Here is a 230,686-nt window from a genome sequence, read left to right as displayed (position 1 = left end):
CTTGTAGTGCTCGAGGTCATCGGCCTTGAGCGACAGGGTACGCTTTCCGGCCTGCAGCACCAGTGTCGCGCCTTCCGGCAGTACCGCGATATCGGTCACGTACTCCTCGCGGCTGGCCACTCGCTCCCCCGGAATCCCAATGATCTTGTTGCCCTTGCCTTTGCCCAGCTGCGGCAGGTCGCTGATCTTGAACACCAGCAAACGCCCTTCGGTGGTCACCGAAGCCAGCCAGTTCTGTTCCCGATCGCTCACCGGCCGAGGCAACAGCACCTTGGCGTTGTTCGGCAGGCTCAACAACGCCTTGCCGGCCTTGTTCTTGGCTTGCAGATCCTCGCCCTTGACCACGAAACCGTAACCCGCGTCGGACGCGATCACGTACAGCGCCTCGTCGTCCGGCAGCAGCACGCATTCGAAACTGGCGCCAGGCGGCGGTGTCAGGCGTCCGGTCAGCGGCTCACCCTGGCCACGGGCCGATGGCAGCGTATGTGCCGCCACCGAATAACTGCGCCCGGTGGAGTCGATAAACACCGCAAACTGATTGGAACGCCCGATGGCCGAGGTCTTGAAGCCGTCGCCGGCCTTGTAGGACAGCCCCGTGGCGTCGATATCATGCCCTTTGGCGCAGCGTACCCAACCTTTTTCCGACAGAACGATGGTGACCGGCTCGGTCGGCATCAGCTCGTTTTCCGACAAGGCCTTGGCCTCGGCGCGCTCGACGATCGGCGAACGACGGTCGTCGCCGTAGGTTTCAGCGTCCTGCAGCAATTCGGTACGCACCAGCTTCTTCAGCTTGGCTTCGCTGTTGAGCAGGGCTTGCAGCTTGGCCTGCTCCTTGAGCAGTTCGTCCTGCTCGGCGCGCAACTTCATCTCTTCCAGACGCGCCAACTGACGCAGGCGGGTATCGAGGATGTAGTCGGCCTGCACTTCGCTCAGGGCGAAACGCTCGATCAGCTTGGCCCGCGGCTGATCCTCGGTACGAATGATGTGGATCACTTCATCCAGGTTGAGGTAAGCGATCAGCAAGCCGTCCAACAGGTGCAGGCGGCGCTCGACCTTGTCCAGGCGGAACTGCAGGCGGCGGCGCACCGTCAGTACGCGGAACTCCAGCCACTCCACCAGCAGGGCGCGCAGGTTCTTCAGCTGCGGCTTGCCGTCCAGGCCGATGATGTTGACGTTGACCCGGTAGCTGGATTCCAGCTCGGTGGTGGCAAACAGGTGCTGCATCAACTCGTCGGGGTCGACCCGGTTGGAGCGCGGAATGATCACGATCCGGCACGGGTGCTCGTGGTCCGACTCGTCACGCAGGTCGGCGACCATGGGCAGCTTCTTGGCCTGCATCTGCGCGGCGATCTGTTCCAGCACCTTGGCGCCTGACACCTGGTGCGGCAGCGCGGTGACGATGATGTCGCCATCCTCGATGCGATAGACAGCACGCATGCGCACCGAACCGCGACCGGTTTCGTAGATTTTCAGCAGGTCCGCGCGCGGCGTGATGATTTCCGCTTCGGTCGGGTAGTCCGGGCCCTGAATGTGCTCGCAGAGCTGTTCGACCGTGGCCTTGGGCTCATCCAGCAAGCGCACGCAAGCCGTGGCGACTTCGCGCAGGTTGTGCGGCGGCACGTCAGTGGCCATGCCCACAGCGATACCGGTGGTGCCATTGAGCAGGATATTCGGCAAACGTGCCGGTAATACCAGGGGTTCCTGCAGGGTACCGTCGAAGTTCGGCCCCCAGTCCGCGGTGCCCTGGCCCAGCTCGCTGAGCAGGACTTCGGAGTAACGCGACAGGCGTGCCTCGGTGTAACGCATGGCGGCGAAGGACTTGGGATCGTCCGGCGCCCCCCAGTTACCCTGGCCGTCCACCAGCGTGTAGCGGTAGCTGAAAGGCTGCGCCATCAGCACCATGGCTTCGTAGCAGGCCGAGTCGCCGTGGGGGTGGAACTTACCCAGCACGTCACCGACCGTACGGGCGGACTTCTTGTGCTTGGAATCGGCATCCAGCCCCAGCTCACTCATGGCGTAGACGATACGCCGCTGTACCGGTTTCAGGCCGTCGCCGATATGCGGCAAAGCACGGTCCATGATCACGTACATGGAGTAGTTGAGGTAGGCATTTTCGGTGAAGTCAGCCAGCGATCGGCGTTCTACGCCATCCAGGCTGAGATCCAGGGAGTCGCTCATGCGGGCCTCATCAGTTCGTTGTCTGGCGCAGCAGCAAGGTGCCGCCGCGCTGGGTAAATTCAAGTTTTTTCAAAGCGCTCATGCCCAGCAACACCTGCTCGCCCCCCAGGCCCGGCGCGACCAGCGCACGGACATCCCGCAGGACGATCTCGCCCAGTTGCAGGCGGTCGAGGCGGGTTCGATAACCCTCGCTACGACCGTTGGCGGTACTCAGGGTCACCGGTGCGCCCTTTTCCAGGCCAAGACGCTCGGCCAGCCCGGACGGGATCGACACATCGGTCGCTCCGGTATCGAGCATGAAATTCACCGGCTGGCCGTTGATCTGGCCGCTGGCGACGAAATGCCCCTGGCCGTTGCCGACCAGTTTCACTTCGATGTAACCCTCATGTTGTTGCGAAGTGACGACAGCATTGGGGTTCTCCTGACGCTGTTCCCACTCGCCGAAAAACCGCGTCGCCAGGAACAGCCCGGCGCCCCAGGCCAGCACCAGCAGTACGCGCCCGGCACGTTTGCCCGGTGGCTGCTGGCTCACGACTTGGTACTCCAACCGCCCTCGGGCGCGGCGAAGCGCCAGATGATCGGGCGTTTTTCACCGTCGGCACGGGCACCGGTGTTGTTATCCACACCGATCCAGGCGCCATCGGCATCCACCACCAGCGCCTCGGTCAGGCCATAGGCCTGTGGATAACGCCGGTTTTCCTGCAACGCCTCGGCGGCAAACGACCAGCAACGCTCGACCTTGGCCGTCGACGCATCACGACGACAGACCTGAAACGCATTGCGCTCGAGGGTGAACAACTTGCCCTCGAACAGCGACAGGTCGGCGAAATCCCGGGACACCGCCTTGGCTTTCGGCATCTGCGGCGGCTGCATTTCCAGACCGGCCTCGCTGAGCAGCACGCAGCCGCCATCGCAATCCCAGACACTCTGCTGGCGCTTGATCAACAGCAGCCCGCGGCGCTCGCGCTCGGCGGCCAGCCAGATCCGGTCGCCGGCCGGGTTGACCGCCAGGCCTTCGAACAAGGCATTGAAGTGCAGCAACATACCGCTGGCCCGTGCCTCACGCACCATGATCGGCGAAATCTTCAGCCAGGTGGCCGAACCCGTCGGCGCCAGCTGCAACACCGCCGCATGGGACTCGCTGACCACATACTTGTTGCCGGCGCTGTCGCAGGTGATGCCCTCGAAATCCAGGTCGCCGCCGCGCACGAACGAAGCGACCCAGGTGCGTGAATTCAAGCCCCAGGGCAAACCGCTGTCCGGCACCGGCGGCACGTCGATGCGCACGGTCTCGGCCTGCCAGACGCGATCGCTGGTATCGAGCCGATAGATCTGGTCATCGTCGCGGTCGGAGACCGTCCACAGCTCCTTGCCGCACAACGCCAGCCCCGACAGGTTGCCGCCACGCATGCCGTCTACCGGATGCTCGGCCAGCAACCTCAACTCAGGCAAAGGACCGGCTATCGCCGAGCTTGCCAATAGCAGTAATGCCAGGGCAAAGCCTCTGCGCATCAGGCCAGAACCTCGGCCAGGTTGCCCTTGGACTCCAGCCAGCTCTTACGGTCGCCGGCGCGTTTCTTCGCCAGCAGCATGTCCATGATTTCCGAGGTCGCGGCGTAGTCGTCACCAAGGGTCAACTGCACCAGGCGCCGGGTGTTTGGGTCCATGGTGGTTTCGCGCAGTTGCGGCGGGTTCATTTCGCCCAGGCCCTTGAATCGGGTGACTTGCGGCTTGCCACGCTTCTTCTCGGCCACCAGGCGATCGAGGATGCCATCGCGCTCGGCTTCGTCGAGGGCGTAGTAGATTTCCTTGCCCAGGTCGATGCGGTACAGCGGCGGCATCGCCACGTAGACGTGACCGGCATCCACCAGCGGGCGGAAGTGCTGGACAAACAGCGCGCAGAGCAGCGTCGCGATGTGCAAGCCGTCGGAGTCGGCGTCGGCGAGGATGCAGATCTTGCCGTAGCGCAGCTGGCTCATGTCCTCGGCGCCCGGGTCGACCCCGATGGCCACGGCGATGTTGTGCACTTCCTGGCTGGCCAGGACTTCGCTGCCATCGACTTCCCAGGTGTTGAGGATCTTGCCGCGCAGCGGCAGGATCGCCTGGAACTCCTTGTCCCGCGCCTGCTTGGCCGAACCACCGGCGGAGTCACCTTCCACCAGGAACAGCTCGGATCGCATCGGGTCCTGGCCGGCGCAGTCCGCCAGCTTGCCAGGCAGCGCCGGGCCCTGGGTAATGCGCTTGCGCTCGACCTTCTTGCTGGCCTTGAGGCGACGGCCGGCGTTGCTGATGGCCAGCTCCGCCAGTTGCATGCCCAGCTCCGGATTGGCGTTGAGCCACAGGCTGAACGCATCCTTGACCACACCCGAAACGAAAGCGGCCGCCTCGCGAGACGACAGGCGCTCCTTGGTCTGGCCGGAGAACTGCGCATCCTGCATCTTCATCGACAGCACGAAGGCGATGCGTTCCCAGACATCTTCCGGCGCCAGCTTCAGGCCGCGCGGCAGCAGGTTGCGGAATTCGCAGAACTCGCGCATGGCGTCCAGCAGGCCCTGGCGCAAACCGTTGACGTGGGTACCGCCCTGGGCGGTCGGGATCAGGTTGACGTAGCTTTCCTGCACGCTGTCGCCGCCTTCGGGCAACCACAGCAGGGCCCAGTCCACCGCTTCCTTGTTACCCGACAGACTGCCGCAGAAAGGCTCGGTCGGCAGGCGTTCGAATTCGCTGACCGCATCCACCAGATAGGAGCGCAGGCCATCTTCGTAATGCCACTCGACCTTCTCGCCGGTGCCTTTGTCTTCGAAGCTGACCAGCAGCCCCGGGCACAATACGGCCTTGGCCTTGAGCACATGCTTGAGGCGGCTGACGGAGAATTTTGGCGAATCGAAGTATTTCGGATCCGGGGCGAAGTACACGCTGGTCCCGGTATTGCGCTTGCCGACGCTGCCGACCACTTCCAGCTCGGTGGCCTTGAAACCGTCGGCGAAAGTCATCTGGTACTCGTTGCCGTCACGCTTGACCCGCACCCGCACCTGGGTCGACAAGGCGTTGACCACGGAAATACCCACCCCGTGCAGACCGCCGGAGAACTGGTAGTTCTTGTTGGAAAACTTGCCGCCCGCATGGAGCTTGGTGAGGATCAGCTCGACGCCGGACACACCCTCTTCCGGGTGAATGTCCACCGGCATGCCGCGGCCGTCATCGGACACTTCCAGGGAATGGTCGGCATGCAGGATGACCTGGATCGACTTCGCGTGCCCCGCCAGGGCTTCGTCGACACTGTTGTCGATGACTTCCTGGGCGAGGTGGTTCGGCCGGGTGGTATCGGTGTACATGCCCGGGCGTTTGCGCACCGGGTCGAGGCCCGAGAGGACTTCGATGGCGTCTGCGTTATAAGAGCTAGCGCTGGGAGTGGCCATGGGGTCTCGTCGTTAGTCGTTCAATGAAATAGAAGCGAGGGTTCACAGCGAGGTGAAATCGATCGCCTGGTACTGATCCGGGCCGATGCCGGCAAAATTCAACAACGCCGGCAATTGTCCGGCAAAACCCTGGAAACTATGGTCGCCACCGGCCTGGATGCGCAAGGCACAGGCTCGGTAATACAACTGCGCGCTGCGATAGTCCAGCGTCTCGTCACCTGTCTGCAGCCAGACCTGGAACCGCTGCGGGTCCTGGGGCGCCGGCACTTCCAGCTCGGCCAGGGCCGTCACGTGGTCGTGGGTCAATTCCCAGGTTTCCCCGGTATAGAGGTTGGTCTGCGTGCCCGGAAAGCCGTCGAACATCCGGTGCGGACTGACCGCGGGGTTGATCAGCAGGGCTTTCAGGCCGTGGCGCTCGGCAAGGTGAGTCGCATAGTAGCCGCCGAGAGAGCTGCCGACCAGCAGCGGCCGTCCGAGTTCGGCAATCGCCTGCTCCAACTGGCCAATGGCCTCGCGCGGATGATGATGCAAGGCCGGCACGCGCAGTTGTTCAGCGCGGCCGATCGCCTCCATGACAGCGATCAGCTGGCTGGCTTTCCTCGACGCCGGTGCGCTGTTGAAGCCATGGATATACAGGATCGAACCGGACATGCGCACTCCCTTTGCATCGTGCAAAAAGGCGCAGTTTACAGGGTGTATCGCCGCTTGACTTGTGTTCAGGTGTATCCCTTTGTCCCGTCGTCGCAGACGGCGGCTCCGAGACGAAGTCAGTAGCCGTTGCTGCCGTAATCGACCTGGAAATCGAAGCCGGTGACTCGCTCGACACCGGTTTCCAGGCGTCCATCGGGCAACAGGCGCAGCCAGCGATAGCCCGGCGCGGTTTCGCCGACCTTGAAATCCTCGCTGCCCGGCTCGAACTGAATGCAGGTCGAGGGCGACGCCAGCAGGCGCAAAGGTCCCTGCTGGCGGTCGATTTCCTGATGCACATGGCCCCAGAGCACCGCGCGCGCCTGCGGAAAACGCTCCAGCACGGCGAATAGCGCATGCGGATTGCGCAGCCCGATGGGCTCCATCCAGGCGCAACCGATGGACACCGGATGATGATGCAGGCACACCAGGTGATGACGCTCGGGGGCTTCGCTCAAGGCGCTGGCGAGCAACTGCAACTGTTCGTCCTGCAGGTAACCCGGTACCGAACCCGGTACGGCCGAGTCGAGCAGGGTGATCCGCCAGTTGCCGATGTCCACCACCGGCGCCAGCAACGAACTCTGGGTCGCCGCCTGCGCCATGAGTCGCGGCTCGTCGTGGTTGCCGGGAATCCAGCGCGCCGGCGCCGGAATCTGCCGGGTCATGTCACGAAACAGCTGATAGGACTCCAGCGTACCGTCCTGGGACAGGTCGCCCGTGGCCAGCATCAGGTCGATCCGCGGTTGCTGCTCCAGCACCAGTTCGATCACCCGCTGCAGGCTGTCGCGGGTATTCATGCCCAGCAGCGTGCCGTCCGCTTCGGCGAACAGATGGCTGTCGGACAACTGCACCAGCAACACGGGATCGTCGGTGGTCAGAGTGGATACGCTCGGCAAGGCGGCCTCCCAGGGCGTGTCACGGGAAGTGAGGAATGGGGGCAATTATGCTGGGGGAAATTCAAAAGAGGAAACCGGCGAACCGGACGCAGTTCACATCTACCGCACGGCCTCGAACTCATGACCGCAAGCCAGGCAGTGGCTCAGCCATTCGCCGAGAAACACATTGAGCTGGGCCTTCTCGTCCGGCTGGTGCATGAAGGCGTTCGGATACGGATAGATGCCACGAAAGCGCCGGGCGTGCTCGGCGCTGATGACCTCGGCCATGCGCGCGTCGTGGTAGACCTGGACTTCCAGCTGTGGCACCGGCAGCCAGGGCAGGCTGTGCTCCTGGCGCACCTGCAGGGTGGTGGTGTAGGGACAGGCCAGCAATACCTCCAGCGCCAGCACACCGAGCATCTGGTCGCCCTGGGTCACCGCGATCCGGCGCGCCACCGGCTGGTTGCGCATGTCGGGCAACAGGCGCATCAGCCGGGCATAGTTCGCCTCGCAGGACGCTTGCAGCCCCACGAGATCGACCCGGTAGCGATCGCGCACTTTGTTTACGACCATAACCCCCTCACTTCAACGCGGTTCAAAGCCAGCCATTGCAAGGCAATAATGCTCGCCGCGTTGGAAATCCGCCCATCCCTTACCGCCTGCAGTGCGTCTTCGAAAGCCCAGACCGACACACGGATATCCTCCGCCTCTTCCACCAGCCCGTGCAGGCCACCGGCACCGCCGCTGTCGCAGCGCCCCAGGTACAGATGCACGAGTTCGGTACTGCCCCCCGGCGACGGGAAATACTGGGTCATCGGCCACAGTGCGGAGAATGTCAGTCCAGCTTCCTCCTGCGCCTCGCGGTGAGCAACTTCTTCCGGCTGCTCGTCCTTGTCGATCAGACCAGCGACCAGTTCGATCAACCAGGGGTTCACGGTTTTCCCCATGGCGCCGACGCGAAACTGCTCGATCAAGACCACTTCATCGCGTTGCGGATCGTACGGCAGGACGCAGACAGCATCATGACGCACAAAGATTTCACGACTGATCTCGCGCCCCATGCCACCGGCGAACAGCTCGTGGCGCAGGTGCACTCGGTCGAGCTGATAAAAACCCTGGAAGCATTTCTCGCGCCGAACGATATCGACAGTGGTCGGCGTGGTGTTGGCAAAGCCCGTCATAGCAATCCTCGTATCCTGCTGTCCGATCCGAGGCTCCCCCTCGACTTCGCGCCATCCTAACGCGCCGATGACCGATGATGCAGCCCCTTTGCCATCAGCGGGATAGACGGCAAGGGGGCAAACCTAATCTAATTGCCTCTATTGAGCTTAGTGGCGAACTGATTGCCCCGCAGGCAGTCGAAGCCGGTAACTTTTGCCTACCTCTGGTTTATCAAGGACGCACATGTCGCTTCTTAAAATCGCCTCCGTGGCTTGCCTGGCCCTGACCCTGGGCGCCTGCCAAAGCCTGTTCCAACCCAGCTATCAAAAGCCCCTGCAAAGCACCAGCGACAAGTCGGAACAGATCAAGCCCGGCTGCAGCAATCAGGATTGCCCGCTGGTGAACATCGACACCGTGCACTTCGCCGACGAGCCACAGCTGGATGCGCTGATTGAAAAGCGCCTGCTGCAGATGACCCGCACCACTGCGGACCAGGCCGTGCCAGCGACACTGAGCGCCTATCGGGAGAAGTTCCTGCGCGAGGCCGACAGCCGCAACAGCATGTACCTGCAAGCCAAGGTACGCGAACAGCATGACGGCCTGGTGATCATCGAACTGGCCAGCTACCTGGACACCGGCGGTGCCCACGGCACACCCGGCCGCGGCTTCATCAACTACTCGCGCGAGCTGCACAAGGAACTGAGCCTGCCCGACATGCTGCGCCCGGGCCAGGAAACCGCGTTCTGGAAAGCCGCCCAGGTGGCCCACAACAGCTGGCTGATCAGCACCAAGCTGGACCAGGAGCCAGAGTTCATCAAGAGCTGGCCGTTCCAGAAAACCCCGAACGTGGCGCTGACCTACGGCGGCGTGATCCTCAAGTACAACGTGTCGGTGATCGCGCCTTACGCGCTGGGCCACATCGAACTGAAGATCCCTTACAACCGCCTGGACGGCATTCTCAAGCCCGAGCTGTTTCCTGGCCGTAGCTGAAGGCCCGCCCCAGCAGCCCTTGCAGCAGCCCTGCCAGCACCAGTGACGGCAGGGTTGCGCCAACGTCCGGATAGAAGTTGGCCAGCAGGTGGTAGGTGCTGACCCCACCCAGCCAGGCCAGCAACGCTGGCCAGCGCAAGCCCTGCGACGACACCTGGGCACTGCGCTTGCGCAGGATGAAGTGATCCACCAGCACCACGCCGAACAGCGGCGCGAACACCGAGCCGATCAGCAGCAGGAAGTTCTGATACTGGGCCAATGGCGCCAGGCAGGCGATCAGGGTGCAGAGCACACCAATGGTCAACGCCAGGTGCTCGACCTTCAGGCGCAGCAGAATGCCGCTGGAGACCGCGGCCGAGTGAATATCGGCAAAGGCGTTCTCCGACTCGTCCAGCAGGATCAGCAACAGCGGAATCCCCAGGCCCGCGCCGGCCAGCGCCAGCAGCAGCGCATTGACTTCGCCACTCGGCGCAAAGGCCAGGGTGTAGGCCACGCCCAGGCTCATCAGCCACAGGTTGCCGATAAAGAACCCCAGCGCCGTACCGCCAAAGACATTGCGCGCACGCTTGCCGAACCTTGAGTAATCGGCGATCAGCGGCAGCCATGACAACGGCATGGCGATCGCGATATCGAAACCCACGCCGAGCGGCATGGAACCGTCGCCGGCCTGGGTCCAGAGCGCAGCCAGATCGGCCTTGGCGAACAGGTTCCAGGTCAGCCACAGGCAGGCCGCCAGCAACAGCCAGATACCCCATTTGCGCAGGATCTTGCGCACGAAAGTCAACGGCCCGCTGACCGCGAGCAAGGTCGCCAGCGCGCCGAAAAACAGAGTCCAGAGCAAAGGGCTGGCCAGCAGGCTGCCTTCGCTGAGCGCACGAGTACCCAACAGGCTGGCGGCATCGCGCATGACAATGATCTCGAACGAGCCCCAGCCCACCAGTTGCAACAGGTTGAGCAACGCCGGCAGGCTCGCGCCGCGGGTACCGAGGCTGAGCTTGAGCGCCGCCATGGACGACAGGCCGGTATCGCTGCCGATCACCCCGACCGCCGCGAGCAGCAAGACGCCGACCGCCGTACCGAGGAAGATCGCCAGCAAGGCACCGGACAGGCCCAGGCCAGGCGCCAGCAGCGCGCCGGTCTGCAACACCATCAGGCCGATGCCGAGGGAAAACCACAGGGAAAACAGATCGCGCGCGCCGAATACACGCCGCTCGGCAGGGACCGCGAGATCGGGAGAGTAAGTGCTGCTGGATGTATTCAAGGGTGCATCTCGAAGGAACAGGGTTGGGAAACTATCCACAGCCTGTAGGAGCAAGGCTTGCCCGCGATAGCGTCGTGTCAGTCACAACGCAATCGCGGGCAAGTCGGATCGCCGCCCGCTCGCTCCTACGGGTGATGAGTGATCGCTTCCGGCGAAGCGATCACCAACGCAGGATCAAACCTTCTTGTACAACTGGCTGCCTTCCTGCTTGAAGCGCTCGGCCTGCTCCGCCAGGCCCTTGGCGACTTCCACGTCCACCGCCTCGATGCGCTGGTTGGCCGCGTACTCGCGGACCTCCTGGGTGATTTTCATCGAGCAGAACTTCGGCCCGCACATGGAGCAGAAGTGCGCGACCTTGGCCGAATCCTTGGGCAGGGTTTCGTCGTGGTAGGCGCGTGCGGTGTCCGGGTCGAGGCCGAGGTTGAACTGGTCTTCCCAGCGGAACTCGAAGCGCGCCTTGGACAGCGCGTTGTCACGGATCTGCGCGCCCGGGTGCCCCTTGGCAAGGTCGGCGGCATGGGCGGCAATCTTGTAGGTGATGATCCCGGTCTTCACGTCATCCTTGTTCGGCAGGCCCAGGTGCTCCTTCGGCGTCACGTAGCAGAGCATGGCGCAGCCGAACCAGCCGATCATCGCCGCACCGATACCGGAGGTGATGTGGTCGTAGCCCGGAGCGATGTCGGTGGTCAGCGGACCGAGGGTGTAGAACGGCGCCTCGTCGCAGCATTCCAGTTGCTTGTCCATGTTCTCCTTGATCAGCTGCATCGGCACGTGGCCCGGACCCTCGATCATGCACTGCACGTCATGCTTCCAGGCGATCTTGGTCAGCTCGCCGAGGGTTTCCAGCTCGCCGAACTGCGCTTCGTCGTTGGCGTCGGCGATCGAACCCGGACGCAGGCCGTCGCCCAGCGAGAAGCTGACGTCGTAGGCCTTCATGATTTCGCAGATTTCGTCGAAGTGGGTGTAGAGGAAGTTTTCCTTGTGATGCGCCAGGCACCACTTGGCCATGATCGAACCGCCGCGGGAGACGATGCCGGTCACACGCTTGGCGGTCAGCGGCACATAACGCAGCAGCACGCCGGCGTGGATGGTGAAGTAGTCGACGCCCTGCTCCGCCTGCTCGATCAGGGTGTCGCGGAACAGCTCCCAGGTCAGGTCTTCGGCCACGCCGTTGACCTTCTCCAGCGCCTGGTAGATCGGCACGGTACCGATCGGCACCGGCGAGTTGCGGATGATCCACTCGCGGGTTTCGTGGATGTGCTTGCCGGTGGACAGGTCCATGACGGTGTCCGAACCCCAGCGGATGCCCCAGGTCAGCTTCGCCACTTCTTCTTCGATGGACGAACCCAGGGCGCTGTTGCCGATGTTGCCGTTGATCTTCACCAGGAAGTTGCGGCCGATGATCATCGGTTCCAGTTCGACGTGGTTGATGTTGGCCGGAATGATCGCGCGACCGCGGGCGATTTCCTCACGGACGAACTCAGGGGTGATTTCTTTCGGGATGCTGGCGCCGAAGCTGTGGCCGGCGTGCTGCTGGTCGAGCAGACCCGCGGCGCGGGCCTCTTGCAGCTTCATGTTTTCGCGGATGGCGACGTATTCCATCTCGGCGGTGATGATGCCCTTGCGCGCGTAGTGCATCTGGCTGACGTTGGCCCCGGCCTTGGCCCGGCGCGGGTTGTTGACGTGGGCGAAACGCAGCTTGGTCAGCTCGGGGTCGGCGAGGCGCTGCTGGCCGAAGTTGGAGCTCAGGCCAGGCAGGCGCTCGGTGTCGCCACGGTCGTCGATCCAGGCCGAGCGCACATCGCCCAGGCCTTTGCGCACGTCGATCACCACGTTGGGGTCGGTGTACGGGCCGGAGGTGTCATAGACGGTGACCGGCGCGTTGATCTCGCCGCCGAAGTCGGTGGGGGTCACGTCGAGGCTGATTTCGCGCATCGGCACGCGGATGTCCGGGCGCGAACCCTGGACATAGATTTTTTGCGAGCGGGTAAAGGGCTGAACCGACTGCTCATCGACCTTGGCCGATTCGCTAAGGTGGGTAGCGTTTTTTAATTTTGTCGTCATCACAGGCTCTCCAGACAGCATCCAGGCAGTGGATTTTTGTCGGAGCGAACCTGTAACGAACGGACGCAGCCATAGCTGGAGCCAGGGGCGAAAACCAGCTGGTGCAGTGCTTGGTGCTCGAGGGGTGTTCGATTGTCGAACAACATCCCGGACGAAGCACAAGAGGACTCGCCGGGTGACGAGAAATCTTGTTCCCTACGCAGGCGCTAACCTGATCAGGTTCAACGGGATCCGGATTATCCGATCTCAGCCTCATAGCAAGGCACCCCGACAAGAACTCGGCCAGTCTAGACAAAGCCGGCACAGAACGCCAACCCCATGGCAAACAGCGGGATGAATGGCGTAAATGCAGGATTGTTGCCCTTCGCAGGCGCATCTACACTCGCTGGGTTGCGTCGAACCTTGACGCTGCACAGGCCGAGACTTAGCCTTGGCGCCAGAATTATCCTCGTAATATCAACTCTAGGGATCGCCGAATGCTGCGCAAACTCTCACTGGCCATCGCCGTGTCTTGTGCGTCCAATGGAATGGCCTGGGCAGCAGAAGCGCCCTTGACCACTAAAACCGACCTGGTCAGCGTCTACCAGGAAGCCGTGGACAACAACGCCGACCTCGCCGCCGCCCGCGCCGATTACGACGCACGCAAGGAAGTGGTGCCACAGGCTCGCGCCGGTTTGCTGCCCAACCTCTCGGCCGGTGCCGACCTGAACAACACCCGGACCAAGTTCGACGAACCGTCGATGACCGCCACCCGCAGCGGTACCGTGTACCAGGCGACCCTGGCCCAGCCGATTTTCCGCGCCGACCGCTGGTTCCAGCTGCAAGCGGCCAAGGACGTCAACGAGCAAGCCGCGCTGGAGCTCTCGGCCACCGAACAGAACCTGATCCTGCAAAGCGCCGAGAGTTATTTCTCGGTGCTGCGCGCCCAGGACAACCTGGCCTCGACCAAGGCCGAGGAAGCCGCCTTCAAGCGCCAGCTCGACCAGTCCAACGAACGCTTCGACGTCGGCCTGTCGGACAAGACCGACGTCCTGCAATCCCAGGCCAGCTACGACACCGCGCGGGCCAACCGGATCCTCGCCCAGCGCCAGGTGGATGACGCGTTCGAAGCCCTGATCACCCTGACCAACCGCCAATACAACTCGATCCAGGGCATCGTTCACAGCCTGCCGGTGCTGGCGCCGACTCCGAATGACGCCAAGGCCTGGGTCGATACCGCGGCCAAGCAGAACCTCAACCTGCTGGCCAGCAACTACGCGGTCAGCGCCGCCGAGGAAACCCTCAAGCAGCGCAAGGCCGGCCACGCCCCGACCCTCGACGCGGTGGCGCAATACAAGAAAGGCGACAACGACGCCCTCGGCTTCAGCAACCCGGCCCCACTGGGCCAGCGTTACGGCAGTGACGTGGAACAACGCAGCATCGGCCTGCAACTGAACATTCCGATCTACAGCGGCGGCCTGACCAGCTCCCAGGTCCGCGAGTCCTACTCACGCCTGAGCCAGAGCGAACAACGCCGTGAGGCCCTGCGCCGCCAGGTGGTGGAAAACACCCGCAACCTGCACCGCGCGGTGAACACCGATGTCGAGCAGGTCCAGGCCCGGCGCCAGTCGATCATCTCCAACCAGAGCGCGGTGGAAGCCACGGAAATCGGTTATCAGGTCGGCACGCGCAATATCGTCGACGTGCTCGATGCCCAGCGCCAGCTGTACACCTCGGTGCGCAACTACAACAACAGCCGCTACGACTATATCCTCGACAACCTGCGCCTCAAGCAGGCCGCTGGCACCCTCAACCCGGGCGACCTGCAGGACCTGTCGCGCTACCTGAAAGCCGACTACAACCCGGACCGCGACTTCCTGCCGCCGGACCTGGCCAAAGCGGCGGCGGAACAGCTCAAGGCCCGGCCGAGCCAGTAATTTGTAGCCGCTGCCGCAGGCTGCGATCGACCGGAACGGTCGTAAAAAAGGCCACCGCCATTCAACTGAATCGCGGTGGCCTTTTTGCCTGCCCTTCGGACAGGATCGCAGCCTGCGGCAGCGGCTACAGCAAACGGCCCAACCCGTCGAGCAGGCGCTGCAGGGCGCCCTGATTGCTGCGCATCACCCGCAGTCCGGCATCGGCCATCTTCTGCGCATCCCGGGGCAACTCGAACAGGCGCTGCACCGCCACTGCCAGGCCATGGGCATCGTCCACTTCCTGCAGGGCGCCCGCCTCGCGCAGCAGCGTCGCGATCTCCAGGAAGTTGAACAGGTGCGGCCCGCTCAGCACCGGCTTGGCCAGGGCCGCCGGCTCCAGCAGGTTGTGGCCGCCATTGGGCACCAGGCTGCCGCCGACAAAGGCGCTGTCCGCCAGGGCATAGAGAAACAGCAACTCGCCCATGGTGTCGCCCAGCAGTACCGAGGTGCTGGCGCTGACCGGTTCGGCGCTGGAGCGGCGAATGGTCGCGAAGCCCTGCTGCCGGCACAGCTCGAACACCGCATTGAACCGCTCCGGATGACGCGGCACCAGAATCAGCAAGGCATCCGGATGGCTGGCCAGCAGTTGGCGATGGGCATCCAGCACCACGGCGTCTTCGCCTTCATGGGTACTGGCGGCGATCCACACCGGGCGTTCGCCGGCCTGCCATTGCTGGCGCAACTCGCTGGCGCGCACCAGCAGTTGCGGGTCGATGCTCAGGTCGAACTTGATCGAGCCCGTCACCTCGACCGTTTCCGGCCGCGCCCCCAGTTGGCGAAAACGCTCGGCCTCGGCTTCGGTCTGTACCGCGAGCAGGCTCATTTGCGCGAGCATCGGCGCAGTCAGTTTGTTGAATCGGCCGTAGCCCTTGGCCGAACGCTCCGACAACCGCCCGTTGGCCAGCGCCACGGGAATGCCACGCTTGGCGCATTGGTGAATGTGATTGGGCCACAGCTCGGTTTCCATGATCACCGCCAGCTTCGGCCGGACCCGATCGAGGAAACGCGCGGCGGCGCAAGGCAGGTCGTAAGGCAGGTAGCAGTGCTGGATGCGCGGTTCGTTGGCGAACAGCGCCTGGATGCGTTCCGAGCCGGTGGGGGTCATGCAGGTGACCGTGATCGGCAGCTGTGGATAACGCGCCAGCAAGGCACGGATCATCGGCGCCGCGGCGATGCTTTCGCCCACCGACACCGCGTGCACCCAGATGCCGCCCGGCTGCATCGCCGGCAGCCCCCAGGAAAAACGTTCGCCAAGCCGCCTGGCATAGGCCGGCGCCTTGCGCGCCCGCAGCCACAGACGAATCGCCACCAATGGCAGCCCCAGGTAAAACAGCGCGGTGTAGAGAGTTCTATTCATGGCGGCGGAGTTTATCGGCTTTTTCAGCCAATCGCCCGCAAGTGCACGGCAAAACGCTCCGCCAGCCAATGCGCCGCCGGCCCCAGGGGTTCATCGCGGCGCCAGACCAGTTCCACCACCAGCGCCGGCGGGGTCCACTCGCTGGCCAACTCGACCATCTGGTTCTGATAGGCCGGGTACTGCACCACATGCCGTGGCAACCAGGCCCAGCCCAGGCCGCGCATCAGCAGCTCGGCCATCGCGTAGAAACTGTCGGCGCGCCAGACTTGCGGGCTGAGCTGCTCGCCACTGGGGTCGGTGCTCAACTGCGGGGAAATCAGCAACTGTCGATGACGCGCCAGTTGCTGACGATCCACCTGTTTCTCGCCGGCCAGCGGATGCCCGACCGCACAGACCGTGACCATCTCGACGCTACCCAGGGCCCGCCGTTCGAGGGCCTCGGACATCTGTTCATGGTGAAACAGCAAACCGAGGTCGGCCCGACGTTCCAGCAGCTTGCGCGCCACGTCACCCTGGGCGCTGCTGGCCAGCTGGACCTCAAGGCTGGGGAAGCGCTCGGACAACGCCTCAAGACTATCGAGCACCGGCTGGAAAGGCATCGCCTCGTCCAGGGCCAGCCGCAAGCGCGCCTCCTCACCCCGCATCAATGCCAGCGCCCGCCCATTCAAGCGCTCGCACTGGCGCAGCACTTCCCGCGCCTCCGCGAGCAAGGCACGGCCTGCCTCGGTGAGTTTGGGCTGGCGACCGCTGCTGCGCTCGAACAAGAGCACGCCGAGATCGGCCTCGAGCAGCGCAATCGCGCTGCTGACCGCCGATTGCGCCTTGTGCTGGTCACGGGCCACCGCGGAAAACGAACGTTGCTCGGCGACGCTGACGAACAGCCGCATCTGCTCCAGATTCCATTGCACATTCATGGATCAACCCATCTTCAAAATAGATAGGTAATGACTTTACCCCATCTGCGCAATCTCTAGAATGCCGACCTCATCAAGCAAGCCCAAACACGAGGACTCTCCCATGAACGCTTACACCTACCTGGCCATCGCCATTTGCGCCGAAGTGATCGCCACCGTTTCGATGAAAGCGGTCAAAGGCCTGAGCACTCCACTGCCGCTGCTGCTGATCATCGTCGGTTACGGCGTGGCCTTCTGGATGCTGACCCTGGTGGTGCGCACCGTGCCGGTGGGCGTGGCTTACGCGGTCTGGGCCGGCATGGGCATTGTCATGGTCAGCGTGGCCGCGCTGTTTCTCTACGGGCAGAAGCTGGATATCCCGGCGATGCTCGGCATGGCCCTGATCGTCCTGGGCGTGGTGGTGATCCAGCTGTTTTCGAAGACCGCCGGGCACTGACCCACAGATCGACCGCCACGGATGTAAAAAAGGCCACTGCGCTTCAACTGAAACGCAGTGGCCTTTTTGCAGGGCTCGCGGCCATGGCCACAGTCTGCGGCGGCTGCAGCAAGCCTTGATCGGCGACAAGCCTGCGCGGCTCGAGCCTGTATACTGCGCCCCTAGTCTTGAACACTGAGGTCGCTGCATGCCATCCGTTATTTCCACCGACGTGCTGATTGTCGGCGCCGGAGTCGCCGGCCTCTGGCTGAACGCCCGCCTGCGTCGCCAGGGCTTTTCCACTGTGCTGGTGGAGAGCGCCAGCCTCGGCGGCGGACAAAGCGTCAAGTCTCAGGGAATCATTCACGGCGGCGCCAAATATGCGCTGCACGGCGCCCTGACCGGCGCCTCGGAAGCCATCGCCGACATGCCGCGCCGCTGGCGCGAGGCCCTGGCCGGCAACGGCGAGCTGGACCTGTCCGGCGTGCGCCTGCTGTCCGAGGCCCATTATCTGTGGTCCCCCGGCACCCTGGCCGGCAACCTCACCAGCTTTTTCGCCAGCAAGGCGGTGCGCGGCCGCGTCGATCAGGTCAAGGGCGACCAGTTGCCGCCGGCCCTGCAGGACCGTCGCTTCAAGGGCAAGGTCTATCGCCTGGCCGAGTTGGTGGTGGACGTGCCGAGCCTGATCGGGCGCCTGGCCGAACTGGGCGGCGATAGCCTGCTGGCCGGGCAGAAGATCGAGCCCGTGCTGGAAAACGGGCAATTGCTGGGCCTGCGGGTCGACGAGCGGGAAATCCGCGCGCAACGCATCGTGCTCAGTGCCGGGGCCGGCAATGCCGACCTGCTGGGCAGCCTCGGCCTGAGCCAGCCCGCCATGCAACGCCGGCCGTTGCACATGGTGATCGTCAAGGGCCCAAGCCTGAAACCACTGTACGCCCACTGCCTGGGCGGCGGGCCGAAGCCGCGCATCACGGTGACCACCCACCCGGCGGCCGACGGCCAATGGGTCTGGTACTTGGGCGGCGATATCGCCGAAGCCGAGGGCGTGGCGCGCGAGCCGGCGGCACAGATTGCCGCCGCCCAGAAAGAACTCGGTAACCTGTTGCCATGGGTCGACCTCAGCCAGGCGCAATGGGCCACCCTGAGGGTGGACCGGGCCGAGCCCGCGCAATCGGGCCTGACTCGCCCGGACAACGCCTTCCTCGCCGAACAGGGCCGTCTGCTGGTCGGCTGGCCGACCAAGCTGGCCCTGGCCCCGGACTTCGCCGACCGGGTGTTCGCCGCCCTCGAGCACGACGGTATCAAGCCAGGCCCCGCGGCCCCGTTGCCGGAACTGCCGAAACCCACCATCGCGCAACCGGCCTGGGAGCAACTGCTGCCATGAGCCAAGCGAGCCTGCACGACCTGCATCGCCCCCTCGGCAACACCGGGCTGCTGGTGTCCCCCCTGGGCCTGGGCACCGTGAAACTCGGGCGCGACCAAGGGGTGAAATACCCCAATGGCTTCCAGATTCCGGATGACACCGATGCCCGCATGCTGCTCAAGCTGACCCGCGACCTGGGCATCAACCTGATCGACACCGCGCCGGCCTATGGCCGCAGCGAGGAGCGCCTGGGCCCGCTGCTACGCGGGCAACGCCAGGACTGGGTGATTGTCAGCAAGGTCGGCGAAGAGTTCGAAAACGGCCTGTCGCGCCACGACTTCAGCGCCGCGCATACCCGCCTGTCGGTGGAGCGCAGCCTGCGGCGCCTGGAAACCGACTTCATCGACCTGGTGCTGGTGCATTCCGACGGCAATGATCTGCACATCCTCGAGCAGTGCGAGGTGTACCAGACGCTGGCCGAGCTCAAGCAGGAAGGCAAGATCCGTGGCTTCGGCTTCTCCGGGAAAACCGTGGAAGGGGGCCTCAAGGCCCTGGAACAAGGCGACTGCGCCATGGTCACCTACAATCTGAACGAACAGAACGAGAGGGCCGTCATCGATTACGCCGCGGCCCACGGCAAGGGCATTCTGGTGAAAAAAGCCCTGGCCAGCGGCCATGTGTGCCTGAGCCCGGGCGTCGACCCGGTTCGCGCCAGCTTCGAACTGCTGTTCGATCAACCGGGCGTCGCCAGTGCTATTGTCGGGACCATCAATCCGCTGCACCTGGCCCATAATGTCGCCACTGTCGCGCAGGTGTTGCGCAAAAACTGATGCCGCCCACGCGGCCGACCCCGACGCAAGAAGGAGCCGACATGCCGCGTACGCTCATAAGAAAGAACCCCAGCAACTTCAAGACCCTGCCGCTGTTCGTCGAAGCGACGCCCGAAGGCCTCAGCTACCAGAGCGTCGGCATGCCACTGAACTTTGCGCAGACCCTGCAGCGGCGGCGCCCGGTCACGGTGGCCGACGCCGAACGCTTCGCCCTGGAACTGGCCAACCTCGGCGTCTCGGTTCGCCTGACCCTGCATTGGCAGAACCGCGACTATTGGGTGCTGGTCCGCCAGCGCCGGCAGGACCGCGGCGATGTAGTGCTCAAGCTGATTTCCGGCTACGTCCCGGCCCATGAACTGAACCTGCCGCTGCATACCGCCATCCAGGAAATCGCCGAGGAATGCCTGCTGGAAACCCCGGAAGGCTGGCTCGGCGGGCGCTTCAACGACACCTGGCTGCCGGCGCCCTACTCGGCGGCCCTGCACTATCGCGAAGCCCTGCCCTTTCGCCTGACACCGCTGTCGGGCGCGGCACGCCCGGTGCGCTGCGCCAACCTGCAGCTGCTGGAACGGCCGCGAGCTTATGTGCACCTGCCCACCGCGTCGCTGCAACTGATTTATGACCTGCGCCTGGACGTGCCGAAAGAAGCCAAGTCCCTGAGCCTGTTCCATGTCGACGAACGCCTGGAAGGCGATCAACTGGTGGCGCGCCTGGATCGCAAGCGCCCGGACCTGTACCTGATGCCACTCAAGGATGGGCAGCCGTGCGCCGAACTCTATACGTTGAAGAAAGATCAGTTGCACCCGGCGAGTACCCGCGGCCTGTACCTGGCCGAAAGCTTCGCCCAGCAGCAGGGCTGGCTGGTGCGTGACGAGCGGATTCGCTGGAAGGACTGGCTGAAGCAGCAGGGATTGAGCGCGCCGGAGAAGGATTCCAAGCTCCAGCGTCTGACCGGCAAGGCGCGGCAGATATTGCGCAAGATCGTCCCGGCCAAGACCAGCCGGCAACGTTGATTGCCAACCCGCCGGCTCCAGCTTTCGCAGTAGTCGGCGGGTTGGTAGCAAGCCTTATTCGGTCTTGCGGATCTTTTCGACTATGGCTGTGGTGGAACTGTTCTCCACCAGCCCCAGCACCTTCACCGTGCCGCCATAAGCCTTGACGATATCGGCGCCGACCACCTGGTCGACCGAGTAATCCCCGCCTTTGACCAGCACGTCCGGCTTGACCTGGGCCAGCAGGTTCTCCGGCGTCCCCTCAGGGAAGCTGATAACCCAGTCCACCGCGCCCAGACCGGCCAGTACCGCCATGCGCCGGTCGACGCTGTTGATCGGACGGCCAGGGCCTTTCAGGCGGCTGACCGAGGCATCGTCGTTGATCGCCACGATCAGGCGATCGCCTTGGGCCCGCGCCTGCTCGAGGTAGGTCACATGGCCGGCGTGGAGGATGTCGAAGCAGCCGTTGGTGAAGACGATCTTTTCTTTGTGCGCACGCGCATCGTCGATCGCCAGCAGCAGTTGGTCGAGGCTCAGCACACCGCGCTCGGAACCTTCTTCACGCTGGATCGCGCGACGCAGCTCCGGCGCACTGATGGCCGCGGTACCCAGCTTGCCGACCACGATGCCGGCGGCCAGGTTGGCCAGGGCCACCGCGTGCGGCAGCTCTTCGCCCGCCGCGATCGCCGCCGCCAGGGTGGAAATCACCGTATCGCCAGCACCGGTGACATCAAACACTTCACGGGCCCGGGCCGGCAAATGCAGCGCCGGGTGATCGGGACGCAGCAAGGTCATGCCGTGCTCACCACGGGTCACCAGCAAGGCGCCCAGCTCCAGGTCGTGCATCAGCTTCGCGCCTTTGCTGACCAGATCGTGCTCGTCGACGCAACCGCCGACTATGGTCTCGAACTCGCTGAGGTTCGGGGTGATCAGGCTGGCGCCGCGGTAAATCGAAAAGTCCTTGCCTTTCGGGTCCGCCAGCACCGGGATGCCACGGGCTCGCGCGGCCTGGATCAGTGCCTGATGGTTCTTCAGGGCACCCTTGCCGTAGTCGGACAACACCAGCACCTTGATGCCGTCCAGCAACTGGGCGACTTCAGCACCCAATGCCAGGGCATCGGTGGCGAAAGGTTCTTCGAAATCGATACGCAGCAGTTGCTGGTGACGGCTCATGACCCGCAGCTTGACGATGGTCGGCTGATGGGCAATGCGTTGGAACAAGGCGCGTACGCCCGCCCCTTCAAGACTGTTGGAGAGACTCTCGGCAGCCTCGTCGTCGCCGGTAACGCCGACCAGCGAGGCCGGTGCGCCGAGTGCGGCAATGTTCAAGGCAACGTTCGCGGCACCGCCCGGGCGGTCCTCGATTTGCTCGACCTTGACCACAGGTACCGGCGCCTCAGGGGAAATCCGTGAGGTACCACCATGCCAGTAACGGTCGAGCATGACATCGCCGACCACCAAGACAGGGGCTTGATCGAATCGCGGCATGGACAACTTCATGGAGCAACCCACATACAAAATGAACAGGGGCGCGATATTAACACAGGGTGAACGCTGCCTAGTTCTACCGCTGCACGAGTATTCGCGATCGCCGCAAACTGTTCATTTATTGAGCAAAAGCGCCATGAGCCGGTCTGTCGCGCAAGCCAGCCCGACCGTTTCGGTATCGATCTCGCTGTCGGGATAAAGCGGCGCTTCGTAGGGGCTGTCGAGCCCGGTGAAGTTCTGGATACGCCCTTCGCTCGCTGCCTGATACAGGCCTTTGGGGTCGCGTTGGGCACAGACAGCAAAGGATGTACTCACGTACACCTCGAGAAATTCGTCCGCCGCGAACAAGGCCCGGGCTGCGGCGCGCTCCGCACGAAACGGTGAAATCGCCGAAACGATCACGATCAACCCCGCCTCCACCATCAACTTTGCCACCTCGGCCAGGCGCCGGATGTTTTCCTTGCGCGCCTCGGCGCCCATGCCCAGGTCGCGACACAGGCCGCTGCGCACGTTGTCGCCATCTAGGACGAAGGTATGCAGGCCCTGCCCGTTCAGACGCAATTCCAGCAGATTGGCCAGGGTCGATTTGCCGGCGCCGGACAAACCGGTCAGCCAGATACAACACGGACGCTGCCGCTTGAGCGCCGCCCGCTCGGCAGCGGTCAGGGACAGGCTACAGGGGCGGATGTCCGGTCGCGGGCAATGCGGCGACAAGGGCTCATTCATAGCCGAGCATCTCGTAGTCGCGCTGGTACGCCCGACGCACCAGCCGCCGGGTGCGTACCGAGCAGAAGCCCCGGGCAGGCGCCTGGTGCCGCTGCCGCGATTCGTTGAGGTGCGGCAGGGACCTGCTCACACCCAGATGCTCGCTGAGCAACTGATAGTCCCGCTGCAGGTGCTCCTGATAGCCGATGAAGTCCATGTTCAGGCGCCCCATGGAATCCACCAGGAAGTCGGTCTGCGGGGCGAAGTGCAGTTGCTTGTGGATATTTTCCGGATGCAGCCAGCGGCCGACAAAATCGTCGAAATCGCGATAGTGGCTGACCAACCGCTGGGCGGCCTGGTCGCGGCGGCTGAGTTCGTTGCCACGCAGGAAGGCATAGGCCGAATAGGCCCGCTCCAGGGGATCGCGGACCACGGCGAACTTGAAACTGCTGGCGAACTGCTGAGGAAACTGTTGCTCGTACCAGTACAGAGGCAGGTGGCCCGGCGTCCAACCGTCGAACAATGCCGAACACAGACTACTCCCGGCGCACTTGGGCACATGAATGAACACACAACCGTGCTGACGGAACGGCGCCGGAAAACGGACGTTGGCGGACATGGCCTTGTTCACCACCTGCCGGTCCACCACAGACAGGCGCCCAAGCAAGAACGCCCGTTGCGACTTGGGCAATAACTTCCACAGATAACGTTGCAGCATTCCAGTACCCGCGCGACGGGGTTGGCCCCCTCGATTCAGCCGACGATTGAGGCTGGAACCATAACAAGCGCGAGACGCGGAATTATTTAGGCTTGGTCAAGACTGTAAGGGGCGGGATACAAAGACCGACCGGCGCATTGCGCGCCGGGGTCGTTCCTGGATGGGCAGTGCCCAGCCTGGCGTTGGCTCAGGCAATGCCTTCGGACGCGGGCTCGTCCAGGCCCATGGCATGCAGGCGCGAGTAATAGCCGTTCTGCGCCAGCAGATCGACATGGGTGCCGCGCTCGACGATCCGCCCCTGGTCCATGACCAGAATCAGGTCGGCCTTCTCGATGGTCGACAGGCGGTGTGCGATCACCAGGGTGGTGCGCCCCTTCATCACCTTGTCCAGGGCCGCCTGGATATGCCGTTCGGACTCGGTATCCAGGGCCGAGGTGGCTTCGTCGAGAATCAGCAATGGCGCATTCTTCAACAGGGCCCGGGCAATCGCCAGGCGCTGGCGCTGGCCGCCGGAGAGCAGCACGCCGTTCTCGCCGACCTGGGTGTCCAGGCCTTCGGGCAACTGCGAAATGAAGTCCATGGCATAGGCATCCGCCGCCGCCTTCTCGATATCTTCCCGCGGCGCCCCGGCCAGGTCGCCATAAGCAATGTTGGCGGCCACGCTGTCGTTGAACAGGGTCACATGCTGGGTCACCTGGGCCACGTGCCGGCGCAGGTTGCGCAGGCGGTAATCCTCGATCTCCACGTCATCGAGGAGAATCTGCCCCGTTTCGTGGTGATAGAAGCGCGGAATCAGGCTGGCCAGGGTCGACTTGCCGCTGCCGGAACGGCCGACCAGCGCGATCATCTGTCCGGGAGCCGCGGAGAAACTGATGTCCTTCAGCACTTCCCGGTCGGTGCCCGGATAGGTAAAGCTCAGGTTGCGCACATCCAGCCGACCCGCGATGCGCTCGCGCTCGACCTGGCCCAGGTCGACTTCAGGCTCGACGTCCAGTTGCTCGAAGATGCTTTCCGCGCCCGCCACGCCTTTCTGGATGGTCGAACTGACTTCCGAGAGCTGGCGAATCGGCTTGGGCAGCAGGCCCGCCGCGGTGATGTAGGCCACCAGGTCGCCCGCGGTGGCATCGCCACGCAGGAACAGCACCAGGAACATCAGCACCGCCATGGCGGAGTAGATCACCAACTGCAGCATCGGCGTGTAGACCGCACCGGTCTTGGTCATGCGCAGCTGTTTGTCGGTGTTGCTCTGGCTGGCGTCGACGAAACGCTGCTGCTCGTAGCGTTCGCCACCGAAGCTGCGAACCACGCGATAGCCTTGAATGGTCTCAGAGGCCACGTGGGTCACATCGCCCATCGCCACCTGGATCTTCTTGCTCTGCTTGCGGAATTTCTTGCTGGTGCTGCCAACCATGACTGCAATCAACGGCAGGATCGCCAGCATCACCAGGGTCAGCTTCCAGTTCATCCACAACAGGTAGACGAACAGGAATACCACTGTCAGGCCTTCGCGAATCACCACCTTGATGGCGTCGGTGGCGGCACCGGTGACCATGGTGACGTTGAAGGTGATGCGGGAAATCAGATGCCCGGAGTTGTGGGTATCGAAATAGCGATTCGGCAGGACCAACAGCTTGTTGAACAGCTCGACCCGCAGGTCGTGCACCAGCCCCAGGGAAACCTTCGCCAGATAGTAGTTGCCGAGGAAGGAGCCAAGCCCCTGCCACGCCGCGATCAGGATGATCAGCAGCGGCACCGCCATCAATAGCTGCAAGTCGCGCAGATAGGGAACGTTGGGGAAGAGCACCGCTTCGGGATTGCTCAAGCCGTCGACGAAATATTTGAGAATGCCCGCCAGCATCGGCTGGGTGGATGCAAATATCACGAAGCCCACGATACTCAGCAGGAAAATGCCTATGTAGGGTTTTACATACCCCAACAGCCGGAAATAGATTTTCAGGCTGGAATCCTGTTCCGCTTTGAGCGGTGTATCACTCATCGTCGAGCTCACTGTTTAGGAGGAACGCGGGATTTTATCACAGCCTGTGTGACCGCCCCGTGCCCAGACCAAAACAGTGGCCAGGCCGATCGGCAGCCAGCTGATGAACCATTCGGCGCGAGGGGTTCCGGTCAGGCTGGCGGCATCGAACTGCATGGCCAGGAAAGAGAACAGCCAGATTCCGATGACGCCCCGGCCATAAAGCGTTTCACGGGCGCGCCAGGCTTCGCGCAGGGCGGCAAACCAGGCCACGACCCAGAGCAGCAGCCCGGGGATACCCAATTCGATGGCAATGTGGCTGAACAGGTTGTGGGCGTGATCGAAGGCCTGCCCTTCGGCATGCACGCTATAGCTTGATCCCAGGCCGAGGCCTGTCCAGGGGTGTTCGGCGATCATCTGCAGGCTGGCCATCAGGATCTGCGGGCGAAAGGAAACACCACGCGCCAGGACCAAAGGCTCGAGAAACCAGAACGCCGACATTGCCAACAGCAATGCCGCCGCCGCGAAAATTCGGCTGAGTCGGTCACGGCACCAGATCGGCATCGCCAGCACGGTCAGGAACAAGGCCAGGGCAGCACCGCGGCTCTGGCAGAGCACGACAAACCCACCAAGCAGCGCCAAAGCCACCAGCCACACTACTTGAAGGCCGCGAGTACGTGGCACCCAGTGCAGCAGCCAGATGGCGGCCAGGCCGATGACATAACCACCCAGAATCGGATGGGCCAGCTCACCCAATCCCACAAGGCGTGCCCACCAGACATTTCCGTTGACCCAGTAGAACTGGATGATGGCCATCAGCGCCGTCACCGCCAGCCCCAGCCCGCCCCACTGCATGACGCGGATCACCCGCTCAGTCCGGGCATTGGCGAAAACCGGGAAGAACAGCAGGAATACTGCGATATACAGCAGGCGCTTGGCCTCGCGCGACGGATCCGCCGCCTGCGTCCATAGCAGGCTGACCAGCCCCCATATCGCCAACCCCAGCAACGCCAGGCCAAGCCAGCGCTGGGCATGCCACCATTCGACCAGGCGTTGGCGCGCGGGCCAGGCCAGAATCATCGCCGGCAACCACAAAAAGACCACCAGCCCCTGTTGGTAGAGCTTGTTGGTGGGCGCCAGTGCGATGGCCAGCAAAAACCATAGCAACCCGATTGTCATCCATACTTGCGCCCAGCGTGTGGCCTGCATCTATACGCTCCTAAATGATTCACCTGCCAACCCGGCATGGTTAAAACAACAACTTTTCGGCATCATTGCCCGCCACTGTGCCCGCCACTTCGACAAGGCTTCCTACGATGCAATGCTCCCGGCTTCCCCAAGCCACTTTGAATCAGATGATTGAAGGCGCCAGAATTCTGGAGGCCGACAGTTACGGCCCGAAAGTCTACCTGTTGCAGGATGGGAATATTCTGAAACTGTTCCGGCGCAAACGTCTTTTTTCATCCGCCCTGTTTCGGCCTTATTCGAAGCGCTTCATCGACAACGCCGCACGCCTGGAACAACTCGGCGTTCCCACGCTGCAGGTTCTGGACTTCTACCGCCTGGAACAACCCGGCATGACCGCGGTGCTCTACCGACCGCTGCCAGGCGAAACCCTGCGCCAGGTCGCCAGCAAGGAAGGTTTTGATTGGCAACAGACCTTGCCGGCATTGGTTGAACTGATTCGTAGCCTGCACAGCTCGGGGATTTATTTTCGCTCGCTGCACCTGGGTAACATCGTCATCACCCCGGATAACCGCTTCGGCCTGATCGATGTGGCCGACATGCGCTTTTTCCGCGGGCCATTACCGCGCCATCTGGTCAAGCGCAACCTGCAACACTTCGCCCGTTATATTGCTCGGGAGAAGCTGAACGGGAGCTTTCCGATACAAGCGTTGGAGCAGGCCCTACTCTCGGCATGACAGCAGGGTGGTAGCGGCCCGGCTGAAACGCTGCCAGGCCAGGTCGGGGGCCAGAGCAGCGTACTGATCCGCCGCGATGCTCTGGGTGGGCAGGTCGAGAGCCTGAAGAATCGCCTCCTGCCAGGCGTCGATGTCATTCACCGGCGCATAACGCCCGGTTTCAGCCAACTGCTCACGGAACACTGGCAAATCGCTGGTCAACACCGGTACACCAGACATCACGGCCTCCTGCAGGATCAGCCCCAGGCCCTCGTCCAGCGACGGGATGGCCACCCAGTCGAATGCCTTGTAAAGCATTGCCGCATGCTTCAGATGTCCAGGCATCGAAACCCTGTCCTGCAGGCCCAGCCGGTCGATGCGGGCCTCGAGCGCCGTGCGATTCGAGCCCTCGCCGATAATCACCAGACGCATTTCCGGCCGGCTCGCCAGGGCCTTGGCGAAGGCCTCCAGCAGACAAGCAAAACCCTTATCGTCCACCAGACGCCCGACCGCGCCGAATACCGGAGCATCGCCCGCGGGCAGGCCGAGGGTTGCCCGGGCTTCGGCACGCGACAGCAGCCTTGTGTTGAACGCCTGAGGATCGAACGCACTGCGCAAGGCTGTCACCGGCATCTGCAAATCGTACTCGAGGGATGACGCCAGGGTCTGCGAAACAGCCGCAAGAGTCAGTTGCGAGGCGGGGAACTGCCGGAACAACCGTTGATCCTTGCGATGCAAGCGCGTGGAGCCGTGGATCACCACCACCGCACGCATGTGCGGCAATGACTTGAGGACCGGCAACAAGATACGCGCCACCCCCAGGCCATCGAGCAACAACACCTGGGCATCGCTTTCGCGCAACGCCTTGCGAAAACTGGCCCGCAGCCAGGGTTTGAGCAAGCGCCAGAAATGCTTGCCCTTCAGGCGCGCCGACGACAGGTTCCACTCCCGGCACTCCCCCACTTCAGCAACGCATCCGATGGACGAGCCTTGCAGCAGCCAGGTCTTGACCACAGTGCCTGGCTCGGCCTGAGAGAGGATCTGCTGGTGAACCTTGTGAACGGAGGCAAACGCACTGCCGCCTGCCCACATGACGTTGAGAATGCTCATTGGGCACATAGCCCTTTCGCGGTATTCGGGAAAGTGAAACCGGTAGAACTAATGGATAAACCAGCCAATACCGACTCCAGCCAACAGGACTAAAACAAGCTTGATTTGCTCGCGACGACTGCGCCGAGCCTTACGCTGCCGCTCGGCGGCAGTCTCCACATGCAGACCGAAGCCTGTATGCAATACCGCATCGCCTTCCAGGCTGACAGCCGTCAGATTCAGCTCAGCATAGCGCTTGGACAGCGCTTTCTCGCCGCCGTGCCCGGCGAAAGGCGCGCACAGTCGATACTCTGCCATCCGGCGCAAGCCCGGGTTCAGGGAGAAGCTCTGCCACTCGGGTTTGTCGGAGATCAGCGGATAACAAGGCACACCACCGATCAACTCGCGGGCGCCCAAGTGAATGTAGGGACTATGGACTCGCAGGTCGTGGGCATAACTGCGCAACCAGACCTGCAGGATGTCCGGGCGCTGCTCGAGAATCGCTTTCGAATCCTCGACAAAACCCGGGCGGTAGAACTCCCAATCGTCCTCGCAATGGAAGATATAGGGGGTCTTGACCTGCCCGTAGGCCAGGTCGATCGACGCCAACTGCCCGAGCTTCGGCCGGTTGACGAAGAAGGTACAGTGATCTTTCCAATGGGCGGGCACCGCCGTGCGCACCCGCTCGTCGCCAGCATCTTCGGTGATGAAGACTTCGCGGATCGGCGCACTGTTGAAGCGGTCGAAACTCTCCAGCGTGAGCTTGAGCAGGTCCAGACGACCACAACTGGTGACCACCAACGTGATCTCACTCTCTTGACTAAACTGCACTTGATTCTCACCTACGACAAAGTGCGATCACTATTAAGGGCTCAGCGATCGCTGTCAAACACCCAGTTTCGAGCGTACGCGCTCGATAAGGCTCAAGGGTGCACGAGGCCGCAATGCGGGCTGGAGTTCCTCGACGATACGCTGACCGATACGGGCGAAGCTGAACCGAGAGACCGCCAGATCGCGGCCGTTTCGCGCGATGCTCTGCGCCAGGGCCGGATCGGCGCGCAACATGGCGAGTTTTTCCTGCAATTGCGGGATGTTCTGATAAAAGACCACGTTGTGCAGGTCCTGCAGACCCAGCGCGCGGTTTTCCGCCTCACCCTGGTCGAATGCCAGCAACACACAGCCACAGGCCATGGCCTCGAAGTTCTTGATCATGTATTCGCCCATGCCGACGTCGGCACTGACGAAAAAGCGGATGCGGTTGAGCGTGTCGCAATACTCTTCGCCCGACTTGGTCCGCGTCACCACCAGGGGTTCGACCTGGCCGAGTTCGTCGAGCAACGCCTTGCGCCCGCTGTAGGCCACGCTGTTGGTACTGCCGACGAATGCCAGCTCGATGTCCCGCTCGCGGCCCTGATCCTGCAGCAGGGTCTGGTCGTAGCCCTTGGGCACGAATACCGCGTCGAAACCTTCCTGGCGCAGGCGCTCGCTGACCATGAACCCCGAGCTGATCACCCGTGCCCATGGCAGGCGGCGGTAGTGCGCGCTGAACTTGCCGGTGTACTTGCAGGGGATGTAGTTCTGGTAGGCGTCGTGCTCGAGGATCACCAGGTTGGGAATGCTGCGGATGAAACTCGCCTGGCGGATTTCCTGCTTGAAACGCAGGAAGAACACGATGCGGTCGTAGCGCGATACATCCACCTCACGGCGGAAATAGCCACGCAGGTTGCGCTGCTCATCGCTGCTCAACCACCGCAGGTCGCATTCGCAATGGGCGGCAACGCCTTCGTACAGACGGTCCAGAATGGCCCGCTGTTCTTTCTGCACCAGAAATAGAACCTTCATCATCTTCCTTGCAGCCGTGAGCAACCGGACAAAAGAGCGAAACTACCCTGGCCGACAGGCAAAAGGGTGTCATGCAATATCAATTTACAAACGCCAGAACAGCTCATGCCGGCGTACCGCCTTGCGGAAAAACTCGTTCTCGCCATAAGGCGACGCGGCGCGGCCGGCCAACACACGCTGCAGGACCCGGCGCAGGCGGCGCTTGAACGGCGCCCGTGGCTGCAGGTCATGCATCATGCCCAGCGCCATTGCCTTGTCGCGTTGCTGCTCGACCGACAGCGGCAAGCAGCAGGGCCTGAGCTCCTGGGTCGGGTCGAACACTGGCGGCAGGGCAATGCCCGCCCCCGAATCGCCCATCGGCCAACGGTCGTTGTCATGCAAGTGATTGGCGTAACCGAGCAAGGTGGTCGGCTGCCACTCCAGCCCCTGCAACGCTTCCAATACCGCCTGCTGGGCGCAGATGTGGTCCGGGTGCGGGTCGAGTGTCGGATGCGGCAGCACGATCACCTCGGGGCGAGCCTTGAGCAACAGCGCCCGCAGGTCGGCCAAGAGGTTGTTCCAGGTCGGTGCGCCATCGGCATCCGCCGGCAGCGGGAACGGATTGAACTGGCGGAACAGGCGGATATCCGACAGCTCGGCCTCGCGGGACGCCACAGGGCGGTTCGGCGCCGCCTGCATGGCCGGCAGTTGCAGGCAGAAATACCCCAGCTGCACACAACGCGCCTCGGCAACCCCGGCCCAACGCGGCACCGCGATGCTGTCCCAGGCCCGCAGCCGGCCCTTGATCCGCGCCGCATCGGCACCGTTCATGCCCATCTGCCGGTAATGCTCGGCCTCGATCTCGCCAGCGGTCAGCGTAACGATCCAGGTTTCGTCAGCCTGGCTGTAGAGGCCGAAGGCGGCCAATTCGGCATCGTCGGCATGGGGGGCGATGACCATCACCCGCTGCTGGCGATAGTCCGGCTCGCGGAACACCGACAACAGCGGCTCGCCCTGCACCCGGCAGAAACGCCCGCGCAGTTGCAGCTCACCGCTGGCCAAGGGCCGTGCCAGTCCACTGAGATTGAGATAACGCAAGCCGTTCACGCCACGCTCGAACGTCTGCCGATCCTGCCCCGCCAGGGAGATGCAAGGGTCGAAAAAGCGCCCCAGCCAGGTGCTGCTGACCTTTACCGCAAGGATCAGGGTTTCATCCCCCGCCAGGTCGATCGCCTGGTCCAGCACCAGGCGCTGCTTGTCCAGGTGGACCTTGGGCTGCTCGGTGCCGAACGGGAAGCTGTACCGATAATCGTCCCGGGGCGAATAAAACAGGTGGTCGGCGAACCAGGCCTCATGGGCCACCCAGGCCAGCACCGCGAGCAGCAGCGGCAGCCACCAGGCCACCAGCACACCGACGGCCACCAGCACCAGCAGGCCGATCAGCAGAGCGAGGCGCTTCTGCCGGCGATGGCGCTTGAGCAGCTGTTGCTTGCGACTCGGTGGCTGATTCATACCGTGAACACCGAAACGGGGTTGCACCAGCGATCCTTGTACTCACGATCGGCGCGACCGAAGGAGAAACGCAGCGGCTTGTCGATGGCCCGCGCCTGTTCCCAGGCACTTTGCGTATTGAGGAAACTCAACACGCTGCCAGGGCTGAACTCGCGGGTTTCAGGATCGACGCCACCGTTGATGTATTCGACGCTGATCCACTCCGGCGCTTCGACCCGATACACCAGTTGAATGGCGATCGGCGCATCGTTGAGGAAAATCACCGAACCGATCAGCAGCTCGCGCAGCAACTCGATGACTTCGGCCATGCGCTCGGCACCGGTGGCCGGGAACCCCCAGCGCCGCTGGAACAAATCGCAATAGATGGCCGCAAGCTCCTGGCTGGAGAACTCGCTGACCGAACGCACCACACCGCCCGCCTCTTCCAGCAGGCGCAATTCGCGACGCTGGTTGTAGCGAAACTTCTTCGACAGTTCTTCAGGGGTGCGGGCCATGGCCAGTTGTTCGGCCTGGAGCTTGAGGGTGCTGAAGCGGCCCTGGTTCAAGGCCGACAGGTAACGGCCACGATGGCGCAGCGGAGCCTGGGTGTCAGGCGCGGCCGGCAGGATCAGCTCGGCGTTGCCCAGGTCGAACAGGCCTTTCTTGCCACGACGCTTGAGCACGTCCTTGGACAGCGCCAGGTCGCGCCCCCAGGTCGGGATCGCCGCCCGCAGTTCGCCGGCTTGTTCCCAGGCCAGGTAGCGAACCGGGATGCCCGCCAGGTTCGCCAGGCGCTCCACCACCAAAGGATGGGTGGCGACGCTGCCGCCAAAACGCTGCCAGGCAGCGGCATAAGTCGAGGCGTCGACGACCGACCAGCCACGCTCGCGCCAGCCTTGGAATCGATTGAGCATCAGGGCCTCGCGGTCAGATCGGTAACTTGCGGCAGACGCCAGAAGGCGTCGCGAACGGCACGGTCGGAGAATCGCTCGCGCAGGCGCTCGAACATCAGCTCGGCGCACAGCAGGCGCTGGTTCTCGTCCATCCCGGCCAGGTGTTGCAGGCCCTGGGCCATATGCTCGGCATCGCCCAAAGGGAACAGGATACCGACGCCTTCGACCACTTCCTTGGCCCCGCCACAGGCCGTCGCCAGCAGAGGCACGCCAGCGGCCATGGCCTCCAGCAACACCATGCCGAATGGCTCGTGGTCGGAGCTCAGGGCGAAGGCATCGAAAGCGCGGAAGAAACGCCGGGCTTCTGTGACCTGGCCGAGAAACAGCACGCGATCGGCGATGCCCAGCTCGCGGGAAAGATCCTTGAGGTTCTGCTCCAGGCGCCCGCTGCCGAGAATCGCCAGCTGGCTTTCCCGAGGCAGCCCCGGCAATGCCGCGGCGAACCCGCGCAGCAGGGTGGCCTGATCCTTGTCCGGGTGCAGGCGCCCGACATTGCCGACGATCCAGGCGGAAGACGACAGCCCCAGCTCCCGACGCGCTTCGGCCTTGGGTAACTGGGTCGCCTGCAAGGCTTCGACGTCGATCCGGTTGTACAGCGTCTGGATCCGCGCCGCCGGCCATTGCGGCAGGCAACCGCGCATGTCGTCGCGCACCGCGTCGGACACGCCGAGCAGGCTTAGGCGCTTGCGGAACAGGTTGGCAAACAGACGGCGACTGCCGCGCTGGTAATCGCCAAACGCGTGATGCACGCCGATCACCGGCAACGCGGTACCCAGTAATGCGATGTAGATCGGCTTGAAGCGGTGGGCGATGCAGAAGCTGAAGTTGCGCGACGCGGCGATCTTGCGCAGGTCGCGTATCGCCCCCAGCTTCAGGCCACGAATGGCCTTGGAGCTGTATTCCATGAACAACACTTCATCGGAGGCGCAGGCCGCGGCCACCTCGCTATCGGCAACCCCGGTCAGAAAGACCGTGGTGACCCGATAACCGGTGCCCGCGAACAGGCTGGCATACTGCCGTGCGCAGTCCAGGAACGGCCCGTCATAGCCGTGGCAGAACTGCAGCACATGGCGTTCAGCCGAGCGTGTCATAAGCGTTTGCGCCTTCTTTGACCACCAGGATGTCTTCCATGATCAGGTACTGCAGATCGGAACCGAAGAACATGTTCAGGGCGTCAGTCGGCGAGCAGATCATCGGCTCGCCACGGCGGTTGAGCGAGGTGTTCAGCGACACGCCGTTGCCGGTCAGGACTTCCAGGGCCTTCATCATGTCGTAGTAGCGCGGGTTGTATTCGCGCTTGAGCACTTGGGCCCGGGAAGTGCCGTCTTCGTGGACCACTTCCGGCACTCGGGTCTTCCACTCTTCAGCCACTTCAAAGGTGAAGGTCATGAACGGCGCCGGGTGATCGATCTTGATCATCTGTGGCGCAACGGTATCGAGCATCGACGGGCAGAAAGGCCTCCAGCGCTCGCGGAACTTGATCTGATGGTTGATGCGGTCGGCCACGCCTTCCACGCTTGGGCAACCGATGATCGAACGACCACCCAGGGCACGCGGACCGAACTCCATGCGGCCCTGGAACCAGGCCACCGGGTTGCCATCGACCATGATTTTGGCGATCTGCTCCGGCATGTTGTCGAGCTTGCGCCAGGTCGGCTTGTTCTCGTGACGGGCGCACGCTGCGATCACATCTTCGTTGCTGTACGACGGGCCGAGGTAGACGTGTTCCATCTTCTCGACCGGCACGCCACGGGCATGGGACACATAGGCCGCGGCACCGACCGCGGTACCGGCATCGCCGGACGCCGGTTGCACGAACAGTTCCTTGATGTCGTCGCGGGCGATGATCTTCTGGTTCAGCTTGACGTTCAGCGCACAGCCGCCGGCGAAGGCCAGCTTGCCGGTTTCCTTGAGGATGTCGCCCAGGTAGTGATCGATCATCTGCAGCGCCAGCTTCTCGAACAGCGCCTGCATGCTGGCCGCGTAGTGGATGTACGGCTCGTCGGCGATGTCGCCTTCGCGCTTCGGACCCAGCCACTCGATCAGCTTCGGCGAGAAGTAGAAACCCTTGCCCTTCTCTTTATAGCGGCGCAGGCCGATGACGTTGGCGTAATCGGTGTTGATCACCAGTTCGCCGTTTTCAAAGCTGGCCAGGCGGGAGAAGTCATACTTGCTGGCATCGCCGTACGGCGCCATGCCCATGACCTTGAACTCGCCGTCGAGCATCTCGAAGCCGAGGAACTCGGTGATCGCGCCATATAGGCCGCCCAGGGAGTCCGGGTCGTAGAACTCCTTGATCTTGTGGATCTTGCCGTTTTCGCCGTAGCCGAAGAAAGTCGTGGCGTACTCGCCCTTGCCGTCGATCCCGAGGATCGCGGTTTTCTCCTTGAAGCCGGAGCAGTGGTAGGCGCTGGAAGCGTGGGCCAGGTGGTGCTCGACCGGTTCGATCTTGATCTTCTTCGGATCGAAGCCCAGTTGCTCGAGGCACCAGACGATCTTGTTGCGATAGCGCTTGTAGCGACGGTTGCCCATCAGGATCGCGTCGAGGGCGCGGTCCGGGGCGTACCAGTAACGCTTGGCGTAGTGCCAGCGGGCCTTGCCGAACAGGCTGATCGGCGCGAACGGAATCGCCACCACGTCAACGTCGGAAGGCTTGATGCCGGCCTGTTCCAGACAGAACTTCGCCGATTCGTAGGGCATGCGGTTCTTTGCATGTTTATCGCGTACGAAGCGCTCTTCTTCGGCAGCCGCCACCAGCTTGCCGTCGATGTACAGCGCTGCGGAAGGATCATGGCTAAGGGCGCCGGACAGGCCAAGAATCGTCAATGCCACAGGGGTCTAGCCTCTTAAGTCTGCATGCAGGCGACGTGCGCCTGGAATTAATGTGCTCCCCGCCTGGGGCGAGAAACAGCTAAAGGGCGGGATTATAGCGTAAACCTGCCGCGGGATGATCCCTGGTGCTGAATCCCGCTTCTGAGGGATCTGTAGCCGCTGCCGCAGGCTGCGATAAGGCCCGAAGGGCCTTCCTGCGATCTCAAGAGCACGACCGCTGCGCGCTCGATCGCAGCCTGCGGCAGCGGCTACAAACGTCAGCCGGCGGTTTTAGGCAGGCGCTGGTCGATGACCTGATACAGCGCGCTGCCTTGCGGCCAATTACGCATGAAACGCGCGCGGTCGCGGGCGTAGGCCGGGGCGAAGCTGCTAAGGCTGTGGTGCTGGCACATGGCGTCCAGGTCGATCAGCGCCCAGCGATCCTCTTGCCAGAACAGGTTGTGCCCCTTGAAGTCGCCATGGCTGATGCGCTCGCGGATCAACTCGGCAAACAGCCGGTCCAGCGCCTGCAACTCCGCCTCCGGAGCCGCGCCACTGTCGATATAGGGCGCGAAGCGCTCGATGATGTCCGGCCCGGCCAGGTATTCGGTCACCAGGTAGGCCCGGCTGCGCAGCCAGAGGAAACGCTTCTCCAGCAAGGCCAGAGGCTTGGGCGTGGCGATGCCGAGGAATGCCAGTCGATTGCCTTCCTGCCACGAATGCCAGGCCCGGCTGGGGCGCCAGAAGCGCTTGAGCCAATGGGCAAAACCCTTGATGTTGTAGCGCTTGACCACCAGGGTGCGGCCCGCCACTTCGACCCGGCCGACGCTGGCGGCGCCACCGGTCTTGTACAGGTGCCCCCGGTCGAGCAGCGCGTCGGCCTGTTCCAGCACCGGCAACATCGCCGCTTCTTCCTCGCGCCGAATCGCCCGCAAGGCGAAAGGTCCACGCTGCACGCTGAACAGGGTGCACTCGCGACCGACCTTGTCGAGAAAATCCTTCAAGCGCCAGCTGCGCACCTTGTCCACCTGCTTCTGCAAGGCTTCCAGCGGCAAGGCATGCTCGGCATTGTTCAACAGGTAATGCACCAGCAGCTCTTCGGTGAAGGGCTCCAGGCTCTTGGGTAGCTGAGCGAAAAATACTCCGAGGTTCTCCAGGACCTTCTGCCGGGACAGCGGTTTGCCCGCCTGCTCCACACAGATCCCGGCGCCGTCGATCAGGTACAGCTTGCCCTGATGGCGCAGCAGGTTGTCCAGATGCAGGTCCTCCTGCCACAGGCCCTTGCTGTGCAATTCGGCGATGGCGGCCAGGGCCTCGGCGAGTACCGCCTGCTGCTCATCGGCCAACGCTGGCAACGATTCCACCTGTTTCCAGCCATCGCCCAGGCTCTCGGAACCTTCCAGGAACTCGAACAGCAACCAGCCGCCCTCGCCTTCCTTCAGGCCGTCAGCCAGCAGCAACGGCGTGGTCATGCCTTGCTCTTCAAGCAAGCGCACACCCTGCAGTTCGCGCTGGAAATGCCGCGCCGCCTTGGCGCCCACCAGCAACTTGGCCAGTACCGGACGCCCGCGCCATACACCGGCGCCGACATATCGCTGCCCTGGCAGCACCCGCAGCAGGCGGAGCAACTGCAGCGTCGCAGGTCCGGCAGCGTCGGCCAGCTCCAGGCTCAACGGCAGGCTTGGCGCACGGCCGGCCTGCTTGAGTTCGGACAGGCGCATCAACGAGTCTCCTTATGGCTGCGGCGTGCACTCAGGCGGTTCAGCCAGGCATCGACCAGCGAGCTGTCCTGCGACTGATCCAGATAGGTCGCGAGCAACGCACGCACATCGCCCTCACCCCAGACCGGGGCGCGACGCAACAGCGGCTCCAGATCCTTGACCCGATCACGCTGGCCGAATAACAGCGGACGAGTCTTTTCCAGGTCGATCAATTGCGCCTGGTAACCGTCGCCGGTGGCCCGCAGAAAAATATGCTTGGGATAAAAACAGCCGTGCACCTGGCGCACCGCGTGCAGCTGGCGCGCCAGCAGGCCGCAGGCCCGCAGGATCGCCGCGTGCTGGTCCGGACTGAGCTGCGCCCACTGTTGCAGCAGCGAGTCCAGGTCGTTCCAGCCATCCAGCGCCCGGGTCAGCAGGATCGCCCGGGTTTCGCCTGCCACCTTGCGCTCGCCAAAGAAGGCCGCCTGCAAAGCCGGAATGCCCAGCTGCTGGTAGCGGCTGATATTGCGAAACTCGCGGGCGAAGCTCGGCTCGCCGAACGGCCGGTGCAGGGTCCGCGTCAGGTAATTGCTCTGGCGCTTGAGGTAGTAGCCGTGGCCTTCCAGGTCGAGGCGATACACGCTGCTCCAGCCCCCACCATCGGTATTGGGCTCGTCCACCGCCTCAAGCTGCTTGGCCCATAACGCGTCGAAGCTGTCGAGGCCGTGGCGCTCCAGCAACGCACGGTCCTGAGCCGCCAGGAAATCGGTCATTCGCGTCCCTCGAAAAATCTCAGCACGTGCCGGATACGGCACTTGTCCGCGGCATTCAGCCGGGTGCGCTGGCGGTACTGCAAATAGAAGCGCAGGCGCTGGGTGGCGGACAAATGATACTTGGCCACCTTGTCCAGGCACGCCAGGTCCTTGGTGATCCGGTACTTGAGCCAGAAACCGCGCCAGAAATCGCCATTGGGGCAATCGATCAGGTACAGCCGGGCATCGTCGTCGATCAGCAGGTTGCGCCACTTCAGGTCGTTATGGGTAAAACGGTGCTCATGCATGATCCGCGTGTAGCACGCCAGCTGCTGGCTGACCCGGTCCACCCAGGCCCGATCGGCCAGCAGCGGATCGTTGCGCTCGGCCAGGACCGACAGGTCTTCGGTGCGTGGCAGCTCGCGGGTGATCATCGCCCCACGATCGTAGGCCAGGCCACGGCGTTCCAGGCCCCAGGCCACCACCTCCGCCGTGGGAATGCCCCACTTGGCGAAACGCTTGAGGTTCTGCCACTCGGACTTGACCCGCGGCTTGCCCAGATAGCGCCGCAGGTTCTTGCCGGCGCCGGTGTAGCGCTTGACGTAATAGTTGATGCCGTTGCGTTCGACACGGATGACCTCCGACAACGGGTCGCGGGTCAGGTGTTCGCCCTTGAGGGCAAAGACCGCATCCAGACTGCCGAAGTCCTGCGCCAGCTCCCGATATCCAGGTTCAAGGTTCCAACCCGCCATCAGAGCGCATCTCCGTACCGCTGCTTGCGTGCGTACAGCTTGTTGGCCTTGCCCTCCAGCCAGCCCAGCAGCGCCGCCTCGTCGCTCAGGATCTGCCGCAACGGCTGCTGGAAATAGCCCTTGAGGAAGCGCAGCTTGTCGCGCCGGGTCAGGCCGATGTCCAGGGCCGAGAAATACAGCGCCGCCAGGTCCTTGTCGCGCCAGCGCCGGGTGATCGCCGGGCGGGTCTGGGCGCGGTGCAGGTCGATCACCGAGAGCTTGAAGTCATCGGGCGTTACCGGCTTGTCGGTGTGCAGCAGGAAATGGCAGATGTAGCAATCGCGATGGTTGACCCCGGCGCGGTGCATCATGCCGGTCATGCGCGCCACTTCGGCGATCAGCGCGCGCTTGAGCCTGGGCTGCGGCGGCTGCTTGACCCAGTCGATGCTGAAGTCTTCGAGGCTGATGGTCGGTGCCAGCTCCTCGGTCACGATGAACGAATGCTGGTTGGCCGGGTTGCTGCCGCGCTCGCCATAGGCCACGGCGGTCATGGTCGGCACACCGGCTTCCTGCAAGCGTTGGATGGCCTGCCATTCCTGGCCCGCACCGAGCACCGGCAGCTTGGCGGTGAGCAGGTTCTTGAAGATCTCGCCCCAACCGATACCGCGGTGAATCTTTACGAAGAACCCTTCGCCGGCCACCTCGGTACGCAAGGTACGGCGGGCTTCGAGTTCACGGTAGACCTGGCCGTCCAGACGCTCGACTTCGGCGAACGCATCGCGTCCGGCCCAAAGGGTCTTGAACGGTTCGGCAAGAATCAACTTCATCAGTGTTGCTCCGCCAGAATCACATCCGCAGCGTGCTGCGGCATGCTATAGAGATCGGCCGTCTCGGCGAACGCCAGGCCGTTACGGCTCCAGGTCGCGCGTGCAGCGTCGTCGGTCAACATGGTGTTCAGGTATTGATTGAGCTGTCCCTGCTCCAATGGCTCATCCAGCACCAGGCCGCTGTCGGCCTCGGCGATGTAGTGGGCATAACCGCAGACCGCGCTGACCAGCACCGGCAAACCAGCCACCAGCGCTTCCAGCAACACAGTGCCGGTGTTTTCGTTGTACGCCGGATGGATCAACAGGTCGGCGCCCAACAGGAAACGCGGGATATCACTGCGCCCCTTGAGGAACTGCACATGCTCGCCCAGGCCCAATGCGGCGCTCTGTAATTGGAATACTTTGGGGTCGTCCTGGCCAATTACAAATAGCCGGGTGCGCTTCTTCAGTTCCGGAGGCAAGGCGGCCACGGCCTTGAGACTGCGATCCACGCCCTTGGTCTTGAACCCGGAACCGATCTGCACCAGCAGCAAGTCATCGTCTTTCAGGGCGAACTCGCGACGGAATTCGGCGCGGATCTCGGCCGCGTTGGCCGCGTTGGCCGGCGCGCGACGGTCCTGGGCGATACCGGGCGGCAGCAAGTGGAAACGCTCCACCGGGGTGTCGTAATGCTTGATGAACAGCGGCTGCTGGACCTCGGAAATCATCAGCACTTCGGTCTTCGCGTCCCGGGCGAACACCGCCCGCTCGTATTCGGCGAAGTGCCGGTAGCGGCCCCAACGGCGGTACAGCGAATGGCGCAGGTTCTGCGCCTTGTCTTCGAAGCAGCCGTCGGCGGCGTAGTACACGTCCAGCCCGGGCATCTTGTTGAAGCCGATCAGGCGGTCCACCGGGCGCTTGGCCAGGTCGGCCTCCATCCAGGCACTGAGTTTCTCGTTACGCCGATGGTTGAAGAACGCCTTGACCGGCGCCACCAGCACCTCGAAGCCCGGCGGCACATCGCCTTCCCAGATCAGCGTATAGACGCGGATCTGGTGCCCGCGCTTCTGGCACTCCAGGGCGATGCGCATGAAGTCCCGTTGCAGGCCGCCGAACGGGAAGTATTTATAAAGGACAAAAGCCAATTGCATCAGCGCAGCTCCTCAGCCAGTAACAACCTGCTCAGCCGGCTGGCGACACGCTCAGGATTCAGACGCGTGAAGCACAACGGCCACTCGCGTTTCAGGTCGAACCGCCGCTGATCTTCAGCCGTCGGTTGATAGGTGCATTTTTTCTGCAGGCACGGCGCACAAGGGAAGTCGCTGGCCAGGTGGATCTGCGCCTTGCCATAGGCACCGGTCAGGCCCGGGTTGGTCGGGCCGAACAGGGAAATGGTCGGCACATCCAGCGCCGCGGCGAGATGGCCAAGCCCGGTGTCCACCGCGACGCAGGCCTGGGCTTGCGCCAGCACCCTGGCGACACCCGCCAGGTTCAGCTTCGGTAGCACCGTGGCGTTGCCCAGGCCCTTGGCAATACGCTCGGCCCGGGCCTTTTCCACCGGGTTGCCCCACGGCAGCTTGACCTCGACGCCCAGCTGGCCCATGCGTTCGGCCAGCTCGCGCCAGTAGGCTTCCGGCCAGTGCTTGGTGTCCCAAGTGGTGCCGTGCAGGAACACCACGAACGGCTTGGGCCGCGGCAGTTCCACCAGCTTCTCGACGTTCAGGCCGTAATCGCCCAGGCCCTGGGGCAAGTCATAACCCAGGGCCACGGCGAACAACTGGCGCACACGCTCCACGGCATGCTGGCCACGGGCGACAGCCAGGCGCCGCGAGTAGAAACGCGCCGCCAGGGGCTCGCGTGCCGACTGTTTGTCCAGGCCGGCCACCGGCGCCTTGACGTAGCGCGTCAACCAGGCGCTTTTCAGCAAGCCCTGGGCGTCGATCACCAGATCGTACCGGGTGGCACGCACGCTCTGCTTGAAGCGCCGCCACTCGCCACTCTTGATGGTTTGCCAGATGTTTTTGCGCCAGCGGCGAATCGCCACCGGGATCACTTTGTCCACAGCCGGGTGCCAGGTCGGGATTTCCGCGAAACCCTCTTCCACCACCCAGTCGAACTTGATCCCGGGGATCGCCCGCGCCGCATCGGTCAGCGCCGGCAGCGCATGGATCACGTCACCCAGGGAGGAGGTCTTGATCAACAGTACCCGCACTTACCGAACCTCGACCGCGGTGCCCTGCAACCGCTGCAAGGCCTGGTCCACCGAGTCGGGCAGTAGCTGGCGCAGGCAGTTGTAATGGCCAAAGCGGCAGGTGCGATCGAAACACGGGCTGCACTCGATGCCCAGGCGCACGACTTCGACCTGATCGGCCAGCGGCGGGGTGAAACCCGGCGACGTCGAGCCGTACACCGCCACCAGCGGGCGATTCAGCGCCGCCGCCACGTGCATCAGCCCGGAGTCGTTGGACACCACGGAATCGGCGCAAGACAGCAGGTCGATGGCCTCGGCCAGGGAGGTACCGCCGCAGAGGTTGACCGACTCTTCGCGCAGCCCCGGAATCAGCCGGGCGCGAATGTCTTCACCGACCACATGATCGTTCTTCGAACCGAACAGCCAGACCTGCCAGCCCTCGCGGATCTTCAGCTCGGCGACCTTGGCGTAATGCTCGGACGGCCAGCGCTTGGCCTCGCCGAACTCGGCTCCCGGACACAGCGCCAGCACCGGGCGGTCCAGGGTCAGGCCGAACTTGGCCAGCGCCGCTTCGCGGCTGGCCGGATCGATCTGCAAGTCGGGACGTGGATACGGCTTGGGCAGCTCGGCGCCCGGCTCGTAAGCCAGCGCCATGAAGCGCTCGATCATCAGCGGATAACGTTCTTTGTCCAGCGTGCGCACGTCGTTGAGCAGGCCGTAGCGGAACTCGCCACGCCAGCCGGTACGCTGCGCGATGCCGGCAAAGAACGGCACCAGCGCCGACTTCAACGAGTTGGGCAGCAGGATGGCCTGGTCGTACTGGCCGGCCAGGGATTTGCCGATGCGCCGGCGGGTCGCCAGTTCCAGCACGCCGTGGCCGAGCGGGAAGCTCAAGGCCCGCCGCACTTGCGGCATGCGCTCCAGGATCGGCCGGCTCCACTCGGGGGCCAGCACGTCGATCTCGCATTGAGGATGGCGTTGTTTCAGGCACTGGAAGAGTGTCTGCGCCATCACCATGTCACCGACCCAACTGGGCCCAACGATCAGAATATTCATGTGGTTTCCAAAAACGAACCGGGGAGGCTTACGCCTCCCCGCCTCGAGAATCCAGCCCTGCGGCATTCACCGCCAGCTCATTGTGGACGAGCCGCAACAGGGCTCGCCGGATACATTTGTGGCAACGCAGCGCACGCTGCCTAGCTTAGCCCCAGCTCACGCCAAATCCGCAATACCTCCCGTCGCTCGCTGGCGAACTGGTCGCCGGCGATGACCCCGGCCTCGTTCTGCAAGGCCTGGCGGTGAGCCGCGGAACGGTAGGCCTTATAGACCTCGCGCAGCAGACTGGCATCGGTCGCGGGCATCAGCCCGGCTTCCTCAAGTCCTTCCAGAATGCGGATATTGTCGGTGTAACGCAGCAATGACGGGTGCTCTTGCGACCACGCCAGGGCCGCGTATTGCACCATAAATTCGATGTCGACGATACCTCCGGCGTCCTGCTTGAGGTCGAACGGCGCCGTGGCCTCGAAGGCATTTGCCGCGGTTCCGGCGGCCGTCGCCTTGGTCCCCAGGTTGTCGCGCATCTTGGCCCGCATCTCGCTGACCTCCTGCTGCAACTTGGGCAGGTCACGGGCACGGCCCAGCACCGCAGCCCGCACTTTCTCGAAGGCCTGGCCGACATCCTGGCTCCCCACCAGTACCCGGGCGCGCACCAGCGCCTGATGCTCCCAGGTCCAGGCTTCGTTCTCCTGATAACGGGCAAAAGCCCCCAGCGAACTCACCAGCAAGCCCGACGCCCCGGACGGCCGCAAACGCATATCCACTTCATACAACTGGCCGGAGTTGGTCTGGGTCGTCAGCAGGTGAATGATCCGCTGGCCCAGCCGGGTGAAGAACTGCGCGCCGTCGATCGGTTTCGGGCCATCGGTTTCCGCCTGCGGATCGCCGTCATGGATGAACACCAGGTCCAGGTCGGAACCATGCCCGAGTTCCAGGCCGCCGACTTTCCCATAACCGACAATAATGAAGCCGGGATCGCACAAGGTGCCATCGGTGCGCTGCGGAGCGCCATATTTGGCCACGGTCTGGCGCCAGGCCAGGGCCAGTACCTGCTCGAGGATCGCCTCGGCCAGCCAGGTCAGGTAATCGCTGACTTTCATCAACGGCAGGCTGCCAGCGATTTCCGAGGCCGCGACCCGCAGGCGGTGGGCCAATTTGAAGTGACGCAGCGCCTCCATCTGCTGTTCCAGATCGTCCTCGGGGATGCGCGTCAGACGCTCGCGCAGCTCGGCGGCCAGCTCCGGCGCCAAGGGCGGCTTGAACAGACGGCCTTCGTTAAGCAACTCATCGAGCAGCAGCGGGAAGCGGGTGATCTGCTCGGCGATCCAGGGGCTGGCGGCACACAGGGTCAGCAGGCGACGCAAGGCCCCGGGATTCTCGGTCAGCAATACCAGATAGGCGGAGCGCCGTGCCACCGCCTCGACCAGCGGCAACACGCGCTCCAGCACCAGGTCCGGATCGGCGTGCTCCACCGCCTGGGCCAAAAGGCGCGGAATAAAGGCATCGAGACGCTCGCGTCCCAAGCGCTGCATGGCCCGCAATTGCGGGCTGCCACGCAGGCCGGCCAGCGCCCTGAGCGCCTTGGGCGCATCATGGAAACCGCCTTCCTGCAACTGTCGGCAGGCGGCTTCTTCGTCCTGGACTTCCTCCCACAGCGGCAGCCATTCCCCACCGACCACCACTTCGCACTCGCGGCCTTCGTCTTCATCCGGGTCGGCGATCACCTGGCGGAAGTGCCACTCCACTCGCCCCCGCCAGTACATCAGGCGTTCATGGAACGCCGCCCAGTCGGCAAACCCCAGCATGAAGGCAATGCGCGCCTGGTCCCGTGGATTATCCGGCAACATCTGCGTCTGCCGGTCGGCGATCGCCTGGATCGCATGCTCGGTGTAGCGCAGGAATTCGTAACCTTCACGCAGCTCGGCGATCACCGCGGGCGGCAGGTAACCCTGCCCTTCCAGGGTAGTCAGCACCTTTAATAGAGGACGCTGCTGCAGGCTCAGGTCGCGCCCGCCGTGGATCAGCTGGAACGCCTGGGCGATGAACTCGACTTCACGAATCCCGCCGGAACCCAGCTTGATATTGTCGGCCATGCCCTTGCGCCGCACTTCCTGCTGGATCAGCTGTTTCATGGTGCGCAGCGCTTCGATCGCCGAGAAATCCAGGTAACGCCGGTAGACGAAAGGCCGCAGCATGTCGAGCAACTGCGCGCCGGCGACCTGGTCGCCCGCCACCACCCGCGCCTTGATCATCGCGTAGCGTTCCCAGTCGCGGCCTTGATCCTGGTAGTACTGCTCCAGCGCATTGAAGCTCAGCACCAGGGCGCCCGCCGAACCGTAGGGTCGCAGGCGCATGTCGACGCGGAACACGAAGCCATCGACGGTCATCGGGTCCAGCGCCTTGATCAGGCGCTGCCCCAGGCGGATGAAAAACTCCTGGTTATCCAGCGCACGCTTCACACCTACGGTTTCCCCGCCTTCGGGGTAGGCGAAAATCAAGTCGATGTCGGATGACAGGTTCAGCTCGACGGCACCCAGCTTGCCCATGCCAAGGATGACCATCTGCTGCGGCTCGCCACTGCGCCGGCCAGTGGGAACACCGAACTGCTCGCAGTGGCGCTGGTACAACCATTGATAGGCCTGGTCGATGCAGGCGTCGGCCATGTCCGACAGATCGCGGCAGGTCTGCAGCAGATCCGCCTGGCGCGTCAGGTCGCGCCAGATGATCCGCACCTGATGGCGATTGCGCTGGCGCCGCAGCACCCGCCCCAACTCGTCTTCACTGGTGGCCTGCTGCGCCGCCGCGGCGATCTGCGCGCACAGCTCGCCCGGGCCGAAGCCGCGGTCGAGTTCACCGCCGCGCACCAGTTCCAGCAACATCAAAGGGTCACGAAGGCTCTGTTCAATGAAAAAGTCGCTGGCGGCGCTCACCCGGGCGAACTCGGCCCAGCGCTCGGAGGTCCAGGCGGCGAGCCCGTGATCGTCGTCCAGGGTCGCCACGGCGCTACGGAACGACTGCTCCGCACGGCTGACAAAAGGCAGGAGAATCGCTGGGAGTTCGGCAAGCGCGGGCAGGCTCATGGGCTATCCTTGATCGGCGTAGAAAGGGACGGTCGGGGCAAATTCTGCAGGCGCGGCCCTTGAAGGACTGTCGAACAAAAGTTAGAAATAGCTGAATTTTTTATTATTTTGGCAGCCGGCATCAAATTCTTACCCATTGGTGTTGGAAATCGACCAACAGTAACGATTATTCTCACAACGCAGCAGGAGGCCACAAGCCAATCTTCTGTAGTTTTACTACTCGTCTATACATCCGAAAGGCTGAAATGGCCGACGATTTGTAGTAAAACTACACGCCGCCGTATCAACCTCCGGCAATCCAAGAATTTTATCGTCTGCCCACAAGGCCAGTCGCAAACTCAGGCAACCGATTCTGGAAGCCTTTCCGCCCTGGAGCAAGCCATGCAAGACCTCGATCCCGTCGAAACCCAGGAATGGCTGGACGCCCTGGAATCGGTTCTCGACAAAGAAGGCGAAGACCGTGCTCACTACCTGATGACCCGTATGGGCGAACTCGCGACCCGCAGCGGTTCGCAACTGCCCTACGCCATCACCACGCCGTACCGCAACACGATTCCCGTCACCCACGAAGCACGCATGCCTGGCGACCTGTTCATGGAACGCCGCATTCGCTCGCTGGTACGTTGGAACGCGTTGGCCATGGTCATGCGTACGAACCTGAAGGATTCTGACCTGGGCGGTCACATCTCCAGCTTCGCCTCCAGTGCGACGCTGTATGACATCGGCTTCAACTACTTCTTCCAGGCACCAACCGAAGAACATGGCGGCGACCTGATCTACTTCCAGGGCCACGCCTCCCCTGGTGTCTACGCTCGCGCGTTCATGGAAGGCCGCATCAGCGAAGACCAGATGAACAACTTCCGCCAGGAAGTGGACGGCAACGGCCTGTCCTCCTACCCGCACCCATGGCTGATGCCTGACTTCTGGCAGTTCCCGACCGTATCCATGGGCCTGGGTCCGATCCAGGCGATCTACCAGGCGCGCTTCATGAAGTACCTGGAAGCCCGCGGCTTCATCCAGCCAGGCAAGCAGAAAGTCTGGTGCTTCATGGGCGACGGCGAGTGCGACGAGCCGGAATCCCTGGGCGCGATCTCCCTGGCCGGCCGCGAGAAGCTGGACAACCTGATCTTCGTCATCAACTGCAACCTGCAGCGCCTCGACGGCCCGGTTCGTGGCAACGGCAAGATCATCCAGGAACTCGAAGGCGTGTTCCGTGGCGCCCAGTGGAATGTGAACAAGGTCATCTGGGGCCGTTTCTGGGACCCACTGCTGGCCAAGGACACCCACGGTATCCTGCAACGCCGCATGGACGAAGTCATCGACGGCGAGTACCAGAACTACAAGGCCAAAGACGGCGCCTTCGTGCGTGAGCACTTCTTCAACACGCCAGAACTCAAGGCGATGGTCGAAGACCTGTCCGACGACGAAATCTGGAAACTCAACCGTGGCGGCCACGACCCGTACAAGGTCTATGCGGCCTACCACGAAGCGGTCAACCACAAAGAGCAACCGACCGTCATCCTGGCCAAGACCATCAAGGGTTATGGCACCGGCGCCGGCGAAGCGAAGAACACCGCGCACAACACCAAGAAAGTCGATGTCGACAGCCTGAAGCTGTTCCGCGACCGCTTCGACATTCCGGTCAAGGACGAAGAAATCGAAAACCTGCCGTTCTTCCGACCGGAAGAAGGCAGCGCCGAAGCCCGCTACCTGAGCGAGCGTCGTGCCGCGTTGGGTGGCTTCGTGCCTCAGCGTCGTGCCAAGAGCTTCAACATCCCGACCCCGCCACTGGATACCCTCAAGGCTATCCTCGACGGTTCGGGCGACCGCGAAATCTCCACCACCATGGCCTTCGTGCGGATCCTCGCGCAACTGGTCAAGGACAAGGAAATCGGCCAGCGCATCGTCCCGATCATCCCGGACGAAGCCCGTACCTTCGGTATGGAAGGCATGTTCCGTCAACTGGGCATCTACTCGTCCGTCGGCCAGCTCTACGAGCCAGTCGATAAAGACCAGGTGATGTTCTACCGCGAGGACAAGAAGGGCCAGATCCTCGAGGAAGGCATCAACGAAGCGGGCGCCATGAGTTCCTTCATCGCGGCCGGGACTTCGTACTCCAGCCACAACCAGCCGATGCTGCCGTTCTACATCTTCTATTCAATGTTCGGCTTCCAGCGTATCGGCGACCTGGCCTGGGCCGCTGGCGACAGCCGTACCCGCGGCTTCCTGATCGGCGGTACCGCCGGCCGCACCACCCTCAACGGCGAAGGCCTGCAGCACGAAGACGGTCACAGCCACATGCTGGCGGGCACCATCCCGAACTGCCGTACCTTCGATCCGACCTATGGCTACGAGCTGGCGGTGATCATCCAGGACGGCATGAAGAAGATGACCGAAGAGCAACAGGACGTCTTCTACTACATCACCGTGATGAACGAGTCCTACCAGCAGCCAGCCATGCCGGCCGGCGCCCCGGAAGGTATCATCAAGGGCATGTACCTGCTCGAGGAAGACACCCGCGAAGCGGCGCACCACGTTCAGCTGATGGGCTCCGGCACCATCCTGCGCGAAGTCCGTGAAGCGGCGAAGATCCTGCGTGAAGAATTCAACGTGGCCGCGGACGTCTGGAGCGTTACCAGCTTCAACGAACTGCGTCGCGATGGCCTGGCAGTCGAGCGCAGCAACCGTCTGCACCCGGGCCAGAAGCCTAAGCTGAGCTATGTCGAAGAGTGCCTGGGCGGCCGCAAGGGTCCGGTCATCGCCTCTACCGACTACATGAAGCTGTTCGCCGAACAGATTCGTCAGTGGGTCCCGTCCAAGGAATTCAAAGTCCTGGGCACCGACGGTTTCGGCCGCAGTGACAGCCGCAAGAAGCTGCGTCACTTCTTCGAAGTCGACCGTCATTTCGTGGTGTTGGCAGCCCTGGAAGCCTTGGCTGACCGTGGTGACATCGAACCTAAGGTCGTGGCCGAGGCCATCACCAAGTTCGGCATCAACCCGGAAAAACGCAACCCACTGGACTGCTGAGGAGATTTTTTGTGAGCGAACTCATTCGCGTACCTGACATCGGCAGCGGTGAAGGTGAAGTAATCGAACTGTTTGTGAAGGTCGGCGACCGTATCGAAGCCGACCAGAGCATCCTGACACTGGAATCGGACAAGGCGAGCATGGAAGTTCCGGCGCCCAAGGCCGGCGTCATCAAGAGCCTGAAAGTGAAGCTGGGCGATCGCCTGAAAGAAGGCGACGAGCTGCTGGAACTGGAAGTCGAGGGTGCCGCTGCCGCGGCGCCAGCGGCCGCCGCTCCGGCTGCCAAGGCCGAGGAAAAACCAGCTGCAGCGCCGGCGCCTGCCGCGCCTGCCGCTGCACCTGCCGCCGCTTCGACCCAGCAGGTCCACGTGCCGGATATCGGCTCGTCGGGCAAGGCCCAGATTATCGAGATCCAGGTCAAGGTCGGCGACACCGTCGAGGCCGACCAGTCGCTGATCACCCTCGAATCCGACAAGGCCAGCATGGAAATCCCATCGCCAGCCGCGGGCGTGGTCGAGAGCATCAGCGTCAAGCTCAACGATGAAGTCGGCACCGGCGACCTGATCCTGGCCCTGAAAGTGGCCGGCGCTGCCCCTGCCGCCGCTGCGCCTGCCCAGGTCGCCGCTCCGGCCGCTGCGGCTCCGGCACCGGCTGCTGCCGCACCTGCCGCCCCGGTGGCCGACAGCGTCCAGGACATTCACGTTCCGGACATCGGCTCGGCCGGCAAGGCCAAGATCATCGAAGTCCTGGTCAAGGCTGGCGACAGCGTTGAGGCCGACCAGTCGCTGATCACCCTCGAGTCCGACAAGGCCAGCATGGAAATCCCATCGCCAGCCGCCGGTATCGTGGAAAGCGTTGCGATCAAGCTGGACGACGAAGTCGGCACCGGCGACCTGATCCTCAAGCTGAAGGTCAAGGGCGCTGCCCCAGCGGCCGCCCCTGCACCTGCCGCAGCCCCGGCGGCCGCCAAGCCTGAAGCCGCGCCTGCGGCCGCAGCAGCACCTGCAGCAGCGCCAGCCGCCCCGGCCCAGCCAGGCGCGAAAGTTCATGCCGGCCCTGCCGTGCGTCAACTCGCGCGCGAGTTCGGCGTCGAGCTGAGCGCGGTGAGCCCGAGCGGCCCGCACGGTCGCATCCTGAAGGAAGACGTGCAGGTTTACGTCAAGGCCATGATGCAGAAGGCCAAGGAAGCGCCGGCAGCTGCCGGCGCAACCGGTGGCGCCGGCATCCCGCCGATTCCGGTGGTGGACTTCAGCCGCTTCGGCGAGATCGAAGAAGTGCCGATGACCCGCCTGATGCAGGCTGGCGCGTCGAACCTGCATCGCAGCTGGCTGAACGTGCCTCACGTCACCCAGTTCGACTCGGCCGACATCACCGAGCTGGAAGCCTTCCGGATCGCTCAGAAAGCCGTTGCAGAGAAGGCCGGCGTCAAGCTGACCATCCTGCCGCTGCTGCTGAAATCCTGCGCGCACCTGCTCAAGGAACTGCCGGACTTCAACAGCTCGCTGGCGCCTAGCGGCAAAGCGATCATCCGCAAGAAGTACGTGAACATCGGCTTCGCGGTCGATACCCCGGACGGCCTGCTGGTCCCGGTGATCAAGAACGTCGACCAGAAGAGCCTGCTGCAACTGGCTGCCGAAGCCGCTTCCCTGGCTGAAAAAGCCCGGACCAAGAAGCTCTCGGCGGACGACATGCAGGGCGCCTGCTTCACCATCTCCAGCCTCGGTCACATTGGCGGCACCGGCTTCACGCCGATCGTCAACGCACCGGAAGTGGCAATCCTCGGCGTTTCCAAGGCAACCATCCAGCCGGTCTGGGACGGCAAAGCCTTCCAGCCGAAGCTGATGCTGCCGCTGTCGCTGTCCTACGATCACCGTGTGATCAACGGCGCCGCGGCTGCACGCTTCACCAAGCGCCTGAGCGATCTGCTGGCGGATATCCGCACCATCCTGCTGTAAGGCCCGGCCGGCTTCCCTGTCATGGGGAAGCCGGCCATTGCACCCTTTTCGAGCGCCACGCTCGTACCTCAACCCCGCCGATTTGGCGGGGCTTTTTTTGCCGAAAATTCGCTGCAACCAGCGGCCAATGCCCGGTAAAACACCCAAAAATATTAGCTTTCAGAAATCTTCCGCGCTGCCGATAGATTCTTATAGCACTTAGCCTTCATCTCACTTGTCAGTCAGTGCCGCATGATGCAACCTTGCCGCAGGCAACAGTAAAGAGGGCGCGAGCCCGGCGCGATCAGCATTTACCAAGCGAGTTTCCCCATGAAAAGCCAACCCGATGCCGCCAGCCGTATGGTGGCCGAGGTAGTGACGCAGTTGCCCGTGCCCTCGCGGCTCGGCATGCTGCGTTTCGAACGGCTGAATGAAGCGAGCTGGGCCCTGCTGTTTCTCGACCCGAACTGTGAACGCCAATTCGGCCTGCCCGCCGTCGAGCTCTGCGCCCTGGTCGGCTCGCCCTATGCCAGCCTGATGGAACCGGAAGCCCGCTATCAGTTGCACGACGCGATCCAGCAGCAACTGACCCACAGCCCGCATTACCTGATTCGCTACACCCTGCACACCGCCAAGGGCTCACTGAGCCTGCTGGAACTCGGCGAAGCCTACAAACAACACAATCGACACCTGCTCCGCGGTTATTTCCTGGTGGTCGATGGCCTGCTCAACGACGATCAGCCGCTCCCCGCGCCCGACCTGGAAACCCAGAACAGCCGCCTGCAAATCGCCCTGGAACTCAACCAGCGTGCCCAGCAGGAACAACTCCAGCACCTCGAACGGGTGCGCGCCCAGCAAGACCTGATCCTGCTCCTGGCCCGCCAGCGCTACAGCACCAACAACCCCCTGCGGGAAGCCGCCGAGCTGATTACCCGCAGCGCCTGCGACATCTACGAAATCGACTGTGCCAGCATCTGGAACCTGGAAGGCCAACTGCTGGTGCCGATCTGCGCCTATCACCGCGACCTGCAGCAATACATCCTGCCGGAGGCGATCGACGCCAGCGATTTCCCAGACTACCTCGAAGCCCTGCACACCAGCCGGGCCATCGACGCGCACAACGCCATGCGCGACCCGCGCACCCGGGAAATGGTCGAAAGCCTGCGTCCGCGCAATATCAACGCCATGCTCGATGCCAGCATCCGCATCGATGGCCAGGTGGTCGGCGTGCTGTGCCTGGAACAAGTGGGCAACACCCGCGCCTGGCAATCCGATGAAATCGCCTTTGCCGGCGAGCTGGCCGACCAGTTCGCCCAAGTCATCAACAATCACAACCGCCGTACCGCCACCAGCGCCCTGCACCTGTTCCAGCGGGCGGTCGAGCAAAGCGCCAATGCCTTTCTGCTGGTCAACTGCGACGGCGTGGTGGAGTACGTCAACCCGAGCTTCACCGCGATCACCCAGTACAGCACCGAGGAAGTCCACGGCCACCGGCTGGCGGAACTGCCGGCGCTGGAGAACCTCAGCGAACTGCTGTTCGACGCGCCCTCCAGCCTGGCCAAGAGCAACAGCTGGCAGGGCGAGTTCAAGAGCCGGCGCAAGAACCTGGAGCCGTACTGGGGCCAGTTGTCGATCTCCAAGGTCTATGGCGACAACCGCGAACTGACCCACTACATCGGCATCTACGAAGACATCACCCAGACCAAGCTCGCCCAGCAGCGCATCGAACGCCTGGCCTACACCGACAACCTGACCAACCTGGGCAACCGTCCGGCCTTCATCCGCAACCTCGACGAACGCTTCGCCCGCGACAGCGACAGCCCCATCAGCCTGCTGCTGGTGGACATCGACAACTTCAAGCGAATCAACGACAGCCTCGGCCACCAGACCGGCGACAAGCTGCTGATCAGCCTGGCCCGGCGCCTGCGCAACAGCCTGAGCACCAGCGGCAGCCTGGCGCGCTTCGCCAGTAACGAGTTCGCCGTACTGCTGGACGACACCGACCTGGAAGCCGGCCAACAGATCGCCAGCCAGCTGCTGATGACCCTCGACAAGCCGATGTTCGTCGACAACCAGCTCATCAGCGTCACCGGCTCCGTGGGCCTGGCCTGCGCACCGCTGCACGGCCGCGACCCACAGACCCTGATGCGCAACGCCGGCCTGGCCTTGCACAAAGCCAAGGCCAACGGCAAACATCAGGTGCAGGTGTTTACCGAGGCCCTGAACGCCGAAGCCAGCTACAAGCTGTTCGTGGAAAACAACCTGCGCCGCGCCCTGACCCAGAACGAGCTGGACGTGTTCTACCAGCCCAAGCTGTGCCTGCGCAGCGGACGCCTGCTGGGCCTGGAAGCGCTGCTGCGCTGGAACCATCCGGAAAAGGGCATGATCCGCCCGGACCAGTTCATCAGCGTCGCCGAAGAGACTGGCCTGATCATCCCGATCGGCAAATGGATCGCGCGCCAGGCCTGTCGCATGAGCAAGCAGCTCACCGCCGCTGGCCTGGGCAATTTGCAGGTGGCGATCAACCTGTCGCCCAAGCAGTTTTCCGACCCGGACCTGGTGGCCTCCATCGCCAGCATCCTCAAGGAAGAACAGCTGCCCGCCTCGCTGCTGGAACTTGAGCTGACGGAGGGCTTGTTGCTGGAAGCCACCGAAGACACCCACCAGCAACTCGACCAGCTGAAAAAGCTCGGCCTGACCCTGGCCATGGACGACTTCGGCACTGGTTACTCGTCGCTGAGCTACTTGAAAAAATTCCCGATCGACATCATCAAGATCGATCGCAGCTTCATCCATGAAATCCCCGCCAACCAGGACGACATGGAAATCACCTCGGCGGTGATCGCCATGGCCCACAACCTGAAAATCCAGGTGGTGGCCGAGGGCATCGAAACCGCGGAGCAGCTGTCCTTCCTGCGTCGCCATCGCTGCGATGTCGGCCAGGGCTACCTGTTCGACCGGCCGATCCCCGGCTCGGAGCTGATCGACAAGCTCAAACGTTATCCGCGCGGCCCAATCGCCTGACAGCGCCGTAACACTCGGGCAAACTGCAGGTCTGGCTAATTACTCAATCCCACCCTGACTGAGAGGACTGATCATGGTTCTGCGCTCGGAAATTCTGGTGAACAAAAACGTGCTACCTACCAAAGAACAAGCTCTGCCTGGCCGCGAAACCCCGATGAGCGTGCCAGCCGAACACTTCGTCAACGGCAACCCGCTGCTGGGCCCATTCCCGGGCAACGTGGAATTCGCCATCTTCGGCCTGGGTTGCTTCTGGGGTGCGGAACGCAAGTTCTGGCAGCGCGAGGGCGTGTACAGCACGTCGGTGGGCTACGCCGGCGGCTTCACCCCGAACCCGACCTACGAAGAAGTCTGCTCGGGCCTGACCGGCCACAGCGAAGTGGTGCTGGTGGTCTACGAACCGGAGAAAGTCAGCTACCAGGAACTGCTGGCGATGTTCTGGGAACTGCACAACCCGACCCAGGGCATGCGCCAGGGCAACGACATCGGCACCCAGTACCGCTCGGTGATCTATGCCACCAACCCGACCCAGCTGGAACAGGCCAAGGCCAGTAAAAAAGTGTTCCAGGCCGAGCTGACCAAGGCCGGACTGGGCACCATCACCACGGAAATCGAAGAAGCCCCGACCTTCTACTACGCCGAGGCCTACCACCAGCAGTACCTGGCGAAGAATCCGGAAGGCTACTGCGGGATCGGCGGCACAGGCGTGACCTGCCCGATCTGACCCGTAGCCGCTGACGAGGCACGAGGCTGCGACGCGGTCCGCAGGAGCGCCCTCCGGGGCCGCTTCGCCGCCTCGTGCCTCGGCAGCGGCTACAACCTCACATTATTCGGCGATCAGCCAATCCATCTGCCAGCCGCCCTGGGTCTGGCCTAGTTTCTGCGCCAGCCACGGCAGCAGCTCGCGCAACTCCTCTTCCAGTCCCCAAGGCGGGTTGGCAATCGCCAGGCCCGAGCCGTTCAGGCTGTTGGGGGTGTCCAGCGGATGTACCCACAATTCCACACGCAGCAGCTTCGGCGCGCCGGTACCGGCCAGGTCCTGGTAGAAGCGGCGTAGCGCCCGCTGATCCTTGACCGGGTACCAGATGGCCGCCACGGTCTGGCGCATCCGGCCGATGGCTTCTTTCAGCGACGCAGCGCAACGCTGCATCTCGTCGAGCTGTTCGAACGGCGGATCGATCAGCATCACCGCGCGCTTCTCGGCCACCGGCAACAATGCCCGCGCCACATGCCAGCCCTCGCCCAGGTGGACTGCCACCCGGCGATCGCCCTTCATGTTTTCCTTGAGCAGCAACCCGTCTTCCGGATGCTTCTCGTTGAGCAGCACGCGGTCCTGGGGGCGGGTCAGGCGCCGCGCCAGCTCGGGCGAGCCCGGGTAATAACGCAGCTCGCCATCGGGGTTCATCTTGTGCAGCACCGCCATGTAGTCGGCGGTCAGCGCTGGCAGGTCCTGCTCGCCCCACAGGCGCGCGATACCTTCCAGGTACTCGCCGGTGCGGTTGGCCTGATCGCCCTGGAGGTCGTACAGGCCGATACCGGCATGGCTGTCCAGATAGGCGAACGGCTGCTCCTTGCGCGACATCAGGGCGATGAGGCGGGTCAGGGTCAGGTGTTTGAAGACGTCGGCGTGGTTGCCGGCGTGGAAGGCGTGACGATAGTTCATGGTTGCTCCTGCGCAGGGGGCGAAGTTTACCCTGTGCCACGGCCGGCGTCAGGTCGTGCCGGGAAGGTCCATGGCGCAAAACGCATGCATGAAAAAGCCCGCATCCCAGGGAATGCGGGCTTTTCGAGTCACTGCAAGGGCGCCGCCTCAGCGGCTCCCGATCAGTGGTTGAGCTTGTAGTCTTTCTCGGCGGCCTCGAAACGCTGGACCATGCCGGCGCTCGGCGCGCTCATCTTGCTCACCAGCAGGATGGCCAGGCTGGCGAAGATGAAGCCCGGGATGATTTCGTACAGGCCCAGCAGGTTGAAGTGCTTCCACAGGATCACGGTCAACGCACCGACGATGATGCCGGCCAGCGCGCCGTTGCGGGTCATGCCTTTCCACAGTACCGAGATCAGCACCACAGGACCGAAGGCTGCGCCGAAACCGGCCCAGGCGTAGCTGACCAGGCCCAGTACGCGGTTTTCCGGGTTGGCGGCCATGGCGATGGCGACCAGGGCAACCAGCAGCACCATGGCCCGACCGACCCACACCAGCTCCAGCTGGGAAGCCTGTTTACGCAGGAACGCCTTGTAGAAGTCCTCGGTCAGGGCACTGGAGCACACCAGCAGTTGGCAACTCAGGGTACTCATCACTGCCGCCAGGATCGCCGACAGCAGCACACCGGCGATCCATGGATTGAAGAGGATCTTCGCCAGCTCGATGAACACCCGCTCGTGGTTCTCACTCACAGGCATGGCCACCGCCGGGTGCGCCGAGAAGTAGGCGATACCGAAGAAGCCCACGGCCACGGTGCCGCCCAGGCACAAGATCATCCAGGTCATGGAGATGCGACGGGCGTTGGCGATCGACTTGACCGAGTCCGCGGCCATGAAGCGCGCCAGGATGTGCGGCTGGCCGAAGTAGCCCAGGCCCCAGCCCATCAGCGAAATGATGCCGATGAAGGTGGTGTTTTTCAGCATGTCGAAGTTGCTTGGATCCTGGGCTTCGATCGCCAGGAAGGTGGTGTCGACGCCACCGGTTGCCAGCAGCACGATGATCGGTGTCAGCAGCAGGGCGAAGATCATCAGGGTGGCTTGTACGGTGTCGGTCCAGCTCACTGCCAGGAAACCACCGACGAAGGTGTAGGCGATGGTCGCCGCGGCACCGGCCCACAGCGCGGTCTCGTAGGGCATGCCGAAGGTGCTTTCGAACAGACGGGCACCGGCGACGATGCCGGAAGCGCAATAAATGGTGAAGAACACCAGGATCACGATCGCGGAGATGATCCGCAGCAGCCCGCTCTTGTCCTCGAAGCGGCTGGAGAAGTAGTCCGGCAGCGTCAGTGCATCGCCGTTGTGTTCGGTTTGTACTCGCAGACGACCGGCGACGAACAGCCAGTTCAGGTAGGCACCGACGATCAGGCCGATAGCGATCCAGCTCTCGGACAGGCCGGACATGTAGATGGCGCCCGGCAGGCCCATCAACAACCAGCCGCTCATGTCGGAAGCGCCGGCGGACAGCGCGGTCACCACGCTACCCAGGCTGCGGCCGCCGAGGATGTAGTCAGAAAGGTTGTTGGTAGAGCGATAGGCCATGAAGCCGATCAGCACCATAGCTGCGATGTAGATCACGAACGTGATCAAGGTTGGATTGCTTGCACTCATTGAGTTACGCCCTGGCTTTGTTTTTATGTAGCGGCGGTCAGCACCACCGCTCTCAAACGACTACGTTGGAGAGACGGCTGGGTACTCCGCGCATTTATGACTGATGTTTCCCCAGGAAAGCCATCAGCCGATGAACCGGTCGCGAGGACCGGTTGCACCTTGGCCGCGAATGCTATTCAACAACTCAAAGAAGGTGCAACCTGTTTCGCGAGAATAAGTTGCACCCAAGTGACTTTTCCGGCGAACGCCCCGTTTTTGCTCCTTTTTGGAGCAAAAAACCACCGCGACAGAATTAAAAGTACCAAGCAGAAGCGCCGCCCCGGAACCGGAAATCAATTCCTGGTGAGCTGCCGATCATTCCGATAAAAAACAGGTTGCACCCGGTTGCACCTCTTTCGGCGCACGGCTAATCTTGCCGCCAGCTGATGCCACGCAACCGTGGTAAACATGAGGATAAAAATATGGCTACCACCACCCTTGGGGTCAAACTCGACGACCCGACCCGCGAACGCCTGAAGGCCGCCGCGACCTCGATCGATCGCACGCCGCACTGGCTGATCAAGCAGGCAATTTTCAATTACCTGGAGAAACTCGAGGGTGGTGCAACCCTGACCGAGCTGAGCGGTTCGACCCGCGCTGACGGCGATGACGCTGGCGAAGTGCAGACCGACCACGCCCACCAGTGCTTCCTCGAATTCGCCGAAAGCATCCTGCCGCAATCGGTGCTGCGTGCCTCGATCACTGCGGCTTACCGCCGCCCGGAACCGGAAGTGGTACCGATGCTGCTGGAGCAGGCGCGCCTGCCGGCCACCATGGCCGAAGCCACCAACAAGCTGGCCGCGACCATCGCCGAGAAACTGCGCAACCAGAAGAGCGCCGGCGGCCGTGCCGGCATCGTCCAGGGCCTGCTGCAGGAGTTTTCCCTGTCGTCCCAGGAAGGCGTGGCGCTGATGTGCCTGGCCGAAGCCCTGCTGCGCATCCCGGACAAAGGCACCCGTGACGCGTTGATCCGCGACAAGATCAGCACCGGCAACTGGCAGCCGCACCTGGGCAACAGCCCGTCGCTGTTCGTCAACGCCGCCACCTGGGGCCTGCTGCTGACCGGCAAGCTTGTGTCTACGCACAATGAGGCCGGCCTGACCTCGTCCCTGAGCCGCATCATCGGCAAGAGCGGCGAGCCGATGATCCGCAAGGGCGTCGACATGGCCATGCGCCTGATGGGCGAGCAGTTCGTCACCGGCGAAACCATCGCCGAAGCCCTGGCCAACGCCAGCAAGTTCGAAGCCAAGGGCTTCCGTTATTCCTACGACATGCTCGGCGAAGCGGCACTGACCGAGCACGACGCGCAGAAATACCTGGCGTCCTACGAGCAGGCCATCCACTCGATCGGCAAGGCTTCCCACGGTCGCGGCATCTATGAAGGCCCGGGCATCTCGATCAAGCTCTCGGCCCTGCACCCACGCTACAGCCGCGCCCAGTACGAGCGCGTGATGGACGAGCTGTACCCGCGCCTGCTGTCGCTGACCCTGCTGGCCAAGCAATACGACATCGGCCTGAACATCGACGCCGAAGAGGCCGACCGCCTGGAGCTGTCGCTGGATCTGCTCGAGCGCCTGTGCTTCGAGCCGCAACTGACCGGCTGGAACGGTATCGGCTTCGTGATCCAGGCCTACCAGAAGCGCTGCCCGTACGTGATCGACTATGTGATCGACCTGGCGCGCCGCAGCCGTCACCGCCTGATGATCCGCCTGGTGAAAGGCGCCTACTGGGACAGCGAGATCAAGCGCGCCCAGGTCGAAGGCCTGGAAGGCTATCCGGTCTACACCCGCAAGGTGTACACCGACGTTTCCTATATCGCCTGCGCCCGCAAGCTGCTGTCGGTACCGGAAGTCATCTACCCGCAGTTCGCCACCCACAACGCCCACACCCTGTCGGCCATCTATCACATCGCCGGCCAGAACTATTACCCGGGCCAGTACGAATTCCAGTGCCTGCACGGCATGGGCGAACCGCTGTACGAACAGGTGGTAGGCAAGGTCGCCGATGGCAAGCTGAACCGTCCGTGCCGCGTGTATGCGCCGGTCGGCACCCACGAAACCCTGCTGGCCTACCTGGTGCGCCGCCTGCTGGAAAACGGCGCCAACACCTCGTTCGTCAACCGCATCGCCGACCAATCCATCTCCATCCAGGAACTGGTGGCCGACCCGGTCAGCCAGATCGAGCAGATGGCGACCCTGGAAGGCGGCTTCGGCCTGCCGCATCCGCGCATTCCATTGCCGCGCGACCTGTATGGCAGCGAGCGCGCCAACTCCGCCGGCATCGACATGGCCAACGAACACCGCCTGGCATCGTTGTCCTGCGCCCTGCTGGCCACCGCCCACAACCACTGGAAAGCCGCGCCGATGCTCGGTTGCGCCTCCAGCAGCGAAACCCCGGCGCAAGTCTTGAACCCGTCCGATCACCGCGACGTGGTCGGCCATGTCCAGGAAGCCACGGTCGAAGACGTCGACAACGCCATCCAGTGCGCGCTGAACGCCGCACCGATCTGGCAGGCCACGCCGCCGGCCGAGCGCGCCGCGATCCTCGAACGCGCCGCTGACCTGATGGAAGGCGAGATCCAGCCGCTGATGGGCCTGCTGGCCCGCGAAGCCGGCAAGACCTTCGCCAACGCCATCGCCGAAGTGCGTGAAGCCGTGGACTTCCTGCGCTACTACGCGGTACAGGCACGCAACGACTTCAGTAACGACGCGCACCGCCCGCTGGGTCCGGTGGTCTGCATCAGCCCGTGGAACTTCCCGCTGGCGATCTTCAGCGGCCAGGTCGCCGCCGCCCTGGCCGCCGGCAACCCGGTACTGGCCAAGCCGGCCGAACAGACGCCGCTGGTCGCCGCGCAAGCCGTGCGCCTGATGCTCGAAGCCGGCATTCCGCAAGGCGTGCTGCAACTGCTGCCGGGCCGCGGCGAAACCGTCGGTGCCCGCCTGGTGGGCGACGATCGGGTCAAAGGCGTGATGTTCACCGGTTCCACCGAAGTCGCGCGCCTGCTGCAACGCAACGTCGCCGGCCGCCTGGACGCCCAGGGCCGACCAATCCCGCTGATCGCCGAAACCGGTGGCCAGAACGCGATGATCGTCGACTCCTCGGCCCTGACCGAACAAGTGGTGATCGACGTCGTCTCCTCGGCCTTCGACAGCGCCGGCCAGCGTTGCTCGGCCCTGCGCGTACTGTGCCTGCAGGAAGACTCCGCCGACCGCGTGATCGAAATGCTCAAGGGCGCCATGGCCGAAAGTCGCCTGGGCAACCCCGAGCGCCTGTCCGTGGACATCGGCCCGGTGATCGACGCCGAAGCCAAGGCCGGCATCGAGAAACACATCCAGGCCATGCGCGACAAAGGCCGCAGCGTGTATCAGGTGGCGATCGCCGATGGCGAAGAAATCAAGCGCGGCACCTTCGTGATGCCGACGTTGATCGAGCTGGAAAGCTTCGACGAGCTGCAACGCGAGATCTTCGGTCCAGTGCTGCACGTGGTGCGCTACAAGCGCAAGGACATCGACCAGTTGATCGCGCAGATCAACGCCTCCGGCTACGGCCTGACCCTGGGCGTGCACACCCGCATCGACGAGACCATCGCCAAGGTGATCGACAACGTCAACGCCGGTAACGTCTACGTCAACCGCAACATCGTCGGTGCCGTGGTCGGCGTGCAGCCATTCGGCGGCGAAGGCCTGTCGGGCACCGGCCCGAAAGCCGGTGGCCCGCTGTACCTGTACCGCCTGCTGTCGACCCGTCCGACCGACGCCATCGAGCAGTCGTTCGCCCGTGGCGACGCCCTGAACGCGCCGGACGTGCGTCTGCGCGATGCCATGAGCAAGCCGCTGAGCGCCCTGCAAGCCTGGGCCGACAGCAACAAGCTGGCGGACCTCAGCGCCCTGTGCGTGCAGTTCGCGGCGCAGTCGCAGAGCGGCATCACCCGCGTCCTGGCCGGCCCGACCGGCGAACGCAACAGCTATGCCATCCTGCCACGCGAACACGTACTGTGCCTGGCGGAAGTCGAAGGCGACCTGCTGAGCCAACTGGCGGCCGTCCTGGCCGTAGGCGGTTCCGCGGTCTGGCCGGAAGGCGAGCCGGGCAAGGCGCTCTACGCCCGCCTGCCGAAGGACGTGCAAGCGCGCATCCAGCGCGTGGCCGACTGGACCAAGGACGAAGTGGTGTTCGATGCGGTCCTGCATCACGGCCACTCCGACCAGTTGCGCGCGGTCTGCCAGCAAGTGGCCAAGCGTGCCGGCGCCATCGTCGGGGTTCATGGCCTGTCGCAAGGCGAAACCTCGATTGCCCTGGAACGCCTGGTGATCGAGCGCGCCTTGAGCGTCAACACCGCGGCGGCCGGCGGCAACGCCAGCCTGATGACCATCGGCTGAAGCCGTCAGTCAGCTGCATGAAAAAGGGCGCCCTGACCGGCGCCCTTTTTCATGCCCGACGCAAATCCCCCGTAGCCGCTGCCGAGCCCGCGAGGCTGCGATCGGGGCGTAGCCCCGTAAAACCAGGCGACACGGTATGCCTGATCGATGGGGTCGCCTGGTTTGGCGCCTGCTGCGCAGGCGATCGCAGCCTCGCTGGCGCTCGACAGCGGCTACACCTACCGCCATCCCTGTAGCCGCTGTCGAGCCCTGGCGAGGCTGCGATCGGGGCGCAGCCCCGTAAAACCAGGCGACGCGGTATGCCTGATGGATGGGGTCGTCTGGTTTGGCGCCTGCTGCGCAGGCGATCGCAGCCTCGCTGGCGCTCGACAGCGGCTACACCTGCCGCCCCCATCCCCTGTGTTTGGCACCTTTATCACCTTCATCAATCTTGCTATCCAGAGTTTATTCACCCACCTAGACTCGGCTGAGTCCAATCACAGGTAGGCCGCCATGTCCGAGACGTTGCTCAGTTCCCGCAATCTGGCTTTCGAGCTGTATGAAGTCCTCGATGCCGAGGGCCTGACCCAGCGTGAGCGGTTCGCCGAGCACAACCGGGAAACCTTCGACGCCGCCCTCGGCACCGCACGCAACATCGCCGAGAAGTTCTTTGCCCCGCACAACCGCAAGGGCGACGAAAACGAGCCACGTTATGAAGACGGCAAGGCAATCCTGATTCCGGAAGTGAAACCCGCGGTCGATGCCTTTCTCGAAGCCGGCTTCCTCAACGCCGCGCGCAGTTTCGAGGCCGGCGGCATGCAGTTGCCGACGCTGTTGTCCCAGGCCTGCTTCGCCCACTTCCAGGCAGCCAACGCAGCCTCCACTTCCTACCCCTTCCTGACCATGGGCGCGGCCAACCTGATCGAAAGCTTCGGCACCGACGAGCAGAAACGGCGCTTCCTGCAACCGATGATCGACGGGCGCTTCTTCGGCACCATGGCCCTGACCGAACCCCATGCCGGCTCATCGCTGTCGGACATCCGCACCCGCGCCGAACCGGCGACGGACGGCACCTACCGGCTCAAGGGCAACAAAATCTTCATCTCCGGCGGCGATCACCCGCTGTCGGAGAACATCGTGCACATGGTGCTGGCCAAGTTGCCGGACGCGCCGGCCGGGGTGAAAGGCATTTCGCTGTTCATCGTGCCCAAGTTCCTGGTCAACGACGACGGCAGCCTGGGCCCGCGCAACGACGTACTGCTGGCCGGGCTGTTCCACAAGATGGGCTGGCGCGGCACCACTTCCACGGCGCTGAACTTCGGCGATAACGGGGAGTGTGTCGGCTATCTGGTGGGCAAGCCGCACCACGGCCTGAGCTACATGTTCCAGATGATGAACGAGGCGCGGATCGGCGTCGGCATGGGCGCGGTAATGCTCGGTTACGCCGGCTACCTGTACTCCCTGGAGTACGCCCGCGAACGCCCGCAAGGCCGCCTGCCGGACAGCAAGGACCCGACTACCGCGCCGGTTTCGATCGTCCAGCACGCCGACGTCAAGCGCATGCTGCTGACCCAGAAGGCCTATGTCGAAGGCGCTTTCGACCTGGGCCTGTACGCTGCGCGGCTGTTCGACGACACCACCACCCTGCCCGACGAAGCCCAGCGCAAGCAGGCCCACGAACTGCTGGACCTGCTGACGCCCATCGTCAAATCCTGGCCCTCGGAGTTCTGCCTGAAGGCCAACGAACTGGCGATCCAGATCCTCGGCGGCCACGGCTACACCCGTGAGTACCCGGTGGAACAGTATTACCGCGACAATCGCCTGAACCCGATCCATGAAGGCACCCACGGCATCCAGTCCCTGGACCTCTTGGGTCGCAAGCTGGCGCAGAACGGTGGCGCGGGCCTGAAACAACTGATCCGCCTGATCGCCGACACCAGCGAGCGGGCCCAGGCCCACGAAGCCCTGACAGTGCTGCGCCAACCGCTGGAAAAACTGGTGGCGCGCCTGCAAGGCGTGACCGTCGGCCTGCTCACCGACCTGGCTCAGGGCAAGGTCAACAGCAGCCTGGCCAACTCGGCGCTGTACCTGAAAGCCTTCGGTCACGCGGTGATCGGCTGGCGCTGGCTGGAACAGGCGATTCGCGCACAAGAAGGCCTGGCCAAGGGCAATGCGGCGGATGCAGGGTTCTACAAGGGCAAGCTGCAGGCGGCGCGTTACTTCCTGACCTGGGAAGTGCCGGCCTGCCATCACGAACTGGCCTTGCTGGAAGCGCGGGACGATACCTGCCTGAGTATGCAGGACGAGTGGTTCTGAAGCTCTGAAACAGCATCGCGAGCAATCGAGCGTCGACCGGCTGCTCCTACAGGGGATTATGCTGTTTGTAGGAGCGAGCTTGCTCGCGATAGCGGTGCCTCTGACTCAACCGCAGCCGGTTGCGGGCAAACCCATCAGTTCTGGCTGATGGTCTTGGAGATCACTTCGACGGTGGCGCTGACTTGCTCTTGGTAACGGTCGAGCTCCTGCTGATGACGCTTTTGCATCTCGAGTTGCTGGGAGCACAGGTTCATCGCCGTCAGCACCAGCAAGCGGTCACCGATCAGCGTCGGGTATTTCTTCTTGGTCTCGGCCAGGGTGGCCTTCAACATCAACGCGGCATCCAGCAGGGTCTGCTCTTCCCCGGCCGGCGCCTTGATCGAATAGTCTTCACCGAGAATCGAGACGACTTTTACCCCGTCGGCCCCCTGCCTCATGCGCTGACAGGAGCGGCGCTGACGCGCTCGACCAGGGCCTGGATACGGGCCGCGGTGGCGCCTTGCTTCTCTTCCTGTTCCATCAGGCTCAGTTGCAGGCTTTCGTTCTCATCCTTGGCCTGGGCCAGTGCTGCCTTGAGGGTTTCGTTCGTGCCCGACAACTCCTGATTCTGTTGCACCAGGTCACTGACAAGTTGTTCCAATTGGCTTAGGGATGCTTCCAACATTTTGATTTTCCGGGCATTTTTTAAAGGGCGCGTACGATAAAGAAAAGTCACCCTGGATGCCAGGGTTATCCCGGCGCAACACCTTGATTGGCCTGGCGGGTGACCTTGCCTGCGAACGTTAAAGACTGTCATTCCCCCCATCTGGTTCCTGACACTTCGTCGTTCATCAGATCTTTCTGAAACTCTCGCCCCTGCTTCAAGAATCCATTTTTCCGCGCGATAGGTCAGGGGAGCCCTATCAACCACCGCGGCATGGATTGCGCACTCTTGAGGTAGATCCCCATGTCTCTTCGCAACATGAACATCGCACCGAGGGCATTTCTCGGCTTTGCATTCATCGGCTGCCTGATGCTGTTCCTGGGCATTTTCGCCCTGAACCAGATGAGCAAGATTCGCGCGGCAACCGTCACCATTTCCACCGACAACATGCCCAGCATCCAGAGCATCGACGAGTTCACCCAGCAGATGCTGCGACTGCAGGTGCTGTCCTATCGCCTGGTGATCAACCGTGGCCCCGAGGTGCAGGCCAAGACCCGCGAGTCGCTCGAGCTGGGCAACCAGCAGATCGAAAAGATCCGTACCACCTATGAAAAGCTGGTCAGCAGCCCGGAGGAGAGCGAGGCCTACGACCGCTACCTCAAGCTGCTGGCCGAATACCGCAAGCTCGAAGAACGCATCAAAGCGCTGTCGCGCAACAACCAGTTGAGTGAGCTGCAAGAGGTGCTGAACAACGAGCTGATGAAGAACTCACAGCAGATCAACAAAGTGCTCAACCTGCTGGTACAGATCAACAGCCAGCGCTCCAAGGCCGCCAACGAGCAAGCCGCCGAGGAATACGCCTCGGCATTCAACCTGGTGGTCGCCCTGCTGGTCCTGTCCACCACCCTGACCGTGATGTTTGCCTGGTTGCTGACCCGCAGCATTACCCAGCCCATCGCCAGCGCCTTGCATGCCGCGGAACATATCGCCGAAGGCGACCTCACCCAAAGCATCCAGGTCAACGGGCGCGACGAACCCGGGCGCCTGTTGCAGGCCATGGCGACCATGCAGGAGAAACTGCGCCAGACCCTGCTGCATATTTCCGGCTCCGCCAGCCAACTGGCCTCGGCCGCGGAAGAGCTGAACAGCGTCACCGACGAAAGTGCCCGCGGCCTGACCCAGCAGAACAACGAAATCGAACAGGCGGCCACCGCGGTGAACGAGATGACCTGCGCCGTCGAAGAGGTCGCACGCAACGCCGTGAGCACCGCCGAGGCCTCGAACGACGCCACCCAATCGGCCAGCGAAGGCCGCAACCTGGTGCGGGAAACCGTCAGCGCCATAGAGCTCATGAGCAGCGAAGTGCAGAGCTCGGCCAACAGGATCAGCGAACTGGCCGAGGAGTCGCGCGATATCGGCAAAGTCCTGGACGTGATCCGCGGCCTGGCCGACCAGACCAACCTGCTGGCCTTGAACGCCGCGATAGAAGCCGCCCGGGCTGGCGATGCCGGACGCGGTTTCGCCGTGGTCGCCGATGAAGTACGCGCCCTGGCCTACCGCACCCAGCAGTCCACCAGCGAAATCGAGCGCATGATCGGCAGCATCCAGAGCGGCACCGAGCATGCCGTCGAGTCGATGCGCACCAGCACCGAGCGCGCCGACTCGACCCTGAGCATCGCCCGTGGCGCCGGCGGTGCCCTGGACACCATCAACACCGCGGTCAACGAGATCAACGAGCGCAACCTGGTCATCGCCAGCGCCGCCGAGGAGCAGGCCCTGGTGGCCCGCGAAGTGGACCGCAACCTGATGAACATCCGCGACCTGTCGGTGCAATCGGCGACCGGCGCCGGCCAGACCAGCGACGCCAGCCACGAGCTGTCGCGCCTGGCCGTGGACCTGAACAGCATGGTGGCGCGGTTCACACTGTAGTTCGCCAACAGCTCCGATCGTCGCCTGCGCCAGTCGCTGCGGACTGCCATGAAGTCCGTCGGCGGCCGGCGCCAGGCGACGATTTTTTGCCGCCTGTTTACAGGCGCAAAAGCTTTTTGACAGCATCGTATTTCAACAGGTTAGAATCGCTGGCACGCAGACTGCATGGTCAGTTTGTGCCCGCCTTTCCGTTTCTGGAGTACTGCCTTTGAATGCGACGACCATCAACAGCCTGTTCTTGATCGGCGCGTTGCTGGTAGGTGCGAGCATTCTGGTGAGCTCCCTTTCGTCCCGCCTCGGTATCCCGATCCTGGTGATCATCCTGGCTGTGGGCATGGCTGCTGGCGTCGACGGCGGCGGCATCATTTTCAACAACTACCCGACCGCCTACCTGGTGGGCAACCTCGCACTCGCGGTGATCCTCCTCGACGGCGGCCTGCGCACCCGGGTCTCGAGCTTCCGCGTGGCCTTGTGGCCCGCGTTGTCGCTGGCCACCGTCGGCGTGATGATCACCACCGGCCTGACCGGCATGGCGGCCGCCTGGCTGTTCGACCTGAACCTGATGCAGGGCCTGCTGATCGGCGCCATCGTCGGTTCCACCGACGCCGCGGCAGTGTTCTCGCTGCTGGGCGGCAAGGGCCTGAACGAACGGGTCACCGCCAGCCTGGAGATCGAATCGGGCAGTAACGACCCGATGGCGGTGTTCCTCACCGTGACCCTGATCGACATGCTCGCCAGCGGCCAGACCGGCCTGCACTGGAGCCTGCTGGGGCATCTGCTGCGCGAGTTCGGCATCGGCGGCCTGATCGGCCTGGGCGGCGGCTGGCTGATGCTGCAACTGGTGAACCGCATCAACCTGGCCACCGGCCTGTACCCGATCCTGGTGATCGCCGGCGGCCTGGTGGTCTTCGCCCTGACCAACGCCCTGCACGGCAGCGGCTTCCTCGCGGTGTACCTGTGCGGCCTGGTGATCGGCAACCGTCCGGTGCGCAGCCGCCACGGCATCCTGCACATGCTCGACGGCATGGCCTGGCTGTCGCAGATCGGCATGTTCCTGGTACTCGGCCTGCTGGTCACGCCCCACGACCTGCTGCCCATCGCCCTGCCGGCGCTGGGCCTGGCGCTGTGGATGATCCTGTTCGCCCGCCCGCTGTCGGTGATGGTCGGCCTGTTGCCGTTCAAGGCCTTCCACGGCCGCGAGAAAGCCTTTATTTCCTGGGTCGGCCTGCGCGGCGCGGTACCGATCATTCTCGCGGTGTTCCCGTTGATGGCCGGGCTGCCCGAGGCCCAGCTGTACTTCAACCTGGCTTTCTTTATCGTGCTGGTGTCCCTGTTGGTGCAAGGCACCAGTCTGCCGTGGGTCGCCAAGTTGCTGAAAGTCACGGTGCCACCGGAGCCGGCGCCGATCTCCCGCGCAGCCCTGGAAGTGCATGTCACCAGCGAATGGGAGCTGTTCGTCTACCGCCTCGGCGCGGAAAAATGGTGCATCGGCGCAGCGTTGCGCGAGCTGAAAATGCCCGAAGGCACCCGTATCGCCGCCCTGTTTCGTCACCAGCAACTGCTCCATCCGTCGGGTAGTACGGTGTTGGAAGCGGATGATTTGCTCTGCGTCATCGGCCATGAATACAACCTGCCAGCCCTCGGAAAACTCTTCAGCCAGGCACCGCAACGGGGCCTCGATCTGCGCTTCTTCGGCGACTTCGTTCTGGAAGGCGACGCCCAGCTGGGCGCGGTTTCGGCGCTGTACGGGCTGAAGCTCGAAGGGCTCGATCCGGACATGCCGCTGAGCCGCTTCATCACCCAGAAAGTGGGGGGCGCTCCAGTGGTCGGCGACCAGGTGGAATGGAACAACACCATCTGGACCGTTGCCGTGATGGACGGGAACAAGATCAGCAAAGTGGGCGTCAGATTCCCCGAAGGAAGTCGCCCGGGGCCCGGACTCTTCCTCTAAACTGCCTAACTTCTCATCCAGCTTGACCGGTCTTTATGCCAATCCTGCGTACCCTATTCGTCACTGCCCTGCTGGGCCTGAGCCTTTCTGTCGGCCCACTGCAAGCGGCCGAGCCGCCCAGTGCCGAGTCCGTCCAGCAGAGCCTGGATAAAATCGCCGAGCGCAAATTGCCGGAGGCCGATCAAAAGGCCCTGCAAGCGGTGCTGCAACAGACGCTGACCCAGCTGTCGAACAAGCAGGATTACGAGCAGCGCCTGAACGATCTCAAGCAGCAGCTGAGCAATGCGCCACGCCAGACCAGCGAAAACCAGCGCGAGCTGACCCGCCTGAAAGCCACCAAGGTGGTGCCGGTGGCCCAGCGTTACGCCAACCTGCCGGTGTCGCAGCTCGAACAACTGCTAACCGAGCGCACCACCCAGCAGGGCGACATGCAGAAAGCCCTGGCCGAGGCCAACAGCCTGGCGATTACCGCGCAGACCCGCCCCGAACGCGCCCAGGCCGAGATCAGCAGCAGCCAGACCCGCACCCAGCAGATCAATACGATCCTCAAGAACGGCAAGGACGCCGGCAAGCCGATCAACGCCGACCAGCGTAATCAGCTCAATGCCGAACTGGCGGCGATCAATGCGCTGATCCCGTTGCGCCGCCAGGAACTGGCCGGCAACAGCCAGCTGCAGGACCTGGGTAACAGCCAGCACGACCTGCTGATGGAAAAGACCGCCCGCCTGGAGCAGGAAATCCAGGACCTGCAGACCCTGATCAACCAGAAACGCCTGGCCCAGTCCCAGGAAACCGTCACCCAGCAATCGATCGAAGCGCAAAAGGCCGGCAGCAGCAGCCTCCTGGCCACCGAAAGCGCGGCCAACCTGAAGCTCTCCGACTACCTGCTCAAAAGCACCGACCGCCTCAACGAGCTGACCCAGCAGAACCTGCAGACCAAGCAGCAACTCGACAGCGTGACCCAGAGCGATGCCGCGCTGGACGAGCAGATCAGCGTGCTCAAGGGCAGCCTGCTGCTGTCGAAGATCCTCTATAAACAGAAGCAGGCACTGCCGCACCTGCGGCTCGACCGCGACCTGGCCGACCAGATCGCCGACATCCGCCTGTACCAGTTCGAGGTCAACCAGCAACGCGAGCTGATCAGCAGCCCCAGCAGTTACGTCGACAATCTGTTGGCTACCCAGCCGTCCGAGCAGGTCACCCCGCAACTGCGCAAAACCCTGCTGGACCTGGCCATCACCCGTGCCGACCTGCTGGAACGCCTGAGCCGCGAGCTGAGCGCACTGCTCAACGAATCCATCACCCTGCAGCTCAACCAGAAGCAACTGCTGAGCACCTCGCAAAGCCTGCGCGCGACCCTCGACGAACAGATGTTCTGGATTCCCAGCAACAAGCCGCTGGACAGCGAATGGCTGCAAACTGTGCCGCTGCGCCTGGCAAAACAGGTCACCACCCTGCCCTGGTCGTCCAGCCTGAGCGAGCTGGCCGACGGCCTGGCGCAACGGCCGCTGCTGTTCCTGCCATTGCTGTTGCTGATCGCGGCCCTGCTGTGGCGGCGCAAGAACCTGTACCTGCGCCTGAACAAGGTTCACAAGGACATCGGTCACTTCAAGCGCGACAGCCAATGGCATACGCCGCAGGCGATCCTGGTCAATATCCTGCTGGCGATGCCGGTCGCCCTTGGCCTGGCGCTGTGCGGCCTGGCCTTGCAGATCGACGCCCGCGGGCAGAACGCCAACCTCGGCGCGGCGCTGCTGCAGATGGCCCAGGCCTGGCTGGTGTTCTATACCGCCTACCGGATCCTCGCCCCGGGTGGCGTGGCGGAGTTGCACTTTCGCTGGGAAAAGCCCCAGGTCGAATTCCTCCAGAGCTGGGTCCGCCGCCTCGGGCTGGTGGTCATGGCGCTGGTGGCGGTGGTCGCCGTGGCCGAACATCAACCGGCGGCACTGGCCGATGACGTGCTGGGCATCGCCGTGGTCCTGACCTGCTACGCCCTGATGGCCTGGCTGCTCAGCCGCCTGCTGCTGAGCAGCCCGACGCACCAGAACGCCTCGCTGTTCCGCAAGGCGGTGGCGGTGCTGTTCACCGCGCTGCCGATCGCCTTGTTCATCGCCGTGTGCTTCGGCTACTACTACACCGCGCTGAAGCTCAGCGACCGCCTGATCAATACCCTGTACCTGCTGATGTTCTGGCTGGTGATCGAAGCCACTTTCGTCCGCGGGCTGGGCGTCGCCGCCCGGCGCCTGGCCTACCAGCGGGCCCTGGCCAAACGCCAGGCCGCCAAGGAAGCCGGCGACGGCGAAGCGGTGGTCGAAGAGCCGACCCTGGACATCGAGAAGGTCAACGAACAGTCCCTGCGCCTGATCCGCCTGGCCCTGCTCGGTGGTTTCATGGCGGGGCTGTACTGGGTCTGGTCGGACCTGATCAGCGTGTTCTCCTACCTGGACAACATCACCCTCTACGAATACACCAGCGGTACCGGCGCCAACACCAGCATGGTGCCCATCAGTATCGGCGACATGCTCGGCGCGCTGATCATCGTTGGCATCACCTTCGCCCTGGCGCGCAACCTGCCAGGGCTGCTGGAGGTGCTGGTACTGTCCAGGCTGAACCTGGCCCAGGGCAGCGCCTACGCGACCACCACGCTGCTGTCCTACGTGATTGCCGGTGTCGGCTTCGTCTCGACCCTGTCGACCCTCGGCGTCAGCTGGGACAAGTTGCAATGGCTGGTGGCTGCGCTGTCGGTGGGCCTGGGCTTCGGCATGCAGGCGATCTTCGCCAACTTCATCTCCGGCATCATCATCCTGTTCGAGCGGCCGGTGCGCATCGGCGACACCATCACCATCGGCAACCTGTCGGGCACGGTAAGCAAGATCCGCATCCGCGCCACCACCATCACCGACTTCGACCGCAAGGACATCATCGTCCCGAACCAGACCTTCATCACCGGGCAACTGATCAACTGGTCGCTGACCGACACCGTCACCCGGGTGACCCTCAAGCTCGGCGTCGACTACGGCTCGGACCTGGACCTGGTCAAGGAACTGCTGCTCAAGGCGGCCCGCGATAACCCGCGGGTACTGAAAGAACCCGAGCCCCATGTGTACTTCCTCAACTTCGGCGAAAGCACCCTGGACCACGAACTGCGCATGCACGTGCGCGAACTGGGTGACCGCAACCCGGTGCTCGACGAGGTCAACCGCTTCATCAACCGCGAGTTCAAGAAGCAGCACATCAACATCTCGTTCCGCCAGATGGAGATCTACCTGAAGAACCTCCATGGCCAGGAATACAAGATGGTGCCCATCGAGCCGGAGACCAAGGCCATAGTCCCGCCGCCCGATGGCAAACCGCTGCAGGAACCGCCCCCCAGCAGGCTCGACTAAGGGCGCTATCCCTAGCAGAATGCTCGGACATTCTGCTGGAGATGGCCGTTGAAAGCCCTCGACGAACTGAGCTTCGACAATCGCTTCGCCCGCCTGGGCGATGCGTTCTCAACCCATGTACTGCCCGAACCGATCGACCATCCGCGCCTGGTGGTGGCCAGCCCGGCGGCCATGGCGCTGCTGGACCTGGACCCCGAGGCCGCCGAAAGCCCGGTGTTCGCCGAGCTGTTCGGCGGGCACAAGCTGTGGGCTGAAGCCGAGCCCCGGGCAATGGTCTATTCCGGGCATCAGTTCGGTTCCTACAACCCCCAGTTGGGTGACGGCCGCGGCTTGCTGCTGGGCGAGGTGTACAACGCCGCCGGCGAACACTGGGACCTGCACCTCAAGGGCGCCGGCCAGACCCCCTACTCGCGCATGGGCGATGGCCGCGCCGTACTGCGTTCGTCGATCCGTGAATTCCTGGCTTCCGAGGCATTGCACGCCCTGGGCATTCCAACCACCCGGGCGCTGTGCGTGATCGGCTCCGATACCCCGGTCTGGCGCGAGAAGCAGGAACGCGCGGCGATGCTGCTGCGCCTGTCGCCCAGCCATGTCCGCTTCGGCCACTTCGAATATTTCTATTACACAAAACGCCCCGAACAGCAGAAACAGCTGGGCGAGCACGTGCTGGCCATGCACTTCCCCGAGTGCCTGGAACAGCCGGAACCTTACCTGGCGATGTTCCGCGAGGTGGTCGAGCGCAATGCCGAACTGATCGCCAAATGGCAGGCCTACGGTTTCTGTCACGGAGTGATGAACACCGACAACATGTCGATCCTCGGCGTCACTTTCGACTTCGGGCCGTTCGCCTTCCTCGACGACTTCGATGCGCATTTCATCTGCAACCATTCCGATGACCAGGGGCGCTACTCGTTCAGCAACCAGGTGCCGATCGGCCAGTGGAACCTCAGCGCCCTGGCCCAGGCGCTGACGCCGTTCATCAGCGTCGAGGCCCTGCGGGAAACCCTTGGCCTGTTCCTGCCGCTGTTCCAGGCCCATTACCTGGACCTGATGCGCCGTCGCCTCGGCCTGACCAGCGCCGAAGACGAGGATCAGAAGCTGGTGGAGCGCCTGCTGCAACTGATGCAAGGCAGCGGCGTGGACTACAGCCTGTTCTTCCGCCGCCTGGGAGACGAATCAGCTGAACTGGCCGTGGCCCGGCTGCGTGACGACTTCGTCGATCGCCAGGGCTTCGATGCCTGGGCCGATCTGTACAAGGCCCGGGTCGCCCGCGAGCAGGACGACACTCAAGAACAGCGCCGCGCGCGCATGCACGCGGTCAACCCGCTGTACATCCTGCGCAATTACCTGGCGCAGAAGGCCATCGATGCCGCCGAGCAAGGGGACTACTCCGAGGTCCGCCGCCTGCACGCGGTGCTGAGCAAGCCGTTCGAGCAACAGGCCGGCATGGACAGCTACGCCGAACGACCGCCCGAATGGGGCAAGCACCTGGAAATCAGTTGTTCGTCCTGAAGGGTCAGATAAAGGTTTCCATCGATACCTTGAAACGTTCGGCCAGCCAGCGGATCTGCCGCAGGTTGAGCCGACGCTTGCCGCTCAGGATCTCCGAGACTACCGATTGCGCGCCGACGCCAGGCAGGTCGCTCTGGGTCAGGCCGTGTTCGCGCATCATGTAGCGCAACACCTCTACTCCGCTGGCGACAGGCATCGGGCGATGCTCAAGGTCGTAGGCTTCGATCCAGTCCCCGATGATCTCCACCAGGCTGTTGAGAGGATGGGCCTCGTCTTCCCCTGTCAGGTCCAGCAACTCGTCAAGGGCCTGAACCAGCCTGTCGTAGTCAGCCTCGGTTTTCGGCTTGCGCAGCAACGGCGCAACGAACTGCCAGTGTTCGGCCACTTGTTCGATCAACGCACTCATCCTCGATCCTCCTTCCACTTGCCCCGGTCATATTCACGTTGGTCCAACACATGACGGATATAGAGCTTTTGCGTCGTGTAACGGACCAATGCAATCAGCCGTATCTTGTTGCCACCGATATCGAACACATGCAGCGGTCCGACCTTGTCCACCGCCGGAAACATCGCCTTCATCGCGGCAAAGTCCGCAAGCCGATTGCGCTTAAGCGCGCGATACCAGTCATCCAGCGCCTTGGCCGAGTGCGGCCATTTTTCCTTGGCACCCCATATTCGTTTAGCCGTGATTACGCGCATGCAAAGTCCTTATCGCATACTGCTATAGCAGCCTAGAGGGTGAGGCAACTTATCGCAAGTTGCTATATATGCTCTCGGACCAATGGCACGAAGCATCGCCTTTCTCCAGCCTAGAACCGAGCAGACGGTTGCCGCGCAAAGATGTATGAGCGCATGCGACAGCTTGATAAACCGCCCCACAGACTCCAGATCGAGACCATTGACCCCTTATCCCGGAGCCCCCTCATGTCCGATCCGCTGCTGATCCCCTGCCCCCATTGCAATGGCTTGAACCGCATCCCCGCCGAGCGCCTGGGCGATCAGCCCAAATGCGGGCGCTGCAAGGGCCAGGTGTTGCTGAACCAGCCTTTCGAACTCAAACAAGGCGACTACGCCAGCCAGATCAAGGGCGACCTGCCGTTGCTGGTGGATGTCTGGGCGGACTGGTGCGGGCCGTGCAAATCCTTCGCGCCGGTATTCGAGCAGGCCGCGACGCAATTGGCGGGCAAGTGCCGGCTGGCCAAGCTCGACAGCGAGGCCAATCAGCAATTGTCGGCACAGTTGGGAATTCGCTCGATTCCGAGCCTGATTCTGTTCAAGAACGGACGGGAAGTGGCACGCCAGAGTGGCGCCTTCCCGTTACCGCAGTTGATGAGCTGGTTGCGCAGCCAGGGCCTCTGACCGCTATTTCAAAAGCACCTTGAACCGTAGGAGCGAGGCTTGCCCGCGATAACGGTCTGACAGCCGACGACGATGTTGAATGTCAGATACTCATCGCGGGCAAGCCTCGCGCCTACAGAAGAGGATCAGGCGCTTTCCAGCAGGTTGTGCAGGTCGACGAATTGCTGGGTCAGCTTGTGCCGGGGGTCGAGGTGGATCAGCGGCAGGCTGGCCTGGTGGGATTCGCGCATGCGCACCGAACTGGCCAGGTACACCGGCAATACCGGCAGGCCTTCGGCGATCAGTTCATCGAGCATCTGCTGGGGCAGGCTGGCGCGGGCCTGGAACTGGTTGACCACGATGCCTTCGACTTGCAGGTCCTCGTTATGGTCGTCCTTGAGCTCTTCGATTTCAGCCAGCAGGCCGTACAGGGCCTGGCGGGAAAAGCTGTCGCAGTCGAAGGGAATCAACACGCGATCGGCGGCAATCAGCGCCGAAACCGCATAGAAATTCAGGGCCGGCGGGGTGTCGAGGTAGATCCGGTCGTAGTCCTCGGCCAACTCGTCCAGCAGTTTGCGCAGCTTGTTGATCTTGTGCTTCGCCTCAAGCTTGGGCTGCAGATCCGCCAGCTCGGCGGTGGCCGTCACTACATGCAGGTTGTCGAACGGCGTTTCGTAGATATCGACCTGGTTCTTTTTCGAGAACGGTCCGGAAGACAGGGTCTGCTTGAAGAAGTCGGCGATCCCCATGGGGATGTCATCGCCGGTCAGGCCGGTGAGGTATTGCGTGGAGTTGGCCTGGGCATCCAGGTCCACCAGCAGCGTACGATACCCCTCGCTGGCGCTCACGGCGGCCAGATTGCAGGCAATGCTCGACTTGCCGACTCCCCCTTTCTGATTGAACACCACGCGCCGCATGTCAGAACCTCCCTGCATCAAAGATCACCGAGTGTAGTAGTGAGCACCGCTGCTTCGCTACCTCGCTGACGGCAGACCGCCAAGTCAGTTCCAGTGACCAGAATCAGCCTAGACTTTCTGAAAGTCCCCGCGCCCCGATTCGTCGCGCTCAATAATGGCCAAATGACACTTTTTTCCTGTCGAATGGGTCATTTTCACTGAGCGAAACATAACCAATGTTTGCTACAAGCCAGTCACACCGGGATAATGCGCGCCACTCGGCTGTAGCTCCGTGCCAGGTGAGTCTTCGATCGAAACGCCTGACCACGCCAAGTAAGCCCGCAGGGGCGGGATGAATTCTCAAGTGATCAACTTCAACATCGCTCAATGGCGCGCGTGGGCCCCTGGGCTCGAAAGCGTGGACGATTGGCAGGCCTGGAGCCGACAACCGGTCGTACTCGAGAGCAGCGATGCCGCCCCGGACGTGTCGTTTCTACCGGCCATGCAACGCCGGCGCCTCAGCCGTCTGGCGCGCATGGCCTTCAGCGTGGGCTGGCCGCTGGCCGAAGGCCTGGAGCAGCTACCGTTGGTCTTTATTTCCCGGCATGGCGAAACGCCGCGGACCTTCGACATCCTCGGCGATCTGGCAGCCGACCAGCCTTTATCCCCGACCCAGTTCAGCCTCTCGGTGCACAACGCGGTGATCGGCCTATGGTCGATCATGCGTGGCGAAACCAGCGAAATGACCGCCCTCGCCGCCGCTGGCGACGGTCTCGAACACGGCATGCTAGAGGCCGCGGCGCTGCTTGAGGAAGGCGCCCCGGCGGTGCTGCTGGTGGTCACCGAAGAGCAGCCGCCCGCCGCCTATGCCACCTGGATCGACGACGTGCCGTTCCCCTATGCGGTGGGCCTGTTGCTGACCCCCGGCAAAGAATGGCAACTGACGCTCGGTACCGCCACCGAGCAAGCTCCGCGCGCCGAGTGGCCCCATGCCCTGAATCTCTTGCGTACCCTGCTCGGCGAGCAGACCTCCTGCCAACATGCCTGGAAGAACCGTGTATGGAACTGGCAACGCAACCTGTAAACACAAAACCGCGCGACGCCTACTACTGGCGCCTGGTCGCCACCGCGGCGAGCTTTGCCTTGTTCGGCCTGGGTGGCCTGTGCCTGCGCCTGGTGATTTTCCCGCTGCTCGCCTGCCTGCCCGGCGACGCCGAAGCGCATCGCCAGCGCGCGCGTCGCACCATTGGCCGGCTGTTCTGGCTGTTCATCCGGTTCATGGCCCGCAGCGGCGTGCTGACCTATGAAGTCGAAGGCGCGGAAAAGCTCGGCCGCCCCGGGCAAATGATCATTGCCAACCACCCGTCGCTGATCGACGTGGTGTTCCTCATCGGCCTGGTGCGCAACGCCAACTGCGTGGTCAAGCAGAGCCTGTGGCAGAACCCGTTCACTCGCGGCCCGATACGCGAAGCCGAATACATCAGCAACGACGGCAGCATGGACATGCTCGACGCCGCCGGCGAAGCCCTGCGCAATGGCCAGACCCTGGTGATCTTCCCCGAGGGCACCCGTACCCAGCCGGGTCAGGCGCCGGCCTTTCATCGAGGGGGCGCGGCAATCGCCTTGCGGGGTGCGAGAATCATCACCCCGGTGGTCATCAAGGTCAGCCCGACCACCCTGACCAAGGCCGAACCCTGGTATCGCATCCCGATGCGCCGCGTGCACTTCAGTTTTCGCGTCGGAGCTGATATAGAGCCGTGTGCCTTTGCCGCCCAGGGCCCCGCGCCGCAGGCCTCGCGCAAGCTCAACGATTACTTGCATCACTACTTCATTAAGGAGCTCGCCGAAGATGAGCGATCTGCACCAGGAAATTAAAATGCTGATCATCGATGCCCTGGGCCTCGAAGACATCAGCGTGCAAGACATCGGTAACGAGCAGACGCTCTTCGGTGAAGGCCTGGGCCTGGACTCGGTCGATGCCCTGGAACTGGGCCTGGCGATCCAGAAACGCTACGGCATCAAGATCGACGCCGACGCCAAGGACACCCGCAACCACTTCACCAACGTGGCGAGCCTTGCGGCGTTCGTCACTGCAAAACAGGCAGCTTGAGACCGGACCATGCAAACTCGTGACGACATCTTCAACACCCTGCGTGATGCCCTGGTGGAGCTCTTCGAACTGGAACCGGAACGCATAAGCCTGGAAGCCAACCTGTATCAGGACCTGGAAATCGACAGCATCGACGCCGTCGACCTGATCGATCACATCAAGCGCAAGACCGGCAAGAAAATCGCCGCCGAGGAATTCAAGTCGGTGCGTACCGTCAATGACGTGGTCGAGGCGGTATACCGTCTGGTCCAGCCGGCCGCATGAGCCGGCTGATCGGCCTTGGCCTGCTGCTGGCGGGCCTGTTGTACCCCTTTGCGGTGTATTTCGGCATGGAGCATTTCGCACCATGGCAGTTCGGCCTGTTGCTCGGGGGCCTGTGGCTGGCCCGGGCCCTGACCGGCGAACGGCGTCCCGGCAGCCTGTGGATGGCGGGCGCCGCCCTGGTCTTCTGCCTGCTGCTGGCGCTGTTCAATAGCCCATCGTTATTGCGCTGGTACCCGGTGCTGGTCAGCGGCTTCATGCTCACGCTGTTCGGCCTGAGCCTGAAATTCGGCCCGCCGGTGGCCGAACGCCTGGCCCGCCTCGGCGAGCCGGAACTACCGGAAAAGGCGATTCGCTATACCCGCCAGGTGACTGTCGCCTGGAGTGTGTTTTTCCTCTGTAACGGATTGCTCGCCGCCGCCCTGACCCTGTGGGCGCCGCTGAGCTGGTGGACGTTGTACAACGGCCTGATCGCCTACGGGCTGATGGGTTTGCTGTTTGCCATTGAATGGCTGTTACGACAACGCGTACGAGGCCGCGCATGAATTGGATAAAGCTTGAGCACCTGCTGCTCAAGTCGCTGCCGGAACGGGCCGTCACGCTCGAACCGGCACTCGATCACAGCAAGCTGCGGCACCAGGCCCTGAGCCTGGCCGCGGGCTTGCAGGCCAGGGGCGTACAGCGCCTGGCCCTGCACCTGAAAGATGCCGCCGAGCTGGCCATCGCCCTGCTCGGCGCCTGGCGCGCCGGGGTCAGTGTGCTGCTGCCCGCCGACCTGCAGGCGCAGACCCGGCAACGCTGGTCGACCCAGGTCGATCTGTGGCTGACCGACCAGCCCGGCGATGCCCGCTTGGCCGACTTCGACCCGCCGCCATTGCCCGCCGCCGAACTCGACCTCGACACCTGCCGCCTGAGCCTGTGCACCTCCGGTTCCAGCGGCGAACCCAAGCGCATCGACAAATCCCTGCGCCAGTTGGCCAACGAAGTCGAGGCCCTGGAGCAACTGTGGGGCGAGGGATTGGGCCAGGCCTGCATCATCGGCAGCGTCGCCACCCAACATATCTACGGCTTGCTGTTCCGTGTGCTCTGGCCGCTCTGCGCCGGGCGCACTTTCGTCCGCCGGCAACTACCGTTCCCGGAAGACCTGCAGCGCGCCAGCCGCGAACACCCGGACTTTGCCTGGGTCGCCAGCCCGGCGCTGCTCAAGCGCATGGGCGACAACCTCGACTGGCCGGCCCTGAGCCTGGTGCGCCGGGTGTTTTCCTCCGGTGGCGCGCTGCCCGCCGATGCCGCGCAAGACCTGCACCAGCGCCTGCGACAATGGCCAACCGAGATCCTCGGCAGCTCTGAAACCGGCGGCATCGCCTGGCGCCAGGGCGACAACCTGTGGCAAGCCTTCGCCGGGGTCGAACTCAGCCAGGACAGCGACGGTGCCTTGCTGATCGCCTCGCCCTACCTGCCGGCCGGGCATGTCGAACACACCGCCGATGCCGCGCGCATCGCCGCCGACGGGCGTTTCGAGCTGCTCGGGCGCCTGGACCGGATCGTCAAGCTGGAAGAAAAACGCATTTCCCTGCCGATGCTGGAACAGGCCCTCGCCGGGCATGCCTGGGTCGCCGAAGCGCGCCTTGGGGTGGTCCGGGAAAACCGCGCCTCCCTCGGCGCGCTGCTGGTCCTCAGCGAACAAGGCCTGCACGCCTTGCGCAACCAGGGTCGTCGGGCCCTCACGCAAGCGCTGCGCCAGCACCTGAGCCAGCATTGCGAGGCCCTGGCGCTGCCACGCCGCTGGCGCCTGCTGCGCCAGCTGCCCCTGAACAGCCAGGGCAAGCTGCCCCAGGCCGATGTCGAAGCCCTGCTGCTGGCCCCGCGTCCACGGGCGCCGGAAGTGCTGGAACAGCTCGAGGCCGACGGCGAATGGAGCCTGCAACTGGCGATCCCACCGGACCTGGCCTACTTCAGCGGCCACTTCCCCCAGACCCCGGTGCTGCCAGGCGTGGTCCAGGTGGACTGGGCATTGGCCCTGGGCCAGCAGTTGCTCGATCTGCCGGGCCGCTTTGCCGGCATGGAAGTGCTGAAGTTCCAGCAACTGGTGCGCCCCGGAGACCAGGTGCAATTGCACCTGCGCTTCGATCATGAGCGCGGCAAACTCTACTTTGCCTACCGCAATGACACCGCCACCTGTTCCAGCGGCCGCATCCTGCTGGAGAACGCCTGTGGATAAGTTATTGGCCCTCGGCGAGCGCCATGCGCTCGATCGCGAGCAAGCTCGCTCCTACAGAGGCCTGTGCAGATCCTGTGGGAGCGAGCTTGCTCGCGACAAGGTCAGCGCCCATGCATAACCCTTGCGCCGTGATCCCGGTCTACAACCATGAAGCCGCCGTACCGGCAGTGGTCGACGCCCTGCTCGCCAGCGGCCTGCCCTGTGTGCTGGTAGACGACGCCAGCAGCCCGGCCTGCGCCGCCGTGCTGGAACAGCTGGCCGAGCGCGAACAGGTATTCCTGGTCAAGCTCGCGGTCAACCAGGGCAAGGGCGGCGCGGTCATGGCCGGGCTGCGCGAAGCCTCGCGCCAGGGCTTCAGCCACGCCCTGCAAGTGGACGCCGACGGCCAGCACGACCTGCGCGATGTGGATAACTTTATCGCCACCTCCCGCACCCACCCCGAAGCGCTGGTCTGCGGTTATCCACAGTACGACGCCAGCGTGCCCAAGGGCCGTTTTTACGCGCGCTACCTGACCCACGTGTGGGTCTGGATCAATACCCTGTCGTTGCAGATCCCCGACTCCATGTGCGGCTTCCGGGTCTACCCTCTGCCGCCGGTCCTGGCGCTGATCGACTCGGTGAAGATCGGCCGGCGCATGGATTTCGACACCGACATCCTGGTGCGCCTGTCCTGGCGCAACCAGCCGATGCGCTGGTTGCCGACCCGGGTCCGCTACCCGGTGGATGGCCTGTCGCACTTTCGCCTGTTCCACGACAACCTGCTGATCTCCAGCATGCACGCCCGGCTGTTCTTCGGCATGTTGCTGCGCGCGCCGCTGATCCTCTGGCAACGGTGGCAAGCATGACGGCGCTACCAGACAAGCAGGACAAGCAACATTGGGCCGAGCACAAGGAGCGTGGCAGCTTCTGGCTGATGAAGCTCACCGCCTTGGGCGTGCGTGTGCTCGGGCGCCGGGTGCTGAGCCCGGTGCTGTACATCATCGTTTTCTACTTTTTCCTGTTCGGCCGCGGTGCCCGCCGCAGCGCCTGGTTGTACCAGCAGCGCCTGGCCGATTGGAGCGCCAAGGCCGAGCTGCGGCCCAGCCACTGGCGGGTCTTCGGCCAGTTCATGGCGTTCGCCGACTCCCTGCTGGACAAGCTCGACGTGTGGAACGGCAAGCTGCGCCTGGAACAGATCGAGATCGTCGACCCGGCCCGGCTGCGCGACCAGTTGCGTGGCGCCCGCGGACAGATGCTGGTGGGCGCGCACCTGGGCAACCTCGAAGTCTGCCGCGCCCTGGCCGAGCTGGGCGAGAAGGTCACCATGAACGTGCTGGTGCACACCAAGCACGCCGAACGTTTCAATCGCCTGCTGGGCGAGGCCGGGGCCACCAATCTGCGGCTGATCCAGGTCAGCGAGCTGGACCCGGCGGTCATGCTGCAGCTGAGCCAGCGCCTGGATCGCGGCGAGTGGCTGGCGATTGCCGGCGACCGTGTACCGCTGCATGGCGGGCGCAACGTGCGGGTGGATTTCCTCGGCCATCCGGCCCCTTTCCCACAAGGGCCATGGCTGCTGGCGGGCCTGCTGAAATGCCCGGTCAACCTGCTGCTGTGCCTGAAAAACAATGGCCGCTATCGGGTGTTCCTCGAGCCCTTCACCGAGGCCGTGACGTGGAAGCGCAGCGACCGCGAACAGGTCATCGCCCAATGGACCGCCCGCTACGCCGAGCGCCTGGGCCAGTACTGCCTCGAAGCGCCCCAACAATGGTTCAACTTTTACCCATTCTGGAAGACCGATGACGACGCATCCGCTTGAGCCGGTAACCTTCGGCGAACTCCCTTTGCGCATCGAAGACGTGCTGGCCCTGGCCAACCGTCAGGCGCCGACCCGACTGCAAGGCGACAGCGTATTCCGCCAGCGCATCGCCAAGGGCGCGCAATTCCTCGACTCGCTGCTGGACAAGGAAGGCGTGATCTACGGCGTGACCACCGGCTACGGCGACTCCTGCGTGGTCGCGGTGCCGCTGCAGCATGTCGAGGCGTTGCCCCGTCATCTGTACACCTTCCACGGCTGCGGCCTGGGCAAGCTGCTGGACGCGCAAGCCACCCGCGCGGTGCTGGCGGCACGCTTGCAGTCGCTGTGCCACGGCGTGTCCGGGGTGCGCGTGGAACTGCTGGAGCGCCTGCAGGCGTTCCTCGAACACGACATCCTGCCGCTGATTCCCGAAGAGGGTTCGGTAGGCGCCAGCGGCGACCTGACGCCGCTGTCCTACGTGGCTGCGACCCTGTCCGGCGAGCGTGAGGTGATGTTCCGCGGCGAGCGCCGGACCTCGGCCGAAGTGCACCGCGAGCTGGGCTGGGAGCCGCTGGTGCTGCGGCCCAAGGAAGCCCTGGCGCTGATGAACGGCACCGCGGTGATGACCGGCCTGGCCTGCCTGGCCTTCGCCCGCGCCGATTACCTGCTGCAACTGGCCACGCGCATCACCGCGCTGAACGTGGTCGCCTTGCAGGGCAACCCGGAGCACTTCGACGAGCGCCTGTTCGCCGCCAAGCCGCACCCGGGGCAGATGCAAGTCGCCGCCTGGCTGCGCCAGGACCTGGCCATCGACGCGCCGACCGCGCCGTTGCACCGCCTGCAGGACCGCTACTCGCTGCGTTGCGCGCCCCATGTGCTGGGTGTGCTGGCCGACAGCCTGGGTTGGCTGCGCGGTTTCATCGAGACCGAGCTGAACAGCGCCAACGACAACCCGATCATCGATGCCGAGGCCGAGCGCGTGCTGCACGGCGGGCACTTCTACGGCGGGCACATCGCCTTCGCCATGGACAGCCTGAAGAACCTGGTGGCCAATGTCGCCGACCTCTTGGACCGCCAGCTCGCGCTGCTGGTGGACGAGCGCTACAACCACGGCCTGCCGAGCAACCTGTCCGGCGCCCCGGCGGACCGCGCCATGATCAACCACGGCTTCAAGGCGGTGCAGATCGGCACCAGCGCCTGGACCGCCGAAGCGCTGAAAAACACCCTGCCGGCCAGCGTGTTCTCGCGCTCCACCGAATGCCACAACCAGGACAAGGTAAGCATGGGCACCATCGCCGCCCGCGATGCGATCCGCGTGCTGGAGCTGACCGAACAGGTCGCCGCCGCCACCCTGCTGGCCGCCAACCAGGGCGTCTGGCTGCGCGGCCGAGCCGAGGATGCACGGCCATTGCCGCCGGCCCTGGCCAGCATGCACGAAGAGCTGGCCAAGGACTTCCCGCCGGTGATCGAGGACCGAGCCCTGGAAGGCGAACTGCGCCTGTGCCTGCAACGTATCGCCGAGCAACACTGGAGGCTGCATGCGTAGTCGGGGCGTGCTGCACGCGGACAGCGAGATCCAGGTGCCGTTTTTCGACGTCGACACCATGCACGTGGTCTGGCACGGGCATTACGTGAAGTACCTGGAAGTGGCTCGTTGCGCCCTGCTCGACAAGCTCGGCCACAACTACAACCAGATGCTCGAGTCCGGCTACGCCTGGCCGGTGATCGACCTGCAGCTGCGCTATGTGCGCGGCGCGGTGTTCGGCCAGAAGCTCAAGGTCCGCGCCAGCCTGGTGGAGTGGGAAAACCGCCTGAAGATCAACTACCTGATCAGCGACCTGGAAACCGGCGAACGCCTGACCCGCGCCAGCTCGGTGCAGGTGGCGGTGGAGATCGCCAGCCGCGAGATGCAGCTGGCCTCGCCCAAGGTGTTCACCGATGCCGTCGAGAGGCTTCTGCCATGACCCGACGGCTTCCTGTAGGAGCGAGCTTGCTCGCGAAAATCGTCAACGATTGCGCGAGCTACCTGACACGTCACGGCGTTCTGCGGTTTTTCGCAAGCAAGCTCGCTCCTACAGTGCTCGTACTATTGGGCACTCCAGGCTTGGCCAATGCCTTCGACCTGCAACAGCTCAGCGACCAGTTGGCCAGGCCCGAGGTGATCCACGGCAGCTTCGTCCAGGAAAAACACCTGCGCGCCCTGCCCCAACCGTTGACCAGCAAGGGCAGCTTCGTCCTGGCGAAAAACCATGGCCTGCTGTGGCGGCTGAAAACACCGCTGCAACAGGACTACCGCATCACCGGCAAAGGCATCGCCCGCCGGGATGGCAGCGGCTGGCAAATGCTGCCGAACAAGAGCGCCGGGGCCGAACAGAACCGCCTGTTCCTCGCCGTGCTGCAAGGCGACAGCAGCGGCCTGCAACGGGATTTCGAGCTGGCCCTGGCCGGCGACGCCAAGGCCTGGAAACTGACCCTGACCCCACGTTCGCTGCTGCTCAAGCAGGTATTCAACCAGATCAACATCGACGGTGGCGAACTGGTGCAGCGCATCGAGCTGCTGGAAACCCAGGGCGACAGCACCCTGCTGAAGATGCACGACAGCATCAGCAACCAGCCCTTGAGCGATGCGGAGCAACATGACTTTGCCGAGTGAACGCTGGTGGCCGCGCCTGTTCCTGCTCCTGCTGGTGGCCGTGCTGGCCCTGGCCGGCTGGCAATGGCGCCATGGTGCGCCGCTGTCGGCCAACCTCATGGAGTTGGTGCCGGGCACCGACCCCGACGCCCTGGAGCTCAAGGCCGAACAGCGCATGCAGGAGCCGCTGAACCGCGAAATGCTGGTGCTGGTGGGCCACGCGGAGCGCCAGCAGGCCATTGCCATGGCCCAGCGCCTGGGTGAGCAATGGCAGGCCAGCGGGCTGTTCGAGAAGATCCAGTGGAACCTGCAGGCCGACCTGCCGGCGCTGCGCACGCAATTGCTGCAAGGACGCCTGGCAATGCTGGGCGCCGCCGACCGCCAGCAACTGATCGAGCACCCCGAGGCCTTTATCCAGCAGCGCGTACAGGCGCTGTTCGACCCCTTCAGCGGTTTCAGCCTGGTCCCGAGCCAGGACGACTGGCTAGGCCTGACCGGGCGCATCCAGAACAGCCAGCCGCAACGTGGCGCGGTGCAACTGGACATCGGCAGCGGCACCCTGATCGCCGATGCCGACGGCAAGAGCTGGGTGCTGCTGCGGGCGCGCACCACCGGCAACGCCTTCGACATGCAACTGCCGCTGCAGGTGGCGGCCTTGCTCCAGCACAGCCGCGAACAGGCTGCCCAGGCCGACGTCCAGCTGCTGGCCGCCAGTGGCCTGCTCTACGCCGCCAACGGCCAGCAGCAAGCCTCCCGCGAGATCACCTGGGTTGGCGGTGGCGCCACCGTCGGCATCCTCCTGCTGCTGTTGCTGGCCTTCCGTCGCTGGCGGGTATTGCTGGCGTTCGTACCGGTGCTGGTGGGCATGCTGTTCGGCGCGGTGGCCTGCGTGGCCGTCTTCGGCCATATGCACGTGATGACCCTGGTGCTGGGTTCGAGCCTGATCGGCGTTGCCGTCGACTACCCGCTGCACTACCTGTCCAAGAGCTGGAGCCTGCGCCCCTGGCACAGCTGGCCGGCGCTGCGCCTGACCCTGCCGGGGCTGAGCCTGAGCCTGGCCACCAGCTGCATCGGCTACCTGGCATTGGCCTGGACGCCGTTCCCGGCCCTGACCCAGATCGCCGTGTTCTCCGCCGCCGGCTTGCTGGGCGCCTACCTGAGCGCGGTGGGCCTGCTGCCGGCGCTGCTGCGCGGCGTCGAGCTGCAACCGGCGCAGTGGCCGTTGCGCGTGGCCGAATGGCTGCTGAACCTGCGCACGCAGCTGCTCAAGCGCGTGTCCAGCCCCTGGCTGCTGGCGCTGCTGATCGCCTTCTGCGCCGCCGGCCTGTGGCAGCTCGAGAGCAAAAACGATATCCGCCAGTGGGTCGGCGCGCCGCCGCAACTGCTCGACGAAGCCCAGGCCATCGCGCGGATCACCGGCTACCAGCCCACCAGCCAGTTCTTCCTGGTGCGCGGCGCCGATCAGCAACAACTGCTCGAACGCCTCGGCGCCCTGAGCGAGCGCCTGGAGCAACTGGTCAACCTGGAGAAACTCCAGGGCTACCTGTCGCTCAACCAACTGGTGAGCCTGCCCAGCGAGCAACAGCGCCTGCGCCAGGCCCTGGACGCACTCCCGCGGCACTGGCAGCCGCTGCTGGATCTCGGGGTCCCGGTGGCGGCGCTGAACGCGGAACTCGCGCAACTGCGGGCACTGCCCGACGAAAACATCGACGCGGCCCTGCAAGGCCCGCTGGCCGAGCCTTACCGCAGCCTGTGGCTGGGCCCCACCGACAACGGCGTGGCGGCCATGGTCAGCCTGCAGGGGCTGAACAACCCACAGCTGCTGTGGATCCAGGCGCAAGACCTGTCGGGGGTGCAACTGGTGGACCGCCTGGGCGAGCTGAACACAGTGTTCGCCGCCACCCAGGTCAGCGCCGCCGAGCTCAAGCTCGCCTCCTGCGTGCTGATCGTCTTGTTGCTGATCCTGCCGTTCGGCCTCGGCGGCGCCCTGCGCCTGGTCGCCCTGCCGCTGCTGGCGGCCCTGTGCAGCCTCGCCAGCCTGGGCTGGCTGGGACAACCGCTGACCCTGTTCAGCCTGTTCGGCCTGTTGCTGGTGACTGCCATCAGCGTCGACTACGCCATCCTCATGCGCGAACAGGTCGGCGGGGCCGCCGTGAGCCTGCTCGGCACCTTGCTTGCCGCGCTGACCACCTGGCTGTCGTTCGGCCTGCTGGCGATTTCCAGCACCCCGGCGGTCAGCAACTTCGGTCTGTCGGTGAGCCTGGGCCTGGCCTTCAGTTTTATCCTGGCGCCCTGGGCCGGTCGCCAGCGCCACCGCCAGCCCGTTACGGAGCCCGCCCTGTGATGCTTGCCCTGTTCTGGCTCATGGCGCTGCTGCTGTTCGCGCTCGCCACCCGCATCGGCAGCCGCTTCGGCCTGATCCCGATCGTCAGCCAGTTGCTGCTGGCGACCTTCGGCCTGCCGCTGCTGATGCTGTTCTGGATCGAGCCGCACTGGCAACTGAGTGGCGCCCAACTGGTCTCGCCGACCTGGCTGAAAAACCTGTATGGCTTGAGTTTCGCCCTGCTGCTGGGGCATATCCTCAGCGACGTGATCGATCTGCGCCTGGACCGCCAGAGCCTGAAGATCGCCCTGCCGAGCTTCGCCATTCCCTTCGGCTGCGGCCTGGCCACGGCGGTCTGGCTGTTGCCGGCGCAACCCTGGCTGAGTTCCCTGGCGGTCGGCCTGCTGTTCGCCATTACCGCGATTCCGGTGCTGTACCTGTACCTGCGGCACATCGACTACCCGCCGCTGGCCACCCGGCGCCTGGTGCAGACCGCGATCCTCATCGACCTTGGCTGCTGGACCCTGTTCGGCGTCGCCCAGGGCAGCCTGCACCTGAGCAGCCTGCTGCTGCCGCTGGCCGGCGCCGGCCTGCCGCTGCTCCTGCGCGGCCTCGGCCTGCGCCAGCCATTGCTGCACAGCCTGGGCTTCTTCGGCCTGCTGGTGGTGGCCGAGCACTACAAGCTCAACGCACTGATTTTCGGCATCGGCTACCTGCTGTGCATGGCCGCCCTCAAGGTGCCGCTGGTGCTGCCGTTAAAGGCCGCCTGGATGAGCCGCGTGCAGACCTTTATCGCCATCCCGCTGATCCTCACGTTCGGCATCGTGCAGATCAACGTGCACAGCGCCATGGACAGCCTCGGCTGGGTGCAGCTGGGGGCGTTGCTGCTGTTGCCGATCGCCAGCAAGCTGCTCGGCAACTGGCTCGGCCTGGGCTGGGCCGGCGCCTCCTTCAAGGGCGCCAGCCGCTGGCGGGAAAGCCTGTTGCTGAACATTCGCGGGCTGAGCGAGATCGTTTTTCTCAACCTGCTGCTGCAACAACGGCTGATCAGCCCGGCGCTGTACTTCGCGCTGATGCTCATGGGCCTGATCGCCACCCTGATGCCGGCCCTGGCCGGGCTGCACCGAACACCTTTGGTCCCTTTGAACCCGAACATCGCCGAACCGGCAAGGAGCCCCAGTGCCAACAGTTGAAATGGAACGCCGCCAGATTGTGGTGATCGGCGCTGGCCCATCGGGTGCCATCGCCGCCGCGCTGCTCAAGGGCAAAGGCCACGACGTGCTGATCGTCGAGCGTCAGCATTTCCCACGGTTTTCGATCGGTGAAAGCCTGCTCTCCCACTGCCTGGATTTCGTCGAAGAGGCCGGCATGCTCGAGGCGGTCAACACTGCGGGCTTCCAGTTGAAGAACGGTGCCGCGTTCGCCTGGGGCGAGCGTTACAGCGCCTTCGATTTTGGCGACACCTTCAGCGACGGCAAGCCCACCACCTTTCAGGTGCAACGCGCCGACTTCGACAAGCTGCTGGCCGACCAGGCCGCCCTGCAAGGCGTTGAAGTGCGTTATGGCGAGGCCATCGTCAGCGCCGACTTCAGCCTGGCCAGGCCACAGCTGCAGGTGCTGCGCGAAGACGGCAGCGAATACCGCGTGGAAGCCGGTTTCGTCCTCGACGCCAGCGGCTACGGCCGCGTGCTGCCACGCCTGCTGGACCTGGAGGCACCCTCGAACTTCCCGGTCCGCCAGGCGGTGTTCACCCATATCGAAGACCGTATCGACAGCCCGGCTTTCGAGCGGGAGAAGATCCTCATCACCACTCACCCCAGCAAACGCGACGTGTGGTTCTGGACCATCCCGTTCAGCAACGGGCGCTGCTCGATCGGCGTGGTGGCGGCCAAGGAGCACTTCGACGGCCGCGACGACGACCTGGACCAGTGCCTGCGCGGTTTCATCGAGCAAACCCCGAGCCTGGCCAAGGTCCTGCACAACGCCGTGTGGGACACCCCGGCGCGGACCATCGGTGGCTACTCGGCCAACGTCAAGACCCTGCACGGCCCGGGCTTCGCGCTGCTGGGCAACGCCGCGGAATTCCTCGACCCGGTGTTCTCCTCCGGCGTGACCATCGCCATGCGTTCGGCGAGCATGGCCGCCGCCGTGCTGCATCGGCAGTTGCAGGGCGAGAGCGTGGATTGGGAAACAGCGTTCGCCATTCCCCTCAAGCGCGGTGTCGACACCTTCCGCTGCTACGTCGAAGGCTGGTACGCCGGCACCTTCCAGGACGTGATCTACCACCCGGGCAGCTCGCCGGAGATACGCCGGATGATCAGTTCGATCCTCGCCGGCTATGCCTGGGACGAACGCAACCCGTTCGTCAGCGAACCCAAGCGCCGCCTGCGCATGCTCTCGGAAATCTGCGCCATGGAGGCTCCATGAACGACGCCCAACCGCAATACCTGAGCGCCAGCTACGTCGAGGAAACCCGCTTCGGCTTCTGGTTCCTGCGCAGCCATACCTGGCAGCACCATGTGCTGCGGGTGGCGATCGACGACCTGCGCCGCCTGTTCGACCACGAGCCACCGGCCAACCCGGTGCTGCTGGATGCCGGCTGCGGCCAGGGCAAGTCGTTCCAGTACCTGCGCCAGGTGTTCGCCCCGCGGCGCCTGATCGGCCTGGACGCCGACCCGCACAGCCTCAAACTCAGCAGCGAAGAGGCGGCGCGCCAGGGCCTGCAGGTCGAGCTGATCGGCAGCGACTGCGCGACCCTGGACCTGGCCGATGCCAGCATCGACCTGCTGTTCTGCCACCAGACCTTTCACCACCTGGTGGAACAGGAAAAAGCCCTGGCCGAGTTCTATCGCGTCCTCAAGCCGGGCGGTTACCTGCTGTTCGCCGAATCCACCGAGGCCTACATCGACACCTGGGTGATCCGCTGGCTGTTCCGCCACCCGATGCACGTGCAGAAAAGCGCGGCGCAGTACCTGGAAATGATCCGACGGCAGGGTTTTGCATTCACCCCGCGCAATGTGTCTTATCCCTATCTGTGGTGGAGCCGTGCCAAGGATTTCGGGCTGCTCGAACGCTTCGGCCTGCGCCGCCCGAAACCCTTTGGCCAACGGGAAGAAACCCTGGTCAATGTGGTCGCCCGCAAACCCTTGCACGAAGGTGCCGCTGGATGATCCGTGCCCTGCTCGTCGGCTGCCTGCTGTTGCTGAGCGCCTGCGCCAGCCAGCCGCCGCTGCCCGAGAAAACCCCGAGCCTGGCCCTGCCGCTGCAACTGCACGTCGAGCGGCAACAGGCCGGGCAGCGCCAGGACTGGCTGCTGGTGATCCAGGCCGAAGGGCCGGGCATCCGCTGGTCGCTGCTCGACCCGCTGGGCATTCCCCTGGCGCGCCAGCAACTGATCGACGGTCGCTGGCAGGCCGACGGCCTGCTGCCGCCGAACCCGGAGGCCCGCGAACTGTTCGCCGCCCTGCTATTCGCCCTGACGCCCGCGGGCGAACTGCGAGATAATTATCCAGCCGCCCGGCAGCACGGCGCGCAGCGCGACCTCGCCCCGCACTGGCAGGTCCGCTATCGCCAGGCCCTGGATTTCCGCCTGGAGCTGCCCCAGGGCTTGTACTACCACATCAGCCCGCTGACCGCCGAGAACGCCTCATGACGGCCTACCTGAATGCCCTCGGGGTGATCTGTGCCCTTGGGCGCGACAAGCAGCAAGTGGCCCGCAGCCTGTTTGCCGGCGACTGCTCCGGCATGCGCGCCGAAGCCGGATGGGTGCCGGAGCGCAGCGTGCCGGTGGCCGCCGTCCAGGGACCGCTGGCGAGCATTGCGCCAGCGCTGGGGCAGCAGAGCAGCCGCAACAACCAACTGCTGCTGGAGGCCGCCCTGCAGATCCGTGGCGACATCGACCAGGCCATCGCCCGCTACGGCCACAGCCGCATCGGCATCGTCCTCGGCACCAGCACCTCGGGTATCGACGAAGCCAGCCGCGGCATCGCCCATTACCTGCGCGACCGGCACTTCCCGGCCGACTACGACTACCGGCAGCAAGAGCTGGGCGCGCCGGCGAATTTTCTCGCCGACTGGCTCGACCTCAGCGGCCCGGCCTACGTGATCTCCACCGCCTGCACCTCCAGCGCCCGCGCGCTGATGAGCGCCCGCCGCCTGCTCGACCTGGGCCTGTGCGACGCGGTGCTGTGCGGCGGCGTCGACAGCCTGTGCAAGCTGACCCTCAACGGTTTCTCGGCCCTGGAGGCAGTGTCCGACCAGCGCTGCAATCCGTTCTCGGTCAACCGCGATGGCATCAATATCGGTGAAGCCGCCGTGCTGTTCCTGATGAGCAAGGAAACCCTCGGCGCGCAACCGATCGCCTTGCTCGGCGCCGGCGCCAGCTCCGACGCGTACCATATTTCCGCGCCCGAACCCAGTGGGCGCGGCGCCCTGCAAGCCATGCAGAAGGCCTTGCACAACGCTGGCCTGCAAGCCGCGCAGATCGGCTACCTGAACCTGCACGGCACGGCCACCCAGCACAACGACGCCATGGAAAGCCTGGCGGTCGACCAATTGTTCCCGGCCGGCGTGCCCTGCTCGTCGACCAAACCCATGAGCGGCCACACCCTGGGCGCCGCCGGCGCCCTGGAAGCGGCGTTCTGCTGGCTGAGCCTGTCCGCCGCGAACAGCGCGCACGCCCTGCCGCCCCATGTCTGGGACGCCCAGGCCGACCCGCAACTGCCGCCGCTGCACTGGGTCACCGCCACCACACGTCTGGAGCAGAACGCTCCGCGCTGCCTGATGAGCAACTCCTTTGCCTTCGGCGGCAACAACGTCAGCCTGATTATCGGAGACGCCCCATGATTGACTGGCCGCTCGCCGAACTGCTGCCCCATGCGGGCGACATGATCCTGATCGATCAGGTCCTGGCGTTCGATGAAGAGCAGATCCACACCCGCCTCACCGTCCGTCCCGGTGGCCTGTTCAACCGTGCCGACGGCAGCCTGCCGGCCTGGGTCGGCATCGAAATGATGGCCCAGAGCATCGCCGCCTACGCCGGTTGCCATGCGCGCCAGAAAGGCCAGGCCGTCGAGCTGGGGTTCCTGCTCGGCACGCGCAAGTTCGAATGCAATGTGGAACACTTCCCGGCCGGCAGCGAACTGCACATTCACGCCTTGCGCTCCCTGCAAGACGACAACGGCATGGGCGTATTCGAATGCCACCTGAGTGCCCCCGGCATCCAGGCCGTCGCCCGCCTCAACGTGTTCTGTCCGCCCCAGGCGGACAGCTACCTGAACGAATCACCCGCTTTATCAACAGGAGTCCAGCCATGACTGAATCCATACTGGTTACCGGCTCCAGCCGTGGTATCGGCCGCGCCATCGCCCTGCGCCTGGCCCAGGGCGGCTATGACCTGATCCTGCATTGCCGCAGTGGCCGCAGCGAAGCCGAGGCGGTGCAGGCCGAAGTCGAGGCCCTGGGGCGCCAGGCGCGCATCCTGCAATTCGATGTGACCGACCGCGCCAGCTGCAAGGCCGTTCTCGAAGCCGACGTGGAGGCCCATGGCGCCTACTACGGCGTGGTGCTCAACGCCGGCCTGACCCGCGACGGCGCCTTCCCGGCCCTGAGCGAAGACGACTGGGACACCGTGCTGCGCACCAACCTCGACGGTTTCTACAACGTCCTGCACCCGGTGATGATGCCGATGATCCGACGCCGCGCCGCCGGGCGTATCGTCTGCATCGCTTCGGTGTCCGGGCTGGTCGGCAACCGTGGCCAGGTCAACTACAGCGCGTCCAAGGCCGGCCTGATCGGCGCCGCCAAGGCCCTGGCCATCGAGCTGGGCAAACGCAAGATCACCGTCAACTGCGTGGCGCCAGGCCTGATCGACACCGCCATGCTCGACGAGAACGTGCCGGTGGACGAGCTGCTGAAGATGATCCCGGCCCAGCGCATGGGCACCCCGGAGGAAGTCGCCGGCGCGGTGAACTTCCTGATGTCCGCCGAGGCCGCCTACATCACTCGCCAGGTGCTGTCGGTCAACGGAGGCCTGTGCTGATGAAACGTGTGGTCGTCACCGGCATGGCCGGCATCACTTCGCTGGGCAGCGACTGGGACACCATCGCCGCCAACTTCGGCGCCAACCGCAGCGGCATCCGCCGGATGGACGAATGGGATCGCTTCAGCGAACTCAATACCCGCCTGGCCGGCCCCGTGGACGACTTCAAGGTGCCGGAGCACTGGACCCGCAAGCAGCTGCGCAGCATGGGCCGGGTGTCGCGGCTCGCGGTGAAGGCTGCCGAGCAGGCCCTGGCCGATGCCGGCCTGCTGGGTGACGAGTCGATCAAGGACGGGCGCATGGGCGTGGCCTGTGGCTCGTCCACCGGCAGCACCGACGAGATCAAGGCGTTCGGCAACATGCTGCTGAACTCGGTCGCCGAAGGCCTCAACGCCAACTCCTACGTGCGCATGATGCCGCACACCACCGCGGCCAATATCAGCATCTTCTTCGGCCTCACCGGGCGGTTGATCCCGACGTCCAGCGCCTGCACCAGCGGCAGCCAGGGCATCGGCTACGCCTACGAGGCGATCAAGTTCGGCCGCCTGCCGCTGATGCTCGCCGGCGGCGCCGAAGAGCTGTGCCCGACCGAAGCCATGGTGTTCGACGCGCTCTACGCCACCAGCCTGAAAAACGATGCCCCGCACACCAGCCCGCGGCCCTACGACAGCGACCGCGACGGCCTGGTGATCGGCGAGGGCGGTGGCATGCTGGTGCTCGAAGAGCTGGAACATGCGCTGGCCCGTGGCGCGTTTATCCATGCCGAGATCGTCGGTTTCGGCAGCAACGCCGACGGCCAGCACACCACCCGTCCGGAGCAGGCCACCATGCGCCGGGCCATGGAGCTGGCCCTGGCAGACGCCGGCCTCGAACCTTCGGCCATCGGTTACGTCAACGGCCACGGCACCGCTACAGAACAGGGCGACATTGCCGAAACACTGGCCACCAGCAGCCTGTTCGGCAGCCGGATGCCCATCAGTTCGCAGAAGAGTTTCCTCGGCCACACCCTCGGGGCCTGTGGCGCGCTGGAGTCCTGGTTCAGCATCGAGATGCTCAACCGTGACCTCTACGTGCACACCCTCAACCTCGATACGGTGGACCCGCGTTGCGGCGAGCTGGATTACCTGCGTGGCGAATTCCGGCAGATGAGCTGCGAATACGTGATGAACAACAACTTTGCCTTTGGCGGCGTCAACACCTCGCTGATCTTCCGCCGCTGGCCTCAATGACGTTACCTCCCGGAGAAAATGGAATGCCCTCCCTGCTTCGCGCCTGCCTGATCGTGCTGGCCCTGCTGACCTGCGTCTCGTGCACCAGCAAGCGCATGTACACCCCGGACCGGGTCCTGCCCGCCACCCTCAAGGCCGACCATGAGCAAATGAAACAGGCGATCCTGAAAAACCTGGTCGCCCGCAAGTGGACCGTGCAGCGCATCAGCCCGGAGCTGATCCAGGCCGAGATCACCGTGCGCGAGCAATACCACGTGGAAATCGACATCCAGTACACGCCGACCCACTACAAGATCCTCTACCGCGACAGCCATGGCATGAACTACGCGGACGGCAAGATCCACAAGAACTACATCCGCTGGGTGCGCCTGCTGGACAAGGGCATCCTGCGCGAGCTGAAGGACAACCAGAACGAACGGACCGCGCAACAGCTGTCCAGCTCGGCCCAGGCGATTGCCGCGCCCGATTGAGCGCCAACCGCCACCCGCTTTCTACGTCAAGGAGACCACCATGCAATTGAAGACCCTGGCCGCTGCCGCCACCCTGCTGCTCTGCACCCTGCCCGGCGTCAGCCAGGCCCGTGATACCGCGCTGTACCTGCCGTTCGACAAGGTGGTCGCCGAAGCCATCCGCACCGGCAAGATCGACGGCAGCGTGAAGTTCTACCTGGCTGGCAACCAGCCCGCCGGCAAGGTCACGGTGGTCAGCGCGGGCGCGGTCACCAACAAGAAGACCAACGCCTTCAACAAGAGCGACGAAGCGGCCTGCGAATGGGTCCTGCAATCGGCACTGATCACCCTGCACCAGGCCGCCAAGAAAGTCGGCGCCAATGCCGTGACCGACATCGCCAGCTTCTACAAGAGCAACGAGCGCAAGGACGCGAAAACCTACGAATGCCACGCGGGCGCCCTGATGGCAGGCGTCGCCCTGCGCGGCGATCTGGCGAAGGTGCAATAAGGCGCCTGCCGATGAAATCGGCATGACCTGTTCCACAGTTTCCATCCCCGGAAACGACAAAGGGCGCCTTTCGGCGCCCTTTCACAAACAGGCTGGCTTGTCATCGCGCTCTGCCTGTCTGGCTCTGCGATGGCTGGTTGACCAGGATCCTCAGAGTCTCACAAGTCCCTTTCGGGTACGCGCGCAGTGTCGCTCGAAGCCTGCCGCTCGGCAACCGTGGCCAATTGCCGTTTTCCACAGGAAAGTCGGTATCAGAGCCCCAAAGCCTTGCGTACAGCGGCTTTGACGGCAGCGAACTCTTCGTCTGCAAGTTGCAAGACTTCGTAAACTCGTCGGCCATGACGGTCTTTGCGCCTGATCCGATCGAGGCGCGGCAAGCCGACCGTGGCGAGCATGTCGCATTTTGCCCAGCACACGCAGGGTCGCCCCTGCAGGTAGTTGGCAAGTTGCAGATGGTGCCCCAACACCACGTCAGGCGCGGTGGTGCTCAAGGGAACGACCGTCACCAGATTCCGGTTGCTCCTGTGCCTGCGTATGACCACAACAGGCCTGACCTTGACCATCTCGGGGACTTCATAACCTCTGAAGTCACAGATCAGGACGCTGCCCTCCCTGGGCTGATAGTGAAGTGACATCCGTGACACTCGCGCAAAGAACCCCAGTCTGCGCAATGGGTCGGCGGACGAGCAAACCCGATCCGTTACCCGAGATGTCCACATTCGGAACCCCCGCGAAACACCACCCAGCAGGTTACAACTCAGCCTTGCGGGTCAGCAGCTCGACAAAGGCCTTGGCCATTGGCGAGCGCTGGTCGGTGCGCTGCGCCAGCCACACCGCCGAGACCGCCTCGGGGTCGAGCAGCGGTCGATAGACCACGCCGTCGATGCGCATGCGCTGGTAGGACGCCGGCAACACCGAGACCCCCAGCCCCGCCGCCACCAGGCCGATGATGGTCATGGCCTCGCCCGCTTCCTGGGCGAAGTGCGGGGTGAAGCCGACATCGCGGGCCAGGGCCAGCAACTGCGCATACAGGCCGCTGCCGTAGCTGCGCGGGAAGAACACGAAAGGTTCGTGGGCCAGGGCCGACAGTGCCAGGCCGGCTTCGCTGCCGGCCACCAGCGGATGCTTGGAGCCGAGCACCGCCACCAGCGGTTCGCGCAGCAACTCCACCACGCTCAGGGAGTCCGGCAGCGGCAACGGCCGCATGATGCCGATCTGGATCGACTCGTCCAGCAGGGCCTCGGCTACCTGGGTGCTGCTCATCTCCCGCAGTTTCAGGTGCACGTCGGGAAAGCGCTGGCGAAAGGCGAAGATCGCCTGGGGAATGCTCGAGTTGAAGGGTGCCGACGAAGTGAAGCCGATTTTCAGCTCGCCCAGCTCCCCTCGCTGCGCCCGGCGGGCCACATCCGCGGCCTTGTCGACCTGGGCCAGCACCTGTCGCGCCTCATCCAGGAACAGCCTGCCGGCCTCGCTGAGCTCGACCCGACGATTGGTACGCTCGAACAGCCGCGCGCCGACCTCCTGCTCCAGCACCTGGATCTGCTGGCTCAAGGGCGGCTGGGAGATGCCCAGGACCTGGGCGGCGCGGCCGAAATGCAGCTCTTCGGCCACCGCGATGAAGTAACGCAGGTGACGCAGTTCCATGATCGCCTCATTAGGTCGTGAAACATATCAATCAGGTCGAACAATATATTGGAAAGAAACATTAGCCAGCTATATGCTTTTTTCCATTGCCTGACCGGCTGCGCTCCCCCCGAGGTCCCACGTGAAAACCGCTGTCGCCCCACTCGCCCACGAACTCCCTCCCACCGCCCTCGATGAGGTCGTCGCGCAACTGAACGAGGCCTACATCGAAAAAGGCACGCCGATGTTCATGCGCACGGTGCTGGCGCTGTTCTCCGGCGGTTTCGCCACCTTCGCCCTGCTCTACTGTGTGCAACCGATGATGCCGCTGCTGTCCCGGGAATTTTCCATCAACGCGGCGCAGAGCAGCCTGATCCTCTCGGTCGCCACCGGCCTGCTGGCCATTGGTCTGCTGGTCACCGGGCCGATTTCCGACCGCATCGGCCGCAAGCCGGTGATGGTGGCCGCCCTGTTCGCCGCCGCGCTGTGCACCATTGCCAGCGCCCTGATGCCGAGCTGGCATGGCGTACTGCTGATGCGCGCGTTGGTGGGGCTGTCCCTGAGCGGCCTGGCGGCGGTGGCGATGACCTACCTGAGCGAGGAGATCCATCCGCAGCACATCGGCCTGGCCATGGGCCTGTACATCGGTGGCAACGCCATCGGCGGCATGAGCGGACGCCTGATCACCGGGGTGCTGATCGACTTCGTCAGCTGGCACACGGCGATGCTGGTGATCGGTGGCCTGGCGCTGATCGCCGCGGCGGTGTTCTGGAAAATCCTCCCCGAATCGCGCAACTTTCGCGCCCGCTCGCTGCACCCGCGCAGCCTGCTGGACGGCTTCACCATGCACTTTCGCGATGCCGGCCTGCCGCTGCTGTTCCTCGAAGCCTTCGTGCTGATGGGCGCGTTCGTCACGCTGTTCAACTACATCGGCTATCGCCTGCTGGCCGAGCCGTATCACATGGATCAGGCCTTCGTCGGCCTGCTGTCGGTGGTGTACCTGTCGGGGATCTACAGCTCGGCGAAAATCGGCGCCCTGGCCGACCGCCTGGGACGACGCAAAATGCTCTGGGCCACCATTTCGCTGATGCTCGCCGGCCTCGCCCTGACCATGCTCAGCTCGTTGCCGGTGGTGATCATCGGCATGCTGGTCTTCACGTTCGGCTTCTTCGGCGCCCACTCGGTCGCCAGCAGCTGGATCGGCCGGCGCGCCCTCAAGGCCAAGGGCCAGGCCTCGTCGCTGTACCTGTTCAGCTACTACGCCGGGTCGAGCATCGCCGGGACGGCGGGCGGGGTGTTCTGGCACATGGCCGGGTGGAACGGCATCGGCCTGTTCATCGGCGCCCTGCTGGTGGTGGCGCTGCTGCTGGCATTGAAGTTGGCCAAACTGCCGCCGCTGGCCACTCGGTAGTCGCTAAACCAACATGCCGGCGACCAGCCCCCGCGATCCATGTGCGGGGTCCGGTCGCCGGCATGGGCGATATCTGTCGATCGGCTTACTTGACGATTTCCACCAGGTCGACGTCGATCTCGCGCTTGATCAGCCCCTTCTCGACCTCACCGGTCAGCCTGACCTGGGTCTTCTCGTTGAACGCCACCGGCGGCAGGTCTTCGTCGTCGATCTCGACGGTGATGGTGCCGCTGGCATCCTTGAATTCGTATTTGTCGTCGTTGTTCAGCTTCTTGACCACATGGCCCTGCAACACCACCGGCGTATCGTCTGCGGCATCGTTAGCCGCCGCGACGCTGGTGACGGCCTGGGCGCCTGGACCGGTGTAGCCGACAGCCAGGGCGGCGGTGCTGAACAACGGAGCGAGCAACAGAACGAGGTAACGGGTTTTCATGGCAGTGATCCAATGTGGGTTTCGATAGCGCCAGATTAACCAGCCAGGCTGAATTGAAACTTAATCCGCCAGGCCGCTTCCCGGAACTGCGTGAAGAACCCAAAAAAAAGCCCGGCGAATGCCGGGCCTGGTGATCGGGGCGCGATCACTGGTGATACTGCGCCGACAGCTCGTGCACCGCGCGCAGGAAGGCGCCGGCGTGTTCCGGGTCGACTTCCGGGGTGATGCCGTGGCCGAGGTTGAACACATGGCCGCTGCCCTTGCCATAGCTGGCGAGGATGCGCCCGACTTCGGCACGGATCGCTTCCGGCTTGGCGTAGAGCACGGTCGGGTCCATGTTGCCTTGCAGGGCGACCTTGCTGCCGACCCGCCGGCGCGCTTCGCCGAGGTCGCAGGTCCAGTCCAGGCCCAGGGCGTCGGCACCGGCGTCGGCAATGCTTTCCAGCCACAGGCCGCCGTTCTTAGTGAACAGGATCACCGGCACCTTGCGCCCTTCGTGCTCGCGGATCAGGCCGCTGACGATCTTGCGCATGTAGGCCAGGGAGAACTCCTGGTAGGCCGCCGCCGACAGGTTGCCGCCCCAGGTGTCGAAGATCTGCACCGCTTGCGCGCCGGCCTCGATCTGGCCGTTGAGGTAGCTGGTGACCGACTGCGCCAGCTTGTCCAGCAGCAGGTGCATGGCTTGCGGGTTGTCGTAGAGCATCGCCTTGGTCTTGCGGAAGTCCTTCGACGAGCCGCCCTCGACCATGTAGGTGGCCAGGGTCCAGGGGCTGCCGGAGAAGCCGATCAGCGGCACGCGGCCGTTGAGTTCGCGGCGGATGGTGCTGACCGCGTCCATCACGTAGCCCAGGTCCTTGTGCGGATCCGGGATCGGCAGGGCCTCGATGTCGGCCAGGGTGCTGACGACCTTCTTGAAACGCGGGCCTTCGCCGGTTTCGAAGTACAGGCCCTGGCCCATGGCGTCGGGGATGGTCAGGATGTCGGAGAAGAGGATGGCCGCATCCAGCTGTGGATAACGGTCCAGCGGTTGCAACGTGACTTCGCAGGCGAACGCCGGATTCATGCACAGGCTCATGAAGTCACCGGCGTTGGCACGGCTGGCGCGGTATTCAGGCAGGTAGCGCCCAGCCTGACGCATCATCCACACCGGGGTGACGTCTACGGGTTGCTTGAGCAGGGCACGAAGGAAACGGTCGTTCTTCAGGGCAGTCATGTCGGCATCCGGAAAAAAAGTGCGGGCATTTTCTCAGAGCGCGACGCAAAAGGCACGGCGAGAGCCGTGCCTTTTATCTATCGGGTCAATTTGTCGCGGACGATAAACAGCCTTTTAAGCGTCGCGAGCGAAGGCTAGGCAAGGCGAAAACAGACGAGGAAGCGGAGTTGACAGCTGTCAATGAGCATTCCGAGTCTGTTTTCAACGCCGCATAGCCGAGCGCAGCAGCTTAAACGCCCAGGTAGTCGAGGATGCCTTCGGCGGCGTTTCTGCCTTCGAAGATCGCCGTCACCACCAGGTCGGAACCACGCACCATGTCGCCACCGGCGAAGATCTTCGGGTTGCTGGTCTGGTGCTTGTACTGGCCTTGCTCCGGCGCCACGACGCGGCCCTGGCTGTCGGTCTGGATGCTGAACTGCTCGAACCACGGCGCCGGGCTCGGGCGGAAACCGAAGGCGATGACCACGGCGTCGGCCGGGATGATCTCTTCGGAACCCGGGATCGGCTCGGGGCTGCGACGGCCGCGGGCGTCCGGCTCGCCGAGACGGGTCTCGACCACCTTCACGCCTTCGACCTTGTCTTCGCCAACGATGGCGATCGGCTGGCGGTTGTAGAGGAACTTCACGCCTTCTTCCTTGGCGTTCTTCACCTCTTTGCGCGAGCCCGGCATGTTCGCCTCGTCACGACGATAGGCGCAGGTCACCGCCTTGGCGCCCTGGCGGATCGACGTGCGGTTGCAGTCCATCGCCGTGTCGCCGCCACCGAGGACCACGACCTTCTTGCCCTTCATGTCGACGAAATCTTCCGGCGACTTTTCAAAGCCCAGGTTGCGATTGACGTTGGCGATCAGGAAGTCCAGCGCGTCGTGCACGCCCGGCAGGTCCTCACCGGCAAAACCGCCCTTCATGTAGGTGTAGGTGCCCATGCCCATGAACACCGCATCGTATTCTTCGAGCAGTTGCTCCATGGTCACGTCCTTGCCCACCTCGGTGTTGAGGCGGAACTCGATGCCCATGCCGCTGAAGACTTCGCGACGATTGCTCAGCACGGTCTTTTCCAGCTTGAACTCGGGGATGCCGAAGGTCAGCAGGCCGCCGATTTCCGGGTTCTTGTCGAACACCACCGGAGTCACGCCGCCGCGTACCAGCACGTCGGCACAGCCCAGGCCCGCCGGGCCCGCGCCGATCACCGCGACACGCTTGCCGGTCGGCTTGACCTTGGACATGTCCGGGCGCCAGCCCATGGCGAAGGCGGTGTCGGTGATGTACTTCTCCACCGAACCGATGGTCACCGCGCCGAAGCCGTCGTTAAGGGTGCAGGCACCCTCGCACAAGCGGTCCTGCGGGCACACCCGGCCGCAGACTTCCGGCAGGGTGTTGGTCTGGTGCGACAGCTCGGCGGCGGCGAGGATGTTGCCCTCGGCCACCAGCTTGAGCCAGTTGGGAATGAAGTTGTGCACCGGACACTTCCATTCGCAGTACGGGTTACCGCAACCCAGGCAGCGGTGGGCCTGGTCGGCCGATTGCTGGGGTTTGAAGGGTTCGTAGATTTCCACGAACTCTTTCTTGCGTTGACGCAACAGTTTCTTCTTCGGATCCTTGCGCCCGACCTCGATGAACTGGAAGTCATTATTCAGACGTTCAGCCATAGTTAAAACCTCATCAAACTCTTCAGGCGCATATCACTGCGGGTTGGCACGGGTGCTGGAAAGCAACGATTTCAAGCTGGCAGCCTTCGGCTTGACCAACCAGAAGCGACGCAGGTAGTCATCGAGGTTCTCGGCCAGATTACGGCCCCACTCGCTACCGGTTTCCTCGACGTATTCGTCCAGCACGCGCTGCAGGTGGCTGCGATAGGCTTCCATCGCTTCGCCGCTGATCCGCTGGATTTCCACCAGCTCGTGGTTGACCCGGTCAACGAAGGTGTTGTCCTGGTCGAGCACGTAGGCGAAACCGCCGGTCATGCCTGAGCCGAAGTTGTAACCGGTCTTGCCCAGCACGCAGACGAAACCACCGGTCATGTATTCGCAGCAGTGATCGCCAGTGCCTTCCACCACGGTGTGGGCACCGGAGTTGCGCACGGCGAAACGCTCGCCCGCGGTGCCGGCGGCGAACAGCTTGCCGCCGGTGGCGCCGTACAGGCAGGTGTTGCCGATAATCGCGCTGTCCTGAGTCTTGTAGGCGCTGCCTTTCGGCGGAACGATCACCAGCTTGCCGCCGGTCATGCCCTTGCCCACGTAGTCGTTGGCGTCGCCTTCGAGGTAGAGGTTCAGGCCGCCGGCGTTCCACACGCCGAAGCTCTGACCGGCAGTGCCCTTGAAGCGGAAGGTGATCGGCGCCTTGGCCATGCCCTGGTTGCCGTGGACCTTGGCGATTTCGCCGGAGATCCGCGCACCGATGGAACGGTCGCAGTTGCAGATGTCGAGCGCGAACTCGGCACCGCTGAGGTCATTGATCGCAGGCTTGGCCATGGCGACCATTTTCTCGGCCAGCAGGCCCTGGTCGAACGGCGGGTTGCGATCGACCTGGCAGAACTGCGGCTTGTCCGCCGGGATATGGTCGCTGCCCAGCAGCGGGGTCAGGTCCAGGTGGTGCTGCTTGGCGGTCTGGCCTTCGAGGATTTCCAAGAGATCGGTGCGACCGATCAGCTCTTCCAGCGAGCGCACGCCCAGCTTGGCCAGCCACTCACGGGTTTCCTCGGCGACGTAGGTGAAGAAGTTCACCACCATCTCGACGGTACCGATGTAGTGGTCCTTGCGCAGCTTCTCATTCTGAGTCGCGACGCCAGTGGCGCAGTTGTTCAGGTGGCAGATACGCAGGTATTTGCAACCCAGGGCGATCATCGGCGCGGTGCCGAAGCCGAAGCTTTCGGCACCGAGGATCGCCGCCTTGATCACGTCGAGGCCGGTTTTCAGGCCACCGTCGGTCTGCACCCGGACCTTGCCGCGCAAGTCGTTGCCGCGCAGGGTCTGGTGGGTTTCCGCCAGGCCCAGTTCCCACGGCGCACCGGCGTACTTGATCGAAGTCAGCGGCGAGGCGCCGGTGCCGCCGTCGTAGCCGGAGATGGTGATCAGGTCGGCATAGGCCTTGGCCACGCCAGCGGCGATGGTGCCGACGCCGGCTTCCGCCACCAGCTTCACCGAAACCAGCGCCTGCGGGTTGACCTGCTTCAGGTCGAAGATCAGCTGCGACAAGTCTTCGATGGAATAGATGTCGTGGTGCGGCGGTGGCGAAATCAGGGTCACGCCGGGTACCGCGTAACGCAGCTTGGCGATCAGGCCGTTGACCTTGCCGCCAGGCAGCTGGCCGCCTTCGCCGGGCTTGGCGCCCTGGGCCACCTTGATCTGCAGCACTTCGGCGTTGACCAGGTATTCCGGGGTCACGCCGAAACGGCCGGTGGCCACCTGCTTGATCTTCGAGCTCTTGATGGTGCCGTAGCGCGCCGGGTCTTCGCCGCCTTCGCCGGAGTTGGAGCGCGCGCCCAGGCGGTTCATGGCTTCGGCCAGGGCTTCGTGGGCCTCCGGCGACAACGCGCCCAGGGAAATACCGGCGGAATCGAAACGCTTGAGGATCGATTCCAGCGGCTCGACTTCGCTGATGTCCATCGGCGTGTCCAGGGTCTTCACCTTGAACAGGTCGCGGATCATCGACACCGGGCGGTTGTCCACCAGCGCGGTGTATTCCTTGAACTTGGCGTAGTCGCCCTGCTGCACGGCGGCTTGCAGGGTGTTGACCACGTCCGGGTTGTAGGCGTGGTACTCGCCACCGTGGACGAACTTCAGCAGGCCGCCTTGCTGGATCGGCTTGCGCGGGCTCCAGGCTTCGGCAGCCAGGGCTTTCTGCTCGGCTTCGATATCGACGAAACGCGCACCCTTGATACGGCTCGGCACGCCACGGAAGCTCAGCTCGCAGACTTCCTCGGACAGGCCGATGGCCTCGAACAGCTGCGCACCGCGGTAGGACGCGATGGTCGAGATGCCCATCTTCGACAGGATCTTCAGCAGGCCCTTGGTGATGCCCTTGCGGTAATTCTTGAACACCTCGTAGAGGTCGCCCAGTACTTCACCGGTACGGATCAGGTCGCCCAGCACTTCGTAGGCCAGGAACGGATAGACCGCCGAGGCACCGAAACCGATCAGCACCGCGAAGTGATGCGGATCGCGCGCGGTGGCGGTTTCCACCAGGATGTTGGAGTCGCAGCGCAGGCCCTTCTCAGTCAGGCGGTGGTGCACCGCGCCGGTGGCCAGGGAAGCGTGGATCGGCAGCTTGCCCGGGGCGATATGACGGTCGCTGAGCACGATCTGGGTGCGACCGGCGCGCACGGCTTCTTCGGCCTGGTCGGCCACGTTGCGGATCGCTGCTTCCAGGCCGAGGCTTTCTTCATAGTTCAGGTCGATGACCTGACGCTCGAAGCCCGGACGGTCGAGGTTCATCAGCGAACGCCACTTGGCGGGCGAGATCACCGGCGAGCTGAGGATCACGCGGGAAGCGTGCTCAGGCGATTCCTGGAAGATGTTGCGCTCGGCACCGAGGCAGATCTCCAGCGACATGACGATAGCTTCGCGCAGCGGGTCGATCGGCGGGTTGGTGACCTGGGCGAACTGCTGGCGGAAGTAGTCGTACGGCGTGCGCACACGCTGGGACAGCACGGCCATCGGCGTGTCGTCGCCCATCGAGCCGACCGCCTCGTAGCCTTGCTCGCCCAGAGGACGCAACACCTGATCACGCTCCTCGAAGGTGACCTGGTACATCTTCATGTACTGCTTGAGCTGGTCGACGTCGTAGAACGCCGAACCGTGGTCGTTGTCTTCCATGGTCGCCTGGATGCGCAGGGCATTCTTGCGCAGCCATTGCTTGTACGGATGACGGGACTTCAGGCGGTTGTCGATGGCGTCGGTGTCGAGGATCTGCCCGGTCTCGGTGTCCACGGCGAAGATCTGGCCCGGGCCGACCCGGCCCTTGGCGATCACGTCTTCGGGCTGGTAGTTCCAGACGCCGATTTCCGAAGCCAGGGTGATGAAGCCATTCTTGGTGGTGACCCAGCGCGCCGGGCGCAGGCCGTTACGGTCGAGCAGGCAGACGGCGTAGCGGCCGTCGGTCATGACCACGCCCGCGGGGCCGTCCCACGGTTCCATGTGCATGGAGTTGTATTCGTAGAACGCACGCAGGTCGGCGTCCATGGTCTCGACGTTCTGCCACGCTGGCGGAATGATCATCCGCACGCCACGGAACAGGTCGATGCCACCGGTGACCATCAGCTCCAGCATGTTGTCCATGCTCGAGGAGTCGGAACCCACGCGGTTGACCAGCGGGCCGAGTTCTTCCAGGTCCATCAGGTCGTTGGTGAACTTGGTGCGCCGGGCCTGGGCCCAGTTGCGGTTGCCGGTGATGGTGTTGATCTCGCCGTTGTGGGCGAGGAAGCGGAACGGCTGCGCCAGCGGCCATTTCGGCAAGGTGTTGGTGGAGAAGCGCTGGTGGAACACGCAGATCGCGGTTTGCAGGCGCGGGTCGCCCAGGTCCGGATAGAAGGCGGCCAGGTCGGCCGGCATCATCAGGCCTTTATAGATGATGGTCTTGTGGGAAAAGCTGCAGATGTAGTGGTCGGTGTCGGCGGCATTGGCCACCGACGAACGACGACGGGCACTGAACAGCTTGACCGCCATGTCCTGGTCGCTCAGGCCTTCGCCGCCGATGTAGACCTGTTCGATCTGCGGCAGGCGCTCCAGGGCCAGGCGGCCGAGGACGCTGGTATCGATCGGCACTTTGCGCCAGCCGATCAGTTGCAGGCCTTCGGCCAGGATCTCGCGGTTCATGTTCTCGCGAGCGGCTTCGGCCTTGGCCGGATCCTGGTTGAAGAAGACCATGCCCACGGCATATTGCTTGGGCAATTCGACACTGAAGGTTTCCTGGGCAATGGCTCGCAGGAACGCATCAGGTTTCTGAATCAGCAGACCGCAACCGTCGCCGGTCTTGCCGTCCGCGTTGATCCCACCGCGGTGGGTCATGCAGGTCAGGGCCTCGATGGCCGTTTGCAAAAGGGTATGACTGGGTTCGCCCTGCATATGGGCTATCAGGCCGAAACCGCAGTTATCCTTGAATTCATCTGGTTGGTACAGACCTGCTTTCATAGACACTTTCTCACCAGGCTGCCTCTTATCGAGACAAATTTCTTTTCAATTCAACCAGTTACCATCCACGCCGAACGTACGCCGGCTTTGCGGGGGCAAAAGGGAGGTCATTGTACACACCGACACAGACGCTCACAAATTTGGCGACGAAATGTCGCAAATCTATGTCGCATTTATGAAAGGTTTAAAGCGATATGCTGTGCTAGTCAAAACTTTTTTAGTTCGGACCGCGACGACTCAAAAGCTACTGTGACGCAGACACCACAAGGCACGCGGCCTTGAAGGCAGCATGCGCATGCGGATTTTTTTGAGGTGCTGGGAGAGGCGGCCTGGGTAAGGCCACCGAATCTTCAGCGAGTTGCTGCCAGTTCCTGTTGGACGCTGGCGACAGTGCGAGGCCAAGGTTTACCAGCCTGAACCTTCGCTGGCAAGGCCTTGATAGCGGTAACGGCTGCATCACGGCTGCTGAAGCTGCCATAAGTGATCACATACAGCGGTTTGCCGTTGAGGACTTTCTTGAAATAACGGTACTGGGCGCCCTGCTCCTTGACGAAGTTCTGCGCCGTGGCTTCGGAACTGGTACCAAGGATCTGCACCACATAGTTGCCTGGCGCCTGGCCGGCGTACCAGCTACCGCCGGTGGCGGCCTTGGCCACGGTGACAGGCTTCTCGGCTGGCTTGGCGGCCGGTGCAGCCGGCTTGCTGACCGGAGCAGGAGCAGGCTTGACCACCGGAGCCGGCTTGGCGGCCGCGACCTGGGTCGGCGCCGGGGTCGGACGAACTTCAGGCGTCGGCGCCGGACCGGCCGGCACGCCGGCTGGCGGCGCAATGGTGGTCACGGTCGGCGGCGTGGCGCTGGAGCCTTCCACCGGCACGCCATCGTCACCCTCGGTGATCCCCCCTGCGGCTTCGGCCAGAGGACCGCGCATCACCGGTTGCGACTGGCCGACCAATGGCAGCGGCATGGGCTGGGAAGAGCCGTTGAACTCGACAGCCGGGCTGCCATTGCTGTTCGGTTGCGGCGTCTGGCCCAGTGGCAGCTGCGCCTGTTCGTTGGCTGGCGCACCAGCAGTGCTTGGTGCCTTGCTGCGACCCGGCATCAACCAGGCAGCGGCAACGGCCACCACGACGACTGCGGATATCGCCAATACGTGTTTCTTCGGCATATTGAACCCCATACTTGGACGCTTGACCGCTGAGCGGCTGGCAATCATGGCTTCGATCATTGCATCCCGGGCGACTTGGTTGATGTTGCCAGGCCAGCCATCGGAGCCTTCGTGAATATCACTGATCTGATCCGCGGAGAAAAGTTCGATACCGCGCCCTGCGCCTTCGAGTCGCTGCGCCAGGTATTCACGGGTTTCTTCTTCGGTATAGGGCTGCAGTTCGATGACATGGAAGCGCTCTTCTTCCGCGCTCAGCAGCTCCAGGCCGGCAATCAGCGACGACTCGCCGAACAGGAACACATGCGGACGACCCTCCGGCGCGCCGGCGGCGAGTGCCAGCAGCGCCTCGAGCGCCGACTCGTCGAGCTGCTCGGCGTCATCCACCAGCAGGTAGACTTCCTGGCCGGTCAGCGCCAGCTGCACCACTTGCGCCAGGATCGGGCCGATCTCGGCCTGCTCGACGTTCAGCGCCTGGGCCACCTGGCGCAGCACGCCTGCCGCGTCGCCAGCACCACGGGCGGAAACCACCACGCTCTGTACCGATTGCTTGTTGGTGCTGGCGACCAGCGCCTGACGCAACAGCGTCTTGCCGCTGCCCTGCGGGCCGGTCACCACCAGCAGCAGTTGGCTGTAGCGCGCCAGGTGGTGCAACTGCCCCAGCACCGGCTTGCGCTGGGCGGGGAAAAACTTGAAGCCGGGCACCCGTGGAGCGAAAGGGTCATGGCTCAACTGATAGTGGCCGAGGAAGGCCTCGTCGGCATGCAAACTAGTCATGGGGATCTTATTAACCTTTAAGCTGAGCCAGGGCGCGGTAATCCGCTCCCAGCGTGGCCTGTAAAACCTCTTTCGGATAATCGTCGGTCACTACGGCTTCGCCCATGCGGCGCAACAGCACCAGACGCAAACGACCGTCGATCACTTTCTTGTCAATTGCCATGTGCTCGAGAAAATCCGCTTCGGTCATTTCCTCTGGCGGAATGACCGGCAAGCCCGCGCGCTGGAACAGGCGAATGCCGCGGTCACGCTCCTCGGCGGTGATCCAGCCGAGGCGTGCGGACATCTCCAGCGCCATTACGGTGCCAGCAGCGACCGCTTCACCATGCAGCCAGACACCATAGCCCATATGGGTCTCGATGGCGTGGCCGAAGGTATGCCCCAGGTTCAGCGTGGCGCGCACGCCGGACTCACGCTCGTCGGCGCCAACCACGGCCGCCTTGGCTGCACAGGAGCGTTCGATGGCGTAGGTCAGCGCCTGCTGGTCCAGGGCTCGCAAGCGGTCGACGTTGGCCTCGAGCCAGGTCAGGAAGGACTCGTCGCAGATCAGACCGTACTTGATGACTTCCGCCAGGCCAGCCGACAGCTCGCGGGCCGGCAGGGTATTGAGCGAGGCGGTGTCGATCAGCACCACGTTCGGCTGATAGAAGGCGCCGACCATGTTCTTGCCCAGCGGATGGTTGATACCGGTCTTGCCCCCCACCGACGAATCGACCTGGGACAGCAAGGTGGTAGGAATCTGGATGAAATCGACGCCACGCTGGTAACAGGCGGCGGCAAAGCCGGCCATGTCGCCGATCACCCCGCCGCCGAGGGCGATGATCGTGGTGCGGCGGTCGTGCCGTGCGGTCAGCAGGCCATCGAAAATAAGCTGCAGGGTTTCCCAGTTCTTGAATGCTTCGCCGTCGGGCAGAACCACCGAGATCACCGAGAACTGCGCAAGGCTGCGTTTCAGATGCTCAAGGTACAGCGGCGCTACGGTTTCATTGGAAACGATCGCCACTTGCCGCCCGGCGATGTGCGGAGCCAGCAACTCGGGCCGGTCCAACAAACCTTCGCCAATATGAATCGGGTAGCTGCGCTCGCCTAGATCGACCTTAAGTGTCTGCATGTGTCCCCACAGTGAAGATGGAAGCTGGTGTCCTGCCTTACATTAACGACGGGCATCGCCTGGTTTTCTGACGCCGCGCAATAGCCATGCGCCACAACCGCAAGCGATCATGGCAAGGCGCCGAGGATAGCGCATTTCACGCTGCGCATTAACGGGGAGGCAGTTGCTGCAGGCGGTCCAGTATGTCCAGCACCACCATACGCGGCGGCCGTTCATCGGTTTCAACCACCAGGTCGGCGATTTCCCGATAAAGCGGATCGCGAATCGCCAACAGGTCCCGCAGGGTCTTCGCCGGATCGGCCGTGCGCAGCAGCGGTCGATTGCGATCCCGGGCGGTACGACCGACCTGCTGCTCCACCGAGGCATGCAGATAGACCACACGCCCCCCGGCATGCAGCGCCAGGCGGTTGGCTTCGCGCATCACCGCGCCACCGCCGGTCGCCAGGACCACGCCATCGGCGGAGCACAACTCGGCGATCATGGCCTGTTCCCGATCACGAAAGCCCGGCTCACCTTCTTTATCGAAGATCCACGGGATATTGGCGCCCGTGCGCAACTCAATTTCCTTATCGGAATCTTTGAATGGCAGGCGCAGCTCTTTGGCCAGCAAGCGACCAATGGTGCTTTTGCCAGCCCCCATTGGCCCAACAAGAATCAAATTTCGCACAGAATCAACGACTCACAGCAATCGCCTGGTTGTTCATGATACGCGGAGTGAGAAATACCAGCAGCTCGGATTTTTTCTCCGACACCACGTCACGCCTGAAAAGGCGGCCAAGATACGGCACATCGCCGAGAAATGGCACTTTATCTACAACCTTGCTTTGCGTATTGGAGAAAACCCCACCGATAACGATGGTTTCCCCGTCGTTGATCAGGACCTTGGCGTTGACCTCGTTCTTCTTGATCGGCGGCACGTCCTGGACCTTGTTCAGGTAGTCCGGCTCGTCCTTGGTGACCTTGACCTCCATGATGATGCGGTTATCCGGGGTGATCTGCGGCGTCACCTCCAGGGACAGCGAAGCCTCCTTGAAGGACACCGAGGTCGCCCCGCTAGAGGCGGCTTCCTGATAGGGGATTTCCGTGCCCTTGAGGATCTTCGCCGTCTCCTTGTCGGACGTGACGACCTTGGGCTGGGAGACGATTTCCCCGTTACCGGTCTTTTCCATGGCTGTCAGCTCAAGGTCCAGCAACACGTTGTCGGTGATGAAGGCGATACCCAGGCCGGAGGTATTGGCGGTGGTGCCCAGGTCGACGAACGGTGAATTGCTGCTGGTGCTGCCCGGCGTACCAATGGTGGAAGAACCGTTGGTGCCGTTGCTGACCCCCGAGGCATTCCAGTTGCCCTGGTTCTGGATCGAACCGCCCCAGCGCACGCCCAGGCTTTTGTCGTAGTCGACGTTGGCCTCGACGATCCGCGCCTCGATCATCACCTGGCGCACCGGGATATCCAGCTGGCTGACAATCCGTCGCAGCTCGTCCAGGCGCTCCCGGGTCTGGTAGGCGATGATGTTGTTGGTCCGCTCATCGACAGTGATCGACCCACGCTCGTCGGACTTGTCCTCGGCGCGGGTGACCGACTGGAACAACTTGGCAATCTCCGCGGCCTTGGCGTAGTTGACCTGCAACAGTTCACGCCGTAGCGGTTCCAGGTCGGCAATTTGCTTCTGCGACTCCAGTTCCTGGCGTTCGCGGGCCGCGATTTCATCGGCCGGCGCCACCAGCAACACATTGCCCACCTTGCGCTGGTCCAGCCCCTTGGTCTTGAGCACCAGATCGAGGGCCTGGTCCCACGGCACATTCTGCAGGCGCAAGGTAATGCCGCCCTGCACCGTATCGCTGGCCACCAGGTTGAGGTTGGTGAAGTCGGCGATCAGTTGCAGCACCGAGCGGACCTCGATGTCCTGGAAGTTCAGCGAGAGCTTTTCGCCGTTATAGGCCGAGCGCTCGGTGTTGCGTTTCTGCTGATCGCCCGAAGTCATCGGCCTGACGCTTACCGTAAGCTTGTTGTCCGTCTGGTAGGTCGAGTAATCGAAGGTGCCGCCGGGCTCGATGGTGACGATGGCCTTGCCGGACTCCGCCCGGGCGCTGACGAATTGCACGGGGGTGGCAAAATCCTTGACGTCCAGCCTGACCCGCAAGGGCTCTGGCAGGCGAGCCTTGGCGAAGGTAAGGACGAGCTTTCCATCGCGCTCCTGGATATCCGGGCTCATTCCCGAGTCGGAGAGGTCGATCAGTACATTACCCTCGCCCTGCTCGCCGCGCTGGAAATCCACGCTGCGAATCGACCGACCCGCGGAAGGCGCGGCCCTGGTCCGCCCGGACGCGACAGCCGGCTGCCCCGGTGCACTCTGCGCCGCCCCCTGGCCGATCACCACAAACAGCTGATTGCCGGCGACCCGAGTGCTGTAGGGCGCCAGCGCGACCAGGTTGACGACAACCCGGGTACGCTGCCCCGATTCGACCACCGTCACGCTGCGTGCATTGCCATTGCCCAGGTCGCGGCTCTTGTTCGCCAGCTGGCTGACGACGCCCGGCAGATCGAGGGCGATCCGCGCCGGCTGGTCGGTGGTATAACCCCGCGGCTCGGGTATCGGCCCATCGAAGGTGAGTTTCAACTCCAGGCGATCCCCCGGCAGTGCCGCGACATCCAGGGCCTTGAGGCTGGCCGCCATGGCCATCGGTGAAAGCAGCGCCATCCATAGCGCAATACCGAAGGCTGAAAAAATCCTGTTCATGATGCGAGTTCCACTATGAGTGTTCTTTTAATGGAATGGTCCGTGGTCGCTCCAGCCACGCTCCCGCTCCATCGGGAACAATCTCGACCACGTCGACCTGTGAGTCGCTGATCGCGACAATCCGCCCGTCGTTACGCCCCAGATAATCGCCGACCTTCAGCCGATGTACGCCACCGGCACCGCGCAACAGCGCAAAGAAGCCGGAGGCATTGGAAAGGGTGCCCACCATCTCGAACTGCTCGATGCTGAAGCCCTCGAGATATTGCTTGTTGCGGTTCGGATCCGGCCTGACCGCGGGCGAGCCTGACCGACGTGCCGTCAGGTCCACCCTGACCGCAGGCTGAAACGGGCTGCGCAAGGGGGCGGCGTTATAGGTGAACGCTGGGTAAGACCCGAATGCCGGCATTGGTTCAATCTCACCGGGCGGCCGTAGCCGCACCTCGTTCATGTAGGCATCCAGATCGCTGAAGTCGTCATCGCCGCCACAACCGGCCAGTCCGACAAGGACCAGTCCAAGCGACAAGCCGCGAAGGCGCGTCATGGACGAGGCACCTTGTAGCGGTAAGTCCGGGCCAGAATGTTCATCCGCAGCTTGGAACCGACCTCCGGCGTGACCGGTTTGATCTCGAAGTCATGCAGGGTGACGATTCGCGGCAAGCCGGCCACGCCGCTGACGAAAGTCGCCAGCTCGTGGTACCCACCGGTGACCGTGATCTGGATCGGCAATTCGACGTAGAACGGCTGGACCACCTCCGGCAACAGCTTGATCTCTTCGAACTCCAGCCCACTGCCAAGCCCGGTGCGGCTGATGTCTTCCAGCAACCCCGGCACTTCGGTATCGCTGGGCAGCTGGCGCAGCATGAGGTCAAAGGCGGTTTCCATGGCCTTCATCTGTTCGGTGTAGGGCCCCAGGTTGGCCACCAGGCGCGCCTTGCTGGCGAACTGCTGTTTCAGCACGGCCTCGTCCGCCCGGCGCTGGTCGAGTTGCAGCAACAGCTCCTTGAGGTACAGGTTGTAGCCGAGGGCCAGCACCAGCAGCATGACCAGCGCCGCGACCACGCCTTTGACCAGCACCGGCCACGCCCCCATGTTGCTCATTTCCAGCTCGCCGAGATCGACCCGGCGCATCTGCGCCCACCCGCCGGAAAGGCTCATTGCCCGCCCTCGTCCATGGTGGGCCGGGTCTGATGGACGGTCAGCTGAAACACATTGACCTGGTCGGCGTTGTCCGCCCCGGCGGCCTTGACCTCCGTCAGGCTGGGCGCATCGAACCAGTCCGAAGCGTCCAGGTTGCGCATCAGGTCCGAAACACGATGGTTCGATTCGGCCGCCCCGGTGATGGAAAGAGTCTGCCCGCTCATCCTGACATCGGTGAAATACACCCCGTCCGGCAAGGTGCGGGCCAACTGGTCGAACACCCGCGCGCTGGTGGAGCGATTGCCTTGCAGGTCCTGGATGATCTTCATCCGTTCCACCAGTTGCTCGCGATGCAGCTTCAGCTCGCCGATCTTGGCGATCCGCTGATCGAGCAAGGTGATTTGAGCGCCTACGTGATTGTTGCGCGCCAGTTGCCTGTCAATCGCCCGGTCGATGATCCTGTCGCCCGCAAACAGCGCACCCAGGGCCACCGCCGCAGCCGCCACCAGGGCCAGGAAAAAGTGGCGACGCCGCTGTTCGCGTCGCACCTCGCGCCAGGGAAGAAGATTGATCCGCGCCATCAGTCGAAACTCCGCAAGGCCAGCCCACAGGCGATCATCAAGGATGGAGCCTCGCTGGCCAGGGCCGCGGCGTCGACCTTGCCGCCGATACTCATGCCAGCGAAGGGGTTGGCGACCAGCACGGGCAAGCCCAGGCGCTGCTCGATCAACGGCGCAAGTCCCGGAACCGAGGCGCTGCCGCCCGCCAACAGGATGGAGTCGACCTGGCGCTGCGGGCCGGAGGCCTGGAAAAACTGCAACGAGCGCGAAACCTGTTGCACGACCGCCTCCTGAAAGGGTTGCAGCACCTCACTGGCGTAATCGTCCGGCAGGCCGCCCTGTTTTTTTGCCAGGCCGGCCTCTTCTTTCGACAGCCCGTAACGACGCTGGATGTGCTCGGTCAGTTGGTGCCCACCAAACAGTTGCTCGCGGGAATAGATGATCTGCCCTTCATGCACGACGCTCAGGGTGGTCAGGGTGGCTCCGATATCGACCAGCGCCACAGTCCGGGCAACCGACGAGCCGGCTGCCAGGGCGAACGAGCGCTCCAGCGCGCAGACTTCCAGGTCCACCACCCGCGCCGTCAGCCCGGCGAGCTCCAGCGCCGCCTCGCGAACTTCGATGTGTTCCTTGCGGCAGGCCGCCAACAGCACATCGACGCGCTCGGGATTGCGCGCCGAATAGCCGAGGACATCGAAATCGATGGCGGCCTCATCCAGCGGATAAGGAATGTACTGATCGGCGTCGACCTTGAGCTGGCTCTCCCGATCATCATCGCAAAGCCCGGCCTCCATCTCGATGACCTTGCTGATCACCGCCGAGCCGGCCATCGCCAGCGCCGCGTGCTTCGCTCCCGGCCGGGCCCTGGCCAGCAGGCGAGACAAGGCATGCCCCACCCCTTCGGGCTCGACGATGTTTTTTTCGACCACGGCGTTGGCCGGCAACGGTTCCACCCCATAGGCCTCGACCCGAAAACGGCCGCCGACACGACTCAACTCAAGAAGCTTGACCGAGGTGGAGCTGATATCGATCCCCAGGAGGGAACTCGCCTTTTTACTGAAGAGTCCTAGCACTACCAATTCCCTATGACTATCCGTGACTTACGGACTCTGGAATGTCCATTGCGTTCAATCACCCCGTCTTGACAGACGGGCAAATGACGATCTCTACGGAAAAATGCTTATAATGCCCAGCGATTTTTCCGCGATTTATCTGCTGCGTGAGCCGATTCCTGACTGTGAATACCTGACGCCTAATTCATTCCTTTCTCTGGAAATCCAAAAGCCTTGATTCGTCTGCTGAAGTTTTTCGGGTGGTCCATCGTCGCTGTGTTCTGCGGGCTGCTCCTCGCTCTCTCCGGCGCGTTTCTCTATCTTAGTCCTGGGTTACCGTCGGTAGAGGCGCTCAGAAGTATCCAGTTGCAGATTCCCCTGCGGGTGTACAGCAGCGACGGCAAGTTGATCGCAGAATTCGGCGAAATGCGCCGCACTCCGATCCGTTTCGCCGACATTCCCCCCAACTTCATTAATGCGTTACTAAGTGCTGAAGACGACAATTTCGCCAACCACTACGGCGTCGACCCCAGCAGCCTGATGCGCGCCGCGACCCAACTGGTCAAGAGCGGGCACATCCAGTCCGGCGGCAGCACCATCACCATGCAAGTGGCGAAGAACTTCTTCCTGAGCAGCGAACGCAGCTTCTCGCGCAAGACCACCGAGATCCTCCTGGCCCTGCAAATCGAGCGCCAACTGACCAAGGACGAGATCCTCGAGCTGTACGTCAACAAGATCTACCTGGGTAACCGCGCCTACGGCATCGAGGCCGCCGCACAGGTGTACTACGGCAAGTCGATTCGCGATGTCAGCCTGGCGCAGATGGCCATGATCGCCGGCCTGCCCAAGGCACCGTCGCGCTTCAACCCGCTGGCCAACCCGGCGCGCAGCAAGGAGCGCCGCGACTGGATCCTCGGGCGCATGTACAAGCTCGGCAAGATCAGCGAGGCCGATTACCAGGCCGCCGTGGCCGAGCCGTTGAACGCCAGCTATCACGTACCGACACCGGAAGTGAACGCGCCGTACGTTGCCGAAATGGCCCGCGCCGAGATGGTCGGTCGTTATGGCAGCGACGCCTACACCGAAGGTTTCCGCGTCACCACCACGGTACCGAGCGACCTGCAGGAAATGGCCAACACCGCCGTCCACGAAGGCCTGATCACCTACGACCAGCGCCATGGCTATCGCGGCCCCGAATCGCGCCTGCCCGGCAAGACCCACGCCGCCTGGGCCCAGGAACTGACCAAGCAACGCAGCATCAGCGGCCTGGAGCCGGCGATCGTCACCCAGGTCGACAAGAACGGCCTGCAGGTACTGACCCGCACCGGCGAAGAGCACGTGGGCTGGGACAGCATGAAATGGGCGCGTCCGTTCCTCAACACCAATAGCATGGGCGCAGCCCCCAGGCAGCCGAGCGATGTCGCCCAGGTCGGCGACCTGATTCGCGTGCAGCGCCAGGCGGACAACTCGCTCAAGTTCCGCCAGATCCCGGTCGTTCAGGGCGCGCTGGTGTCCCTCGATCCGCAAAACGGCGCCATTCGCTCACTGGTGGGCGGTTTCGCCTTCGAGCAGAGCAACTACAACCGTGCACTGCAGGCCAAGCGCCAGCCCGGTTCCAGCTTCAAGCCGTTCGTCTATAGCGCCGCACTGGACAATGGCTACACCGCCGCCAGCCTGGTGAACGATGCGCCGATCGTGTTCGTCGACGAATACCTGGACAAGGTCTGGCGCCCGAAAAACGACACCAACACCTTCCTCGGCCCGATCCGCATGCGCGAGGCACTGTACAAGTCGCGCAACCTGGTTTCGATCCGCCTCCTGCAAAGCCTGGGCGTGGACCGCACCATCGACTACATCAGCAAGTTCGGCTTCAACAAACAGGACCTGCCGCGCAACCTGTCGCTGGCCCTGGGCACCGCGACCCTGACTCCGATGGAGATCGCCACCGGCTGGAGCGTGTTCGCCAACGGCGGCTACAAGGTCACGCCGTACATCATCGACAAGATCGAAAGCCGCAACGGCGAAACCCTGTTCACCGCCAACCCGCCGAGCGTACCGACTGGCGACGCGGCCAGCAGCGGGATCGCGGCACCGACAGAACAGGGCTTCACGGTGAACAATGTCCCGGGCGAAACCCCGAGCCAGGCTCCCGCTCCTGTACAGGCACCTGCGGTGGCCGAACGCATCATCGACGGGCGTACCACCTACATCCTCAACAGCATGCTGGAGGACGTGATCAAGCTCGGCACCGGGCGACGCGCCCTGGCCCTGGGCCGCACCGACCTGGCCGGCAAGACCGGGACCACCAACGAGTCCAAGGACGCCTGGTTCTCCGGCTACAACGCCGACTACGTGACCACGGTCTGGACCGGTTTCGACCAGCCGGAAAGCCTGGGCCGCCGCGAGTACGGCGGCACCGTGGCCCTGCCGATCTGGATGAGCTACATGGGCGCCGCCCTCAAGGACAAGCCGGCCCACACCCAGGCCGAGCCGGAAGGCATTCTCAGCCTGCGGGTCGATCCGGTCAGCGGCCGCGCCGCGACACCGGGCACGCCGAACGCCTACTTCGAACTGTTCAAGAGTGAAGACACACCGCCTTCGGTCAACGAACTGGGCAATGGCTACGCCCCAGGCAGCCCGCTGCCAGCGGACGAGTCGGCGCCGATCGATCTCTTCTAGAGCAGCGCAAGCTGCAAGCCTCAAGCTGCAAGAAAGAGCGACATCGCCTTTCTCTTGCGACTTGAGGCTTGAAACTTCCCCATAAAAAAACCCGGCTCGAAGGCCGGGTTTTTCTTTTTCATGGGCTGCTATTAGCCGTTGAACACGTCGTCCACGCTTTTCAGCGGGTAGTTCTTCGGATATGGCAGGGTCGCCACGCCGGTCTCGATCGCGGCCTTGGCCACGGCGTCGGAGATCACGGTGATCAGACGGGCATCCATTGGCTTTGGAATGATGTACTCGCGACCGAATTCCAGCTTGATGCCGCCGTAGGCGTCGCACACTTCCTGAGGCACCGGCAACTTGGCCAGTTCGCGCAGGGCGTTGGCCGCGGCCACTTTCATTTCTTCGTTGATGCGCTTGGCGCGAACGTCCAGGGCACCACGGAAGATGAACGGGAAGCCCAGTACGTTGTTGACCTGGTTCGGGTAGTCCGAACGGCCGGTGGCCATGATCACGTCGCTACGGGTGGCGTGCGCCAGTTCCGGGGCGATTTCCGGATCAGGGTTCGAGCAGGCGAACACGATCGGGTTGGCAGCCATGGAGCTCAGGCCTTCGGCGCTCAGCAGGTTCGGGCCGGACAGGCCAACGAACACATCTGCACCTTTCAGGGCGTCAGCCAGGGTGCGCTTGTCGGTAGCGTGGGCGAAGACCGCCTTGTACTGGTTCAGGTCGTCACGCTCGGAGTGGATCACGCCGGTACGGTCGACCATGAAGATGTTTTCGATCTGGGCGCCCATGCTCACCAGCAGCTTCATGCAGGAAATGGCGGCGGCACCGGCGCCCAGGCAGACGATCTTTGCGTCCGACAGGGTTTTGCCAGCGATTTCCAGGGCGTTGATCATGCCGGCCGCGGTCACGATAGCGGTGCCGTGCTGGTCATCGTGGAATACCGGAATGTCGCACTGCTCGATCAGGGCGCGCTCGATCTCGAAGCACTCTGGCGCCTTGATGTCTTCCAGGTTGATGCCACCGAAGGTGATGGAGATGCGCTTGACGGTGTCGATGAAGGCTTGCGGGCTTTCGGAGTCGACCTCGATGTCGAAGACGTCGATGCCGGCGAAGCGCTTGAACAGCACACCCTTGCCTTCCATCACCGGCTTGGAAGCCAGCGGGCCGAGGTTACCCAGGCCGAGAATCGCGGTGCCATCGGAAATGACTGCAACCAGGTTGCCCTTGCCGGTGTATTTGTAGGCCAGTTCAGGATCGCGGGCGATTTCGCGTACTGGTTCGGCTACGCCGGGGCTGTAGGCCAGCGACAGGTCGCGGGCGGTAGCGGTGGCCTTGGTGAGCTCGACACTCAGTTTCCCTGGACGGGGATTGGCGTGATATTCGAGAGCGGCAGTTTTCAGATCAGACATGTGGGCATTCCGCTTTTTACTGTTGGACAGACGGACCGCCGAGGATACGCGTGTCGCAAAGTCCCTACAAGACTGACCGGTCACCCCTGTCAAGGCCCGCAGGCTACGACTTTGGGCCAAGAGCCACGGAACACAAGGGGTAGACTGTTCACAATCGAAATAAAAAATGTCTACAATTTTTTATTTATTGAACCAGCTGGAACATTCCGGGATGGGTCAGCGGCAACATCCAGCGCGCCTGACCCGATTTCAAGCCACCCTTGCGCGAACGGTCGAGCACCCAGCCGCGCGCCTCGATCCGCTGCCCCGGCAGGCGATCCAGCTGCGCAACATCGAATTGGCCAAGCAGATTGGGTGCAATGCGCAATACAACCGAATCCTGCAATTCGATCCAGACGCCGCCCCGATTGCGCTGCACCTTGCTCACCCGGCCACTGAGCAGGGCAAAACCGGAGGCCTTTATCTGATCCGCTTTCAGCACAGACGATTGCCGCCACAGCCCCAACCGGGCCTGGCGAGCCCTACGCTCGGCGGCTTGCTGGCAGTTGAACAAATCGACGTTCGGCGCTACCGCCACCTGGTATCCCAGGCCTTCGGCAAGCAATTGCGCCTCAAGGTTGGTGCCATCGGCGCCATAGACATGGGCCAGGGTTCGCCCATAGTGATCTTTGCTTTCCCGACCGGGAAGCAGACCGACCCGGCCGTTGCTGGCCTTCACCAGCGCCTGCAGGCGCTGGCGGGCGGCAACCGCGAACGGCTCGTCGGTGCGGCCTTTCTTGCCCAGTTCCGGCGCATTGAGGCCGATCATGCGCACGCTGCGGCCATCGGTGAGGCGCAAGGTGTCGCCATCGACCACCCGCTGGACCTGCACGGAGGCCAGCCCAACCGGCACCGGGCAGAACGCCTGGGCGCTGGAGAGCCAAATCGCGGACATAAAAAAGGCGCCCGCAAGGGACGCCTTTTTCATCAGCGAGGAGAAGCTGAAACAGCTTTCCAGACCGATCAGCCTTAGGCCTTTTTCGCGCCGAAAGCGCCGAAACGATCGGCGAACTTCTGAACGCGGCCGCCGGTATCCAGAGTCTTCTGCTTACCGGTGTAGAACGGGTGGCATTCGTTGCAAACGTCGATCGCCAGCGGCTTAGCGAAGGTCGAACGAGTTTCGAACTTGTTGCCGCAGCTGCAGGTTACGGCAACTGCTGGGTATTCTGGATGGATATCGGCTTTCATGGTGTCTTCCTCAGGCTAGCGTGCCGCCACCCAACACTATTGTTGAATACCGCACGTAATTAGGCCGCGGATTCTACCAGACCTTTGCGATCACGCAAGCTGTCCCTTACACCGACCGTCTGCTAGGCTCCGGGCCTTCTTCACCGCCCGCTCAATGAGATTTCCCCGCGTGCCCGACGCCATTTTGCGCCTCGCCCTGCCCTCCCCGCTGCGCCGCCTGTTCGATTACCGGGCCCCTGCCGGCGTACTGCGTACCCAGTTGCATCCGGGCATGCGCCTGCGAGTGCCATTCGGTCGCCGGGAAATGATCGGCATCCTGGTCGAGGTCACGGACAGCAGCGAAGTCCCGGCCGAGAAACTCAAACCGGCACTGGCCCTGCTGGACGCCACCCCGCCACTGCCGCCCGCGCTGTTCAAACTGTGCCTGTGGACCGCGCAGTACTACCAGCACAGCCTCGGCGACACCCTGAGTTGGGCGCTCCCGGTCCTGCTGCGCCAGGGCGAGCCGGCCGAGGCCCGGCAGGAACGCTTCTGGTCAGTCAGCCCGGGTGCCAGTCTCGACGATCCACGCATCGCCCGCGCCCCGCGCCAGCGTGAAGCCCTGGCGACCCTGGCCCAGCATCCTCACGGCGTCGCTCACCAATTGCTGAGCAAGCTGATGCTGAGCAAGGACAGCCTGGACCTGTTGCTGGCCAAGGACCTGGTGCAGGTGGAAGTCCGCCGGCATGCCCCGGGCGAGCGCCACGAACATTGGCTGGCCCAGCCGGAACTGCCGCTCAACAGCGAACAGCGCGCCGCGCATGAGGCCATCCGCTCCGGCTTCGGCAGCTATCACGCCTTCCTGCTGGCCGGGGTCACCGGCAGCGGCAAGACCGAGGTCTATCTGCAACTGATCCGCGAAACCCTGGAAGCCGGCAAGCAGGCGCTGGTGCTGATCCCGGAGATCAACCTCGGGCCGCAGACCCTGGCGCGTTTCGAGCAACGCTTCAACGCGCGCATCGCCCTGCTGCACTCGGCGGTCAACGACCGCGAGCGCCTGGATGCCTGGCTGGCGGCCCGCGACGGCGAGGCCGACATTATTATCGGCACCCGCTCGGCGCTGTTCACGCCGATGAAGAGCCCCGGGCTGATCATCATCGATGAAGAACACGACGGCTCCTATAAACAGCAGGAAGGCCTGCGCTACCACGCCCGCGACCTGGCCCTGGTCCGCGCCCGCCAGGAAAACATCCCTATCGTGCTGGGCTCCGCCACCCCGTCGATGGAGAGCCTGCACAACGCCTACACCGGCCGCTATGGCCTGTTGCGCCTGAACGAACGGGCTGGTGGTGCCAAGCAGCCGCGCTTCCTGCGCCTGGACGTGAAGAGCCGGCCGCTGGACAGCGGTATTTCCGGCCCCATGCAACAAGCCATCGGCCAGACCCTGGCGGCAGGCCAGCAGGTGCTGGTGTTCCTCAATCGCCGCGGCTTCGCGCCGACCCTGCTGTGCCATGACTGCGGCTGGATGTCCGAGTGCGAACGCTGCGACGCACGAATGACCGTGCACCAGCGCTACGGCGAGCTGCGCTGCCATCACTGCGGCCACTCCGAACGCGTACCGCGCAATTGCCCGCAATGCGGCAAGGTTGACCTGCGCCCGGTCGGCGCCGGTACCGAGCGCGCCGAAGAGCGGCTGGCGATCCTGTTCCCGGACTACCCGGTACTGCGGGTCGACCGCGACAGCACCTCGCGCAAGGATGCGATGAACCAGTTGTTCGCCACCATCCAGAAGGGCCAGCCCTGCATCCTCGTCGGCACCCAGATGCTCGCCAAGGGGCACCACTTTCCGCGGGTGACCCTGGTCTCGATCCTCGATGCCGACGGCGGCCTGTTCTCCGGTGACTTCCGCGCCAGCGAACGCATGGCGCAGTTGATCGTCCAGGTCGCTGGCCGCGCCGGGCGGGCCGAAGAGCCGGGCAAGGTGATCATCCAGACCCACCTGGCCGACCATCCGCTGCTGGTGCAGCTGACCGAACAGGGTTACTTCGCCTTTGCCGAACAGGCCTTGAGCGAACGCCGCGCCGCCGGCCTGCCGCCGTTCGCCCACCTGGCGCTGCTGCGCGCCGAGGCCCACAAGCCAGGGCAGGCCGAAGGTTTCCTCGACGAGGCCTGCAGCGAAGCCGAGCGTTTGCTGGCAGAGATGAACCAGGGCGGTATCGAGTTGCTGGGGCCGGTACCGGCGCCCATGGAGCGCCGCGCCGGGCGTTATCGCGCGCAACTGCTGTTACAGGCCAATGCCCGGGCGCCGCTGCACAAGCTGCTGAGCCACTGGCTGCTGGTCCTGGAACAGATGCCCAGCGGGCGCCAAGTACGCTGGTCGCTGGATGTTGACCCTGTGGACCTGTATTGATAGAAAAACCGCCATCTCAGGCAAGCGCGCCTCTGTAGGCGCAAGGCTTGCCCGCGAGATGGCCCGAATAGCCACCGCATATCCACAAGCGGCCCGCTATAGTTGGCAAGCCCGTCTTCGCAACGGATAATGCCCAGTTTTTCCACCTGCGCATCGAAGCGCCGCCGCGCCAGCGGTTGAAAGAGAAGACCATGAAAGACACCATTCGCCAGCTCATCCAGCAAGCCATCACCCAACTCGTCACCGAAGGTGTGTTGCCAGAAGGCCTGACGCCGGCGATCCAGGTAGAAAACTCCCGCGACAAGACCCACGGCGACTTCGCCAGCAACATCGCCATGATGCTGGCCAAGCCGGCCGGCATGAAACCACGCGACCTGGCGGAAAAGATCATCGCCGCCCTGCCTGCCGACGAGCAGGTCAGCAAGGCCGAGATCGCCGGCCCCGGCTTCATCAACTTCTTCCAGAACACCCAGGCCCTGGCCACCCGCCTGGACGCCGCCCTGGCCGACACCCACCTCGGTGTACGCAAGGCTGGCGCGTTGCAGCGCACCGTGGTCGACCTGTCGGCCCCGAACCTGGCCAAGGAAATGCACGTCGGCCACCTGCGCTCGACCATCATCGGCGACGGCGTGGCGCGGGTCCTGGAGTTCCTCGGCGATACCGTGATCCGCCAGAACCACGTGGGCGACTGGGGCACCCAGTTCGGCATGCTGATGGCCTACCTGCAGGAAAACCCGTACACCCGCGACGAGCTGTCGGACCTGGAGAACTTCTACCGCGCCGCCAAGCAGCGCTTCGACGAATCCGAAGAGTTCGCCGACCGTGCCCGCGGCCTGGTGGTCAAGCTGCAGGCCGGTGACCCGGACTGCCTGGAGCTGTGGACCAAGTTCAAGGACATCTCCCTGTCCCACTGCCAGAAGATCTACGAACTGCTGAACGTCAAACTGACCATGGCCGATGTGATGGGCGAAAGCGCCTACAACGACGACCTGATCAACGTGGTCAACGACCTCAAGGCCAAGGGCATGCTGGTCGAGAGCAACGGCGCCCAGTGCGTGTTCCTCGACGAGTTCAAGAACGCCGAAGGCGAGCCGCTGCCGGTGATCATCGTCAAGGCCGACGGCGGCTACCTGTACGCCACCACCGACCTGGCGGCCGTGCGCTACCGCAGCGGCAAGCTCAAGGCCGACCGTGCGCTGTACTTCGTCGACCAGCGTCAGGCCCTGCACTTCCAGCAAGTGTTCGCGGTGGCCCGCAAGGCCGGCTTCGTGACCCACCCGATGGAAATGGAGCACATGGGCTTCGGCACCATGAACGGCGCCGACGGCCGTCCGTTCAAGACCCGCGACGGCGGCACGGTGAAGCTGATCGACCTGCTGACCGAAGCCGAAGAACGCGCCTACAGCCTGGTCAAGGAAAAGAACCCGGAATTGGCCGAAGCGGACCTGCGCAACATCGCCAAGGTGGTGGGCATCGACTCGGTGAAATACGCCGACCTGTCCAAGCACCGCACCAGCGACTACAGCTTCAACTTCGACCTGATGCTGAACTTCGAAGGCAACACCGCGCCTTACCTGCTGTACGCCTACACCCGCGCCGCCGGTGTGTTCCGCAAGCTGGGCAAGGACTTCAGCGAAGTACAGGGCCAGATCAGCCTGGAAGCCGCCCAGGAACTGGAGCTGGCGGCCAAGCTGGCGCAGTTCGGCGAAATACTGAACAACGTGGCCGACAAGGGTACGCCGCACATCCTGTGCACCTACCTGTACGACGTGGCCGGGCTGTTCTCCAGTTTCTACGAGAACTGCCCGATCCTCAGTGCCGAATCGCCGACGCAGATGCAGAGCCGCTTGCGCCTCACCGAGCTGACCCGTCGTACCCTCAAGCAAGGTCTGGAGTTGCTGGGCCTGAAAGTTCTGGAGCAAATGTAAGTTGGCTGCCAAGAAAAAACCTGCACCCAAGCGTGGCGCCAGCCGTTACCAAGCTCCTGCAAAGCAACCGATCCCGGGTTGGTTGTGGATGGCCATCGGCCTGGCCGTGGGCGCCTTCATCGTGTTCCTGATGAAGCTGGAGCCAGGCAAGGGCGGTGACAGCGTCAAGCGCGAACGGCTGGAGCAACAGAAAACCACCAAGATCGCCGAGGCCAACAAGACCCCGCCGAGCCCACAGCAACCGGTGAAGCCGAAGTACGACTTCTATACCCTGCTGCCGGAATCGGAAGTGATAGTGCCGCCGGAAGCCGTACCGGAAAAAACCCTGCCCACGCCGCAGACCGCACCAGTGGTTCCGACCACCCCGGTGACCCCGGCTGAAGCGGCGAAGATCGACACCGCGCGGGCCCAGGCCGCCCTGGCCGGCATCACCCCGCCGCCCGCCCCACCCGTGGCCCAGGTGGCGAAGGCCGCGCCGGTGACCAAGTTCTTCCTGCAGGCCGGTTCGTTCCGCAAGCAGACCGATGCCGACAAGGTCCGCGCGCAGATCATCCTGTTGGGGCAATCGGTGTCCGTCGAGTCCGGCACCGTCAAGGACGAGACCTGGTACCGCGTACTGGTCGGCCCGTTCAGCAACCGCGAACAGCTGACCACCGCGCAGAAGCAACTGGCCGGCGCCGGCTTCAGCAACCTGCTGTTACAACAGCGCCAGAGCCGCTAAAGCGACCGATCGCGAGCAAGCTCGCTCCTACAAGGCCTGCGCCAGACCTGTAGGAGCGAGCTTGCTCGCGATGGCATCCTCATTGACACCGCCTCCCCGGCAGCAAAGACCGCTCGTCCCACAACCCCCGCCGCAGTTGAAAAACCCCACGCCACCCCCATATGAGTTTCCATCAGGGCATTTTCGCCCCGCAGCGTGGAGACTCTCCCCTTGACCACCATCGTTTCAGTCCGCCGCCACGGCAAAGTCGTCATGGGCGGCGACGGCCAGGTTTCCCTCGGCAACACCGTGATGAAAGGCAACGCGAAAAAGGTTCGTCGCCTGTATCACGGCCAGGTCATCGCCGGCTTCGCCGGGGCCACGGCAGACGCCTTCACTCTGTTCGAGCGTTTCGAAGGCCAGCTTGAGAAACATCAGGGGCACCTGGTGCGCGCCGCCGTCGAACTGGCCAAGGAATGGCGCACCGACCGCTCCCTCAGCCGCCTCGAAGCCATGCTCGCGGTCGCCAACAAGGACGCATCCTTGATCATCACCGGCAACGGTGACGTGGTCGAGCCGGAAGAAGGCCTGATCGCCATGGGCTCCGGTGGCGCCTACGCCCAGGCCGCGGCCAGCGCCCTGCTGAAGAAAACCGACCTGTCGGCCCGCGAAATCGTCGAAACCGCCTTGGGCATCGCCGGCGACATCTGCGTATTCACCAACCACACCCAGACCATTGAGGAACAGGATCTCGCGGAATAAGCCTGTTTCGGCCATCGCGCCACGGCATTCATTCTTGCTTGAGGACCGCCAATTACTATGCCCATGACTCCCCGCGAAATCGTCCACGAACTCAACCGCCATATCATCGGCCAGGACGATGCCAAGCGCGCCGTCGCCATCGCGCTGCGTAACCGCTGGCGCCGTATGCAGTTGCCTGAAGAGCTGCGTGTCGAAGTGACCCCGAAGAACATCCTGATGATCGGCCCGACCGGCGTCGGCAAGACCGAGATCGCCCGGCGCCTGGCCAAACTGGCCAACGCTCCGTTCATCAAGGTCGAAGCGACCAAGTTCACCGAAGTCGGTTATGTCGGCCGCGACGTCGAGTCCATCATCCGCGACCTGGCCGATGCCGCGATCAAACTGTTCCGCGAACAGGAAATGACCCGCGTGCGCCACCGCGCCGAAGACGCCGCCGAAGAACGCATCCTCGATGCCCTGCTGCCACCGGCACGCATGGGTTTCAGCAACGAGGACGCCGCCCCGGCCCAGGACTCCAACACCCGCCAGCTGTTCCGCAAGCGCCTGCGCGAAGGCCAGCTGGATGACAAGGAAATCGAGATCGAAGTGGCTGAAGTCAGCGGCGTCGACATTTCCGCGCCACCGGGCATGGAGGAGATGACCAACCAGTTGCAGAGTCTCTTCGCCAACATGGGCAAGGGCCAGCGCAAGAACCGCAAGCTCAAGATCAAGGACGCGCTCAAGCTGATCCGCGACGAAGAAGCCAGCCGCCTGGTCAACGACGAGGAACTCAAGGCCAAGGCCCTGGAAGCGGTCGAACAGCACGGCATCGTGTTCATCGACGAAATCGACAAGGTTGCCAAGCGCGGCAACTCCGGTGGCGTCGACGTCTCTCGCGAAGGTGTCCAGCGCGACCTGCTGCCGCTGATCGAGGGCTGCACCGTCAACACCAAGCTGGGCATGGTCAAGACCGACCACATCCTGTTCATCGCTTCCGGCGCGTTCCACCTGAGCAAGCCGAGCGACCTGGTGCCCGAGCTGCAAGGCCGCCTGCCGATCCGCGTCGAGCTCAAGGCGCTGTCGCCGGAAGACTTCGAGCGCATTCTCAGCGAGCCTCACGCCTCCCTGACCGAGCAATACCGCGAGCTGCTGAAAACCGAAGGCCTGGCCATCGAGTTCCAGGCGGACGGTATCAAGCGCCTGGCGGAGATCGCCTGGCAGGTCAACGAGAAGACCGAGAACATCGGCGCCCGTCGCCTGCATACCCTGCTCGAGCGCTTGCTCGAAGAGGTGTCGTTCAGCGCCGGCGACCTGGCCAGCGCCCACAACGAAGAGCCGATCCGCATCGACGCCGCCTACGTCAACAGCCACCTGGGCGAATTGGCGCAGAACGAAGACCTGTCCCGTTATATCCTGTAACGAGCACATCCCCGTGGCAGCGAGCAAGCTCGCCGCCGCGGGGATTCCTTGTACAGACGGACCGCAGGCTGCCCCATGACCACTCGACTTCCCACCGCCATCAACCTGCACAAAGCCTCGAAGACCCTGACGCTGACCTATGCGCCAGACGAGGTCTATCACCTGCCCGCCGAATTCCTGCGGGTGCACTCCCCCTCCGCCGAGGTCCAGGGCCACGGCAAACCCATCCTGCAATTTGGCAAGATCGGCGTCGGCCTGAGCAAGGTCGAACCGGCGGGCCAGTACGCACTGAAACTGACCTTCGACGACGGGCATGACAGCGGCCTGTTCACCTGGGACTACCTGTACCAGTTGGCAGTGCGCCAGGACGATCTGTGGAAGGATTATCTTGCCGAACTTCAAGCCGCCGGAAAGTCCCGCGACCCAAATGAATCTATCGTCAAGCTGATGCTCTAGATCAGACCTCTGACGCTTTAGAGGGCATTTTCTAGATTCATCTGTTTGAATGCTGGGCTGCATGGCCAACGATTGGCCTGCTTGCGAAAAAAATTAAACTCGGGTAACCAATGGAGCTGGCAAGTTCCCTGCAGTGTTCTCTGAACAAAAAAGCAGTAATGCAGAATCAACGGTCACCCGAGCAGTAGTACCTGGCATCTTTGCTGTGTGACTACACAGCAGGTCCGGTACTCGTCTCAGGACAATGGAGCGTCGTAGATGAGTAACAAGAATAACGATGACCTGAAACGCCAAGCCTCGGAAAACACTCTGGGCCTGAATCCTGTCATCGGTTTACGTCGGAAAGATCTGCTTACCTCTGCTCGTATGGTGCTGACCCAGGCCATCAAACAACCGCTGCACAGCGCCAAACATGTGGCCCATTTCGGCGTCGAATTGAAGAACGTGATATTCGGCAAATCGACGCTGCAACCGGAGAGCGATGACCGTCGCTTCAACGATCCGGCCTGGAGCCAGAACCCGCTGTACAAGCGTTATCTGCAAACCTACCTGGCGTGGCGCAAGGAACTTCACGACTGGATCGGCCATAGCAACCTCTCCGAACAGGACATCAGTCGCGGCCACTTCGTCATCAACCTGATGACCGAGGCCATGGCGCCGACCAACACCGCCGCCAACCCCGCGGCGGTCAAACGCTTCTTCGAGACCGGCGGCAAAAGCCTGCTCGACGGCCTCTCCCATCTGGCCAAGGACCTGGTGCACAACGGCGGCATGCCGAGCCAGGTCAACATGGACGCCTTCGAGATCGGCAAGAACCTGGGCACCAGTGAAGGCGCGGTGGTATTTCGCAACGACGTGCTGGAACTGATCCAGTACCGCCCGGTGACCGAGCAAGTGCACGAGCGCCCGCTGCTGGTGGTCCCGCCACAGATCAACAAGTTCTATGTCTTCGACCTGAGCCCGGACAAGAGCCTGGCGCGCTTCTGCCTGCGCAACGGCTTGCAGACCTTCATCGTCAGTTGGCGCAACCCGACCAAGGAGCAGCGCGAGTGGGGCCTGTCGACCTACATCGAAGCGCTGAAAGAAGCGGTCGACGTGGTCACCGCCATCACCGGCAGCAAGGATGTGAACATGCTCGGTGCCTGCTCCGGCGGCATCACCTGCACCGCGCTGCTGGGGCACTACGCGGCCCTGGGCGAGAAGAAGGTCAACGCCCTGACCCTGCTGGTCAGCGTGCTCGATACCACCCTCGATACCCAGGTGGCGCTGTTCGTCGACGAGCAGACCCTGGAAGCCGCCAAGCGTCATTCCTATCAGGCTGGCGTACTGGAAGGCCGGGACATGGCCAAGGTCTTCGCCTGGATGCGGCCCAACGACCTGATCTGGAACTACTGGGTGAACAACTACCTGCTGGGCAACGAGCCGCCGGTGTTCGACATCCTGTTCTGGAACAACGACACCACCCGGTTGCCCGCGGCCTTCCACGGCGACCTGATCGAAATGTTCAAAAACAATCCACTGATCCGCCCCAACGCACTGGAAGTGTGCGGTACGCCGATCGACCTGAAACAGGTCACCGCCGACATCTTCTCCCTGGCCGGTACCAACGACCACATCACCCCGTGGAAGTCCTGCTACAAGTCGGCCCAACTGTTCGGCGGCAAGGTCGAATTCGTCCTCTCCAGCAGCGGGCATATCCAGAGCATCCTCAACCCGCCGGGCAACCCCAAGTCGCGCTACATGACCAGCGACGAGATGCCGCCCAGCGCCGACGACTGGCAGGAAAACTCGACCAAGCACACTGACTCCTGGTGGCTGCATTGGCAGGCCTGGCAGGCGGAGCGCTCGGGCAAACTGAAAAAGACGCCGAGCATTCTCGGCAACAAGGCGTATCCAGCGGCCGAGGCGGCGCCGGGTACTTATGTCCATGAACGTTAACCGATAGCAGGCCTGTAGGGTCGAGCCGCTTGCGATCATCCTGCTGCGCAAGCGACTCTCTCCTGCAGGCAACGATTCCACCGACAGGGCCAAGGCATGCCTCAACCGTTCATTTTTCGCACCGTCGACCTGGATGGCCAGACCATCCGCACCGCGGTACGCCCAGGCAAGCCTCACTTGACACCCTTGCTGATCTTCAATGGTATCGGCGCCAACCTGGAGTTGGTGTTTCCATTCGTCCAGGCTCTGGACCCGGACCTGGAAGTCATCGCCTTCGACGTACCGGGCGTTGGTGGCTCATCGACACCGAGCCGACCCTACCGTTTTCCCGGACTGGCCAAGCTGACCACGCGCATGCTCGATTACCTCGACTATGGGCAGGTCAATGTGGTGGGTGTGTCCTGGGGCGGGGCACTGGCCCAGCAGTTCGCCTACGACTACCCCGAGCGCTGCAAGAAACTGGTGCTGGCCGCCACTGCCGCAGGCGCCGTCATGGTGCCGGGCAAACCCAAGGTGCTGTGGATGATGGCCAGCCCGCGGCGCTACATCCAGCCCTCCCATGTGATCCGCATCGCCCCCCTGATCTATGGCGGCTCGTTCCGCCGTGATCCCAACCTCGCCGCCGAACATGCCAGCAAGGTCCGCTCGGCGGGCAAGCTGGGCTACTACTGGCAATTGTTCGCCGGCCTTGGCTGGACCAGCATCCACTGGCTGCACAAGATCCACCAGCCGACCCTGATACTGGCTGGCGACGACGACCCGCTGATCCCGCTGATCAACATGCGCATGCTGGCGTGGCGAATTCCCAACGCCCAGCTGCACATCATCGACGACGGGCATCTGTTCCTGATTACCCGGGCCGAAGCCGTGGCGCCGATCATCATGAAATTCCTCGAGGAGGAACGGCAACGGGCAGTGATGCACCCGCATCCGACACCGTTCAGCGGTACATAGCAAAAAGCATCTGCCGACAGGATCGTCGCGCGCGCAGGATGGTCCAGGACCGACTATGGTGTTTGTCTTGGTGTGCTTGTTGATGGCTTGACGAAGGAGTGTTGAAGCATGCGAGACAAACCAACGGCGGGCTCGTTGCCCACGCCCGCTACCTACATCACAGCCCAGAGTGCCATCACCGGTCTGCGTGGCCGTGACCTGCTGTCGACCCTGCGCAGCGTGGCCACCTACGGCCTGCGCCACCCGGCGCACAGCGCCCGCCACGCCTTGGCGCTGGGTGGCCAATTGGGTCGTGTCCTGCTGGGGGAAACGCTGCACAAACCCAACCCCCAGGACAACCGGTTCTCCGATCCGACCTGGAGCCTGAACCCGTTTTACCGACGCGGCCTGCAGGCCTATCTGAGCTGGCAGAAACAAATCAAAAACTGGATCGACGACAGCGGCATGAGCGCGGACGACCGGGCCCGTGCGCACTTTGCCTTCAACCTGCTCAACGATGCGGTGGCACCGTCCAACACCCTGCTCAACCCACTGGCGATCAAGGAAATCTTCAACACCGGCGGCAACAGCGTGATCCGCGGCATCGGTCATCTGGTCGACGACCTGCTGCATAACAATGGCCTGCCCAGCCAGGTCACCAAACAGGCCTTCGAGGTTGGCAGGAACCTGGCCACCACCCCCGGTTCAGTGGTGTTTCGCAACGAACTGCTGGAACTGATCCAGTACAAGCCGATGAGCGAAAAACAGTACGCCCGGCCCCTGCTGATCGTGCCGCCACAGATCAACAAGTTCTATATCTTCGATCTCAGTCCCGCCAACAGCTTCGTGCAGTTCGCCCTGAAAAACGGCCTGCAGACTTTCATGATCAGCTGGCGCAATCCCGATGTCCGGCATCGCGAATGGGGCCTGTCGAGCTATGTCGAGGCCGTGGAGGAAGCCATGAATGTCTGCCGGGCGATCACCGGCAGTCGTGACGTGAACCTGATGGGTGCCTGTGCCGGCGGCCTGACCATTGCCGCCCTGCAAGGCCACCTGCAAGCCAAGCGACAACTGCGCCGGGTCTCCAGTTCCACCTACCTGGTCAGCCTGCTGGATAGCCAGATAGACAGTCCGGCGACCCTGTTCGCCGACGAACAGACCCTGGAGGCAGCCAAGCGCCGCTCCTATCAACGCGGCGTGCTCGACGGTCGCGACATGGCCAAGGTGTTCGCCTGGATGCGGCCCAACGACCTGATCTGGAATTACTGGGTCAACAACTACCTGCTGGGCAAGGAACCGCCGGCGTTCGACATCCTCTACTGGAACAACGACAACACCCGGCTGCCAGCTGCCTTTCATGGCGATCTGCTGGATTTCTTCAAGCACAACCCGATGAGTCATCCTGGTGGCCTGGAAGTGTGCGGCACGCCGATCGACCTGCAAAAAGTCACGGTCGACAGCTTCAGCGTTGCCGGAATCAACGACCACATCACCCCCTGGGATGCGGTGTATCGCTCAACCCTGCTGTTGGGCGGCGAAAAGCGCTTTGTACTGTCCAACAGCGGGCACGTGCAAAGCATCCTCAACCCGCCAAGCAACCCCAAGGCCAACTACGTCGAAAACGGCAAGCTCAGCAGCGACCCACGGGCCTGGTACTACGACGCCAAGCACGTCGACGGCAGTTGGTGGACGCAATGGCTGGAGTGGATCCAGCAGCGTTCCGGCGCCCAGCGCGAAACCCTGATGACCCTGGGTAACCAGAATTACCCACCGATGGAGGCGGCGCCTGGCACCTACGTGCGCGTCCGCTGAATTTCCCCGCGCCGCGGCCCGAAGGTCGCGGCCTGACTGAACAACCAAGAAGACTGGATGAAAACCCGCGACCGGATACTCGAATGTGCCCTGCAGCTGTTCAACCACAAGGGCGAACCCAATGTCTCGACCATGGAAGTTGCCAACGAAATGGGGATCAGCCCCGGCAACCTCTACTACCACTTTCACGGCAAGGAGCCGCTGGTCCTCGGGCTGTTCGAGCGTTTTCAGAATGAACTGGCGCCCCTGCTCGATCCGCCCGCGGATGTGCACCTGGCGCCCGAAGACTACTGGCTGTTCCTGCACCTGATCGTCGAGCGCCTGGCGCACTACCGTTTCCTGTTCCAGGACCTGTCCAACCTGGCCGGGCGCCTGCCGAAGCTGGCCAAGGGGATTCGCAACCTGCTCAACGCCCTGAAGCGCACCCTGGCCTCGCTGCTGGCCAGGCTCAAGGCGTCGGGGCAACTGGTCAGCGATACCCAGGCGCTGGGGCAACTGGTGGAACAGATCACCATGACCCTGCTGTTCTCACTGGACTATCAGCGCATCCTCGATCGCGAGGGAGAGGTACGAGTGGTGGTCTACCAGATCATGATGCTGGTGGCGCCGCACCTGCTGCCACCGGCGAAACTGGCCACCGAGCAGATGGCCCTGCGTTACCTCGACGAACACGATTGATCGGCACCGCAAACCCCCACAAACAAAAACGCCCGGCCTTTGCAGGCCGGGCGTTTTTTGTATGCCCCGAAAAACTCAGGACTGACTGGTTGGCGTCGCAGGTGCTGGCGCGGCAGTCGGGGTGACGGCAGGGCTTGGCGCCACTGCGGAGTTCGGAGGACTGACCGGTGCTGCCGGCTTGGCGGCAACCGCTGGCTTCGGCGCAGCGGCCTTGGGGGCTGCCGGTTTCTTCACTGCTGGTTTTTTCGCTACCGGTTTCGCAGCGGGTTTGGCGGCAGGTTTTGCCGCTGGCTTGGCAGCTACTGGCTTGGCGGCAGGTTTTGCAGCCGGCTTGGCCGCCGCAGTCTTGGCTGCAGGTTTCGCGGCGGGCTTGGCGGCGGGTTTGGCTGCCGCCTTGGCCGGAGCCTTGGCTGCCGGTTTGGCTGCGGCTTTAGCCAGAGGCTTGGCCGCTGCAGTCTTGGCCGCGATCGGAGCCACCTTGGCACCTGTGAGTTTTTCGATCTGTTTGGTCAGGGTGTCGACCTTGCTGTGCAGCGCCTTGACCTCATTGCGGCTAGGCACGCCCAGACGCGAAATGGCACTGTTCAAGCGCTTGTCGAATGCACCTTCCAGCTCGTCCCACTTGCCCAGCGCGCGGTCCTTGACGCCACTGATGCGCGATTTTGCCGAGCTCGCGGAATCCTTGGCGGCATCGACTTTCTTGCCGACAGCACTCTTGGTGAGCTTCTCGGCTTTCTCGCCATCCTTGACCAGCGACTCGAAAAGCTTGCTGCCGTCAGTGTCGATTTTCGAGTACACGCCTAAACCAGCAAGCCAGATTTTACGGGAGTAGTCTTCGACCTTCCCGATCCACGAGCTGCCTTCTTTTTCAGTATTCTTTTTACCAGCCATCCCGTTCTCCTTAATGTTTACGCGCGACACGTTCGAGCAATGCCGTCAGCTCATCGAGCTTAGCAGAGAGTGTCTCAACGTCATGTTTAGACGGAATGCCGATGCGATTCAAGGCACTTGCGACGCGCGTGTCAAAAGCCCTCTCGACTTTATCCAGCTGCACTTCGACTTTGCCCCTGAGACTGGTGACATCCCCCTTCACGCTATCAATCTGACTGTTGGCGGCCTCAAGTTGTTCAGTCACAACTTTTTTGCCTTTCTTTTCAACAGCTTGACCAGCCTTGACGAGCTCTTGAAAGTACTCGCTGCCTTCCTGGCCGACCTTGGTGTAGGCACCCAGGCCTGCCAGCCAGATCTTGCGGGCATAGGATTTGACTTCGCTCAGAGTGGTTGACGCAGAATCAACTTTTTTCTTCAGAATTGCTTTGGCCATGGTGCACCTCACGCGCAGAAGGTTTGAGGAACTGCCCGCAGGAAAGTGGGCTCAGGCACAAAGTAGTGAGAAAAATTAGAATCGGCACCCTAACCAATGTCATGAAAAAGGTGGCGGGTTATTGGAGATAACCGGCTCGCCAGCAATGTTTTTCCAGGTGTCATGACAACACCCAAGATCACCGGCAAGCCGACTTCGGAGAAAGCGACTCAGACCAGGGCTTTATCCAACGCCTTTTCGATTTCCGACTTGATCATGCCGCTCATGGCGGACATCAACAGGCCCAGCTCGACATCGACCCTGATCGAATCGTCGCCCACCTGCACCGCACCTTTGACCCCCGAACGCTTGAGGTTCAGGGTATCGCCGGACCACTGCGGCTCAAGGCCATACTGATCGGCCAGTTTCTGCGCCAACTGGTCAGCCTTTTCGCGGGCTGCTTCCTTACCCAGGCCGTGGGCACGCTCAACACTTATACGGGCCATCGAATGACTCCTGTTTTATCGGGACTTGCCTTGAGCGTCTTGAGCTGCGCTGCGTCAAAACGCCCCGGCGCTTCACTATCTTACATTCAGCCTTGCCAAGACAAAGACCGCCACCGGGATTAGAATGTCCCGCATTCTCTTTTGGTGACAGCGATATGACTGATCAGCGCAAAGGCAGCGATGCCGAACCCACCACTCACTTCGGCTTCAAAAACGTTCCGGAAAGCCAGAAGGCGGAAAAAGTCGCTGAGGTGTTCCACTCGGTGGCCGCCAAGTACGACCTGATGAACGACGTATTGTCCGGTGGCATGCATCGCCTGTGGAAACGCTTCACGATCGAATTGTCCGGCGTTCGCCCTGGCAATCGCGTGCTGGACATCGCCGGCGGCACCGGCGACCTGACCCGCAAGTTTTCCCATCTGGTGGGTCCTACCGGCCAGGTGGTGCTGGCCGATATCAACGCCTCCATGCTCAAGGTCGGTCGCGACCGCCTGCTCGACAAGGGCGTGGCCGGCAACATCGAGTTCGTTCAGGCCGACGCGGAAAAACTGCCGTTCCCGGACAACCATTTCGACGTCGTGACCATCGCCTTCGGTCTGCGCAACGTGACCCACAAGGAAGATGCCCTGCGCTCGATGCTGCGCGTACTCAAACCCGGTGGCCGCCTGCTGGTGCTGGAATTCTCCAAGCCGACCAACGCACTGATGTCCAAGGTCTACGACGCCTACTCGTTCGCCTTCATGCCACTGGCCGGCAAGCTGATCACCAACGACTCGGAAAGCTATCGCTACCTGGCCGAATCGATCCGCATGCACCCGAACCAGGAAACCCTGAAGTCGATGATGGTCGAGGCCGGTTTCGATCGCGTGACCTACCACAACATGACCGCGGGCATCGTCGCCCTGCACCGCGGCATCAAACCCTGATGTTGTTCAGCGGCCTGCTTGCCAGCGTCGAACACGGCCTCAACCGTGTACTGCGTCTCGACAGCACGGCTTTGCCACGCTTGCAGCATTTGAACGGCAAGGTCATCGCCGTCGATTGCCGCAGCCCGAACGTGCAGCTATTCGTGATTCCCGGCGATGAGGGCCTGACCCTTGCCGCGCATTGGGCCGCCGATGCCGACTGCACCCTGCGGGCGCCGGCCTCGAGCCTGGTGCGTCTGGCCCTGAGCCAGGACAAGACCTCGGTGCTGCACGGTCCCGAAGTCGAGCTGGAAGGCGACAGCGGCGTGCTGCTGGAACTGGCGGCCATCCTCCAGGACCTGGAGCTGGACTGGGAGTACGAACTCTCACGCTGGCTCGGTCCGGTGGCCACCCAGCTGTTCAGTGGCCATATACGCAGCCGCGCAGGCTGGTATCGCCAGGGTTTCGCCAGCCTGAACCAGAACCTCGCCGAGTACCTGGCCGAAGAGTCGCGCACCCTGGTGGGCCAACGCGAAGCCGAAGCCCGCTTCAGCGAGCTGGACCGGGCCAAGCTCGACCTGGAACGCCTCGAGGCGCGCTTCGAGCGCCTTTCCCGATCCCTTGACCCAAGCGATAACGCATGAAGCTGCTTGCCGTCCGCCGTTTGTTGCGCATCCAGCGCGTCGTGATCCGCTACCGCCTCGATGACCTGCTGTTCGCCCTGCCCCTGCCCTGGTTCCTCCTGGCGCTGCGCTACGCCTTGCCCTGGCGCTGGTTCCCACGCAAGCAACTGGAACTGAGCCGCGGTGCGCGCCTGCGCCTGGCCTTGCAGGACCTGGGGCCGATCTTCATCAAGTTCGGACAGATTCTCTCGACCCGTCGCGACCTGCTGCCCGAAGACATCGCCGATGAGTTGATGCTGCTGCAGGACCGCGTGCCGCCCTTCGACTCGAAGAAGTCGGTGACGCTGATCGAAGAGCAACTGGGCAAGAAAATCGGCGATGTGTTCAGCCGCTTCGATATCGAGCCCCTGGCCTCCGCCTCGGTGGCGCAAGTCCACGCCGCCCAGCTCAAGAGCGGCGAAGAAGTGGTGGTCAAGGTCATCCGCCCGGGCCTCAAGCCGGTCATCGCGCAGGATCTGGCCTGGCTGTTCATCCTCGCCCGCGCTGCCGAAAAGGTTTCAGCCGACGCCCGCCTGCTGCACCCGGTGGACGTAGTCAGCGATTACGAAAAGACCATCTACGACGAACTCGACCTGTTGCGCGAAGCGGCCAACGCCAGCCAGCTCAAGCGCAACTTCGAAGGCTCGCCGCTGCTCTACGTGCCGCAGGTCTACTGGGACTGGTGCCGGCCGAAAGTGCTGGTCATGGAACGTATCTACGGGATCCAGGTGACGGACCTGGCCACCCTCGCCGACCAGCGCACCGACATGAAAATGCTCGCCGAGCGTGGCGTGGAGATCTTCTTCACCCAGGTGTTCCGCGACAGCTTCTTCCACGCCGACATGCACCCGGGCAACATCTTCGTCAGCACCGTGCAGCCATGGAGCCCGCAGTACATCGCCATCGACTGTGGCATCGTCGGCAGCCTGACCCCGCAAGACCAGGACTACCTGGCGCGCAACCTGTTCGCGTTCTTCAAGCGCGATTACCGGCGCGTGGCGCAGTTGCACATCGATTCGGGCTGGGTGCCGGCGGAGACCAAACTCAACGAATTCGAAGCGGCGATCCGTACCGTGTGCGAGCCGATCTTCGAAAAACCGTTAAAAGATATTTCCTTCGGCCAGGTACTGATGCGCCTGTTCCAGACCGCTCGCCGCTTCAACATGGAAGTGCAGCCGCAGCTGGTGCTGCTGCAAAAGACCCTGCTGAACATCGAAGGCCTGGGCCGCCAGCTGTACCCGGAGCTGGACCTGTGGAACACCGCCCAGCCGTTCCTCGAACGCTGGATGCGCGAGCGTGTCAGCCCGAAAGCCTTGCTGGGCAACCTGCACAGCCAGGTCGAGCAACTGCCGCACCTGGCCAACATGACCCGCGACCTGCTCGAACGCATGTCCCAGCCCCATGCCCAGGACCCTTCACCGCCCTGGAAACGGCGCAAGGACGACTGGTTCCTGCGTCTTCTCGGCGCGGCGCACCTGGGCGGTGGCGCGATCCTCGCGGCCGGCGGACCGCTGAACGAACTGGGTCACTGGCCGGCCGGCATCATGATGGCCGTGGGCTTGTATCTGGTCGTGCGCCGATAGCCAGCCGGGCTAGCGGCTGGCACACTGTTTCTCATCGCCGAGGCTCGACGAGCATGTCGAGCCCTGTTGTCGGAGTCGAAGATGAAAGATTGGCTGGACGAGATCAAATGGGACGCTGACGGCCTGGTGCCGGCCATCGCCCAGGATCACAAGACCGGGCGCGTGCTGATGATGGCCTGGATGAACCGCGAGGCGCTGAGCCTGACCGCTGCCGAAAACCGTGCCATCTACTGGTCACGTTCGCGTGGCAAGCTATGGCGCAAGGGAGAAGAGTCCGGGCATGTGCAAAAGCTCCATGAAATGCGCCTGGACTGCGATGCCGACGTCATCATCCTGATGGTCGAACAGATCGGCGACATTGCCTGCCACACAGGCCGCCAGAGCTGCTTCTACCGCGTTTATGAAAACGGCGACTGGAAAACGGTCGACCCGGTACTCAAAGACCCGCACGCGATCTATCAAGCAGGACACTGAACATGAGCGATACCCTGACCCGTCTGGCCCAGGTGCTGGAAGAGCGCAAAGGCGCCGCCGCCGACACTTCCTATGTCGCCAGCCTGTACCACAAGGGCCTGAACAAGATTCTGGAAAAAGTCGGCGAGGAATCGGTGGAAACCATCATCGCCGCCAAGGACGCCGCCCACAGCGGCGACTGCAGCGATGTGATCTACGAAACCGCCGACCTGTGGTTCCACACCATGGTCATGCTGGCCCAGCTGGGCCAGCATCCGCAGGCCGTTCTCGATGAACTGGACCGGCGCTTCGGTTTGTCCGGACACGCCGAGAAAGCCTCGCGTCCGTCCGCCTGAACATCATTTAGAGAGGAAACGCAGCATGGGCATTTTTGACTGGAAACACTGGATCGTCATCCTGGTTGTCGTAGTGCTGGTGTTTGGCACCAAGAAACTGAAAAACCTCGGCACCGACGTCGGCGAATCGATCAAGGGCTTTCGCAAGGCCATGAACGACGACGAGAAACCCGCCGAGCCTGGCGTGCCACCGACCGCCCAGCCTGCTCCGCCGGTCCAGCCGCAAAGCGCTCCGCTGAACCAGCCGCACACCATCGACGTGCAGGCACAAAAAGTCGAAGAGCCGACCCGCAAAGACTCGTGAGCACTGACTAATGTTTGGTATCAGCTTCCCTGAACTGCTGCTCGTCGGACTGGTGGCCCTGCTGGTGCTCGGCCCCGAGCGCCTGCCGGGCGCCGCGCGCACCGCAGGCCTGTGGATCGGCCGTTTGAAGCGCAGCTTCAATGCGATCAAGCAGGAAGTTGAACGGGAAATCGGTGCCGATGAAATTCGTCGGCAACTGCACAACGAACACATTCTGTCGCTGGAACAGGAAGCGCGGAAGATCCTCAATCCGACCCAGCAACAGCCGACACCGGTCGAGCCCGTGGCCGAGCAGAGCCTGCATGCGCCCGTCGCGGCGCCTGAAACGCCAGCCAGCGCGACCACGGCCAGCCCCACTGCCGCAACCGCACCGGCCGAACCGGCTGCGCCCGTGACCACGCCTGTCACGCCAGCCCCCCACGACCCTACTTTGCCGCCGCGAGCCCCATGAGCGATATTCCGGAAAACGACCAACATATGCCGCTGGTGTCGCACCTCACCGAGTTGCGCACCCGGTTGCTGCGCTGCGTGGCGGCGATCTTCCTGATCTTCGGCGGGCTGTTCGCCTTCACCCAGCAGATCTACACCATCGTCTCCACGCCGCTGCGCCAATACCTGCCGGCGGGCGCAACGATGATCGCCACCGACGTGGCGTCGCCGTTCCTGACCCCGCTCAAGCTGACGATGATGGTCTCGCTGTTCCTGGCGATCCCGGTGATCCTGCACCAGATCTGGGGGTTCATCGCCCCCGGCCTGTACAAGCATGAAAAGCGCATCGCCGTACCGCTGCTGGTCTCCAGCATCCTGCTGTTCTACATCGGCATGGCCTTCGCCTACTTCCTGGTGTTCCCGCTGATCTTCAAGTTCTTCGCCGCGGCCACCCCGGCCGGCGTGGAAATGATGACCGACATCACCAGCTACCTCGACTTCGTCATGACCCTGTTCTTCGCCTTCGGCGTGGCGTTCGAGATCCCGGTGGCGGTGGTGCTGCTGGTGTGGATCGGCGTGGTCGACGTCGCCTACCTGAAGAAAATCCGCCCGTACGTGATCATCGGCTGCTTCGTGGTCGGCATGATCCTGACCCCGCCGGACATCTTCTCCCAGACCCTGCTGGCGGTACCGATGTGGCTGCTGTTCGAGATCGGCATCCTGTTCGGCAGCCTGATCAGCAAGCGTGGCGACCATCCGGACGACCAGCCGGCCGAAGACCACAACGACCAGCCGCCAGCGACCCAAGCGTGAACCTGCTGCTGCTCGAGGAGGCCGACTTCATCGCGGCCGACCGGGTGATCCTGCGCGATCGCCGCCTGACCCACATGCAGGAAGTCCATCGTGCCGCGGTGGGCGACAGCCTGCGGGTCGGCCGTATCGGCGGCCTGATGGGCTCGGCCGAGCTGCTGCGCCTGGAACCCGGGGAAGCCGAACTGCAAGTCAGCCTCGACCAGCCACCGCCAGCCAAGCTGCCCCTGACCCTGGTGCTGGCCCTGCCCCGCCCGAAAATGCTCCGCCGGGTGCTGCAAACCGTCGCCGCCATGGGCGTGCCCCGGCTGGTGCTGGTGAACAGCTACCGGGTCGAGAAAAGCTTCTGGCAAACGCCTTTCCTCGAACCCGAGGCGATTCGCGAGCAACTGATCCTCGGCCTGGAACAGGCCCGCGACAGCGTGCTGCCGGAAGTGATCATCGAAAAGCGCTTCAAACCCTTCGTCGAAGACCGCCTGCCGGCGCTGGTCGAAGGCACCCGCGGCCTGGTCGGCCATCCCGGCCAATACCCGGCCTGCCCTCGTGGCCTGGATGAGCCGGTGACCCTGGCCATCGGCCCGGAAGGTGGCTGGATCCCCTACGAAATCGACCTGCTGGGCAAGTCCGGCCTGCAACCGGTACAGCTCGGCGAGCGCATCCTGCGGGTCGAAACCGCTGTCACCGCCCTTCTCGCCCGCCTGTTCTAATTAATCCCCACTCCCGCAGGAGCGAGGTTTACCCGCGATGGCTGGGTACCTGACACGGCCCCATCGCGGGCAAGCCTCGCTCCTGCGCTTCAGATTTATTTGATGCAGCCGATAGGCTTTCTACAAAACCTATCAATCGCCCAAGGGAGTTCGCGGCATGTACCGTTGGTTAGCCCAGAGTCTGGGAAATGTGAGCGTCAACCTCAAACTCGGCGTTGGCTTCGGTCTGGTGCTGCTACTGACCCTGCTGATCACCGCGACCGGCTGGCTGGGCCTGGGCCATGTGATCGAGCGCGGCGACAAGCTGGGCTACATCTCCACCCTCAACGAGCGGACCAAGGACCTGCGCATCGCGCGCCTGGACTATGAAATGCGCCGTGGCGAGCAGGGTCCGGGGGCCGTCAGCGAGCTGCTGAGCAAGCTCGACGAAGGCTTGCAAACCGCGCGCAAGATGCTGGAAATGCCTGAAAGCATCGCCATGATCGACCAGCAGATCGCCGCCGTCAGCGAGTACAAGCTGGCCTTCGCCGACATGACCCGCGCCACCGCCAGCCGCGAAGCCGCCCGCGCCAAACTGGGCGCCACCGCCGATAACGCCGTGGCCCGGGTGGCCGAAGTGGAAAAATCCATGCTGCAGGGCGACAGCGTGGCGCAATTCAACAGCGTCATCGACCTGAGCAAGCTGATCCAGCAGGCGCGCTTCCAGGTCCGCGGCTACACCTACAGCGGTAAGGCCGAGGCCGAACAGCCGGCGCTGGACGCCATCGACAACGCCCTGAACAACCTTGCCAGCCTGCCGGCCAAGCTGCCGGAACAGCACCTGGCCAACCTGCAACAGGCCACCGATGCCCTCAAGGGCTATCGCTCCGCGGTCAGCGAGTTTCGCGACTCCCAGGTGGCCAGCGCCGCCGCGCTCAAGCGCATGGCGGCCCAGGGCGATCGCCTGATGGAAGTCAGCAAGCAACTGACCGCCGCGCAAACCCACAAACGCGACAGCGACGCCGCCCGGGCCAGGGGCACCCTGGCCATCGTCACCGCCCTGGCCCTGCTGTTCGGCCTGGCCGCCGCCTGGAGCATCACCCGGCAGATCGTCATTCCGCTGCGCCAGACCCTCAAGGTGGTCGAGCGTGTCGCCTCGGGCGATCTCAGCGAAAACCTGCAGGTCGAGCGTCGCGACGAACTTGGCCAGCTGCAACAGGCCATGCAACGCATGACCCTGAGCCTGCGCGAGCTGATCGGCGGCATCAGCGATGGCGTCACCCAGATTGCCAGCGCCGCCGAGCAACTGTCGGCGGTGACCGAGCAGACCAGCGCCGGGGTCAACAGCCAGAAAGTCGAGACCGACCAGGTCGCCACCGCCATGAATGAAATGGCCGCCACGGTCCAGGAAGTCGCGCGCAACGCCGAAGAAGCCTCGGAAGCCGCGGTCGCCGCCGATCTGCAGGCCCGCGAGGGCGACAAGGTGGTTGGCGAGGCGATCGCGCAGATCGAACGCCTGGCCGCCGAGGTCGGCAACTCCACCGCCGCCATGGGCCACCTGAAGCAGGAAAGCGACAAGATCGGCAGCGTGCTCGACGTGATCAAGTCGGTCGCCCAGCAGACCAACCTGCTGGCCCTCAACGCCGCCATCGAAGCCGCCCGCGCGGGCGAGGCCGGCCGCGGTTTTGCGGTGGTGGCCGACGAGGTGCGCAGCCTGGCGCAGCGCACCCAGAAGTCCACCGAAGAGATCGAGGAGCTGATCGTCGGCCTGCAGAACGGCACCCAGGAAGTGGCCAATATCATGGACAACAGTCGCGACCTGACCGACAGCAGTGTCGAACTGACCCGCCGGGCCGGTGGCTCGCTGGAAAACATCACCCGCACCGTCTCGGCGATCCAGGCGATGAACCAGCAGATCGCCGCCGCGGCCGAACAGCAGAGCGCGGTGGCCGAGGAAATCAACAGAAGCGTGCTGAACGTGCGCGACGTGTCCGAACAGACCTCGGCAGCCAGTGAGGAGACAGCGGCCTCCAGCGTCGAGCTGGCGCGCCTGGGGACCCATTTGCAGACCCTGGTCGGACGCTTCCGGGTCTGACCCAAGGCGGCTACCTCCTGTAGCCGCTGCCGCAGGCTGCGACCGACCCGGGCCGCGTTCGGAGTACGGTCGCAGCGATCTCATGGCCACCCTGTGTTCGGCTGGAGATCGGGAACCAAGGCCCTTCGGGCCTTATCGCAGCCTCGCGGGCTCGGCAGCGGCTACAGAACGTATTTCCAGGCGGATACCGGAAGGATTACAGGACCTGACGCAGGAACGCCTGGGCCCGCGGGTCCTGGGGCGCATCGAAGAACGCCGCTGGCGAGGCGTCTTCCAGCAATTTGCCATGATCGAAGAACAGCACCCGATCCGCCACTTCCCGGGCAAAGCCCATTTCGTGGGTCACGCAGACCATGGTCATGCCTTCCAGGGCCAGGGTTTTCATCACGTCCAGCACTTCGCCGACCATTTCCGGGTCCAGCGCCGAGGTCGGCTCGTCGAACAGCATGACCTTGGGCTCCATGGCCAGCGCCCGGGCGATGGCCACGCGCTGCTGCTGGCCGCCGGAGAGGCGCGACGGGAACTCGTTGGCCTTCTGCGCGATACCGACCTTCTCCAGCAACGCCAGGGCCTTGGCCTCACGCTCCTGCTTGCCGCGCTTGCGCACCACCTTCTGCGCCAGGCAAAGGTTTTCCAGCACGGTCATGTGCGGAAACAGGTTGAAATGCTGGAACACCATGCCAACTTCGCGGCGATAGGCATTCACATCGGTCTTCGGATCGGCCAGCTGCAAGCCGTCGATGCTCACCGAGCCGGAATCGAACTGCTCCAGGCCGTTGAGACAACGCAGGAAGGTCGACTTGCCGGAGCCGGACGGGCCGATCACCACCAGCACTTCGCCCTTGGCCACGCGGGTGGAGACGTTATCCACCGCGCGGACCACCTGGCCCCGGGTGTCGAAGACTTTTACCAGATCGCGGACTTCAATCACTTTGTGCGAGCCTCCGCTCAAGCCGGCTGGCCATCTTCGACAGCGGCAGGTTGATCAACAGGTACAGGGCCGCCACGCAGAACAGGATCTCGAACGGCGAGAACGAGGTGGTAATGACTTCACGCCCGCTCTTGAGCAGCTCGGTGATAGCGATCACCGATACCAGCGAGGTGTCTTTCACCAGGCTGATGAACTGCCCGGCCAGCGGTGGCAGCACGCGTTTGAAGGCCTGTGGCAGTACCACATGGCGCATCGACTGGCTGGCGTTCAGGCCCAGGGAGCGGGCCGCCTCATTCTGGCCACGGGCGATCGACTGAACGCCGGCACGGACGATTTCCGCCACGTAGGCACCGGTGAACAGCGAGAGCGCGGCGATCCCGGCGAACTCGCGGGACAGGTTCAGCACCGTGCCGATGAAGAAATAGAAAATGAAGATCTGCACCAGCAGCGGCGTGCCGCGCACCAGTTCGACGTAGAGGGTCGACAGGTCCCGCAGGGTCGGGTTGTTCGACAGCCGGCAAAGCCCGGTCGCCAGGCCGATGAACAAGCCCAATACCCCGGACACCACTGACAGCCATAAGGTGGTCCACAGCCCCAGCAGCAGCGGCCCGGCCGCCCAGTGACGGGTCACGCCGATCACATCGCCTTCGGCCACATCGTCGCCACGGGCGACTTGCAGGCTGTCCTCGTCGACCGTCAGCAGTTGCTCGCCGCCCGCGTCGTTGCGCAGCGTGACTTCGGCCTTGCCGCCTTTGCGCACCAGCTCGCTGACCGTGGAGATGTCCGCCGCCCGCTGCGATTCCTCGGCCTGGTAGGCGAAGTACTGCGGCACGCGGTTCCAGCGCCATTCGTAGGACATCAGCGAGGTGGCGTAGTACAACGCACCAGCCAGGCCGACCAGCACCAGCACGGTCAGCACGTGCCAGGGCCATTGGGCTTTTTTATGTTTGATCACTTTGCAGGTTCCAGCCGTTTGCAGCGGGGAGGTTCGATATTGCCGATCAGGACGCCATCGCGAGCCGGCTCGCTCCTTATCTGTTCTAGATCTGCCAGATTGGGTGTCGAGAGTCGGCATGGACGATCGCTAGCTCCTAGATTCAAACGATCGTGCTGTAGCAAGGTCTCCATGCCGATCTCTCCTCAACTACGCCCGTACAGTTGCTCGAGCCGACACTCGAAGATAAGGCTGGGCTGCCGAGGAGAACTCTCGACGTCTCAAGACTAGAGGAGATCATCATGGGTTGCATAGGCGCCGGTATCGATGTGAGCAAGGACACTTTGGATGTGAAGGTGGACAAACATGGACCACAACTACACACCTCCAATGATTCGGCAGGATGGCAGCAGGTGATTGCTTGGCTAACGCCATTCGCTCCTCAGCAAGTGGTCCTGGAAGCAACCGGTGGCTATGAGCTGCAAGCGTTGAAGGCGCTCTATGCCGCTGGCTTGCCCATGGTCAGAGTCAATCCTCGACAGGCTCGGGACTTTGCTCGTTCAACAGGCCAGTTGGCGAAAACCGACCGCCTGGATGCTTGCGTCCTTGCCCATATGGCAAGCGTCCTCAAGCTCAATCGCTATCAGCCCCCAAACGAAGAAACTCAGTTTCTGCACGCTTGTCATCGCCGCCGCCAGCAAGTGGTGCAAATGCTGGCGGCAGAAAAGCAGCGGCGACGCCTGACTGAGCAACCGGCCATGCGTTTAATGCTTGAACGCAATATCCAGCGCCTGGAAGCCGACCGAGACGAGCTGGACATGCACATTAGCGAGCAGCTCAAGGGGTCGGTACAGGCCCAGGTGGCCTCGGCGATCAAAGGTGTTGGCCCTGTTGTTCTCTCGACTCTTGTTTGTGACATGCCTGAGCTAGGCCACTTGAATCGCAAGGCGATTGCCAAGCTCTACGGTGTAGCGCCACTTGCCAAAGATAGCGGCAGGTCCCATGGGCGACGGATTACCTGGGGTGGTCGGGCCAATCCGCGAGCGATGATCTACATGGCGGCTTTGAGTGCGGTTCGCTATGACCCGGTGCTCAAAACGTTTTACGAGGGGCTGGTTGGTCGGGGCAAACCAAAGAAGCTGGCGCTGGTCGCTGCCATGCGCAAGCTCATCACAATTCTGAACGCGCGAATGCGCGAAGCCTTCCAGGCTTCTGCGCAAATCACGTGAGAAACACAGTTGCTACAGCGATTGCGTGAATCCGTAGGAGCGAGGCTTGCCCGCGAATGGGGCGACTCGGTCTGTCTGAGCGAGTGTTATTCCATGTCCTTGAGCCATTCGGTGCTCTTGAACCACTTGTCATGGATACGATCGTAGGTGCCGTCTTCGTGGATCTGGTGCAGGAAGTTGTTGATGAAGTTGAGGCTGTCGTAGTCCCCCTTCTTCAGGCCGAATGCCAGGGGCTCGTAGGTGAACGGCTTGTCGAGGAACGTAAGCTTGCCGTTGCCGACCTTGCTCAGCGCCACCACGTTGTACGGGGCGTCGTAGATAAAGGCGTCGGCCTTGCCGTTGACCACGTCGAGCACGGCTTCCTGCTCGTTGTCGTAACCGTGGTACTTGGCCTTGGCGATCAGCTTCTTGGCGACCATTTCGCCGGTGGTGCCCAGCTTGGAGGTGATGCGGTAGTCGGCGGTGTTCAGGTCTTTATAGGACTTGATGGTGCCTTCCAGCTCCTTGCGGATCAGCAGGGTCTGGCCGACCACGATGAAGGGTTCGCTGAAGTTCAGGCGCAGGTTGCGTTCCTGGGTCAGGGTCATGCCGCTGCCGATCATGTCGAACTTGTCGGTCAACAGGGCCGGGATGATGCCATCGTAACCGGTGGAAACCAGCTCGAGCTTGACGCCCATGGCCTTGGTCATGGCCTTGAGGATATCGACCTCGAAACCGATGATCTCGCCGCGCTTGTTGGTCATCTCGAACGGCATGTAGGTCGGGTCCATGCCGACTTTCAGCGTGCCACGCTTGACCGCATCATCGATGGCGCCCGCCTGGGCTGCATTGACCGCCACCATTGCCGTGACGCCGAGCAGCAGCATCGAAAGATACTTCTTCATCTTCAAGTCCCCTGAACCCATTTTATTGTGAGGCGAACCCGCGACAGGTTTTCCCTGGAAAACCGACGGATACGGGCACCAGGAATGCCCGCTCGCAGCAATTCGGGGTGCGATGCTAACTCACCCGTCCGTTTGCACAAGGGTTTGACCAGGATTTGTTGTTACAGAGGGGGCGGCAAAAGCAGGCGCCACAAACAACAACGCCCTTGAGAGTGCTCTCAAGGGCGTTGTCATCAGGCCGGTTGGGCGATTGCCGTTTGCGGTCGCAACGGCAACAACGGTGCATGAGGATCTTCATCCACCGATTGCCGCCAGGCGCTCAGCCAGTCGGCATGGCCTTCGCTCCAGACCTGCTCGTGCAGGCGGGCCAGGGCCACCGGATCGCTCAGCAGCGCCAGGCGCTCGCCGTTGTTCAGCGCCGCCGGTCCCACTTTCAGGGCATGGCGGACACGTTCGATACGCAGCCACTCGATCGGCTCGGCCTGGCCGTGCCGGGACGTCGCCAGGGCACAGGCCAGGGCGTTCTGCTGCGGATCGACCACCGCCCGGATGAAGCCGTCGTTCAGCGCATGCCAACGGTTTTCATGGGTGTACTGGTCGGTGGACAGCAGTTCCTGGGGCGGTGCGTATTCCTCGGGGATCAGGAACAGGCTTTCGTCACGGGACTTCAGGCCCAGGCCGACGCGGCTGGAAATCACCGACACCGGGATCGACAGCATCAGCGAACCGACGATCGGTACCAGCCACCAGAGGAAGCTCGGGTTCAGCCAGATCACCAGCAGCGCCCAGAAGAAGCCCAGCAGGGTCTGCGGACCATGGCGGCGCACCGCTTCGCTCCACGGCGTGGAGTCGTCGTCACGTTGTGGCGAGTTCCAGGTCGCGGCCCAGCCAAGGAACGCAGCCAGCACGAAACGGGTGTGGAAGATCATCCGTACCGGTGCCAGCAGCATGGAGAACAGCATCTCCAACAGCATCGACAGGGTCACCTTGAACTTGCCGCCGAATTCTTTCGCGCCCTTGGCCCAGATCAGGATGATGCTCAACAGCTTCGGCAGGAACAGCAGCACGATAGTGGTCGAGAACAGCGCGATCGCCTTGTCCGGATGCCATTGCGGCCACAGTGGATACAGCTGGCGCGGCTCCAGGAAGTACTGCGGCTCCATCAGGGTGTTGACCGCCAGCAGGGCCGTCGACAGCACCAGGAAGAAGAACCACAAAGGCGCCGACAGGTAGGACATCACCCCAGTGAGGAACACCGCGCGGTGCACCGGGTGCATGCCCTTGACCAGGAACAGGCGGAAGTTCATCAGGTTGCCGTGGCACCAGCGCCGGTCGCGCTTGAGCTCGTCGAGCAGGTTCGGCGGCAGTTCTTCGTAGCTGCCTGGCAGGTCGTAGGCAATCCACACGCCCCAGCCGGCGCGACGCATCAGCGCCGCTTCGACGAAGTCGTGGGACAGGATCGCACCGGCGAAGGCGCCTTTGCCGGGCAACGGCGCCAGGGCGCAGTGCTCGATGAACGGCTTCATGCGGATGATTGCGTTGTGGCCCCAGTAGTGGGATTCGCCCAGCTGCCAGAAGTGCAGGCCGGCGGTGAACAGCGGGCCGTAGACGCGGGTAGCGAACTGCTGCATGCGCGCATACAGGGTGTCCATGCCCGAGGCTTTCGGCGCGGTCTGGATAATACCGGCGTCTGGCGTGGCTTCCATCAGGCGCACCAGGCTGGTCAGGCATTCGCCGCTCATTACGCTGTCGGCGTCGAGCACCACCATGTATTTGTAGTCGCCGCCCCAACGACGGCAGAAGTCGTCGAGGTTACCGCTCTTGCGCTTCACCCGACGGCGGCGACGGCGATAGAAGATCTTGCCGAAACCCTTGGTTTCACGGCAGACGTCCAGCCAGGCCTGCTGCTCGGCCACGCAAATATCGGTGTCGTTACTGTCGCTGAGCACGAAGAAGTCAAAACGGTCCAGGTCACCGGTGGCCGCGACCGACTCGAAGGTCGCCCGCAGGCCGGCGAATACCCGCGGCACGTCTTCGTTGCAGATCGGCATCACCAGGGCGGTACGGGCATCCTTGGGGATCGGCTCGTTGCCGGCGCTTTTGCCGGAAATGCGGTATTTGTCATGCCCGGTGAGCAGCTCGAGGAAGCCCATCAGCGCGGTCCAGAAACCGGCCGAGACCCAGCAGAACAGGATGCCGAACATGATCAGGATGCTGGTCTGCAGGGCATACGGCAGAACCTGGGTAGCGGTCTGCATCAATGGCTGATGCATGACTTCTTCCAGGTCGACGAACGACCAGCCCTGGTACGGCATGATGCCTTTCATGTACCAGCCGGCCACTATGGTCTGGCCGAGCATCAGCAGCAGCAGGATGTAACGACGGATCGAGCCCACGGTGCGCCAGCGCGCCGCCGGGAGCACCCGTTCATCCTTCTTCGGTGCCGGCGGGTTGGTGCGCCCGGTCAGGCGCCGCCAGCCACGCACCAGGATATTGGTGCGCCAGGGCTCGGGAACCACCTTGGTCCGCCGGATCGGCGGCGTGGCCTTGAGGCACACACGACCGCTGGCATCGAGCGCCAGCATCTCGGCATCGATCAGTTCCTCGGCGGAACTCAGGATCAGCCGGCGGCCCACCGAGGCCTGGGCGGCATCGGCAGGCGCGTCGAACGTCGACGACGACAGGCGTTCGTGCAATTCACTGAAGGACTTGCAGCCCGCGAGTTCCGCGCGCTGCTCATCGGTCATTGGCAGGTGCGCCAGATACTCGGCAAGAGTCTCCGGCTGTACTTGAGCGTTACTCATCGGCAGGCAACTGGTAGCTCCAGGTCTCTGTCAGGACTTGCTCGGTCGGGACAGATTCCGGTGTGGCTGGGGCCGCCTCGGCAGCAGCAGGCTGCTTGGCGTCTTTGTGGTTCTTGGCGTCCTTGGCCGGCTTGGCTTCGGCTTGCTTGGCATCCGCCTCTTTCTTCTCCTGCTGCTTGGCGGCGACTTTGTCGGCCTTGGCGATGGAGGCGCTGGAGGCTGGCGACACGGCCTTGGCCGGCTCGACAGGGGTGGCGTTCTTGACCAGGGCCGCGCGCATCTCGGTGGATTTGCTCGGGTCCTTGATCTTCATCCGCAGGGTCAGGCGCCAGCCCTTGGTTTCAGGGTTGTAGCGCACGCTGTTTTCCACCAGCTCGGCGTTGTCGCCGACACTGACCTGGCTGCGCACCTCGGTGTCTTCCGGCAATGCCGCCAGGGATGGACCTTCGAAGTCCACCAGGTAGGCCACGCTGCCGTCCGGCTGGCGGATCAGGTTGGATTGCTTGACGTCGCCGGTGGAACGCAGGGTCTGCTCGACCCAGGCGCTGTCTGGCGAATGCAGGGAAGCTTCGTCCATGGTCCAGTGCAGGCGATAGGCGAAATCGAACGCCTGGCCTGGCTCAGGCTGCTTTTCCGGGCTCCAGAACGCCACGATGTTGTCGTTGGTTTCGTCCGCGGTCGGGATCTCTACCAGGTCGACAGTGCCCTTGCCCCAGTCGCCCTTCGGCTCGATCCAGGCGCTTGGACGCTTGTCGTAGCGGTCGTCGAGGTCTTCGTAGTGGCTGAAGTCGCGGCCACGCTGCAGCAGGCCGAAGCCACGCGGGTTCTCCACCGAGAAGTTGCTCACGGCCAGGTGTTTCGGGTTGTTCAGTGGACGCCAGATCCACTCGCCGTTGCCGGCATGGATCGACAGGCCGCTGGAGTCGTGCAGCTCGCGACGGTAGTTGAGGACTTTCGACGGCTGGTTGGCGCCGAACAGGAACATGCTGGTCAGCGGGGCGATGCCCAGCTTGCCGACCTTGTCACGCAGGAACATCTTGGCCTTGACGTCGACGATGGTGTCGCTGCCCGGACGCAGGGTCAGGCGATAGGCGCCAGTGGCGCGCGGCGAATCCAGCAGGGCGAAGATCACCAGGTGCTTGTCGGTCGGCTTGGGTTGCTGGATCCAGAATTCGGTAAAGCGCGGGAACTCCTCGCCGGACGGCAGCGCGGTGTCGATGGCCAGGCCACGGGCCGACAGACCATAGACATGACCCTTGCCGACGACGCGGAAGTAGCTCGCGCCGAGCATGGTCATGATTTCGTCCTGCTTGTCCGCCTTGTTGATCGGGTACAGCACACGGAAGCCCGCATAACCGAGCTGGTCGGTGGCTTTAGGATCGAACTTGAGGTCGCCGAAGTCGAAGCGGGTCGAGTCGTATTTGATCTCTTCGACGGTGTTCGTGGTGATTTCGTTGATTTTCACCGGTGTGTCGAAATGCATGCCCTGATGATAGAAGGACAGCTTGAATGGGGTTTTCTGCTTGGCCCATTCGGCCTTTTCGGGCAGGAAGCGGATTTTCTGATAGTCCGCGAACTTCATCTCACGAAATTCGTTCGGCAGGTTACTGCGCGGAGCCTCGTACTTCTGCCCAGCCAGATCCTTAGCCTTGGCCGATACATCATCCAGATTGAATGCCCAGAGTTGGCCGGCGCTAAGCAGGCAAAGCAGTGCAGAGCCCGTCACCAGTGCGTTTCGTAACCGTTTGGCAGACAATTTTGGTGCATTACAGGGACTAACAATCACGAGCAACCCTCGCCGAAAACAGATCAAAAAACCAACGGCCAGCTATCTATATGCCAGGTTGGCGAGCATTGTTCCGACTCCGATGGGGCTAAATGATTCCCCAAACGGTCCCGGACAAGTCTCTACCTAAGTCAAAAACGGACCAACGAACGCTGGTCCCCGTAGCGCGCGATTATCTAGTAGCCCGCGTTACAACGCATCAGGGGCGACCAAGTATTTATCGCGAAAAACGCCTATTTTCGGCCGGTTCCGGCCGAAAAAGATGTTTCAAGCACTTTCAGGTCTGTAACAGGAAGGTTACCGGGCCATCATTGACCAGATGGACCTGCATATCCGCCCCGAAGCGCCCTGATGCTACTTTGCCATGCAACTGTTGCGCCTTGCATAGCAGATAGTCAAAAAGTTCTTCGCCGAGGGCTGGCGGCGCCGCTGTGGAAAAGCTCGGGCGCAGGCCGTTTTTGGTGTCCGCGGCCAGGGTGAACTGCGAGACCAGCAGCAAACCGCCGTCCACATCGGCCAGGGACAGGTTCATCTTGCCCTCGGCATCACTGAATACCCGATAGTTAAGCAGCTTGTGCAGCAGTTTGTCGGCACTGGCCCGGGTGTCCCCGGGCTCCACCGCTACCAGCACCAGCAAGCCCTGGTCCACCGCACCGACGATTTCCCCCGCCACTTCGACCCGCGCGCCGCGCACGCGCTGCAACAGCCCCTTCATGCTTCTTCGGGCGGCAGGTCGAGCAGACGCCGGGCCATCTGATTAGCGGCGCGCACCAGGGCATCGGTGATGCCCGGTTCGGACGCGGCGTGACCGGCATCGCGAATCACCTGCAGTTCGCTGTTCGGCCAGGCCTGGTGCAGTTCCCAGGCATTGTCCAGTGGGCAGATCACGTCGTAGCGACCGTGCACGATCACCCCCGGCAGGTGGGCAATCTTGCCCATGTCGCGAATCAGCTGGTTCGGCTCGAGGAACGCCTGGTTGGTGAAGTAGTGGCATTCGATCCGGGCGATCGACAGCGCGCGCTGCGGTTCGGAGAAACGATCGACCACCAGCGGGTTCGGCCGCAGGGTCGCGGTGCGCCCTTCCCAGATCGACCAGGCCTTGGCCGCATGCATCTGGGCAATCTGGTCGTTGCCGACGAGACGCTTGTGGAAGGCGCTGAGCAGGTCGTCGCGCTCGTCCAGCGGGATAGGCGCCACGTAGTCCTGCCAGTAGTCGGGGAACAGACGGCTGGCGCCGGCCTGGTAGAACCATTCGATTTCCTGCGGGCGGCACAGAAAGATCCCACGCAGAATCAGGCCATGGACACGCTCAGGATGGGTTTGCGCATAGGCCAGGGCCAGGGTCGACCCCCAGGATCCGCCGAACACTACCCATTTCTCGATGCCCAGGTGCAGGCGGATCCGCTCGAGGTCGGCGACCAGGTCCCAGGTGGTGTTGTTTTCCAGGCTGGCGTGCGGGGTGGAACGCCCGCAACCGCGCTGGTCGAAGGTGATGATGCGGTACAGGTTCGGGTCGAAGTAACAGCGACTCTGGGCATCGCACCCGGCTCCCGGGCCACCGTGGATGAACACCACCGGCAAGCCTTCCGGGGAACCGCTCTCATCGACATACAGGACATGGGGTTCGTCGACAGCCAGATCGTGCCGGGCATAGGGTTTGATCTGTGGGTACAAAGTCTGCATTGCGCGCTCCGTAAGGGGTCGAGGTCATCCCTGGGGGGACTTCAATTATTCTGCCGTCCGGCATCATAAACCCGAATTACGCAATGAGCATGTCCTTGGAAAAAATGCGGTTGTTCCCCCGGAAAGCCAGGCGCACCTGTAGCCGCTGCCGAAGGCTGCGCTCGACTGCGCAGCAGGCGCAGGATCTTGAGATCGCTGAAGGCCTTCGGCCTTGTCGCAGCCTACGGCAGCGGCTACAGGGCTTCCTGCCGGCTTCAGCGCCCGTAGCGCTTCTGTCCCCACGCCAGCAGCCCTTGCAGCAGCTGCTTGAGCACCACCTGGGTCGGCGCCGCCAGATCGTCGCGGTAGCGGAATGGCTCGAACTCTTCCATGTAGGTGCTCTGCGCCAGCTCCAGTTGCACGGCATGGATATTCTCGGCCGGGTTGCCGTAGTGCCGGGTGATATGGCCACCCTTGAAACGGCCGTTGAGCACATGGCTGTAGCCGGCATGACGGGCGCAGATCGCTTCCAGCTGGCTGGCCAGTTCGGCATCGCAGCTGGCGCCGTTGAAGGTGCCCAGGTTGAAGTCCGGCAGCTTGCCTTCGAACAGATGCGGGATCAGCGAACGGATCGAGTGCGCATCGAACAGCAAGGCATACCCGAACTCGGCCTTCAGCCGCGCCAGTTCCTGCTGCAGGATGCGGTGATAAGGCGTCCAGACCTTCTCCAGGTAAGTGGCCCGCTCCTGCTTCGACGGCTCCAGCCCCTCACGGAACAGCGGCACGCCATCGAACAGCGTGGCCGGGTACAACCCGGTGGTGGCGCCAACATATAAAGGCTTGTCGTCGGACGGGCGATTGAGGTCGATGACAAAACGCGAATATTCGGCCGCCAGGGTGCTGGCGCCCAGTTCCTCGGCGAACGCATAGAGCCGCGGGATGTGCCAATCGGTATCCGGCAGGCTTTGCGCCTCGGGGATCAGCCCGGCCTCGACCGCTGGCGTCAGGCGCAAGCCGGCGTGAGGCATGCTGATCAGCAGCGGCACCCGGCCTTGTTTGAAGTTCAGAACCTTATCCACAACCCTTCTCCTATAAATCCACTTCAACGCCGTGGCGCACGACGCGTTTTTCCAGGTCGCCACCCAGCCAGTAGGCCAGGTCGGCGGGGCGATCGATCTGCCAGGCGACGAAGTCCGCCACCTTGCCGGCCTCCAGCGAGCCATGGGTCCGCTCCATGCCCAGCGCGGTGGCCGCGTGCAAGGTCACGCCGGCCAGGGCCTCTTCCGGGGTCATGCGAAAACAGGTGCAAGCCATGTTCAGCATCAGGCGCAAGGACAGCGCCGGCGAAGTGCCGGGGTTGAGGTCGCTGGCCACGGCGATCTTCACCCCGTGCTTGCGCAGCGCGTCCATCGGCGGCAGCTGGGTTTCGCGCAGGAAATAGAAGGCGCCCGGCAATAGCACGGCGACGGTGCCGGCCTTGGCCATGGCGATGGCGTCCTCCTCGGTCATGAACTCCAGGTGGTCGGCCGACAGCGCGTGATAACGCGCCGCCAGGCTGGAGCCATGCAGCGACGACAGTTGCTCGGCGTGCAGCTTCAGCGGCAGGCCGAGCTTCTGCGCGGCAACGAACACCCGCTCCACCTGCTCCGGCGAGAACGCCAGGTATTCGCAGAACGCATCCACCGCGTCCACCAGCCCCTCGGCCGCCAGGGCCGGGAGCATCTCGCTGCAGATGTGCTCGATGTAGTCATCCGCACGCTCGGCGTATTCCGGCGGCAAGGCGTGGGCCGCCAGGCAGGTGCTGCGCACGCTGACCGGCAGCTCGGCGCCCAGGCGCCGGATCACCCGCAGGATCTTGCGTTCGCTGGCCAGGTCCAGGCCGTAGCCGGACTTGATCTCGACGCTGGTCACGCCGTCGCGCAGCAGGCTTTTCAAGCGCTTGCGGGCGCTGTCGAACAGTTCGTCCTCGCTCGCCGCGCGGGTGGCCCGCACGGTGCTGGCGATACCGCCACCGGCGGCGGCGATTTCGGCGTAGCTCACCCCTTGCAGGCGTTGCTCGAATTCGCCGCTGCGGTTGCCGCCGAACACCGTGTGGGTGTGGCAGTCGATCAGGCCCGGGGTGACCCAGGCCCCCGCCAGGTCATGCCGCTCGGCATAGTCGCCGGCCGGAACCTGGTCGCGCGGGCCGATCCACTCGATGAACGCTCCTGACGTCACGATGGCGGCATCCTCGATGATCGAGTAAGCGCCTTGCGCCATGCTTGCGACGTGGCAGTGTTGCCAGAGAGTTTTCATCCGAGGCCTCCGTTAGTTATCGATGGGACAAAGAAGGGTCGCGGTGCACCTGGACCGCCTGACCGGCGGCCGGCTTGACCCACAACAGATAAGCGATCACCAGCAGCACGATCCACACCGCTCCCACCGCCAGCGCCGCCTGGGTTTGCGGGAAGTAACCCAGCACACCGAAGACGAACAGCATGAACGCGATGGCGGCTGCCGGCGCCCAGGGCCAGAACGGCACCGGGAATTTCAGTTGGGCGACCTGCTCGGCGCTCATCGAGCGGCGCATGGCCACCTGGGTGACCAGGATCATCAGCCAGACCCAGACCGTGGCAAAGGTGGCGATCGAGGCAATCAGCAGGAACACGTTTTCCGGAATCAGGTAGTTCAGCAGCACACCGCCCAGCAGCGCGGCGCCCATGACCACCACGGTCATCCACGGCACGCCGTGTTTTGACAGTTGGGCAAAGCCTTTGGGTGCCTGCCCTTGCTGGGCCAGGCCGTACATCATACGCCCGGCGCCGAAGATGTCGCTGTTGATCGCCGATACCGCCGCCGAGATCACCACGATATTGAGGATGGTCGCCGCCGAGCCGATGCCCAGGTTGTCGAAGATCTGCACGAACGGACTGCCCTGGCTACCGATCTGCGGCCATGGATAGATGGCCATCAGCACGAACAGGGTCAGCACATAGAACAGCAGGATGCGCATCGGTACCGCGTTGATCGCCTTGGGGATGACCCGCTGCGGGTCCTTGGCCTCGCCGGCGGTGATACCGATGATCTCGATGCCGCCAAAGGCGAACATCACCACCGCGAACGAGGCGATCAAGCCACCGATGCCGTTGGGCATGAAACCGCCGTGGGCCCAGAGGTTGGCCACCCCGGTGGCCTGCTCGCTGCTGGCCGAACCGATGCCGAACAGCATGATGCCGAAGCCGGCGAGGATCATCGCGACAATCGCGCCGACTTTCAGCAGCGACAGCCAGAACTCCATCTCGCCGAAGACCTTGACGTTGCACAGGTTGAGGCCGCCGATCAGGAACACGATGCCGAGTACCCAGACCCAGCGCGCCACATCCGGAAACCAGAAGCCCATATAGATGCCGAAGGCCGTGACGTCGGCCAGGCAGACGATGATCATTTCAAAGGCATAGGTCCAGCCGAGGATAAAACCCGGCAATGGCCCCAGGTAATTGCTGGCGTAGTGGCCGAACGAGCCGGACACCGGGTTATGCACGGCCATCTCGCCCAGCGCGCGCATCACCATGAACACCGCGGCGCCACCGATCAGGTAGGCCAGGAGGACCGCGGGACCGGCCATCTGGATGGCCGAGGCAGAACCATAGAACAGCCCGGTGCCGATCGCCGACCCGAGCGCCATGAAGCGAATATGTCGGGCGGACAGCCCGCGTTTCAATCCTTGAGCTTGCTGTTGCATTTCTCGTTCCTAATTATTTTTATCGGAGAAAACCGGAACCACCTGTCGCCGCTGCCGAGGCACGAGGCTGCGAAGCGGTCCGCAGGACCACCCTCGGGGGCTGCTGTGCAGCCCATCGCAGCCTCGTGCCTCGTCAGCGGCTACCGGCATGGTCGTTACAGGCTCGGCAGCAACTTGGCCGGCAGCAGCTCATTCAGGCAACGGGACGCCAGCAGCTCGCTCGCGGCGTTGATGTCCGGGGCGAAGAAGCGGTCCTTCTCGTAGAACGGCACTTTGCTGCGCAGGGTAGCGCGGGCCTTTTCCAGCTTGGTCGAGGTCTTCAGGCCCTCACGCAGGTCCAGGCCCTGGCAGGCTGCCAGCCATTCCACGGCGAGGATGCCACGGGTGTTTTCGGCCATTTCCCACAGGCGCTTGCCAGCGGCGGGCGCCATGGATACATGGTCTTCCTGGTTGGCGGAAGTCGGCAGGCTGTCCACCGAGTGCGGATGGGCCAGCGCCTTGTTTTCGCTGGCCAGGGCCGCGGCGGTCACCTGGGCGATCATGAAGCCGGAGTTGACCCCGCCATTGGCCACCAGGAACGGCGGCAGCTGGGACATGTGCTTGTCCATCATCAGCGAGATGCGGCGCTCGCTCAGGGAACCGATTTCGGCGATGGCCAGGGCCATGTTGTCGGCGGCCATGGCCACCGGCTCGGCGTGGAAGTTGCCACCGGAGATCACGTCGCCTTCGGCGGCGAACACCAGCGGGTTATCCGACACGGCGTTGGCTTCGACCACCAGCACCTCGGCGGCCTGGCGGAACTGGGTCAGGCAAGCGCCCATGACCTGCGGCTGGCAGCGCAGGGAGTACGGGTCCTGCACCTTGTCGCAGTTCTGGTGCGACTTGGAGACTTCGCTACTGTCGCCCAGCAGGTCGCGGTAGGCCGCGGCGGCGTCGATCTGGCCCTTCTGGCCACGAGCGGCATGAATCCGCGCATCGAACGGCGAACGCGAGCCCAGCACCGCCTCGACGGTCAGGCCGCCACAGGCCAGGGCACCGGCGAACAGGTCTTCGCCTTCGAACAGGCCACGCAGGGCAAAGGCGGTGGACACCTGGGTGCCGTTGAGCAGCGCCAGGCCTTCCTTGGCCGCCAGGGTCAGCGGCTTGAGGCCGGCCACGCTCAGGGCTTCGGTGGCGTTCAGCCATTGGCCTTTGTAACGGGCCTTGCCTTCGCCCAGCAGCACCAGGGACATGTGCGCCAGCGGCGCGAGGTCGCCGGAAGCGCCCACCGAGCCCTTGAGCGGGATGTGCGGATAGACCTCGGCGTTGATCAAGGCGATCAGCGCGTCGATCACCTGGCGGCGGATGCCGGAGAAACCACGGCTCAGGCTGTTGACCTTGAGCACCATGATCAGGCGTACCAAGGCGTCGCTGATCGGCTCGCCGACACCGGCGGCATGGGACAACACCAGGGAGCGCTGGAGGTTTTCCAGGTCTGCGCTGGCGATACGGGTCGAGGCCAGCAGGCCGAAACCGGTGTTGATGCCGTAGGCGGTGCGGTTCTCGGCGAGGATCTGCTCGACACAGGCGACGCTGGCGTCGATCTGCTTCGATGCACTGTCATCGAGGCTGACGGTTACCGGCTGTTGGTAGACGGCCCGCAGTTGGGCCAGGGTCAGTTGGCCGGGAATCAGGTTTAGCGCAGTCACATTTATGCTCCTTTTGAGAGTTTGTTATTAACTACCAGTCGCTCCGGAAGCTTCCGTTATCCGTCGCAGCCCGCCTTTTGTGAGCGAGTGGCGCCTTGGCACGCTGGTTTTTCGTGGAAACCGTTGTCGTGGAAAATCCTGTTCTTGCCAGGCGTGGTTCAGCGCACGCCCGGTAAAACCTCCTGCAGCAAGGCTGGAGCCTTGAGCAGCGCCGCCGCGCTGGCGATGTCCGGGGCCAGCCAACGATCCTGGTCGTAGGCCGCAACCCGCTGGCGCAGCAGCTTCCAGGCCGCATCGGTGCCGGCACCGAAACGCTGTTCCTTGAGAAACTCGAAGGCCTGGGCCGCCAGCAGGTATTCGATGGCGAGGATCCGGGTGCAGTTTTCCAGCACGCGGGAAAGCTTCAGCGCGGCGTTGGTGCCCAGGCTCAGGTGGTCTTCCTGCAGGCCGGAGGTGACGTAGTTGTCGAGCACCGCCGGTTGCGCCAGCTGGCGGTTCTCCGCGCACAGCGAGGCCGCGACGTACTGGACGATCATCATTCCGGAATTGACCCCGGGATTGCTCACCAGGAACGCCGGCAAACCGCTGACATGGGGGTTGATCAAGCGATCCAGGCGCCGCTCGGCGATCGAGCCGATCTCGGCCATGGCGATTGCCAGCAGGTCCGCCGCCAGCGCCACCGACTGGCCGTGGGGGTTGGCCTGGGACATCACCCGGTAGTTGTCCGGAGTGCCCAGCACCATCGGGTTATCGGTGACGGAGTTGAGTTCGGTCTCGACCTGCTGCGTCGCGTGCGCCAACTGATCGCGGGCGGCGCCGTGAACTTGCGGGATGGAGCGGATGCTCAGGGCATCCTGGGTGCGGATGCCTTTGCTGGTGGCAATCACTTCGCTGCCGTCGAGCAAGGCGCGCAGGTTGATGCCGACCTGCTGCATGCCCGGGTGTGGCTTGAGCGCAATGATCTCGGCATCGAACGCGGCGATCTGCCCGCGCTGGGCCTCGAAGCTCATGGCGCCGATCACATCGGCCCACTGCAGCAGGCGCGTGGCGTCGGCCAGGGCCAGGCAGCTCAAGCCAGTCATGCACGGCGTACCGTTGACCAGGCACAGACCGTCCTTGGCCCCCAGTTGCACCGGTTGCAGGCCTTCCGCCGCCAGCGCCTGCTCGGCCGATACGACCTGCCCGCGATAGCTGACCTGGCCGACACCGAGCAAGGCGATGCTGATATGGGCCATGTGGGTCAGGTAACCCACCGAGCCCTGGGACGGCACCTGCGGGGTGATACCGCGATTGAGCAGGGCCAGCAGCGCCTCGACCACCCGGCGATGCAGGCCGGACTTGCCGTGGCTGTAGTTGACGATGGCCGCGCAGATGATCGCCCGGGTCTGCTCGTCGGCCAGCGGCGCACCCACGCCACAGGCATGGCTGAGCAAGGTGTTGCGCGACAGCTGGCTCAGTTGTTCGTCCGGCAGCGAAACGTTGCACAGCGCGCCCAGGCCGGTATTGATGCCATAGGCGCGTTCGCCGCTGGCGACGATGCGCTGGACGATGGCCTGGGCATTCTCGATCCGCGCCCAGGCCTGGGCCGACAGCTCGAGCTGCGCGCCATGCCGGGCTACGGCGACCACATCCTGCCAACGCAGCGGGGCGTCGGCGATAACGATTTTTTCAGCCTGCGACATGCCAGGTGTCCTCGAATACTTTATTGAGGCCGCTTTGCGGTCTATCGCGAGCAAGCTCGCTCCTACAGAGGCAGTGAAAACCTGTAGGAGCGAGCTTGCTCGCGATAAAAACCTACAGGCCACGATCCCCCAAAACCTTTAAACCACCGCCGCGCGCCGCTGCACGAAACGGTCGACGTACTCGTCCGCCGGCGAATGCAGGATCTCTTTCGGCGTGCCGACCTGGATCAGCCGGCCATCCTTGAGGATCGCGATGCGGTTGCCGATGCGCACGGCCTCGTCGAGGTCGTGGGTAATGAAGACAATGGTCTTGTGCAGGGTCTTCTGCAGCTCCAGCAACTGGTCCTGCATTTCGGCGCGGATCAGCGGGTCGAGGGCACTGAAGGCCTCGTCCATCAGGATGATGTCGGTGTCCGCCGCCAGGGCGCGGGCCAGGCCGACGCGCTGGCGCATGCCGCCGGACAGCTGGTGCGGGTACTTGGCCTCATAGCCCTTGAGGCCCACGGTGTTGATCCAGTGCAGCGCGCGCTCGGCGCAGACTTCCTTGCTCTCGCCACGCACCTTGAGGCCGTAGGCGACGTTTTCCTGCACGGTCTTGTGCGGCAACAGGCCGAAGCTCTGGAACACCATGCTGATCTTGTGCCGGCGAAATTCGCGCAGGGCTTCCATGTCGTATTGCAGGATGTCCACGCCGTCCACCAGGATCGCGCCGCTGGTCGGGTCGATCAGGCGGTTGAAGTGGCGCACCAAGGTCGACTTGCCGGAGCCGGACAGGCCCATGATCACGAAGATCTCGCCGGTGCCGATGCTCAGCGACAGGTCGTTGACCCCGACCACGCAGCCGGTCTCGGCCAGCACCTGGTCCTTGGTCTTGTTCTGGCGAATCATGTTCAGCGCATCAGCCGAACGGTTGCCGAAAATCTTGAAGACGTTCTTGACTTCGATCTTGCTCACGGTTGCGTTGTTCATTTGCTCACCTCATGGCGTGGACGACCATAGGCTTGGGTAATACGGTCGATGACCACGGCCAGAATCACGATCGCCAGGCCGGCTTCCAGGCCACGGCCGACGTTGAGGGTCTGGATGCCCACCAGCACGTCTTCGCCCAGGCCACGGGCACCGATCATCGAAGCGATCACCACCATCGACAGGGCCATCATGGTGGTCTGGTTGATCCCGGCCATGATGCTCGGCAGGGCCAGCGGCAGTTGCACGCCGAACAGTTGCTGCCAGCGGTTGGCGCCGAAGGCGTTGATCGCTTCCATGACTTCGCCGTCGACCTGGCGAATCCCCAGGTCGGTCAGGCGGATCAGCGGCGGTGCGGCATAGATCACGGTGGCGAAGATCGCCGGTACCTTGCCCAGGCCGAACAGCATCAGCACCGGGATCAGGTACACGAAGCTCGGCATGGTCTGCATGATGTCCAGGAGCGGCATCAGCACCGAACGCAGGCGATTGCTGCGCGCCGAGAGGATGCCCAGGGGAATGCCGATCAGCACCGAAATGAAGGTCGCCACCAGCATCAGCGCCAGGGTCTGCATCAGCTTGTCCCACAGGCCGACCGCGCCCACCAGGAACAGCAGGCCGACGATCACCGCGGTGGTCACCAGCTTGCGGGTCGAATGCCAGGCGATGCCGCCGACGATCGCCAGCATCAGCCACCAGGGCGCCAGGCGCAGCAGGCCTTCGAGGTTGACGATGGCCCACAGCAGGGTGTCGGAGATGTGGCGGAACACATCGCCGTAGTTGGTCACCAGCGAATCGACCCAACCGTTGACCCAGTCGGCGATGGAAAAGGTGAAGCTTTCAGGAAACATAGAGAGGCTCTCGATCAAGTGGGTTGCGGCAAGGCTCCCGGCTGCGCTTCAGGCAGCCGGAAAGGCTCTACCTACAAGGCCGCGTCGATTTTCTTGGCGGCGTCGTCGCTCACCCATGCGTGCCAGACTTCAGGATGTTCCTTGAGGAAAATTTTCGCCAGTTTCGGCGACTCGATACGTTCCTTCGCCATGCGGCCCAGGTTCTGGTTCAGCAGGTCGATCGGCAGGTTGACCTTTTCCAGCACGGCCACCAGCTCAGGCGCTTGTTCGTGGAAGGTCTTGGACAGGCCGACCTTGATGGTCACGCTCTTGTCCACGCCCGGCTTCTCTTCCAGTTTCACCAGGTCGACCTGGCCCATCAGCGGGGTTGGCGACCAGTAGTAGAACAGGATCGGTTCGCCACGCTTGTAGCTCGACAGCACCGCGGCATCCAGCGCCGGGCCGGTGCCTGGGCGGAAGTTGGTGTAGCTGCTTTCCAGGCCGTAGCTTTTCAGCATCTCGCTGTTGTCCAGCTCGCAGGTCCAGCCGGCCGGGCAGTTGTAGAAACGGCCCTTGCTCGGTTCTTCCGGGTCCTTGAACACGGCGGAGTACTTGGCCAGGTCGGCGATGTTCTTCAGGTCCGGGGCCTTGGCTTCCAGCTTGCGCTTGGCGTCGCCTTCGATCACGTAGCGCGGCACGTACCAGCCTTCGATTGCGCCCACGACCGGGGCGCCGACGCCGACCACCTTGCCGGCCTTCTCGGCCTTGTTCCAGACCTCGCTGCGACCGACCCACTCCTCGGCGAAAACCTGGATGTCATTGCTGCTCAGGGCGTTCTCCATGGTGATGGAGTTGCCTGGCAGGCTATCGGTCTTGCAGCCGTAGCCTTTTTCCAGGACCACTTGCAGCACGTCGGTCAGCAACATGCCGCTTTCCCAGTTCAGGCCGGCGAATTTCACCGGTTTGCCCGACTCGCACCAGCCGGCCGCCTGGGTAGCGCCGGCGCTGGCCAGCAGGCCCATGGAAAACAAAGTGGTCAGCAGGGTCTTATTCATTTTCATTGTGTGACGCTCCCAATCGTTGAAATGGATTACGGCAGTTAAGAGGCATCCAGCCCGTCCACGTCCAATCAGGTCTAGACCGCAGTAGCGCGGCCTGCCCCACTCAGCTTTTGTTCTGTGATCGAGTCCTGCTCTACCGGCAGGATCAGGCGATCGGGTACAACCCCATGCCATTTTTTCGCACAGACGTAATACAGCGCCGCGGGAACCACCAGGCCAACGATCCAGGAGATATCCACGCCCCCCAGGGCTTCCACCAGCGGACCGGTGTAGAACTTGGTGGCGATGAACGGCAGCTGTACCAGCACACCGATCACATAGACGCCGATACCGAGGATGTTCCAGCGGCCGTAGCGACCGTCCGGATCGGCCAGCGCCGGCACGTCATAGTTCTCACGGGTGATGCAGTAGTAGTCCACCAGGTTGACCGCGCTCCACGGGGTGAAGAAGGCCAGCAGGAAGAGGATGAAAGACTTGAACGCCCCGAGGAACGAATGCTGGCCGAGCAAGGCGATCAGGGTCGCGGTACCGACGATGACCAGCACGAACACCAGGCGCTGCAAGCGCGTCACCTCCAAGTGGCCACGGAAGCCACTGATGATGGTGGCGATGCACATGAAGCTGCCATAGGAGTTCAGCGTCGAGATGGTGACCTTGCCGAAGGCGATGCTGAAGTACAGCAGCGCGGCGGTGGCACCGCTGCCGCCCAGGCCGACGATGTAGGCCACTTCATGGCCGGCGAACTGCCCGTTGGCCATGGCCGCGGCGAACACGCCGAGGATCATCGCCACCTGCGCGCCGATCACCGAACCTGCGCCAGCGGCGAGGAAGGTTTTCACCGAGGAGGTCTTGCTCGGCAGGTAGCGCGAATAGTCCGCCACATAGGGGCCGAAAGCGATCTGCCAGGACGCGGCGAGCGACACCGCGAGCAGGAAGCTGCTCCAGCTGAAGTGGCGGATTTCCAGGAGTGCGCCGATGTCGGTCTGGCTCATCAGGCGACTGAACAGGTAGACGAAGGCGATCACGCCAATGACGCTGGCGGCGCGACCGATGAAATGGATCACCCGGTAGCCAAGCACCGTGACCAGCACGATGACGCTGGCGAAGATCAGGATCCCGACGCTGTCACTGACGCCGAACAGCTGGCCCAGCGCCTGTCCGGAAAGCACAGTGCCGGTGGCGGTGAAACCCAGGTACATCAAGCACACCAGCACGATCGGGATGGCCGCGCCATAGACGCCGAACTGCACCCGGCTGGAGATCATCTGCGGCAGGCCGAGCTTGGGCCCCTGCGCCGCATGCAACGCCATCACACCGCCGCCCAGCAGTTGACCGATGAGCAGGCCGATCAGCGACCAGAACACATCGCCACCCAGCACCACCGCCAGAGCGCCAGTGACGATGGCCGTGATCTGCAGGTTGGCTCCCAACCACAGGGTGAACTGGCTGTAGAGCTTGCCGTGGCGTTCGCCCTCGGGGATGTAGTTGATCGAGCGCCGTTCGATCAGGGGTTTACTGCTTGCGCGCTCATCATTGACAGCCATGGTGCGACCTCTGTGGATTGTTCTGTTCTGAAACCCCGATCTCCGCCCCGGTAGGAGCGAGCTTGCTCGCGATAGGATCTTCCAGCCCCAGGATTGGTATTGGATGTACCTTTTTCGCGAGCAAGCTCGCTCCTACAGAAGCGTTGCTGCGTCTTACTTGCCAGTGATCATCGGCAGGTTCAGGCCCTGTTCCTTGGCGCAGTCGATGGCGATCTGGTAACCGGCATCGGCGTGACGCATGACACCGGTACCCGGGTCGTTATGCAGCACGCGGGCGATACGCTCGGCCGCTTCGTCGGTACCGTCGCAGACGATCACCATCCCGGAGTGCTGGGAGAAGCCCATGCCGACGCCACCGCCGTGGTGCAGAGAAACCCAGGTCGCGCCGCTGGCGGTGTTGAGCAGGGCATTGAGCAACGGCCAGTCGGACACGGCGTCGGAACCGTCCTGCATCGATTCGGTTTCGCGGTTCGGGCTGGATACCGAGCCGGAGTCCAGGTGGTCGCGTCCGATGACAATCGGCGCCGACAGCTCGCCGCTGCGCACCATTTCGTTGAACGCCAGGCCAAGCTTGGCGCGCAGGCCCAGGCCGACCCAGCAGATACGCGCCGGCAAGCCCTGGAAGCTGATGCGCTCGCGCGCCATGTCTAGCCAGTTGTGCAGGTGAGCGTCGTCCGGGATCAGTTCCTTGACCTTGGCGTCGGTCTTGTAGATGTCCTGCGGATCGCCCGACAGCGCGGCCCAGCGGAACGGACCGATGCCGCGGCAGAACAGCGGACGGATATAGGCCGGTACGAAGCCTGGGAAGTCGAAGGCATTCTCGACGCCTTCTTCCTGGGCCATCTGACGGATGTTGTTGCCGTAGTCGAATGTCGGGATGCCCTGCTTCTGGAAGTCCAGCATGGCCTTGACGTGCACGGCCATCGATTGCTTGGCCGCCTTGACCACCGCCGCAGGCTCGGTCTTGGCGCGCTCGCGGTACTGCTCCCAGGTCCAGCCGGCCGGCAGGTAGCCGTTGAGCGGGTCGTGGGCGCTGGTCTGGTCGGTGACCATGTCCGGGCGCACGCCGCGACGAACCATTTCCGGAAGGATTTCAGCGGCGTTGCCGCACAGGGCAATGGAGATCGCCTTGCCTTCGGCGGTGTACTTGGCGATACGCGCCAGGGCGTCGTCGAGGTCCTTGGCCTGCTCGTCGACATAGCGAGTCTTGAGGCGGAAATCGATGCTGCTCTGCTGGCATTCGATGTTCAGCGAGCAGGCACCGGCCAGGGTCGCGGCCAGAGGCTGGGCGCCGCCCATGCCGCCGAGGCCGGCGGTCAGGACCCAGCGGCCCTTGAGGTCATCGTTGTAGTGCTGGCGACCGGCTTCGACGAAGGTTTCGTAGGTGCCCTGGACGATGCCCTGGCTGCCGATGTAGATCCAGCTGCCGGCGGTCATCTGGCCGTACATGGCCAGGCCCTTGGCATCCAGTTCGTTGAAGTGTTCCCAGGTGGCCCAGTGCGGTACCAGGTTGGAGTTGGCGATCAGCACGCGCGGTGCGTTGCTGTGGGTCTTGAACACGCCGACCGGCTTGCCGGATTGCACCAGCAGGGTCTCGTCGTCATTCAGGTTGGTCAGGCTCTCGACGATCTTGTCGTAGCACTCCCAGTTGCGCGCGGCGCGGCCGATGCCACCGTAGACCACCAGTTCTTTCGGGTTCTCGGCAACTTCCGGGTCGAGGTTGTTCATCAGCATGCGCAGCGGCGCTTCTGTCAGCCAGCTCTTGGCGGTCAGCTTGTTGCCGCGGGCAGCGCGAATTTCGACGTTCCGGTATTTCGTAGGTTTATTCTCAGTCACGAAAAAACTCCTCAGCGATCAATCCAAACCAACCCAGGCAGTGGGCGAGCGTGCCTGCGCGCAGGGCGCTGCGCAGCAAGCGAATCAGGGGACGCCGCGAAGAGTCTTCAGTGACTCATACGCATACGTCTTTACTTGTACATACAAGCATATGCAATCGATCGGCCAACTCGTTAAATGGGCCTTCAAGAAAATCGTGGAAATGGCGCAAAGGCCTTTGGATCAAGGGTTTCAGTGACGATTATTTTTTTGCGGGGGATGCGGCAAGAAGAGTGAAAGCCGTTACTTCGCCAGGACTTTGCGCCACGCTGGGGCGTTCGGTAACAAATTGGTGCGCGAAAGAAACAAGATCAGGGAGGGAGAGAAACAGAGAGCTTTGTAGCCGCTGCCCAAGGCTGCGATCGGCGCCGAAGGAGACGCGCCCTTGCAGGCCTCGGAAGGCTCTTCGAGCCTTATCGCAGCCTGCGGCAGCGGCTACAGGTCAGATGGCCGTCAGTTCGATCACGCAGCAAGCGCCGCTGACGCTGACTTCCCGCAGGCCGGGGTTATCGAGCAGTTGCAGGCAGTCATGGCGTTCCAGCAAAGCGGCGACACCACCCCCCAGGTCGGCGCGCATTTCGTCGGCCACGCTGAATACCAGCACCGTGCTGGCCTGGGTGAAGAAACGCTGCCCACCCTGCAGCCATTGCAAGCGCGCGCTGTAGCGATCCGGCGCATAGATCAGGTTGAAGTCGCGAATCGGCCCGTCGATCAGGCCGCAGGTGACCTGGCTGGCGCCACTGAAGGCAAAGGGGTCCAGCGGTAACAGCGCCCGGCTGTCCTGGCCGTCCACCGTCAGGGTCATGCCCGCCCCTTGCAGCACGGTGATGATGCGCTGGTAGCCGGCGAAGCTGGAAAAGCCGCCGGACTCACCGATATCGGCGATCGACAGCCGCCAGCCGAAACCTTCCAGGCCGGTGCCGGCGTCCCGGGTGATCTCTTCGGTGCTGCCGCCGCCGTTTTTCCACGGCATGCGCGGGTAGTTGGCCGCGCGCAAAACGTTCAACTGAGTCATTGATGCCCCTTACTTATGAAACCGCCCTTCCAGGCTGTGACGAGAACCCGGGTGGATCAGGCGCGCGGCGGTCACCGGCTGGCGGCCGGACCAGGTCCGGCGGCGAATCAGCAGGCACGGCTCGCCGCGCTCGATCTGCAGCAACTTGCATTCTTCCGGCTCGGCCAGAATCGCCTCGACCACATGCTCGCCCTCGGTCAGCGGCGCGACCTGGCTCAGGTAGGCGTAGGGTGTCTGCAGGGTGAAATCCTGCTTGAGGTAGTCCGGCGCCACCAGCGCGTTGACGAAGCGGTCCTCGATCTGCACCGGGATATCGTTCTCGAAATGCACGATCAGCGAGTGGAAGACCCTCTGCCCTTCGCGCATTTCCAGGGCCACGGCGCGCTCGGAACCCGCCGCCTCCTCACCCAGGGTGATGACCTTGCAGGTGTGGCGATGACCGCGCGCGGCGATCTCGTCGGCGATGTTGTGCACCTCGAACAAGGCCGACTGGCTCTTGGGTTCGGCGACGAAAGTCCCCACGCCCTGCATGCGCACCAGCATACCTTCGGCGGTCATCTCGCGCAGCGCGCGGTTGATGGTCATGCGGCTGAAACCCAGTTGGCTGACCAGCTCGCTTTCCGAGGGCACGCGGTAGTGCGGGGGCCAGTTTCCGCTCTCGATCTGCTGAGTGATCATCTGTTTGACGCGGGCGTACAGGGGCGCCGGACTATCGCCCAGATGGGCGGCCAGCGGGGAGTTGGCGGGCGGAGTCGGCACAGTAAATCCTTGTTGGCTGAAGAAAGAGGCTAGCTTGCCGGAGTTTACCGAGCAGGCAAACGTCTGTATATGTATATACAAATAACACACGACGGGGTGCTTGAACCATGTCCGCCTTCTTTGCCGAACGCGCACTGCTGCCTAACGGATGGGCCAACAATGTACGTCTCGAGGTCAGCGCCGACGGCCTGCTGACCCACATCCAGGCCGATGCCAGCGCAGAAGGCGCCGAGCGGCTACAGGGCCCGCTGCTGCCGGGCATGCCCAACCTGCATTCCCACGCCTTCCAGCGGGCGATGGCCGGGCTGGCGGAAGTGGCCGGCAACCCCAACGACAGCTTCTGGACCTGGCGCGACCTGATGTATCGCCTGGTGGGCAAGATCAGCCCGGACCAGTTGGGCATCATCGCCCGTCAGCTGTACATCGAAATGCTCAAGGCCGGTTACACCTCGGTCGCCGAATTCCATTACGTGCATCACGACACCAGCGGCCAGCCCTACACCGACCCGGCCGAACTGTCGCTGCGTATCAGCCAGGCCGCCAGCGCCGCCGGTATAGGCCTGACCCTGCTGCCAGTGCTGTACAGCCACTCCGGTTTCGGCGGCCAGACGCCCAACGAAGGCCAGCGCCGTTTCATCAACAGCACGGAAAACTACCTCAAGCTGCAAAGCCGCCTGCAACCGCTGCTGGCCCGACAACCGGCCCAGCAGCTGGGGCTGTGCTTTCACTCGTTGCGCGCGGTCACCCCGCAGCAGATCAGCGAGGTGCTGGCCGCCAGCGACAAACAGTGCCCGGTGCACATCCATATCGCCGAGCAACAGAAGGAAGTCGACGACTGCCTGACCTGGAGCGGACGTCGGCCACTGCAATGGCTGTATGAAAACACCGAGGTCGATCAGCGCTGGTGCCTGGTCCACGCCACCCACGCCAATACCGACGAAGTCCGCCTCATGGCGCAGAGCCAGGCCATCGCCGGCCTGTGCCTGACGACCGAAGCCAACCTCGGCGACGGGATTTTCCCGGCAGTGGATTTCCTTGCCCAGGGCGGGCGCATGGGCATCGGCTCCGACAGCCATGTGTCGCTGAGCGTGGTGGAAGAATTGCGCTGGGCGGAATATGGCCAGCGTCTGCGCGATCAACGTCGCAACCGCCTGTATCGCAACGACCAGCCGATGGTTGGCCGGACCCTGTACGACGCCGCGCTGGACGGCGGCGCCCAGGCCCTGGGGCAGCCGATCGGCGCCCTGGAAGTGGGCAAGCGCGCCGACTGGCTGGTGCTCGACGGCAGCGATCCTTACCTGGCCACCGCCGAGGGCGACGGCATTCTCAACCGCTGGCTGTTCGCCGGCGGCGATCGTCAGGTGCGCGATGTGCTGGTCAACGGCCGGTGGGTGGTGCGCGACGGGCGTCACGCAGGCGAGGAAGAAAGCAATCGGGCCTTTACCCGGGTGCTGCGCGACCTGCTCGGCTGAAGCCCGTTACCGCGGGAGCCAGCAAGCTGGCTCCTGCATGGATTCACTTCGAGGTCTTGGCCATCGCCGAGTCCGACACGCGCCAGATCAGGCGGGTGGTGTCATATCCTTGCTGACGCGCCCTGCTCAGCAGGTCCTCGCGAACCGCTTCGCTGACATTCGGCCGGCGCGACAACAGCCACAGGTATCGACGATCCGGGTTGCCGACAATGGCGGTCTTGTAGTCGTCACTCACGTACAGCACCCAGTAGTCGCCCTTGGCCAGACCCGGTATCAGCCGGGAAAACCAGGTATCGAACTCGACCCACAACTTGTCGGTTTTATCCGGTGCCTGCGGCGTTGCCGTGCCCCGCACCTCTTCCCATTGCCAGTTGGCGGTCAGGCAGCGGTTGAGCACCGCCATATTGCCTTCGGGCAACAGGGTGTAACGGGCTTCGGATTGCGCGCAATTGCGCTGGAAATACATCGGCAAGCGCGCCAACTCGTACCAGGTCCCTTGGTAACGCTTGAGGTCGACGTGATTAACGGTCTTGGGCGCCAGCGAATCGTCCCGGGAAGTGGCGCAGCCGGCCAACAACAGACCGGCCAGAAGAGTGACTAGCAAACGCATCATTATTTTTCTCCCGTGGGCACGTGGCCCCGGTTTTTTTACTTCAGGCCTTGCCCGGAAAACATCAGCACTTTGTCACCGGCGTACTGCACGCTGATAAAGCTGTTCTTGTCGCCCCAGGTGCAGCTGGACATGCCCAGCGCGCCGGAACAATCGGTCGGTTTGCCCAGCAGTTTTTCAACTTCGGCCTTGGGCATGCCGGCCGACAGCTTGGAATAGTTTTCCTGATTGACCTTGCCGCATGCAGCCAACAGCACACAGAACGACAACAGAGCGAGAGAACGCAGGGACATGGTGAAACTCCTGGGCGGACGGGGGGATGGCATGCTGCCAACCAGAAGCTTAGAAGAGAAAAGCCCCATCTGGTTCCCCAGCCAGACGGCTATTTATTGTGACGCAGCGCCCAGCATTTCCTCCCGAATCAACCACTTTGCGACGGCCAAAGACATTTCGTCGGACAGGCTTCAATGCGCCTCATCTTGACTGATGGCCAGTCGACATAAAAGCAGCGTAAAGCCGCCATCATGGCAAATTGACGCCCCCTCGCTGACCTCTCTCTCGCGGTAGTTCACTTAATGACCAGAACAGACCACCGTGATGGAGTCGATCAACGTCGACATCACCGAGATCAACACCCTCAACCAGGCAGGCGTGGAAAACCTGCAGGCAACCAACCCTGCGCACCTGCGCCGACCAGGAGCAGCAAGCGGCGCGGTTGACGCATCTGGTGGGCAGTTTCCGCATCTGAAAAGCATCACGGGCAATCGAGCGTCGACCGGCCGCTCCTACAGAAGAACCTAGGCGTCTGTAGGAGCGAGCGGGCGGCGATCCGACTTGCCCGCGATAGCTGTTGATGCCGCTCAGCAGATTCAGAAGCTGGAACCCGGCTCGCGCAGGAATGCCAGTTCCTCCGGCGTCGATTCACGCCCGAGAATCCGGTTTCGATGGGGGAAGCGCCCGAAGCGGGCAATGATTTTCTGATGCCGTTCGGCGTAGTCCAGCTGGTCGGCGAACACCGGTCGAGCTTCCGGCGGCTGTTCGTCGTGCAAGGCGGCGAACCTGGAGATCGCTTCGTTCTGCACCGCCAGGTTCTCGCAATGCTCGAACACCAGGTAGATGAAGCTGCGCTGCATCGCGGGCAGTTGCCGGTCGAAATCCGCGGCGATGCCCTGGGCCACCAGTGCCTGGGCACGCAGGTCGCCGGCAAAGCTCTTGGGAGTTTCGCGATACAGCATGCGTGGCAGTTGGTCGAGCAGCAGCACCAGGGCCAGCCAGCCTTGCGGGCGTTGCGCCCACTCGGTCAATCCGCCGGCCAAGGCCTGTTCCACCAGATCCCCGAAACGCTCGCGCGCCTCGAGGTCCTGGCTGTCGCGCTTGCCAAACCACAGCTTGCCCTTTTCAGCGACGATGTCCGCAGGTTTCTCGGCAGAGCCGAACCACCAGTCGAGCAGGGGCTGCCAGGGCGCGGCCATGATTTATTCCTTGTGGTAGGCGGTGACGCGGGCGACTTCTTCCTTCGAGCCAAGGAACACCGCTACGCGCTGGTGCAGGCCTTCAGGCTGGATATCGAGAATGCGCTGGTGGCCGTCGGTGGCTGCACCGCCCGCCTGCTCAACCAGGAACGACATCGGGTTGGCTTCGTACATCAGGCGCAGCTTGCCCGGCTTGGATGGCTCGCGGCTGTCGCGTGGGTACATGAACACGCCACCACGGGTCAGGATGCGGTGCACGTCGGCGACCATCGCGGCGACCCAGCGCATGTTGAAGTTCTTCTTCACCGGACCTTCCTCGCCGGCCATCAACTCGCTCACGTAGCGCGCGACCGGCGCTTCCCAGTGACGCTGGTTGGACATGTTGATGGCGAATTCCTGGGTGCTCTCAGGAATGGTCAGGTCTTCGTGGGTCAGTACGAAGCTGCCCATTTCACGGTCCAGGGTAAAGCCCTTGACGCCATCGCCCAGGGTCAGCACCAGCATGGTCTGCGGGCCGTAGATGGCATAGCCGGCGGCTACCTGCTGGGTGCCTGGTTGCAGGAAGGCCTTTTCGTTCAGGGCTTCGTTCTGGCTCAGGTATTCGTTCGGGCAACGCAGTACGGAGAAGATGGTACCGACCGGCGCGTTGATATCGATGTTCGACGAACCGTCCAGCGGGTCGAACACCAGCAGGTAGGCGCCTTTCGGGTATTTGCCCGGGATCTGGTAGGCGTTGTCCATTTCCTCGGACGCCATGCCGGCCAGGTGGCCGCCCCATTCGTTGGCTTCGAGCAGGATCTCGTTGGAGAGCACGTCGAGCTTCTTCTGCACTTCGCCTTGGACGTTTTCAGTGCCCATGCTGCCCAGGACACCGCCCAGGGCGCCTTTGGACACGGCGTGGCTGATCTCCTTGCAGGCACGCGCCACCACTTCGATCAGGAAGCGCAGATCGGCAGGAGTGTTGTTGCTGCGGGTCTGCTCAATCAAATAGCGACTCAGGGTAACGCGGGACATGGAAGGCTCCGGAGGAATGGGGGGCTAAAAAACCCGCGCAGTTTAACGCGAGTCGGGGGTGCATTTCCTCCTATGAGACGAGATCCTCCACAGAGAGTTCATGCATGGGGTTGAGCGTAGCCCGAAATCCGCCCCGTAGCCGCCGGCGCAGGCTGCGCTAGCCTGCGCCTTTTCGACGCTACGGGGGCCGCTGGGCGGCCTATTCCAGAGCCTTCCAGATCTCCGTGGCGTACTCGCGAATAGTCCGGTCCGAAGAGAACCAGCCCATGCGCGCACTGTTGAGCACCGCCGAACGCCACCAATGATCGCTGTCGCGCCAACGCTCTTCGACATGCAATTGGGCATTCCAGTAGGAGTCGAAATCGGCACACACGTGGAAGCGGTCATAGTCGATCAGCGAATCGATAAGGCCGGTGTAGCGGGCCGGATCGTCCGGCGAGAACACCCCGCCACGAATCGCCTGCAGCACATCGTTGAGGCGATGGGAGGCAGCGATGTCCGGCACCGCGCTGAACTCGCCGTTGCGTTTGCGCGCCTCCACCTGCTGGGCGCTGAGGCCGAAGATGAACATGTGCTCGGCGCCGACCCGCTCGCACATCTCGACGTTGGCACCGTCCAGGGTGCCGATGGTCAGGGCGCCGTTGAGGCCGAACTTCATGTTGCTGGTGCCCGAGGCCTCGAAGCCGGCGGTGGAGATCTGCTCCGACAAGTCCGCCGCCGGAATGATGCTTTCGGCCAGGCTGACGTTGTAGTTGGGCAGGAACACCACCTTGAGCAGGCCGCGCACGGTCGGGTCGTTGTTCACAGTGCGAGCGATGTCGTTGCTCAGCTTGATGATCAGCTTGGCCTGGTGATAACTGGCCGCGGCCTTGCCGGCGAAGATCTTCACCCGCGGCACCCAGTCGATCTCCGGCTCGGCACGGATCGCCTGGTACAGCGCCACGGTGTGCATCAGGTTGAGCAACTGGCGCTTGTACTCATGGATCCGTTTGACCTGCACGTCGAACAGCGCCGCCGGATTGACCGCGATCCCCAGGCGCTCATGGATGATCGCCGCCAGCGCGCGCTTGCTGTGCAGGCGCTGCTCGGCGAACTGCTTGCGAAAGGCCGACTTCTCGGCGAAAGGTTCGAGCCCCAGCAGCAGTTCCTCGGGATTGTCCAGCAGCTCCGGGCCGACGGCCTCGACCAGCATCGCCGTCAGCTTGGGGTTGGCCTGGTACAGCCAGCGGCGGAAGGTGATGCCGTTGGTCTTGTTGTTGATCCGCTCCGGATACAGCTTGTGCAGCTCGGAGAACACCGTGCTGCGCATCAACTGGGTGTGCAGCCCGGACACGCCGTTGACGCTGTGGGAGCCGAGAAACGCCAGGTTGCCCATGCGCACGCGGCGCCCGTTGTCTTCTTCGATCAGCGACACCGCGCGCAGCACGTCGAAGTCATGGATGCCCTTGGCCCGCAGTGAATCGATGTGCTCGGCGTTGATCAGGTAAATGATCTGCATGTGCCGCGGCAGCATGCGCTCCATCAGGCCCACCGGCCAGGTCTCCAGGGCTTCGGGCAGCAGCGTGTGGTTGGTGTAGGCCAGGGTCTCGACGGTGATCTGCCAGGCTGCTTCCCAGGCGATGCCGTGCAGGTCCACCAGCTGGCGCATCAGTTCGGCCACGGCGATCGACGGGTGCGTGTCGTTGAGCTGGATCGCCGCATGCTCGCCGAGGCTGAGCACCGAGTCGTGCATGTTCTTGTGCCGGCGCAGCAGGTCCTGCAAGGACGCGGAAACGAAGAAATATTCCTGGCGCAGGCGCAGTTCCTGCCCGGCTTCGGTGCTGTCCGCCGGGTAAAGCACCCGCGAGATGCTCTCGGCCCGGGCCACCTCGGCCACGGCCCCCAGGTGGTCGCCGGCGTTGAAGCGTTCCAGGTGCAGGTCTTCCATGGCTCGCGCCCGCCACAGGCGCAGGGTGTTGACACTGGCGCCGCGCCAGCCGACCACCGGCGTGTCGTAGGCCACCGCGCGCACGGTTTCCGCCGGCCACCAGACCTGCCGGGTATGACCGGCCTCGTCGGTGACGGTGTCGACGCTGCCACCGAAGCCGATCGAATAGATCACTTCGGGGCGCTCGAACTCCCAGGGGTTGCCGAAGTCCAGCCAGTGTTCGGTCTGCTCCTGCTGCCAGCCATCGACTACCGCCTGGCGGAACAAGCCGTGTTCATAACGGATGCCGTAGCCGTGGCCGGCGATACCGAGGGTCGACATGCTTTCCATGAAGCATGCCGCCAGGCGACCGAGACCACCGTTGCCCAGCGCCGCATCCGGCTCCAGCAGGCGGATACGCTCCAGGTCGACACCCAGATCGCTCAGGGCATCGCGCGCCACGTCCAGCAGCCCGAGGTTGCTCAGGCTGTCATAAAGCAGGCGGCCGATGAGGAATTCCAGGGAAAGGTAATAAACACGCTTCTGGCCTTTGCGGTAGATCTGCCGCGTGTGGTCCATCCAGTGCTCGACCATGTGATCGCGCGCCGCCAGGGCGATGGCTTCGAACCAGTCATGGTCGAAAGCGTGGTCCGGGTCCTTGCCCACCGCGTAGGTGAGCTTGTTCAACACGGCGTCGCGAAAAGCGGCCACCTCAGCGTCACGAACCTGCAGTTCCTGAGTCATGAATACGACCTCGAGCGAGATAGACAGTGAGCATGGAGTTGTCTGAGCCTAGTCGGTCTGACAGGAGCCAGAGGTTCTGGTTCGGTGCGCCTTGCAATGGCCCGAACCGAGGCAGCGTCTCCCGCGGCAGCGGGTAAAAATGATGCAGATGCCGTGCCGACCCTGCAATCCCCATGGGCAGGCGTGAATTCCGTTAAATGGTTGTTCAAAAATCCACCAGTACCGGTATGATCGCGCGCCCTGATACACACGCTGGAAACAAGCCTGATGAAGTCCAACCTGATCGCCGCCGCGGAAATCGACCGACTCGATACCTGGGCCAAGTATTCCGCGCCCATGTGCGGCTCCTGCATGTCCAGCTGCTGCACCCTGCCGGTGGAGGTCAAGATCAAGGATCTGATCCGCATCGGCATCGTCGACGAATTCGAGCGCGGCGAGCCGGCGAAGAACATCGCCAAGCGCCTGCAGAAGGAAGGCATCGTCGAGCGCTACAACCAGAAGTCCGAGATCTTCACCCTGCAGCGCATGAGCAACAACGACTGCCTGTACCTGGATCGTAAGAGCCGCCTGTGCACCATTTATGACAAGCGCCCGGACACCTGCCGCAACCACCCGAAGATCGGCCCGCGTCCGGGCTATTGCGCGTACAAGCCCAAGCCGGTCGAGCGCCCGACCAACACCAGTAGCCGGACCCTGGAACGTTTCTGATCAGCAACCGCCGATGCGGCCGATCGCGAGCAAGCTCGCTCCTACAATAATCACGCCCCCCCTGTAGGAGCGAGCTTGCTCGCGATGATGTCCGCCCCATCGCCACCTTTTTCGCAGATCAAAAAAAACGCCCCCGGCCTTTCGACCGGGGGCGTTTTCATTCAGCCTGAACTAAAAAATCAGTTCTTGGCTTTCTTGGCAGCGCGGGTACGCTCGCCTTCGTCCAGGATCTTCTTGCGAAGACGGATGGACTTAGGCGTCACTTCACACAGCTCGTCGTCCTGGATGAATTCCAGGGCCTGTTCCAGGGTGAAACGAACCGGCGGAACCAGGGCGATGGTTTCGTCCTTGCCCGAAGCACGCATGTTGTCGAGCTTCTTGCCTTTGGTTGGGTTCACGCCCAGGTCGTTGTCACGGCTGTTCAGACCCACGATCTGACCGTTGTAGATTTCCTGGCCGTGCTCGACGAACAGCTTGCCGCGCGCCTGCAGGGTTTCCAGGGAGTAGGTCAGGGCCTTGCCGGTCTCGACCGAAACCAGTACGCCGTTCTGACGGCCGGACATGTGGCCGGACTTCATCGGAGCGTAGCGATCGAAGATCGAGGTCAGGATGCCTGCACCGTTGGTCAGGGTCAGGAACTGGTTACGGAAACCGATCAGACCACGGGCTGGAATGTTGTATTCCAGGCGTACACGGCCCTTGCCATCCGGAACCATGTTGCTCAGGTCGCCCTTACGCAGGCCCATTTCTTCCATGACCTTGCCCTGGGATTCTTCAGGGATGTCGATGGTGACGTTCTCGAACGGTTCCTGCTTCACGCCGTCGACTTCACGGATGATCACTTCAGGACGGCCAACGCCCATTTCGAAACCTTCGCGACGCATGGTTTCGATCAGTACCGACAGGTGCAGCTCACCACGGCCGGAAACCTTGAACTTGTCGGCCGAGTCGCCTTCTTCAACGCGCAGTGCAACGTTGTACAGCAGCTCTTTGTCCAGACGTTCCTTGATGTTACGGCTGGTCACGAACTTGCCTTCCTTACCGCAGAATGGCGAGTCGTTGACCTGGAAGGTCATGGAAACGGTCGGCTCGTCGACGGTTAGCGGCTTCATCGCTTCGACCGCGGTCGGATCGCACAGGGTGTCGGAGATGAACAGCTCGTCGAAACCGCTGATGCAGACGATGTCGCCGGCAGCGGCTTCTTCAACGTCCACACGGTGCAGGCCGTGGTGACCCATCAGCTTCAGGATACGGCCGTTGCGCTTCTTGCCTTCGGTGTCGATAGCGACGACCGGAGTGTTCGGCTTGACGCGACCGCGAGCGATACGGCCAACGCCGATCACACCCAGGAAGCTGTTGTAGTCCAGAGCGGAGATCTGCATCTGGAACGGACCGTCACGGTCAACGGCTGGAGCCGGAACGTTGTCGACGATCGACTGGTACAGCGGGGTCATGTCTTCGGCCATGTCGGTGTGGTCCAGACCGGCAATGCCGTTCAGGGCCGAGGCGTAGACGACTTTGAAGTCCAGCTGTTCTTCGGTGGCGCCCAGGTTGTCGAACAGGTCGAAGATCTGGTCCAGAACCCAGTCAGGACGCGCGCCTGGGCGGTCGACCTTGTTGATCACCACGATCGGACGCAGGCCGGCTTCGAAAGCCTTCTTGGTCACGAAACGGGTTTGCGGCATAGGGCCGTCTTGGGCGTCGACCAGCAGCAGAACGGAGTCGACCATCGACATGACGCGCTCGACTTCGCCGCCGAAGTCGGCGTGGCCCGGGGTGTCCACGATGTTGATGTGGTAGCCGTTCCAGTTGATGGCGGTGTTTTTGGCCAGGATGGTAATACCGCGCTCTTTTTCCTGGTCGTTGGAGTCCATCACGCGCTCGTCGTTGAGCTCGTTGCGCTCCAGAGTGCCGGATTGACGCAGGAGTTTGTCTACCAGGGTGGTTTTACCGTGGTCAACGTGAGCAATGATGGCGATGTTGCGTAGATTTTCGATCACTTGTGTATCTCGATCAGAGGATTCGGTGTGCTGACAACTGCTGGCAGCGATTAACAATAGAGTCCGGCAAGGCCGTTACAGCTTGACGGTGGCGTCGGGGGGCCGGTGACGCAAGCCACAGGCAAACAGCCCCGGGCACTTAGCTCGGTCTATAAACGCGCACATTGGCATGTCCCTCACTGAGCAGATGGTGAGCATGCAGGCGACTCATGACGCCTTTGTCGCAATACAGCAGGTACTGGCGAGTAGGGTCCAGTTCCTTGAAGCGTGCGTTCAATGCATAGAACGGCAGCGCTTTTATCTCGATGCCAGCCAACTCCAACGGGTCGTCTTCCTGAGCATCCGGATGCCGGATGTCGATCACGATCTGCCCCGCCAGCGCCTCGCTGACTTCTTCGATCTGCAAATCCTGGCCCAGTTCGTCGATCACCCGATCGATCGGCACCAGTTTGGCCCGCTCGATCGCACGCTCGAGCACCGCCATGTCGAATTCTTTCTCTTCATGCTCCACGCGATGGCGCTTGGCGTGGGTCTTGGGGTTCACCGAGATGACCCCGCAGTACTCCGGCATGTGCTTGGCGAAGTCGGCGGTGCCGATTTCGTTGGCCAGGTCGATGATGTCCTGCTTGTGGCTGGCGATCAGCGGGCGCAGCACCAGCTTGTCGGTCACGCAGTCGATGACGGAGAGGTTCGGCAGGGTCTGGCTCGACACCTGGGAAATTGCCTCGCCGGTGACCAGTGCGTCGATGTGCAGGCGGTCGGCGATGCTCGACGCGGCACGCAACATCATACGCTTCAAAATGACGCCCATATGACTGTTGTCGACTTTGCCGAGGATTTCGCCGAGCACTTCCTCGAACGGCACGCTGACGAACAGCACGCGCTGGGAGCTGCCGTACTTCTTCCAGATATAGTGCGCGACTTCCATCACGCCCAATTCGTGGGCACGCCCGCCCAGGTTGAAGAAGCAGAAGTGGCTCATCAGGCCGCGACGCATGATCTGGTAGGCCGCCACCGTGGAATCGAAACCGCCGGACATCAAAACCAGGGTCTGTTCCAGGGCGCCCAGCGGATAACCGCCAATGCTGTTGTGCTGGCTGTGGATCACGAACAACCGTTGGTCGCGAATTTCCATCCGCACTTCGATTTCCGGTTCTTTCAGGGAAATTCCGGCGGCGCCGCACTGCCGACGCAACTGGCTGCCGACGTATTTTTCCACATCCATGGAGCTGAATGGGTGCTTGCCGGCGCGCTTGCAGCGCACGGCGAAAACTTTCCCCGCCAGGGCCTCGCCAAAGTGCTGCTTGCACTTGGCGACTATGTCGTCGAAGTCGCCCAGCGGGTATTCATCGACCTGCAGGAAATGCGCGATGCCCGGCATGCAGCTCAGGCGCTCGGTCATCTCCTTCAAGGCTTTCGGCTCGCTGACGGCGGTTTCCAGCTCGAGGTTGTCCCACACACCATTGACCACCACAGCCGGGTCCAGGTCGCGGAGCACAGCACGGATGTTCTTGGCCAACTGACGGATGAAACGCGTCCGTACCGGGCGGCTCTTGATGGTGATTTCCGGGAAAACTTTAACGATTAGTTTCATGAAAACAGCGCGCGCTGGGCCAGCCGAAAAAGGGGGGCGCGGATTATAGCGGAAATTGCTCAAGGTTTAACCAATTAATGTGCACTCGGTTTTTAGTGCACCAAAATGGATCATGCAGAGAGAAAGTCGCAACATTGCGGTGCGCGATTTTGCCCTTCCGGGCCAAATACCGCCTGGAATGCGTGAGTTTGGGGCATAAAACCCAACTCAGGGCACTGGCATGCAATTTGCTCCCTTGTGAGGCAGGTTGCCATGGCAGAGTATCTGCGCCGGCATCACCCACATTCTAAGGGCACACCAACACTCGCCCGAAGCCACCCGGAGGACACTATGTCGAAGTCGGTTCAACTCATCAAAGATCATGACGTCAAATGGATTGATCTGCGCTTCACTGACACCAAAGGCACTCAGCACCACGTGACCATGCCGGCCCGTGATGCGCTGGATGACGATTTCTTCGAAATCGGCAAAATGTTCGACGGTTCCTCCATCGCTGGCTGGAAAGGCATCGAAGCCTCCGACATGATCCTGATGCCGGTTGACGAAACCGCCGTCCTGGACCCGTTCACCGAAGAGCCGACCCTGATCCTGGTCTGCGACATCATCGAACCTTCGACCATGCAGGGCTACGATCGCGACCCACGCGCCATCGCCAAGCGTGCCGAGGAGTACCTGAAGTCCACCGGTATCGGCGACACCGTATTCGTAGGTCCAGAGCCTGAGTTCTTCATCTTCGACGAAGTGAAGTTCAAGTCCGACATCTCCGGCTCCATGTTCAAGATCTTCTCCGAGCAAGGCTCGTGGATGTCCGACCAGGACGTGGAAGGCGGCAACAAAGGCCACCGTCCAGGCGTCAAAGGCGGCTACTTCCCGGTTCCTCCGTTCGACCACGACCACGAAATCCGTACCTCCATGTGTAATGCCATGGAAGAAATGGGCCTGGTCATCGAAGTTCACCACCACGAAGTGGCGACTGCCGGCCAGAACGAAATCGGCGTGAAGTTCAACACCCTGGTCAACAAGGGCGACGAAGTTCAGACCCTGAAGTACTGCGTACACAACGTGGCCGATGCCTACGGCCGCACCGCTACCTTCATGCCCAAGCCTCTGTACGGCGACAACGGCTCGGGTATGCACGTGCACATGTCCATCTCCAAGGATGGCAAGAACACCTTCGCTGGCGAAGGTTATGCCGGCCTGTCCGACACCGCCCTGTACTTCATCGGCGGCATCATCAAGCACGGTAAGGCCCTGAACGGTTTCACCAACCCTTCGACCAACTCCTACAAGCGTCTGGTACCAGGCTTCGAAGCTCCGGTAATGCTGGCCTACTCGGCTCGCAACCGTTCCGCTTCGATCCGTATCCCTTACGTGTCGAGCCCTAAAGCCCGCCGTATCGAAGCCCGTTTCCCGGATCCGGCTGCCAACCCATACCTGGCCTTCGCTGCCCTGCTGATGGCCGGCCTGGACGGTATCCAGAACAAGATCCACCCTGGCGACGCCGCTGACAAAAACCTGTACGACCTGCCGCCTGAAGAGGCGAAAGAGATCCCACAAGTTTGCGGCAGCCTGAAAGAAGCCCTGGAAGAGCTGGACAAAGGTCGTGCGTTCCTGACCAAAGGCGGCGTTTTCAGCGACGACTTCATCGACGCCTACATCGCCCTGAAAAGCGAAGAAGAAATCAAGGTCCGTACCTTCGTACACCCACTGGAATACGAGCTGTACTACAGCTGCTGATCCGGTAGCGCCGCCCCACGCGGCGTGAATGAAAAAGCCCCCGGCTCGAAAGAGCTCGGGGTTTTTTTTTGCCCATTGGCCGGATGACTTGCGATAGTGCGCGCCTGGAATATCAACACCATCGCTCCCGACCGAGGCCCGCCATGCCGTCCCCCCTGCAAATCTGCCTTGCCCTGTCCGCCGCCCTCCTCGCCGGAACGGCCCAGGCCGCCCCAGCGCCGGCCAGCCTGGTCCTACTGCTGGCCAGCATCGAAGAACGCCTGGCCATCGCCGACCAGGTGGCCCTGAGCAAATGGGACAGCCACAAACCGGTGGAAGATCGCCCGCGCGAGCGTGAGGTGATTGCCGGCGCGGTGGCCCAGGCGCCGGCCTATAAACTCGACGGCGCGGCGGTGGAACAGTTTTTCGCCGCGCAGATCGAGGCCAACAAGCTGGTGCAGTACGCCCATCTATCCGAGTGGACCCTACAAGCCCAGGCACCGAACGCACCGCGCCCGGACCTGGTGGGGCAGATCCGCCCGCAACTTGACCGGTTACAAAAACGCCTGCTGCAGCAACTGGCGGATTTCAGCCCCCACCGCAACGACCCGCAGTGCCCACAGTGGCTGGCCCAGGCCACCCACGGAGCTGATCGGGCACCACTGCGCCAACTGGCACTGATCCGCGCCATCGCCGAGCTTTGTGTGTTCAAAGGTTGAAGCGGCGAACCCGGGGCCGGTCCGCGGCTCTATGCTGGAGGCAATTTCATCCTTGAAGCCGCCGACCCAAGCACCCAGGAAAGCCGCCATGCGTGTGCACTGTCTCTACCTGCTGTTGCTGGCCGCCCTGCCGGCCGCCGCGCAGATCTACCGCTACACTGACGCCCACGGCAACACGGCCTACAGCGACCAGCCGCCGGCCGGCGTGCCCGGCCAGGCCGTCGAGCTGGCGCCGCTGAACCGCATCGAGGCGCCCAGGCCGTTCACACCGCCCGGCGTCGATCCAGTACAAACGCCCCCCTCCCGCGCACCGGCCTACACCACCCTGGAGCTGAGCGGCGTAGCGGATGGCGGCGTGGTGCGCGCCAATAACGGCACCTTCAAGGTCGAGGTGCGCCTGCAACCGCCCCTGCTCAACGAGCATCGCCTGCGCCTGTTGCTGGACGATCAGCCTTACGGCCAGCCCGGCAACCTGCCGAGCCTGCAATTGGTGAACATCGATCGCGGCGAGCACCGCCTGGCGGTGCAAGTGCTCGATGGCGAGCGGGTGGTGCAGCAAAGCCCGCCGCTGACCTTCACCCTGCAACGGGTTCATCGGCCCTGAGGTGTTGTCGCGCCTGAATCTGCGAATACAGGCGCCGCTCATGTTCGAGTAGCCAGCGTTTGCGCCAGAGCCCGCCGCCATAACCGGTGAGCGAACCGTCGGAACCTATCACCCGGTGACAGGCAATCACGATGGCGATCTGGTTGGCGCCATTGGCCCGGGCCACGGCCCGCACGGCGGAGGCCGAACCGATGCTGCTCGCCACCTCGGCATAACTGCGGGTCACACCTGGAGGTATCGACCTGAGGGCCTGCCACACCGTGCGGGTAAAGGGCGAAGCATTCAGCGCCAACGGCGTGGCAAAGCTCGCCGACTCCCCGGCGAAAAATCGCCGCAGCTCGCTCTCGATCTGATCGATGGGGGCAAAACGCCCGAAACCGATGGTCGAGCCGGTGTGCTCTTGCAGGCGCTTCAGCTCAGTGGCCAAGGCCGGGCGGTCGAAGAATTCCAGCAGATGCAGGGCCTGCGCATCGGCCACCGCCAGCATCACGCCGATCGGGGTTTGCAGCCAGTCGGCCTTGAGCAGTTCGCGGCCGCGCAGGTTCGACGGTGGCTGGCCGAGCAGCCGGGCGAAGGCACTGCGAAAGCCGCTGTCGGAATCGAAACTGGCGCTGATCTGCGCATCGATCACGCTGGCGCCGCCCGCCAGTTGCTGCATGCCTTCGCCGATCCGCCGCAGCCGGGCCATTTCCAGGAAGGTCACGCCGAAGTGGCGCTTGAAGGCCCGGCGCACTGTGGAAGGGTCGAGGCCGAGTTCGATCAGGTCGCCTTCATACCAGCGCTTGTCGGCATTGTTTTCCAGCAAGGTCAGCAGTTGTTTGACCAAGGGCTCCTGGGCACCGGTCTGCGCCAACGGACGGCAGCGCAGGCAGGCACGAAAACCGGCCTCGACACAGGCCTTGATCGAGCTGAAGAACACCGTGTTTTCGCGCTTGGGCTTGCGCGCCGCGCAGGTCAGCCGACAGAACACGCCCGTGCTCTTGACCCCGACGAAAGCGAACCCGTCATAGGCCGGATCGCGATCGAGCAAGGCGCGGTACAGGGTGTCGTCGTCGGGCAGTTGGAACAGCAAGGGGGCGTTGTCCATGGCCGTCTCCAGCAGCAGAGGGGAATGTCTGTGCACTGTAGAGCAGCGCCACAGCGGATGCCGCCGCAAATCAGGCGTTGATTCGCCAACGCTGCCCCAGCTTGCGCCCGGCGTGGAACAGAGCTGGCTGCTAATCAGGCTCAGGCGCGCTCGATCACCATGGCCACGCCCAAGCCAACGTCCACACTGCAACCGGGTATCGACAAGGACGCCCACCCCGCCCACTGAGACGCCATCCGCCGCATTCTTCCAGGCCCTCCAGCAGGCGGGCCTTTGTGCCCGCGCCGCGAATTTTGGCCCGGCGCACGGCTGACCATTCTTTAGCGCGGTCTCGGGTAAATCGCACTATATTGGTGCATCAAGCTGCACCTTGATCTATCTGCAACCCATTTTGGTTCGAAAGTACCCAGCGCAACCGGCAAAACGCTGCGAAAGAGAACTTTAAACGTCTGTTTCAGGGCTCGAGCGCTTCTTTTCGGAGCCTTGGTTTGGTTTTTGCATTTTCTCGATATCAGCGCCTTATTCGCGCGCGCAATTCTGGGCCGACCCGGGGTTGCCTTGTTTCAAAAGAGGTCAACACCTACCCATGACCATCAGCGATCAACTGCACCGCTTGCTACTCGACAACCTGACCACCGCGACTATCCTGCTCAACGCCGACCTGCGCCTTGAGTACATGAACCCGGCGGCGGAGATGTTGCTGGCCATCAGCGGCCAGCGCAGCCATGGGCAATTCATCAGCGAACTGTTCACCGAATCGGCCGAAGCCCTGAGCTCCTTGCGCCAGGCGGTGCAACAGGCGCACCCGTTCACCAAGCGCGAAGCCATGCTCACCGCGTTGACCGGCCAGACCCTGACCGTCGACTACGCCGTGACGCCGATCCTGAGCAATGGCGACACCCTGCTGTTGCTCGAAGTCCACCCCCGCGACCGCCTGCTGCGGATCACCAAGGAAGAGGCCCAGCTGTCCAAGCAGGAAACCAGCAAGATGCTGGTGCGCGGCCTGGCCCACGAGATCAAGAACCCCCTCGGCGGGATTCGCGGCGCCGCCCAGCTGCTGGCCCGCGAACTGCCGGACGAGAACCTCAAGGACTACACCAACGTCATCATCGAAGAGGCCGACCGCCTGCGCAACCTGGTGGACCGCATGCTCGGCTCCAACAAGCTGCCGTCGCTGGCCATGTGCAACGTGCACGAAGTACTGGAGCGCGTGAGCAGCCTGGTGGAGGCCGAAAGCCAGGGCTGCATCACCCTGGTGCGCGACTACGACCCGAGCATTCCCGATGTGTTGATCGACCGCGAACAGATGATCCAGGCGGTGCTCAACATCGTGCGCAACGCGATGCAGGCCATCAGCAGCCAGAACGAGCTGCGCCTGGGCCGCATCTGCCTGCGTACCCGCACCATGCGCCAGTTCACCATCGGCCACGTGCGCCACCGCCTGGTGACCAAGATCGAAATCATCGACAACGGCCCGGGGATCCCCGCGGAACTCCAGGAAACCATCTTCTTCCCCATGGTCAGCGGCCGTCCGGACGGTACCGGGCTGGGCCTGGCCATTACCCAGAACATCATCAGCCAGCACCAGGGCCTGATCGAGTGTGACAGCCATCCCGGCCACACCACGTTCTCGATCTTTCTGCCACTGGAACAAGGAGCCCCATCGACATGAGCCGTAGTGAAACCGTGTGGATCGTCGATGACGACCGTTCTATCCGTTGGGTTCTGGAGAAAGCCTTGCAACAGGAAGGCATGACCACCCAGAGCTTCGATAGCGCCGATGGTGTGATGAGTCGCCTGGCCCGCCAGCAGCCGGACGTGATCATCTCCGACATCCGCATGCCCGGCGCCAGTGGCCTGGACCTGCTGGCGCGGATCCGCGAGCAGCACCCGCGCCTGCCAGTGATCATCATGACCGCGCACTCCGACCTGGACAGCGCTGTCGCTTCCTATCAGGGCGGCGCCTTCGAGTACCTGCCCAAACCGTTCGATGTCGACGAAGCGGTGTCCCTGGTCAAGCGCGCCAACCAGCACGCCCAGGAGCAGCAGGGCCTGGAGGTGATCCCCGCGCTGGCCCGCACCCCGGAAATCATCGGCGAAGCGCCGGCGATGCAGGAGGTGTTCCGCGCCATCGGTCGCCTCAGCCACTCCAACATCACCGTGCTGATCAACGGTGAGTCGGGTACCGGTAAAGAGCTGGTGGCCCACGCCCTGCACCGTCACAGCCCGCGGGCGGCTTCGCCGTTCATCGCCCTGAACATGGCGGCGATCCCCAAGGACCTGATGGAGTCCGAGCTGTTCGGCCATGAAAAAGGCGCCTTCACCGGCGCGGCCAACCTGCGGCGCGGACGCTTCGAACAGGCCGACGGCGGCACCCTGTTCCTCGACGAGATCGGCGACATGCCGGCCGACACCCAGACCCGTCTGCTGCGGGTGCTGGCCGACGGCGAGTTCTACCGGGTCGGCGGGCATACGCCGGTCAAGGTCGACGTGCGCATCATCGCCGCGACCCACCAGAACCTGGAAACCCTGGTACACGCCGGCAAGTTCCGCGAGGACCTGTTCCACCGCCTGAACGTGATCCGCATCCATATCCCGCGCCTGTCGGACCGTCGCGAAGACATCCCGACCCTGGCCAAGCACTTCCTCAGCCGCGCCGCCCAGGAGCTGGCCGTCGAGCCCAAGCTGCTGAAAAGCGAGACCGAGGAATACCTGAAGAACCTGCCGTGGCCCGGCAACGTGCGCCAGCTGGAGAACACCTGCCGCTGGATCACCGTGATGGCTTCGGGTCGCGAGGTGCATATCAGCGACCTGCCGCCGGAGCTGCTGAGCCTGCCGCAGGATTCGGCGCCAGTGACCAACTGGGAACAGGCCCTGCGCCAGTGGGCCGACCAGGCCCTGGCGCGCGGCCAGTCGAGCCTGCTGGACAGCGCGGTGCCGAGCTTCGAGCGGATCATGATCGAGACCGCCCTCAAGCACACCGCCGGCCGCCGCCGCGATGCCGCCGTGCTGCTGGGCTGGGGCCGCAACACCCTGACGCGCAAGATCAAGGAGTTGGGGATGAAGGTCGACGGCGGGGATGACGACGACAGCGACGAGGGCTGAGCCACTGTAAGCCTGTAGCCGCTGTCGCAGGCTGCGATAAGGCCGAAGGCCTTCAGCGATCTTGAGATCCTGCGCGCCCTTCGGTCGCGATCGCAGCCTTCGGCAGCGGCTACGGCGCAAGGCATTCGTGCTGTATCGAATGGCAGGACCAATCGCGGGCAAGCCTCGCTCCTACAGATGCGGTCGTGGGAGCAGGGCTTGCCCGCGATGCTTTTTGTGCACCGCAATGGTGAGCCTGCACTGCCGGAATGCGTGGCCGGGCCTTGGATTTCATCGCATGTGGCCTGGATTTTTCTCGCCAGAACGAATCCACAGAAAGCTGAAAGCCCCGTAAACCGGGGCTTTCAGCTTTCCTTGAAAATTCGCTTAACCGTTTAAGCCAGAATTGGCACGCCCCCTGCAAAGACAAGATCACGAGTGCAGTCACTCACCCGTTTTGGGGACCTTGGTACAGGCAGGCCGAGACTCCCCTTCTTTAACACCCGGAACCCCTACCGCTCGTAGCGACGGGTTCCACCCGGTTTGGGGAACCCTGGTACAGGCAGGCCAGGGATTCCCTCTTTAACACCCGGGCTCATCACGCTTTCAGCGACGAGCCCCAGCCGTTTCGGGAACCTTGGTACAGGCAGGCCGGGGATTCCCTCTTTACACCGGGCCCGCGCAATCAGCGCGGCCCTTACGCTTTTGGGAACCTTGGTACAGGCAGGCCGGGGCTTCCCCTCTTTACACCGGGCCCGGCGCGATCAGCGCCCCGCCCTCACGCTTTTGGGGACCTTGGTACAGGCAGGCCGGGAATCCCCTCTTTTATTCCTCGCGCAGCTGGAGCTCCAGGCGCCAGCGCCCGTCGACCTCGCTGCCCGACCACTCGCCGTGCAGCGCCCGCGCCGCGACCACGTTCAGCAGCAACCCTTCCTCAACCGCCCGCAGCCGCCAGTTGGCATCCTTGTCGTTGATCTTCAACTGCCCCTTCTGCGCCCGCCCCTTGGCCTCGAACAGCAGCGCCACGGCCCCGTCGATGTGCTCGCCATGGACCTTGGGCTCGTTGTTGAACCACACCACCAGGGCATTGGGCCGGACCTGCACTTCCTGCAACTCGATCGGGTCCGGGGTCGTCAGGCGACCGATCATCAGCCCGACCATCACGCCAAAGATCGCCAGCGAGCCGAACACCCGCAGCATTAGCTTCGGCCTGAAGTCCGCTTCAGGCGTAGAATGCGGCCTGTCTTTTTCTTCGGAGCCGTGCATGTTTCACGTCATCCTTTTTCAACCAGAAATTCCGCCGAATACCGGCAACGTAATCAGGCTGTGCGCCAATAGCGGCTGCCACCTGCATTTGATCGAGCCGCTGGGTTTCGAAATGGACGACAAGCGCCTGCGCCGGGCCGGCCTCGACTATCACGAGTATGCCACCCTGCAACGCCATGCCGACCTCGCCAGCTGTCTGGAAAGCCTAGGCCACCCGCGCCTGTTCGCCTTTACCACCAAGGGCTCGCGGCCGTTCCACGATGCCAGTTTCGCCGAAGGCGATGCCTTCCTGTTCGGCCCGGAAAGCCGCGGCCTGCCCGCCGAGGTGCTGGACGCCCTGCCCGCCGAACAACGCCTGCGCCTGCCCATGCGCGAAGGCTGCCGCAGCCTGAACCTGTCCAACACCGTGGCGGTGGCCGTCTACGAAGCCTGGCGCCAGCTGGGGTTCAAATAAACCACCCACTTCCGCGCCACTCCCTGTAGCCGCTGCCGCAGGCTGCGATAAGGCCGAAGGCCTTCAGCGATCTTGAGATCCTGCGCGCCCTTCGGTCGCGATCGCAGCCTTCGGCAGCGGCTACAGGTTCGGCGCCGGTATCGACATCAGTCTCGAAACCTTGGGCCCGAACATGAAAAAAGCGCCTGAAACGGCGCTTTTTTCATGGAACCCAGCGGCTTACTGAACGGTGTTTTCACCGGCCGCCTGCAGGCGTTGCAGCTCTTGCGCGTACAGCGCGTCGAAGTTCACCGGAGCCAGCATCAGGGCCGGGAACGAACCGCGGGTCACCAGGCTGTCCAGCGCTTCGCGAGCGTACGGGAACAGGATGTTCGGGCAGAACGCGCCCAGGGTGTGGCTCATCGAAGCGTCGTCCAGGTTCTTGATCAGGAAGATACCGGCCTGTTGCACTTCGGCGATGAACGCTACTTCTTCACCGTTCTTCACGGTGACCGACAGGGTCAGCACGACTTCGTGGAAACCTTCTTCCAGCGCCTTCTGGCGGGTGTTCAGGTCCAGGCCGACGCTCGGCTCCCACTGCTGGCGGAAGATCGCCGGGCTTTTCGGAGCTTCGAAAGACAGGTCGCGCACATAGATGCGCTGCAGCGAGAATTGCGGTGCGGATTCGTCTTCGGTCGCAGCGGTGTTCTGTTGGTCAGTCATCTCAGATCCTTCTTGATCTCGGGGTCATGTAGGGTTTGCTGATCTTGGGTGGTCAGTCAGGCCGCGAGCAGCGCGTCGAGCTTGCCGGCGCGCTCCAGGGCGAACAAATCGTCACAACCGCCCACATGGGTGCTGCCGATCCAGATCTGCGGCACGGACGTGCGCCCGGCTTTCTGGGCCATTTCGGCGCGAACCTGCGGCTTGCCGTCGACCTTGATCTCTTCGAAGGCTACGCCTTTGTTCTCGAGCAGGTACTTGGCCCGCGAGCAGTAGGGGCAGTAATCGCTGGAATAGACGACGACGGCAGCCATATCACTTCACCAACGGCAGGTTGTCGGCTTTCCAGCTGCCAACGCCACCGGACAGCTTGGCGGCGGTGAAGCCGGATTTCATCAGCTCGCGAGCGTGGGTGCCGGCGTGCTGACCCAGGGCGTCGACCAGAATGATGGTCTTGGCCTTGTGCTTTTCCAGCTCGCCCACGCGGGCGGCCAGTTTGTCTTGAGGGATGTTCAACGCGCCGACGATATGGCCCGCGGCGAATTCCTTGGACGGACGGATATCGATCACCACGCCCTGCTCGCTGTTGACCAGCGCAGTCAGTTCACGGGTGCTGAGGCTGCGGCCACCGCGGCTCAACTCGTGAGCGATCAACAGAGCCAGCAAGATGACGAAGGCGCCGACGAGCAAGTAGTGTTCAGTGGCGAATTGAATCAGGTGAGCAACCATCAAGGAGGTTCCAGGGCGTTAAAATGTCGGCCAGTATACACAGCCCTCCGGGTCGGCCAAACCCCGCCCGGCGGTGACGCCACCGGAACTTCGCTTTAAACTGCCACTCCCTTTTTTCAACATCTCCCAATCCAGCCACGAGTGGAATCTATGACTACCACGCCTAAACCTTTGGTCCTGATGATTCTGGATGGCTTCGGTCACAGCGAGAGCCACGAATCCAACGCTATCTATGCGGCCAAGAAGCCGGTCCTCGACCGCCTGTACGCCAGCGTGCCGAATGGCCTGATCTCGGGTTCGGGCATGGATGTCGGCCTGCCGGACGGCCAGATGGGCAACTCCGAAGTCGGCCACATGAACCTCGGCGCCGGCCGCGTGGTGTACCAGGATTTCACCCGCGTCACCAAAGCCATTCGCGATGGCGAGTTCTTCGAGAATCCGACTATCTGCGCTGCCGTGGACAAAGCCGTGGCCGCCGGCAAGGCCGTGCATATCCTCGGCCTGCTGTCCGATGGCGGCGTGCACAGCCACCAGGACCACTTGGTGGCCATGGCCGAACTGGCCTTCAAGCGTGGCGCCGAGAAGATCTACCTGCACGCCTTCCTCGACGGCCGCGATACCCCGCCGAAAAGCGCCACCTCGTCGATCGAACTGCTGGATGAAACCTTCAAGACCCTGGGCAAGGGCCGTATCGCCAGCCTGATCGGCCGTTACTTCGCCATGGACCGCGACAACCGCTGGGACCGCGTGGCCCAGGCCTACAACCTGATCGTCGACGGCAATGGCGAATTCAACGCCGCCACCGCCCAGGAAGGCCTGCAGGCCGCCTACGAGCGTGGCGAGAGCGACGAATTCGTCAAGGCCACCACCCTTGGCGAGCCGGTGAAAGTCGAAGACGGCGACGCCGTGGTGTTCATGAACTTCCGCGCCGACCGCGCCCGCGAACTGAGCCGGGTGTTCGTCGAAGACGATTTCAAGGAATTCGCCCGCGCCCGCCAGCCGAAACTGGCCGGCTTCGTCATGCTGACCCAATACGCGGCGAGCATTCCGGCCCCTTCGGCCTTTGCCCCGGGCAGCCTGGAAAACGTGCTGGGCGATTACCTGGCGAAAAACGGCAAGACCCAGCTGCGCATCGCCGAAACCGAGAAGTACGCCCACGTGACCTTCTTCTTCTCCGGCGGCCGCGAAGAGCCGTTCCCGGGTGAAGAACGCATCCTGATCCCGTCGCCGAAAGTCGCCACCTACGACCTGCAGCCGGAAATGAGCGCGCCGGAAGTCACCGACCGGATCGTCGACGCCATCGAAAACCAGCGCTACGACGTGATCGTGGTCAACTACGCCAACGGCGACATGGTCGGCCACAGCGGCGTGTTCGACGCCGCGGTCAAGGCCGTTGAATGCCTGGACCTGTGCATCGGCCGGATCGTCGACGCCCTGGAAAAGGTCGGTGGCGAAGCCCTGATCACCGCCGACCACGGCAACGTCGAGCAGATGTCCGATGCCGCCACCGGTCAGGCCCACACCGCCCACACCAGCGAGCCGGTACCGTTCATCTATGTGGGCAAGCGCAACCTGAAAGTCCGCGAAGGCGGAGTCCTGGCTGACGTGGCGCCGACCATGCTGAAGTTGCTGGGCCTGCCGCAGCCGGCGGAAATGACTGGCACTTCGATACTGGTCTGATATCAAAAAGACCGAATAATGGGCCGCAAACCGGCTTTTTATGACGAACGCCTCAAAGCAGTTGGCTTTGAGGCGTTTTTTTTGCAGCGAGGGGCGGGCATACTAGGCCGTCCCTTTCCCTGGTGTCGCCCGCCTCTATGCTTCGCGCCCTGATTACCCTTGCTCTGATCTGCCTGCTCCAACCGGCCTTCGCCGACGAGCGCGCGCAAACCCAACAGCAGTTGGACGCCACGCGTCAGGACATTGCCGAGCTGAAAAAGCTGCTGGGCAAGCTGCAGGAAGAAAAATCCGGCGTGCAGAAAGACCTGCGCGGCACCGAAACCGAGATGGGCAAGCTGGAGAAGCAGGTCGATGCCCTGCAGAAAGAGCTGAAGAAAAGCGAATCCGAGCTGCAGCGTCTCGATGAGGAGAAAAAAAAACTCCAGAGCGCGCGCATTGAACAGCAACGACTGATCGCCATCCAGGCCCGCGCGGCCTACCAGAACGGCCGCCAGGAGTACCTCAAGCTGCTGCTCAACCAGCAGAACCCGGAAAAATTCGCCCGTACCCTGACCTATTACGACTACCTGAGCCAGGCCCGCCTGGAGCAGTTGAAGAATTTCAACGAGACCCTGCGCCAGCTGGCCAATGTCGAAAAGGAAATCTCCCTGCAGCAAGCCCAGCTGCTGGTGCAGAAAAGCAGCCTCGACACCCAGCGTGAAGAGCTCGACAAGGTCCGCAAGGAACGCCAGCTGGCCCTGGCCAAGCTCAATGACGACGTGAAGGCCCGTGGCGACAAGCTCAAGGCCCGCGAACAGGACCAGGCCGATCTGGGCAGGGTGCTGAAAACCATCGAGGAAACCCTGGCCCGCCAGGCCAGAGAGGCAGAGCAAGCGCGACAGAAAGCGCTGATCGCCCAGCAGGAAGCCGAAAAAAAGCGTTTGCGTGAGGCCCAGGCCAATGCCGACGACAGCCCGCGCAAGCCGCCCCGAGCGACGCCCGGCCCCTTGGTTTCCAGCGCAGGCGCCTCCTATGGAGGCCCTTTTGCTTCATCCCGGGGAAAACTTCCCTGGCCGGTTGATGGTCGACTGCTGGCGCGCTTCGGCGAAAGCCGTGGCGACGATGCCCGGACCAAGTGGGACGGGGTGATGATCAGCGCCTCGGCCGGCAGCCAGGTGCATGCCGTCCATGGCGGCCGCGTCGTGTTCGCCGACTGGCTGCGCGGCGCCGGCCTGCTGGTGATCCTCGACCATGGCAACGGCTACTTGAGCCTCTACGGACACAACCAGACGCTGCTTAAAGAAGCGGGCGATATCGTCAAGGCCGGCGAGTCCATCTCCACTGTGGGTAGCAGTGGCGGCCAGGGCGCGCCTGCACTGTACTTCGCTATTCGCCAGCAGGGTCGCCCAAGCGACCCGGCACAATGGTGCCGCGCGCAAGGATAAGCGCGCCATCTCATTCAGGAGTTCGTTCGACATGCTGCATTTGTCCCGCCTCACCTCGCTGGCCCTGACGATCGCTCTGGTGATCGGTGCGCCCCTGGCGTTTGCCGCCGAAACCGCTCAATCGACAGCCGCCACGACCACCAAGGCGCCATTGCCGCTCGAAGAGCTGCGCACCTTCGCCGAGGTCATGGACCGGATCAAGGCCGCCTATGTCGAACCCGTCGACGACAAGACCCTGCTGGAAAACGCCATCAAGGGCATGCTCAGCAACCTCGACCCGCATTCGGCCTACCTCGGCCCCGAAGACTTCGCCGAGCTGCAGGAAAGCACCAGCGGCGAGTTCGGCGGCCTGGGCATCGAAGTCGGCGCCGAGGACGGCATCATCAAGGTGGTGTCGCCGATCGACGACACTCCGGCGTCCAAGGCTGGCATCCAGGCCGGCGACCTGATCGTCAAGATCAATGGCCAGCCGACCCGCGGCCAGAGCATGACCGAAGCCGTGGACAAAATGCGCGGCAAGATCGGCCAGAAGATCACCCTGACCCTGGTCCGCGACGGCGGTGCGCCGTTCGACGTGACCCTGGCCCGCGCCACCATCCAGGTGAAGAGCGTGAAGAGCCAGCTGCTGGAGTCGGGCTATGGCTACATCCGCATCACCCAGTTCCAGGTCAAGACCGGCGAGGAAGTCTCCAAGGCCCTGGCCAAGCTGCGCAAGGACAACGGCAAGAAGCTCAACGGCATCATCCTCGACCTGCGCAACAACCCGGGCGGCGTGCTGCAGTCGGCGGTGGAAGTGGTCGACCACTTCATCACCAAGGGCCTGATCGTCTACACCAAGGGCCGCATCGCCAACTCCGAGCTGCGCTTCTCCGCCACCGGCAAGGACGAGAGCGAAGCGGTACCGATGGTGGTGCTGATCAACGGTGGCAGCGCCTCGGCTTCGGAGATCGTCGCCGGCGCCCTGCAGGACCAGAAACGCGCGGTGCTGATGGGCACCACCAGCTTCGGCAAGGGCTCGGTGCAAACCGTGCTGCCGCTGAACAACGACCGCGCGTTGAAGATCACCACCGCGCTGTACTTCACCCCGAACGGCCGCTCGATCCAGGCCCAGGGCATCGTGCCGGACATCGAGGTGCGCCGCGCCAAGATCACCAGCGAGGCGCAGGACAACGAGTACTTCAAGGAAGCCGACCTGCAAGGTCACCTGGGCAATGGCAATGGCGGCGCCGACAAGCCGACCGCTTCCGGCAGCAAGCCCAAGCCGATGCCGCAGGACGACGACTACCAGCTGGCCCAGGCCCTCAGCCTGCTCAAGGGCCTGAGCATCACTCGCAGCAAGTGATGGAGTCCATCGCGAGCAAGCCCGCCATCTCCCCTGTAGGTGCGCAGCTTGCTCGCGATAGCGCCCTGATGACCGCCACACCCCACCAAGGCTTTACCCGAACCTTATGCTGCAAATCCCCATGACCCACCAACGCCAACCCCACCCACGGTTGTCGTGGAGGCTCATCATCGGGCTTCTGTGCCTTTTCGCCTTCACCTTGATCCAGGCCGCCGAGCCCGCTCCGCGCAAAGCCTACCTGAGCCTGATCATCGACGACCTCGGGCAGAGCCTGCCCCGCGATCGCCGCGTACTCGCCCTGCCCGGCCCGGTGACCACGGCGATCATGCCCGACACGCCCCACGCCGCCGAGTTCGCCCGCGAAGCCCATCGCGCCGGCAAGATCGTCATCCTGCACATGCCCATGGACCCGGCCACCGGCCCCTTCGCCTGGCACCCCGAGCTGCCCATCGAAGAACTGGAAAGACGCCTCGACGCCGCTTTCAAGGCCGTGCCCTACACCAGCGGCATCAATAACCACATGGGCAGCCGCATGACCTCCCAGCCCCAGGCCATGGCCTGGCTGATGGCCGAGTTGCAGCGCCGCCACAAGTTCTTTGTCGACAGCCGCACCAGCGCCAAGACCGTGGCCGCCGCCGAGGCGCAGAAGATCGGCCTGGCCAGCGTATCCCGCGATGTGTTCCTCGACGACGAACGCACCGAAGACGCCATCGGCCACCAGTTGCAGACCGCGATCAACCTGGCGCACAAGCAGGGTTCGGCAGTGATGATCGGCCATCCCTACCCGCAGACCCTGGCCGTGCTCGAACGCGAACTGCCCAGGCTCAAGGCCCAGGGCATCGACTGGATCGATATCGAGTTGATGATCAGCGTGCGCAGCAACAGGGCGATGTCGGGGCACGGCAAGGATGGGGTTTACCGCTGAGGCCGCGCCGCCCCTGTAGCCGCTGCCGCAGGCGGCGATCGGTCACGTAGTGGCCGCAGCTCTTAGGTCACGCGAGACATCTCTGCGACGGCTTCGCCGTCGATCGCAGCCTGCGGCAGCGGCTACAGGAGGTGGTCAGAGGTAGCGCCCCATGATCTCTTCCACCACGCCTTCCTCGCGCATTTGGTCCAGCGCGGCCTGCAGCCGGGCGACGGTTTCGTCCGGCACTTCCTTGTTCAGCGCCAGGTACAACTGGGTGCTATGGAAGCGCAGCACGGTCTTGAGCCCGGTCACACCTTCCTGCCTGGCCAGGTAACGCCCGGCGGGGTCGCCGGTGGCCCATAGGTCGATCTGGCCGCCGACCAGCTTCCTGGCGTTGTCCTGGTCCCTCAGCACCACCAGCGGCTTGAGTCCTTGCCTGGCCAGGGTCTCGGCGATGGCGTCGCCCTTATAGGCGCCGATCCGGTAGTTGCGTGCCTGTTCCAGGGATTGCAGGGCGATCTTGCTGTCGTCCCGGGCCAGCATGATCCAGTCGTCCGGGCCGATGGGGCCGACCCACTTGAACAGAGGCTCCCGGTCCGGCAGCCGCGCCATGACAAACACGCCATACCCCGGCTGCTCCAGGGCGAGCTTGTAGATGCGCTCCCAGGGAAAACGCAGGGTCAGGCTGTAGTTGATCCCGGCACGCTTGAACATTTCGCGGACGATATCCACGGCGATGCCGTCGATATTCTCGCCCTGGGCGAAGTTCTTGCCGTTCCTGGCCATGTTGTAGGGGGGGAAGTTTTCCGTCAGCAGCACCAGGGAGGTGCCTGGCGTTTGCGCTGCGCGAGCGCCTGCGGCGAAGAGAACCGAAGCGCTGGCAAGAACAAGAAGCAGACGTTTGAACATGACGGGCTACCGGAATCCATGGCGTGCCCAAGAGTGCCGCGAGCCCGCCATGCTGTCCAGTGGCTACCGTACGACGATGCCGCGGTGCGCCATGTAGGCCTTGGCCTCGGGCACGGTGTACTCGCCGAAGTGGAAGATGCTCGCCGCCAGCACCGCGCTGGCGTGGCCTTCGAGGATGCCGTCGGCCAGGTGTTGCAGGTTGCCGACACCGCCCGAGGCGATCACCGGAATGCCCAGGGCATCGCTGATGGCGCGGGTCACACCCAGGTCGAAGCCGTTCTTCATGCCATCCTGGTCCATGCTGGTCAGCAGGATTTCGCCGGCCCCCAGGCCTTCCATCTTCTTCGCCCACTCCACCGCGTCCAGCCCGGTAGGCTTGCGCCCGCCATGGGTGAAGATCTCCCAGCGCGGGGTTTCGCCCGGCCCGGACACCTTCTTCGCATCGATGGCGACGACGATGCACTGCGAGCCGAAATGCTGCGCCGCTTCGCCGACGAACTCGGGGTTGAACACCGCCGCGGTGTTGATCGAGACCTTGTCCGCACCGGCGTTGAGCAGGTTGCGGATGTCCTGCACGGTACGCACGCCACCGCCCACGGTCAGCGGGATGAACACCTGGCTGGCCATGCGCTCGACGGTATGCAGCGTGGTGTCGCGGCCATCGACGCTGGCGGTGATGTCGAGAAAGGTAATCTCGTCCGCGCCCTGCTCGTCGTAGCGACGGGCGATTTCCACCGGGTCGCCGGCGTCACGGATGTTCTCGAACTTGACGCCCTTGACCACCCGGCCGTTGTCCACGTCCAGGCAAGGGATGATGCGTTTAGCCAGCGCCATGGGGAGTCCTCAGCCTTGGTACGAGTCGCAGAAGGCTTGCGCCTCGGCGACGTCGAGGGTGCCTTCGTAGATCGCCCGGCCGGTGATGGCGCCGATGATCCCCGGAGCCTTGGCATCCAGCAGGGCCTTGATGTCGCCCAGGTTGTGGATGCCGCCGGAAGCGATCACCGGGATCCTGGTGGCAGCGGCCAGGGCAGCGGTGAAGGGAACGTTGCAGCCCTGCATCATGCCGTCTTTGGCGATGTCGGTATAAACGATGGCGGACACGCCGTCGGCTTCGAAGCGCTTGGCCAGGTCGATGACCTGTACGCTGCTGACCTCGGCCCAGCCGTCGGTGGCGACGAAGCCGTCCTTGGCGTCCAGGCCGACGATCACCTTGCCCGGGAAGGCGCGGCAGGCTTGCGCAACGAACTCCGGTTCTTTCACCGCCTTGGTGCCGATGATCACGTAGCTCACGCCGGCCTTGACATAGTGTTCGATGGTTTCCAGCGAGCGGATGCCGCCACCGATCTGGATCGGCAGGTTCGGGTAGCGCTTGGCGATGGCGGTGACCACTTCGCCGTTGACCGGCTGGCCTTCGAAGGCGCCGTTCAGGTCGACCAGATGCAGACGGCGGCAGCCGCCCTCCACCCACTTGGCAGCCATGCTCACCGGGTCATCGGAGAACACCGTGGAATCTTCCATGCGGCCCTGGCGCAGACGTACACAGGCACCGTCCTTGAGATCGATAGCGGGGATAATCAGCATCTGGCAAAACCTTCAAATTCGATTGTTCAGCTTCACTCGGAAATCAGTTTTTCTCGAGCGCCCACAGGTCGCTTTCGATGCTTTCAAACCGCTCTTTGAGCTGGGCCTGCACATCGAAAATCGCCCTGTTGTAATAGTGCGGAGCAATTTCGCGGGTAAACAGTTCAAGAATCTCGGCCGCCTCGAACGAGCCCAGCTCGAGCTCGAAGCGATCTTCCATGAAACGCTGGATCTTGCGGTTGGCCTCACTCTCCTGCTCGGGGGCGAGGGTCAGGATCGGCGTCCGGGATTTCTTCACGGCCATTTACCAGCGACCGTCCCACGCCGCGAAGTTCTGCAGCAATTGCAGGCCATGGGTATGGCTTTTCTCCGGGTGGAACTGCACGGCGAAACGCGAACCTTCGGCCAGCGCCGCGGCGAAATCGACGCCGTAGTGACCGCTACCGACCACCTGCCGCGCGTTACCGGCGGCGATGTAGTAGCTGTGCACGAAGTAGAAGCGCGCCAGGTCCGGGATGTTGTGCCACAGCGGGTGGCTCACCGCCTGTTTCACTTCGTTCCAGCCCATGTGCGGGACTTTCAGGTGTTCGCCGTCTTCATGCAGGTCTTTGCCGAAGAACTTCACCTGGCCGGGGAACAGGCCGATGCAGTCGACGCCATCGTTCTCTTCGCTGCGGTCGAGCAAGGCTTGCATGCCCACGCAGATGCCAAGGAACGGACGGTCCTGGCTGACTTCACGCACCAGCGCGTCGAAGCCCAGGCGACGGATCTCCGCCATGCAGTCGCGAATCGCGCCAACGCCGGGGAACACCACCCGGTCGGCTTCGCGAATCACATTGGCATCGCTGGTGATCAGCACCTTGCCGGCACCGACATGCTCGAGGGCCTTGGCCACCGAGTGCAGGTTGCCCATGCCGTAATCGATAACCGCGACCGTCTGCATTACAGCACGCCCTTGGTCGAAGGCATCTGCCCGGCCATGCGGTCATCCAGCTCCACGGCCATGCGCAGCGCGCGGCCGAAGGCCTTGAACACGGTTTCGATCTGGTGGTGGGTGTTGTGCCCACGCAGGTTGTCGATGTGCAGGGTGACGTTGGCGTGGTTGACGAAGCCCTGGAAGAATTCCTGGAACAGGTCGACATCGAAGCCGCCCACGGTGGCGCGGGTATAAGGCACATGCATCTGCAGGCCAGGGCGGCCGGAGAAGTCGATCACCACGCGCGACAGCGCTTCATCGAGCGGCACATAGGCGTGGCCGTAGCGACGGATGCCCTTCTTGTCGCCGATGGCTTTGGTGAAGGCCTGACCCAGGGTGATACCGACGTCTTCCACGGTGTGGTGGTCGTCGATATGCAGGTCGCCTTTGCTTTCGATATCCAGGTCGATCAGCCCGTGACGGGCGATCTGGTCCAGCATGTGCTCAAGGAAGGGAACCCCGATATCGAATCGGGCCTTTCCGGTGCCATCCAGGTTGATCGAGGCTTTGATCTGGGTTTCCAGAGTGTCGCGCTCGACGGACGCCTTACGTTCGGCCATCACCAGCTCCGCAAAATCATTGGGCGAAAAAGGCGATCATTATAGGCCGGACGGCGGCTAAACAGGAACACGCAGGACAAGATCCTGACGGGCGCAACCCAATAAAGCCGGGGTTGTACCTGTCATGACAAGCCACTACCCGCCGTTTTCTGTAGGAGCGAGCTTGCTCGCGAAAAAGTCCCCAGGCAACGCGCTCAGACAGAATGAACACGGTGCCTGGCAAAACTGATCGCGAGCAAGCTCGCTCCTACAGCAAGCACCGCTTAGTGGAACAGCACCGCGGTCTTCTGCAGGGTGACCCACACACCCCACGCCAGCGGAATGCCCACCACCAGCCAGGCGGCGACCGCCAGCGGCACGCTGCCGGACGAGGCTTTCCACTCCAGCACGGTGGTGCTGTCCGCGCCCTTGTCATGGCCCAGCGCCTGTTCGGCGGCCAGCTCGGCGTCGGTCATGAAGTACTTGTCGGCCACCGGACGCACCAGCAGGTTGCACAGGAACCCCAGCACCAGCAGGCCGGCGAGGATGTACAGGGTGATGTCGTAGGCCGCGGCGCGCTCGACGCCGATGCTCAACTGATATTCACGCAGGTAGTTCACCAGCACCGGGCCAAGTACGCCCGCCGCCGCCCAGGCGGTCAGCAGGCGACCGTGGATCGCGCCCACCATCTGGGTGCCGAACAGGTCCGCCAGGTAGGCCGGGACCGTGGCGAAACCGCCGCCGTACATCGACAGGATGATGCAGAACGCCGCCACGAACAGCGCGACGTTGCCCAGGTGCCCGAGGTTCGGGATCAGCGCGTACAGGGCAAAGCCCAGGGCGAAGAACACGAAGTAGGTGTTCTTGCGTCCCAGGTAGTCGGAGAACGACGCCCAGAAGAAGCGGCCACCGATATTGAACAGGCTCAGCAGGCCGGTGAAGCCGGCGGCGATCGCCGCGATCGACGCCAGTTGCGAGGCATCCAGCTGACCGAAGGCCAGTTCGTTGCCCAGCAGCTTGCCGGCGAAGACTTCCTGCAACAGCGGCGAAGCCATGCCGAGGATGCCGATACCGGCGGAAACGTTCAGGCACAGCACCAGCCATACCAGGCGGAACTGCGGGGTTTTCCAGGCCACGTTCACATGCACGTGACGGTGGGTAATCATCGCGTTCGCGGTTTTTTTCGCCGGCGGGGTCCAGCCCTCGGGCTTCCAGCCGGTCGGCGGCACGCGGTACGACAGCGCGCCACCGATCATGAACACGAAGTAGATCGCCGCCATCACCAGGAAGCTCTGCCAGACGCCAACGCCGGTTGGCGAAGCGAAGTGGCTCATCAGCGCCGCCGCCAGCGGCGCACCGACCATCGCGCCACCGCCGAAGCCCATGATCGCCATGCCCGTGGCCATGCCGCGCTTGTCCGGGAACCACTTGATCAGGGTCGACACCGGCGAGATGTAGCCCAGGCCCAGGCCGATACCGCCGATCACGCCGGAGCCGAGCCACATCAGCCAGATCTGGTGGGTATAGATACCCAGCGCCGAAATCAGCAGGCCGCCGCACCAGCACAGCGCCGACACCACACCGGCCTTGCGCGGGCCGGCGTGTTCCAGCCAGCCGCCCCAGACCGCCGCGGAGCAGCCGAGGAAGATGAAGAACAGGGTGTAGATCCAGCCGAGCATCGAGATCGGCCAGTCACACTGGGACGAAAAGACCTGAGCGATAAAGCTCATGTCCGGGGCGCAGGCCACCGGGGCGGTAATGCCCAGGGCCTTGGAAAGTGGCAACCAGAACACCGAGAAGCCGTAGGCCATGCCGATGCACAGGTGGATGGCCAGAGCGGCCGGTGGAACCAGCCAACGGTTGAAACCGGGCTTGGCGATGATGCGTTCTTTGGACAAGAACGCCGGCTGGGCGGCAATGACGCCCGCCTCGGTGCTAGTGCTCATGAATGTTTCCCCCAATTATTGGAATTATTCGCCGGCCACTCCCCACCCACGACCTTTGCACGCAGACGTGGCCGTTTTATCGAGTGAAGCTCCATAGAGTGCGACTTTTGGTCGCAGAAGGGCAGATGAACTGCGAGAGATTACCATTTGCTCGTGACAGAAAAAGCAAACTGCCATCATCTTTTCCGCATCATCTGCTCCGCAAGACGGCAGTAACGCTTCTGCAGGAGCCAGGCTTGCCGGCGATGGGCGTTATGCGGTGTGTCAGGCAGAACGCTTCGCAGGCAAGCCTCGCGCCTACAGAAGCCTGCGCGATGCCTGCCCCTCGCCAGCCCGCGCGCTGCTGTCGATAATGGCCAGCCGTTCCTTCGCTCTGCACAGGATTCCCCATGCCCATCGTTGTCGAGTCGCTGAAAGAAGCCAGCTATCAGGATCAGCAGGACCTGCAGAAGATCTACCGCGATGCCCCGCCCTGGCTGTTCGCGCCACAGCGCGATGACCAGGAACTGATCGAGGCCGCCCTGGGCGACGGCAGCCTGATCGCCGGACGCTTCAACGACCGCCTGCTGGGCGCCGCCCGCCTGCAACGGCACCCAGGCGTCTGGCACCTGTCCCAGCTATGTGTGCGCAAGATCACCCGGCGTCGCGGCGTGGCCGAGCGGCTGGTGAGCGAAGCACAGAAAATGGCCGCCCGGCATGACGCCGCCTTGCACCTGCTGGCCCCCGCCGGGCACCTCGAAGCCCAGGCGCTGGCGGCCAAGCTGCAGATACCGCTGGATGTGCTCCAGAGCGATCAGTGACCAGTGGCCAGGCCCGGGGCGTTATACTCCCTGGCTAAATTCGAATTCGACACTACAAGGACTCGCCCATGAAAGCGTTCGGCAAAATCCTGGGTCTGGTACTTCTCGGGCTGTTGCTGATCATCGTGGCTCTCGGCTTCGCCCTGACTCACCTGTTTGATCCCAACGACTACAAAGAAGAAATTCGCCAGATAGCCCGCGACAAGGCCCACATCGAGCTGACGCTCAATGGCGATATCGGCTGGAGCCTGTTCCCCTGGCTCGGCCTGGAACTGCATGAAGCCGGCGTCGCCACCCTGGCCAACCCGACCCAGCCGTTCGCCGACCTGCAAATGCTCGGCCTGTCGGTCCGCGTGCTGCCGCTGTTGCGCCGCGAAGTGCAGATGAGCGATGTGCGTGTCGAAGGCCTGAACCTGCGCCTGACCCGCGACAAGAACGGGCACGGCAACTGGGAAGACATCGGCAAGGTCGCCCCCGCCGACAAGCAGGCCGCAACCCCGGCCACCAGCACCGGCGAAACCACTGCCGCGACTCCGGCCAACACGGAAAAACCGGCGCAGCCAATCCGCCTGGATATCGACAGCCTGACCGTGAACAACGCCCGGGTGGAATACAACGACGAACAGAGCGGCAAGCAGTTCACCGCCGAAAGCATCCAGCTGAGCACCGGCCCGATCCACGAAGCGACCAACACCCCGGTCAAGCTCACCGCCTTTCTCGCCAGCACCCAGCCGGCCGTGCGCGTGCGCACCGAGTTGAAGGGCGAGCTGCGCTTCGACCGCGCACTCAAGCGCTACCAGTTCGAAGACATGAAGCTGTCCGGCGAAGCCGCCGGCGATCCGCTGCAAGGCAAGACCCTGACCTTCGCCGCCCAGGGCCAGCTGCTGCTGGACCAAGCCGCCAACGTTGCCGAATGGACTGGTTTGAAGCTCTCGCTCAACCAACTGCGCGCCATCGGCGAGCTCAAGGTCCACGACCTGGACAAGACCCCGCAGCTCAACGGCGGCCTCTCCATCGCCCAGTTCGACCTGGCCAAGTTCGTCGACAGCATCGGCCAGACCCTGCCGGCCATGGCCGAAGGCAGCCTGAGCAAGGTCGAGCTGGTCAGCCGCCTGTCCGCCACGCCGAACAGCATCGCCCTGGAAAACATCAACCTGAAACTCGACGACAGCAGCTTCAGCGGCCGCCTGGCGGTCGAAGACCTGGCCAAGCAATCGCTGCGCGCCCAACTCAAGGCCGACACCTTCAACGTCGACCGCTACCTGCCGCCGAAATCCGCCGAAGCCAACAGCGCCGCGGCGGCACGCAAGGCCGAAGTGCAGAGCAGCGAGGCCAGCGCTGTCGACGGGGCCGGCAACTCGCCGCTGCCGGACGCGCCGACCAAGGGCGCCTGGAGCACCGAGCGCCTGCTACCGGTGGAGCGCCTGAGCAAGCTGGATGTGGACGCCGACCTGAGCTTCGGCCAACTGACCCTGGACAAGCTGCCGATCCAGAACGCCACGCTCAAGGCCAACGGCCAGGGCGGCCTGCTGAAACTCGAAGGCCTGCGCGGCGAGCTGTACAACGGCAGCTTCGAAGCCAACGGCAACCTCGACGTGCGTCAGCCGACGCCACAGCTGAGCCTGCAGACCAGGATCAACCGGGTACCGGTGGAGCGCATTCTGGAAAGCCAGGGGCAGAACCCGCCGGTCAAGGGCCTGGCGACCCTCGACAGCAACCTGACTAGCAGCGGCAACAGCCAGAAAGCGCTGATCGACAGCCTCAACGGCAACGCCAGCTTCGTCGTCAACAACGGCGTGCTGCTCAATGCCAACCTCGAACAGCAGGTGTGCCAGGGCATCGCCACGCTGAACCGCAAGGCCCTGAGCAGCGAACCGCGGGGCAAGGACACAGCCTTCCAGGAACTCAAGGGCAGCCTGACCCTGCGTAACGGCGTAGCCAGCAACCCGGACCTGAAGGTGCGCATCCCGGGCATGAGCGTCAAAGGCAACGGCGACATCGACCTGCGCGTACTGGGCATGGATTATCGCGTCGGCATCATCGTCGAAGGCGACAAGAGCGACATGCCGGACCCGGCCTGCCAGGTCGGCGAACGTTTTGTCGGCATCGAACTGCCGCTGCGCTGCCGTGGCCCGCTGGAGCTGGGCGCCAAGGCCTGCCGCCTGGACCGCGACGGCCTGGGCCAGGTCGCGGCCAAGCTGGCCGGCGATCGCCTCAGCGAAAAGCTCGATGAAAAACTCGGCGACAAGGTCAGCCCGGAACTGAAAAACGCACTCAAAGGGCTGTTCAAACGATGAGGGCCGAGCAGTTCGCACCGGCGGTACTGGACTGGTACGACCGCCATGGCCGCCATGACCTGCCCTGGCAGCAGGAGATCAACCCGTACCGGGTATGGGTCTCGGAAATCATGTTGCAGCAGACCCAGGTCAGCACCGTGCTCAACTACTTCGACCGCTTCATGGCCTCGCTGCCGACGGTCCAGGCCCTGGCCGCCGCGCCGGAAGACGAAGTGCTGCACCTGTGGACCGGCCTGGGCTACTACACCCGCGCGCGCAACCTGCAAAAGACCGCGAAGATCGTGGTCGCCGAGTACGGCGGCGAGTTTCCCCGCGACGTGGAAAAACTCACCGAGCTGCCGGGCATCGGCCTGTCCACTGCTGGCGCCATCGCCAGCATCAGCATGGGCCTGCGCGCGCCGATCCTCGACGGTAACGTCAAGCGGGTGCTGGCGCGCTTTACCGCGCAGGAAGGCTATCCGGGCGAACCCAAGGTGGCCAGGCAGCTGTGGGCCGCGGCCGAGCGTTTCACCCCGCAGACCCGGGTGAACCACTACACCCAGGCGATGATGGACCTGGGCGCCACCCTCTGCACCCGGAGCAAGCCCAGCTGCCTGCTGTGCCCCCTGGAAAGAGGCTGCGAAGCGCACATGCTGGGCCTGGAAACCCGCTACCCGATCCCCAAGCCACGCAAGGAAGTGCCACAGAAACGCACGCTGATGCCGATGCTGGCCAACCATGAAGGTGCCATTTTGCTGTACCGCCGGCCTTCAAGCGGCCTGTGGGGCGGTTTGTGGAGCCTGCCCGAGCTGGACGACCTGGCGGACCTGGAACACCTGGCTTCGCAGCACTCGCTGGAGCTGGGCAAGCAACAGGCAATGGCCGGGCTGGTGCACACCTTCAGTCACTTCCAGCTGGCCATCGAGCCCTGGCTGGTGCAGGTCCAGGCATCCGCCCATCACGTGGCCGAGGCCGACTGGCTCTGGTATAACCTCGCCACCCCGCCGCGCCTGGGCCTTGCCGCCCCGGTGAAAAAACTGCTCAAACGCGCGGCCGACGTATTGAACGCAGGAGAGTTGCAATGACCCGCACCGTGATGTGCCGCAAGTACAAAGAAGAGCTGCCAGGCCTGGAGCGCCCTCCGTATCCGGGCGCCAAGGGCCAGGAGATCTTCGAGCACGTGTCCGCCAAGGCCTGGGCCGACTGGCAGAAACACCAGACCCTGCTGATCAACGAAAAACGCCTGAACATGATGAACGCCGAAGACCGCAAATACCTGCAGGGCGAGATGGACAAGTTCTTCTCCGGCGAGGAATACGCCAAGGCCGACGGCTACGTGCCGCCGTCCGAGTAATTGCCCGCAAATCGGGGTGGGAACGTAAGCGGCGGTAATAATTAAACTTTTTTCAAAACTTGCTTGACGCCCCCCCGAAAAACCCGTTTAATGCGCCCCGTTGCCCAGATAGCTCAGTCGGTAGAGCAGGGGATTGAAAATCCCCGTGTCGGCGGTTCGATTCCGTCTCTGGGCACCACTAATACCGAAACCCCTGAATCGCAAGATTCAGGGGTTTTTTATTGCCTGCGATTAGCGGGCACTTGTCTCAACCCCTCCTCCTCGTTCAATAACCTTCATTCCAATGCAGGTTGAGGTCGCGAACGCCCGCCACTTTCATATCCACCGTGTTGCGCTCGGTATGCCCGCCACGGGTGGCGATAACCTGGTACTTGCCGGCCGGCAGCTGCACAAAGACGATCGGGCCGACCTGATTCAGGGTCAGCACCGATTGCCCTTGCGGGTTCTGGATCGCCAGGTCGACATCGGAGGTGTATTTGTTTTCCGGGCCGACGGAAAAGGTCATGTGCAGGTTGTACCCCTTGGTCTGCAAGAGCGCGCGCGACTCATCCAGGCCGATACCGCCGGCCAGATAGTTAATGCCGTTCTGCTGTTGAGGTTCCAGTTGCACGCCCGCCGGGTCGATGGGTTCGTTACTGAGGGTGGCGGACTGTACGCTGAGCGGCGAAAGCGACAGGAATGCCGCGAGAACGCCTGTTACGACCCACGAAAAATAGGATTTCATGATGAGCACTCCCGGTTCGTCTCGAACCACTGAATGGGATGCCACCGCCAAGAATCCAGCCCCAGCGCGACAGCGTCCGGGTCTCCCCTTTCCTCTCGAATGGCTCAGCCACGTCTCAACAAACGATGCTCGAATGAAAAGCCCGTCAGGCGGCGTGCCCGCGGGCCTTGATAGTCAGTGTACGCCCCGATTTAGGGCTGTTTAGATCGATTCGGTGTGATCTCTTCAACCAAAAGAACCTAGCAGCGGCGCCTATCCCGACGGTTGCCACGGCGCGGACAAGGCGGTTATTAATGCTTGCACCCAAAAAGAGCCGACACGCCTGTTCGCCCGCAAAGGAATAGCGCCGATGACCGTGCAATCCCCGCCTTCGCCCCTGCATCCGGCCAGCACCGCCAGCAGTAGCCCCGGCACGGCCTTCCGCGAGCCCGCCGCCGACGGCTTCATGCTGGGCGGCTTCACCTGGCGCCATGCCGAACCGGACCCCGCGCGCCCGCTGGTGATCATCAATGCCGCTACCTCCGTGCGCTGCCGGCACTATTCGCGGTTCGCCGATTACCTGTTCAGCCATGGCTTCGACGTCATCACCTACGACTACCGCGGCATCGGCGAGTCGCGGCCGGGCTCGATGCGCAAACTGAAGGCATCCTGGTCGGACTGGGGCAGCCTGGACTTCGAAGCCATGCTGCAACGCGCGCAGCGGGAATTCCCCGGCCAGCCCATCGATGTGGTCGGGCACAGCTTCGGCGGTTGCGCGGTGGGGCTGGGGGCGTCCGGGCAATTGATCCGCCGCGTGGTGACCGTGGGCGCGCAGTTCGCCTACTGGCGCGACTACGCCCCGGCGAGCCGCTGGCGCATGCTGGGCAAATGGCATGTCGTGATGCCGCTGCTGACGGCGATTTACGGCTACTTCCCCGGCAAGCGCCTGGGCTGGCTGGAGGACACTCCCGCCGGCGTGGTACGCGACTGGGCCACGCCCACCGCACACTATCAACGACGGCCCAGCGGGCGCCATCTGGCACGCCGGGACCCGGCGCTGCCCTTCGCCCGGGTCAAGGCCCAGCTGCTGGCCATCAGCATCAGCGACGACCCTTACGGCACCGTGCCGGCCATCGAGCGCCTGCTGGACTACTTCACGGCCAGCCAACGCCGCCATTGGCGCATCGACCCCAGGGACATCGGCGAGCAGGCAGTCGGGCACTTTGCGTTTTTCCGCAGCCATTACCGGGACCGCCTGTGGCCGATCGCCCTGGCCTGGCTGCAACACGCCGCGCTGCCCAGCGACACCCCGGGACGCCTGATCAGCGGTAGCCGTTGAGCGTGCCAGGCGGCGCATTTACTGGCATCCTCTGCCGCCTCAAAGCCAGGCCGGACGCAGTATCGATGCCCGGCCCTCCTATTTGCGCAAAAGGTACGACGCCCATGGCATCTGCGAACAAGCAACACAAAAGAGCCCAGCGGGCGAAAACCAAGGCCAAGCAGAACCGCACCCAGCGCAACGCCGCGCCGGTGGAGCTGGACCCGAACGACGACCGCATCGACTTCGAATCGGTGGACCTGACCGAGCTGTTCAAGAAAATGATCGACGCCGAGAAGACCAGCCAGCAGGCGATGTGCGCAGCGTTCCTGGAAGACCCGCTGCTGGAGATCGTCTACGAGCAGGAAGGCGAGGAAGGCGCCATGGACTTCATCCTCGCGGCCCTGATCGAGTACCGCCAATGGTCCAGCGAGACCGACGAGGCCGGCGCCCTGGCCTGGATCGAAAGCCCGGAATTCCAGGCCGCTTACCTGGCCGCCTCGGAAGCGCTGATGCAGAAATAAGGCTCAACACGATCTGTAGCCGCAGGCGAAGCCTGCCTCCGACGAAGCGGCCGTCTGTGGTGTGTCAGCCGTTACCGGATTGCCGGGGTTGCGGCCGGTGCCCGGCCGATCGCAGGCTGCGCCAGCGGCTACAACGCGTCATGCATGGCCCTCAGACCACAAAAAAGGCCGCTGTCATCGCTGACAGCGGCCTTTTTGCTTACCGGGAAAGGCTCAGGCGCGACTCAACACTCCGGCCGCCCGCTTCTCCAGCTTGCGCCGGCGCGCCACCAACAGGCCCGCCGCGATCACGATGATGCTCAGCAGGCCGGTGGCGATGATTTCCATGCGGTGCCCTTCCTGGAACAGCATGATGGTCAGCACCCCGACGATGAACACGATCACTGCGTAGGTCAGGCCCGGGAACAGCCACATGCGGAAGGCGATCTTCTCGCCGGCCGCGGTGCGCTTCTGGCGCATGCGCAGTTGCGAGACCGCGATCACCAGGTACACCAGCAAGGCGATGGCGCCGGAACTGGCCAGGAGGAATTCGAACACCGCGGCTGGCGCCACGTAGTTGGCGAATACTGCGAGGAAGGCGGCTGCAGTGGACAAGATCACCGCCCAGTAAGGCGTGCCGCTGCTGTTGGTGCGCTTGGCCGCGGCCGGGGCGTCGCCACGCTTGCCCAGGGAGAACAGCATCCGCGAGGCGGTGTAGAGCGCCGAGTTCAGGCAGCTGGTCACCGCCACCAGCACCACCAGGTCGACGATCAGCTTGGCGTTGGGGATGCCCATGCGATCGAGCACGGTCTGGTAGGAACCGACCTGGGCCAGGCTCGGGTCATTCCATGGCACCAGCGACACGACGATGAAGATCGACACCAGGTAGAACAGGCCGATCCGCCAGATCACCGAGTTGGTGGCCTTGCTGATCTGCTGGCCCGGGTTCTTCGACTCGGCGGCGGCGATGGTGACGATCTCGGTGCCCATGAACGAGAACATGGTGGTCAGCATGGCGGCGAGTACCGCGCCCATGCCGTTGGGCAGAAAGCCCTGGGTATCGAACAGGTGCGACACGCCGCTGACCTCGCTGGTCGGCAGCAGGCCGAAGATCGCCAACAGGCCGAGCACCACGAAACCGATGATCGCCACGACCTTGATTAGGGCGAACCAGAACTCGAACTCGCCGTAGTTCTTCACGCTGAACAGGTTGGTCGCGGTCAGCAGCAAGGTGATCACCAGGGTGAACGCCCAGATCGCGATGTCGGGGAACCAGGCATGCAGGATGGTCGCGGCGGCGTTGGCCTCCAACGGGATCACCAGCACCCAGAACCACCAGTACAGCCAGCCGATGGTGAAGCCGGCCCAGTGGCCGATGGCGCGGTCGGCGTAAGTCGAGAAGGAACCCGTGTCCGGCGAGGCGACGGCCATTTCGGCCAGCATGCGCATCACCAGCACCACCAGGGTGCCCGCGGCCGCATAGGCCAGCAGCACCGCAGGGCCGGCTTCGGCGATGGCGTGGCCGGAACCGACGAACAGCCCGGCGCCGATTACCCCGGCGATCGACAGCATGGTGACATGCCGCGGTTTGAGCCCCTGTTCGAGGTCATTGGAGGTCTGCGTACTGCTCATTGAAACTACCTTTGCGAAGAAAGCGAAAGCGTCCGCCCGGCCTGGCTTTTCCTTTCACACAGGCAGTCGTAAAAAGAATCCAACAGAGCGTTCTTTATTTCTTACGCAAGATTTGCGCCAAAATGTTACAAGTTCCCAGCCGGCGCGGGCTGCGAGGGCGACCGACGGATGAGCATAAGTCCTTGAGATTAATGGCCTTGCGCCAGAACGTTACCGCGCCACCCATTTTTAGAACGAACCTGCGCACCAGAAACACACACAAAAAGTGTGCGACGCACAAATAGAGGGCGGATACGCAACCTTTGGCCGTTTTACCCTTCCAACACCCGGCCAAAGCTGGCACCATCGCGCCTTTTTTTACGCGACACCCGCTGGGAACAGGGTTCAAACGGGCGTTCGGTTGTTGATGGGGCGACAGTCTGCTGTGCCGATGCGACAACCTGTCACACGCCGTCTGCTTACACCCTGAAGCGCTGTTGGCTGTCATTCGAACGCTATGCTAGGTTGGCGCCTCGCCAGGAAAGCCGCTACCAGCAGGAGCGCAATGAACTCATGAGGACCGCACATGGCCGAGGCCACGCCCGCGCTTGAAATCCGCAACTTGCACAAACGCTACGGCTCGCTGGAGGTACTCAAGGGTGTCTCGCTGACCGCACGCGACGGCGATGTGATCTCGATCCTGGGTTCCTCCGGTTCCGGCAAGTCCACCTTCCTGCGTTGCATCAACCTCCTGGAAAACCCGCACCAGGGCCAGATCCTGGTGGCCGGTGAAGAACTCAAGCTCAAGGCCGCCAAGAACGGCGAACTGGTCGCCGCCGACGGCAAGCAGATCAACCGCCTGCGCAGCGAAATCGGCTTCGTGTTCCAGAACTTCAACCTCTGGCCGCACATGAGCGTGCTCGACAACATCATCGAAGCCCCGCGCCGAGTGCTCGGCCAGAGCAAGGCCGAGGCCATCGAAGTGGCCGAGGCGCTGCTGGCCAAGGTCGGCATCGCCGACAAGCGCCACGCCTACCCGGCCCAGCTCTCCGGCGGCCAGCAGCAGCGCGCCGCCATCGCCCGCACCCTGGCGATGCAACCCAAAGTCATCCTGTTCGACGAGCCGACCTCGGCGCTGGACCCGGAAATGGTCCAGGAAGTGCTCAACGTGATCCGCGCCCTGGCCGAAGAAGGCCGGACCATGCTGCTGGTCACCCACGAAATGAGCTTTGCCCGTCAGGTCTCCAGCGAGGTGGTGTTCCTGCACCAGGGCCTGGTGGAAGAGCAAGGATCGCCACAGCAGGTGTTCGAGAACCCGCTTTCGGCGCGCTGCAAACAATTCATGTCCAGCAACCGCTAACGGAGCAACACGCATGCAGAGCTATAAGAAATTCCTCCTGGCCGCTGCCGCCACTCTGGTGTTCTCGGCCAATGCGATGGCCGCCGACAAACTGAAGATGGGCATCGAAGCGGCCTACCCGCCGTTCAACAACAAGGATGCCAGTGGCCAGGTCGTCGGCTTCGACAAAGACATCGGCGATGCCCTGTGCGCCAAGATGAAAGTCGAGTGCGAAGTGGTCACCTCCGACTGGGACGGCATCATCCCGGCCCTGAACGCCAAGAAGTTCGACTTCCTGATCTCCTCGATGTCGATCACCGACGAGCGCAAGCAGGCGGTGGACTTCACCGACCCGTACTACTCCAACAAGCTGCAGTTCATCGCGCCTAAAGACAAGGCCGATTTCAAGACCGACAAGGCTTCCCTCAAGGGCAAGATCATCGGTGCGCAGCGCGCCACCCTGGCCGGTACCTGGCTGGAAGACAACCTGGGCGACGACATCACCATCAAGCTCTACGACACCCAGGAAAACGCCTTCCTCGACCTGACTTCCGGCCGCCTGGACGCGATCCTGGCCGACAAGTACGTCAACTACGAGTGGCTGAAAAGCGAAGCGGGCAAGCCTTACGAGTTCAAGGGCGACCCGGTTGAAGAAAGCGACAAGATCGGCATCGCCGTGCGCAAGAACGATCCGATCCGCGAGAAGCTCAACGCCGCCCTGAAAGAAATCGTGGCCGACGGCACCTACAAGAAGATCAACGACAAGTACTTCCCGTTCAGCATCTACTGATACTGACTGGCCTGCCCGGCGCCCTCCCCGAGGGCGCCGGTCCTTAGCAAAGCCTGCCGCGACTTGAATAACCATCCATGAATATCGATCTCTACGGATTCGGCCCGGCGCTCGCCGCTGGCGCGCTGATGACCGTCAAGCTGGCTCTTTCGGCGCTGTGCCTGGGGCTGGTGCTCGGCCTGCTCGGCGCCTTGGCCAAGACTTCCCCGTACAAGCCGCTGCAATGGCTTGGCGGCACCTATTCGACCCTGGTGCGCGGCGTTCCCGAACTGCTCTGGGTGCTGCTGATCTACTTCGGCACCGTCAACCTGATGCGCGCCCTGGGTGAGTTCTTCGGCAACCCGGAGCTGGAACTCAACGCCTTCGCCGCCGGGGTCATCGCCCTCGGCCTGTGCTTCGGCGCCTACGCCACCGAAGTGTTCCGTGGCGCGATCCTCGCCATCCCCAAGGGCCATCGTGAGGCCGGCGTGGCCCTGGGCCTGTCGAAATGGCGGATCTTCACCAAGCTGATCATGCCGCAGATGTGGCGCATCGCCCTGCCGGGCCTGGGCAACCTGTTCATGATCCTGATGAAGGACACCGCGCTGGTGTCGGTGATCGGCCTGGAAGAAATCATGCGTCACTCGCAGATCGCCGTGACCGTGTCCAAGCAACCCTTCACCTTCTATATGGTGGCGGCCTTCATGTACCTGGGCCTGACCGTGCTGGCCATGACCGGCATGCACTTCCTGGAAAAACGCGCCGCTCGCGGCTTCGCGAGGAGCGCCCAATGAACTGGGAAGTGATCATCAAGTGGCTGCCCAAGCTGGCCCAGGGCGCCACGCTGACCCTGGAACTGGTGGCCATCGCGGTCATCGCCGGCCTGCTGCTGGCCATTCCGCTGGGCATCGCCCGCTCGTCGCGCCTGTGGTACGTGCGCGCCCTGCCCTATGCCTACATTTTCTTCTTCCGCGGTACGCCGCTGCTGGTGCAGCTGTTCCTGGTCTACTACGGCCTGGCGCAGTTCGACGCGGTGCGTAACAGCGCGATGTGGCCGTACCTGCGCGATCCGTTCTGGTGCGCCACCGCCACCATGACCCTGCACACCGCGGCCTATATCGCCGAGATCCTGCGTGGGGCGATCCAGGCCATCCCGCCGGGCGAGATCGAAGCGGCGCGGGCGCTGGGCATGTCCAAGCCCAAGGCGCTATTCTACATCATCCTGCCCCGGGCCGCGCGCATCGGCCTGCCGGCCTACAGCAACGAAGTGATCCTGATGCTCAAGGCCAGCGCCCTGGCCAGCACCGTGACCCTGCTGGAACTGACCGGCATGGCCCGCACCATCATCGCCCGCACCTACCTGCCGGTGGAGATCTTCTTCGCCGCCGGGGTGTTCTACCTGCTGATGTCCTATGTCCTGGTGCAAGGCTTCAAGCTGCTGGAACGCTGGCTGCGCGTCGAGCAATGCCAAGGCCGCTGAACCGTTCGCTCCTACCGGCCTAACCTGTAGGAGCGAGCTTGCTCGCGATTGCCATCCCCCCAGACACCGCCGAGCCCAGCATGCCCTCGATCCTCCAAGGCCCCGAACTCCTCACCCGCTTCCAGGCCCTGGACCGCTTCCTGCTCGACCATCAACGGCTCTGGCGTCCACGCCCCTTCACCGAGCTGCAACTGCCCTGGGAAACCCAGCACCGCGAACTCGCCCAATGGCTGCGCCAGCGCAGCCTGGACGACGCCGAGGCCAGCCATAACCACCCCGAGCGGCTCGATGCTCCCGCGCCCTTCCCCGACCTGGCGCGGACCGCCGCGGCGTTGGGCGCGGTGGCCGAGCTGCCGACGCACCAAGTGCCTGCCGCCCGCCAGCGCCTCAACGTCGATGTGCCCGGGCGCAAATGGCAGCAAATCGAAGCCTTCGCCGCCTGCCTGGAATTCACCCAGGCACCCGGCCACTGGCTGGACTGGTGTTCGGGCAAGGGCCACCTTGGCCGCCGCCTGCTGCAACCCGGGCAACAGCTGACCTGCCTGGAGTACGACCCGGCCCTGGTCGCCAGCGGCCGGCAACTGAGCGAACACCATCGGCTGCCGGTCAGCCACCTGCGGCAGGACGTGCTCGCCGCCGACACCGCTGGCCGCCTGAGCGCCGAACACACTCCGGTGGCCCTGCACGCCTGTGGCGACCTGCATGTACGCCTGATGCAGCTGGCCAGCGAGCGCGGCTGTCGCCAACTGGCCATCGCCCCCTGCTGCTACAACCGCATCAGCCACACCGAGTACCAGCCGCTTTCCGGCCCGGCCAAGGGCTCGGCGCTGCAACTATCCCTCGACGACCTCGGCCTGCCCCTGAGCGAGACCGTCACCGCCGGCGCCCGGGTGCGCCGCCAGCGCGACAGCTCCATGGCCCGGCGCCTGGCCTTCGACTTGCTGCAGCGCCGGCTGCGTGGGGTCGATCAATACCTGCCCACCCCGTCGCTGCCCGCCAGCTGGCTGGACAAACCCTTCGCCGACTACTGCCGCGACCTGGCCGCCCTCAAGCACTTATCCACAGTCGGTGCGCAGGACTGGCCGGCGCTGGAAGCCGCCGGCTGGCAGCGCTTGGCCCAGGTCCGCAACCTGGAGCTGCTGCGCGGGCTGTTCCGCCGCCCCTTGGAGCTGTGGCTGGTGCTCGATCGCGCTCTGTTTTTGCAGGAACAGGGTTACCGCGTGCAACTGGGCCTGTTCTGCCCGGCGCCGCTCACCCCACGCAACCTGATGCTGCTGGCGGAACGCGGATAAGTTGGATCCATCACCCCACCCAGCCTGTGGATAACTCTGTTGATGAATTCATGACGAAGCCCCTGAAAGTGCCTGCTACAGACCTTATACACAGCTGGTCATTTTTTGTTCATAAAAATAAATCAACGAAAAAACAGCCAGTTGCGGCGAATTGAGAACGGATCCACAAAATCGGCCGTCATCGCCGTGCAACAGCCCGCGATTGTGCATAAGCATTAACACCAAAGGACATAACCGCCGAAAACCGGCACCACAGGAGCGGCAAATTGCACCGGTTGGCGGCGCTTGTTATACAGACGCAGGCGCTCGTGGGCGCGTCCGAGCCAGAACCTTTGTGAGTGACGGGAAAAGACAGTGACGTTCATTTCTTATGCACAGAATTTCGAAGACATCCGCCTGTGGCGCGCGCTCAAGCACGTTGAAAACGGCTTCTACATCGACGTCGGCGCCAACCACCCCACCACCGACTCCGTGACCCGCGCCTTCTACGACCGTGGCTGGAGCGGGATCAACGTCGAACCGGTACCCAGCTATTACGACGCCCTGTGCCAGGAGCGCCCCAGGGACACCAACCTGCAGTGCGCGGCCGGCGACAACGCCGAGGCCCTGACCTTCTACGGCATCGCCGACACCGGCCTGTCCACCCTCGACCCCGTCATCGCCCAGCAGCACAAGGATGCCGGCATGCCGGTGCAGACCCAGATCGTCAGCTCGCGCACCCTGAGCGACATCTGCGAGGCCCACGTCGACGGCCCCATCCACTTCCTCAAGATCGACGTCGAAGGCCACGAAGAAACCGTGCTGCGCAGCATGGATTTGCGCCGCTGGCGACCGTGGATCCTGCTGATCGAAACCCCGTGGAACCGCGACCAGGCCTGGGAAACCCTGGTCACCGGCGCGGGCTACCACCCGCTGGTGTTCGACGGCATCAATACCTTCTACCTGGCCGAAGAACACCTGAACCTCAAGGGCGCCTTCGACATCCCGCCATGCAACCTCGACGAATTCCAGTTCAACCCCGGCCACCGCTTCGTCGCCCCCGCCACCGACCTGGAACAGGCCCTGATCGCCGAACGCCAACGCGCCGACCGCGCCGAAGCCGAACTGCACGCCCTGCGCAACAGCCGCTCATGGCGCGCCCTCGAAAAACTCAAGAAAGTGCTGGTCCGCGGCTAGAGCCCGGCACAAAGCAAAAATAGTCAGATTTCAGGGGTTTACAGAACCCCGCCAATCGCTATAATCGTCGCCCTGACACGCCGGTATAGCTCAGTTGGTAGAGCAACTGACTTGTAATCAGTAGGTCCCGGGTTCGACTCCTGGTGCCGGCACCATAGATTCAACGAAAAAGGCTCACCGCAAGGTGGGCCTTTTTTGTTTGCGCGCGTCCTGTCCTGAGCGGGTCGCATACCACCCGCCAGCGTCACCTGTGCCAGGGCTTGTCTGGCAATTCCCCCGACTGATCGATCATCACCGCATGGGTGGAGCCCGGACGGCCATCGACAGAGGACTCACGCCCATCAGATTGCCGTATATGCCCGCAGCCCGCGGCCGGCAAGGCGTTGCGGAGGGTGGTGCTATACTTTTTTAGCTAGCGACAAGCGTGCGGTGTTATCCAGGGCGGCAGGAAAACGCTCTGGAATATCAGATAACGACTGCAGAAAAAATGGGGGCCTCTGCGACGATCAAGTAGGAGGTGACTCATGAACCGACACTTTTACATCAGCGATAATCTCGACGATCTGGAAACCGTTGAAAGCGAACTGGAAGCCAGCGGTATCAGTACCGAGCAAATTCATGTGCTCAGCGACCGGGATGCGGATGTGGAACAGCATCACCTGCATGATGTGAACTCACTCATGAAGCAGGATGTCGTGCACTCCGGCGAGATTGGCGCGGTCATTGGCATACCGCTCGCGGCATTGGTACTGCTCGGTGCCTATCTGGCAGGTTGGACCGAGTCCGCGGCAGGCTGGGTGCCGTTCATCTTCCTGGCGATCGTGATCCTGGGCTTCTGTATCTGGGAAGGCGGCTTCTTCGGTATCCAGGTACCCAATGCCCACTTCAGCAATTTGAAAAAGACGATAAAGGACGGCGAGCACATCTTCTTCGTGGATGTGGAACCCGCTCAGGAAGCAGTCCTGGATCGGGTCATCAGCCATCACCCACAACTACAGGTCGCCGGAACTGGCGCAGCCGCCCCTCACTGGATAGTGGCCTGGCTGCAGAAATGGCATCAGTTCAAGCGCACGATATAGAACGCCGTTGAACGCCGGAGGCGGAAGCCGGTCATTGCCCGAGGAAGATCCCCCGGGTGGAAAACACGTAGTCCGCCTCGGCTGCCATCAGGCCCACCAGCACCAGAAGGCACAAGGGCGGGACGAGTATGGCGTAGACCATCGCCAGGCGTTCCCACGCCATGTGCATGAAGATGGAAACGATCAGGCCTGCCTTCAGCAACATGAGGACCAGGATCAGCGACCACCTGAAATAGCCCTCGAAGTGAAAGTAGTCGACCAGGTAGGACAGGGTACTGAGTACGAACAACAGTCCCCAGATCTTCAGGTACAAGCTCACTGGATGCTGTTGGCCTTGTGCATGTGCCATCGCCGGTACTCCTCTGCGGGCTCACCATAAGTAGAAGAAAGCGAAGATAAATACCCACACCAGGTCCACGAAGTGCCAGTACAGCCCGGCGATCTCGACGATCTGATAGTTGCCGGAGCGCTCGTAGTCGCCGCGCAATACCTTGAAGGCGACGATGCACAGGTAAATGACGCCGATCGATACATGCAACCCGTGGAAGCCGGTAATCATGAAAAAGCTGGCACCGAATTGCGCGGCGCCCATGGGGTTCGACCAGGGACGCACGCCTTCGGCGATGAGCTTGCTCCACTCGAACGCCTGCATGCTGACAAAGGTCGCCCCGAAGGCCGCGGTGGCCAGCATCAGGGCCGCGCATTTGCCGCGCACACGGCGATAGGCGAAGTTCACGGCCATGGCCATGGTGCCGCTGCTGCTGATCAGCACGAAGGTCATGATGGCGATCAGGATCAAGGGGATTTCAACGCCACCGATGGTCAGGGCGAACACTTCGCTGGGGTTCGGCCAGGGGGCGGTGGCACTCATGCGCACCGACATATAGCCGGTCAGGAAGCAGGTGAAGATGAAGGTGTCGCTGAGCAGGAAGATCCACATCATCGCCTTGCCCCAGGGCACCCGCTTGAACACATCCCGGTCCGAGGCCCAGTCGGTGGCGATGCCCTTCCACCCCGCTACCAGCGTATCGGGCGGGGTCGGGACGGGCTCTTCCGGAGGGGTTGCTGAGGGCAATGCCATGGCTTCACCTCAGGCCGCAGAATGCGGCGATGGCTTGATAGGTTTCCGGCGTGCTGGTCAGCAGGGCGAAGAGGACGATCCAGAGCCCCAGCAGGTAGTGCCAGTAGATGGCGCAGAGCTCCACGCTGGGCGCCAGTCGCGACAGCGCAACCCGTCGCAGGAACCTGGCGCCGACCCTGCCCCAGGCCACCAGGCCTCCCAGCAGGTGCAGCCCGTGCACGCCGGTCAGCAGATAGAAAAAGCTGTTGGCCGGATTAGCGGAGACGAAGTAGCCCCAGTCGACGAACTGCTTCCAGACCCAGAGTTGCCCTCCGATAAAGGCGATTGCAAAGACGCCGCCCAGGGTGAAGCCGAGGGTCGCCCCGTTCAACGCGCCCCGCCGAGCGGCCATTCGCGACCACTGCAGGCTGACGCTGCCCAGCACCAACAGGAGCGTGTTCAGCCAGAGTTGCCGGGCACTGGCCAATGGCGCCAAGGGCTCGGTCAGCGGCTGCCAGTCGGCCATTTGCGAACGCGCGATGAAGGCCAGCAGGAACAGCAGGAACAGCGAGGTCACCACCACCAGGAACACGCGCAGGCCCACTTTGGCGGCTTTCGCCCTATCCAGGCCCGCCGGTACCCGAGAGCTGTCGGGGGGCTGGCTCCAACGGCCGCCGGCGCCGGCGCTTTCAGTGTTTTTCAATAGCGGCCCGTTCATGGTCTTTGGCCTGCGATCCTGGCTTCTGCGCTGCGCTGCCTCATCTGTTCCAGCTCCTGGGCAGAAACCGTCTGCGGCACGAAGTCCTGCTCTATCCCGGGCACGCTGTAGTCATAGGCCCAACGGTGCACCACCGGCAGCTCCGGCCCCCAGTTGCCATGCACGGGCGGGGTGTCCGGCGTTTGCCATTCCAGGCTGGCCGCCCCCCATGGGTTCGGGCCCGCCGGCTGGCCTTTGAAGGCGCTCCAGGCCAGGTTGAAGAGGAACAGCAGTTGGCATACCCCGACCGTCAGCGCGACAACGGTGATGAACGCATTCAGTTGCTGCGCCGATTGCGGGATGAAATCGTAGTTCTGCCAGGCGTAATAGCGCCGGGGCATGCCCAGCAGCCCCAGGTAGTGCATGGGGAAGTAGATGCAGTAGGTCCCCAGGAAGGTTATCCAGAAATGCAGCTTGCCCAGGGTGTCGTTCATCAGGCGCCCGGTGATCTTCGGAAACCAGTGATAGATGGCGCCAAATATCACCAGGATCGGCGCCACTCCCATGACCATATGGAAGTGGGCCACCACGAAGTAGGTGTCCGACAGCGGGATATCCACAATCACGTTGCCGAGAAACAAACCGGTGAGACCACCGACCAGGAAGGTGACGATAAAGGCCAGGGCAAACAGCATCGGCACCGTCAGGTGGATGTCGCCATGCCACAGGGTCAGCACCCAGTTGTAGACTTTCAGCGCGGTCGGCACGGCGATGATCAAGGTGGTGGCGGCGAAAAAGAAGCCGAAGTACGGGTTCATCCCGCTGACGTACATGTGGTGCGCCCAGACCACGAAGCTCAACACGCCGATGGCGACGATGGCCCAGACCATCATGCGGTAACCGAAGATGTTCTTGCGCGCATGGGTGCTGATCAAGTCGGAGACCAGGCCGAACGCCGGGAGGGCGACGATGTAGACCTCCGGATGGCCGAAGAACCAGAACAGATGCTGGAACAGTATCGGGCTGCCGCCCTGGTGCGCGAGCTGCTGCCCCATCGAGATCACCGCCGGCATGAAGAAGCTCGTGCCCAGCAGCTTGTCGAACAGCATCATCACGGCGCTGACGAACAAGGCCGGAAAGGCCAGCAGGGCCAGGATCGAGGCCATGAAGATGCCCCAGACGGACAGCGGCATGCGAAACAGCGTCATGCCGCGAGTGCGGGCCTGCAGCACCGTGGTCACGTAGTTCAGCCCGCCCATGGTGGCGGCGACGATGAAGATCGCCAGCGACACCAGCATCAACACGATGCCCCATTCGGTACCCGGTGTGCCCTGGGTGATGGCTTGCGGCGGATAGAGTGTCCAGCCCGCCCCGGTGGGCCCGCCCGGGACGAAGAAGCTGGAAAGCAGCACCAGGACCGAGAGCAGGTAGAACCAGAAACTCAGCATGTTGACGTAGGGGAAGACCATGTCCCGGGCACCCACCATCAGCGGAATCAGGTAGTTGCCGAAGCCACCCAGGAACAGCGCCGTCAGCAGGTAGATGACCATGATCATGCCGTGCATGGTCATTGCCTGGTAATAGGTGCTGGCATCCATGAACCCGAGGCTGCCGGGAAAGCCGATCTGCATGCGCATCAGGCCGGACAGCACCAGGGCGACGAGCCCCACGGATATCGCCGTCAGGGAATACTGGATGGCGATGACCTTGTGGTCCTGGCTCCAGATATAGCGCGTGAAGAAGCTCTTCGGTTCGTGCAGGACGTCTGTTCCTGCGTGCTCGACATAAGCCATCAGCTCATCCTCCGCTAAGTTTCGGAGCATTTGCGGCTATTTACGGCGACTTGCCCGATTCCACCTTTCCGGCACCCGCGTCGACAGCAGCTTTCGACTTGATGAAGGCGATCAGAGCATCCAGTTCCTTGTCATTGGGGGTAAAGGTCGGCATCACCGCGGCATAACCCTTGACGATCGCAGCGCCCGGTTGGCGCACGGAATCCTTCAGGTAGCCCTCATCGGCCTTGACCTGAGAACCATCGGCCAGGGTTTGCGTCTTGCCGTACAAGCCCTGCCAGCTCGGGCCGACACCCTGGCTGCCATCGACACTGTGGCAGGCCAGGCAACCCAGGGATTCGGCCAGCCGCTGTCCCTGCGCCGCCAGCTCATCAGGCGCGCCCGCGGGGGCTTGTTCTTTCTGCCCCGCGGCACTCAGCGACTTGATAAAGGCCACCACGGCGGCCAGCTCATCCTGGGTGAAAGTATAGGCCACCATGACCGGCGGGAAGCCTTGGACCAGCCTGGCCTGCGGCTCGAGAATCGACTCCTTGAGGTAGGCCTCGTCGACCTGGACGCGGGTGCCATCGGCCAGCGGTTCCGAGCGGCCGTACAGGTCCTTCCAGCCCGGGCCCAGGCTGGCGCTGCCGTCTTGGCTATGGCAGGCGCGGCAGCCATGGCTTTCCACCAGCTGGCGGCCTTTTTCCAGCAGGCTGTCCCGGCTTGGCGTGGCGACGCTGGTCAGCGTCTGGGCAAAGGTCGGCTGGCTGGCGAACCATTGGTCGAACGCGCCCTGCTCCTCGACGATCAGATGGCCGCGCATGTTGTAGTGACCCAGGCCACAGTACTCGGCGCACAGCACTTCAAACTTGCCGAGTCGGGTCGGGGTGAACCAGAAATGGGACACCATGCCCGGCACCATATCCATCTTCGCGCGCATCTGCGGAACATAGAAATCGTGCAGGACATCCTTTGCGCGCAGCAGGACTTTTACCGGCCGATCGATGGGCAGGCGCACTTCATTGTTCATGACCAGCACATCGTCCTGCCCCGCAGGGTCGTTGCGATCAAGCCCGAAGGGATTGCCGGGATCGATCCATTTGACATCCGCCTTGCCGAGTTTTCCGTCCTGTCCGGGAAAGCGAAAGGCCCACTGCCACTGCTGGGCAACCACTTCGAGCTGGGTAGCCTCTTGCGGCACCTGGACGAAATCGTTGTAGACCACAAGGCCAGGCGCCAGCATGCCGATGATGCCCAACGAGGTGAGGATGACCAGCCACCCTTCCAGCTTCTTGCTTTCCGGCTGGTAGTGCGCCCGGGCACCTTCCCGGTGACGGAAGCGAATCACGGCAATGGCCATGAATACCGTGATGGCGATGAAAAAGATGCCGGTAATGACCAGGGTGATCAGCAGCGTGGTGTCTATCGAGCCCCAGTTGGAGGCAGCCGGCGTCATCTGCCAGGGAGCAAGCAGGTGAAACAGCACTGAAGCGACAACGACTAGAACCAAGATGATTGCTATCGCCATTTTTTCGTCATCCTGTGCCGGTTGTTCTGTGGCCATGCAAACGCAACGTCACCCAACCGCAGCGTCACACCGCTGCCTGACCCTCCTCCCAAGCCTGCTGGAACATTGCCTCTGTCCCCGGGGCAAATCTTCTGAAAAGTATAGTGCGCCCCAACGGACGTGCGGCGGCGCCCCCTATACAGGACGGGCGGTCAGGGGCTGTTTTCGACTCACAAAAAAGCCCTCGCGGCGATGCGAAGGCTTCGTTGTTTCCGGGGCACAATCTGTCCTGCTTTGGACCCTTACCGCATGCGTTTCAGTACTTCTCCCGTACCCATGCCGAACTGATGCCTGATTGGATAGCAGCACATGTCAGCCGAACTACTAGAGCCACCCCATGTACTTGCCAATCCCCCAGAGAACAAACAGCAGCGCTCCCCCAAAAAGTGCAGCCACGTACGAGAGCTTTATCATTCGGCGCAGTGGGCCTGGAAATTTTTTGTAGTCCTCGGCATCCAGATCACCACCTTTCAGCGAACGCTTGTAGAAGGTCAGCATGCCGCCGACGCTGATCAGCATGAAGAAGCGAGTAAATGGATCTTTCCCCATGACAGAGCAGCGCAACTGGATACCGCGTGAGTTGCTCAAGCTGCTGAGTATTTCGTTCATCCGGAAATAGGCGAAGTACAGCTGCGTTCCAATAAATAAAAACGCCAATGCAAAACTCGCAATCACCAAGATGAAAAAAGTATCTTCTGCCTCAAACACGCCTACTCCTCTACCCCAATCAACATCTCCAAGTCGCTAGGCAGTACTTGACCAATCAGTTCGGATATTTGCGCAACTTGCTCGTTGGTCAGAGGCCATAGCCCCTCAGCCATGGTCTCAAGGCTTTCATGACCAAGAAGCTGCACAATCTGATCGTTAAAAGCAGCGTTTACATCAAGCTCATACTTGAGCGAGTCGTCTTCTGCGTTATTGGGTAAAAATCCGGTAATACACAAGTACATAAACACCTCTATTTTTCGACTTTTCTTCCTGGATCAGCGGGCTTGGTTTGCTCGCCAGTGATGGGGTCAAACTCACCTAAGTGCCGACCTTGTTTGTCGTAAACTTCAACTGCCCCATGCTGGCTGTCCCACTCGTAAATTCGACCTTTCCGATCCTTCCAACGACTACGCAGGCTACCACCGCCCTGAACCCTGCTTTTTGAATTGACTTTGGTGGCGTCAGGAAAGGCCACCAACCCTTTAGGTGCAAGATGGTAGCGATGGCTACCCGATACACTCAGTGAAATGTAGATGGGCTGAATATCAGTGTTAGGAAACCAGATAATTGCGTCTTGATAGTCTGGAGGATGTACGGGATGAATCAGGATACGGTCGGCTTGTTCGGTCGGCGGATAGATCCACACCGCAGGTTGCATTGCAGCCCCCTCCAAGACAGGAATGCCCAGCACCGCGTTGGGATCGGCTGCTGGAGTCCAGATGACTTCAATCCCGTTCCCCATATCCGCCACCAGCTGTTCACCTTGAACCCGAGCAGCAATTACCGGCACACGTTGCCACTCACTCTTCGTCCCTGTGTAAAACCCGTAAATACCGACCGATCCGTTTGGCAGGTGTTTAACATTCACCCGGACCCGAGTGTTGCCTTGACTCAACTGTGCATACTGCTCAGACGTGTAGAACGCACTGTCAGCTGACATGGTGTCTGGCATCAGCAGCGCAACCGTCCCCACTAGAAGAGGCGCACCTACGCTGCCCTCAGCGACGCCCAATGCCAAGGTTCCTCCCAGGCGACTTGCTAGGGTTGCAGCGTTACTGGAACCACCAATCCATTGCAGAGCGGTGCCAGTAATGGATATCGCACTACCGGTGCCCAGCACCGCATAGGCACCGTACTGTTTCAATGATTCGACCGGTACAAATCCACCAGGATTGCTGTGGTTTATCACCCCATCCGGCAATGTGCAGGACTTGGCAAAAACACAGCCCCTGAGCACGGGGGAAGGCATTTTTTCTGGAGGAGACGGGGGATCGACAGGAAGCGGTGGCGCCTTGACGAGTTGCCTGCGCTCATCGCGCAAAAGCGTATCGAGCCGCTTCTTTTCCTTCATTGCTTGTTCATAACAGACTTTGCAGTGGTGTCCTGCGAAAGGGTCGCCAGCCATAAGAGAATCATCCTGATGAGCTAGCGGAACACTCTATTAAGCAACACCCAACCTTGGCTTTAAGGGCTTTCTGATTCAGCAACTCAAACAACAGGCGAACAACATCCCCAACGCCATACCCGCCATGCTCAAATAGCTACCCGCATTTGTTACCTGTCACACCCGATCCGGAGCCGAACATGAAAAGAACCGCCGCCCTGACCTTGGCCCTGATGCTCAGCCTGCCGTCGCTCCATGCCCAGGCAGAAGCAGTGGGCGATGCCGAGGCCGGTGGCAAGCTGTTCAAGCGCATTTGCGGTGGCTGCCACAATATCGGCCCTTCGGTGCGCAGCTCTTTCGGGCCGCAGCTCAATGGCATTTTCGGGCGCACGGCGGGTAGCGTGGCGGACTATCACTACTCCGACGCGATGAAGTCCTCCGGCATCGTCTGGACCCGCGACAAACTGGTGGCCTATCTGGAAGACCCAAAGGCCGTGGTACCCGGCACGCGGATGATTTTCTGGGGGCTGAGCGATCAGGAGAAGATCGACAATCTACTGGCTTATCTGCAGAGCTTTCAGGCAGTAGAAACCCAGAACTGAGATCTTTGCCCGCAAACAAAAGGCCCGCATCGCTGCGGGCCTTTTTTATGGGTGTTTCTTCATTCGAGCAGCCGCTCAGGGCAGGGCAATCTTGTACTCGGCCAGCTTGGTTCTCTGCTCGGCTTCTACGTACTTCTGGTCCACCCGCTTGGCAAACTGGGTGAAGTCGCTACGGGCATCGTCGGCCAGGCCCAGGTGCTCGTAGGCTTCGCCACGATGGTAGTAGGCCCAGGCGAAGTCCGGCTGTTTTTGCAGGCCGGCGCTGAAGGCTTCGGCGGCTTCGCGGTATTGCCCCAGATCGTTGAGCGAGAGGCCCAGGTGATAGTAGGTCGGCATGTTGAAACCAGCGCCCTTGCCCGCTTCGCCCAGGCCCGCATCCATGTTGGATTGCACCAGTTGCAGGGCTTTCTGCGGGTTACCTGCCTGGCGATAGAGCAGGCTCAGATCGAGGGCCGCACGCGGTTCGAGCGTCGGGCTCACCTCGATGGACTTTTCCTTAGCGGCGATGGCTTCCGGGTAGCGCTTGAGGCTGGCGTAGGCATCGGACTTGAGCCAATACACCATGCTCTGCATCTTGCCCGACAGCTGGTTCTTTTCCAGGCACAGGTTGGCCTGTTGCAGCACCAACTCATAGTTTTCGGCCTTGGAGGCCTGACCTACGGCACGGCAATGGGCGAAGTTGGCTTGCTCTGGCGTTTGCAGGCTGGCGCAGCCGGTAACGGCCAGCGAACAGGTCAGCAGGATCAAGCCACGAAAATACAGTGAAGGCATGTTGTTCAGTCCAGCAGATGGGCGTTGAGGTCTGGGCGGTACACCTGCAGCAAGGGCGCGGTGACGGTGCCCTGGAGCGAGCAGAAGATGGTAGTGCGCCCGGCTATCGGGGCTTCTGCGACACCTTTATCGACCGTGAATACCCGCTCGACGAAACCGAAAGGCGTGGCCACGCCCGGGCCGCTCAGGCCCTCGGTACGCCATTGCTGGATCGGATCGCCAACCCGGCGAATCTCCACCCGGCTGAATGCCGTGCGCTGAGGCACCAGGCGCGCATTGTTCGCCACCAGCGGTTTCAGGTTCGCGGTGACATCCTTGACCTCCCCTTCGGCGACAAAGCCCCAGAACAGAAAGCTGCCGAGCTTGTTCAGCGACTGCGCCTCGTTGTAGTAACCCACCAGGCGCACGCCGTTGACCACCAGCGGCTGGTCGAAGGCTTGATAGCGCCCGCCTTCCAGCAGCGGGTTCATTACCTTGGGCGCCATGACCGAGCCGGCCCTGGCCAGGTTCAAGGTGCCAGCAGGCAAGCGGGAATTGTTCAGGGCTTCGAAAAACTGCGCATCGCAGCGCGAGAACTCGGCCAGCAACTGCTCGGGAGTCGCGGCGTCTTTGCCATGGGCAACGCTGGTGAAAGCCAGCAGGCAAAGTCCGGATAGCAAGGAACGGAACATCGAGATCATCCGTGACGAAATTGGGGGAGCAGACTGTAGCAAGATTGATAGCCATGAGCCATCACCCCGCCAACCTCACACCGCACTCACCTCGAACACAAACGAAATCCTCTGGCTGCTGGCATTCCACACATAACGCAGATGCTTGCCCTGCTTGGGGATCGACACCGCCGGCGGGCGGAAGGCGGCGATGCATTCGTGGCCTTCGAGGCGCACGCTGTTGTACAGCAGGCCCCAGGACCGGCTGTCGCGCAACTCGCGGGCGAAGGCCTGGGCGGCGCCGTAGCGGGCAGGATCGGGGTCGTGCAGCTGTAGGTGATCGGCGCGGATGTCGTGCAGGGGCTTGAGCACCTGGTTGACGTAGGTGCGCATGGTCAGCTCCAGGTCCGGCTCGTTGGTGGCGGCGAGGAACCGTTCCTGGTGGTAGCAGGTTTCGGCGATGGCCGCGGCCTGGCTGCTGGCGGCGTAGTAGACGCCGTAGCTGCCATCGGTGAAGCGGCTGGCCTTGCCAATATGGGTGAAGGCCGCCATGAGCGGCGTCGAGCCCGGGCCGGCGATGCGGTCTTCGGGCAGCACCCGGGACAGCTCGCCGACCTGTTCGCGCAGCCGGTCGTTGGTCAAGGCTTCCAGGGCGTAGGCGGTTTGCAGGTCCTCGGGGTCGAGCACGTCCTCGAACAGGCTGATGGGCGGAAAGCAGCTGTTGACGATCCGGTAGGCGCGCGGCCATGCCGGCGAAGCCAGTGGCGCCGCCATCAACCGCGAACGCCGTCGAGGTAGCGGCGCACGTCGGCGATGTCGACCACACGGCCGGCGAGCATGTAGTCGAGGGCGGTCCGGCCGTTGAACGGCGCGGCCGTGTTCGGGCTGCTGACCCACTGGTAAACGCGCTCGCGACTGTTGCTGAAGATGATGCTCAGCGCCTTGTGGATACCCATCAGGTAGGAGATACGCTCCAGGGTGTCGTGGGGCAGGCGTACATTGGCCGGCAGCTGCTTGTACTTGTAGAGCGTGGTGTTGCCGACCTTGCCCAGCAGCGTGCGCTGTTGCTCGGCGCTGCAGCCCCACTGCTGCATGAGGTTGAAGAAGAACTTCAGCGCCACCCGGCTGGCTTCCGGGGTATCCAGGTCATGGGGGGCGGCTTGAACGGCGGACGGGACGGTCATGATCGGGCCTCCGTGAGTCAGTGAGTGATACCTTGAGCCTAGTACGGATACGAATAAATAGGTAGTTTTTATTCTGATGTGAATACACAAAAACTTATCCACACCCACAAAAAAGCCCCGAACCAGTCGGGGCTTTTTCTATTGCCGGCCTGATATCAGGCCGCGATCAGGCATTCATCAGAACACGTTGATCGGGTAGTCGACGAACACACGCAGTTCGTTACCGCTGTCGTTGTAGCCGCTGGATTTCTGCGATACGCGCAGGATCGAGCTACGCACCTTGACGCTCAGGTCCTTGGCCGGGCCGCTCTGGACCACGTACTTGAACTGGTTGAAGATTTCGCGCTCGGTACCGCCAGTGGTGGTCTGGCCCTCGCTGTTGGTGGAGGTGATGTTGTCACCACGCACGTAAGCCAGGTTGTAGGTCAGGCCCGGTACGCCGAAGGCGCCGAAGTCCAGGCCGTAGCCCAGCTGCCAGCTGCGCTCGTCTTCAGCGTTGAAGTCGGACCAGTAGGAGTTCGCCAGGTAGATGGTGTTGCCACCGTCGCCCACGCGGTGCTGCTCTTTCTGGTAGCCGCCGTAGGCGTAGCCCAGGTTGCTGTCGCCGGTGCTGCGCTGGTGCGCCAGGGTGAAGGAGTGCGGGCCGGTGGCGTAGGTGGCCGCCAGGCTCCAGATCTTGTTGTCCTGGCCACCTGCTTCTTTGAACTCGGCGTAGGATTTGTCCAGCTTGGTGCGGTAGCCGTTGAAGTCGAAGGTCAGGGACTGGTCGGTGGCCAGCGGGAACACGTAGTTCAGGTTCACGTACTGCTTCTTCAGCACGTCTTCGACGTCGGAAGCGTACAGCGAGCCCTTGAACTGCTCGGTGAACTGGTAGCTGCCGCCCAATACGTTGATCGACTTCAGGCCACCGCTGTCATGGCCTTCGGCGCTTTTACGCGACTCGGCGGTGAAACGACCGGCGTTCAGTTCCAGGCCCTTGATCTCTTTCGAGGTGATCAGGGTACCGGTGTAGCTTTCCGGCAGCAGACGGCCATTGTCGTAGCTCAGCACCGGCAGGGCCGGCATCTGGTCACCGTAGGTCAGCACGGTGTTGGACAGGCGGAACTTGACCGCGGCGCCGGCCTTGGCCAGGTCGCCTGCCGGGCTCTTGTTGCCGCCTTCGCTTGGCTTGAAGAAGTCGATGCCCTGGCCGCCGCTGTGGCTGCCTTTATCCAGGCGCAGGGCGTACAGGCCGAAGGCATCGACGCCCACACCCACGGTGCCTTGGGTGAAGCCCGACGAGAAGGTACCGATGGCCGCTTGACCCCACTCGCGCTGGTCATCGTTACCGTTTTTCTTGTCGCGATTGATGTAGGCATTGCGCAGCAGGATTTTCAGGCTGCTGTCTTCGACAAAACCCTTGGACTCAGCCTGGTCGTTAGCCATGGCTTGAGTAGCGCTCAGAATCCCCAGTGCGATCAGACCGATCCGCTTGTTCAACATTTTATTTTCCTTATTACGGGTTGATGACGCGCTGTGGTGCTCCTTGGAAACGGCGCTTAGGCGCTCTTTTTTCAGGCCGGAACAAAAAGACCCGCCCACGAAAAATCGCGGCGGGCCTTTTATTATTTGAATGTTATGGCCGTTGGCCACAGGCGTTGGCGCGAATCCTAGCCGCGCCCCGAACAGTGTGTCAATTTCAAGAATCGTCTGAAAATAGGCAAAAATCGTCTAAGAACTCAGCGATCCTTGATGGCCAGTTGCACGGTATGGCTGTCGACGAACTGTTCGAAATGCGTGACCTTGCCATCCTTGAGCGTCCACAAATGGGCCACGCGGGCATTCAGCGGCTTGCCCGTGGCTTTATAGACGCCGCTGTAATTGCCATAGGCGAACACCTTGTCGCCCTGGGCCACATAGTTCTCGACGGTGAAGGCAAACCCCTCCCATTCGGTGGCCAGGCGCTTGAAGACATTCTCCACCACGGCATCGAAACCGACGTAGGTACCGGCGTAGGGAAAGCCTGCCGCTTCGGTCCAGCGCGCATCGGCGGCCAGGGCGGCGGCGGTGTTTTGCGCATTCTCCTGGGAGTTGGCCCCTTCGTAGGTGCTTTTGATCAGTGCCAGGTTATCCATGGGTGACTCCGCCAGTAAGTGGGTGGTTCAAAGGACGCAACCGCTCAGGCCACAGGCCTGCAGGCTGGCTGAAAGTTCGACTTCGGGCGTACCGAATGCCTCGCTCAGCCAGTCGGCGAACGCCTGCGGCTTGCCCAGCCAGGGGCTGATATCGATCAGCCTGAACTGGCCGTCCTGTTCCAGCACCAGGGTCGGGAACCCCTGGCCACCGACCCGGGCCAGCAGGGCGCGGCTGGCCTTGATGTGCTCGTTCAGGCTGTTCGCCGCGGCATACTCGAAGGCTTCTTCGAACTCGTCGCGTTCAAAGCCCAGGCCCTCGGCGATTTCCAACAGTACGTCGACATCGGCGATGCGTCGCCCTTCGACGTAATGCGCCGTCTGCAAGCGCCCGAGCAATTCCAGGCCGCGCCCGGCGAGCGCCTGCGCCGCCAGTACCGCGGCGATCGGCGGGGCCGAATCGAAGACCGCCGAATGATCGCGCAGCAAACCTTCGAAGTAAGCCTCGCCGAACGGTTGCCCGGTGTATTCGGCAATGCGCCGGTCATGGGGCATGACGTAGTCGCGCAGTTGCGGCGAAACCGGCTGGCAGTTGCGCCCGGTCATCATGCCGCCGCCATGGGCCACCACCGGCAGCACCGCCTGGGCCGCCTGCACCAGCGGCTTGGCGCCATAGCACCAGCCGCACAAGGGATCGTAGATGTAATGAAGGGTCGCTGCCGACATGCAAGGCTCCGGGACAAAGGCCGATAAATTCGATGGCGGCAGACTATGCCTGTGGCCCGCGGCGAAAAACGCTGGAATGGCTTTTAGTCTGTTTCGCGAATCGGTCGAATCAGGATGTATCCATCGCATTTCAATCAAGACACAAATTGAAACAATCCGTCCGGGGAACTTTTCAAGAATAATTAACGAAAGTAAATAGCAAGCATTACCATTCGCGCCGATTGTTTCCTTTAGCCTTCTGGATGCGTTTTTTCATGCCTGCCCCCTTCCGCCTGACCCCTCTCACCCTTGGCTTTTGCGCCTCGCTGACGGCCGGTTTCACCTGCGCCGCCCCGACCACCCTGCCGGCCACGGCCATCAGCGCAGAAGTCGATGCCGACGATCCACGGGTCAAGGAAGTCAGCACCGCGACCCGCACCGCCACGCCGGTGCGCTACGTGCCGCAAGCCATCGACTCGGTGAAGACCAGCAACCTGCTGGACTACGGCATCAACGATCTGGGCACGGCCCTGAGCGGTATCCCCAACGTCAG

At 63.1% G+C, this 230,686-nt stretch carries 204 protein-coding genes, 2 tRNA genes, 3 pseudogenes and 1 riboswitch (2 of these 210 running past the window's edge); of the genes and pseudogenes, 95 read left to right on the top strand and 114 right to left on the bottom strand.

The annotated features are described in order from the left end of the window. The 8 genes from parC to IF690_RS03645 form a co-directional block, all read right to left on the bottom strand. On the bottom strand, positions 1–2,178 hold the 5' portion of the coding sequence (gene parC, locus IF690_RS03680) for a DNA topoisomerase IV subunit A (RefSeq protein WP_009041892.1). 81 nt of this gene lie to the left of the window's left edge; only the first 2,178 of its 2,259 coding nucleotides appear in the window; the start codon lies at positions 2,176–2,178; its stop codon lies off the left edge, out of view. A 10-nt stretch (positions 2,179–2,188) separates the two neighbouring features. Next, the gene (locus tag IF690_RS03675; RefSeq protein WP_202698887.1) at positions 2,189–2,710 is read right to left on the bottom strand and encodes a retropepsin-like aspartic protease family protein; all 522 of its coding nucleotides are present in this window, start codon (positions 2,708–2,710) and stop codon (positions 2,189–2,191) included. Continuing rightward, on the bottom strand, positions 2,707–3,690 hold the full coding sequence (locus tag IF690_RS03670; protein ID WP_202698886.1) for an esterase-like activity of phytase family protein: 984 nt from the start codon (positions 3,688–3,690) through the stop codon (positions 2,707–2,709). The genes IF690_RS03675 and IF690_RS03670 overlap by 4 nt, the downstream gene beginning before the upstream one ends. Continuing rightward, positions 3,690–5,597 (bottom strand): DNA topoisomerase IV subunit B, encoded by a 1,908-nt coding sequence (parE, locus tag IF690_RS03665; RefSeq protein ID WP_023970200.1) that lies wholly within the window; start codon positions 5,595–5,597, stop codon positions 3,690–3,692. The genes IF690_RS03670 and parE overlap by 1 nt, the downstream gene beginning before the upstream one ends. A 42-nt stretch (positions 5,598–5,639) precedes the next feature. Continuing rightward, on the bottom strand, positions 5,640–6,248 hold the full coding sequence (locus tag IF690_RS03660; protein WP_202698885.1) for a YqiA/YcfP family alpha/beta fold hydrolase: 609 nt from the start codon (positions 6,246–6,248) through the stop codon (positions 5,640–5,642). Positions 6,249–6,364: 116 nt separating this feature from the next. Beyond that, on the bottom strand, positions 6,365–7,180 hold the full coding sequence (gene cpdA / locus IF690_RS03655; protein ID WP_202698884.1) for a 3',5'-cyclic-AMP phosphodiesterase: 816 nt from the start codon (positions 7,178–7,180) through the stop codon (positions 6,365–6,367). Positions 7,181–7,279: 99 nt separating this feature from the next. After that, a complete protein-coding gene (locus IF690_RS03650; protein WP_007921426.1) occupies positions 7,280–7,732 on the bottom strand; it encodes a DUF1249 domain-containing protein in 453 nt (150 codons plus the stop codon). Continuing rightward, on the bottom strand, positions 7,723–8,340 hold the full coding sequence (locus IF690_RS03645; RefSeq protein ID WP_202698883.1) for an NUDIX domain-containing protein: 618 nt from the start codon (positions 8,338–8,340) through the stop codon (positions 7,723–7,725). The genes IF690_RS03650 and IF690_RS03645 overlap by 10 nt, the downstream gene beginning before the upstream one ends. Positions 8,341–8,563: 223 nt before the next feature. Between IF690_RS03645 and IF690_RS03640 the strand changes: the two genes are divergently transcribed. After that, the gene (locus IF690_RS03640) at positions 8,564–9,310 is read left to right on the top strand and encodes an RsiV family protein (protein ID WP_202698882.1); all 747 of its coding nucleotides are present in this window, start codon (positions 8,564–8,566) and stop codon (positions 9,308–9,310) included. Here IF690_RS03640 and cytX read toward each other — a convergent pair. Both cytX and thiC read right to left on the bottom strand, forming a co-directional pair. Continuing rightward, complete coding sequence (gene cytX / locus IF690_RS03635; protein WP_202698881.1) at positions 9,279–10,571, bottom strand: putative hydroxymethylpyrimidine transporter CytX; 1,293 nt, start codon at positions 10,569–10,571, stop codon at positions 9,279–9,281. The two genes, IF690_RS03640 and cytX, sit on opposite strands and share 32 nt — an antisense overlap. Positions 10,572–10,745: 174 nt before the next feature. Next, on the bottom strand, positions 10,746–12,635 hold the full coding sequence (thiC, locus tag IF690_RS03630) for a phosphomethylpyrimidine synthase ThiC (protein WP_023970195.1): 1,890 nt from the start codon (positions 12,633–12,635) through the stop codon (positions 10,746–10,748). A gap of 175 nt (positions 12,636–12,810) precedes the next feature. After that, positions 12,811–12,915: riboswitch (TPP riboswitch) on the bottom strand. Between the two features lie 196 nt (positions 12,916–13,111). Between thiC and IF690_RS03625 the strand changes: the two genes are divergently transcribed. Then, positions 13,112–14,551, top strand: coding sequence for a TolC family outer membrane protein (locus tag IF690_RS03625; RefSeq protein ID WP_202698880.1), 1,440 nt, complete (start codon positions 13,112–13,114; stop codon positions 14,549–14,551). Positions 14,552–14,675: 124 nt separating this feature from the next. On the opposite strand, the gene waaA is transcribed toward IF690_RS03625, so the two are convergent. Beyond that, the gene (gene waaA / locus IF690_RS03620; RefSeq protein ID WP_202698879.1) at positions 14,676–15,947 is read right to left on the bottom strand and encodes a lipid IV(A) 3-deoxy-D-manno-octulosonic acid transferase; all 1,272 of its coding nucleotides are present in this window, start codon (positions 15,945–15,947) and stop codon (positions 14,676–14,678) included. 23 nt (positions 15,948–15,970) lie between these two features. After that, a complete protein-coding gene (locus tag IF690_RS03615; protein ID WP_202701288.1) occupies positions 15,971–16,855 on the bottom strand; it encodes a LysR family transcriptional regulator in 885 nt (294 codons plus the stop codon). 109 nt (positions 16,856–16,964) lie between these two features. Here IF690_RS03615 and IF690_RS03610 point away from each other — a divergent pair, with 109 nt between their 5' ends. The 4 genes from IF690_RS03610 (at position 16,965) to IF690_RS03595 (ending at position 20,482) form a co-directional block, all read left to right on the top strand. Continuing rightward, on the top strand, positions 16,965–17,297 hold the full coding sequence (locus IF690_RS03610) for a DMT family transporter (protein ID WP_007921448.1): 333 nt from the start codon (positions 16,965–16,967) through the stop codon (positions 17,295–17,297). A 187-nt stretch (positions 17,298–17,484) separates the two neighbouring features. Continuing rightward, entirely contained in the window at positions 17,485–18,660 is a 1,176-nt protein-coding gene (locus tag IF690_RS03605; RefSeq protein ID WP_202698878.1) for an NAD(P)/FAD-dependent oxidoreductase, read from the top strand. Beyond that, a complete protein-coding gene (locus IF690_RS03600; RefSeq protein ID WP_202698877.1) occupies positions 18,657–19,469 on the top strand; it encodes an aldo/keto reductase in 813 nt (270 codons plus the stop codon). Before IF690_RS03605 ends, IF690_RS03600 begins: the two co-directional genes overlap by 4 nt. 41 nt (positions 19,470–19,510) lie before the next feature. Beyond that, positions 19,511–20,482 (top strand): metal ABC transporter ATPase, encoded by a 972-nt coding sequence (locus tag IF690_RS03595; protein WP_202698876.1) that lies wholly within the window; start codon positions 19,511–19,513, stop codon positions 20,480–20,482. 54 nt (positions 20,483–20,536) lie between these two features. Here IF690_RS03595 and hldE read toward each other — a convergent pair whose 3' ends face one another. From hldE to IF690_RS03570, 5 genes are all read right to left on the bottom strand, one after another. Then, positions 20,537–21,961, bottom strand: a complete 1,425-nt coding sequence (hldE, locus tag IF690_RS03590; protein ID WP_202698875.1) for a bifunctional D-glycero-beta-D-manno-heptose-7-phosphate kinase/D-glycero-beta-D-manno-heptose 1-phosphate adenylyltransferase HldE — start codon at positions 21,959–21,961, stop codon at positions 20,537–20,539. A 102-nt stretch (positions 21,962–22,063) separates the two neighbouring features. Then, a complete protein-coding gene (gene cysC, locus IF690_RS03585; protein WP_202698874.1) occupies positions 22,064–22,675 on the bottom strand; it encodes an adenylyl-sulfate kinase in 612 nt (203 codons plus the stop codon). Then, positions 22,668–23,372, bottom strand: coding sequence for a sulfotransferase family 2 domain-containing protein (locus IF690_RS03580; protein ID WP_202698873.1), 705 nt, complete (start codon positions 23,370–23,372; stop codon positions 22,668–22,670). Before IF690_RS03580 ends, cysC begins: the two co-directional genes overlap by 8 nt. 187 nt (positions 23,373–23,559) lie before the next feature. Beyond that, on the bottom strand, positions 23,560–25,368 hold the full coding sequence (gene msbA / locus IF690_RS03575; RefSeq protein ID WP_202698872.1) for a lipid A export permease/ATP-binding protein MsbA: 1,809 nt from the start codon (positions 25,366–25,368) through the stop codon (positions 23,560–23,562). 15 nt (positions 25,369–25,383) lie between these two features. Beyond that, on the bottom strand, positions 25,384–26,556 hold the full coding sequence (locus IF690_RS03570) for an O-antigen ligase family protein (RefSeq protein WP_202698871.1): 1,173 nt from the start codon (positions 26,554–26,556) through the stop codon (positions 25,384–25,386). A 107-nt stretch (positions 26,557–26,663) separates the two neighbouring features. Here IF690_RS03570 and IF690_RS03565 point away from each other — a divergent pair, with 107 nt between their 5' ends. Beyond that, entirely contained in the window at positions 26,664–27,269 is a 606-nt protein-coding gene (locus IF690_RS03565; protein WP_202698870.1) for a BUD32 family EKC/KEOPS complex subunit, read from the top strand. Here IF690_RS03565 and IF690_RS03560 read toward each other — a convergent pair. From IF690_RS03560 to glnE, 15 genes are all read right to left on the bottom strand, one after another. Beyond that, a complete protein-coding gene (locus IF690_RS03560) occupies positions 27,255–28,358 on the bottom strand; it encodes a glycosyltransferase (RefSeq protein WP_202698869.1) in 1,104 nt (367 codons plus the stop codon). The genes IF690_RS03565 and IF690_RS03560 overlap by 15 nt on opposite strands. Positions 28,359–28,406: 48 nt before the next feature. Next, complete coding sequence (locus tag IF690_RS03555; RefSeq protein WP_202698868.1) at positions 28,407–29,168, bottom strand: glycosyltransferase family protein; 762 nt, start codon at positions 29,166–29,168, stop codon at positions 28,407–28,409. A 54-nt stretch (positions 29,169–29,222) separates the two neighbouring features. Next, positions 29,223–30,179 carry a glycosyltransferase family protein gene (locus IF690_RS03550; RefSeq protein ID WP_202698867.1) on the bottom strand — a complete coding sequence of 319 codons (957 nt, stop codon included), beginning with the start codon at positions 30,177–30,179 and terminating at the stop codon, positions 29,223–29,225. Positions 30,180–30,263: 84 nt separating this feature from the next. Next, positions 30,264–31,670, bottom strand: a complete 1,407-nt coding sequence (locus tag IF690_RS03545) for a PIG-L deacetylase family protein (protein WP_202698866.1) — start codon at positions 31,668–31,670, stop codon at positions 30,264–30,266. Further along, positions 31,667–32,563 carry an antimicrobial resistance protein Mig-14 gene (locus IF690_RS03540; protein ID WP_202698865.1) on the bottom strand — a complete coding sequence of 299 codons (897 nt, stop codon included), beginning with the start codon at positions 32,561–32,563 and terminating at the stop codon, positions 31,667–31,669. The genes IF690_RS03545 and IF690_RS03540 overlap by 4 nt, the downstream gene beginning before the upstream one ends. Beyond that, positions 32,563–33,693, bottom strand: a complete 1,131-nt coding sequence (locus tag IF690_RS03535) for a glycosyltransferase (protein WP_202698864.1) — start codon at positions 33,691–33,693, stop codon at positions 32,563–32,565. Before IF690_RS03535 ends, IF690_RS03540 begins: the two co-directional genes overlap by 1 nt. Continuing rightward, entirely contained in the window at positions 33,677–35,434 is a 1,758-nt protein-coding gene (locus IF690_RS03530; RefSeq protein WP_202698863.1) for a carbamoyltransferase family protein, read from the bottom strand. The genes IF690_RS03535 and IF690_RS03530 overlap by 17 nt, the downstream gene beginning before the upstream one ends. A gap of 257 nt (positions 35,435–35,691) precedes the next feature. Then, on the bottom strand, positions 35,692–37,134 hold the full coding sequence (locus tag IF690_RS03525) for a lipopolysaccharide kinase InaA family protein (protein WP_202698862.1): 1,443 nt from the start codon (positions 37,132–37,134) through the stop codon (positions 35,692–35,694). Continuing rightward, positions 37,134–37,886, bottom strand: a complete 753-nt coding sequence (locus IF690_RS03520) for a lipopolysaccharide kinase InaA family protein (RefSeq protein ID WP_202698861.1) — start codon at positions 37,884–37,886, stop codon at positions 37,134–37,136. The genes IF690_RS03525 and IF690_RS03520 overlap by 1 nt, the downstream gene beginning before the upstream one ends. Further along, entirely contained in the window at positions 37,883–38,617 is a 735-nt protein-coding gene (locus IF690_RS03515) for a lipopolysaccharide kinase InaA family protein (RefSeq protein ID WP_202698860.1), read from the bottom strand. Before IF690_RS03515 ends, IF690_RS03520 begins: the two co-directional genes overlap by 4 nt. Then, a complete protein-coding gene (gene rfaP / locus IF690_RS03510) occupies positions 38,617–39,423 on the bottom strand; it encodes a lipopolysaccharide core heptose(I) kinase RfaP (protein WP_038582626.1) in 807 nt (268 codons plus the stop codon). Before rfaP ends, IF690_RS03515 begins: the two co-directional genes overlap by 1 nt. Next, a complete protein-coding gene (locus IF690_RS03505; protein WP_202698859.1) occupies positions 39,423–40,553 on the bottom strand; it encodes a glycosyltransferase family 4 protein in 1,131 nt (376 codons plus the stop codon). The genes rfaP and IF690_RS03505 overlap by 1 nt, the downstream gene beginning before the upstream one ends. Next, positions 40,553–41,614, bottom strand: coding sequence for a lipopolysaccharide heptosyltransferase I (gene waaC, locus IF690_RS03500; RefSeq protein WP_202698858.1), 1,062 nt, complete (start codon positions 41,612–41,614; stop codon positions 40,553–40,555). Before waaC ends, IF690_RS03505 begins: the two co-directional genes overlap by 1 nt. Continuing rightward, positions 41,615–42,649: a lipopolysaccharide heptosyltransferase II gene (gene waaF, locus IF690_RS03495; protein WP_009046646.1), complete on the bottom strand. Its 1,035-nt coding sequence runs from the start codon at positions 42,647–42,649 to the stop codon at positions 41,615–41,617. Between the two features lie 140 nt (positions 42,650–42,789). Then, positions 42,790–45,729 carry a bifunctional [glutamate--ammonia ligase]-adenylyl-L-tyrosine phosphorylase/[glutamate--ammonia-ligase] adenylyltransferase gene (gene glnE / locus IF690_RS03490; protein WP_202698857.1) on the bottom strand — a complete coding sequence of 980 codons (2,940 nt, stop codon included), beginning with the start codon at positions 45,727–45,729 and terminating at the stop codon, positions 42,790–42,792. Between the two features lie 381 nt (positions 45,730–46,110). On the opposite strand from glnE, the gene aceE reads away from it, so the two are divergent. From aceE to msrA, 4 genes are all read left to right on the top strand, one after another. Next, a complete protein-coding gene (gene aceE, locus IF690_RS03485; protein WP_202698856.1) occupies positions 46,111–48,756 on the top strand; it encodes a pyruvate dehydrogenase (acetyl-transferring), homodimeric type in 2,646 nt (881 codons plus the stop codon). Positions 48,757–48,767: 11 nt separating this feature from the next. After that, the gene (aceF, locus tag IF690_RS03480; RefSeq protein WP_202698855.1) at positions 48,768–50,711 is read left to right on the top strand and encodes a dihydrolipoyllysine-residue acetyltransferase; all 1,944 of its coding nucleotides are present in this window, start codon (positions 48,768–48,770) and stop codon (positions 50,709–50,711) included. Positions 50,712–51,020: 309 nt separating this feature from the next. Then, positions 51,021–53,714: a putative bifunctional diguanylate cyclase/phosphodiesterase gene (locus IF690_RS03475; protein ID WP_202698854.1), complete on the top strand. Its 2,694-nt coding sequence runs from the start codon at positions 51,021–51,023 to the stop codon at positions 53,712–53,714. A gap of 73 nt (positions 53,715–53,787) precedes the next feature. Continuing rightward, positions 53,788–54,435: a peptide-methionine (S)-S-oxide reductase MsrA gene (gene msrA / locus IF690_RS03470; protein ID WP_202698853.1), complete on the top strand. Its 648-nt coding sequence runs from the start codon at positions 53,788–53,790 to the stop codon at positions 54,433–54,435. A 102-nt stretch (positions 54,436–54,537) separates the two neighbouring features. Here the strand turns inward: msrA and IF690_RS03465 are convergent, their stop codons facing one another. Continuing rightward, a complete protein-coding gene (locus IF690_RS03465; protein WP_202698852.1) occupies positions 54,538–55,374 on the bottom strand; it encodes a 23S rRNA (adenine(2030)-N(6))-methyltransferase RlmJ in 837 nt (278 codons plus the stop codon). 161 nt (positions 55,375–55,535) lie between these two features. Continuing rightward, positions 55,536–57,020 (bottom strand): sodium/proline symporter PutP, encoded by a 1,485-nt coding sequence (putP, locus tag IF690_RS03460; RefSeq protein ID WP_202698851.1) that lies wholly within the window; start codon positions 57,018–57,020, stop codon positions 55,536–55,538. Between the two features lie 461 nt (positions 57,021–57,481). Here putP and putA point away from each other — a divergent pair, with 461 nt between their 5' ends. Both putA and IF690_RS03450 read left to right on the top strand, forming a co-directional pair. After that, a complete protein-coding gene (gene putA / locus IF690_RS03455; RefSeq protein WP_202698850.1) occupies positions 57,482–61,435 on the top strand; it encodes a trifunctional transcriptional regulator/proline dehydrogenase/L-glutamate gamma-semialdehyde dehydrogenase in 3,954 nt (1,317 codons plus the stop codon). 492 nt (positions 61,436–61,927) lie between these two features. Continuing rightward, positions 61,928–63,730 carry an acyl-CoA dehydrogenase gene (locus tag IF690_RS03450; RefSeq protein WP_202698849.1) on the top strand — a complete coding sequence of 601 codons (1,803 nt, stop codon included), beginning with the start codon at positions 61,928–61,930 and terminating at the stop codon, positions 63,728–63,730. A 134-nt stretch (positions 63,731–63,864) separates the two neighbouring features. On the opposite strand, the gene IF690_RS03445 is transcribed toward IF690_RS03450, so the two are convergent. Further along, the gene (locus tag IF690_RS03445; protein WP_202698848.1) at positions 63,865–64,167 is read right to left on the bottom strand and encodes a cell division protein ZapA; all 303 of its coding nucleotides are present in this window, start codon (positions 64,165–64,167) and stop codon (positions 63,865–63,867) included. Beyond that, a complete protein-coding gene (locus IF690_RS03440) occupies positions 64,164–64,394 on the bottom strand; it encodes a hypothetical protein (RefSeq protein ID WP_202698847.1) in 231 nt (76 codons plus the stop codon). Before IF690_RS03440 ends, IF690_RS03445 begins: the two co-directional genes overlap by 4 nt. 282 nt (positions 64,395–64,676) lie before the next feature. On the opposite strand from IF690_RS03440, the pseudogene IF690_RS29240 reads away from it, so the two are divergent. From IF690_RS29240 to selO, 5 genes and pseudogenes are all read left to right on the top strand, one after another. Continuing rightward, a pseudogene (locus tag IF690_RS29240) lies at positions 64,677–65,447 on the top strand (MCP four helix bundle domain-containing protein); the annotation flags it as partial. Beyond that, a complete protein-coding gene (locus IF690_RS29235) occupies positions 65,430–66,302 on the top strand; it encodes a methyl-accepting chemotaxis protein (RefSeq protein WP_502710175.1) in 873 nt (290 codons plus the stop codon). The pseudogene IF690_RS29240 and the gene IF690_RS29235, both read left to right, overlap by 18 nt. 208 nt (positions 66,303–66,510) lie before the next feature. Next, positions 66,511–68,253: a potassium/proton antiporter gene (locus IF690_RS03430; protein ID WP_202698845.1), complete on the top strand. Its 1,743-nt coding sequence runs from the start codon at positions 66,511–66,513 to the stop codon at positions 68,251–68,253. 35 nt (positions 68,254–68,288) lie between these two features. Continuing rightward, entirely contained in the window at positions 68,289–71,639 is a 3,351-nt protein-coding gene (mscK, locus tag IF690_RS03425) for a mechanosensitive channel MscK (protein WP_202698844.1), read from the top strand. A gap of 48 nt (positions 71,640–71,687) precedes the next feature. Then, entirely contained in the window at positions 71,688–73,151 is a 1,464-nt protein-coding gene (selO, locus tag IF690_RS03420; RefSeq protein ID WP_202698843.1) for a protein adenylyltransferase SelO, read from the top strand. Positions 73,152–73,155: 4 nt separating this feature from the next. Here selO and IF690_RS03415 read toward each other — a convergent pair whose 3' ends face one another. Both IF690_RS03415 and IF690_RS03410 read right to left on the bottom strand, forming a co-directional pair. Beyond that, positions 73,156–73,557: a helix-turn-helix domain-containing protein gene (locus IF690_RS03415; protein ID WP_202698842.1), complete on the bottom strand. Its 402-nt coding sequence runs from the start codon at positions 73,555–73,557 to the stop codon at positions 73,156–73,158. Next, positions 73,554–73,850: a type II toxin-antitoxin system HigB family toxin gene (locus tag IF690_RS03410; protein WP_202698841.1), complete on the bottom strand. Its 297-nt coding sequence runs from the start codon at positions 73,848–73,850 to the stop codon at positions 73,554–73,556. Before IF690_RS03410 ends, IF690_RS03415 begins: the two co-directional genes overlap by 4 nt. Before the next feature lie 225 nt (positions 73,851–74,075). On the opposite strand from IF690_RS03410, the gene trxC reads away from it, so the two are divergent. Continuing rightward, entirely contained in the window at positions 74,076–74,510 is a 435-nt protein-coding gene (trxC, locus tag IF690_RS03405; RefSeq protein ID WP_202698840.1) for a thioredoxin TrxC, read from the top strand. A gap of 125 nt (positions 74,511–74,635) precedes the next feature. Here the strand turns inward: trxC and IF690_RS03400 are convergent, their stop codons facing one another. Beyond that, the gene (locus tag IF690_RS03400) at positions 74,636–75,406 is read right to left on the bottom strand and encodes a ParA family protein (RefSeq protein WP_007926828.1); all 771 of its coding nucleotides are present in this window, start codon (positions 75,404–75,406) and stop codon (positions 74,636–74,638) included. 331 nt (positions 75,407–75,737) lie between these two features. Between IF690_RS03400 and IF690_RS03395 the strand changes: the two genes are divergently transcribed. From IF690_RS03395 to IF690_RS03290, 22 genes are all read left to right on the top strand, one after another. Further along, the gene (locus IF690_RS03395; protein ID WP_202698839.1) at positions 75,738–76,469 is read left to right on the top strand and encodes a beta-ketoacyl synthase chain length factor; all 732 of its coding nucleotides are present in this window, start codon (positions 75,738–75,740) and stop codon (positions 76,467–76,469) included. Further along, on the top strand, positions 76,445–77,260 hold the full coding sequence (locus IF690_RS03390) for a lysophospholipid acyltransferase family protein (RefSeq protein WP_202698838.1): 816 nt from the start codon (positions 76,445–76,447) through the stop codon (positions 77,258–77,260). Before IF690_RS03395 ends, IF690_RS03390 begins: the two co-directional genes overlap by 25 nt. After that, on the top strand, positions 77,235–77,495 hold the full coding sequence (locus IF690_RS03385; protein ID WP_007926834.1) for a phosphopantetheine-binding protein: 261 nt from the start codon (positions 77,235–77,237) through the stop codon (positions 77,493–77,495). The genes IF690_RS03390 and IF690_RS03385 overlap by 26 nt, the downstream gene beginning before the upstream one ends. A gap of 9 nt (positions 77,496–77,504) precedes the next feature. Continuing rightward, a complete protein-coding gene (locus IF690_RS03380) occupies positions 77,505–77,759 on the top strand; it encodes an acyl carrier protein (protein ID WP_202698837.1) in 255 nt (84 codons plus the stop codon). Next, positions 77,756–78,301 carry a COG4648 family protein gene (locus IF690_RS03375; RefSeq protein ID WP_202698836.1) on the top strand — a complete coding sequence of 182 codons (546 nt, stop codon included), beginning with the start codon at positions 77,756–77,758 and terminating at the stop codon, positions 78,299–78,301. Before IF690_RS03380 ends, IF690_RS03375 begins: the two co-directional genes overlap by 4 nt. Further along, positions 78,298–79,977: an acyl-CoA synthetase family protein gene (locus IF690_RS03370; RefSeq protein WP_202698835.1), complete on the top strand. Its 1,680-nt coding sequence runs from the start codon at positions 78,298–78,300 to the stop codon at positions 79,975–79,977. Before IF690_RS03375 ends, IF690_RS03370 begins: the two co-directional genes overlap by 4 nt. Positions 79,978–80,087: 110 nt before the next feature. Then, positions 80,088–80,822 (top strand): glycosyltransferase family 2 protein, encoded by a 735-nt coding sequence (locus tag IF690_RS03365; protein WP_202698834.1) that lies wholly within the window; start codon positions 80,088–80,090, stop codon positions 80,820–80,822. Then, positions 80,819–81,772, top strand: coding sequence for a lysophospholipid acyltransferase family protein (locus IF690_RS03360; RefSeq protein WP_202698833.1), 954 nt, complete (start codon positions 80,819–80,821; stop codon positions 81,770–81,772). Before IF690_RS03365 ends, IF690_RS03360 begins: the two co-directional genes overlap by 4 nt. Then, positions 81,753–83,297 (top strand): HAL/PAL/TAL family ammonia-lyase, encoded by a 1,545-nt coding sequence (locus IF690_RS03355; protein WP_202698832.1) that lies wholly within the window; start codon positions 81,753–81,755, stop codon positions 83,295–83,297. The genes IF690_RS03360 and IF690_RS03355 overlap by 20 nt, the downstream gene beginning before the upstream one ends. Further along, positions 83,290–83,715 carry an acyl-CoA thioesterase gene (locus IF690_RS03350; protein ID WP_202698831.1) on the top strand — a complete coding sequence of 142 codons (426 nt, stop codon included), beginning with the start codon at positions 83,290–83,292 and terminating at the stop codon, positions 83,713–83,715. The genes IF690_RS03355 and IF690_RS03350 overlap by 8 nt, the downstream gene beginning before the upstream one ends. Next, the gene (locus IF690_RS03345; protein ID WP_202698830.1) at positions 83,712–84,404 is read left to right on the top strand and encodes an outer membrane lipoprotein carrier protein LolA; all 693 of its coding nucleotides are present in this window, start codon (positions 83,712–83,714) and stop codon (positions 84,402–84,404) included. The genes IF690_RS03350 and IF690_RS03345 overlap by 4 nt, the downstream gene beginning before the upstream one ends. After that, complete coding sequence (locus IF690_RS03340; protein ID WP_202698829.1) at positions 84,388–86,727, top strand: MMPL family transporter; 2,340 nt, start codon at positions 84,388–84,390, stop codon at positions 86,725–86,727. Before IF690_RS03345 ends, IF690_RS03340 begins: the two co-directional genes overlap by 17 nt. Continuing rightward, positions 86,724–87,899: a cation:proton antiporter gene (locus tag IF690_RS03335; RefSeq protein ID WP_202698828.1), complete on the top strand. Its 1,176-nt coding sequence runs from the start codon at positions 86,724–86,726 to the stop codon at positions 87,897–87,899. The genes IF690_RS03340 and IF690_RS03335 overlap by 4 nt, the downstream gene beginning before the upstream one ends. Further along, entirely contained in the window at positions 87,886–89,133 is a 1,248-nt protein-coding gene (locus IF690_RS03330) for an NAD(P)/FAD-dependent oxidoreductase (protein ID WP_202698827.1), read from the top strand. The genes IF690_RS03335 and IF690_RS03330 overlap by 14 nt, the downstream gene beginning before the upstream one ends. Further along, positions 89,130–89,876, top strand: a complete 747-nt coding sequence (locus tag IF690_RS03325) for a class I SAM-dependent methyltransferase (protein ID WP_202698826.1) — start codon at positions 89,130–89,132, stop codon at positions 89,874–89,876. Before IF690_RS03330 ends, IF690_RS03325 begins: the two co-directional genes overlap by 4 nt. Beyond that, on the top strand, positions 89,873–90,358 hold the full coding sequence (locus IF690_RS03320) for a DUF3261 domain-containing protein (RefSeq protein ID WP_023970144.1): 486 nt from the start codon (positions 89,873–89,875) through the stop codon (positions 90,356–90,358). The genes IF690_RS03325 and IF690_RS03320 overlap by 4 nt, the downstream gene beginning before the upstream one ends. Continuing rightward, positions 90,355–91,551 (top strand): beta-ketoacyl-[acyl-carrier-protein] synthase family protein, encoded by a 1,197-nt coding sequence (locus tag IF690_RS03315; RefSeq protein WP_202698825.1) that lies wholly within the window; start codon positions 90,355–90,357, stop codon positions 91,549–91,551. The genes IF690_RS03320 and IF690_RS03315 overlap by 4 nt, the downstream gene beginning before the upstream one ends. Further along, a complete protein-coding gene (locus IF690_RS03310) occupies positions 91,548–92,021 on the top strand; it encodes a hotdog family protein (protein WP_202698824.1) in 474 nt (157 codons plus the stop codon). The genes IF690_RS03315 and IF690_RS03310 overlap by 4 nt, the downstream gene beginning before the upstream one ends. Continuing rightward, positions 92,018–92,746, top strand: a complete 729-nt coding sequence (gene fabG, locus IF690_RS03305) for a 3-oxoacyl-ACP reductase FabG (RefSeq protein WP_202698823.1) — start codon at positions 92,018–92,020, stop codon at positions 92,744–92,746. Before IF690_RS03310 ends, fabG begins: the two co-directional genes overlap by 4 nt. After that, on the top strand, positions 92,746–93,975 hold the full coding sequence (locus tag IF690_RS03300; protein ID WP_202698822.1) for a beta-ketoacyl-ACP synthase: 1,230 nt from the start codon (positions 92,746–92,748) through the stop codon (positions 93,973–93,975). Before fabG ends, IF690_RS03300 begins: the two co-directional genes overlap by 1 nt. A gap of 23 nt (positions 93,976–93,998) precedes the next feature. Continuing rightward, the gene (locus IF690_RS03295; RefSeq protein WP_202698821.1) at positions 93,999–94,445 is read left to right on the top strand and encodes a hypothetical protein; all 447 of its coding nucleotides are present in this window, start codon (positions 93,999–94,001) and stop codon (positions 94,443–94,445) included. A 40-nt stretch (positions 94,446–94,485) separates the two neighbouring features. After that, a complete protein-coding gene (locus IF690_RS03290; RefSeq protein WP_202698820.1) occupies positions 94,486–94,932 on the top strand; it encodes an excinuclease in 447 nt (148 codons plus the stop codon). Positions 94,933–95,183: 251 nt separating this feature from the next. On the opposite strand, the gene IF690_RS03285 is transcribed toward IF690_RS03290, so the two are convergent. Further along, a complete protein-coding gene (locus IF690_RS03285) occupies positions 95,184–95,567 on the bottom strand; it encodes a type II toxin-antitoxin system PemK/MazF family toxin (protein WP_202698819.1) in 384 nt (127 codons plus the stop codon). Between the two features lie 115 nt (positions 95,568–95,682). Further along, on the bottom strand, positions 95,683–96,576 hold the full coding sequence (locus tag IF690_RS03280; RefSeq protein ID WP_202698818.1) for a LysR family transcriptional regulator: 894 nt from the start codon (positions 96,574–96,576) through the stop codon (positions 95,683–95,685). A gap of 121 nt (positions 96,577–96,697) precedes the next feature. Between IF690_RS03280 and IF690_RS03275 the strand changes: the two genes are divergently transcribed. Beyond that, positions 96,698–97,966: an MFS transporter gene (locus IF690_RS03275; RefSeq protein WP_202698817.1), complete on the top strand. Its 1,269-nt coding sequence runs from the start codon at positions 96,698–96,700 to the stop codon at positions 97,964–97,966. Between the two features lie 85 nt (positions 97,967–98,051). Here IF690_RS03275 and IF690_RS03270 read toward each other — a convergent pair whose 3' ends face one another. The 12 genes from IF690_RS03270 to IF690_RS03215 form a co-directional block, all read right to left on the bottom strand. After that, a complete protein-coding gene (locus IF690_RS03270) occupies positions 98,052–98,399 on the bottom strand; it encodes a YgiW/YdeI family stress tolerance OB fold protein (RefSeq protein WP_202698816.1) in 348 nt (115 codons plus the stop codon). A 145-nt stretch (positions 98,400–98,544) separates the two neighbouring features. Further along, the gene (hemE, locus tag IF690_RS03265) at positions 98,545–99,612 is read right to left on the bottom strand and encodes a uroporphyrinogen decarboxylase (protein WP_202698815.1); all 1,068 of its coding nucleotides are present in this window, start codon (positions 99,610–99,612) and stop codon (positions 98,545–98,547) included. A gap of 229 nt (positions 99,613–99,841) precedes the next feature. Then, positions 99,842–101,260 (bottom strand): glutamate synthase small subunit GltD family protein, encoded by a 1,419-nt coding sequence (locus tag IF690_RS03260; RefSeq protein WP_009041828.1) that lies wholly within the window; start codon positions 101,258–101,260, stop codon positions 99,842–99,844. Between the two features lie 33 nt (positions 101,261–101,293). Further along, complete coding sequence (gene gltB / locus IF690_RS03255; protein ID WP_009041827.1) at positions 101,294–105,739, bottom strand: glutamate synthase large subunit; 4,446 nt, start codon at positions 105,737–105,739, stop codon at positions 101,294–101,296. Positions 105,740–106,089: 350 nt separating this feature from the next. After that, positions 106,090–107,679 (bottom strand): SPOR domain-containing protein, encoded by a 1,590-nt coding sequence (locus IF690_RS03250; protein WP_016704448.1) that lies wholly within the window; start codon positions 107,677–107,679, stop codon positions 106,090–106,092. Positions 107,680–107,689: 10 nt separating this feature from the next. Next, a complete protein-coding gene (gene aroB / locus IF690_RS03245; protein ID WP_202698814.1) occupies positions 107,690–108,790 on the bottom strand; it encodes a 3-dehydroquinate synthase in 1,101 nt (366 codons plus the stop codon). Between the two features lie 148 nt (positions 108,791–108,938). Then, positions 108,939–109,457, bottom strand: coding sequence for a shikimate kinase AroK (aroK, locus tag IF690_RS03240; protein ID WP_009041824.1), 519 nt, complete (start codon positions 109,455–109,457; stop codon positions 108,939–108,941). Between the two features lie 4 nt (positions 109,458–109,461). Then, positions 109,462–111,528, bottom strand: a complete 2,067-nt coding sequence (locus IF690_RS03235) for a type IV pilus secretin PilQ (protein WP_202698813.1) — start codon at positions 111,526–111,528, stop codon at positions 109,462–109,464. A 13-nt stretch (positions 111,529–111,541) separates the two neighbouring features. Then, positions 111,542–112,069 (bottom strand): pilus assembly protein PilP, encoded by a 528-nt coding sequence (locus IF690_RS03230; RefSeq protein WP_202698812.1) that lies wholly within the window; start codon positions 112,067–112,069, stop codon positions 111,542–111,544. After that, positions 112,066–112,683 (bottom strand): type IV pilus inner membrane component PilO, encoded by a 618-nt coding sequence (locus IF690_RS03225; protein WP_202698811.1) that lies wholly within the window; start codon positions 112,681–112,683, stop codon positions 112,066–112,068. The genes IF690_RS03230 and IF690_RS03225 overlap by 4 nt, the downstream gene beginning before the upstream one ends. Next, the gene (locus IF690_RS03220; protein ID WP_202698810.1) at positions 112,680–113,246 is read right to left on the bottom strand and encodes a PilN domain-containing protein; all 567 of its coding nucleotides are present in this window, start codon (positions 113,244–113,246) and stop codon (positions 112,680–112,682) included. The genes IF690_RS03225 and IF690_RS03220 overlap by 4 nt, the downstream gene beginning before the upstream one ends. After that, positions 113,246–114,298 carry a pilus assembly protein PilM gene (locus IF690_RS03215; protein ID WP_202698809.1) on the bottom strand — a complete coding sequence of 351 codons (1,053 nt, stop codon included), beginning with the start codon at positions 114,296–114,298 and terminating at the stop codon, positions 113,246–113,248. Before IF690_RS03215 ends, IF690_RS03220 begins: the two co-directional genes overlap by 1 nt. Positions 114,299–114,514: 216 nt before the next feature. Here IF690_RS03215 and IF690_RS03210 point away from each other — a divergent pair, with 216 nt between their 5' ends. After that, positions 114,515–116,956 carry a penicillin-binding protein 1A gene (locus IF690_RS03210; protein WP_202701286.1) on the top strand — a complete coding sequence of 814 codons (2,442 nt, stop codon included), beginning with the start codon at positions 114,515–114,517 and terminating at the stop codon, positions 116,954–116,956. A gap of 131 nt (positions 116,957–117,087) precedes the next feature. On the opposite strand, the gene IF690_RS03205 is transcribed toward IF690_RS03210, so the two are convergent. The 3 genes from IF690_RS03205 to rpmE form a co-directional block, all read right to left on the bottom strand. Continuing rightward, complete coding sequence (locus IF690_RS03205; protein ID WP_202698808.1) at positions 117,088–118,356, bottom strand: malic enzyme-like NAD(P)-binding protein; 1,269 nt, start codon at positions 118,354–118,356, stop codon at positions 117,088–117,090. Between the two features lie 184 nt (positions 118,357–118,540). Continuing rightward, on the bottom strand, positions 118,541–119,323 hold the full coding sequence (locus tag IF690_RS03200; protein WP_202698807.1) for a thermonuclease family protein: 783 nt from the start codon (positions 119,321–119,323) through the stop codon (positions 118,541–118,543). A 41-nt stretch (positions 119,324–119,364) separates the two neighbouring features. Next, positions 119,365–119,583, bottom strand: coding sequence for a 50S ribosomal protein L31 (gene rpmE / locus IF690_RS03195; RefSeq protein WP_007925855.1), 219 nt, complete (start codon positions 119,581–119,583; stop codon positions 119,365–119,367). Between the two features lie 169 nt (positions 119,584–119,752). Here rpmE and IF690_RS03190 point away from each other — a divergent pair, with 169 nt between their 5' ends. The 10 genes from IF690_RS03190 to IF690_RS03145 all read left to right on the top strand — a co-directional run bounded on the left by IF690_RS03190 (position 119,753) and on the right by IF690_RS03145 (position 132,577). Continuing rightward, complete coding sequence (locus tag IF690_RS03190) at positions 119,753–121,972, top strand: primosomal protein N' (protein WP_202698806.1); 2,220 nt, start codon at positions 119,753–119,755, stop codon at positions 121,970–121,972. Positions 121,973–122,163: 191 nt separating this feature from the next. Next, positions 122,164–123,900, top strand: coding sequence for an arginine--tRNA ligase (gene argS / locus IF690_RS03185; RefSeq protein ID WP_202698805.1), 1,737 nt, complete (start codon positions 122,164–122,166; stop codon positions 123,898–123,900). A gap of 1 nt (position 123,901) precedes the next feature. Continuing rightward, the gene (locus IF690_RS03180) at positions 123,902–124,621 is read left to right on the top strand and encodes an SPOR domain-containing protein (RefSeq protein ID WP_180923812.1); all 720 of its coding nucleotides are present in this window, start codon (positions 123,902–123,904) and stop codon (positions 124,619–124,621) included. Between the two features lie 210 nt (positions 124,622–124,831). After that, entirely contained in the window at positions 124,832–125,362 is a 531-nt protein-coding gene (hslV, locus tag IF690_RS03175) for an ATP-dependent protease subunit HslV (RefSeq protein ID WP_202698804.1), read from the top strand. 57 nt (positions 125,363–125,419) lie between these two features. Then, positions 125,420–126,760, top strand: a complete 1,341-nt coding sequence (hslU, locus tag IF690_RS03170) for an ATP-dependent protease ATPase subunit HslU (protein ID WP_202698803.1) — start codon at positions 125,420–125,422, stop codon at positions 126,758–126,760. Between the two features lie 75 nt (positions 126,761–126,835). Continuing rightward, positions 126,836–127,216: a gamma-butyrobetaine hydroxylase family protein gene (locus IF690_RS03165; protein WP_202698802.1), complete on the top strand. Its 381-nt coding sequence runs from the start codon at positions 126,836–126,838 to the stop codon at positions 127,214–127,216. 258 nt (positions 127,217–127,474) lie between these two features. Further along, positions 127,475–129,154, top strand: coding sequence for a class II poly(R)-hydroxyalkanoic acid synthase (gene phaC / locus IF690_RS03160; protein ID WP_202698801.1), 1,680 nt, complete (start codon positions 127,475–127,477; stop codon positions 129,152–129,154). A gap of 96 nt (positions 129,155–129,250) precedes the next feature. Continuing rightward, complete coding sequence (gene phaZ / locus IF690_RS03155) at positions 129,251–130,108, top strand: poly(3-hydroxyalkanoate) depolymerase (protein WP_202698800.1); 858 nt, start codon at positions 129,251–129,253, stop codon at positions 130,106–130,108. 108 nt (positions 130,109–130,216) lie between these two features. Further along, positions 130,217–131,899: a class II poly(R)-hydroxyalkanoic acid synthase gene (gene phaC / locus IF690_RS03150; protein WP_202698799.1), complete on the top strand. Its 1,683-nt coding sequence runs from the start codon at positions 130,217–130,219 to the stop codon at positions 131,897–131,899. Between the two features lie 57 nt (positions 131,900–131,956). After that, positions 131,957–132,577, top strand: coding sequence for a TetR/AcrR family transcriptional regulator (locus IF690_RS03145; RefSeq protein ID WP_009041811.1), 621 nt, complete (start codon positions 131,957–131,959; stop codon positions 132,575–132,577). A gap of 75 nt (positions 132,578–132,652) precedes the next feature. Here the strand turns inward: IF690_RS03145 and IF690_RS03140 are convergent, their stop codons facing one another. The 3 genes from IF690_RS03140 to IF690_RS03130 all read right to left on the bottom strand — a co-directional run bounded on the left by IF690_RS03140 (position 132,653) and on the right by IF690_RS03130 (position 134,386). Continuing rightward, the gene (locus IF690_RS03140) at positions 132,653–133,468 is read right to left on the bottom strand and encodes a phasin family protein (protein ID WP_202698798.1); all 816 of its coding nucleotides are present in this window, start codon (positions 133,466–133,468) and stop codon (positions 132,653–132,655) included. 10 nt (positions 133,469–133,478) lie between these two features. Further along, positions 133,479–133,901, bottom strand: a complete 423-nt coding sequence (locus IF690_RS03135) for a phasin family protein (protein ID WP_202698797.1) — start codon at positions 133,899–133,901, stop codon at positions 133,479–133,481. A 209-nt stretch (positions 133,902–134,110) separates the two neighbouring features. Then, the gene (locus IF690_RS03130) at positions 134,111–134,386 is read right to left on the bottom strand and encodes a polyhydroxyalkanoic acid system family protein (protein ID WP_007925878.1); all 276 of its coding nucleotides are present in this window, start codon (positions 134,384–134,386) and stop codon (positions 134,111–134,113) included. Between the two features lie 155 nt (positions 134,387–134,541). On the opposite strand from IF690_RS03130, the gene ubiE reads away from it, so the two are divergent. From ubiE to IF690_RS29225, 11 genes and pseudogenes are all read left to right on the top strand, one after another. Further along, positions 134,542–135,312 (top strand): bifunctional demethylmenaquinone methyltransferase/2-methoxy-6-polyprenyl-1,4-benzoquinol methylase UbiE, encoded by a 771-nt coding sequence (gene ubiE / locus IF690_RS03125; RefSeq protein WP_007925879.1) that lies wholly within the window; start codon positions 134,542–134,544, stop codon positions 135,310–135,312. After that, entirely contained in the window at positions 135,312–135,935 is a 624-nt protein-coding gene (locus tag IF690_RS03120) for a ubiquinone biosynthesis accessory factor UbiJ (protein WP_202698796.1), read from the top strand. Before ubiE ends, IF690_RS03120 begins: the two co-directional genes overlap by 1 nt. Beyond that, positions 135,932–137,536: a ubiquinone biosynthesis regulatory protein kinase UbiB gene (ubiB, locus tag IF690_RS03115; RefSeq protein WP_202698795.1), complete on the top strand. Its 1,605-nt coding sequence runs from the start codon at positions 135,932–135,934 to the stop codon at positions 137,534–137,536. Before IF690_RS03120 ends, ubiB begins: the two co-directional genes overlap by 4 nt. Positions 137,537–137,617: 81 nt before the next feature. After that, complete coding sequence (gene hisI / locus IF690_RS03110) at positions 137,618–138,010, top strand: phosphoribosyl-AMP cyclohydrolase (protein WP_007925882.1); 393 nt, start codon at positions 137,618–137,620, stop codon at positions 138,008–138,010. A 2-nt stretch (positions 138,011–138,012) separates the two neighbouring features. Next, the gene (locus IF690_RS03105; protein WP_007925883.1) at positions 138,013–138,345 is read left to right on the top strand and encodes a phosphoribosyl-ATP diphosphatase; all 333 of its coding nucleotides are present in this window, start codon (positions 138,013–138,015) and stop codon (positions 138,343–138,345) included. 25 nt (positions 138,346–138,370) lie between these two features. Beyond that, on the top strand, positions 138,371–138,649 hold the full coding sequence (locus IF690_RS03100; protein WP_007925884.1) for a twin-arginine translocase TatA/TatE family subunit: 279 nt from the start codon (positions 138,371–138,373) through the stop codon (positions 138,647–138,649). A gap of 10 nt (positions 138,650–138,659) precedes the next feature. Continuing rightward, positions 138,660–139,100, top strand: a complete 441-nt coding sequence (tatB, locus tag IF690_RS03095; protein WP_202698794.1) for a Sec-independent protein translocase protein TatB — start codon at positions 138,660–138,662, stop codon at positions 139,098–139,100. Next, the gene (gene tatC, locus IF690_RS03090) at positions 139,097–139,891 is read left to right on the top strand and encodes a twin-arginine translocase subunit TatC (protein WP_009046579.1); all 795 of its coding nucleotides are present in this window, start codon (positions 139,097–139,099) and stop codon (positions 139,889–139,891) included. The genes tatB and tatC overlap by 4 nt, the downstream gene beginning before the upstream one ends. Continuing rightward, complete coding sequence (locus IF690_RS03085) at positions 139,888–140,595, top strand: 16S rRNA (uracil(1498)-N(3))-methyltransferase (RefSeq protein WP_202698793.1); 708 nt, start codon at positions 139,888–139,890, stop codon at positions 140,593–140,595. The genes tatC and IF690_RS03085 overlap by 4 nt, the downstream gene beginning before the upstream one ends. A 157-nt stretch (positions 140,596–140,752) precedes the next feature. Continuing rightward, positions 140,753–141,814, top strand: a pseudogene (locus tag IF690_RS29230) (methyl-accepting chemotaxis protein); the annotation flags it as partial. Further along, positions 141,797–142,669 carry a methyl-accepting chemotaxis protein gene (locus IF690_RS29225; protein ID WP_502710174.1) on the top strand — a complete coding sequence of 291 codons (873 nt, stop codon included), beginning with the start codon at positions 141,797–141,799 and terminating at the stop codon, positions 142,667–142,669. The pseudogene IF690_RS29230 and the gene IF690_RS29225, both read left to right, overlap by 18 nt. A 196-nt stretch (positions 142,670–142,865) precedes the next feature. On the opposite strand, the gene IF690_RS03075 is transcribed toward IF690_RS29225, so the two are convergent. Together IF690_RS03075 and IF690_RS03070 are read right to left on the bottom strand one after the other, a co-directional pair. Continuing rightward, positions 142,866–143,600 carry an amino acid ABC transporter ATP-binding protein gene (locus IF690_RS03075; protein ID WP_202698791.1) on the bottom strand — a complete coding sequence of 245 codons (735 nt, stop codon included), beginning with the start codon at positions 143,598–143,600 and terminating at the stop codon, positions 142,866–142,868. Beyond that, on the bottom strand, positions 143,593–144,552 hold the full coding sequence (locus IF690_RS03070) for an amino acid ABC transporter permease (RefSeq protein WP_502710173.1): 960 nt from the start codon (positions 144,550–144,552) through the stop codon (positions 143,593–143,595). Before IF690_RS03070 ends, IF690_RS03075 begins: the two co-directional genes overlap by 8 nt. Positions 144,553–144,836: 284 nt before the next feature. Between IF690_RS03070 and IF690_RS03065 the strand changes: the two genes are divergently transcribed. After that, entirely contained in the window at positions 144,837–145,763 is a 927-nt protein-coding gene (locus IF690_RS03065; protein ID WP_202698460.1) for an IS110 family RNA-guided transposase, read from the top strand. Between the two features lie 86 nt (positions 145,764–145,849). On the opposite strand, the gene IF690_RS03060 is transcribed toward IF690_RS03065, so the two are convergent. The 17 genes from IF690_RS03060 to hutC form a co-directional block, all read right to left on the bottom strand. After that, positions 145,850–146,647: a transporter substrate-binding domain-containing protein gene (locus IF690_RS03060; RefSeq protein WP_016704434.1), complete on the bottom strand. Its 798-nt coding sequence runs from the start codon at positions 146,645–146,647 to the stop codon at positions 145,850–145,852. A 233-nt stretch (positions 146,648–146,880) separates the two neighbouring features. After that, entirely contained in the window at positions 146,881–149,451 is a 2,571-nt protein-coding gene (gene mdoH / locus IF690_RS03055; protein WP_202698789.1) for a glucans biosynthesis glucosyltransferase MdoH, read from the bottom strand. Further along, a complete protein-coding gene (locus IF690_RS03050; RefSeq protein WP_202698788.1) occupies positions 149,444–151,237 on the bottom strand; it encodes a glucan biosynthesis protein G in 1,794 nt (597 codons plus the stop codon). Before IF690_RS03050 ends, mdoH begins: the two co-directional genes overlap by 8 nt. A 277-nt stretch (positions 151,238–151,514) precedes the next feature. After that, complete coding sequence (gene dtd / locus IF690_RS03045; protein ID WP_202698787.1) at positions 151,515–151,952, bottom strand: D-aminoacyl-tRNA deacylase; 438 nt, start codon at positions 151,950–151,952, stop codon at positions 151,515–151,517. After that, positions 151,949–152,920, bottom strand: coding sequence for a prolyl aminopeptidase (gene pip, locus IF690_RS03040; RefSeq protein WP_202698786.1), 972 nt, complete (start codon positions 152,918–152,920; stop codon positions 151,949–151,951). The genes dtd and pip overlap by 4 nt, the downstream gene beginning before the upstream one ends. Positions 152,921–153,174: 254 nt before the next feature. Beyond that, positions 153,175–153,978, bottom strand: coding sequence for an N-formylglutamate deformylase (gene hutG / locus IF690_RS03035; RefSeq protein ID WP_202698785.1), 804 nt, complete (start codon positions 153,976–153,978; stop codon positions 153,175–153,177). Between the two features lie 10 nt (positions 153,979–153,988). Next, positions 153,989–155,194 carry an imidazolonepropionase gene (gene hutI, locus IF690_RS03030; protein ID WP_202698784.1) on the bottom strand — a complete coding sequence of 402 codons (1,206 nt, stop codon included), beginning with the start codon at positions 155,192–155,194 and terminating at the stop codon, positions 153,989–153,991. A gap of 16 nt (positions 155,195–155,210) precedes the next feature. Further along, positions 155,211–156,620: an L-histidine transporter HutT gene (locus tag IF690_RS03025; protein WP_202698783.1), complete on the bottom strand. Its 1,410-nt coding sequence runs from the start codon at positions 156,618–156,620 to the stop codon at positions 155,211–155,213. A 155-nt stretch (positions 156,621–156,775) separates the two neighbouring features. Next, positions 156,776–158,308: a histidine ammonia-lyase gene (gene hutH / locus IF690_RS03020; RefSeq protein WP_202698782.1), complete on the bottom strand. Its 1,533-nt coding sequence runs from the start codon at positions 158,306–158,308 to the stop codon at positions 156,776–156,778. A 158-nt stretch (positions 158,309–158,466) separates the two neighbouring features. Next, the gene (hutH, locus tag IF690_RS03015; protein ID WP_202698781.1) at positions 158,467–159,990 is read right to left on the bottom strand and encodes a histidine ammonia-lyase; all 1,524 of its coding nucleotides are present in this window, start codon (positions 159,988–159,990) and stop codon (positions 158,467–158,469) included. A gap of 138 nt (positions 159,991–160,128) precedes the next feature. Continuing rightward, the gene (locus tag IF690_RS03010) at positions 160,129–160,959 is read right to left on the bottom strand and encodes a quaternary amine ABC transporter ATP-binding protein (protein ID WP_009046565.1); all 831 of its coding nucleotides are present in this window, start codon (positions 160,957–160,959) and stop codon (positions 160,129–160,131) included. Next, a complete protein-coding gene (locus tag IF690_RS03005) occupies positions 160,956–161,807 on the bottom strand; it encodes an ABC transporter permease (protein ID WP_009046564.1) in 852 nt (283 codons plus the stop codon). Before IF690_RS03005 ends, IF690_RS03010 begins: the two co-directional genes overlap by 4 nt. A gap of 71 nt (positions 161,808–161,878) precedes the next feature. Further along, positions 161,879–162,847 carry an ABC transporter substrate-binding protein gene (locus IF690_RS03000; protein ID WP_202698780.1) on the bottom strand — a complete coding sequence of 323 codons (969 nt, stop codon included), beginning with the start codon at positions 162,845–162,847 and terminating at the stop codon, positions 161,879–161,881. Positions 162,848–162,921: 74 nt separating this feature from the next. Then, positions 162,922–164,391 (bottom strand): purine-cytosine permease family protein, encoded by a 1,470-nt coding sequence (locus IF690_RS02995; protein ID WP_202698779.1) that lies wholly within the window; start codon positions 164,389–164,391, stop codon positions 162,922–162,924. Between the two features lie 153 nt (positions 164,392–164,544). After that, positions 164,545–166,227, bottom strand: coding sequence for a urocanate hydratase (gene hutU / locus IF690_RS02990; RefSeq protein ID WP_038582787.1), 1,683 nt, complete (start codon positions 166,225–166,227; stop codon positions 164,545–164,547). 481 nt (positions 166,228–166,708) lie between these two features. Next, a complete protein-coding gene (locus IF690_RS02985) occupies positions 166,709–167,281 on the bottom strand; it encodes a HutD/Ves family protein (RefSeq protein WP_202698778.1) in 573 nt (190 codons plus the stop codon). A 9-nt stretch (positions 167,282–167,290) separates the two neighbouring features. After that, on the bottom strand, positions 167,291–167,959 hold the full coding sequence (gene hutC, locus IF690_RS02980; protein WP_252189563.1) for a histidine utilization transcriptional repressor HutC: 669 nt from the start codon (positions 167,957–167,959) through the stop codon (positions 167,291–167,293). Positions 167,960–168,147: 188 nt separating this feature from the next. On the opposite strand from hutC, the gene IF690_RS02975 reads away from it, so the two are divergent. Further along, positions 168,148–169,512 (top strand): formimidoylglutamate deiminase, encoded by a 1,365-nt coding sequence (locus IF690_RS02975; RefSeq protein ID WP_202698776.1) that lies wholly within the window; start codon positions 168,148–168,150, stop codon positions 169,510–169,512. 43 nt (positions 169,513–169,555) lie between these two features. Here IF690_RS02975 and IF690_RS02970 read toward each other — a convergent pair whose 3' ends face one another. Continuing rightward, positions 169,556–170,125 carry a lipocalin family protein gene (locus tag IF690_RS02970; RefSeq protein ID WP_092301905.1) on the bottom strand — a complete coding sequence of 190 codons (570 nt, stop codon included), beginning with the start codon at positions 170,123–170,125 and terminating at the stop codon, positions 169,556–169,558. Positions 170,126–170,160: 35 nt separating this feature from the next. After that, a complete protein-coding gene (locus IF690_RS02965; protein WP_045886280.1) occupies positions 170,161–170,415 on the bottom strand; it encodes a lipoprotein in 255 nt (84 codons plus the stop codon). A gap of 289 nt (positions 170,416–170,704) precedes the next feature. Between IF690_RS02965 and IF690_RS02960 the strand changes: the two are divergent. Then, positions 170,705–170,870, top strand: a pseudogene (locus IF690_RS02960) (hypothetical protein); the annotation flags it as partial. A 121-nt stretch (positions 170,871–170,991) separates the two neighbouring features. Here IF690_RS02960 and IF690_RS02955 read toward each other — a convergent pair. The 3 genes from IF690_RS02955 to IF690_RS02945 all read right to left on the bottom strand — a co-directional run bounded on the left by IF690_RS02955 (position 170,992) and on the right by IF690_RS02945 (position 175,258). Beyond that, the gene (locus IF690_RS02955; protein ID WP_202698775.1) at positions 170,992–171,594 is read right to left on the bottom strand and encodes a DUF924 family protein; all 603 of its coding nucleotides are present in this window, start codon (positions 171,592–171,594) and stop codon (positions 170,992–170,994) included. Positions 171,595–171,597: 3 nt separating this feature from the next. Beyond that, a complete protein-coding gene (locus tag IF690_RS02950; protein WP_202698774.1) occupies positions 171,598–172,608 on the bottom strand; it encodes a class 1 fructose-bisphosphatase in 1,011 nt (336 codons plus the stop codon). Between the two features lie 199 nt (positions 172,609–172,807). Further along, the gene (locus IF690_RS02945) at positions 172,808–175,258 is read right to left on the bottom strand and encodes a glycogen/starch/alpha-glucan phosphorylase (protein ID WP_202698773.1); all 2,451 of its coding nucleotides are present in this window, start codon (positions 175,256–175,258) and stop codon (positions 172,808–172,810) included. Between the two features lie 264 nt (positions 175,259–175,522). Between IF690_RS02945 and IF690_RS02940 the strand changes: the two genes are divergently transcribed. Further along, positions 175,523–175,966, top strand: coding sequence for a YkgJ family cysteine cluster protein (locus IF690_RS02940; RefSeq protein WP_023970087.1), 444 nt, complete (start codon positions 175,523–175,525; stop codon positions 175,964–175,966). Between the two features lie 179 nt (positions 175,967–176,145). Here IF690_RS02940 and typA read toward each other — a convergent pair whose 3' ends face one another. Together typA and thiI are read right to left on the bottom strand one after the other, a co-directional pair. Next, positions 176,146–177,966, bottom strand: coding sequence for a translational GTPase TypA (gene typA / locus IF690_RS02935; protein WP_009046549.1), 1,821 nt, complete (start codon positions 177,964–177,966; stop codon positions 176,146–176,148). Between the two features lie 139 nt (positions 177,967–178,105). After that, positions 178,106–179,560, bottom strand: a complete 1,455-nt coding sequence (gene thiI / locus IF690_RS02930; RefSeq protein ID WP_202698772.1) for a tRNA uracil 4-sulfurtransferase ThiI — start codon at positions 179,558–179,560, stop codon at positions 178,106–178,108. Positions 179,561–179,890: 330 nt separating this feature from the next. Between thiI and glnA the strand changes: the two genes are divergently transcribed. The 3 genes from glnA to IF690_RS02915 all read left to right on the top strand — a co-directional run bounded on the left by glnA (position 179,891) and on the right by IF690_RS02915 (position 182,599). Further along, positions 179,891–181,297, top strand: coding sequence for a glutamate--ammonia ligase (glnA, locus tag IF690_RS02925; RefSeq protein ID WP_007929953.1), 1,407 nt, complete (start codon positions 179,891–179,893; stop codon positions 181,295–181,297). Between the two features lie 143 nt (positions 181,298–181,440). Further along, a complete protein-coding gene (locus IF690_RS02920; protein ID WP_202698771.1) occupies positions 181,441–181,995 on the top strand; it encodes a chorismate mutase in 555 nt (184 codons plus the stop codon). Positions 181,996–182,083: 88 nt separating this feature from the next. Next, positions 182,084–182,599, top strand: a complete 516-nt coding sequence (locus tag IF690_RS02915; protein WP_202698770.1) for a DUF4124 domain-containing protein — start codon at positions 182,084–182,086, stop codon at positions 182,597–182,599. Here the strand turns inward: IF690_RS02915 and IF690_RS02910 are convergent. Beyond that, positions 182,571–183,686 carry a bifunctional transcriptional activator/DNA repair enzyme AdaA gene (locus tag IF690_RS02910; RefSeq protein WP_202698769.1) on the bottom strand — a complete coding sequence of 372 codons (1,116 nt, stop codon included), beginning with the start codon at positions 183,684–183,686 and terminating at the stop codon, positions 182,571–182,573. The two genes, IF690_RS02915 and IF690_RS02910, sit on opposite strands and share 29 nt — an antisense overlap. A 586-nt stretch (positions 183,687–184,272) precedes the next feature. Here IF690_RS02910 and glnL point away from each other — a divergent pair. Both glnL and ntrC read left to right on the top strand, forming a co-directional pair. Then, complete coding sequence (glnL, locus tag IF690_RS02905) at positions 184,273–185,358, top strand: nitrogen regulation protein NR(II) (protein ID WP_202698768.1); 1,086 nt, start codon at positions 184,273–184,275, stop codon at positions 185,356–185,358. Then, positions 185,355–186,791, top strand: coding sequence for a nitrogen regulation protein NR(I) (ntrC, locus tag IF690_RS02900; RefSeq protein ID WP_007929941.1), 1,437 nt, complete (start codon positions 185,355–185,357; stop codon positions 186,789–186,791). Before glnL ends, ntrC begins: the two co-directional genes overlap by 4 nt. 804 nt (positions 186,792–187,595) lie before the next feature. Here ntrC and IF690_RS02895 read toward each other — a convergent pair. Continuing rightward, positions 187,596–188,036, bottom strand: coding sequence for a hypothetical protein (locus IF690_RS02895; RefSeq protein ID WP_202698767.1), 441 nt, complete (start codon positions 188,034–188,036; stop codon positions 187,596–187,598). Between IF690_RS02895 and trmL the strand changes: the two genes are divergently transcribed. Beyond that, entirely contained in the window at positions 188,035–188,490 is a 456-nt protein-coding gene (gene trmL / locus IF690_RS02890) for a tRNA (uridine(34)/cytosine(34)/5-carboxymethylaminomethyluridine(34)-2'-O)-methyltransferase TrmL (protein ID WP_007930832.1), read from the top strand. The genes IF690_RS02895 and trmL overlap by 2 nt on opposite strands. 219 nt (positions 188,491–188,709) lie before the next feature. Here the strand turns inward: trmL and secB are convergent, their stop codons facing one another. Genes secB through IF690_RS02875 form a run of 3 tightly spaced genes read right to left on the bottom strand, consistent with a single transcriptional unit; the run spans position 188,710 to position 189,918 of the window. Further along, entirely contained in the window at positions 188,710–189,192 is a 483-nt protein-coding gene (secB, locus tag IF690_RS02885; RefSeq protein WP_124323308.1) for a protein-export chaperone SecB, read from the bottom strand. A gap of 56 nt (positions 189,193–189,248) precedes the next feature. Next, positions 189,249–189,503, bottom strand: a complete 255-nt coding sequence (gene grxC, locus IF690_RS02880; RefSeq protein ID WP_007930824.1) for a glutaredoxin 3 — start codon at positions 189,501–189,503, stop codon at positions 189,249–189,251. A 1-nt stretch (position 189,504) separates the two neighbouring features. After that, entirely contained in the window at positions 189,505–189,918 is a 414-nt protein-coding gene (locus tag IF690_RS02875; protein ID WP_023970072.1) for a rhodanese-like domain-containing protein, read from the bottom strand. A gap of 150 nt (positions 189,919–190,068) precedes the next feature. On the opposite strand from IF690_RS02875, the gene gpmI reads away from it, so the two are divergent. From gpmI to IF690_RS02855, 4 genes are all read left to right on the top strand, one after another. Next, a complete protein-coding gene (gene gpmI / locus IF690_RS02870; RefSeq protein ID WP_023970071.1) occupies positions 190,069–191,598 on the top strand; it encodes a 2,3-bisphosphoglycerate-independent phosphoglycerate mutase in 1,530 nt (509 codons plus the stop codon). Between the two features lie 137 nt (positions 191,599–191,735). Next, positions 191,736–193,022, top strand: a complete 1,287-nt coding sequence (locus tag IF690_RS02865) for a murein hydrolase activator EnvC family protein (protein WP_202698766.1) — start codon at positions 191,736–191,738, stop codon at positions 193,020–193,022. A 31-nt stretch (positions 193,023–193,053) separates the two neighbouring features. Further along, a complete protein-coding gene (locus IF690_RS02860; RefSeq protein ID WP_180923728.1) occupies positions 193,054–194,364 on the top strand; it encodes a S41 family peptidase in 1,311 nt (436 codons plus the stop codon). A 121-nt stretch (positions 194,365–194,485) separates the two neighbouring features. Then, the gene (locus IF690_RS02855) at positions 194,486–195,289 is read left to right on the top strand and encodes a divergent polysaccharide deacetylase family protein (protein ID WP_252189529.1); all 804 of its coding nucleotides are present in this window, start codon (positions 194,486–194,488) and stop codon (positions 195,287–195,289) included. Between the two features lie 135 nt (positions 195,290–195,424). Here the strand turns inward: IF690_RS02855 and IF690_RS02850 are convergent, their stop codons facing one another. From IF690_RS02850 to IF690_RS02820, 7 genes are all read right to left on the bottom strand, one after another. Continuing rightward, positions 195,425–196,180, bottom strand: coding sequence for a substrate-binding periplasmic protein (locus tag IF690_RS02850; protein WP_202698765.1), 756 nt, complete (start codon positions 196,178–196,180; stop codon positions 195,425–195,427). Between the two features lie 63 nt (positions 196,181–196,243). Next, positions 196,244–197,014: an imidazole glycerol phosphate synthase subunit HisF gene (gene hisF / locus IF690_RS02845; protein ID WP_007921812.1), complete on the bottom strand. Its 771-nt coding sequence runs from the start codon at positions 197,012–197,014 to the stop codon at positions 196,244–196,246. Positions 197,015–197,023: 9 nt separating this feature from the next. After that, positions 197,024–197,761 carry a 1-(5-phosphoribosyl)-5-[(5-phosphoribosylamino)methylideneamino]imidazole-4-carboxamide isomerase gene (hisA, locus tag IF690_RS02840; protein ID WP_009041758.1) on the bottom strand — a complete coding sequence of 246 codons (738 nt, stop codon included), beginning with the start codon at positions 197,759–197,761 and terminating at the stop codon, positions 197,024–197,026. 43 nt (positions 197,762–197,804) lie between these two features. After that, positions 197,805–198,065 carry a DUF2164 domain-containing protein gene (locus IF690_RS02835; protein ID WP_202698764.1) on the bottom strand — a complete coding sequence of 87 codons (261 nt, stop codon included), beginning with the start codon at positions 198,063–198,065 and terminating at the stop codon, positions 197,805–197,807. Beyond that, positions 198,066–198,704: an imidazole glycerol phosphate synthase subunit HisH gene (hisH, locus tag IF690_RS02830; RefSeq protein WP_202698763.1), complete on the bottom strand. Its 639-nt coding sequence runs from the start codon at positions 198,702–198,704 to the stop codon at positions 198,066–198,068. Further along, positions 198,704–199,297 carry an imidazoleglycerol-phosphate dehydratase HisB gene (gene hisB / locus IF690_RS02825; RefSeq protein WP_007921806.1) on the bottom strand — a complete coding sequence of 198 codons (594 nt, stop codon included), beginning with the start codon at positions 199,295–199,297 and terminating at the stop codon, positions 198,704–198,706. The genes hisH and hisB overlap by 1 nt, the downstream gene beginning before the upstream one ends. 263 nt (positions 199,298–199,560) lie before the next feature. Next, the gene (locus IF690_RS02820) at positions 199,561–201,222 is read right to left on the bottom strand and encodes an OFA family MFS transporter (RefSeq protein WP_202698762.1); all 1,662 of its coding nucleotides are present in this window, start codon (positions 201,220–201,222) and stop codon (positions 199,561–199,563) included. Between the two features lie 389 nt (positions 201,223–201,611). Between IF690_RS02820 and IF690_RS02815 the strand changes: the two genes are divergently transcribed. The 5 genes from IF690_RS02815 (at position 201,612) to IF690_RS02795 (ending at position 205,830) form a co-directional block, all read left to right on the top strand. Next, positions 201,612–202,022, top strand: coding sequence for an acetyl-CoA sensor PanZ family protein (locus IF690_RS02815; RefSeq protein WP_202698761.1), 411 nt, complete (start codon positions 201,612–201,614; stop codon positions 202,020–202,022). 68 nt (positions 202,023–202,090) lie between these two features. Continuing rightward, the gene (locus IF690_RS02810) at positions 202,091–204,319 is read left to right on the top strand and encodes an AsmA family protein (protein ID WP_202698760.1); all 2,229 of its coding nucleotides are present in this window, start codon (positions 202,091–202,093) and stop codon (positions 204,317–204,319) included. Beyond that, entirely contained in the window at positions 204,316–205,383 is a 1,068-nt protein-coding gene (gene mutY / locus IF690_RS02805) for an A/G-specific adenine glycosylase (protein ID WP_023970061.1), read from the top strand. Before IF690_RS02810 ends, mutY begins: the two co-directional genes overlap by 4 nt. Further along, the gene (locus IF690_RS02800) at positions 205,380–205,652 is read left to right on the top strand and encodes an oxidative damage protection protein (protein ID WP_023970060.1); all 273 of its coding nucleotides are present in this window, start codon (positions 205,380–205,382) and stop codon (positions 205,650–205,652) included. Before mutY ends, IF690_RS02800 begins: the two co-directional genes overlap by 4 nt. Before the next feature lie 102 nt (positions 205,653–205,754). Then, a tRNA-Phe gene (locus IF690_RS02795) sits at positions 205,755–205,830 on the top strand. Between the two features lie 87 nt (positions 205,831–205,917). Here IF690_RS02795 and IF690_RS02790 read toward each other — a convergent pair. After that, on the bottom strand, positions 205,918–206,376 hold the full coding sequence (locus IF690_RS02790) for a carboxypeptidase regulatory-like domain-containing protein (RefSeq protein ID WP_202698759.1): 459 nt from the start codon (positions 206,374–206,376) through the stop codon (positions 205,918–205,920). 349 nt (positions 206,377–206,725) lie between these two features. On the opposite strand from IF690_RS02790, the gene IF690_RS02785 reads away from it, so the two are divergent. Together IF690_RS02785 and IF690_RS02780 are read left to right on the top strand one after the other, a co-directional pair. Continuing rightward, positions 206,726–207,694 carry an alpha/beta hydrolase family protein gene (locus IF690_RS02785; protein ID WP_202698758.1) on the top strand — a complete coding sequence of 323 codons (969 nt, stop codon included), beginning with the start codon at positions 206,726–206,728 and terminating at the stop codon, positions 207,692–207,694. A gap of 104 nt (positions 207,695–207,798) precedes the next feature. After that, positions 207,799–208,197, top strand: coding sequence for a hypothetical protein (locus IF690_RS02780; RefSeq protein ID WP_202698757.1), 399 nt, complete (start codon positions 207,799–207,801; stop codon positions 208,195–208,197). Between the two features lie 213 nt (positions 208,198–208,410). Here IF690_RS02780 and gabP read toward each other — a convergent pair whose 3' ends face one another. Continuing rightward, positions 208,411–209,808, bottom strand: a complete 1,398-nt coding sequence (gene gabP / locus IF690_RS02775; protein ID WP_202698756.1) for a GABA permease — start codon at positions 209,806–209,808, stop codon at positions 208,411–208,413. Between the two features lie 565 nt (positions 209,809–210,373). Between gabP and IF690_RS02770 the strand changes: the two genes are divergently transcribed. From IF690_RS02770 to IF690_RS02735, 8 genes are all read left to right on the top strand, one after another. After that, complete coding sequence (locus IF690_RS02770; protein WP_009046514.1) at positions 210,374–211,147, top strand: ABC transporter ATP-binding protein; 774 nt, start codon at positions 210,374–210,376, stop codon at positions 211,145–211,147. Between the two features lie 13 nt (positions 211,148–211,160). Beyond that, positions 211,161–211,916, top strand: coding sequence for an ABC transporter substrate-binding protein (locus IF690_RS02765; protein WP_009046513.1), 756 nt, complete (start codon positions 211,161–211,163; stop codon positions 211,914–211,916). A gap of 77 nt (positions 211,917–211,993) precedes the next feature. Next, complete coding sequence (locus IF690_RS02760; RefSeq protein WP_092306006.1) at positions 211,994–212,689, top strand: ABC transporter permease; 696 nt, start codon at positions 211,994–211,996, stop codon at positions 212,687–212,689. Beyond that, on the top strand, positions 212,686–213,375 hold the full coding sequence (locus IF690_RS02755; RefSeq protein ID WP_007922607.1) for an ABC transporter permease: 690 nt from the start codon (positions 212,686–212,688) through the stop codon (positions 213,373–213,375). Before IF690_RS02760 ends, IF690_RS02755 begins: the two co-directional genes overlap by 4 nt. A gap of 80 nt (positions 213,376–213,455) precedes the next feature. Beyond that, entirely contained in the window at positions 213,456–214,667 is a 1,212-nt protein-coding gene (locus IF690_RS02750; protein WP_202698755.1) for a methyltransferase, read from the top strand. A 354-nt stretch (positions 214,668–215,021) separates the two neighbouring features. Then, positions 215,022–215,843: an FkbM family methyltransferase gene (locus tag IF690_RS02745; protein WP_202698754.1), complete on the top strand. Its 822-nt coding sequence runs from the start codon at positions 215,022–215,024 to the stop codon at positions 215,841–215,843. Positions 215,844–215,922: 79 nt separating this feature from the next. Continuing rightward, positions 215,923–215,998 (top strand) — tRNA-Thr (locus IF690_RS02740). Positions 215,999–216,367: 369 nt separating this feature from the next. Next, entirely contained in the window at positions 216,368–216,922 is a 555-nt protein-coding gene (locus tag IF690_RS02735; protein ID WP_202698753.1) for a magnesium transporter, read from the top strand. A 31-nt stretch (positions 216,923–216,953) separates the two neighbouring features. Here IF690_RS02735 and IF690_RS02730 read toward each other — a convergent pair whose 3' ends face one another. From IF690_RS02730 to IF690_RS02695, 8 genes are all read right to left on the bottom strand, one after another. Next, on the bottom strand, positions 216,954–217,271 hold the full coding sequence (locus IF690_RS02730) for a cytochrome C oxidase subunit IV family protein (protein ID WP_009046499.1): 318 nt from the start codon (positions 217,269–217,271) through the stop codon (positions 216,954–216,956). A 21-nt stretch (positions 217,272–217,292) separates the two neighbouring features. Then, a complete protein-coding gene (locus IF690_RS02725; RefSeq protein ID WP_202698752.1) occupies positions 217,293–218,003 on the bottom strand; it encodes a heme-copper oxidase subunit III family protein in 711 nt (236 codons plus the stop codon). 4 nt (positions 218,004–218,007) lie between these two features. After that, complete coding sequence (locus IF690_RS02720; RefSeq protein WP_202698751.1) at positions 218,008–218,700, bottom strand: cytochrome c oxidase subunit 3; 693 nt, start codon at positions 218,698–218,700, stop codon at positions 218,008–218,010. Then, positions 218,697–220,472, bottom strand: coding sequence for a cbb3-type cytochrome c oxidase subunit I (locus IF690_RS02715; protein ID WP_202698750.1), 1,776 nt, complete (start codon positions 220,470–220,472; stop codon positions 218,697–218,699). The genes IF690_RS02720 and IF690_RS02715 overlap by 4 nt, the downstream gene beginning before the upstream one ends. A gap of 40 nt (positions 220,473–220,512) precedes the next feature. Continuing rightward, positions 220,513–221,979 carry a c-type cytochrome gene (locus IF690_RS02710; RefSeq protein WP_202698749.1) on the bottom strand — a complete coding sequence of 489 codons (1,467 nt, stop codon included), beginning with the start codon at positions 221,977–221,979 and terminating at the stop codon, positions 220,513–220,515. Between the two features lie 363 nt (positions 221,980–222,342). Then, positions 222,343–222,726: a hypothetical protein gene (locus tag IF690_RS02705; protein ID WP_202698748.1), complete on the bottom strand. Its 384-nt coding sequence runs from the start codon at positions 222,724–222,726 to the stop codon at positions 222,343–222,345. A 2-nt stretch (positions 222,727–222,728) separates the two neighbouring features. Further along, the gene (locus tag IF690_RS02700) at positions 222,729–222,968 is read right to left on the bottom strand and encodes a pyocin S6 family toxin immunity protein (protein ID WP_202698747.1); all 240 of its coding nucleotides are present in this window, start codon (positions 222,966–222,968) and stop codon (positions 222,729–222,731) included. A gap of 8 nt (positions 222,969–222,976) precedes the next feature. Beyond that, the gene (locus IF690_RS02695; protein WP_252189528.1) at positions 222,977–224,131 is read right to left on the bottom strand and encodes a colicin E3/pyocin S6 family cytotoxin; all 1,155 of its coding nucleotides are present in this window, start codon (positions 224,129–224,131) and stop codon (positions 222,977–222,979) included. Positions 224,132–224,310: 179 nt separating this feature from the next. Here IF690_RS02695 and IF690_RS02690 point away from each other — a divergent pair, with 179 nt between their 5' ends. Then, positions 224,311–224,712 carry a c-type cytochrome gene (locus IF690_RS02690; RefSeq protein ID WP_202698746.1) on the top strand — a complete coding sequence of 134 codons (402 nt, stop codon included), beginning with the start codon at positions 224,311–224,313 and terminating at the stop codon, positions 224,710–224,712. A gap of 75 nt (positions 224,713–224,787) precedes the next feature. Here the strand turns inward: IF690_RS02690 and IF690_RS02685 are convergent, their stop codons facing one another. The 7 genes from IF690_RS02685 to IF690_RS02655 all read right to left on the bottom strand — a co-directional run bounded on the left by IF690_RS02685 (position 224,788) and on the right by IF690_RS02655 (position 230,154). Continuing rightward, positions 224,788–225,483 carry a tetratricopeptide repeat protein gene (locus IF690_RS02685; RefSeq protein ID WP_202698745.1) on the bottom strand — a complete coding sequence of 232 codons (696 nt, stop codon included), beginning with the start codon at positions 225,481–225,483 and terminating at the stop codon, positions 224,788–224,790. Between the two features lie 5 nt (positions 225,484–225,488). Then, positions 225,489–226,154, bottom strand: a complete 666-nt coding sequence (locus tag IF690_RS02680; RefSeq protein WP_252189527.1) for a hypothetical protein — start codon at positions 226,152–226,154, stop codon at positions 225,489–225,491. A 75-nt stretch (positions 226,155–226,229) separates the two neighbouring features. Continuing rightward, positions 226,230–226,907 (bottom strand): RES family NAD+ phosphorylase, encoded by a 678-nt coding sequence (locus IF690_RS02675; RefSeq protein ID WP_202698743.1) that lies wholly within the window; start codon positions 226,905–226,907, stop codon positions 226,230–226,232. Beyond that, positions 226,907–227,317, bottom strand: coding sequence for an MbcA/ParS/Xre antitoxin family protein (locus IF690_RS02670; RefSeq protein ID WP_202698742.1), 411 nt, complete (start codon positions 227,315–227,317; stop codon positions 226,907–226,909). The genes IF690_RS02675 and IF690_RS02670 overlap by 1 nt, the downstream gene beginning before the upstream one ends. Positions 227,318–227,494: 177 nt before the next feature. After that, a complete protein-coding gene (locus IF690_RS02665; RefSeq protein WP_202698741.1) occupies positions 227,495–228,799 on the bottom strand; it encodes an OprD family porin in 1,305 nt (434 codons plus the stop codon). A gap of 236 nt (positions 228,800–229,035) precedes the next feature. Beyond that, the gene (locus IF690_RS02660; RefSeq protein WP_202698740.1) at positions 229,036–229,431 is read right to left on the bottom strand and encodes a nuclear transport factor 2 family protein; all 396 of its coding nucleotides are present in this window, start codon (positions 229,429–229,431) and stop codon (positions 229,036–229,038) included. Positions 229,432–229,458: 27 nt separating this feature from the next. Continuing rightward, on the bottom strand, positions 229,459–230,154 hold the full coding sequence (locus tag IF690_RS02655; protein WP_202698739.1) for a DsbA family protein: 696 nt from the start codon (positions 230,152–230,154) through the stop codon (positions 229,459–229,461). A gap of 254 nt (positions 230,155–230,408) precedes the next feature. Between IF690_RS02655 and IF690_RS02650 the strand changes: the two genes are divergently transcribed. After that, positions 230,409–230,686: the beginning of a TonB-dependent receptor gene (locus tag IF690_RS02650; RefSeq protein ID WP_202698738.1), read on the top strand. The gene runs 1,816 nt beyond the window's last position; 278 of the gene's 2,094 nt are visible here — the first part of the coding sequence; it begins with the start codon at positions 230,409–230,411; its stop codon lies off the right edge, out of view.

Origin of the sequence: Pseudomonas sp. SK3(2021) (genome assembly GCF_016772375.1) — a bacterium.
GTDB lineage: Bacteria > Pseudomonadota > Gammaproteobacteria > Pseudomonadales > Pseudomonadaceae > Aquipseudomonas > Aquipseudomonas chlororaphis_I.
The sequence above is the reverse complement of the archived record's forward strand: the minus strand, read 5'-3'. Positions and strand labels throughout refer to the sequence as shown.

Bases quoted from the DNA above. Each gene is read 5' to 3' on its own strand.
- IF690_RS03670 (WP_202698886.1), bottom strand. From the start codon at position 3,690: ATGCGCAGAGGCTTTGCCCTGGCATTACTGCTATTGGCAAGCTCGGCG.
- parE (WP_023970200.1), bottom strand. From the start codon at position 5,597: ATGGCCACTCCCAGCGCTAGCTCTTATAACGCAGACGCCATCGAAGTC.
- IF690_RS03660 (WP_202698885.1), bottom strand. From the start codon at position 6,248: ATGTCCGGTTCGATCCTGTATATCCATGGCTTCAACAGCGCACCGGCG.
- IF690_RS03650 (WP_007921426.1), bottom strand. From the start codon at position 7,732: ATGGTCGTAAACAAAGTGCGCGATCGCTACCGGGTCGATCTCGTGGGG.
- IF690_RS03645 (WP_202698883.1), bottom strand. From the start codon at position 8,340: ATGACGGGCTTTGCCAACACCACGCCGACCACTGTCGATATCGTTCGG.
- IF690_RS03640 (WP_202698882.1), top strand. From the start codon at position 8,564: ATGTCGCTTCTTAAAATCGCCTCCGTGGCTTGCCTGGCCCTGACCCTG.
- thiC (WP_023970195.1), bottom strand. From the start codon at position 12,635: ATGACGACAAAATTAAAAAACGCTACCCACCTTAGCGAATCGGCCAAG.
- IF690_RS03625 (WP_202698880.1), top strand. From the start codon at position 13,112: ATGCTGCGCAAACTCTCACTGGCCATCGCCGTGTCTTGTGCGTCCAAT.
- waaA (WP_202698879.1), bottom strand. From the start codon at position 15,947: ATGAATAGAACTCTCTACACCGCGCTGTTTTACCTGGGGCTGCCATTG.
- IF690_RS03610 (WP_007921448.1), top strand. From the start codon at position 16,965: ATGAACGCTTACACCTACCTGGCCATCGCCATTTGCGCCGAAGTGATC.
- IF690_RS03605 (WP_202698878.1), top strand. From the start codon at position 17,485: ATGCCATCCGTTATTTCCACCGACGTGCTGATTGTCGGCGCCGGAGTC.
- IF690_RS03600 (WP_202698877.1), top strand. From the start codon at position 18,657: ATGAGCCAAGCGAGCCTGCACGACCTGCATCGCCCCCTCGGCAACACC.
- IF690_RS03595 (WP_202698876.1), top strand. From the start codon at position 19,511: ATGCCGCGTACGCTCATAAGAAAGAACCCCAGCAACTTCAAGACCCTG.
- hldE (WP_202698875.1), bottom strand. From the start codon at position 21,961: ATGAAGTTGTCCATGCCGCGATTCGATCAAGCCCCTGTCTTGGTGGTC.
- cysC (WP_202698874.1), bottom strand. From the start codon at position 22,675: ATGAATGAGCCCTTGTCGCCGCATTGCCCGCGACCGGACATCCGCCCC.
- IF690_RS03580 (WP_202698873.1), bottom strand. From the start codon at position 23,372: ATGCTGCAACGTTATCTGTGGAAGTTATTGCCCAAGTCGCAACGGGCG.
- msbA (WP_202698872.1), bottom strand. From the start codon at position 25,368: ATGAGTGATACACCGCTCAAAGCGGAACAGGATTCCAGCCTGAAAATC.
- IF690_RS03570 (WP_202698871.1), bottom strand. From the start codon at position 26,556: ATGCAGGCCACACGCTGGGCGCAAGTATGGATGACAATCGGGTTGCTA.
- IF690_RS03565 (WP_202698870.1), top strand. From the start codon at position 26,664: ATGCAATGCTCCCGGCTTCCCCAAGCCACTTTGAATCAGATGATTGAA.
- IF690_RS03560 (WP_202698869.1), bottom strand. From the start codon at position 28,358: ATGAGCATTCTCAACGTCATGTGGGCAGGCGGCAGTGCGTTTGCCTCC.
- IF690_RS03550 (WP_202698867.1), bottom strand. From the start codon at position 30,179: ATGAAGGTTCTATTTCTGGTGCAGAAAGAACAGCGGGCCATTCTGGAC.
- IF690_RS03545 (WP_202698866.1), bottom strand. From the start codon at position 31,670: ATGAATCAGCCACCGAGTCGCAAGCAACAGCTGCTCAAGCGCCATCGC.
- IF690_RS03540 (WP_202698865.1), bottom strand. From the start codon at position 32,563: ATGCTCAATCGATTCCAAGGCTGGCGCGAGCGTGGCTGGTCGGTCGTC.
- IF690_RS03535 (WP_202698864.1), bottom strand. From the start codon at position 33,693: ATGACACGCTCGGCTGAACGCCATGTGCTGCAGTTCTGCCACGGCTAT.
- IF690_RS03525 (WP_202698862.1), bottom strand. From the start codon at position 37,134: ATGCGCCTGTCCGAACTCAAGCAGGCCGGCCGTGCGCCAAGCCTGCCG.
- IF690_RS03520 (WP_202698861.1), bottom strand. From the start codon at position 37,886: ATGACCGATTTCCTGGCGGCTCAGGACCGTGCGTTGCTGGAGCGCCAC.
- IF690_RS03515 (WP_202698860.1), bottom strand. From the start codon at position 38,617: ATGGCGGGTTGGAACCTTGAACCTGGATATCGGGAGCTGGCGCAGGAC.
- rfaP (WP_038582626.1), bottom strand. From the start codon at position 39,423: ATGAAGTTGATTCTTGCCGAACCGTTCAAGACCCTTTGGGCCGGACGC.
- IF690_RS03505 (WP_202698859.1), bottom strand. From the start codon at position 40,553: ATGCAATTGGCTTTTGTCCTTTATAAATACTTCCCGTTCGGCGGCCTG.
- waaF (WP_009046646.1), bottom strand. From the start codon at position 42,649: ATGAATATTCTGATCGTTGGGCCCAGTTGGGTCGGTGACATGGTGATG.
- glnE (WP_202698857.1), bottom strand. From the start codon at position 45,729: ATGAGCCTGCCCGCGCTTGCCGAACTCCCAGCGATTCTCCTGCCTTTT.
- aceE (WP_202698856.1), top strand. From the start codon at position 46,111: ATGCAAGACCTCGATCCCGTCGAAACCCAGGAATGGCTGGACGCCCTG.
- IF690_RS03475 (WP_202698854.1), top strand. From the start codon at position 51,021: ATGAAAAGCCAACCCGATGCCGCCAGCCGTATGGTGGCCGAGGTAGTG.
- msrA (WP_202698853.1), top strand. From the start codon at position 53,788: ATGGTTCTGCGCTCGGAAATTCTGGTGAACAAAAACGTGCTACCTACC.
- IF690_RS03465 (WP_202698852.1), bottom strand. From the start codon at position 55,374: ATGAACTATCGTCACGCCTTCCACGCCGGCAACCACGCCGACGTCTTC.
- putP (WP_202698851.1), bottom strand. From the start codon at position 57,020: ATGAGTGCAAGCAATCCAACCTTGATCACGTTCGTGATCTACATCGCA.
- putA (WP_202698850.1), top strand. From the start codon at position 57,482: ATGGCTACCACCACCCTTGGGGTCAAACTCGACGACCCGACCCGCGAA.
- IF690_RS03450 (WP_202698849.1), top strand. From the start codon at position 61,928: ATGTCCGAGACGTTGCTCAGTTCCCGCAATCTGGCTTTCGAGCTGTAT.
- IF690_RS03445 (WP_202698848.1), bottom strand. From the start codon at position 64,167: ATGAGGCAGGGGGCCGACGGGGTAAAAGTCGTCTCGATTCTCGGTGAA.
- IF690_RS03440 (WP_202698847.1), bottom strand. From the start codon at position 64,394: ATGTTGGAAGCATCCCTAAGCCAATTGGAACAACTTGTCAGTGACCTG.
- IF690_RS29235 (WP_502710175.1), top strand. From the start codon at position 65,430: ATGGCGACCATGCAGGAGAAACTGCGCCAGACCCTGCTGCATATTTCC.
- mscK (WP_202698844.1), top strand. From the start codon at position 68,289: ATGCCAATCCTGCGTACCCTATTCGTCACTGCCCTGCTGGGCCTGAGC.
- IF690_RS03415 (WP_202698842.1), bottom strand. From the start codon at position 73,557: ATGAGTGCGTTGATCGAACAAGTGGCCGAACACTGGCAGTTCGTTGCG.
- IF690_RS03410 (WP_202698841.1), bottom strand. From the start codon at position 73,850: ATGCGCGTAATCACGGCTAAACGAATATGGGGTGCCAAGGAAAAATGG.
- trxC (WP_202698840.1), top strand. From the start codon at position 74,076: ATGTCCGATCCGCTGCTGATCCCCTGCCCCCATTGCAATGGCTTGAAC.
- IF690_RS03400 (WP_007926828.1), bottom strand. From the start codon at position 75,406: ATGCGGCGCGTGGTGTTCAATCAGAAAGGGGGAGTCGGCAAGTCGAGC.
- IF690_RS03395 (WP_202698839.1), top strand. From the start codon at position 75,738: ATGAATTCTCAAGTGATCAACTTCAACATCGCTCAATGGCGCGCGTGG.
- IF690_RS03390 (WP_202698838.1), top strand. From the start codon at position 76,445: ATGGAACTGGCAACGCAACCTGTAAACACAAAACCGCGCGACGCCTAC.
- IF690_RS03385 (WP_007926834.1), top strand. From the start codon at position 77,235: ATGAGCGATCTGCACCAGGAAATTAAAATGCTGATCATCGATGCCCTG.
- IF690_RS03380 (WP_202698837.1), top strand. From the start codon at position 77,505: ATGCAAACTCGTGACGACATCTTCAACACCCTGCGTGATGCCCTGGTG.
- IF690_RS03375 (WP_202698836.1), top strand. From the start codon at position 77,756: ATGAGCCGGCTGATCGGCCTTGGCCTGCTGCTGGCGGGCCTGTTGTAC.
- IF690_RS03370 (WP_202698835.1), top strand. From the start codon at position 78,298: ATGAATTGGATAAAGCTTGAGCACCTGCTGCTCAAGTCGCTGCCGGAA.
- IF690_RS03365 (WP_202698834.1), top strand. From the start codon at position 80,088: ATGCATAACCCTTGCGCCGTGATCCCGGTCTACAACCATGAAGCCGCC.
- IF690_RS03360 (WP_202698833.1), top strand. From the start codon at position 80,819: ATGACGGCGCTACCAGACAAGCAGGACAAGCAACATTGGGCCGAGCAC.
- IF690_RS03355 (WP_202698832.1), top strand. From the start codon at position 81,753: ATGACGACGCATCCGCTTGAGCCGGTAACCTTCGGCGAACTCCCTTTG.
- IF690_RS03350 (WP_202698831.1), top strand. From the start codon at position 83,290: ATGCGTAGTCGGGGCGTGCTGCACGCGGACAGCGAGATCCAGGTGCCG.
- IF690_RS03345 (WP_202698830.1), top strand. From the start codon at position 83,712: ATGACCCGACGGCTTCCTGTAGGAGCGAGCTTGCTCGCGAAAATCGTC.
- IF690_RS03340 (WP_202698829.1), top strand. From the start codon at position 84,388: ATGACTTTGCCGAGTGAACGCTGGTGGCCGCGCCTGTTCCTGCTCCTG.
- IF690_RS03325 (WP_202698826.1), top strand. From the start codon at position 89,130: ATGAACGACGCCCAACCGCAATACCTGAGCGCCAGCTACGTCGAGGAA.
- IF690_RS03320 (WP_023970144.1), top strand. From the start codon at position 89,873: ATGATCCGTGCCCTGCTCGTCGGCTGCCTGCTGTTGCTGAGCGCCTGC.
- IF690_RS03315 (WP_202698825.1), top strand. From the start codon at position 90,355: ATGACGGCCTACCTGAATGCCCTCGGGGTGATCTGTGCCCTTGGGCGC.
- IF690_RS03310 (WP_202698824.1), top strand. From the start codon at position 91,548: ATGATTGACTGGCCGCTCGCCGAACTGCTGCCCCATGCGGGCGACATG.
- fabG (WP_202698823.1), top strand. From the start codon at position 92,018: ATGACTGAATCCATACTGGTTACCGGCTCCAGCCGTGGTATCGGCCGC.
- IF690_RS03300 (WP_202698822.1), top strand. From the start codon at position 92,746: ATGAAACGTGTGGTCGTCACCGGCATGGCCGGCATCACTTCGCTGGGC.
- IF690_RS03295 (WP_202698821.1), top strand. From the start codon at position 93,999: ATGCCCTCCCTGCTTCGCGCCTGCCTGATCGTGCTGGCCCTGCTGACC.
- IF690_RS03290 (WP_202698820.1), top strand. From the start codon at position 94,486: ATGCAATTGAAGACCCTGGCCGCTGCCGCCACCCTGCTGCTCTGCACC.
- IF690_RS03285 (WP_202698819.1), bottom strand. From the start codon at position 95,567: ATGTCACTTCACTATCAGCCCAGGGAGGGCAGCGTCCTGATCTGTGAC.
- IF690_RS03280 (WP_202698818.1), bottom strand. From the start codon at position 96,576: ATGGAACTGCGTCACCTGCGTTACTTCATCGCGGTGGCCGAAGAGCTG.
- IF690_RS03270 (WP_202698816.1), bottom strand. From the start codon at position 98,399: ATGAAAACCCGTTACCTCGTTCTGTTGCTCGCTCCGTTGTTCAGCACC.
- hemE (WP_202698815.1), bottom strand. From the start codon at position 99,612: ATGACTGCCCTGAAGAACGACCGTTTCCTTCGTGCCCTGCTCAAGCAA.
- IF690_RS03260 (WP_009041828.1), bottom strand. From the start codon at position 101,260: ATGGCTGAACGTCTGAATAATGACTTCCAGTTCATCGAGGTCGGGCGC.
- gltB (WP_009041827.1), bottom strand. From the start codon at position 105,739: ATGAAAGCAGGTCTGTACCAACCAGATGAATTCAAGGATAACTGCGGT.
- IF690_RS03250 (WP_016704448.1), bottom strand. From the start codon at position 107,679: ATGACTAGTTTGCATGCCGACGAGGCCTTCCTCGGCCACTATCAGTTG.
- aroB (WP_202698814.1), bottom strand. From the start codon at position 108,790: ATGCAGACACTTAAGGTCGATCTAGGCGAGCGCAGCTACCCGATTCAT.
- IF690_RS03235 (WP_202698813.1), bottom strand. From the start codon at position 111,528: ATGAACAGGATTTTTTCAGCCTTCGGTATTGCGCTATGGATGGCGCTG.
- IF690_RS03230 (WP_202698812.1), bottom strand. From the start codon at position 112,069: ATGACGCGCCTTCGCGGCTTGTCGCTTGGACTGGTCCTTGTCGGACTG.
- IF690_RS03225 (WP_202698811.1), bottom strand. From the start codon at position 112,683: ATGAGCCTTTCCGGCGGGTGGGCGCAGATGCGCCGGGTCGATCTCGGC.
- IF690_RS03220 (WP_202698810.1), bottom strand. From the start codon at position 113,246: ATGGCGCGGATCAATCTTCTTCCCTGGCGCGAGGTGCGACGCGAACAG.
- IF690_RS03205 (WP_202698808.1), bottom strand. From the start codon at position 118,356: ATGTCTGATCTGAAAACTGCCGCTCTCGAATATCACGCCAATCCCCGT.
- IF690_RS03200 (WP_202698807.1), bottom strand. From the start codon at position 119,323: ATGAAAAAGGCGTCCCTTGCGGGCGCCTTTTTTATGTCCGCGATTTGG.
- rpmE (WP_007925855.1), bottom strand. From the start codon at position 119,583: ATGAAAGCCGATATCCATCCAGAATACCCAGCAGTTGCCGTAACCTGC.
- argS (WP_202698805.1), top strand. From the start codon at position 122,164: ATGAAAGACACCATTCGCCAGCTCATCCAGCAAGCCATCACCCAACTC.
- hslU (WP_202698803.1), top strand. From the start codon at position 125,420: ATGCCCATGACTCCCCGCGAAATCGTCCACGAACTCAACCGCCATATC.
- IF690_RS03165 (WP_202698802.1), top strand. From the start codon at position 126,836: ATGACCACTCGACTTCCCACCGCCATCAACCTGCACAAAGCCTCGAAG.
- phaC (WP_202698801.1), top strand. From the start codon at position 127,475: ATGAGTAACAAGAATAACGATGACCTGAAACGCCAAGCCTCGGAAAAC.
- phaZ (WP_202698800.1), top strand. From the start codon at position 129,251: ATGCCTCAACCGTTCATTTTTCGCACCGTCGACCTGGATGGCCAGACC.
- phaC (WP_202698799.1), top strand. From the start codon at position 130,217: ATGCGAGACAAACCAACGGCGGGCTCGTTGCCCACGCCCGCTACCTAC.
- IF690_RS03145 (WP_009041811.1), top strand. From the start codon at position 131,957: ATGAAAACCCGCGACCGGATACTCGAATGTGCCCTGCAGCTGTTCAAC.
- IF690_RS03140 (WP_202698798.1), bottom strand. From the start codon at position 133,468: ATGGCTGGTAAAAAGAATACTGAAAAAGAAGGCAGCTCGTGGATCGGG.
- IF690_RS03135 (WP_202698797.1), bottom strand. From the start codon at position 133,901: ATGGCCAAAGCAATTCTGAAGAAAAAAGTTGATTCTGCGTCAACCACT.
- IF690_RS03130 (WP_007925878.1), bottom strand. From the start codon at position 134,386: ATGGCCCGTATAAGTGTTGAGCGTGCCCACGGCCTGGGTAAGGAAGCA.
- ubiE (WP_007925879.1), top strand. From the start codon at position 134,542: ATGACTGATCAGCGCAAAGGCAGCGATGCCGAACCCACCACTCACTTC.
- IF690_RS03120 (WP_202698796.1), top strand. From the start codon at position 135,312: ATGTTGTTCAGCGGCCTGCTTGCCAGCGTCGAACACGGCCTCAACCGT.
- ubiB (WP_202698795.1), top strand. From the start codon at position 135,932: ATGAAGCTGCTTGCCGTCCGCCGTTTGTTGCGCATCCAGCGCGTCGTG.
- hisI (WP_007925882.1), top strand. From the start codon at position 137,618: ATGAAAGATTGGCTGGACGAGATCAAATGGGACGCTGACGGCCTGGTG.
- IF690_RS03105 (WP_007925883.1), top strand. From the start codon at position 138,013: ATGAGCGATACCCTGACCCGTCTGGCCCAGGTGCTGGAAGAGCGCAAA.
- IF690_RS03100 (WP_007925884.1), top strand. From the start codon at position 138,371: ATGGGCATTTTTGACTGGAAACACTGGATCGTCATCCTGGTTGTCGTA.
- tatB (WP_202698794.1), top strand. From the start codon at position 138,660: ATGTTTGGTATCAGCTTCCCTGAACTGCTGCTCGTCGGACTGGTGGCC.
- tatC (WP_009046579.1), top strand. From the start codon at position 139,097: ATGAGCGATATTCCGGAAAACGACCAACATATGCCGCTGGTGTCGCAC.
- IF690_RS29225 (WP_502710174.1), top strand. From the start codon at position 141,797: ATGCAACGCATGACCCTGAGCCTGCGCGAGCTGATCGGCGGCATCAGC.
- IF690_RS03065 (WP_202698460.1), top strand. From the start codon at position 144,837: ATGGGTTGCATAGGCGCCGGTATCGATGTGAGCAAGGACACTTTGGAT.
- IF690_RS03060 (WP_016704434.1), bottom strand. From the start codon at position 146,647: ATGAAGAAGTATCTTTCGATGCTGCTGCTCGGCGTCACGGCAATGGTG.
- mdoH (WP_202698789.1), bottom strand. From the start codon at position 149,451: ATGAGTAACGCTCAAGTACAGCCGGAGACTCTTGCCGAGTATCTGGCG.
- dtd (WP_202698787.1), bottom strand. From the start codon at position 151,952: ATGAAGGGGCTGTTGCAGCGCGTGCGCGGCGCGCGGGTCGAAGTGGCG.
- pip (WP_202698786.1), bottom strand. From the start codon at position 152,920: ATGCAGACTTTGTACCCACAGATCAAACCCTATGCCCGGCACGATCTG.
- hutI (WP_202698784.1), bottom strand. From the start codon at position 155,194: ATGAAAACTCTCTGGCAACACTGCCACGTCGCAAGCATGGCGCAAGGC.
- IF690_RS03025 (WP_202698783.1), bottom strand. From the start codon at position 156,620: ATGCAACAGCAAGCTCAAGGATTGAAACGCGGGCTGTCCGCCCGACAT.
- hutH (WP_202698781.1), bottom strand. From the start codon at position 159,990: ATGTCGCAGGCTGAAAAAATCGTTATCGCCGACGCCCCGCTGCGTTGG.
- IF690_RS03010 (WP_009046565.1), bottom strand. From the start codon at position 160,959: ATGAACAACGCAACCGTGAGCAAGATCGAAGTCAAGAACGTCTTCAAG.
- IF690_RS03005 (WP_009046564.1), bottom strand. From the start codon at position 161,807: ATGTTTCCTGAAAGCTTCACCTTTTCCATCGCCGACTGGGTCAACGGT.
- IF690_RS03000 (WP_202698780.1), bottom strand. From the start codon at position 162,847: ATGAAAATGAATAAGACCCTGCTGACCACTTTGTTTTCCATGGGCCTG.
- IF690_RS02995 (WP_202698779.1), bottom strand. From the start codon at position 164,391: ATGGCTGTCAATGATGAGCGCGCAAGCAGTAAACCCCTGATCGAACGG.
- IF690_RS02985 (WP_202698778.1), bottom strand. From the start codon at position 167,281: ATGACTCAGTTGAACGTTTTGCGCGCGGCCAACTACCCGCGCATGCCG.
- hutC (WP_252189563.1), bottom strand. From the start codon at position 167,959: ATGATCACTCAGCAGATCGAGAGCGGAAACTGGCCCCCGCACTACCGC.
- IF690_RS02975 (WP_202698776.1), top strand. From the start codon at position 168,148: ATGTCCGCCTTCTTTGCCGAACGCGCACTGCTGCCTAACGGATGGGCC.
- IF690_RS02970 (WP_092301905.1), bottom strand. From the start codon at position 170,125: ATGATGCGTTTGCTAGTCACTCTTCTGGCCGGTCTGTTGTTGGCCGGC.
- IF690_RS02965 (WP_045886280.1), bottom strand. From the start codon at position 170,415: ATGTCCCTGCGTTCTCTCGCTCTGTTGTCGTTCTGTGTGCTGTTGGCT.
- IF690_RS02955 (WP_202698775.1), bottom strand. From the start codon at position 171,594: ATGGCCGCGCCCTGGCAGCCCCTGCTCGACTGGTGGTTCGGCTCTGCC.
- IF690_RS02950 (WP_202698774.1), bottom strand. From the start codon at position 172,608: ATGTCCCGCGTTACCCTGAGTCGCTATTTGATTGAGCAGACCCGCAGC.
- IF690_RS02945 (WP_202698773.1), bottom strand. From the start codon at position 175,258: ATGACTCAGGAACTGCAGGTTCGTGACGCTGAGGTGGCCGCTTTTCGC.
- thiI (WP_202698772.1), bottom strand. From the start codon at position 179,560: ATGAAACTAATCGTTAAAGTTTTCCCGGAAATCACCATCAAGAGCCGC.
- glnA (WP_007929953.1), top strand. From the start codon at position 179,891: ATGTCGAAGTCGGTTCAACTCATCAAAGATCATGACGTCAAATGGATT.
- IF690_RS02920 (WP_202698771.1), top strand. From the start codon at position 181,441: ATGCCGTCCCCCCTGCAAATCTGCCTTGCCCTGTCCGCCGCCCTCCTC.
- IF690_RS02915 (WP_202698770.1), top strand. From the start codon at position 182,084: ATGCGTGTGCACTGTCTCTACCTGCTGTTGCTGGCCGCCCTGCCGGCC.
- IF690_RS02910 (WP_202698769.1), bottom strand. From the start codon at position 183,686: ATGGACAACGCCCCCTTGCTGTTCCAACTGCCCGACGACGACACCCTG.
- glnL (WP_202698768.1), top strand. From the start codon at position 184,273: ATGACCATCAGCGATCAACTGCACCGCTTGCTACTCGACAACCTGACC.
- ntrC (WP_007929941.1), top strand. From the start codon at position 185,355: ATGAGCCGTAGTGAAACCGTGTGGATCGTCGATGACGACCGTTCTATC.
- trmL (WP_007930832.1), top strand. From the start codon at position 188,035: ATGTTTCACGTCATCCTTTTTCAACCAGAAATTCCGCCGAATACCGGC.
- IF690_RS02895 (WP_202698767.1), bottom strand. From the start codon at position 188,036: ATGCACGGCTCCGAAGAAAAAGACAGGCCGCATTCTACGCCTGAAGCG.
- secB (WP_124323308.1), bottom strand. From the start codon at position 189,192: ATGACTGACCAACAGAACACCGCTGCGACCGAAGACGAATCCGCACCG.
- grxC (WP_007930824.1), bottom strand. From the start codon at position 189,503: ATGGCTGCCGTCGTCGTCTATTCCAGCGATTACTGCCCCTACTGCTCG.
- IF690_RS02875 (WP_023970072.1), bottom strand. From the start codon at position 189,918: ATGGTTGCTCACCTGATTCAATTCGCCACTGAACACTACTTGCTCGTC.
- gpmI (WP_023970071.1), top strand. From the start codon at position 190,069: ATGACTACCACGCCTAAACCTTTGGTCCTGATGATTCTGGATGGCTTC.
- IF690_RS02865 (WP_202698766.1), top strand. From the start codon at position 191,736: ATGCTTCGCGCCCTGATTACCCTTGCTCTGATCTGCCTGCTCCAACCG.
- IF690_RS02860 (WP_180923728.1), top strand. From the start codon at position 193,054: ATGCTGCATTTGTCCCGCCTCACCTCGCTGGCCCTGACGATCGCTCTG.
- IF690_RS02855 (WP_252189529.1), top strand. From the start codon at position 194,486: ATGACCCACCAACGCCAACCCCACCCACGGTTGTCGTGGAGGCTCATC.
- IF690_RS02850 (WP_202698765.1), bottom strand. From the start codon at position 196,180: ATGTTCAAACGTCTGCTTCTTGTTCTTGCCAGCGCTTCGGTTCTCTTC.
- hisF (WP_007921812.1), bottom strand. From the start codon at position 197,014: ATGGCGCTGGCTAAACGCATCATCCCTTGCCTGGACGTGGACAACGGC.
- hisA (WP_009041758.1), bottom strand. From the start codon at position 197,761: ATGCTGATTATCCCCGCTATCGATCTCAAGGACGGTGCCTGTGTACGT.
- IF690_RS02835 (WP_202698764.1), bottom strand. From the start codon at position 198,065: ATGGCCGTGAAGAAATCCCGGACGCCGATCCTGACCCTCGCCCCCGAG.
- hisH (WP_202698763.1), bottom strand. From the start codon at position 198,704: ATGCAGACGGTCGCGGTTATCGATTACGGCATGGGCAACCTGCACTCG.
- hisB (WP_007921806.1), bottom strand. From the start codon at position 199,297: ATGGCCGAACGTAAGGCGTCCGTCGAGCGCGACACTCTGGAAACCCAG.
- IF690_RS02820 (WP_202698762.1), bottom strand. From the start codon at position 201,222: ATGAGCACTAGCACCGAGGCGGGCGTCATTGCCGCCCAGCCGGCGTTC.
- IF690_RS02815 (WP_202698761.1), top strand. From the start codon at position 201,612: ATGCCCATCGTTGTCGAGTCGCTGAAAGAAGCCAGCTATCAGGATCAG.
- IF690_RS02810 (WP_202698760.1), top strand. From the start codon at position 202,091: ATGAAAGCGTTCGGCAAAATCCTGGGTCTGGTACTTCTCGGGCTGTTG.
- mutY (WP_023970061.1), top strand. From the start codon at position 204,316: ATGAGGGCCGAGCAGTTCGCACCGGCGGTACTGGACTGGTACGACCGC.
- IF690_RS02800 (WP_023970060.1), top strand. From the start codon at position 205,380: ATGACCCGCACCGTGATGTGCCGCAAGTACAAAGAAGAGCTGCCAGGC.
- IF690_RS02790 (WP_202698759.1), bottom strand. From the start codon at position 206,376: ATGAAATCCTATTTTTCGTGGGTCGTAACAGGCGTTCTCGCGGCATTC.
- IF690_RS02785 (WP_202698758.1), top strand. From the start codon at position 206,726: ATGACCGTGCAATCCCCGCCTTCGCCCCTGCATCCGGCCAGCACCGCC.
- IF690_RS02780 (WP_202698757.1), top strand. From the start codon at position 207,799: ATGGCATCTGCGAACAAGCAACACAAAAGAGCCCAGCGGGCGAAAACC.
- gabP (WP_202698756.1), bottom strand. From the start codon at position 209,808: ATGAGCAGTACGCAGACCTCCAATGACCTCGAACAGGGGCTCAAACCG.
- IF690_RS02770 (WP_009046514.1), top strand. From the start codon at position 210,374: ATGGCCGAGGCCACGCCCGCGCTTGAAATCCGCAACTTGCACAAACGC.
- IF690_RS02765 (WP_009046513.1), top strand. From the start codon at position 211,161: ATGCAGAGCTATAAGAAATTCCTCCTGGCCGCTGCCGCCACTCTGGTG.
- IF690_RS02760 (WP_092306006.1), top strand. From the start codon at position 211,994: ATGAATATCGATCTCTACGGATTCGGCCCGGCGCTCGCCGCTGGCGCG.
- IF690_RS02755 (WP_007922607.1), top strand. From the start codon at position 212,686: ATGAACTGGGAAGTGATCATCAAGTGGCTGCCCAAGCTGGCCCAGGGC.
- IF690_RS02750 (WP_202698755.1), top strand. From the start codon at position 213,456: ATGCCCTCGATCCTCCAAGGCCCCGAACTCCTCACCCGCTTCCAGGCC.
- IF690_RS02735 (WP_202698753.1), top strand. From the start codon at position 216,368: ATGAACCGACACTTTTACATCAGCGATAATCTCGACGATCTGGAAACC.
- IF690_RS02730 (WP_009046499.1), bottom strand. From the start codon at position 217,271: ATGGCACATGCACAAGGCCAACAGCATCCAGTGAGCTTGTACCTGAAG.
- IF690_RS02725 (WP_202698752.1), bottom strand. From the start codon at position 218,003: ATGGCATTGCCCTCAGCAACCCCTCCGGAAGAGCCCGTCCCGACCCCG.
- IF690_RS02720 (WP_202698751.1), bottom strand. From the start codon at position 218,700: ATGAACGGGCCGCTATTGAAAAACACTGAAAGCGCCGGCGCCGGCGGC.
- IF690_RS02715 (WP_202698750.1), bottom strand. From the start codon at position 220,472: ATGGCTTATGTCGAGCACGCAGGAACAGACGTCCTGCACGAACCGAAG.
- IF690_RS02710 (WP_202698749.1), bottom strand. From the start codon at position 221,979: ATGGCGATAGCAATCATCTTGGTTCTAGTCGTTGTCGCTTCAGTGCTG.
- IF690_RS02700 (WP_202698747.1), bottom strand. From the start codon at position 222,968: ATGTACTTGTGTATTACCGGATTTTTACCCAATAACGCAGAAGACGAC.
- IF690_RS02695 (WP_252189528.1), bottom strand. From the start codon at position 224,131: ATGGCTGGCGACCCTTTCGCAGGACACCACTGCAAAGTCTGTTATGAA.
- IF690_RS02690 (WP_202698746.1), top strand. From the start codon at position 224,311: ATGAAAAGAACCGCCGCCCTGACCTTGGCCCTGATGCTCAGCCTGCCG.
- IF690_RS02685 (WP_202698745.1), bottom strand. From the start codon at position 225,483: ATGCCTTCACTGTATTTTCGTGGCTTGATCCTGCTGACCTGTTCGCTG.
- IF690_RS02680 (WP_252189527.1), bottom strand. From the start codon at position 226,154: ATGTTCCGTTCCTTGCTATCCGGACTTTGCCTGCTGGCTTTCACCAGC.
- IF690_RS02675 (WP_202698743.1), bottom strand. From the start codon at position 226,907: ATGGCGGCGCCACTGGCTTCGCCGGCATGGCCGCGCGCCTACCGGATC.
- IF690_RS02670 (WP_202698742.1), bottom strand. From the start codon at position 227,317: ATGACCGTCCCGTCCGCCGTTCAAGCCGCCCCCCATGACCTGGATACC.
- IF690_RS02665 (WP_202698741.1), bottom strand. From the start codon at position 228,799: ATGTTGAACAAGCGGATCGGTCTGATCGCACTGGGGATTCTGAGCGCT.
- IF690_RS02660 (WP_202698740.1), bottom strand. From the start codon at position 229,431: ATGGATAACCTGGCACTGATCAAAAGCACCTACGAAGGGGCCAACTCC.
- IF690_RS02655 (WP_202698739.1), bottom strand. From the start codon at position 230,154: ATGTCGGCAGCGACCCTTCATTACATCTACGATCCCTTGTGCGGCTGG.